Source organism: Pseudomonas sp. B21-041, from assembly GCF_024748675.1.
Lineage (GTDB): Bacteria > Pseudomonadota > Gammaproteobacteria > Pseudomonadales > Pseudomonadaceae > Aquipseudomonas > Aquipseudomonas neuropathica.
Genome location: NZ_CP087175.1, coordinates 354066 through 584751 on the forward strand (window position 1 = coordinate 354066; position 230686 = coordinate 584751).

General features: G+C 60.0%; 192 protein-coding genes, 1 tRNA gene, 3 pseudogenes and 1 riboswitch (2 of these 197 only partly in view). Of the genes and pseudogenes, 101 read left to right on the top strand and 95 right to left on the bottom strand.

Features of this window, described 5'->3' with window-relative positions; translation table 11 throughout:
* The 9 genes from LOY43_RS01550 to LOY43_RS01585 all read right to left on the bottom strand — a co-directional run.
* On the bottom strand, nucleotides 1-133 hold the start of the coding sequence (locus LOY43_RS01550; protein WP_034153023.1) for a glutathione S-transferase family protein. Its footprint begins 482 nt before the window's first position; 133 of the gene's 615 nt are visible here — the first part of the coding sequence; the start codon lies at nucleotides 131-133; the stop codon falls past the left edge of the window.
* Complete coding sequence (locus LOY43_RS01555; RefSeq protein WP_095125297.1) at nucleotides 130-1911, bottom strand: FAD/NAD(P)-binding protein; 1782 nt, start codon at nucleotides 1909-1911, stop codon at nucleotides 130-132. Before LOY43_RS01555 ends, LOY43_RS01550 begins: the two co-directional genes overlap by 4 nt.
* Entirely contained in the window at nucleotides 1905-2936 is a 1032-nt protein-coding gene (sbnB, locus tag LOY43_RS28700; RefSeq protein ID WP_309475308.1) for a 2,3-diaminopropionate biosynthesis protein SbnB, read from the bottom strand. The genes LOY43_RS01555 and sbnB overlap by 7 nt, the downstream gene beginning before the upstream one ends.
* A gap of 5 nt (nucleotides 2937-2941) precedes the next feature.
* Nucleotides 2942-3916 carry a 2,3-diaminopropionate biosynthesis protein SbnA gene (gene sbnA, locus LOY43_RS28705; RefSeq protein ID WP_309475309.1) on the bottom strand — a complete coding sequence of 325 codons (975 nt, stop codon included), beginning with the start codon at nucleotides 3914-3916 and terminating at the stop codon, nucleotides 2942-2944.
* A 418-nt stretch (nucleotides 3917-4334) separates the two neighbouring features.
* Nucleotides 4335-4410 (bottom strand) — tRNA-Phe (locus tag LOY43_RS01565).
* A gap of 104 nt (nucleotides 4411-4514) precedes the next feature.
* A complete protein-coding gene (locus tag LOY43_RS01570) occupies nucleotides 4515-4787 on the bottom strand; it encodes an oxidative damage protection protein (RefSeq protein WP_016986336.1) in 273 nt (90 codons plus the stop codon).
* A complete protein-coding gene (mutY, locus tag LOY43_RS01575; protein WP_258709105.1) occupies nucleotides 4784-5851 on the bottom strand; it encodes an A/G-specific adenine glycosylase in 1068 nt (355 codons plus the stop codon). The genes LOY43_RS01570 and mutY overlap by 4 nt, the downstream gene beginning before the upstream one ends.
* Nucleotides 5848-8073 carry an AsmA family protein gene (locus LOY43_RS01580; protein ID WP_258709106.1) on the bottom strand — a complete coding sequence of 742 codons (2226 nt, stop codon included), beginning with the start codon at nucleotides 8071-8073 and terminating at the stop codon, nucleotides 5848-5850. Before LOY43_RS01580 ends, mutY begins: the two co-directional genes overlap by 4 nt.
* Before the next feature lie 78 nt (nucleotides 8074-8151).
* A complete protein-coding gene (locus LOY43_RS01585) occupies nucleotides 8152-8556 on the bottom strand; it encodes an acetyl-CoA sensor PanZ family protein (RefSeq protein WP_093430030.1) in 405 nt (134 codons plus the stop codon).
* Nucleotides 8557-8779: 223 nt separating this feature from the next.
* Here LOY43_RS01585 and LOY43_RS01590 point away from each other — a divergent pair, with 223 nt between their 5' ends.
* From LOY43_RS01590 to hisF, 6 genes are all read left to right on the top strand, one after another.
* Nucleotides 8780-10444, top strand: a complete 1665-nt coding sequence (locus LOY43_RS01590) for an OFA family MFS transporter (RefSeq protein WP_250602785.1) — start codon at nucleotides 8780-8782, stop codon at nucleotides 10442-10444.
* 270 nt (nucleotides 10445-10714) lie between these two features.
* Nucleotides 10715-11308, top strand: coding sequence for an imidazoleglycerol-phosphate dehydratase HisB (gene hisB, locus LOY43_RS01595; RefSeq protein ID WP_007909204.1), 594 nt, complete (start codon nucleotides 10715-10717; stop codon nucleotides 11306-11308).
* The gene (gene hisH, locus LOY43_RS01600; protein ID WP_007909206.1) at nucleotides 11308-11946 is read left to right on the top strand and encodes an imidazole glycerol phosphate synthase subunit HisH; all 639 of its coding nucleotides are present in this window, start codon (nucleotides 11308-11310) and stop codon (nucleotides 11944-11946) included. Before hisB ends, hisH begins: the two co-directional genes overlap by 1 nt.
* The gene (locus LOY43_RS01605; RefSeq protein ID WP_064117035.1) at nucleotides 11947-12207 is read left to right on the top strand and encodes a DUF2164 domain-containing protein; all 261 of its coding nucleotides are present in this window, start codon (nucleotides 11947-11949) and stop codon (nucleotides 12205-12207) included.
* A gap of 42 nt (nucleotides 12208-12249) precedes the next feature.
* The gene (hisA, locus tag LOY43_RS01610) at nucleotides 12250-12987 is read left to right on the top strand and encodes a 1-(5-phosphoribosyl)-5-[(5-phosphoribosylamino)methylideneamino]imidazole-4-carboxamide isomerase (RefSeq protein ID WP_003220753.1); all 738 of its coding nucleotides are present in this window, start codon (nucleotides 12250-12252) and stop codon (nucleotides 12985-12987) included.
* Nucleotides 12988-12996: 9 nt separating this feature from the next.
* Complete coding sequence (gene hisF, locus LOY43_RS01615) at nucleotides 12997-13767, top strand: imidazole glycerol phosphate synthase subunit HisF (RefSeq protein WP_007897430.1); 771 nt, start codon at nucleotides 12997-12999, stop codon at nucleotides 13765-13767.
* A 53-nt stretch (nucleotides 13768-13820) separates the two neighbouring features.
* On the opposite strand, the gene LOY43_RS01620 is transcribed toward hisF, so the two are convergent.
* Nucleotides 13821-15338, bottom strand: coding sequence for a serine protease (locus LOY43_RS01620; protein ID WP_258709107.1), 1518 nt, complete (start codon nucleotides 15336-15338; stop codon nucleotides 13821-13823).
* A 322-nt stretch (nucleotides 15339-15660) separates the two neighbouring features.
* Here LOY43_RS01620 and LOY43_RS01625 point away from each other — a divergent pair, with 322 nt between their 5' ends.
* Nucleotides 15661-16416, top strand: a complete 756-nt coding sequence (locus LOY43_RS01625) for an ABC transporter substrate-binding protein (RefSeq protein WP_095047162.1) — start codon at nucleotides 15661-15663, stop codon at nucleotides 16414-16416.
* Here LOY43_RS01625 and LOY43_RS01630 read toward each other — a convergent pair.
* From LOY43_RS01630 to gpmI, 5 genes are all read right to left on the bottom strand, one after another.
* Nucleotides 16397-17773 carry a Vps62-related protein gene (locus LOY43_RS01630; protein WP_095125300.1) on the bottom strand — a complete coding sequence of 459 codons (1377 nt, stop codon included), beginning with the start codon at nucleotides 17771-17773 and terminating at the stop codon, nucleotides 16397-16399. The two genes, LOY43_RS01625 and LOY43_RS01630, sit on opposite strands and share 20 nt — an antisense overlap.
* Before the next feature lie 117 nt (nucleotides 17774-17890).
* Nucleotides 17891-18667: a divergent polysaccharide deacetylase family protein gene (locus tag LOY43_RS01635; protein WP_095047164.1), complete on the bottom strand. Its 777-nt coding sequence runs from the start codon at nucleotides 18665-18667 to the stop codon at nucleotides 17891-17893.
* A 2-nt stretch (nucleotides 18668-18669) separates the two neighbouring features.
* A complete protein-coding gene (locus LOY43_RS01640; protein WP_095047165.1) occupies nucleotides 18670-19989 on the bottom strand; it encodes a S41 family peptidase in 1320 nt (439 codons plus the stop codon).
* A 31-nt stretch (nucleotides 19990-20020) separates the two neighbouring features.
* Nucleotides 20021-21307 carry a murein hydrolase activator EnvC gene (locus LOY43_RS01645; RefSeq protein ID WP_095047166.1) on the bottom strand — a complete coding sequence of 429 codons (1287 nt, stop codon included), beginning with the start codon at nucleotides 21305-21307 and terminating at the stop codon, nucleotides 20021-20023.
* Between the two features lie 252 nt (nucleotides 21308-21559).
* Entirely contained in the window at nucleotides 21560-23089 is a 1530-nt protein-coding gene (gene gpmI, locus LOY43_RS01650; RefSeq protein WP_095047167.1) for a 2,3-bisphosphoglycerate-independent phosphoglycerate mutase, read from the bottom strand.
* 153 nt (nucleotides 23090-23242) lie between these two features.
* Between gpmI and LOY43_RS01655 the strand changes: the two genes are divergently transcribed.
* The 3 genes from LOY43_RS01655 to secB are packed head-to-tail and all read left to right on the top strand — an operon-like array spanning nucleotide 23243 to nucleotide 24455.
* The gene (locus LOY43_RS01655) at nucleotides 23243-23656 is read left to right on the top strand and encodes a rhodanese-like domain-containing protein (protein ID WP_083367280.1); all 414 of its coding nucleotides are present in this window, start codon (nucleotides 23243-23245) and stop codon (nucleotides 23654-23656) included.
* A gap of 1 nt (nucleotide 23657) precedes the next feature.
* Nucleotides 23658-23912: a glutaredoxin 3 gene (grxC, locus tag LOY43_RS01660; protein ID WP_038359971.1), complete on the top strand. Its 255-nt coding sequence runs from the start codon at nucleotides 23658-23660 to the stop codon at nucleotides 23910-23912.
* Between the two features lie 57 nt (nucleotides 23913-23969).
* On the top strand, nucleotides 23970-24455 hold the full coding sequence (gene secB, locus LOY43_RS01665; protein ID WP_007909233.1) for a protein-export chaperone SecB: 486 nt from the start codon (nucleotides 23970-23972) through the stop codon (nucleotides 24453-24455).
* 166 nt (nucleotides 24456-24621) lie between these two features.
* Here the strand turns inward: secB and LOY43_RS01670 are convergent, their stop codons facing one another.
* Nucleotides 24622-25077, bottom strand: a complete 456-nt coding sequence (locus tag LOY43_RS01670; protein ID WP_258709108.1) for a tRNA (cytidine(34)-2'-O)-methyltransferase — start codon at nucleotides 25075-25077, stop codon at nucleotides 24622-24624.
* Here LOY43_RS01670 and LOY43_RS01675 point away from each other — a divergent pair.
* Entirely contained in the window at nucleotides 25076-25513 is a 438-nt protein-coding gene (locus tag LOY43_RS01675) for a hypothetical protein (RefSeq protein ID WP_095047168.1), read from the top strand. The genes LOY43_RS01670 and LOY43_RS01675 overlap by 2 nt on opposite strands.
* A 606-nt stretch (nucleotides 25514-26119) precedes the next feature.
* Here the strand turns inward: LOY43_RS01675 and ntrC are convergent.
* The 5 genes from ntrC to glnA all read right to left on the bottom strand — a co-directional run bounded on the left by ntrC (nucleotide 26120) and on the right by glnA (nucleotide 31693).
* Nucleotides 26120-27556, bottom strand: a complete 1437-nt coding sequence (ntrC, locus tag LOY43_RS01680; RefSeq protein WP_007909238.1) for a nitrogen regulation protein NR(I) — start codon at nucleotides 27554-27556, stop codon at nucleotides 26120-26122.
* Entirely contained in the window at nucleotides 27553-28638 is a 1086-nt protein-coding gene (gene glnL / locus LOY43_RS01685) for a nitrogen regulation protein NR(II) (RefSeq protein WP_095047169.1), read from the bottom strand. Before glnL ends, ntrC begins: the two co-directional genes overlap by 4 nt.
* A 231-nt stretch (nucleotides 28639-28869) precedes the next feature.
* Entirely contained in the window at nucleotides 28870-29493 is a 624-nt protein-coding gene (locus LOY43_RS01690; RefSeq protein ID WP_095125303.1) for a DUF4124 domain-containing protein, read from the bottom strand.
* Entirely contained in the window at nucleotides 29490-30002 is a 513-nt protein-coding gene (locus tag LOY43_RS01695) for a DUF4124 domain-containing protein (RefSeq protein WP_258709109.1), read from the bottom strand. The genes LOY43_RS01690 and LOY43_RS01695 overlap by 4 nt, the downstream gene beginning before the upstream one ends.
* 284 nt (nucleotides 30003-30286) lie before the next feature.
* A complete protein-coding gene (glnA, locus tag LOY43_RS01700) occupies nucleotides 30287-31693 on the bottom strand; it encodes a type I glutamate--ammonia ligase (RefSeq protein WP_007909254.1) in 1407 nt (468 codons plus the stop codon).
* A 328-nt stretch (nucleotides 31694-32021) separates the two neighbouring features.
* Between glnA and thiI the strand changes: the two genes are divergently transcribed.
* Nucleotides 32022-33476, top strand: coding sequence for a tRNA uracil 4-sulfurtransferase ThiI (thiI, locus tag LOY43_RS01705; protein WP_095047172.1), 1455 nt, complete (start codon nucleotides 32022-32024; stop codon nucleotides 33474-33476).
* Between the two features lie 139 nt (nucleotides 33477-33615).
* Nucleotides 33616-35436: a translational GTPase TypA gene (gene typA / locus LOY43_RS01710; protein ID WP_095047173.1), complete on the top strand. Its 1821-nt coding sequence runs from the start codon at nucleotides 33616-33618 to the stop codon at nucleotides 35434-35436.
* Between the two features lie 295 nt (nucleotides 35437-35731).
* Here typA and LOY43_RS01715 read toward each other — a convergent pair whose 3' ends face one another.
* A complete protein-coding gene (locus LOY43_RS01715; protein ID WP_025110918.1) occupies nucleotides 35732-36169 on the bottom strand; it encodes a YkgJ family cysteine cluster protein in 438 nt (145 codons plus the stop codon).
* A gap of 259 nt (nucleotides 36170-36428) precedes the next feature.
* Between LOY43_RS01715 and LOY43_RS01720 the strand changes: the two genes are divergently transcribed.
* From LOY43_RS01720 to LOY43_RS01740, 5 genes are all read left to right on the top strand, one after another.
* Complete coding sequence (locus LOY43_RS01720) at nucleotides 36429-38879, top strand: glycogen/starch/alpha-glucan phosphorylase (RefSeq protein ID WP_220557362.1); 2451 nt, start codon at nucleotides 36429-36431, stop codon at nucleotides 38877-38879.
* A gap of 167 nt (nucleotides 38880-39046) precedes the next feature.
* The gene (locus tag LOY43_RS01725) at nucleotides 39047-42619 is read left to right on the top strand and encodes a DUF2339 domain-containing protein (protein ID WP_258709110.1); all 3573 of its coding nucleotides are present in this window, start codon (nucleotides 39047-39049) and stop codon (nucleotides 42617-42619) included.
* Nucleotides 42616-43980 (top strand): DUF3999 domain-containing protein, encoded by a 1365-nt coding sequence (locus LOY43_RS01730; protein WP_258709111.1) that lies wholly within the window; start codon nucleotides 42616-42618, stop codon nucleotides 43978-43980. The genes LOY43_RS01725 and LOY43_RS01730 overlap by 4 nt, the downstream gene beginning before the upstream one ends.
* Nucleotides 43981-44311: 331 nt before the next feature.
* The gene (locus LOY43_RS01735) at nucleotides 44312-45322 is read left to right on the top strand and encodes a class 1 fructose-bisphosphatase (RefSeq protein WP_007909265.1); all 1011 of its coding nucleotides are present in this window, start codon (nucleotides 44312-44314) and stop codon (nucleotides 45320-45322) included.
* 3 nt (nucleotides 45323-45325) lie between these two features.
* On the top strand, nucleotides 45326-45928 hold the full coding sequence (locus LOY43_RS01740) for a DUF924 family protein (protein ID WP_258709112.1): 603 nt from the start codon (nucleotides 45326-45328) through the stop codon (nucleotides 45926-45928).
* A gap of 182 nt (nucleotides 45929-46110) precedes the next feature.
* Here the strand turns inward: LOY43_RS01740 and LOY43_RS28755 are convergent, their stop codons facing one another.
* Complete coding sequence (locus LOY43_RS28755) at nucleotides 46111-46875, bottom strand: methyl-accepting chemotaxis protein (protein ID WP_371748298.1); 765 nt, start codon at nucleotides 46873-46875, stop codon at nucleotides 46111-46113.
* 93 nt (nucleotides 46876-46968) lie between these two features.
* Nucleotides 46969-48003, bottom strand: a pseudogene (locus LOY43_RS28760) (cache domain-containing protein); the annotation flags it as partial.
* 282 nt (nucleotides 48004-48285) lie between these two features.
* Here LOY43_RS28760 and LOY43_RS01750 point away from each other — a divergent pair.
* A complete protein-coding gene (locus LOY43_RS01750) occupies nucleotides 48286-48540 on the top strand; it encodes a hypothetical protein (protein WP_003220802.1) in 255 nt (84 codons plus the stop codon).
* Nucleotides 48541-48570: 30 nt separating this feature from the next.
* Nucleotides 48571-49140: a lipocalin family protein gene (locus LOY43_RS01755; protein WP_093430049.1), complete on the top strand. Its 570-nt coding sequence runs from the start codon at nucleotides 48571-48573 to the stop codon at nucleotides 49138-49140.
* Between the two features lie 118 nt (nucleotides 49141-49258).
* Here LOY43_RS01755 and LOY43_RS01760 read toward each other — a convergent pair whose 3' ends face one another.
* Nucleotides 49259-50623 (bottom strand): formimidoylglutamate deiminase, encoded by a 1365-nt coding sequence (locus tag LOY43_RS01760; protein WP_258709114.1) that lies wholly within the window; start codon nucleotides 50621-50623, stop codon nucleotides 49259-49261.
* A gap of 145 nt (nucleotides 50624-50768) precedes the next feature.
* On the opposite strand from LOY43_RS01760, the gene hutC reads away from it, so the two are divergent.
* The 11 genes from hutC to hutG all read left to right on the top strand — a co-directional run bounded on the left by hutC (nucleotide 50769) and on the right by hutG (nucleotide 64068).
* The gene (gene hutC / locus LOY43_RS01765; RefSeq protein ID WP_163013658.1) at nucleotides 50769-51479 is read left to right on the top strand and encodes a histidine utilization repressor; all 711 of its coding nucleotides are present in this window, start codon (nucleotides 50769-50771) and stop codon (nucleotides 51477-51479) included.
* Nucleotides 51476-52045 (top strand): HutD family protein, encoded by a 570-nt coding sequence (locus tag LOY43_RS01770; protein ID WP_258709115.1) that lies wholly within the window; start codon nucleotides 51476-51478, stop codon nucleotides 52043-52045. Before hutC ends, LOY43_RS01770 begins: the two co-directional genes overlap by 4 nt.
* A gap of 449 nt (nucleotides 52046-52494) precedes the next feature.
* Nucleotides 52495-54177 (top strand): urocanate hydratase, encoded by a 1683-nt coding sequence (gene hutU, locus LOY43_RS01775; RefSeq protein WP_095047181.1) that lies wholly within the window; start codon nucleotides 52495-52497, stop codon nucleotides 54175-54177.
* 155 nt (nucleotides 54178-54332) lie between these two features.
* Entirely contained in the window at nucleotides 54333-55805 is a 1473-nt protein-coding gene (locus LOY43_RS01780; protein WP_095047182.1) for a cytosine permease, read from the top strand.
* 69 nt (nucleotides 55806-55874) lie between these two features.
* Nucleotides 55875-56843: an ABC transporter substrate-binding protein gene (locus tag LOY43_RS01785; RefSeq protein WP_095047183.1), complete on the top strand. Its 969-nt coding sequence runs from the start codon at nucleotides 55875-55877 to the stop codon at nucleotides 56841-56843.
* An 83-nt stretch (nucleotides 56844-56926) separates the two neighbouring features.
* Nucleotides 56927-57778 carry a proline/glycine betaine ABC transporter permease gene (locus LOY43_RS01790; RefSeq protein ID WP_007949591.1) on the top strand — a complete coding sequence of 284 codons (852 nt, stop codon included), beginning with the start codon at nucleotides 56927-56929 and terminating at the stop codon, nucleotides 57776-57778.
* On the top strand, nucleotides 57775-58605 hold the full coding sequence (locus tag LOY43_RS01795) for a glycine betaine/L-proline ABC transporter ATP-binding protein (RefSeq protein ID WP_095047184.1): 831 nt from the start codon (nucleotides 57775-57777) through the stop codon (nucleotides 58603-58605). Before LOY43_RS01790 ends, LOY43_RS01795 begins: the two co-directional genes overlap by 4 nt.
* Before the next feature lie 142 nt (nucleotides 58606-58747).
* Complete coding sequence (gene hutH, locus LOY43_RS01800) at nucleotides 58748-60271, top strand: histidine ammonia-lyase (protein WP_095047185.1); 1524 nt, start codon at nucleotides 58748-58750, stop codon at nucleotides 60269-60271.
* A 115-nt stretch (nucleotides 60272-60386) separates the two neighbouring features.
* Nucleotides 60387-61919 (top strand): histidine ammonia-lyase, encoded by a 1533-nt coding sequence (hutH, locus tag LOY43_RS01805; protein WP_095047186.1) that lies wholly within the window; start codon nucleotides 60387-60389, stop codon nucleotides 61917-61919.
* A 135-nt stretch (nucleotides 61920-62054) separates the two neighbouring features.
* Entirely contained in the window at nucleotides 62055-63260 is a 1206-nt protein-coding gene (gene hutI / locus LOY43_RS01810; RefSeq protein ID WP_258709116.1) for an imidazolonepropionase, read from the top strand.
* Nucleotides 63261-63270: 10 nt separating this feature from the next.
* A complete protein-coding gene (hutG, locus tag LOY43_RS01815) occupies nucleotides 63271-64068 on the top strand; it encodes an N-formylglutamate deformylase (protein WP_095047188.1) in 798 nt (265 codons plus the stop codon).
* Nucleotides 64069-64158: 90 nt separating this feature from the next.
* Here the strand turns inward: hutG and LOY43_RS01820 are convergent, their stop codons facing one another.
* Nucleotides 64159-64677 carry a hypothetical protein gene (locus LOY43_RS01820; RefSeq protein ID WP_258709117.1) on the bottom strand — a complete coding sequence of 173 codons (519 nt, stop codon included), beginning with the start codon at nucleotides 64675-64677 and terminating at the stop codon, nucleotides 64159-64161.
* Between the two features lie 346 nt (nucleotides 64678-65023).
* On the opposite strand from LOY43_RS01820, the gene pip reads away from it, so the two are divergent.
* From pip to LOY43_RS01855, 7 genes are all read left to right on the top strand, one after another.
* A complete protein-coding gene (pip, locus tag LOY43_RS01825) occupies nucleotides 65024-65995 on the top strand; it encodes a prolyl aminopeptidase (RefSeq protein WP_008080611.1) in 972 nt (323 codons plus the stop codon).
* The gene (gene dtd, locus LOY43_RS01830) at nucleotides 65992-66429 is read left to right on the top strand and encodes a D-aminoacyl-tRNA deacylase (protein WP_007909321.1); all 438 of its coding nucleotides are present in this window, start codon (nucleotides 65992-65994) and stop codon (nucleotides 66427-66429) included. Before pip ends, dtd begins: the two co-directional genes overlap by 4 nt.
* Before the next feature lie 350 nt (nucleotides 66430-66779).
* Nucleotides 66780-68564, top strand: coding sequence for a glucan biosynthesis protein G (locus tag LOY43_RS01835; RefSeq protein WP_176471276.1), 1785 nt, complete (start codon nucleotides 66780-66782; stop codon nucleotides 68562-68564).
* Nucleotides 68557-71127 (top strand): glucans biosynthesis glucosyltransferase MdoH, encoded by a 2571-nt coding sequence (gene mdoH / locus LOY43_RS01840; protein ID WP_258709118.1) that lies wholly within the window; start codon nucleotides 68557-68559, stop codon nucleotides 71125-71127. Before LOY43_RS01835 ends, mdoH begins: the two co-directional genes overlap by 8 nt.
* Nucleotides 71128-71501: 374 nt before the next feature.
* Nucleotides 71502-72299, top strand: a complete 798-nt coding sequence (locus LOY43_RS01845) for a transporter substrate-binding domain-containing protein (protein ID WP_258709119.1) — start codon at nucleotides 71502-71504, stop codon at nucleotides 72297-72299.
* Nucleotides 72300-72437: 138 nt separating this feature from the next.
* Nucleotides 72438-73397, top strand: coding sequence for an amino acid ABC transporter permease (locus tag LOY43_RS01850; RefSeq protein ID WP_150794142.1), 960 nt, complete (start codon nucleotides 72438-72440; stop codon nucleotides 73395-73397).
* Nucleotides 73390-74124, top strand: a complete 735-nt coding sequence (locus LOY43_RS01855; RefSeq protein ID WP_095047192.1) for an amino acid ABC transporter ATP-binding protein — start codon at nucleotides 73390-73392, stop codon at nucleotides 74122-74124. The genes LOY43_RS01850 and LOY43_RS01855 overlap by 8 nt, the downstream gene beginning before the upstream one ends.
* A 122-nt stretch (nucleotides 74125-74246) precedes the next feature.
* Here the strand turns inward: LOY43_RS01855 and LOY43_RS28765 are convergent, their stop codons facing one another.
* The 11 genes and pseudogenes from LOY43_RS28765 to ubiE form a co-directional block, all read right to left on the bottom strand.
* The gene (locus LOY43_RS28765; RefSeq protein ID WP_371857741.1) at nucleotides 74247-75119 is read right to left on the bottom strand and encodes a methyl-accepting chemotaxis protein; all 873 of its coding nucleotides are present in this window, start codon (nucleotides 75117-75119) and stop codon (nucleotides 74247-74249) included.
* Nucleotides 75102-76163 (bottom strand): annotated as a pseudogene (locus LOY43_RS28770) (methyl-accepting chemotaxis protein); the annotation flags it as partial. The gene LOY43_RS28765 and the pseudogene LOY43_RS28770, both read right to left, overlap by 18 nt.
* A 221-nt stretch (nucleotides 76164-76384) precedes the next feature.
* Nucleotides 76385-77092 carry a 16S rRNA (uracil(1498)-N(3))-methyltransferase gene (locus tag LOY43_RS01865; RefSeq protein ID WP_150794140.1) on the bottom strand — a complete coding sequence of 236 codons (708 nt, stop codon included), beginning with the start codon at nucleotides 77090-77092 and terminating at the stop codon, nucleotides 76385-76387.
* Nucleotides 77089-77880 (bottom strand): twin-arginine translocase subunit TatC, encoded by a 792-nt coding sequence (gene tatC, locus LOY43_RS01870; RefSeq protein ID WP_095047195.1) that lies wholly within the window; start codon nucleotides 77878-77880, stop codon nucleotides 77089-77091. Before tatC ends, LOY43_RS01865 begins: the two co-directional genes overlap by 4 nt.
* Nucleotides 77877-78335 carry a Sec-independent protein translocase protein TatB gene (gene tatB, locus LOY43_RS01875; protein WP_064388885.1) on the bottom strand — a complete coding sequence of 153 codons (459 nt, stop codon included), beginning with the start codon at nucleotides 78333-78335 and terminating at the stop codon, nucleotides 77877-77879. Before tatB ends, tatC begins: the two co-directional genes overlap by 4 nt.
* Nucleotides 78336-78345: 10 nt before the next feature.
* Nucleotides 78346-78627, bottom strand: coding sequence for a twin-arginine translocase TatA/TatE family subunit (locus LOY43_RS01880; RefSeq protein ID WP_003220847.1), 282 nt, complete (start codon nucleotides 78625-78627; stop codon nucleotides 78346-78348).
* A 25-nt stretch (nucleotides 78628-78652) separates the two neighbouring features.
* On the bottom strand, nucleotides 78653-78985 hold the full coding sequence (locus LOY43_RS01885; protein ID WP_003220849.1) for a phosphoribosyl-ATP diphosphatase: 333 nt from the start codon (nucleotides 78983-78985) through the stop codon (nucleotides 78653-78655).
* A complete protein-coding gene (gene hisI / locus LOY43_RS01890) occupies nucleotides 78978-79379 on the bottom strand; it encodes a phosphoribosyl-AMP cyclohydrolase (protein WP_007909357.1) in 402 nt (133 codons plus the stop codon). The genes LOY43_RS01885 and hisI overlap by 8 nt, the downstream gene beginning before the upstream one ends.
* A gap of 81 nt (nucleotides 79380-79460) precedes the next feature.
* Nucleotides 79461-81065, bottom strand: a complete 1605-nt coding sequence (ubiB, locus tag LOY43_RS01895; RefSeq protein ID WP_095125305.1) for a ubiquinone biosynthesis regulatory protein kinase UbiB — start codon at nucleotides 81063-81065, stop codon at nucleotides 79461-79463.
* Nucleotides 81062-81685, bottom strand: a complete 624-nt coding sequence (locus tag LOY43_RS01900; protein ID WP_007909360.1) for an SCP2 domain-containing protein — start codon at nucleotides 81683-81685, stop codon at nucleotides 81062-81064. The genes ubiB and LOY43_RS01900 overlap by 4 nt, the downstream gene beginning before the upstream one ends.
* Complete coding sequence (gene ubiE, locus LOY43_RS01905) at nucleotides 81685-82455, bottom strand: bifunctional demethylmenaquinone methyltransferase/2-methoxy-6-polyprenyl-1,4-benzoquinol methylase UbiE (RefSeq protein ID WP_008080626.1); 771 nt, start codon at nucleotides 82453-82455, stop codon at nucleotides 81685-81687. Before ubiE ends, LOY43_RS01900 begins: the two co-directional genes overlap by 1 nt.
* Before the next feature lie 154 nt (nucleotides 82456-82609).
* Between ubiE and LOY43_RS01910 the strand changes: the two genes are divergently transcribed.
* From LOY43_RS01910 to LOY43_RS01920, 3 genes are all read left to right on the top strand, one after another.
* Nucleotides 82610-82885 (top strand): polyhydroxyalkanoic acid system family protein, encoded by a 276-nt coding sequence (locus LOY43_RS01910; RefSeq protein ID WP_093430067.1) that lies wholly within the window; start codon nucleotides 82610-82612, stop codon nucleotides 82883-82885.
* Between the two features lie 232 nt (nucleotides 82886-83117).
* Nucleotides 83118-83540, top strand: coding sequence for a phasin family protein (locus tag LOY43_RS01915; protein WP_034152971.1), 423 nt, complete (start codon nucleotides 83118-83120; stop codon nucleotides 83538-83540).
* Between the two features lie 10 nt (nucleotides 83541-83550).
* Complete coding sequence (locus tag LOY43_RS01920) at nucleotides 83551-84471, top strand: phasin family protein (protein ID WP_258709120.1); 921 nt, start codon at nucleotides 83551-83553, stop codon at nucleotides 84469-84471.
* 271 nt (nucleotides 84472-84742) lie between these two features.
* Here LOY43_RS01920 and LOY43_RS01925 read toward each other — a convergent pair whose 3' ends face one another.
* From LOY43_RS01925 to argS, 9 genes are all read right to left on the bottom strand, one after another.
* Nucleotides 84743-85363, bottom strand: coding sequence for a TetR/AcrR family transcriptional regulator (locus tag LOY43_RS01925; RefSeq protein ID WP_093430069.1), 621 nt, complete (start codon nucleotides 85361-85363; stop codon nucleotides 84743-84745).
* 30 nt (nucleotides 85364-85393) lie between these two features.
* Nucleotides 85394-87076, bottom strand: a complete 1683-nt coding sequence (gene phaC / locus LOY43_RS01930; RefSeq protein WP_220557397.1) for a class II poly(R)-hydroxyalkanoic acid synthase — start codon at nucleotides 87074-87076, stop codon at nucleotides 85394-85396.
* Between the two features lie 136 nt (nucleotides 87077-87212).
* Entirely contained in the window at nucleotides 87213-88067 is an 855-nt protein-coding gene (gene phaZ / locus LOY43_RS01935) for a poly(3-hydroxyalkanoate) depolymerase (protein WP_034152967.1), read from the bottom strand.
* Nucleotides 88068-88152: 85 nt separating this feature from the next.
* Nucleotides 88153-89832 carry a class II poly(R)-hydroxyalkanoic acid synthase gene (phaC, locus tag LOY43_RS01940; RefSeq protein WP_258709121.1) on the bottom strand — a complete coding sequence of 560 codons (1680 nt, stop codon included), beginning with the start codon at nucleotides 89830-89832 and terminating at the stop codon, nucleotides 88153-88155.
* Between the two features lie 258 nt (nucleotides 89833-90090).
* A complete protein-coding gene (locus LOY43_RS01945) occupies nucleotides 90091-90462 on the bottom strand; it encodes a gamma-butyrobetaine hydroxylase-like domain-containing protein (protein WP_108224330.1) in 372 nt (123 codons plus the stop codon).
* Between the two features lie 143 nt (nucleotides 90463-90605).
* Complete coding sequence (gene hslU / locus LOY43_RS01950) at nucleotides 90606-91943, bottom strand: ATP-dependent protease ATPase subunit HslU (protein ID WP_220557399.1); 1338 nt, start codon at nucleotides 91941-91943, stop codon at nucleotides 90606-90608.
* A 54-nt stretch (nucleotides 91944-91997) separates the two neighbouring features.
* On the bottom strand, nucleotides 91998-92528 hold the full coding sequence (gene hslV / locus LOY43_RS01955; RefSeq protein WP_016984593.1) for an ATP-dependent protease subunit HslV: 531 nt from the start codon (nucleotides 92526-92528) through the stop codon (nucleotides 91998-92000).
* 232 nt (nucleotides 92529-92760) lie between these two features.
* The gene (locus LOY43_RS01960) at nucleotides 92761-93477 is read right to left on the bottom strand and encodes an SPOR domain-containing protein (RefSeq protein WP_007909385.1); all 717 of its coding nucleotides are present in this window, start codon (nucleotides 93475-93477) and stop codon (nucleotides 92761-92763) included.
* 1 nt (nucleotide 93478) lies between these two features.
* On the bottom strand, nucleotides 93479-95215 hold the full coding sequence (gene argS / locus LOY43_RS01965; protein ID WP_095047202.1) for an arginine--tRNA ligase: 1737 nt from the start codon (nucleotides 95213-95215) through the stop codon (nucleotides 93479-93481).
* Here argS and LOY43_RS01970 point away from each other — a divergent pair.
* The gene (locus LOY43_RS01970) at nucleotides 95214-95336 is read left to right on the top strand and encodes a hypothetical protein (RefSeq protein ID WP_256579857.1); all 123 of its coding nucleotides are present in this window, start codon (nucleotides 95214-95216) and stop codon (nucleotides 95334-95336) included. The two genes, argS and LOY43_RS01970, sit on opposite strands and share 2 nt — an antisense overlap.
* A gap of 93 nt (nucleotides 95337-95429) precedes the next feature.
* Here LOY43_RS01970 and LOY43_RS01975 read toward each other — a convergent pair whose 3' ends face one another.
* Complete coding sequence (locus LOY43_RS01975; RefSeq protein WP_258709122.1) at nucleotides 95430-97649, bottom strand: primosomal protein N'; 2220 nt, start codon at nucleotides 97647-97649, stop codon at nucleotides 95430-95432.
* A gap of 287 nt (nucleotides 97650-97936) precedes the next feature.
* On the opposite strand from LOY43_RS01975, the gene rpmE reads away from it, so the two are divergent.
* The 3 genes from rpmE (at nucleotide 97937) to LOY43_RS01990 (ending at nucleotide 100431) form a co-directional block, all read left to right on the top strand.
* Nucleotides 97937-98164 (top strand): 50S ribosomal protein L31, encoded by a 228-nt coding sequence (gene rpmE, locus LOY43_RS01980; RefSeq protein ID WP_016984589.1) that lies wholly within the window; start codon nucleotides 97937-97939, stop codon nucleotides 98162-98164.
* A gap of 14 nt (nucleotides 98165-98178) precedes the next feature.
* On the top strand, nucleotides 98179-98979 hold the full coding sequence (locus LOY43_RS01985) for a thermonuclease family protein (protein ID WP_095047411.1): 801 nt from the start codon (nucleotides 98179-98181) through the stop codon (nucleotides 98977-98979).
* Between the two features lie 183 nt (nucleotides 98980-99162).
* A complete protein-coding gene (locus tag LOY43_RS01990) occupies nucleotides 99163-100431 on the top strand; it encodes a malic enzyme-like NAD(P)-binding protein (protein WP_090280412.1) in 1269 nt (422 codons plus the stop codon).
* Between the two features lie 319 nt (nucleotides 100432-100750).
* On the opposite strand, the gene LOY43_RS01995 is transcribed toward LOY43_RS01990, so the two are convergent.
* Nucleotides 100751-103195, bottom strand: coding sequence for a penicillin-binding protein 1A (locus tag LOY43_RS01995; RefSeq protein ID WP_407082808.1), 2445 nt, complete (start codon nucleotides 103193-103195; stop codon nucleotides 100751-100753).
* Nucleotides 103196-103414: 219 nt separating this feature from the next.
* On the opposite strand from LOY43_RS01995, the gene LOY43_RS02000 reads away from it, so the two are divergent.
* From LOY43_RS02000 to hemE, 11 genes are all read left to right on the top strand, one after another.
* Entirely contained in the window at nucleotides 103415-104479 is a 1065-nt protein-coding gene (locus tag LOY43_RS02000) for a pilus assembly protein PilM (protein ID WP_093430076.1), read from the top strand.
* Nucleotides 104479-105045: a PilN domain-containing protein gene (locus LOY43_RS02005; RefSeq protein WP_095047205.1), complete on the top strand. Its 567-nt coding sequence runs from the start codon at nucleotides 104479-104481 to the stop codon at nucleotides 105043-105045. The genes LOY43_RS02000 and LOY43_RS02005 overlap by 1 nt, the downstream gene beginning before the upstream one ends.
* Entirely contained in the window at nucleotides 105042-105665 is a 624-nt protein-coding gene (pilO, locus tag LOY43_RS02010; RefSeq protein ID WP_095047206.1) for a type 4a pilus biogenesis protein PilO, read from the top strand. The genes LOY43_RS02005 and pilO overlap by 4 nt, the downstream gene beginning before the upstream one ends.
* A complete protein-coding gene (locus tag LOY43_RS02015) occupies nucleotides 105662-106189 on the top strand; it encodes a pilus assembly protein PilP (protein ID WP_258709124.1) in 528 nt (175 codons plus the stop codon). Before pilO ends, LOY43_RS02015 begins: the two co-directional genes overlap by 4 nt.
* Nucleotides 106190-106202: 13 nt before the next feature.
* Entirely contained in the window at nucleotides 106203-108281 is a 2079-nt protein-coding gene (gene pilQ, locus LOY43_RS02020) for a type IV pilus secretin PilQ family protein (protein WP_095047208.1), read from the top strand.
* Nucleotides 108282-108285: 4 nt separating this feature from the next.
* Nucleotides 108286-108804 (top strand): shikimate kinase AroK, encoded by a 519-nt coding sequence (gene aroK / locus LOY43_RS02025; protein ID WP_011332081.1) that lies wholly within the window; start codon nucleotides 108286-108288, stop codon nucleotides 108802-108804.
* A gap of 152 nt (nucleotides 108805-108956) precedes the next feature.
* Nucleotides 108957-110057, top strand: a complete 1101-nt coding sequence (gene aroB / locus LOY43_RS02030; protein WP_093430081.1) for a 3-dehydroquinate synthase — start codon at nucleotides 108957-108959, stop codon at nucleotides 110055-110057.
* A gap of 10 nt (nucleotides 110058-110067) precedes the next feature.
* Nucleotides 110068-111657: an AAA family ATPase gene (locus tag LOY43_RS02035; protein WP_095047209.1), complete on the top strand. Its 1590-nt coding sequence runs from the start codon at nucleotides 110068-110070 to the stop codon at nucleotides 111655-111657.
* A gap of 349 nt (nucleotides 111658-112006) precedes the next feature.
* Nucleotides 112007-116452, top strand: coding sequence for a glutamate synthase large subunit (gltB, locus tag LOY43_RS02040; RefSeq protein ID WP_258709125.1), 4446 nt, complete (start codon nucleotides 112007-112009; stop codon nucleotides 116450-116452).
* A 33-nt stretch (nucleotides 116453-116485) separates the two neighbouring features.
* Nucleotides 116486-117904 (top strand): FAD-dependent oxidoreductase, encoded by a 1419-nt coding sequence (locus tag LOY43_RS02045; RefSeq protein WP_007909438.1) that lies wholly within the window; start codon nucleotides 116486-116488, stop codon nucleotides 117902-117904.
* A gap of 247 nt (nucleotides 117905-118151) precedes the next feature.
* On the top strand, nucleotides 118152-119219 hold the full coding sequence (hemE, locus tag LOY43_RS02050; RefSeq protein ID WP_008077242.1) for a uroporphyrinogen decarboxylase: 1068 nt from the start codon (nucleotides 118152-118154) through the stop codon (nucleotides 119217-119219).
* Nucleotides 119220-119397: 178 nt separating this feature from the next.
* Here hemE and LOY43_RS02055 read toward each other — a convergent pair whose 3' ends face one another.
* Nucleotides 119398-120672 (bottom strand): MFS transporter, encoded by a 1275-nt coding sequence (locus tag LOY43_RS02055; protein ID WP_095047211.1) that lies wholly within the window; start codon nucleotides 120670-120672, stop codon nucleotides 119398-119400.
* Between the two features lie 118 nt (nucleotides 120673-120790).
* Here LOY43_RS02055 and LOY43_RS02060 point away from each other — a divergent pair, with 118 nt between their 5' ends.
* Nucleotides 120791-121693: a LysR family transcriptional regulator gene (locus LOY43_RS02060; RefSeq protein WP_258709126.1), complete on the top strand. Its 903-nt coding sequence runs from the start codon at nucleotides 120791-120793 to the stop codon at nucleotides 121691-121693.
* A 104-nt stretch (nucleotides 121694-121797) separates the two neighbouring features.
* Here LOY43_RS02060 and LOY43_RS02065 read toward each other — a convergent pair whose 3' ends face one another.
* The 22 genes from LOY43_RS02065 to LOY43_RS02170 all read right to left on the bottom strand — a co-directional run bounded on the left by LOY43_RS02065 (nucleotide 121798) and on the right by LOY43_RS02170 (nucleotide 141410).
* Entirely contained in the window at nucleotides 121798-122235 is a 438-nt protein-coding gene (locus LOY43_RS02065) for an excinuclease (protein WP_095120715.1), read from the bottom strand.
* Nucleotides 122236-122386: 151 nt separating this feature from the next.
* On the bottom strand, nucleotides 122387-123190 hold the full coding sequence (locus LOY43_RS02070; protein WP_095047216.1) for a hypothetical protein: 804 nt from the start codon (nucleotides 123188-123190) through the stop codon (nucleotides 122387-122389).
* Between the two features lie 25 nt (nucleotides 123191-123215).
* Nucleotides 123216-124442 carry a beta-ketoacyl-ACP synthase gene (locus LOY43_RS02075; RefSeq protein ID WP_095047217.1) on the bottom strand — a complete coding sequence of 409 codons (1227 nt, stop codon included), beginning with the start codon at nucleotides 124440-124442 and terminating at the stop codon, nucleotides 123216-123218.
* Complete coding sequence (gene fabG / locus LOY43_RS02080) at nucleotides 124442-125170, bottom strand: 3-oxoacyl-ACP reductase FabG (protein ID WP_258709127.1); 729 nt, start codon at nucleotides 125168-125170, stop codon at nucleotides 124442-124444. The genes LOY43_RS02075 and fabG overlap by 1 nt, the downstream gene beginning before the upstream one ends.
* The gene (locus LOY43_RS02085) at nucleotides 125163-125627 is read right to left on the bottom strand and encodes a hotdog family protein (RefSeq protein WP_095047219.1); all 465 of its coding nucleotides are present in this window, start codon (nucleotides 125625-125627) and stop codon (nucleotides 125163-125165) included. Before LOY43_RS02085 ends, fabG begins: the two co-directional genes overlap by 8 nt.
* Nucleotides 125624-126820, bottom strand: coding sequence for a beta-ketoacyl-[acyl-carrier-protein] synthase family protein (locus LOY43_RS02090; RefSeq protein ID WP_258709128.1), 1197 nt, complete (start codon nucleotides 126818-126820; stop codon nucleotides 125624-125626). Before LOY43_RS02090 ends, LOY43_RS02085 begins: the two co-directional genes overlap by 4 nt.
* Nucleotides 126817-127284 (bottom strand): hypothetical protein, encoded by a 468-nt coding sequence (locus LOY43_RS02095; RefSeq protein ID WP_309475310.1) that lies wholly within the window; start codon nucleotides 127282-127284, stop codon nucleotides 126817-126819. The genes LOY43_RS02090 and LOY43_RS02095 overlap by 4 nt, the downstream gene beginning before the upstream one ends.
* Before the next feature lie 140 nt (nucleotides 127285-127424).
* Complete coding sequence (locus LOY43_RS02100) at nucleotides 127425-128150, bottom strand: class I SAM-dependent methyltransferase (RefSeq protein WP_095047222.1); 726 nt, start codon at nucleotides 128148-128150, stop codon at nucleotides 127425-127427.
* A complete protein-coding gene (locus tag LOY43_RS02105) occupies nucleotides 128147-129394 on the bottom strand; it encodes an NAD(P)/FAD-dependent oxidoreductase (protein WP_258709130.1) in 1248 nt (415 codons plus the stop codon). The genes LOY43_RS02100 and LOY43_RS02105 overlap by 4 nt, the downstream gene beginning before the upstream one ends.
* On the bottom strand, nucleotides 129381-130544 hold the full coding sequence (locus LOY43_RS02110) for a sodium:proton antiporter (RefSeq protein ID WP_258709131.1): 1164 nt from the start codon (nucleotides 130542-130544) through the stop codon (nucleotides 129381-129383). Before LOY43_RS02110 ends, LOY43_RS02105 begins: the two co-directional genes overlap by 14 nt.
* Nucleotides 130541-132880, bottom strand: coding sequence for an MMPL family transporter (locus LOY43_RS02115; RefSeq protein ID WP_099757790.1), 2340 nt, complete (start codon nucleotides 132878-132880; stop codon nucleotides 130541-130543). Before LOY43_RS02115 ends, LOY43_RS02110 begins: the two co-directional genes overlap by 4 nt.
* Complete coding sequence (locus LOY43_RS02120; protein WP_258709132.1) at nucleotides 132864-133466, bottom strand: outer membrane lipoprotein carrier protein LolA; 603 nt, start codon at nucleotides 133464-133466, stop codon at nucleotides 132864-132866. Before LOY43_RS02120 ends, LOY43_RS02115 begins: the two co-directional genes overlap by 17 nt.
* Nucleotides 133463-133888, bottom strand: coding sequence for a thioesterase family protein (locus LOY43_RS02125; RefSeq protein WP_258709133.1), 426 nt, complete (start codon nucleotides 133886-133888; stop codon nucleotides 133463-133465). The genes LOY43_RS02120 and LOY43_RS02125 overlap by 4 nt, the downstream gene beginning before the upstream one ends.
* Nucleotides 133881-135425 carry a histidine ammonia-lyase gene (gene hutH / locus LOY43_RS02130; protein WP_186621263.1) on the bottom strand — a complete coding sequence of 515 codons (1545 nt, stop codon included), beginning with the start codon at nucleotides 135423-135425 and terminating at the stop codon, nucleotides 133881-133883. Before hutH (LOY43_RS02130) ends, LOY43_RS02125 begins: the two co-directional genes overlap by 8 nt.
* Nucleotides 135406-136353 (bottom strand): glycosyl transferase, encoded by a 948-nt coding sequence (locus tag LOY43_RS02135; RefSeq protein WP_095047229.1) that lies wholly within the window; start codon nucleotides 136351-136353, stop codon nucleotides 135406-135408. The genes hutH (LOY43_RS02130) and LOY43_RS02135 overlap by 20 nt, the downstream gene beginning before the upstream one ends.
* Nucleotides 136350-137084: a glycosyltransferase family 2 protein gene (locus LOY43_RS02140; RefSeq protein ID WP_220557426.1), complete on the bottom strand. Its 735-nt coding sequence runs from the start codon at nucleotides 137082-137084 to the stop codon at nucleotides 136350-136352. Before LOY43_RS02140 ends, LOY43_RS02135 begins: the two co-directional genes overlap by 4 nt.
* Nucleotides 137085-137161: 77 nt before the next feature.
* The gene (locus LOY43_RS02145) at nucleotides 137162-138841 is read right to left on the bottom strand and encodes an acyl-CoA synthetase family protein (protein WP_258709134.1); all 1680 of its coding nucleotides are present in this window, start codon (nucleotides 138839-138841) and stop codon (nucleotides 137162-137164) included.
* Nucleotides 138838-139383: a hypothetical protein gene (locus LOY43_RS02150; protein ID WP_093430103.1), complete on the bottom strand. Its 546-nt coding sequence runs from the start codon at nucleotides 139381-139383 to the stop codon at nucleotides 138838-138840. Before LOY43_RS02150 ends, LOY43_RS02145 begins: the two co-directional genes overlap by 4 nt.
* Complete coding sequence (locus tag LOY43_RS02155) at nucleotides 139380-139634, bottom strand: acyl carrier protein (protein WP_007909503.1); 255 nt, start codon at nucleotides 139632-139634, stop codon at nucleotides 139380-139382. The genes LOY43_RS02150 and LOY43_RS02155 overlap by 4 nt, the downstream gene beginning before the upstream one ends.
* A 9-nt stretch (nucleotides 139635-139643) precedes the next feature.
* Complete coding sequence (locus LOY43_RS02160) at nucleotides 139644-139919, bottom strand: phosphopantetheine-binding protein (protein ID WP_194935841.1); 276 nt, start codon at nucleotides 139917-139919, stop codon at nucleotides 139644-139646.
* Nucleotides 139897-140709: a 1-acyl-sn-glycerol-3-phosphate acyltransferase gene (locus tag LOY43_RS02165; RefSeq protein ID WP_095047232.1), complete on the bottom strand. Its 813-nt coding sequence runs from the start codon at nucleotides 140707-140709 to the stop codon at nucleotides 139897-139899. Before LOY43_RS02165 ends, LOY43_RS02160 begins: the two co-directional genes overlap by 23 nt.
* On the bottom strand, nucleotides 140685-141410 hold the full coding sequence (locus LOY43_RS02170) for a beta-ketoacyl synthase chain length factor (protein WP_095047233.1): 726 nt from the start codon (nucleotides 141408-141410) through the stop codon (nucleotides 140685-140687). The genes LOY43_RS02165 and LOY43_RS02170 overlap by 25 nt, the downstream gene beginning before the upstream one ends.
* A 356-nt stretch (nucleotides 141411-141766) precedes the next feature.
* Between LOY43_RS02170 and LOY43_RS02175 the strand changes: the two genes are divergently transcribed.
* Nucleotides 141767-142537 carry a ParA family protein gene (locus LOY43_RS02175; RefSeq protein ID WP_034152927.1) on the top strand — a complete coding sequence of 257 codons (771 nt, stop codon included), beginning with the start codon at nucleotides 141767-141769 and terminating at the stop codon, nucleotides 142535-142537.
* Between the two features lie 126 nt (nucleotides 142538-142663).
* On the opposite strand, the gene trxC is transcribed toward LOY43_RS02175, so the two are convergent.
* Nucleotides 142664-143098, bottom strand: a complete 435-nt coding sequence (gene trxC, locus LOY43_RS02180; RefSeq protein ID WP_258709135.1) for a thioredoxin TrxC — start codon at nucleotides 143096-143098, stop codon at nucleotides 142664-142666.
* Between the two features lie 195 nt (nucleotides 143099-143293).
* On the opposite strand from trxC, the gene LOY43_RS02185 reads away from it, so the two are divergent.
* Together LOY43_RS02185 and LOY43_RS02190 are read left to right on the top strand one after the other, a co-directional pair.
* Nucleotides 143294-143590: a type II toxin-antitoxin system HigB family toxin gene (locus LOY43_RS02185; RefSeq protein WP_095047235.1), complete on the top strand. Its 297-nt coding sequence runs from the start codon at nucleotides 143294-143296 to the stop codon at nucleotides 143588-143590.
* On the top strand, nucleotides 143587-143988 hold the full coding sequence (locus LOY43_RS02190) for a type II toxin-antitoxin system HigA family antitoxin (protein ID WP_095047236.1): 402 nt from the start codon (nucleotides 143587-143589) through the stop codon (nucleotides 143986-143988). The genes LOY43_RS02185 and LOY43_RS02190 overlap by 4 nt, the downstream gene beginning before the upstream one ends.
* A gap of 7 nt (nucleotides 143989-143995) precedes the next feature.
* Here LOY43_RS02190 and selO read toward each other — a convergent pair whose 3' ends face one another.
* The 5 genes and pseudogenes from selO to LOY43_RS28780 form a co-directional block, all read right to left on the bottom strand.
* Nucleotides 143996-145459: a protein adenylyltransferase SelO gene (gene selO / locus LOY43_RS02195; RefSeq protein WP_258709136.1), complete on the bottom strand. Its 1464-nt coding sequence runs from the start codon at nucleotides 145457-145459 to the stop codon at nucleotides 143996-143998.
* 48 nt (nucleotides 145460-145507) lie between these two features.
* Nucleotides 145508-148861, bottom strand: a complete 3354-nt coding sequence (gene mscK, locus LOY43_RS02200; protein WP_095125321.1) for a mechanosensitive channel MscK — start codon at nucleotides 148859-148861, stop codon at nucleotides 145508-145510.
* Nucleotides 148862-148895: 34 nt separating this feature from the next.
* A complete protein-coding gene (locus LOY43_RS02205; RefSeq protein WP_034152922.1) occupies nucleotides 148896-150638 on the bottom strand; it encodes a potassium/proton antiporter in 1743 nt (580 codons plus the stop codon).
* A 435-nt stretch (nucleotides 150639-151073) separates the two neighbouring features.
* Nucleotides 151074-151946 carry a methyl-accepting chemotaxis protein gene (locus LOY43_RS28775; protein WP_371042268.1) on the bottom strand — a complete coding sequence of 291 codons (873 nt, stop codon included), beginning with the start codon at nucleotides 151944-151946 and terminating at the stop codon, nucleotides 151074-151076.
* Nucleotides 151947-151976: 30 nt separating this feature from the next.
* Nucleotides 151977-152768: pseudogene (locus LOY43_RS28780) on the bottom strand (MCP four helix bundle domain-containing protein); the annotation flags it as partial.
* A gap of 210 nt (nucleotides 152769-152978) precedes the next feature.
* Here LOY43_RS28780 and LOY43_RS02215 point away from each other — a divergent pair.
* The gene (locus tag LOY43_RS02215) at nucleotides 152979-153209 is read left to right on the top strand and encodes a hypothetical protein (RefSeq protein ID WP_007909525.1); all 231 of its coding nucleotides are present in this window, start codon (nucleotides 152979-152981) and stop codon (nucleotides 153207-153209) included.
* A complete protein-coding gene (locus tag LOY43_RS02220) occupies nucleotides 153206-153508 on the top strand; it encodes a cell division protein ZapA (RefSeq protein ID WP_016987569.1) in 303 nt (100 codons plus the stop codon). The genes LOY43_RS02215 and LOY43_RS02220 overlap by 4 nt, the downstream gene beginning before the upstream one ends.
* A gap of 58 nt (nucleotides 153509-153566) precedes the next feature.
* Here LOY43_RS02220 and LOY43_RS02225 read toward each other — a convergent pair whose 3' ends face one another.
* Nucleotides 153567-153938, bottom strand: a complete 372-nt coding sequence (locus tag LOY43_RS02225; protein WP_095047240.1) for a hypothetical protein — start codon at nucleotides 153936-153938, stop codon at nucleotides 153567-153569.
* A gap of 251 nt (nucleotides 153939-154189) precedes the next feature.
* Here LOY43_RS02225 and LOY43_RS02230 point away from each other — a divergent pair, with 251 nt between their 5' ends.
* The gene (locus tag LOY43_RS02230) at nucleotides 154190-156127 is read left to right on the top strand and encodes a methyl-accepting chemotaxis protein (RefSeq protein ID WP_258709137.1); all 1938 of its coding nucleotides are present in this window, start codon (nucleotides 154190-154192) and stop codon (nucleotides 156125-156127) included.
* Between the two features lie 201 nt (nucleotides 156128-156328).
* On the opposite strand, the gene LOY43_RS02235 is transcribed toward LOY43_RS02230, so the two are convergent.
* Together LOY43_RS02235 and putA are read right to left on the bottom strand one after the other, a co-directional pair.
* Nucleotides 156329-158131, bottom strand: a complete 1803-nt coding sequence (locus LOY43_RS02235) for an acyl-CoA dehydrogenase (protein WP_095047243.1) — start codon at nucleotides 158129-158131, stop codon at nucleotides 156329-156331.
* A gap of 244 nt (nucleotides 158132-158375) precedes the next feature.
* A complete protein-coding gene (gene putA / locus LOY43_RS02240) occupies nucleotides 158376-162329 on the bottom strand; it encodes a trifunctional transcriptional regulator/proline dehydrogenase/L-glutamate gamma-semialdehyde dehydrogenase (RefSeq protein ID WP_258709138.1) in 3954 nt (1317 codons plus the stop codon).
* A gap of 458 nt (nucleotides 162330-162787) precedes the next feature.
* Between putA and putP the strand changes: the two genes are divergently transcribed.
* The 4 genes from putP to LOY43_RS02260 all read left to right on the top strand — a co-directional run bounded on the left by putP (nucleotide 162788) and on the right by LOY43_RS02260 (nucleotide 168000).
* A complete protein-coding gene (gene putP / locus LOY43_RS02245) occupies nucleotides 162788-164272 on the top strand; it encodes a sodium/proline symporter PutP (RefSeq protein WP_099757805.1) in 1485 nt (494 codons plus the stop codon).
* Between the two features lie 352 nt (nucleotides 164273-164624).
* A complete protein-coding gene (locus LOY43_RS02250; protein ID WP_095047246.1) occupies nucleotides 164625-166640 on the top strand; it encodes a type VI secretion system tip protein VgrG in 2016 nt (671 codons plus the stop codon).
* Nucleotides 166630-167343: a DUF4123 domain-containing protein gene (locus LOY43_RS02255; RefSeq protein WP_258709139.1), complete on the top strand. Its 714-nt coding sequence runs from the start codon at nucleotides 166630-166632 to the stop codon at nucleotides 167341-167343. The genes LOY43_RS02250 and LOY43_RS02255 overlap by 11 nt, the downstream gene beginning before the upstream one ends.
* Nucleotides 167344-167679: 336 nt before the next feature.
* Complete coding sequence (locus LOY43_RS02260; RefSeq protein ID WP_095047248.1) at nucleotides 167680-168000, top strand: hypothetical protein; 321 nt, start codon at nucleotides 167680-167682, stop codon at nucleotides 167998-168000.
* A gap of 108 nt (nucleotides 168001-168108) precedes the next feature.
* Here LOY43_RS02260 and LOY43_RS02265 read toward each other — a convergent pair whose 3' ends face one another.
* A complete protein-coding gene (locus tag LOY43_RS02265; RefSeq protein WP_258709140.1) occupies nucleotides 168109-168522 on the bottom strand; it encodes a hypothetical protein in 414 nt (137 codons plus the stop codon).
* Between the two features lie 422 nt (nucleotides 168523-168944).
* Here LOY43_RS02265 and LOY43_RS02270 point away from each other — a divergent pair, with 422 nt between their 5' ends.
* On the top strand, nucleotides 168945-169784 hold the full coding sequence (locus tag LOY43_RS02270; RefSeq protein WP_095125327.1) for a 23S rRNA (adenine(2030)-N(6))-methyltransferase RlmJ: 840 nt from the start codon (nucleotides 168945-168947) through the stop codon (nucleotides 169782-169784).
* Nucleotides 169785-169913: 129 nt separating this feature from the next.
* On the opposite strand, the gene msrA is transcribed toward LOY43_RS02270, so the two are convergent.
* From msrA to aceE, 5 genes are all read right to left on the bottom strand, one after another.
* Nucleotides 169914-170579: a peptide-methionine (S)-S-oxide reductase MsrA gene (gene msrA, locus LOY43_RS02275; protein ID WP_095047250.1), complete on the bottom strand. Its 666-nt coding sequence runs from the start codon at nucleotides 170577-170579 to the stop codon at nucleotides 169914-169916.
* 96 nt (nucleotides 170580-170675) lie between these two features.
* Nucleotides 170676-173372, bottom strand: coding sequence for a bifunctional diguanylate cyclase/phosphodiesterase (locus tag LOY43_RS02280; RefSeq protein ID WP_220557443.1), 2697 nt, complete (start codon nucleotides 173370-173372; stop codon nucleotides 170676-170678).
* 252 nt (nucleotides 173373-173624) lie between these two features.
* Nucleotides 173625-175022 (bottom strand): alkaline phosphatase D family protein, encoded by a 1398-nt coding sequence (locus LOY43_RS02285; protein WP_258709141.1) that lies wholly within the window; start codon nucleotides 175020-175022, stop codon nucleotides 173625-173627.
* 276 nt (nucleotides 175023-175298) lie between these two features.
* Nucleotides 175299-177263: a dihydrolipoyllysine-residue acetyltransferase gene (gene aceF, locus LOY43_RS02290; protein WP_095125329.1), complete on the bottom strand. Its 1965-nt coding sequence runs from the start codon at nucleotides 177261-177263 to the stop codon at nucleotides 175299-175301.
* A gap of 11 nt (nucleotides 177264-177274) precedes the next feature.
* Entirely contained in the window at nucleotides 177275-179920 is a 2646-nt protein-coding gene (gene aceE / locus LOY43_RS02295; RefSeq protein ID WP_007915682.1) for a pyruvate dehydrogenase (acetyl-transferring), homodimeric type, read from the bottom strand.
* A gap of 384 nt (nucleotides 179921-180304) precedes the next feature.
* Between aceE and glnE the strand changes: the two genes are divergently transcribed.
* From glnE to LOY43_RS02355, 12 genes are all read left to right on the top strand, one after another.
* Nucleotides 180305-183244, top strand: coding sequence for a bifunctional [glutamate--ammonia ligase]-adenylyl-L-tyrosine phosphorylase/[glutamate--ammonia-ligase] adenylyltransferase (gene glnE / locus LOY43_RS02300; protein WP_258709142.1), 2940 nt, complete (start codon nucleotides 180305-180307; stop codon nucleotides 183242-183244).
* Between the two features lie 310 nt (nucleotides 183245-183554).
* Entirely contained in the window at nucleotides 183555-184589 is a 1035-nt protein-coding gene (gene waaF / locus LOY43_RS02305) for a lipopolysaccharide heptosyltransferase II (protein ID WP_095047254.1), read from the top strand.
* A gap of 1 nt (nucleotide 184590) precedes the next feature.
* Nucleotides 184591-185652: a lipopolysaccharide heptosyltransferase I gene (gene waaC, locus LOY43_RS02310; protein WP_077570514.1), complete on the top strand. Its 1062-nt coding sequence runs from the start codon at nucleotides 184591-184593 to the stop codon at nucleotides 185650-185652.
* Nucleotides 185652-186773, top strand: coding sequence for a glycosyltransferase family 4 protein (locus tag LOY43_RS02315; protein WP_095047255.1), 1122 nt, complete (start codon nucleotides 185652-185654; stop codon nucleotides 186771-186773). Before waaC ends, LOY43_RS02315 begins: the two co-directional genes overlap by 1 nt.
* Nucleotides 186773-187579, top strand: coding sequence for a lipopolysaccharide core heptose(I) kinase RfaP (rfaP, locus tag LOY43_RS02320; RefSeq protein WP_258709143.1), 807 nt, complete (start codon nucleotides 186773-186775; stop codon nucleotides 187577-187579). The genes LOY43_RS02315 and rfaP overlap by 1 nt, the downstream gene beginning before the upstream one ends.
* Nucleotides 187579-188313, top strand: coding sequence for a lipopolysaccharide kinase InaA family protein (locus LOY43_RS02325; protein WP_093430128.1), 735 nt, complete (start codon nucleotides 187579-187581; stop codon nucleotides 188311-188313). Before rfaP ends, LOY43_RS02325 begins: the two co-directional genes overlap by 1 nt.
* Nucleotides 188310-189062, top strand: a complete 753-nt coding sequence (locus LOY43_RS02330) for a lipopolysaccharide kinase InaA family protein (protein ID WP_095125331.1) — start codon at nucleotides 188310-188312, stop codon at nucleotides 189060-189062. The genes LOY43_RS02325 and LOY43_RS02330 overlap by 4 nt, the downstream gene beginning before the upstream one ends.
* Nucleotides 189062-190513, top strand: a complete 1452-nt coding sequence (locus tag LOY43_RS02335; protein WP_258709144.1) for a lipopolysaccharide kinase InaA family protein — start codon at nucleotides 189062-189064, stop codon at nucleotides 190511-190513. Before LOY43_RS02330 ends, LOY43_RS02335 begins: the two co-directional genes overlap by 1 nt.
* Nucleotides 190514-190632: 119 nt before the next feature.
* On the top strand, nucleotides 190633-190968 hold the full coding sequence (locus tag LOY43_RS02340) for a YceK/YidQ family lipoprotein (protein WP_093430131.1): 336 nt from the start codon (nucleotides 190633-190635) through the stop codon (nucleotides 190966-190968).
* Nucleotides 190969-191140: 172 nt separating this feature from the next.
* Nucleotides 191141-192895 (top strand): carbamoyltransferase, encoded by a 1755-nt coding sequence (locus LOY43_RS02345; RefSeq protein WP_077570529.1) that lies wholly within the window; start codon nucleotides 191141-191143, stop codon nucleotides 192893-192895.
* Nucleotides 192888-193796, top strand: coding sequence for a glycosyltransferase family A protein (locus tag LOY43_RS02350; RefSeq protein WP_095047259.1), 909 nt, complete (start codon nucleotides 192888-192890; stop codon nucleotides 193794-193796). Before LOY43_RS02345 ends, LOY43_RS02350 begins: the two co-directional genes overlap by 8 nt.
* A 75-nt stretch (nucleotides 193797-193871) precedes the next feature.
* A complete protein-coding gene (locus LOY43_RS02355) occupies nucleotides 193872-195311 on the top strand; it encodes a hypothetical protein (protein WP_245398016.1) in 1440 nt (479 codons plus the stop codon).
* Nucleotides 195312-195314: 3 nt separating this feature from the next.
* On the opposite strand, the gene LOY43_RS02360 is transcribed toward LOY43_RS02355, so the two are convergent.
* On the bottom strand, nucleotides 195315-195968 hold the full coding sequence (locus LOY43_RS02360) for a toluene tolerance protein (protein WP_095125335.1): 654 nt from the start codon (nucleotides 195966-195968) through the stop codon (nucleotides 195315-195317).
* A 125-nt stretch (nucleotides 195969-196093) separates the two neighbouring features.
* Between LOY43_RS02360 and msbA the strand changes: the two genes are divergently transcribed.
* The 7 genes from msbA (at nucleotide 196094) to LOY43_RS02395 (ending at nucleotide 204373) form a co-directional block, all read left to right on the top strand.
* Complete coding sequence (gene msbA / locus LOY43_RS02365) at nucleotides 196094-197920, top strand: lipid A export permease/ATP-binding protein MsbA (RefSeq protein ID WP_258709145.1); 1827 nt, start codon at nucleotides 196094-196096, stop codon at nucleotides 197918-197920.
* Nucleotides 197914-198810: a GNAT family N-acetyltransferase gene (locus tag LOY43_RS02370; RefSeq protein ID WP_116255770.1), complete on the top strand. Its 897-nt coding sequence runs from the start codon at nucleotides 197914-197916 to the stop codon at nucleotides 198808-198810. The genes msbA and LOY43_RS02370 overlap by 7 nt, the downstream gene beginning before the upstream one ends.
* 4 nt (nucleotides 198811-198814) lie before the next feature.
* Nucleotides 198815-200215 (top strand): PIG-L deacetylase family protein, encoded by a 1401-nt coding sequence (locus LOY43_RS02375; RefSeq protein WP_258709146.1) that lies wholly within the window; start codon nucleotides 198815-198817, stop codon nucleotides 200213-200215.
* Nucleotides 200216-200279: 64 nt separating this feature from the next.
* Nucleotides 200280-201701, top strand: coding sequence for a bifunctional D-glycero-beta-D-manno-heptose-7-phosphate kinase/D-glycero-beta-D-manno-heptose 1-phosphate adenylyltransferase HldE (hldE, locus tag LOY43_RS02380; RefSeq protein ID WP_258709147.1), 1422 nt, complete (start codon nucleotides 200280-200282; stop codon nucleotides 201699-201701).
* A 130-nt stretch (nucleotides 201702-201831) separates the two neighbouring features.
* Entirely contained in the window at nucleotides 201832-202806 is a 975-nt protein-coding gene (locus LOY43_RS02385; RefSeq protein ID WP_095047266.1) for a glycosyltransferase, read from the top strand.
* Nucleotides 202807-203514, top strand: a complete 708-nt coding sequence (locus tag LOY43_RS02390) for a hypothetical protein (RefSeq protein WP_258709148.1) — start codon at nucleotides 202807-202809, stop codon at nucleotides 203512-203514.
* Between the two features lie 58 nt (nucleotides 203515-203572).
* Nucleotides 203573-204373, top strand: a complete 801-nt coding sequence (locus tag LOY43_RS02395) for a hypothetical protein (protein ID WP_095047268.1) — start codon at nucleotides 203573-203575, stop codon at nucleotides 204371-204373.
* Between the two features lie 4 nt (nucleotides 204374-204377).
* Here the strand turns inward: LOY43_RS02395 and LOY43_RS02400 are convergent, their stop codons facing one another.
* The 4 genes from LOY43_RS02400 to LOY43_RS02415 form a co-directional block, all read right to left on the bottom strand.
* Nucleotides 204378-205340 carry a metal ABC transporter ATPase gene (locus tag LOY43_RS02400; protein WP_095047269.1) on the bottom strand — a complete coding sequence of 321 codons (963 nt, stop codon included), beginning with the start codon at nucleotides 205338-205340 and terminating at the stop codon, nucleotides 204378-204380.
* 31 nt (nucleotides 205341-205371) lie between these two features.
* Nucleotides 205372-206184, bottom strand: coding sequence for an aldo/keto reductase (locus tag LOY43_RS02405; RefSeq protein ID WP_095047270.1), 813 nt, complete (start codon nucleotides 206182-206184; stop codon nucleotides 205372-205374).
* Nucleotides 206181-207356, bottom strand: coding sequence for an FAD-binding oxidoreductase (locus LOY43_RS02410; RefSeq protein ID WP_095047271.1), 1176 nt, complete (start codon nucleotides 207354-207356; stop codon nucleotides 206181-206183). Before LOY43_RS02410 ends, LOY43_RS02405 begins: the two co-directional genes overlap by 4 nt.
* Nucleotides 207357-207558: 202 nt before the next feature.
* Nucleotides 207559-207891, bottom strand: a complete 333-nt coding sequence (locus tag LOY43_RS02415) for a multidrug efflux SMR transporter (RefSeq protein ID WP_016985677.1) — start codon at nucleotides 207889-207891, stop codon at nucleotides 207559-207561.
* Between the two features lie 110 nt (nucleotides 207892-208001).
* Between LOY43_RS02415 and LOY43_RS02420 the strand changes: the two genes are divergently transcribed.
* Both LOY43_RS02420 and waaA read left to right on the top strand, forming a co-directional pair.
* Nucleotides 208002-208898, top strand: coding sequence for a LysR family transcriptional regulator (locus LOY43_RS02420; RefSeq protein WP_093430146.1), 897 nt, complete (start codon nucleotides 208002-208004; stop codon nucleotides 208896-208898).
* An 11-nt stretch (nucleotides 208899-208909) separates the two neighbouring features.
* A complete protein-coding gene (gene waaA, locus LOY43_RS02425; protein WP_258709149.1) occupies nucleotides 208910-210184 on the top strand; it encodes a lipid IV(A) 3-deoxy-D-manno-octulosonic acid transferase in 1275 nt (424 codons plus the stop codon).
* Between the two features lie 91 nt (nucleotides 210185-210275).
* On the opposite strand, the gene LOY43_RS02430 is transcribed toward waaA, so the two are convergent.
* Entirely contained in the window at nucleotides 210276-211709 is a 1434-nt protein-coding gene (locus LOY43_RS02430) for a TolC family outer membrane protein (protein WP_093430148.1), read from the bottom strand.
* 206 nt (nucleotides 211710-211915) lie between these two features.
* Nucleotides 211916-212021, top strand: a riboswitch (TPP riboswitch).
* 146 nt (nucleotides 212022-212167) lie between these two features.
* Here LOY43_RS02430 and thiC point away from each other — a divergent pair.
* Together thiC and cytX are read left to right on the top strand one after the other, a co-directional pair.
* Nucleotides 212168-214060, top strand: a complete 1893-nt coding sequence (gene thiC, locus LOY43_RS02435) for a phosphomethylpyrimidine synthase ThiC (RefSeq protein ID WP_095047273.1) — start codon at nucleotides 212168-212170, stop codon at nucleotides 214058-214060.
* A gap of 76 nt (nucleotides 214061-214136) precedes the next feature.
* The gene (cytX, locus tag LOY43_RS02440; RefSeq protein WP_016985682.1) at nucleotides 214137-215429 is read left to right on the top strand and encodes a putative hydroxymethylpyrimidine transporter CytX; all 1293 of its coding nucleotides are present in this window, start codon (nucleotides 214137-214139) and stop codon (nucleotides 215427-215429) included.
* Here the strand turns inward: cytX and LOY43_RS02445 are convergent.
* Nucleotides 215398-216144 (bottom strand): RsiV family protein, encoded by a 747-nt coding sequence (locus LOY43_RS02445; RefSeq protein WP_095047275.1) that lies wholly within the window; start codon nucleotides 216142-216144, stop codon nucleotides 215398-215400. The genes cytX and LOY43_RS02445 overlap by 32 nt on opposite strands.
* A gap of 228 nt (nucleotides 216145-216372) precedes the next feature.
* Between LOY43_RS02445 and LOY43_RS02450 the strand changes: the two genes are divergently transcribed.
* From LOY43_RS02450 to LOY43_RS02490, 9 genes are all read left to right on the top strand, one after another.
* Nucleotides 216373-216990 carry an NUDIX domain-containing protein gene (locus LOY43_RS02450; protein WP_093430152.1) on the top strand — a complete coding sequence of 206 codons (618 nt, stop codon included), beginning with the start codon at nucleotides 216373-216375 and terminating at the stop codon, nucleotides 216988-216990.
* Nucleotides 216981-217433 (top strand): DUF1249 domain-containing protein, encoded by a 453-nt coding sequence (locus LOY43_RS02455; protein WP_034151669.1) that lies wholly within the window; start codon nucleotides 216981-216983, stop codon nucleotides 217431-217433. The genes LOY43_RS02450 and LOY43_RS02455 overlap by 10 nt, the downstream gene beginning before the upstream one ends.
* 99 nt (nucleotides 217434-217532) lie before the next feature.
* Nucleotides 217533-218348 (top strand): 3',5'-cyclic-AMP phosphodiesterase, encoded by an 816-nt coding sequence (gene cpdA / locus LOY43_RS02460; RefSeq protein WP_220557460.1) that lies wholly within the window; start codon nucleotides 217533-217535, stop codon nucleotides 218346-218348.
* A gap of 288 nt (nucleotides 218349-218636) precedes the next feature.
* Nucleotides 218637-219245: a YqiA/YcfP family alpha/beta fold hydrolase gene (locus LOY43_RS02465; protein ID WP_095047277.1), complete on the top strand. Its 609-nt coding sequence runs from the start codon at nucleotides 218637-218639 to the stop codon at nucleotides 219243-219245.
* Between the two features lie 50 nt (nucleotides 219246-219295).
* Nucleotides 219296-221203: a DNA topoisomerase IV subunit B gene (parE, locus tag LOY43_RS02470; RefSeq protein WP_095047278.1), complete on the top strand. Its 1908-nt coding sequence runs from the start codon at nucleotides 219296-219298 to the stop codon at nucleotides 221201-221203.
* A complete protein-coding gene (locus LOY43_RS02475) occupies nucleotides 221203-222192 on the top strand; it encodes an esterase-like activity of phytase family protein (protein WP_095047279.1) in 990 nt (329 codons plus the stop codon). Before parE ends, LOY43_RS02475 begins: the two co-directional genes overlap by 1 nt.
* Entirely contained in the window at nucleotides 222189-222713 is a 525-nt protein-coding gene (locus tag LOY43_RS02480) for a TIGR02281 family clan AA aspartic protease (protein ID WP_007915776.1), read from the top strand. The genes LOY43_RS02475 and LOY43_RS02480 overlap by 4 nt, the downstream gene beginning before the upstream one ends.
* 7 nt (nucleotides 222714-222720) lie before the next feature.
* On the top strand, nucleotides 222721-224985 hold the full coding sequence (gene parC / locus LOY43_RS02485) for a DNA topoisomerase IV subunit A (protein ID WP_258709150.1): 2265 nt from the start codon (nucleotides 222721-222723) through the stop codon (nucleotides 224983-224985).
* A 177-nt stretch (nucleotides 224986-225162) separates the two neighbouring features.
* Nucleotides 225163-225873, top strand: a complete 711-nt coding sequence (locus tag LOY43_RS02490; RefSeq protein ID WP_093430158.1) for a membrane integrity-associated transporter subunit PqiC — start codon at nucleotides 225163-225165, stop codon at nucleotides 225871-225873.
* 527 nt (nucleotides 225874-226400) lie between these two features.
* On the opposite strand, the gene LOY43_RS02495 is transcribed toward LOY43_RS02490, so the two are convergent.
* Complete coding sequence (locus LOY43_RS02495) at nucleotides 226401-227906, bottom strand: AhpA/YtjB family protein (protein ID WP_093430159.1); 1506 nt, start codon at nucleotides 227904-227906, stop codon at nucleotides 226401-226403.
* Nucleotides 227907-228040: 134 nt separating this feature from the next.
* On the opposite strand from LOY43_RS02495, the gene serB reads away from it, so the two are divergent.
* A complete protein-coding gene (serB, locus tag LOY43_RS02500) occupies nucleotides 228041-229255 on the top strand; it encodes a phosphoserine phosphatase SerB (protein WP_093430160.1) in 1215 nt (404 codons plus the stop codon).
* Nucleotides 229256-229345: 90 nt separating this feature from the next.
* Here serB and LOY43_RS02505 read toward each other — a convergent pair whose 3' ends face one another.
* Nucleotides 229346-230686, bottom strand: the 3' portion of a protein-coding gene (locus LOY43_RS02505; RefSeq protein WP_258709151.1) for a molecular chaperone. Its footprint extends 414 nt past the window's final position; 1341 of the gene's 1755 nt are visible here — the last part of the coding sequence; the start codon falls outside the window, past its right edge; the stop codon is at nucleotides 229346-229348.

Below are 230686 nucleotides of genomic sequence, written 5' to 3' on the forward strand. Positions count from 1 at the left end.
AGATGGTCTCGTTTGGCGACGTCGGGCTGGTCTCGTGGTGGATCACTTCCAGGCTCGACGCGATGCCGAGTTCGTGAGCCAGCACCAGCACCTTGCGGGCGTAGGGTGAATGCGTCTGGTAGAAAAGCTTCATGCTGAAGTCCCTGTCTCAAGGATGGCTGTGGCTGCTCGATGGGCGTCCATGAACAGACGCGAAGGCGCGCCCGCCGAGGTGACGTAGTGGTTGTAGTAGCAAGAACCTTCGGCGAGCGGGCCGAGTACCCAAATGTTGCGCACCGGTTCGCCAGCGCTCGATTTCGGGTGGCACGCGGCGTCGACATCGATGCCGTCGATGCCCGGTTCGTCGGTTCTCGGGCGGATCAGGCCCAGTCGCGCCAGATCACGCACCGGCGCGCAGTCGCTGTTGCTCACGCCGCTACTCTGGACATAACCGGCGACGCGTTTGAAGTCGTTGATCGCAGGACGTGAGCCGGGCTTGAGGAATGTCAGCAGGCCGGCGTCACACAGGGCGAGCAGGTCGGCGTGGCGCTCTTTTTGCGGGCCCGCAACGAGGCGGTTGATTGCCTTGTGCCAACGGCCATAGAACTGCCGATGCGACGCGTCGGTCAGCCCGTCGAAATCGACGGCCTCACGCAGGCGGTCACGCAGATCGCGCCAGACTTCGATGGCGGCTTTGATCGCCGATCCTCCGCGCCCCAGGCGCGACTCGTGCAAATCGGCTTCGAGGGTGTCGTAGATCCAGGCGTGATAGTTGTAGGGCTGCACGTCGTCGGGCAGTGCATGCCAGATCAGCGCCTGCGGATCGATCGCACCACCAGTCGCCTCGTAATCGCGTAGTAACGCTTCACAGGCGACAACACCGGGTTCGCCAGCAACGCTAACGGCCCTGAGTCGCTCCAGCACCTGCTCTGGCGCTGATGGGCTGTGCACGACGGCGACGGCCGCCGCACGCATCTCCAGCAGCATCAGCGGCAGGATGTCCTGTTCGAAGTCCAACTGTCGGTTATTGCTGCTTGCCCGCAGGGATTCGATGCGCGCACTCGTCAGCAGTACGGCGCGATGGCGCGGGCATTCAATCAGGCCGTTAGGTCGGGTGCGAAACGGCAACCCGTCCCGCGACTGGATAAAGATCACCGGTTCCTGGCCCGAAGGCTGATAGGCGTGACTGCCGTCGGCCATGCGCTTGTAGCGACCGCCCCTGCCGGAGGTCAGCGCCGCCAGGGTGTCCATCGCACCTAGCCCAAGCCCTTCGACCAGCACGGTTTCGCCGGGCTCGATGGTGGCGAGGCTGCCGGGCAGCGGATAGACATCATCAACGCGGTTGCGATCCGCCGAGCGCAGGCGACCGGTATGGCCGACCGTCAGAATCAGCCGATCCACGGTGACCGCAGCCCCCGAAGCGGTCTGCAGCAGGTATTGCTGACCCGCGTTGCGCTCGACCGCGGTGACGGCCTGCTGATGCAGGTTCACGCTCACCCAGTGCGGTGCCGTCGCGAGGATTTGCGCGAAGGCGTCCGCCAGATAGGCGCCGAGCAAATGGCGCGGCAGAAAGTCCTGCGGCTCAACGTCACGGCCGTCGGCGGCAAGCAATCCGCTGTCCGCGTCGACCTTGATGCGCTGCTCGTGGCACCACGTCAGGAAATCTGCGCCCGGCCGTTCCCGCGCATCCGCCAGGTTTCCGAATGCCGCTGCGTCGGGGAAAACCCCGAGTTGACCGGCAACGGTGTTGAGCAGCAGATAGTCCGGTTGATCCGGCCAATGCGCGCCGCTTCCGAGCACATTCGGATCGAAAATATCGATGACGACTGGCTGCTCTGGGCGCGTTTCAGCAAGGCTCAGCAGGCGTTCGAAAATCGACAGCCCGCGTGAGCCGCAGCCCACCAGGCCGATGTGCAGAGGCGCCTTCACCATCTGCGCTCCTCCCCGAAGAAGGAGGGGATGGCGACCGCCGAACCGTCCTTGACCGCGATGTCGTGGATCATCCGGCCAATTGCCAGATCGAGGATGCCCATGCCGAACGGCGAATAAATCAGCGGCTTGTCCGTGGCAACCTGCAGGTCACCGCGAATCAATTGCCCGACGGTGCCGGTAACGAAATCACGATGACCGTACTTTTGCTCGGCCAGATGAGGTGAGGTATTGGCTTTCAAGCAATGGGTCACGTCGTCGAAGTAGTTGTAACTTTCTTCGATGATCTCTGCGCCGATATCCCGTAGCGAGATGTTCAGCACGATCTGCCCCGGGCGGAAAGTGCCGCTGCCGTTGACGTAGGGTTCGCCGGCACTGGTGGCGAACACCACGATGTCGGCGCTCAGTGCCTCGTCCAGCGACAACAGCTGTACATCCGGCACCCCGAGCTGTTTGCCGAAGGACGACAGCGCTTGCGCTGACTCTGCGTTGAGGTCGTGAATGCCCACGCTGTCGAACGACCAGTCATCGGCGATGAACGTCTCAAGGATGTTCCGCGAAATCACCCCGCCGCCAATGATCGAGAGTTTCTGTGCGCTCTTGCTCTGGCCATTCAGCCACCAGGCACCGAGCACCGCCGACGCTGCGGTGCGCACGGCACTGATCAGCGCGCCTTCAAGCAGCGCATAGGGATAGCCGGTGTCAGGATCGTTGAGGATCAGCACCGCCGAAGCACGCGGGATGCCCGACTTGATGTTGTCTGGATAGCTGGCAATCCACTTGATCCCGGAGACGGACTGATCGCCCTCGCTGTCGACGATCGCCGCCGGCAAGGCAATGATCCGGTTCGCCGGTTGCGCCGGAAAACGCAGGAAGTAGCTATCCGGGTTAACGGTTTCGCCGCGCTCGTGGGTCAGGTAGGTCTGGGCGACCATGTCGATGGTTGCGTGACGCAGCCCGTTGAGGATGTCCTTGACGACGGCGCCTGGGATGACATGGAACGGTTGAATCGGGTTCTGTGTGGTCATGGGGATTACGCCGAGAGTGCCAGAGCGATTTCTGGGAAGAGTGATTGCAAAGCGCTTGCGCCGATCCGCTGGGTGACCCAGTCATCGGAGTAGATGGTTTCGAGGTAGCGCTCACCCATGTCGGGGGAGATCGCCACGACGACATCGTCAGGACGGATGTGCGGCGCCCATTGCTGGATGCCCGCCAGGACAGTGCCGGTGGAGCCACCAAAAAGCAGGCCGTAGCGTTGCGCCAGCCAGCGGCAGACCTTGATCGTCTGTTCCTCGGCGATCGATACGAAGTCGTGAATCCCCGACGGCTCGAAGATCTCTGGCAGACGGCTGGTACCCAGCCCCGGGATATGCCGCGTACCGCCCGGCAGACCGAAGGTCACCGAGCCGACCGTATCGACGGCAATCACTTTGGTGTGCGGATGGTGTTCGGCGAAGTAGTTCTTGCAGCCCATCAAAGTACCGGTAGTACCGGCGCCGACGAACAAGTAGTCCACGTGTGGAAATTTATGGGCGATGGACTTTGCGGTAGCTTGATAGTGAGCGAGGGGGTTGGTCGGGTTTTTGTATTGATTGAGCCAGATGTAGTCGGCGTTCTCTGCGACCAGTTGCTCGATCAAACGGATACGCGAATTCAGGTAGCCGCCGTTTTCGTCACGCTGATCGACCATGATCATTTCGGCACCCATTGCCTGCATGAGTTTTCTGTTCGGCGCAGAAATGTTCGGGTCGATCACACAGACAAACTTGTAACCCTTGGCGGCGCAGACCATGGCCAGCGCGACCCCCAGATTCCCCGAGGAAGATTCGACCAGGCGAGTCTTATGGTGAATCCGGCCCTGGTTTTCCAGATCCGTGATCAGGGCATGTGCGGTTTTGAGCTTGATCGATCCGGCAGGATTCAGTCCTTCGATTTTCAGCTGAATCGTTGCGCTGCACAGATCGCCAATCTGCACATAACTGTCTTCATTGATAAGTTGCTTGATCATACGTCGTCCGTTTCGCTCTTTTGCCGGGCGCACAGGGGCGCCAGCATTCATCCTGGAATGTTTGAAAAGCAGTAAATGCAGTTCGCCTGTTGGGTTTGTTTTTAGATTTTTTAGCTGGACAGGAAGTGACCTTGCGGTGGACGCCGATCTATTCAAAAAATCAGGTTTTGCGCTCTGAGGGCTTCAGGGGCCCAGAGTGTTGCGGGGCGCAAAGTAGAGCCAGTCGTTGGCTCGCCAAGGCTTGGAGGAATACTGGCGAATTTTCCTACATGGGGAGAGATACAGATTTTGGGTATTTTTCAGTACAGGCGGGTTTGAGGTGTATCGAGAGGAGGGCGTTGCGGGGCGGACAGATAGGCGTGATCAAATCGCAGGCATAAAAAAACCCTGAATCTTGCGATTCAGGGTTTTCGGTATTTGGTGCCCAGAGACGGAATCGAACCGCCGACACGGGGATTTTCAATCCCCTGCTCTACCGACTGAGCTATCTGGGCAACGGGGCGCATTAAAAGGGTTTTTCGGATTTACGTCAACGACTTTTTTAAAATTTCTTAAATTAATTCCGTCGCTTACGATCCGGCCCCCGATTTTGCAGGGTTTACTCAGCAGGCGGAACGTAGCCTTCGGCCTTGGCGTATTCCTCGCCGGAGAAGTACTTGTCCATTTCGCCCTGAAGATATTTGCGGTCTTCGGCGTTCATCATGTTCAGACGCTTTTCGTTGATCAGCAGGGTTTGGTGTTTCTGCCAGTCAGCCCAGGCCTTGGCCGAGACGTGGTCAAAAATATCCTGACCTTTGGCGCCCGGGAAAGGGGCGCGGTCCAGCGCGGGCAATTCTTCTTTGTACTTGCGGCACATTACGGTGCGGGTCATGGCGACTCTCCTGCATTCAAGACGGCGGCCGCGCGTTCGAGCAAGGTTTTGACCGGGGCGGCGAGGCCCAGGCGCGGCGGGGTGGCGAGGTTATACCAGAGCCAGTCGGCCTCGGCCACGTGATGGACGGCCTCCTGCACCTGAACCAGCCAGGGTTCGATGGACAGCTGGAAATGGCTGAACGTGTGAACAAGGCTCGGCAGGGCCTGCTGCTCGCCCATGGTCAGCGAGTGCTGATCGGCGAGATGTTGCAGGTCATCGAGGTCGTCGAGCTCCGGCAGGCTCCACAGACCGCCCCACAAACCGCTTGAGGGGCGACGGTAAAGCAGAATCGCGCCGTCGTCGTTGGCCAGCATCGGCATCAGCGTGCGCTTCTGCGGAATGGTTTTGCGCGGCTTGGGAATCGGGTAGCGGGTTTCGAGGCCGAGCATGTGCGCTTCGCAGCCACGTTCCAGCGGACACAGCAGGCAGCTCGGTTTGCTACGCGTGCACAGCGTGGCGCCGAGATCCATCATCGCCTGGGTGTAGGCGTTGACCCGATCGTGCGGCGTAAAGCGTTCAGCGGTGGCCCACAGTTGTTTGGCGACCTTCGGTTCGCCGGGGTAGCCCTCTTGCGCGGTAAAGCGCGCCAGCACGCGTTTGACGTTGCCGTCGAGGATCGGCGCGCGCAGGCCCATGCTGATGCTGGCAATCGCGCCGGCAGTGGACAGACCAATGCCCGGTAGATCCGTAAGCTTTTCAACGTCACGCGGAAACTCGCCAGCGTACTGGCTGACGACGATCTTCGCGGTCTTCTGCAAATTGCGCGCGCGGGTGTAGTAACCCAGCCCGGTCCACAGGTGCAGCACTTCGTCTTCGGGGGCTTCTGCCAGCGCTTCGACCGTCGGCAGCGCGGCCATGAAACGGTCGAAGTAATTGAGCACGGTGCTGACCTGGGTCTGCTGCAACATGATCTCCGACACCCACACCCGATACGGGTTGATTTTCTGCTGCCAAGGCAGATCGTGGCGGCCGTGGCGGTCGAACCAATCCAGCACCGCCGTGGAAAATTGCTCCGCTCTCATCGCTTGAACAGCCCCTTCAATGCGTTTTTCAATTCCGGGCTGACCTTGTCACCGAGTTTTTCGTCGATTTTTTCACTGAGCTTGTCGCCGGCCAGTTTGGTCGCGACCTGACCGAGGCGATCGTTGTCGACGCGGCAGGCCTTGGCGCCCAGCTCCAGCGGACCACGGCAGCGTAGCGGCCATTCGACACCGACGAATTTCTCGCCTACCTGGCACGCAGGATCCGGTATGGCGCTGGTGTCACCCTCGACGATGATGCCGACGCGATAGTCCATGCCGAGCACGCGCAAGTCGATGTCGCCGTCACCGTTGACGGTCATGCCGGGGATGCGCACTTTCAGGTCCGGGTTGCTGGCAATGCCATTGCGGAAAGTCAGGTTGCCCTTGAGTTCCTGGAATGGCGTGTCTTTACCGCGTGGTTCGCCGCTGAGGGTTTTGCGGTTAAGCGTGGCGATGCCTTTGCACAGTTGCTGTTCAAGATTGGCGTTGAGCAGCACGCCGTTGTTAATCACGAAAATGGCGTTGCCGTTAAGCGTATCGATCAGCGCCTGCTGGCTGTTGCCGCTGCCAGTGATATTGCTGGTGAGGGTCACCAGACCTTTGACCGGCGGGTTCTTGCCTTGGCTTTCGAGGATTTTTTCTACAGGCACGCGATTGAGCTTGGTCTGCAGGTTCAGCACAGGCGCGCTCGGGCGCACATCGAGGGTGCCATTGGCGGCGAAACCGCCGTTGTACAGTTCGCCGCTCAGGTTGGTCAGGGTCAGCAAGCCGCTTTGGCCGGTGGCTTTCAGTGCGGCGTTCTGGATCGGCAACTTGTCGAGGGTCAGTTGGCCAAAAGTCAGGTCGGCGTCGACGTCGAGTTTGGCCAGGCGCTCAACCGGTAGCAGGCGCTCGGTGCTCCAGGCGGTTTTGCTCGGTTTGTCCGGCAGCGGCGTGGAGCCGGCACCGGCCATGGCATCGGCTTCGGTGCTGGCGACTTCGGCCTGACGCACTTGCGTGGCGCTGTTGGCTTGTGCCGATTTCGGCGGCAGGTAGCGGTCAGCGTTGAACGTATCGGCCTTGAGAATTGCCCGCAGCGATTGTTTGGCGAAGTCTTCGACGGCGATGCGGCCGCTGAAGCTGCTGTCGTCGAGTTTCAGATTGATATTGTCGAAGGCAATGCTGGTTGGCGTGGCGGCCACGCGGCTGACCAGTTCGACTTTGCTCAGGCTGCCTTCGGCCATGGCCGGGAGTTTCTGGCCGATGCTGTCGACGAATTTCGCCAGATCGAACTGGGCGATGGAGAGGCCGCCAGAGATCTGCGGAGTCTTGTCGAGGTCGTTGGCTTTCAGTTCACCCAGCGCGCGCAACTGGTTGGCGGAGATCTTGATGCCGGTCCACTCGGCGACGTTCGCCGCTTTGTCCAGCGATAACTGGCCCTGAGCTGCGAAGGTCATGGTCTTGCCTTGCAACGGATCGCCAGCCAGCTCGCCGGACAGCTTCATATCTTCGAACCTGTAGCGCTGCAGCGCGCGCTCGATGCGCAGCTCGCCAGTGAGCTCGGTACGCACGCGCAGGACCGGCTGGTTGGTGCCGAGGAATGCCGTGGCTTTCACCGGAATATTCGTCGAATCGTGTACCGGGCCGGTGCTCAACTGGATGCTCTCGGCGCTGAATTGCTTGCCGGTCAGCTCGTCGTTGTATTCAACGCGGGCGTTGTTGACGGTCAGGCTGTCGATGTCGAGGCGGATCGGCTGTGGCGGTTTTTCCGGTTGGGCAGGCGCTTCTGCAGTGGCTGCGCTGGCAGGTGCCGGGCTGCCGGCAGGTGCGGCGGCTGTCGGCACCTTGCCGATGTCTTCCCAGTTGCCGTGGCCGTTTTTGTCGCGTTTCAGGCGCAGGTTCAGTCCTTCAACGCGGACATCGCTCATTTGCACTTCGCGGCGCAACAGCGGTAGCACGCGCACGGACAGGCCGAGCATCTGCAAATCGGCATACGGTTCAGTCGGATTGATCAGGGTGGCAACGCTGGCCTCGTGCAGTTCCAGGCCGAGCCACGGGAACAGGCTCCAGCCGATGTCGCCATTGAGCGTCAGCTCGATGTGGGCCTTGTCGCGGGCTATCTGGCGAATCTCGTCTTTGTAATCGTTGGGATCGAAGAGGTGGGTCAGGGCAAAACCTGCCGCCACAATGATCAGCAACAATCCGAGAAGTACCAGACCCAGGATTTTGCCGAACGCTTTCATGGGCGAGTCCTTGTAATTAGTCGAATTCGTAATTTAGCCGGGGAGTATAGCGCTGCAATTGCCCGGTTCGGTGTGGCGTCATGTTGCCAGTACCTCCAGCGGGAGGTGTAACTTCGCTGCAATTGCCAAGGCTTCAGGATGCCCGGCAGGCGCCAGCAGACGCAGTTCAGCCCCCGCTTGCGACGCCATTTTCTGCGCTTGGTTCACCAGCCGTTCAGCAACCCCACGGCGACGGGTAACTTTTCGTACGCATAAATGGGACAAGTACCAAACGTCGTGGTGCCTCTGCAGGCGCGCGGCACCGAGCAAGCGGTCGTTGAAACGCCCGGCAATAAAACTTCCCTCGGCGAGAGTGCGGTCGATCAGATTGTTTTCACCGGAAAACGGCGCAAACAGCCAGTCCGGCGCGTCGCGATAAATCTTCCGCAAATCCTCCTGGTCCTGATAATTGGCGGCGTTCAGCGCTTGTACGACGATTGGCATGGCGTTTTCCTGAGTGATACGAGATCAGACGACAGAAAAAAGGTGATATCAGTTTGGTTTTTCTGTCACGTGCAAATGGTAACCTTCGCCCGTTCGTCCGTCCTTCTGCGACTTAACGTCGCGCCTTCAAGGAGCTTCACCCAAAAAACGGTCATGCCTGCGTGCATAAAGGCCGGGGGTGAACAGTGGCTGGCGAACCATACTAATAATTGGGGGATACACAATGAGCACGAGCATCACGGCGGACGGCCTCAAAGCCGATCAGCCCGCGTTCCTATCCAAGGAACGCATCATCGCCAAGCCCGGTTTCAACCGTTGGCTAGTCCCACCGGCCGCTCTGGCCATCCACCTGTGCATCGGCATGGCCTACGGCTTCTCGGTGTTCTGGTTGCCGCTGTCCAAGGCGCTGGGCGTGACTGCTCCGGTGGCTTGCGCACCGGACATGAGCTTCATCGCACAAGTGTTCTCGTCGCAATGTGATTGGCCGATCTCGATGCTCGGCTGGATCTACACGCTGTTCTTCATCTTCCTCGGCTGCTCGGCAGCGATCTGGGGTGGCTGGCTGGAGCACGCAGGTCCGCGCAAGGCCGGTGTGGTATCGGCACTGTGCTGGTGCGGCGGTCTGCTGATCTCCGCGTTGGGTATTTATACCCACCAGATCTGGCTGATGTGGCTCGGCTCTGGCGTGATCGGCGGTATCGGTCTGGGCCTTGGCTATATCTCGCCAGTCTCGACCCTGATCAAGTGGTTCCCGGATAAGCGCGGCATGGCTACCGGCATGGCAATCATGGGCTTCGGTGGCGGCGCGATGGTCGGTGCACCGCTGGCAACCGCGCTGATGAGCCACTTCGCTTCGCCAACCGGTGTCGGCGTCTGGCAGAGCTTCGTCGCCATGGCCGCGATCTACTTCGTGTTCATGATCGGTGGTGCTCTGGCTTACCGTGTCCCGCCAACCGGCTGGAAACCTGAAGGCTGGACCGCTCCGGCGAAGAAAGCCTCGAACTCGATGATCACCCACCGTCACGTGCACGTGAATGTGGCGTGGAAAACCCCGCAATTCCGTCTGGTCTGGCTGGTGCTGTGCCTGAACGTGTCTGCCGGCATCGGCATCCTCGGCATGGCTTCGCCACTGCTGCAGGAAGTGTTCGGCGGCAAACTGCTGGGTGTCGATGTGCCGTTTGGTCAGCTCGACGCCGGGCAACTGGCCTCGATCGCTGCGATTGCTGCCGGTTTCACCGGTCTGCTTAGCCTGTTCAACATCGGTGGCCGCTTCTTCTGGGCTTCGTTCTCGGACTACCTGGGCCGCAAAAACACCTACTTCGTGTTCTTCGCCCTGGGTTTTGCCCTGTACGCGCTGATCCCGAACATGGGCCATTTGGGCAACGTTGCGCTGTTCGTGGCGGCGTTCTGCATCATTCTGTCGATGTACGGCGGCGGTTTTGCCACGGTGCCGGCGTATCTGGCCGACCTGTTCGGTACGCAGATGGTCGGTGCGATCCACGGTCGTCTGCTGACCGCTTGGGCTGCGGCCGGCGTGCTTGGTCCGGTGCTGGTGAACTACCTGCGTGAGTATCAGTTGAGCATCGGCGTTGAACGCGCTGCCGCTTACGACATCACCCTGTACATCCTCGCAGGCCTGCTGGTGCTGGGCTTCCTGTGCAACCTGATGGTGCGTCCGGTGGCCGACAAGTACTTCATGACTGACGCTGAGCTGGCTGCCGAACAGGCGCTGGGCCACGACAAGGGTGCTGATGCCAGCACGGTTCTGGAGTGGAAAGCCGCCCCGGGCAGCAAGCCGCTGGCGATCGCTGCGTGGCTGGTGGTGGGTATTCCGTTGGCGTGGGGGGTGTGGGTGACCCTGCAGAAGACGGCGGTACTGTTTCACTAAGTTCGTTTCTACCTGATCGTTCCCACGCTCTGCGTGGGAATGCCTCCCGTGGCGCTCTGCGTCACATTCGAAGCGGACGCAGAGCGTCCGGGGCTGCACTCCCACGCAGAGCGTGGGAGCGATCATTGCCCTTTATGGCTTGTATGGACATGTCTACCCGCGACAGCCGGGCATTCTATCCGTCAGCCATCTCACCTCTCGTGTTTCTGTTTGCGCCTCGCGTGCCTATAATGGCTGCCTTTTTCGCCCAATGATTTTGCGGAGCTGGTGATGGCCGAACGTAAGGCGTCTGTCGAGCGCGACACTCTGGAAACCCAGATCAAAGCCTCGATCAACCTTGATGGCACCGGAAAGGCCCGATTCGATATCGGTGTTCCTTTTCTTGAGCACATGCTGGATCAGATCGCCCGTCACGGGTTGATCGACCTGGATATTGAATGCAAGGGCGATCTGCATATCGACGACCACCATACGGTGGAAGATGTCGGTATCACCCTCGGCCAGGCGTTTGCCAAAGCCATCGGCGATAAAAAAGGCATCCGTCGCTATGGTCATGCCTATGTACCGCTCGACGAAGCGCTGTCGCGTGTGGTGATCGATTTCTCCGGTCGCCCGGGCCTGCAGATGCACGTGCCGTACACCCGCGCCACCGTGGGCGGCTTCGACGTTGACCTGTTCCAGGAATTCTTCCAGGGCTTCGTCAACCACGCGCTGGTCAGTCTGCACATCGACAACCTGCGTGGCACCAACACCCACCACCAGATCGAAACCGTGTTCAAGGCTTTCGGCCGCGCGCTGCGCATGGCTGTCGAGCTGGATGAGCGCATGGCCGGGCAAATGCCATCGACCAAAGGCGTTCTGTAATGCAGACGGTTGCAGTTATCGATTACGGCATGGGCAATTTGCACTCGGTGGCCAAAGCCCTCGAGCACGTCGGCGCCGGTAAAGTGCTGATCACCAGCGATGCCGCCGTGATTCGCGAAGCTGACCGCGTGGTGTTCCCCGGTGTTGGCGCGATTCGCGACTGCATGGCGGAGATCCGTCGCCTCGGCTTCGATTCACTGGTGCGTGAAGTCAGCCAGGATCGTCCGTTCCTCGGTATCTGTGTCGGCATGCAAGCGTTGCTCGACACCAGTGAAGAGAACGACGGCGTCGACTGCATCGGCCTGTTCCCGGGCGCGGTGAAGTTCTTCGGCAAAGACCTGCATGAAGACGGCGAGCACCTGAAAGTCCCGCACATGGGCTGGAACGAGGTGAAGCAGAAGGTCAGCCACCCGCTGTGGCATGACATTCCGGACATGGCGCGTTTTTACTTCGTGCACAGCTACTACATCGCCGCCGCCAACGCGCGGCAGGTGGTCGGTGGCGGTCACTATGGCGTCGACTTCGCTGCAGCGCTGGCTGACGGCTCGCGCTTCGCCGTGCAGTTCCACCCGGAGAAGAGCCATACCCATGGCCTGCAATTACTGCAGAACTTCGCCGCATGGGATGGTCGCTGGTAAATGGCTGCCAAGAAATCCAAACCGCCGATTCTGACCCTCACTGCCGAGCAGGAGAGCGACGCCAATCGCAAGATTCAGCGGTTCATGGAAGACCGTTTCGAATTGGACCTGGGGTCGTTCGAAGCGGCGGAAATTCTTGAGTTATTTACCCGCGAAATTGCTCCGCACTATTACAACAGGGCGATTTTCGATGTGCAGACCCACCTCAAAGAGCGGTTTGAAAGCATCGAAAGCGACCTGTGGGCGCTCGAGAAAAACTGATTTCCGAGCCAAGCTGAACATTCAAATTTGAAGGTTTGCCAGATGCTGATTATTCCCGCTATCGATCTTAAAGACGGTGCCTGCGTACGTCTGCGCCAGGGCCGCATGGAAGATTCCACGGTGTTCTCCGATGACCCGGTGAGCATGGCTGCCAAGTGGGTGGAGGGCGGTTGCCGCCGTCTGCATCTGGTCGATCTGAATGGCGCGTTCGAAGGCCAGCCAGTCAACGGCGAAGTGGTGACTGCAATTGCCAAGCGCTATCCGACATTGCCGATCCAGATCGGTGGCGGCATCCGTTCGCTGGAAACCATCGAACACTACGTCAAGGCTGGCGTCAGCTACGTGATCATCGGTACCAAAGCCGTTAAAGATCCGGCCTTCGTCGCTGAGGCCTGCCGCGCGTTCCCGGGCAAGATCATCGTCGGTCTGGATGCCAAAGACGGTTTCGTCGCCACCGATGGCTGGGCTGAAATCAGCACCGTGCAGGTCATCGATCTGGCCAAGCAGTTTGAAGCCGACGGCGTCTCCTCGATCGTTTATACCGACATCGCCAAAGACGGCATGATGCAGGGTTGCAACGTGCCGTTCACCGCTGCGCTGGCCGCTGCTACCAAGATCCCGGTGATCGCTTCCGGCGGCATCCACAATCTGGGTGACATCAAGTCGCTGCTCGACGCCAAAGCACCAGGCATCATCGGCGCCATCACCGGCCGGGCGATTTACGAAGGCACCCTCGACGTCGCCGAAGCGCAAGCTTTCTGCGATTCGTACCAAGGCTGAGGACTGACCATGGCGCTGGCCAAACGCATCATCCCTTGCCTGGACGTGGACAACGGCCGGGTCGTCAAAGGTGTGAAGTTCGAAAACATTCGTGACGCCGGTGACCCGGTGGAAATCGCCCGTCGTTATGACGAGCAGGGTGCCGACGAGATTACCTTTCTCGACATCACCGCCAGCGTCGATGGTCGCGACACCACGCTGCATACTGTCGAGCGCATGGCCAGCCAGGTGTTTATCCCGCTGACCGTCGGCGGTGGCGTGCGTACCGTGCAGGACATCCGTAATCTGCTGAATGCCGGCGCGGACAAGGTGTCGATCAACACCGCTGCCGTGTTCAACCCGGAGTTCGTCGGTGAAGCGGCGCAGCATTTCGGCTCGCAGTGCATCGTTGTCGCCATCGACGCGAAGAAAGTCTCCGGCCCGGGCGAAACCCCGCGCTGGGAAATCTTCACCCACGGCGGGCGCAAGCCAACCGGCCTCGACGCGGTCGAGTGGGCGAAGAAAATGGAAGGCCTCGGTGCCGGTGAGATCCTGCTGACCAGCATGGATCAGGACGGCATGAAAAACGGTTTCGACCTCGGCGTGACCCGCGCGATCAGCGATGCGCTGGGCATCCCGGTGATCGCTTCCGGCGGCGTCGGCAATCTGCAGCACTTGGCTGACGGCATTCTCGAGGGCCATGCCAGCGCCGTATTGGCAGCGAGTATTTTCCATTTCGGCGAATACACCGTGCAGGAAGCCAAGGCCTATATGGCGCATCGCGGGATCGTGATGCGTTAGATGGCCATCGGTGCTGTGGCGGACTTCGCGTCGAGCGAGACCCGCCACATGGCTCATTCTGCTATCCGGGATTGCGTAGGGTAAAGCTGATCAGTCCGAACCTCTGAAACACTCAGGTTTCGATCCATCGTGTAACTGCATAGCGTCAATGGCAGCGCCTGAACGGGGGTGTAAAACCCGTCGTCGACTTTGCTGTAGTGCTCAGGATTGATCTCGGAGCAATTGGTTTCTTCTGTCGGGCCCGTGTATATCCGGGTCCAGAGATTGCGATCCGCCTCTTCGCGGTACTTTATAAAAAGATAATCGCCGTCTGGCTCAATGGTGAGTGTCGGCGCGGGTAATTGCATCGGAACGGGAGTTACGACTCTTGCTGCCAGGATTTGGGCGTTTCCAAGAAGTCGGCTATCGGCTTGTTGATCGATTGAGTTCACGCCAATCAAACATAAATAATGCAGTCCGGGTTCTCGGCCAATTTCTGATTGCACTTTTGCGTTGGTTGTACTGATTCGGTCGCTGTAGTGGTCAGGTGAATAACAAGCCTGTGCATCACGAACAGTCTTGAAGCGATAGAACTCGGTACTCATGGAAAAATTGATATCCCATTTTGGCGCTGACTGGTTAGTGTTGTTGGGTGTTTTGTGCAGTCCGATGTCTGTAATGGCTCTTGAGTTTAATCTGAGCTGAAAGTTTGAGTTGGGAGTGAGTGCGCAGTTTTCTGTGTCGAGACGGAATGTTCCATTAACGAAACAAGCAGTCAGATAGTCGACAGGAAAACTTTGGCTAGCCTGATGCGGCAATAGAGATTGTGTATTTTTATCTCCACACAGACCATGCCAGAAACACAAGTCATCCGAAGGAATACCGTAAGTAGTGCCGGATAATATGCCGGTCACTTGTCCCGTTTCAGCATCGATCACCGGAGCGCCCGATGAGCCAGGCTCAATTCCTTTGCAGTTCTGCTTTTGGTAGTCGGTGTGAATGTTCAAATACTTGATCAGGGTTGTGTGGGTCGGCTCTTGTGTGCAGGTGGAAAGCCTCAAGCCGGCTGCAGTGGCTGGCGCGCTTACCAGGTTCACCTGACTGACGTTGCGTGGTGCTGCCGCCGCGAGCTTGAGTGGGGTTATTCCGTCTTTCAGCAGGCTGTCCAGTGAGGTGCCTAACTGCAATATAGCGATATCAGTACTGGCGAAACTGGCCCAATTGACCTTGTCGATGTCATAACGCTTGGCGTCCGCGAGTGTGTCATGGAAAAAATCGAACTGTATCTGACCTTGATAAGCAATGTCAGCGATTGTGCCGACTCTGATGGAAGTGCAGTGCGCATTGGTCATTACGTAAGCTGGCCCGTTTGCTTCTTTGCCTGTTTCGCGAGTGTCTAGCAGGAATGCGCTGCAATAAGGTCTATCGTCTTTGAAAATTTTGCCAATGCCGTTCCAGTGATTAAAGTCGCCACCCGCGTTACTTAGCAGAATTGCTTCCGGCGCTTCGGCTGTGGTGCCTGCACAGGAGATCAATGGAAGTGTGAGTGCTATTGCTGAGCACGCAAAAAATATTCGGGCTTTATTAGTCATGATCAATCCTTGACCGTATTTCAGGAATTAATGGAGTAACTGTATTTCGCTGGTGAGTGTAATTCGTTGTGCTGTTCGGTATGTGCTGGCTAATGTGACTAGTTGTGAGTGCTGTTGTCTGCAAGTCAAACATGTGAGGTCGGTGAAGGTCGCAGAAATCTCTGATTCGGCTGAGAACTGTTCTTTCGCATGCTGTTTTTTTGATACGTCAGCACGTGCTGATGCTTTTTAATCGGGTCAGGATCGAAAACCATACAGGCCAGTGGACAGCATGGCGCACCCAAGGCACTCTTGGGCACGCCATGGATTCCGGTAGCCCGACATGATCAAACGCCTGCTTCTTGTTCTCGCCAGTGCATCGATGTTGCTCATCAACACTGCCCGCGCCGAAAACAGTCCCGACACCGATCTGGTGCTCCTTACCGAAAATTTCCCGCCGTATAACATGGCGAAAAACGGCAAGAACTTCGCCCAAGGCGAGAACATCAATGGCATCGCCACCGACATCGTGCGCGAAGTGTTCCAGCGTGCCGGCATCACTTACAGCCTGACCCTGCGCTTTCCTTGGGAGCGCGTCTACAAACTGGCTCTGGAAAATCCCGGTTATGGCGCCTTCGTGATGGCGCGTCTGCCGGACCGCGAAAAGCTCTTCAAATGGGTCGGCCCGATCGGTCCGGATGACTGGATCATGCTGGCCAAGGCTGACAGCAAGATCACCCTCGAAACCCTCAATGATGCGCGCCAGTACAAAATCGGTGCCTACAAGGGTGATGCGATTGCCGAGACACTGACCAAACAAGGTCTGAAGCCGATAGTCGTGCTGCGCGATCAGGACAACGCGAAGAAACTGGTCAATGGTCAGATCGACCTGTGGGCCACCGGTGATCCTGCCGGGCGTTATCTGGCGCGGCAGGACGGTGTCACCGGTCTCAAGACCGTGCTGCGTTTCAACAGTGCAGAACTGTATCTGGCGCTGAACAAGGACGTCTCCGACGAAGTGGTCGCCAAGCTTCAGGCTGCGCTGGATCAGTTGCGCAAAGAAGGCGTGGTGGACGAAATCATGGGGCGGTATCTATAACGACATCCGGGCCCGATGATGGCTGCTCTTTAGCGTTGGCGCCATCGGTGCCAGATATTGTCGGGGTGTCTGTCGTCAGCGGCGGACACGCGCTGGCGAGCTCGACGAACTCCGGCGGATATTGCGTCAGCAGAACGCTTGAATCATCGGTATAACCAAAGTCGACCGCCACTTGAGTACCGTCTTCCCGTACCAACTCGTAATGGCTTTGCATCTGATAAACCGCGACGGATGTTTGCTTCGGCGCCATGGCAATCACCACTTGAGGTCGTAGCTCGTTCCAACCGTTGGAAGACGTTTCAGTGCGGGTCAAACTTTTTGGCAGGCAGGCCGAGAATTTTGTCATGCGGATATCGCTGAGAGGCACGGTCGGCCAGGCTTTGACGATTTCCATGGCGGTAAAACTATGGAACATACGCATTGTCACCGCGTTCTGCAGACGTGGTGCTGTCCATTTAACGGCCCGATACTTGTCCGATTCATTGCGCTCGTGGCCAATGAGCACATATTCGTCAGTTCTCTTCAGTTCGTAGTAAGGCGAATTGCGAAACTGTTCGCCGGGATGAGCATGATCTCGCACTGCGAACCAAGGCAGGTGGGCAATCTGGGTGACGGTGGCGGGTTCGTTCACTACGGGCTTCGTGTATCCGGTGAGGGTCGGAATTTGCGGCGATGCGCTGACTTGCAGCGGGATTTGCATGCGCAAGCCATACGCCGTCGAAGGTGCTGCCGGCTTGCTGTAGCCCTGGATGCCCACGAAGGTGCCGGGCGCAAAATGGATGTCGCCTGCGGCGGCAGTCGAAGGTTCGATGCCAAAAGCGCTGAAACTGAGCTTGGCACCGCTGCCCTTGTCATTCCAGATCAGATCACCGACGTTCGCCGCTATGACCAGGTCGAGCCTGACGCAGCGCACCGAGTTCAACGAAGGTTTGCAGTGATCGTTGGAGCACACGAGCCCCAGAGCGACGTAACCGACGGGTGCCAGAGGTCGCCAGATCGACATGCGAGTGACACTGGGCGCTCCGGTTTCTTTCCAGACCAGTTCAAAATCGGCAGGGCGGGCCAGTGCCTTTCCTTTAGTGCTTAAGGACCCTTCCATATCTTTCTCGCAGACTACTGCTGCGACCATTTCGCCATTGATATTGGCGTCGCCGGGAAAGAGCACGTCGCCCAGCGGAAAGTAGCCCGGCAATGCATCCGGAGCAGGGGTGGGGCGCCAGAATGTGGCGGGTTTGGCTTTTGAGCCGTTAGTGCTCCAGACCCGGTGAAACTCCGTGGTGAAGTTGATCAGCAGATTGTCCTGCATGATCGGTTCCATGGGTATGGGATGCGCTGCGGTGTTGTCTTCAATAGTCATGATGATTCCTGATAGTTGAAAGCGACGCGAGGGCGTAGCGACCTGTTGCAGGTCGCACTATCGGGAATGGGGACGGTTTCCGGGTGGTAACTATGTATGTGCTAGCGTCACAGGGTATTACCGATAAACCCCGTCTTTACCATGACTGGCCATGGCGCGATTGCTGCGCACGCTGATCATCTGTTTGATATCGATCCAGTCGATTCCCTGGCTCTTCAACTTCGGCAGTTCGCGCTCCAGCACTGCCAGTGTCTGCGGATAGGGATGGCCGATCATCACCGCCGAACCCTGCTTGCGCGCCAGGCTGATCGCGGTCTGCAACTGCGTGTAGATCGCTGCCTCAGTGCGCTCGTCATCAAGAAACACGTCCCGCGAGACACTGGCCAGATCGATCTTCTGCGCCTGTTGCGCCGCCACGGTCTGGGCGCTGGTGCGGCTGTCGACGAAGAACTTGTGCCGACGCTGCAGTTCGCCCATCAACCAGGCCATCGCCACCGGTTGCGCAGTCATGCGGCTGCCCATGTGGTTATTGATGCCGGCAGTGTAGGGGACCATTTTGAACGCGGCGTTGAGGCGTTTTTCCAGCTCTTCGATGGGCAGTTCAGGGTGCCATGCATAGGGACCGGTGGCTGGGTCCATGGGCATGTGCAGGATAACGATCTTGCCGGCGCGATGGGCTTCGCGGGCAAACTCGGTGGCGTGCGGGGTGTCCGGCATGATCGCCGTGGTCACCGGGCCGGGCAGGGCCAGCACGCGGCGATCCCGGGGCAGGTTCTGCCCCAGGTCGTCGATGATCAGTGTCAGATAGGCTTTGTGTGGCTTTGGGCTGGCGGGCTCTGCATGAGCAGCACCCGCCAGACAGCACAACAGAACGAAGAGGAGACGCAAAGACATCCTCAACGGCCGGACGTGATGCTCAGCCCTTTGAGCAGGCTCAGGGCCTGGGCCAATTGGTAATCGTCATCCTGCGGCATCGCCTTGGCCTTGCCGCCGGAACCTGTCGGCTTGTCTGCGCCGCCGTTGCCGTTGCCCAGGTGACCTTGCAGGTCGGCTTCTTTGAAGTAATCGCCATCGGCCTCGTTGGTGATCTTGGCTTTGCGCACTTCGATGTCCGGCACGATGCCCTGTGCCTGAATCGAGCGGCCATTCGGCGTGAAGTACAGCGCGGTGGTAATTTTCAGCGCGCGGTCATTGTTCAGCGGCAGCACGGTTTGCACCGAGCCCTTGCCAAAACTGGTGGTGCCCATGACCACCGCACGTTTCTGATCCTGCAGGGCGCCGGCGACGATTTCCGAAGCCGAGGCACTGCCACCGTTGATCAACACGACCATCGGCACGGCTTCGCTTTCGTCTTTGCCGGTGGCCGAGAAACGCAGTTCGGAATTGGCGATTCGGCCTTTGGTGTAGACGATCAGGCCTTTGGTGATGAAGTGGTCGACCACTTCCACTGCTGCCTGCAACACGCCGCCCGGGTTGTTACGCAGGTCGAGAATGATGCCGTTGAGCTTCTTGCCGTTGTCCTTGCGCAGCTTGGCCAGAGCCTTGGAAACCTCTTCGCCGGTCTTGACCTGGAACTGGGTGATGCGGATGTACGCATAACCGGTTTCCAGCAGCTGCGCCTTGACGCTCTTCACCTGAATCACCGCGCGGGCGAGGGTCACGTCGAACGGCGTGCCGCCGTCGCGTACCAGGGTCAGGGTGATTTTCTGGCCGATCTTGCCGCGCATCTTGTCGACGGCTTCGGTCATGGTCTGGCCGCGCGTTGGCTGGCCGTTGATCTTGACGATGAAGTCGCCGGCCTGAATGCCGGCCTTCGACGCCGGGGTGTCATCGATTGGCGAGACGACTTTGATGAAACCGTCTTCGGCGCCGACTTCGATGCCCAGACCACCGAACTCACCGCTGGTGCTTTCCTGCAGTTCGGTGAAATCTTCAGGGCCGAGGTACGCCGAGTGCGGATCAAGGTTGCTGAGCATGCCCTTGATCGCGTTTTCCAGCAGGGTCTTATCGTCCACCGGCTCGACGTAAGCGGCTTTGATCCGGTCCATGACCTCGGCAAAGGTGCGCAATTCTTCCAGCGGCAACGGAGCCTTGGAAGTCGCGGCAGTGCCTGCCGGAGCGACGGCCGGGGCCGGTTGAGCGGCGAACGCCAGAGGCGCGCCGATCACCAGGGCGATCGTCAGGGCCAGCGAGGTAAGGCGGGACAAATGCAGCATGTCGAACGAACTCCTGAATTAGGCGGCACGCTTATCCTTGCGCGCGGCACCATTGTGCTGGATCACTCGGGTGACCCTGCTGACGAATTGCGAAATACAGCGCTGATGTGTCCTGGCCGCCACTGTTACCGACAGTGGAGATGGACTCACCGGCTTTAACCACGTCACCGGCCGACTTGAGCAGTGTCTGGTTGTGACCGTAAAGACTCAGAAAACCGTTGCCGTGATCGAGGATCACCAGCAGCCCGGCGCCGCGCAGCCAGTCGGCGAACACCACGCGACCACCGTGTACGGCATGCACCTGGCTGCCGGCGGAGGCGCTGATCATTACGCCGTCCCACTTGGTGCGGGCGTCGTCGCCACGGGATTCGCCGAAGCGTGCCAACAATCGACCATCAACCGGCCACGGAAGTTTTCCCCGGGTTGCAGCAAAAGGGCCACCGAAGGTTTCGCCGCTGCTGGAGACCAGCGCGCCTGGAGTGGATCTGGCGGGTTTTCGTGGGGCGTCACTGTTTTCAGCCTGCGCCTCACGCAATCGCTTTTTTTCCGCTTCCTGCTGGGCGATCAGCGCTTTCTGCCGCGCTTCTTCTGCCTCACGGGCCTGGCGGGCCAGGGTTTCTTCAATGGTTTTAAGGACTTTAGACAGGTCTGCCTGATCTTGCTCGCGAGCGGCGAGTTTCTGGTCGCGGGCCTTCACGTCATCGTTAAGCTTGGCGAGCACTTGCTGGCGTTCCTTGCGGACATTTTCCAGTTCGTCGCGCTGGGTATCGAGGCTGCTTTTCTGTACCAGCAATTGCGCCTGTTGGGCGGCAATGTCTTTTTCGACATTGGCCAGTTGGCGCAGGGTTTCGTTGAAGTTCTTCAGCTGTTCCAGGCGGGCCTGGCTCAGGTAATCGTAATAGGTGAGGGTGCGGGCGAATTTCTCGGGATTCTGCTGGTTGAGCAGCAGCTTGAGGTATTCCTGCCGACCGTTCTGATAGGCCGCGCGGGCCTGAATGGCGATCAGTCGCTGCTGTTCAGTGCGCGCGCTCTGGAGTTTTTTTTTCTCTGCATCGAGTCGCTGCAGCTCGGATTCGCTTTTCTGCAGTTCTTTCTGCAGCGCGTCGACCTGCTTCTGCAGCTTGCCCAGCTCGGTTTCAGTGCCCTTGAGCTCTTTCTGCACGCCGGACTTTTCTTCCTGGACTTTGCTCAGCAGCTTTTTCAGCTCGGCAATGTCCTGACGCGTGGCGTCCAACTGTTGTTGGGTTTGCGTGCGCTCGTCAGCGAAAGCCGGTTGGAGCAGGCATGTCAGAGCAAGGGCGATCAGGACGCGAAGCATAGGGGCGGGCGGCACCAGGGTAAGGGACGGCCTAGTATGCCCGCCCGAGGCTGCAAAAAAAACGCCCAATTGGGGCTGTGTGATAACTGGACCAAGCAATACACCGAATTCCATTTCGAAAACTCCATAAACCACTGTGGGAGCTGGCTTGCCAGCGATGGCGTCTGCACATTCAACATAGATGTTGGCTGTCAGATTGCTATCGCTGGCAAGCCAGCTCCCACAGGGTTTTGTGGTGGTTGATCGGACGGATTACACCAGGATAGACGTGCCGGTCATTTCCGCCGGTTTTTCCAGGCCCAGCAGCTTCAGCATGGTTGGTGCCACGTCCGCCAGCACGCCGCCTTCACGGACCTTGAGGTCGCGCTTGCCGACATAAATGAACGGTACCGGCTCGGTGGTGTGCGCGGTGTGCGCCTGGCCGGTGGATTCATCGGCCATTTGCTCGACGTTGCCGTGGTCAGCGGTGATCAGCGCTTCGCCGCCAACCTTCTCCAGCGCTTCGACAATGCGCCCGACGCAGGTATCAAGGCATTCCACAGCCTTCACGGCCGCGTCGAACACACCGCTATGACCAACCATGTCGCCGTTGGCGTAGTTGACCACGATCACGTCATAGCGCTGGTTTTCGATGGCTTCGACGATACGGTCGGTGACTTCCGGTGCGCTCATTTCCGGCTGCAAGTCGTAGGTGGCGACTTTCGGCGACGGGATCAGGATGCGCTCTTCGCCCGGGAACGGTTCTTCACGACCGCCGGAGAAGAAGAAGGTCACGTGGGCGTATTTTTCGGTTTCAGCGATGCGCAGCTGGGTTTTGCCGTTTTTCGCCAGATAGTCGCCAAGGACGTTTTCCAGGCTGCCCGGGGCGAACGCCGAGGGTGCAGGGATGCTCGCTGCGTATTGGGTCAACATCACAAAACCGGCCAGTTTCGGCTGGCGCGCGCGTTCGAAATCCTTGAAGTCGTCTTCGACGAACACGCGAGTCAGCTCGCGGGCGCGGTCGGCGCGGAAGTTCATGAACACCACGGCGTCGCCGTCTTCGACTTTCACCGGCTCACCGATGGTCGTGGCTTTGACGAATTCGTCGCTCTCGCCGCGAGCGTAAGCAGCCTCCAGACCTTCCTGCGCAGTGGCGGCGTGGAATTCGCTGTTGCCGTCGACGATCAGGTTGTAGGCCTGAGCCACACGGTCCCAGCGGTTGTCACGGTCCATGGCGAAGTAGCGGCCGATGATGCTGGCGATACGGCCCTTGCCCAGTGCCTGGAAGGTCGCATCGAGTAGTTCGATGGACGACGCAGCGCTTTTCGGTGGGGTGTCGCGGCCGTCAAGGAAAGCGTGCAGGTAGATTTTTTCGGCGCCGCGCTTGAAGGCCAGTTCGGCCATGGCGATCAGGTGATCCTGGTGGCTGTGCACGCCGCCATCGGAGAGCAGGCCCATGAAGTGCACGGCTTTGCCGGCGGCCACGGCTTTGTCCACAGCGGCGCAGATGGTCGGGTTCTCGAAGAACTCGCCGTCGCGGATCGCTTTGGTCACGCGGGTAAAGTCCTGATACACCACGCGGCCGGCGCCAAGGTTCATGTGGCCGACTTCGGAGTTGCCCATCTGGCCGTCCGGCAGGCCGACGTCCATGCCGCTGCCCGAAATCAAGCCGTTGGGCACAGTGGCCCACAGGCGATCCAGAACAGGCTTCTTCGCCGCAAAAACGGCGTTGGATTCGGGGCTGTCGCTGTGACCGAAGCCGTCGAGAATCATCAGGACCAAAGGTTTAGGCGTGGTAGTCATGGAATCCACTCGTGGCTAATAAAGAAGAGGGCGATGGAAAAGGGAGTTGGAGTTTAAAGCTAAGTTCCGACCGCGTCACCGCCGGACGGGGTTTGGCCGACCATAGTGGCTGTGTATACTGGCCGACATTTTAACGCCCTGGAACCTCCTTCGATGGTTGCTCACCTGATTGAATTTGCCACTAACCACTACATTCTTGTCGGTATCTTCGTCGTACTGCTGGCTCTGCTGCTGGCGCACACGATGCAGGGCGGCGGTAAAAGCCTGAGCACCGGCGAACTGACCGCGTTGGTCAACAAAGACGCAGGCGTGGTGGTGGACATCCGTCCGGCCAAGGATTTTGCTGCCGGCCACATCGTTGGCGCGGTGAACATTCCCCAGGACAAACTGGCTGCGCGTATCGGCGAGCTGGAAAAACACAAGGCCAAGACCATCATTCTGGTCGACGCGCTGGGCCAGACCGCTGGCACCCACGCCCGCGAGCTGATGAAATCCGGCTTCACCGCCGCCAAGCTGTCCGGCGGTATTTCCAGCTGGAAAGGCGACAACCTGCCGTTGGTGAAGTGATATGAGCGAAGTCATCGTCTACTCCAGCGATTACTGCCCTTATTGCTCGCGAGCCAAATACCTGCTCGAGAACAAAGGCGTGGCCTTCAAAGAGATCAAGGTCGATGGCAAGCCGCAAGTGCGTGCTGAAATGACCCAGAAAGCCGGACGTACGTCCGTGCCGCAGATCTGGATCGGCAGCAAGCACATCGGCGGTTGTGACGATTTGTATGCCCTGGAGCGCGCCGGCAAGCTCGACGCGCTGCTCAAGGCCTGAACGGCTGCACCCACGTACAGCACTCCCTAAAAGACCCAAGATCGATAAGGATCTGAGATGACTGACCAACAGAACACTGCAGCCAGCGAAGAAGAAACCGCACCGCAATTCTCCTTGCAGCGCATCTACGTACGCGACCTGTCCTTCGAAGCCCCGAAAAGCCCGGCGATCTTCCGCCAGCAGTGGGATCCGGCGGTCGCTCTGGATCTGAACACTCGTCAGAAAGCGCTGGAAGGTGATTTTTACGAAGTCGTGCTGACCCTGTCCGTCACCGTGAAAAACGGTGAAGAAGTCGCCTTCATCGCTGAAGTGCAACAGGCCGGTATCTTCCTGATCAAGAACCTGGACGCGGCTTCGATGAGCCACACCCTGGGTGCGTTCTGCCCGAACATCCTGTTCCCGTACGCGCGCGAAACCTTGGACAGCCTGGTGACCCGTGGTTCGTTCCCGGCCCTGATGCTGGCCCCGGTGAACTTCGATGCTCTGTACGCGCAAGAGCTGCAGCGCATGCAGGAAAGCGGCGAGACGCCAACCGTTCAGTAAGACGGTCTGGGCTACAAAGAAAAAAGCGCCGTAACAGGCGCTTTTTTCTTGGCTGATCGTTCCTACGCTCCGCGTGGGAATGCCTCTGGGGACGCTCCGCGTCCAGTGACGCGGAGCGTCACGGGCTGCATTCCCACGCAGAGCGTGGGAACGATCAGGTGTGGTGTTACTTGAAGTCGTTCTGGCGCCAGGCTTCGTACACGGCCACCGCCACGGTGTTGGACAGGTTCAGGCTGCGGCAGCCTTCGCGCATCGGCAGGCGCAGGCGCTGTTCCGGCGGCAGCGCGTCGAGCACTTCCGGCGGCAGGCCACGGCTTTCCGGGCCGAAGATGAACGCATCGCCAGGAACAAACGCGGCATCATGAAACGGTCGCGAACCCTTGGTGGTGAACGCAAACCGTCTTGGGTTGCCCAGGCTTTCCAGGCAACTGGCCAGGTCCGCGTGACGTTGCAGCGTGGCATATTCGTGGTAATCGAGACCGGCACGGCGCAGGCGCTTGTCGTCCATCTCGAAGCCCAGCGGTTCGATCAAATGCAGGTGGCAGCCGCTGTTGGCGCACAGCCTGATAACGTTGCCGGTATTCGGCGGAATTTCTGGTTGAAAAAGGATGACGTGAAACATGCACGGCTCCGAAGGTAAAGATGAGCGGCATTCTACGCCGCCTGTGGACAACCGTTCGAAACTATTGCCGCGAGTCATCGGTTCGCTGGCAATTGTCGGCTTGATGATCGGCTTGATGATCGGCCGCCTGACCACGCCGGATCCGACGGTGTTGCAGCAGGTCGAGGTGACGGATCAAGGGTTGGTGGTGTGGTTCAACAACGAGCCCAAGCTGCACGGCGAAATCATCGATGGCACGGTGGCGCTGCTGTTTCAGGCTGAGGGCCCGGCGCAGAAGGGCCAGCTCAAGCTCAATGGCAAAGATGTGAACTGGCGGACGCGAGCGAGTGACGGAGGGTTGTTGCTGACGGTGCTGGCGGCGCGGCCGCTGCAGGGCGATTGGGTCGGCAGTGAGGTCGATGACCGCTGGCGGCTGGAAATCCATCTCCGCGAGTAATAAAAGCGGGAATCCCTGACCTGCCTGTATCAGGGTTCCCAAAAGGATGGACTTCGCTGCTAGCGTCGGTCCGGTGTAAAGAGGGAACCCCCGGCCTGCCTGTACCAAGGATCCCAAAAGGGTGGGCTCGTCGCGTTGCGGTATGAGCCCGGTGTAAAGAGGGGAATCCCCGGCCTGCCTGTACCAAGGTCCCCGAAACGGGTGGTGAATCGAATCACCTGTAAGAGGTATTGCAGGGGGCGTGCCAGGTTTTCATTTGCTGAAACAAAAAAGCTGATCAGAAATACGAAAGCCCCGGAACTCGGGGCTTTTGTGTACTTGGATAATGGTTTTGTCGGTGTTTTCAGAATGAAGGATGCAGATGCGGCTGTGCGCGATCGCGGGTCATTGTGCATTGATGCGGTGCACGGCTGCCCCTCACCCTAGCCCTCTCCCAGAGGGAGAGGGGACTTAGCGAGTTGCCCGGTCAAAATAAACCGACCTGAAATACCGAGCCGAACTCAGATTTTGAACATCACATAAATCGGCTCCCTTCCCCCTCTACCCCTTGGGGGAGAGGGCTGGGGTGAGGGGGATGGATCCTGAGCACACAACAATTCTCAAGCGTTAACCCTCATCCCCCTCATCATCATCCCCGCCATCGACCTTCATCCCCAATTCCTTGATCTTGCGCGTCAGGGTATTGCGCCCCCAACCCAGCAAAACGGCGGCATCGCGACGACGCCCGGCGGTGTGCTTCAAAGCCGTCTCGATCATGATCCGCTCGAACGCCGGTACCGCGCTGTCGAGCAGGCTCGACTGGCCACGCGCCAACGCCTGATCGGCCCACTGACGCAGTGCTTGCTCCCAATTGGTCACTGGCGCCGAGTCCTGCGGCAGGTTCAGCAGTTCTGGCGGCAGGTCGCTGATGTGCACTTCGCGCCCGGACGCCATTACCGTGATCCAGCGGCACGTATTCTCCAGCTGACGTACGTTGCCGCCCCACGGCAGGTTCTTCAGGTATTCCTCGGTCTCGCTCTTCAGCAGCTTCGGTTCCACCGCCAGCTCTTGCGCCGCGCGGCTGAGGAAGTGCTTGGCCAGGGTCGGGATGTCCTCACGACGATCGGAGAGGCGCGGGATGTGGATACGGATTACGTTGAGGCGGTGGAACAAGTCCTCGCGGAACTTGCCGGCGTGCACCAGGGTTTCCAGATTCTGGTGCGTCGCGGCGATGATGCGCACATCGACTTTGACCGGCACGTGGCCGCCCACACGATAGAACTCGCCATCGGCCAGAACCCGTAGCAAACGGGTTTGGGTGTCGGCCGGCATATCACCGATTTCATCGAGGAACAGCGTGCCGCCGTCAGCCTGTTCAAAGCGGCCGCGACGCAGGTTTGCCGCGCCGGTGAACGCACCTTTCTCATGGCCGAACAGCTCGGATTCCATCAGATCCTTGGGGATCGCCGCCATGTTCAGCGCAATGAATGGCGAGGCCGCGCGCGGACTGTGGCGGTGCAGGGCGTGGGCCACCAGTTCTTTACCGGTACCGGATTCGCCGTTGATCAACACGGTGATGTTGGAGTGGCTCAAGCGGCCGATGGCGCGAAACACTTCCTGCATCGCCGGCGCTTCGCCGATGATTTCCGGGGTGCGCGTCAGTGCCGGCACCACTTCCAGGCCTTGCTGTTCTTGTGCGTGCTGGTTTGCACGTTTGACCAGCGAGACCGCCTCATCGACGTCGAACGGCTTCGGCAGGTACTCGAACGCGCCGCCCTGATACGAGGCGACAGCGCTGTCCAGATCGGAGTGAGCGGTCATGATGATGACCGGCAACCGTGGGTGCTGCTCGCGAATCCGCGCCAACAAATCCAGACCGCTGGCACCGGGCATGCGGATGTCGGAAATGATCACGTCTGGCTGCTGACGGGCCAGGCGACTCATCACGCCATCGGCGCTGTCGAAACTCTGGGTGGTCATGCCTTCCTGCTGCAAGGCCTTTTCCAGAACCCAACGGATAGAACGGTCGTCATCGACGATCCACACGGTTTCACTACGGCTCATGTCGATGTGGCTCCTTGTTCCAGTGGCAAAAAGATCGAGAAGGTGGTGTGGCCTGGATGGCTGTCACACTCGATCAGGCCCTGGTGCTGGCTGATGATGTTCTGGGTAATGGCCAGGCCGAGTCCGGTACCGTCCGGGCGTCCGCTGACCATGGGAAAGAAAATGGTTTCCTGAAGTTCCGCCGGGATCCCCGGGCCGTTGTCGATGATTTCGATCTTGGTCACTAGACGATGGCGGACGTGGCCGATGGTGAACTGGCGCATGGTCCGGGTACGCAGGCTTATGCGGCCAAGGCGCAATTCGTTCTGGCTGCTGATCGCTTGCATCGCGTTGCGTACGATGTTCAACACCGCCTGAATCATTTGTTCGCGGTCGATCAGCACGTCGGGGATGCTTGGGTCGTAATCACGCACCAAGGTGATGCAGCCCTGGCTTTCCGCTTCGACCAGTTGGCAGACGCGCTCCAGCACTTCATGAACGTTGCACATCGCCAGCGACGGCAGTTTGTTCGAGCCGAGCATGCGGTCGACCAGATTGCGCAAGCGGTCGGCTTCTTCAATGATCACGTTGGTGTAATCGCGCAGACTTTCTTCCGGCAGTTCGCGGGCCAGCAATTGCGCGGCGCCGCGGATGCCACCGAGCGGATTCTTGATCTCGTGAGCGAGGCCGCGTACCAACATCTTGCTGGTTTCCTGCTTGGACAGCTGCGCCTCCTCCTTGGTGATCCGCAGCAAGCGGTCACGCGGATGGACCTCCAGCAGGAGCATGGTCGCGCCATTGCTGAGGATTGGCGTCACCGCGTAATCCACGGTCAACGTCTGGCCAGTGAGGGCGGTAAGCATCGCCTCGCGCTTGGTGAACGGATGCGCCTGCTCCACTGCCTGGCGCAGGGAATTGAGCGCCTCGGTGGATTCGGTGAACAGCTCGCTGATGAACTGTCCATGGCTGCGCTGCCCGCTGATGGCGAGGAGCATCTCCGCCGCCGGGTTCATGTACTCAAGGCGCAATTCGGCGTCGAGCAGGATGGTGGCGGTGGTCAGGTTGTCGAGCAGCAAACGGTGGATTGCGTCGCTAATAGTCATCAGAGCCTCTTTTGGGGGCGGAGCGTGCGCAAGTAACAAGCGTCGGTATCGGGAAAATGCAAAAACCAAACCAAGGCTCCGAAAAGAAGCGTTCAACCAATGAAACAGGCGTTTGACGCTCTTTTGCGTGGCAGTCGGCCAGCGCTCGCGGGTACTTTCGAACCAAAATGGGTTGAGATATGGGTACGGTGCAGTCTTGTGCACCAATATAGTGCGCAAAGCTGAATGGCGTTAGAAGAAACGCAGAAAGGGGTTTTTCGGCTCGGGCGGTTTGTCTTTCAAGGGGCATTCCGGACGGATGCCGTAATCGTCGGTGGTGCACGGCTTGACCTGGCGTTTCTGTGCGAGGGAGATGCGTAGCATGTGGAAGGGCTGGTTGGCAGTGCGTTCCACCGTGCGCCCTTCGGCATCGAGGATTTCCACCGAAAGATTGTGGCTGCCACGATCGATGTTGTTTAGCGGGAAGACCGGGCTCAGCCCCGGTTCGCCGGTGGCTTGGCCATCCAGCAGCAGTCGATAACGATGACCTTTTTGCAGGCCCGGTTCGCTGGTGACGCTGACGATGATTTCGCCGGCGCTGCTGCGAATCGTTGCATCGGGTTCAGGTACCAGAATGCGCAGCATGTCGTAGTGGAAGGGCGGTTGCTCTGGGGTTTTTTTTGCAGTCGTGATCGGCACGGCGACGGTGGGGTTTGCGGACATGCGATTGCTGGTCGCGATCGGTACGCGCTTGGCATTGCCACGCGGCTGGTCGGTGTAGATGCGATTACCTTGGGCATCGATATAAGTGAACACCTCAGCCGATGCTTGTAGCGTGAGCAGCGCCAGCACCGCGATCAGCCACGCACGAATCATGGCTTGTGCACCCGCTGTACGCTGAGAGGGACTGGCGCGCTCTGCTGGATGACCGTCTGCCCGTCAATCACCTGCACCGCTAGACGATGTTCGCCGCGATCAATGTTCACCAATTGTAGGATCGGCACGTTGCTCGGCTGGCCGTAAGGCTCATCGTCCAATACCAGCCTTAACTGATGCGGCGGTTGCAGACGCGGCTTGATCAGCACTTGGACGGTGAACGTGCCGTTATTGGCGCGCAGGGCCTCTTCGGTGGGTAGACCAGCGAGTTCAAGAATGTCGTAGGCCTTGCGCGCAGGCTCACGGGTTTCGGTGCTGGATGCAGGCGGTGTACTCGGTGTTTGCGGCTCGACCCTGTTAAGCGGCGGCAACTCCACCGGCTGCGCCCGCACACCATCGGGCGAGTGATCGCTGTAGACCGTGTTGCCGTTGGCGTCGGTGTACTTGTAGATCTGCGCGGCGGCGGGCAGGGCGATCAGCAGCAGAATGTAGAGACAGGTGCGACCCATGAAATCGACCGGGATTGAAAGCGATGGGGTGCAGCATAGGCCAGACGCGGCGGTTGGCCCAACCCGGCAAACATCCAGAGATCATTCAGACACCACAAATCCCTTGTGGGAGCGAGCCTGCTCGCGAATGCGGTGCGTCATTGACAGTGATGGTGACGGATACGACGCTTTCGCGAGCAGGCTCGCTCCCAGGGATCTGCGTGACGCCATAAATCGCGGGCAATAAAAAAGGCCTCCCGAAGGAGGCCTCTTTCACTCACGCCACGTAACGCAGCGCTACCGGATCAGCAGCTGTAGTACAGCTCATATTCCAGTGGGTGTACGAAGGTGCGAACCTTGATTTCTTCTTCCGATTTCAGCGCGATGTAAGCGTCGATGAAGTCGTCGGAGAACACGCCGCCCTTGGTCAGGAACGCGCGGCCCTTGTCCAGCTCTTCCAGGGCTTCTTTCAGGCTGCCGCAAACTTGTGGAATCTCTTTCGCCTCTTCAGGCGGCAGGTCGTACAGGTTTTTGTCAGCTGCGTCGCCTGGGTGGATCTTGTTCTGGATACCGTCCAGACCGGCCATCAGCAGAGCTGCGAAGGCCAGGTACGGGTTGGCAGCCGGATCCGGGAAGCGTGCTTCGATACGGCGGGCTTTCGGGCTCGACACGTAAGGAATACGGATCGAAGCGGAACGGTTGCGAGCCGAGTAGGCCAGCATTACCGGAGCTTCGAAGCCTGGTACCAGACGCTTGTAGGAGTTGGTCGCCGGGTTGGTGAAGCCGTTCAGGGCCTTACCGTGTTTGATAATGCCGCCGATGAAGTACAGAGCGGTATCGGACAGGCCGGCATAGCCTTCACCTGCGAAGGTGTTCTTGCCGTCTTTCCAGATCGACATGTGTACGTGCATGCCCGAACCGTTGTCGCCGTACAGTGGCTTCGGCATGAAGGTCGCGGTGCGGCCGTATGCGTCAGCAACGTTGTGGACAACGTACTTCAGGGTTTGGGTTTCGTCGGCTTTCTTCACCAGGGTGTTGAACTTGACGCCGATTTCGTTCTGGCCGGCAGTTGCCACTTCGTGGTGGTGAACTTCGACGGTCAGGCCCATTTCTTCCAGTGCGTTGCACATGGAGGTACGGATTTCGTGGTCGTGGTCGAACGGCGGAACCGGGAAGTAGCCGCCTTTGACGCCTGGACGGTGACCTTTGTTGCCACCTTCGATGTCCTGGTCGGACATCCACGAACCTTGCTCGGAGTAGATCTTGAACATCGAGCCGGAGATGTCCGACTTGAATTTCACCGAGTCAAAGATGAAGAATTCTGGCTCTGGACCAGCGAACACGGTGTCACCGATACCGGTGGCTTTCAGGTGTTCTTCGGCACGCTTGGCGATCGCACGTGGGTCGCGGTCGTAGCCTTGCATGCTCGAAGGTTCGATGATGTCGCACACCAGGATCAGGGTGGCGTCTTCGGTGAACGGGTCGAGAACGGCAGTTTCGTCAACCGGCATCAGGATCATGTCGGAGGCTTCGATGCCTTTCCAGCCAGCAATGGAGGAACCGTCGAACATCTTGCCGACTTCGAAGAAGTCTTCATCCAGCGCATCGCGAGCCGGCATGGTCACGTGGTGCTGAGTGCCTTTGGTGTCCGTGAAGCGCAGATCAATCCACTTGACGTCATGATCTTTGATGAGTTGAACCGTCTTCGACATATGTCCTCCGGGTGGCTTCGGGCTTGGTAGTGGATGCCCTTGAATTTGGGTGATGCCGGCGCGAATACTCTGCCAAGGCAACCTGCCTCACAAGGGAGCAAATTGCATGCCAGTGCCCCAGCATGGGTTTTTTGCCCCAAATTCACGCTTATAAAGGTGCAAAGCACCTGATTGCGGAAAATCTCGCCCTCTAATGTAGCGTCTTAAGTCAGAAATGACCTGTTTTGGTGCGTGCAAAACCTTCTGCACATTAACTGGTTAAACCTTGAGCAATTTCCGCTATAATCCGCGCCCCCCTTTTTCGGCTGGCCGTTCGCGCGCTGTTTTCATGAAACTAATCGTAAAAGTCTTCCCCGAGATCACCATCAAAAGCCGACCTGTCCGGACGAAGTTCATCCGCCAGTTGGCCAAGAACATCCGCACCGTGCTCCGTGACCTGGACCCGGCCGTGGTGGTGAACGGTGTGTGGGACAATCTCGAGTTGGAAACCCGCGTTACCGACCCCAAAGCCTTGAAAGAGATGGGTGAGCGCCTGACCTGCATGCCGGGCATCGCGCACTTTCTGCAGATCGACGAGTACCCGCTGGGCGACTTCGACGACATCACCGAGAAGTGCAAACAGCACTATGGCGATGCACTGGCCGGGAAGATTTTTTCGGTGCGCTGCAAGCGCGCGGGCAAGCACACCTTCAGCTCGATGGACGTCGAAAAATACGTCGGCAGCAAGCTGCGCCGTGAGTGTGGTGCTGCCGGTATTGACCTGAAAGCGCCGGAAATCGAAGTCCGCATCGAAGTTCGCGACAAACGGTTATTTGTTATCCACAGCCAGCACAACGGCATCGGCGGTTACCCGCTCGGTGCGTTGGAGCAGACGCTGGTATTGATGTCCGGCGGCTTTGACTCAACCGTTGCGGCGTACCAGATCATTCGTCGCGGCCTGATGACGCACTTCTGCTTCTTCAATCTGGGCGGTCGTGCCCATGAATTGGGCGTGATGGAAGTCGCGCATTTCATCTGGAAGAAGTACGGCAGCTCGCAACGCGTGCTATTTGTCAGTGTTCCGTTCGAAGAAGTGTTGGGCGAAATTCTCGGCAAAGTCGATAACAGTCATATGGGCGTCGTATTGAAGCGTATGATGTTGCGCGCGGCTTCCAACATCGCCGATCGCCTGCACATCGAAGCGCTGGTTACCGGCGAGGCGATCTCCCAGGTGTCGAGCCAGACCCTGCCGAATCTGTCGGTGATCGACTGCGTGACCGACAAACTGGTCCTGCGTCCGCTGATCGTGGCGCACAAACAGGACATCATCGACACGGCCAACGAGATTGGCACCGCCGATTTCGCCCGGCACATGCCGGAGTACTGTGGGGTCATTTCGGTCAATCCGAAGACGGCCGCCAAACGCGGTCGCGTTGAGCACGAAGAGAAAGAATTCGACATGGCGGTGCTCGAGCGTGCGCTCGAAAACGCCAAACTGGTGCCGATCGATCGGGTGATCGACGAATTGGGCCAGGACGTACAGATTGAAGAAGTCAGCGAAGCACTGGCCGGTCAGATCGTGATCGACATCCGTCACCCGGATGCCGCCGAGGATGAGCCGCTGGAACTCGCTGGCGTAGAAGTACAGACGATGCCGTTCTACGCAGTGAACGCTCGTTTCAAGGAGCTGGATCCGACTCGCCAGTACCTGCTGTATTGCGACAAAGGCGTGATGAGTCGCCTGCATGCTCACCATTTGCTCAGTGAGGGGCATGCCAATGTGCGCGTTTATCGACCGAGCTAAGTGCCCGGGGCTGTTTGCCTGTGGCCTGCGTCACCGGCCCCCCGACACCGCCGTCAAGCTGTAACGGCCATGCCGGACACTACTGCTAATCGCTGCCAAGACTTGTCAGCAAACCGAATCCTCTGATCGAGATACACAAGTGATCGAAAATCTACGCAACATCGCCATCATTGCCCACGTTGACCATGGTAAAACCACCCTGGTAGACAAACTCCTGCGTCAATCCGGCACCCTGGAGCGCAACGAGCTCAACGACGAGCGCGTGATGGACTCCAACGACCAGGAAAAAGAGCGCGGTATTACCATTCTGGCGAAAAACACCGCCATCAACTGGAACGGCTACCACATCAACATCGTGGACACCCCGGGCCACGCCGACTTCGGCGGCGAAGTTGAACGCGTAATGTCGATGGTTGACTCCGTTCTGCTGCTGGTTGACGCTCAAGACGGCCCTATGCCGCAAACCCGTTTCGTGACCAAGAAGGCTTTCGAAGCCGGCCTGCGTCCAATCGTGGTGATCAACAAGGTTGACCGTCCAGGCGCGCGTCCGGACTGGGTTCTGGACCAGATCTTCGACCTGTTCGACAACCTCGGTGCTACCGAAGAACAACTGGACTTCCAGGTTGTTTACGCCTCGGCCCTGAACGGCATTGCCGGTCTGGATCACACCGCCATGGCGGAAGACATGACCCCGCTGTACCAAGCGGTAGTCGACCACGTTCCGCCTCCGGCTGTTGACCGTGACGGCGCGTTCCAGATGCAGATCTCCGCTCTGGACTACAACAGCTTCCTGGGTGTTATCGGCGTTGGCCGTATCGCTCGTGGCCGCGTCAAGCCGAACACCCCGGTTGTGGCGATCGGTGCCGACGGCAAGCGCCGTAACGGCCGTATCCTGAAACTGATGGGTCACCACGGTCTGCACCGCGTTGACGTTGAAGAAGCTGCAGCAGGCGATATCGTTTGCATCAGCGGCATGGACTCGCTGTTCATCTCCGACACCCTGTGCCACCCGGACACTGTCGAGGCGATGAAGCCTCTGACCGTTGACGAGCCAACCGTTTCGATGACCTTCCAGGTAAACGACTCGCCATTCTGCGGTAAAGAAGGCAAGTTCGTGACGTCCCGCAACATCAAGGACCGTCTGGACAAAGAGCTGCTGTACAACGTTGCACTGCGCGTTGAAGAAGGCGATACCGCTGACAAGTTCAAGGTTTCCGGCCGTGGTGAGCTGCACCTCTCGGTACTGATCGAAACCATGCGTCGCGAAGGCTTCGAACTGGCCCTGGGCCGTCCTGAAGTAATCATTCGTGAAGTGAACGGCGTTAAACAAGAACCGTTCGAAAACGTGACCATCGACATCCCTGAAGAAGCTCAGGGCAAGGTCATGGAAGAGATGGGTCTGCGTAAAGGCGACCTGAGCAACATGGTTCCTGATGGCAAGGGCCGTGTTCGTCTGGAATACAACATCCCTGCTCGCGGTCTGATCGGTTTCCGTAACCAGTTCCTGACCCTGACCAACGGTGCTGGCATCCTGACCTCGATCTTCGATCGCTACGACACCGTCAAGTCGGGCCACATGTCCGGCCGTCAGAACGGCGTTCTGGTTTCGGTTGAAACCGGCAAGGCACTGACCTACTCGCTGGAAACCCTGCAGGCTCGTGGCAAGCTGTTCGTAGAACACGGCCAGGAGATCTACAACGGTCAAATCGTTGGTCAGAACAGCCGCGACAACGACCTGGGTGTAAACCCGACCAAAGGCAAGAAGCTCGACAACATGCGTGCTTCGGGTAAAGACGAAACCATCGCTCTGGTACCACCTGTTCGCTTCACTCTGGAACAGGCTCTGGAATACATCCAGGAAGACGAGCTGTGCGAAGTTACTCCTAAGTCCATCCGTCTTCGCAAGAAGATCCTGGACGAAAGCGAGCGTACCCGCGCTGCCAAGAAAGCCAAGGCGTAATTTAGCCCGAGCTTAAAAAAACGCCCCCGGTCGCGAGACCGGGGGCGTTTTTGTTTGTCTGGGGGAAACGCAGGTTGGGTCTTGAAGATCAAGAGCCCCTCACCCTAACCCTCCCGAAACGTCGGACCGCCCGTAGGGAGAGGGCACTGATTGGGGGATGTTTTAGAAGTGCGTCGACCTGGTAGGGCTCCACCGAATCCATAATCGACGGGGTGTTTCAGGTCGATGTATGGCGCCAGACACCTCGGTCGGCTCCCTCTCCCTCTGGGAGAGGGCTGGGGGTGAGGGTTGGCTTTTAGAACTTCTCGATCGCGCGGAAATTCTGCACGCGCTCAACTTCCTTCGGCTTATAAGCGCAATACCCAGGACGCGGTCCGATCTTCGGGTGATTGCGGCACGTGTCCGGGCGCTTGTCATAAATGGTGCACAAGCGGCTCTTACGATCCAGGTAGTAGCAATCGTTGTTGCTCATGCGCTGCAGGGTGAAGATCCCCGACTTCTGATTGAAGCGCTCGACCAGGCCTTCCTTTTGTAAACGCTTGGCGATGTTCTTCGGCGGGTCGCCCAGTTCGAATTCGTCGACCACGCCAATGCGCACCAGATCCTTGATCTTTACTTCGACCGGCAGCGTGCAGCAGCTGGACATGCAGGAGCCGCACATCGGGGCCGAATATTTCGCCCACGTATCGAGACGATCGATCTCGGCGGCGGCAATCAGGTTGGGCTTCATCATCGGGAGTTACCAGGCGTGTGTGCATCAGGGCGCGCGATCATACCGGGACTGGTGGATTTTTGAACAACCTTTCGCCAGATTTTTTCTCCATGCAGGCACTTTGCCGGAAAATTCGGCACGGCCCCTGCATTCATTAGCCCATCCGCCAGGGTAATGCCGGGCCATCGCACCGTCTCAGGAAAAACTGCCGAACCAGCGCCGCGACCGTCGGTCAGACCGTCTAGGCTCAGACAATTCCCGCTCGCTCGAGGTCCTATTGATGACTCAAGAACCACTAGTTCGCGAAGCAGAGGTGGCCGCATTCCGCGACGCCGTCCTGACCAAGCTCACCTACGCGGTGGGCAAAGACCCCGACCACGCCTTCGACCATGACTGGTTCGAAGCCATCGCTTTGGCTGCGCGTGATCATATGGTCGAGCACTGGATGGACCACACCCGGCAGATCTACCGCAAAGGTCAGAAACGGGTGTATTACCTCTCGCTGGAATTCCTCATCGGCCGCTTGCTCTACGACAGCCTGAGCAATCTCGGCTTGCTCGACGTCGCCCGTGAAGCGCTGACTGAACTCGGTGTCGACCTGGAGCGTATCCGTTTGCTGGAACCTGATGCAGCGCTCGGTAACGGCGGCCTCGGTCGTCTGGCCGCGTGCTTCATGGAAAGCATGTCGACCCTCGGCATCGCCGGCCACGGTTATGGCATTCGATATGAACACGGCTTGTTCCGCCAGGCCATCGTCGACGGCTGGCAGCAGGAACAGACCGAGCACTGGCTGGATTTCGGCAACCCGTGGGAGTTCGAGCGGCCAGAGGTCGTCTACTCCATCGGCTTCGGCGGCAGCGTCGAAACCGTCACCGACATCTCCGGCAAGTCCAAACAAGTCTGGTCGCCGGCAGAAACTGTCCGCGCGATCGCTTATGACACGCCGGTCGTTGGCTGGCGCGGGGCGAGCGTCAATACACTGCGCCTGTGGCGTGCGCGCGCCATGGAAGATTTGCACCTGGAGCGCTTCAACGCCGGTGACCACTTGGGCGCCGTCGCCGAAGTGGCCCGGGCCGAAAGTATCTCCCGCGTGCTCTACCCGGCGGACAGCACCGAAGCGGGGCAGGAGCTGCGCTTGCGTCAGGAATACTTCTTCGTCGCTGCTTCCTTGCAGGACCTGCTGCGCCGCCATCGCAACATGCACACCTCGGTGCTGACCCTTGGCGATCACGCGGCGATCCAGCTCAACGATACACACCCTTCGATTGCCGTCGCCGAACTGATGCGCCAACTGGTCGACGTCTACGACGTGGCTTGGGATGCGGCGTGGCAAGTCACCGTCGACACGCTGTCGTATACCAACCACACGTTGCTGCCGGAAGCGCTGGAAACCTGGCCGGTGGGCTTGATGGAACGCATGCTGCCGCGACATATGCAGATCATTTATCTGATCAATGCTCAGCACATCGACTCGCTGCGCGCCAAAGGCATTCACGATTTCGACGTGCTGCGCGCGGTGTCGCTGATCGAAGAAGACAACGGTCGCCGTGTGCGCATGGGTAACCTCGCGTTCCTCGGTTCGCACAGCGTCAACGGCGTGTCCGGACTGCATACGCAACTGATGCGCAAAACCGTGTTTGCCGAACTGCACAAGCTCTATCCGGAGCGGATCAACAACAAAACCAACGGCATTACCTTCCGCCGTTGGCTGTTCCAGGCCAACGCTGAACTGACCTCGATGCTGGTCGACTCGCTGGGTCCCGAGGTGCTGGATAACCCCGAAGAGCGTCTGCTCGATCTCGAGCCGTTCGCCGAAAAAACCGCGTTCCGCAAAGCTTTTGCCGAACAACGGCTGCACAGCAAAAAAGCGCTGGCCTATCTGATTCACGAACGGCTGGGCATCGCGGTCAATCCGGCGGCGATGTTCGATGTGCAGGTCAAACGGATCCACGAATACAAACGCCAGTTGCTCAACCTGATGCACACCGTGGCGCTGTATCAGGCGATTCGCGCCGAGCCGGAAGTCGACTGGGTGCCACGAGTGAAGATCTTCGCCGGTAAAGCGGCGGCGAGTTACCACCAGGCCAAGCTGATCATCAAGCTGACCAACGACATCGCGCGGGTGGTGAATAACGACCCGACCGTGCGTGGCCTGTTGAAAGTGGTGTTCCTGCCTAACTACAACGTCAGCCTGGCGGAAAGCATCATTCCGGCGGCGGACTTGTCCGAGCAGATTTCCACCGCCGGTTTCGAGGCGTCGGGCACCAGTAACATGAAGTTCGGCCTCAACGGCGCGCTGACCATTGGCACACTGGACGGCGCCAACGTGGAAATGTGCGAACGCATCGGGGCCGAGCACATGTTTATCTTCGGTCTCAGCGCGCAGCAGGTGGAAGCGCGTAAACAGAATCATGAGTTCAGCGCAGTGCCAGACATCGCTGCATCCCATCGTTTGAACGATGTGCTGCAAGCGATTCGCAGCGGGGTGTTCTCGCCGGACGACACCTCGCGCTATACCGGGCTGATCGATTCGCTGGTGGATTACGACCGCTTCCTGGTCTGCGCCGACTTCGACTCCTACTGGGAAGCGCAGAAACGCGTTGAGGCGCACTGGCACGACTCCAACAACTGGTGGCGCTCAGCAGTGCTCAACACGGCGCGGATGGGCTGGTTCTCGTCTGACCGGACGATTCGCGAGTACGCCACGGATATCTGGAAAGCGTTGGAGTAACTTTCCACTCGGCTCGATATAATCGCGCGTCGGAAAAGATCGCAGCCTGCGGCAGCTCCTACAGAGGTGTTCACATAACCCTGTAGGAGCTTCCGCAGGCTGCGATCTTTTTGGGTCAGGCTGCGCTAATCTTCCCGGATTAGCCTTCGCGCTTAGGGATATCGACCATGCAATGGATGTTCATGTTGATCGGGCTGGTGCTCGGCTGGCTGCTCGACGAGTCGTTCAGTGATGCGCTATTGGGCGCGTTGCTGGGGCTGGTGATCGGGCAGACGATCCGCATCGCGCGGCTAGGCTCGCAGGCGATGGAGCAGCAGCGTCAACTTGAGCTGGCGAAGATCGCTTTGCAGGGCGTCGAACAGCGCCTGTTTCTGCTCGAAGGTGCCCCGGTTCGTGCCGCGCCGTCACCGGGTCCCGAACCTGTTGCTGAACCAGTCACAGTCGTAGAAGCAGCTCCAGCACCTGAACTGGTCTGGGAACTGCCGCCCGAACTGGAACCGCTGTCCGCCGTCGCCAGCGAAATCAGTCAACCGCTGCCCGCTGATGTCTGGCGCCTCGACGCCGTTACGTCCGAACCGCAAGAGCCTGCCGAACCCCGTGGCCCGAACCTTGTCGAGCGCGGTATCAGCGCCGCGCGCAATTGGTTGTTTGGCGGCAACACCGTGCTGCGGGTCGGTGTGGTGTTGCTGTTCTTCGGTCTCGCATTCCTGCTGCGCTACGCCACCGAAGGCATGGTCGTGCCGATCGAGTTGCGTTACGCCGGTGTTGCGGCGGCCGCGTTGGGCCTGCTCGCGCTGGGCTGGTGGCTGCGGCGGCGCAACAGCAATTACGCGTTGATGCTGCAAGGCACCGGGATCGCGGTGCTGTATTTGACGGTGTTTGCGGCGATGCGTCTGCATCCGTTGCTTGATCCATCGGCCGCGCTCGGCCTGCTGGTGGCGGTCACCGTTTTCTCGGCGATTCTCGCCATCACTCAAGATGCTTTAGGGCTAGCCGCAGCGGCGGCATTGGGCGGTTTCGCGGCGCCGATCCTGACCTCGACCGGCGCCGGCAACCACGTCGCGCTGTTCAGCTATTTCGCACTACTCAACGCCGGCATTCTTGCCATCGCCTGGTTCAAAGCCTGGCGTCTGCTCAACCTGATTGGTTTCGTCGGCACCTTTGGCATCGGCTTCGCCTGGGGCCTTCGTTCGTATGCGCCGGAACTGTTGTGGAGCACCGAGCCGTTCCTGATCCTGTTCTTCCTGATGTACCTCGCCATCGGCCTGCTGTTCGCCCGCCGCAAATTGCTCGACATGCCCGATGCACCTACGGATGGCGATCGCGAAGCGTTGCTGCACTGGTCGGCGCGCAAGGGCGATTACGTCGACGGCACGATGCTGTTCGGACCGCCGATCATTGGCTTTGGTTTGCAGTTTGCGCTGGTGCAGCATCTGGAATTTGCAGCAGCATTCAGTGCACTGGCGCTGGGCATGATCTACATGACACTGGCCAAGGTGTTGCTGGGCGGGCGCGCGGTGCTGCTGGGTGAAACCTGTCTGGCGCTCGGGGTGATTTTCGCCAGTCTGGCCATTCCGCTGGGGCTGGATGCGCGCTGGACCTCGGCGGCATGGGCAGTGGAAGGCGCGGGGATTTTCTGGCTCGGTCTGCGTCAGCATCGACCGTTCGCTCGGGCGTTTGCCTTGCTGCTGCAACTGGGGTCGGCGTTGGCGTTTCTCAGTCAGTTGCGCGTCGGCGAGAGCAGTCTGCTTGACGGTGCTCCGCTGGGTGCGCTGATGCTCGGCATTGCGTTGCTGTTCAGTTTCTATCAATTGCGCAAGGCCTCGCCGGAACAGGCATCACCTTGGGAGCGTCAAGGCTTGCCGGTGTTGGCGTGTCTGGGCCTGACCTTCCTCTATCTGCTGGCGCCGCTGTTCTTCTTCGTTCAAGCCACGGCGATTAGTTGGGCGCTGGCCGGGTTGGCAACTCTGTTGGTCGGTCTGCGCATTCAATCGCGCACGTTCCTGTTCAGCGCGTTTGCCGTGCAGTTGCTTGGCGGTGCGTTGTTCCTGTTGCGTCTGCAAGGCGCGGGCGAGGATTCGGCGGCGGTGTTCAGCGCCGGCTGGAGCGGGTTGCTCAGCGCGTCGTTGATCGGGCTGGCGTTGATCGCCGGCATGCTGTTGGCGGCTCGCGATGAAATGGTGCGTGGCGATGTGCGTCTGTTGCGGGGGCTGTCGGTGGTGCTGCTGGCCGGTTTGGTGCTGATCAATCTGGCGGTGCTGTTCGTGCTGCCATGGCAAACGGCGAGTGCGGTGTGGGCCGCGAGTGGTTTGCTGATCATCTGGCTGAGCCTGTACCTCAAGCAGCGCGTAAGTTTTGTCTTTGGTCTGCTGTTGCAGTTGATTGGTGGCGCGGCGTTTTTGCTGGCCGGCCCCGAGTTGCTTGGGCCACTGTCCAGCGAAGGCCTGAAACCGTTGGCCCATGGCGGATTCTGGACACCGCTGGTACTGGGCTTGGCTGCGATGATCGGTGCCTGGCGCCTGCAACTGGGCAATCACGCTTCAGCATTCGATGCGCTGAGTCTGCAGCGTTTGTCCGAAGTGCTGCTGGTGTGGGGCGCTGGTTGGTGGACGCTGGCGTGGGTCAGTGAAGTACTGCGGTTTGCTCCGCCGAATCTGCAAGGCACGTTGTTGCTATTGGTCGTGGCGATCAGTGTCGCGCTGTGGGCGGTGCTGGCGCTGCGGTTGAAATGGCCGGCGCTGGGCTTGCTCTGCACCTTGCTGATTCCGGCGGCGGGTCTGGTGTTGCTCGCTGCCTGGCATTCGCGTTATCACCCGGCGGCCGATTTCGGTTGGCTGGCGTGGGCAGCAGTGTTCGCCGTGCATTTCTTCAGCTTGCGACGTTTGGCGCCGATGTTGCCGGCGCGCGCCTTGAGCACGGCGCATGTGCTCGGCTGCTGGCTGCTGATTGGTGTTCTGGCGCTGGAGTTGCGCTACGGTCTGCTGCTGTTGTCCGAGCAATACAACGCTTGGCGTTGGCTGGGCTGGGCGATTCTTCCGAGCCTGTATCTGCTGCTGGCGGCGGCACCGCGCAGTTGGCCGTGGCCCGTGGCGGCATTCCCTAGCGAATATCGCTTGTATGCCGCCGCGCCGTTGGCAGTGTTGATGCTGGCGTGGTTCTGGCTGGCGAATGGTGTCAGCGATGGCAACGCCGAGCCGCTGCCATACGTGCCGCTGCTCAATCCATTGGAGCTGGGTTTGTTGTTCGCATTGTTCGGTGTTTACGTCTGGTCGCGCAGCGCGGTTTCGCAGTTGTCGATTCGCCAGGACTACGCCGATTACGCGACGCAACTGGTCGCCGGGGTTTCGCTGTTCGCCTTCTGCACCGCGTTGGTCACCCGCGCGGCGCACCATTGGGCCGGCATCCCGTTCGAGCTGGATACGTTGCTCGCCTCAATGCTGGTGCAGGCCGGATTGTCCATCGTCTGGACGTTGATGGCGCTGGGCCTGATGATCGGCGGCCATCTGCGCCATCGTCGCGAAGTGTGGCTGATTGGCGCGGCGCTGATTGCGTTGGTGGTGGCCAAACTGATTTTTGTCGAATTGAGCAACCGTGGCGGTCTCGCCCGGATCGTCTCGTTTATCGGTGTCGGCGTGTTGCTGCTGGTGGTCGGCTATTTCGCGCCACTGCCGCCCAAGCGCGTCGACGCTGAACCGGCGGCGGACAAACCGGCCCCGGACACCGAAGGAGTTTCATCTTGAGTCGCATGCGAAATCTGGGTTGGTTGGCGTTGGGCGTGGTGATGGCGGCCGGCGCTCAGGAAAAACCGGCGGACTTCGCCACGCAGGTGCCGCTGGCGGTGAGCGGCAACGGCCCGTGGTATCGCCTCGAATTGCCGTTGAGCGTGCAATTGCAGGCGCGCCAGACTGATCTCAGTGACTTGCGGGTGTTCAACGCTGCCGGCGAAGCGCAGGCCTACGCCTTGGCGCGCGAATCAGCGCAGACCCGCGACGACGCCCGGTTGCATGAGGTGAAATGGTTCCCGCTGTACAACGCCGCCGACGCCAGCGAACGCGCGCCGAATGTGCGTGTGCAATCGACCACCAACGGCACGCTGGTCGAGGTGCAGCCGTCCAGTCAGTTGGAGGTGGGTGAAGAGGTGCTACGTGGCTGGCTGCTGGATGCCAGCGCGATCAAGGCGCCGTTGCAGCAGTTGATCCTCGACTGGACCAGCGAGCGCGACGGCTTCCAGCGCTTCAGCATTGAAGCCAGCGACGATCTGCAACACTGGCAAGCGTGGGGCGAGGGGCAGGTCGCGCGGCTGACCTTTTCCGATGAGCGCATCGAGCAGCATGAAGTGACGTTGCCGGGGCAATCGGCGCGCTATGTGCGGTTGCTGTGGGAGTCGCCGAATTCGGCGCCGATCCTGACGGCGGCACAATTGAAAAGCAGTGATCCGCGCAATGTGCCGCTGCCATTGGTCTGGTCGCCGGCATTGGCCGGCAGCAGCTCCAAGGCCGGGGAGTACGCCTGGCAGTTGCCGATGGGGTTGAACATTGAGCGCGTGCAGGTTGAATTGAAACAGCCGAACAGCCTGGCGCCGGTGACGCTGGCCGGCCGTCGTGAAAGCAGCTTGCCGTGGCAAACGCTGAGCAGTGGCTTGCTGTACCGCCTGACCCAGAATGGCCAGGATGTGGTGCAGAACGAATTGCCGCTCTACGGGCAGACCGTGCAGCAGTTGAAACTGAGCGTGGATGAGCGCGGCGGTGGTTTGGGCGAGCAGGCGCCGAGTCTGAAATATGCGGTGCGGGCGACGCAGGTGGTTTTCCTCGCGCGGGGCGAGGGGCCGTTTAGTTTGGCGGTGGGCAATGCGACGGTGAAGACGGCGAACTTGCCGCTGGCGACGCTGATTCCGGATTTCAAACCGGAAAAGTTGGCGGGGTTGGGTAAGGCTGTGGTTCAGGGTGAGGTGGTTGTGACGCAGACTTCAACGGCGACTACGGCGGCGGTGGCTGAGACCAATTGGAAGAAGATCGGCTTGTGGGCGGTGTTGTTGTTGAGTGTGGTGTTTTTGGGGGCAATGGCGTTTAGTTTATTGCGCAAGCCTCCTGCCAAATCCTGAAAAGGCGGGTGCTGCGCACCCGATCGCGAGCAGGCTCACTCCTACAGTTGATTGCATTTCTCCAGATGGAATGCGATCAACTGTAGGAGTGAGCCTGCTCGCGATAGCGGCCTACCAGCCAATAAAAATACTCAAACTGCCGCTCCACTTAGCCACCACCCGTCCCGAACCCGTCTACGCTAAACCCGCTACCTGAACTCTCCCCCGACAATCACGTCTCATACAGGCAAATACACCCCAACGCACGTTACCGGGCGTCTTCGCTCGCTACGTTTTCAGACTCCCTGTAAACTGCGCGGGTTTTTAGCCCCCCATTCCACCGGAGCCGTCCATGTCCCGCGTTACCCTGAGTCGCTATTTGATTGAGCAGACCCGCAGCAATAACACTCCTGCCGATCTGCGTTTCCTGATCGAAGTGGTCGCGCGTGCTTGCAAAGAAATCAGCCACGCCGTGTCCAAAGGCGCCCTGGGTGGTGTTCTGGGCAGCATGGGCACTGAAAACGTCCAAGGCGAAGTGCAGAAGAAACTCGATGTGATCTCCAACGAGATCCTGCTCGAAGCCAACGAATGGGGCGGTCACCTGGCCGGCATGGCGTCCGAAGAAATGGACAACGCCTACCAGATCCCGGGCAAATACCCGAAAGGCGCGTACCTGCTGGTATTCGACCCACTGGACGGCTCGTCGAACATCGACATCAACGCCCCGGTCGGCACCATCTTCTCGGTACTGCGTTGCCCGAACGAATACCTGAGCCAGAACGAGCCGCTGAACGAAAAAGCCTTCCTGCAGCCAGGCACCCAGCAGGTTGCCGCCGGTTACGCGATCTACGGCCCGCAAACCATGCTGGTACTGACCTTGGGCGACGGCGTCAAAGGTTTCACCCTCGACCGCGAAATGGGCAGCTTCGTGCTGACCCACGAAGACATCACCATTCCTGAGTCGACCCAGGAATTTGCGATCAACATGTCCAACCAGCGTCACTGGGAAGCCCCGGTACAACGTTACGTTGGCGAGTTGCTGGCCGGTGAAGAAGGTCCGCTGAAAAAGAACTACAACATGCGCTGGGTCGCGGCGATGGTTGCCGACGTACACCGCATCCTGACTCGTGGCGGTCTGTTCATGTACCCGCGCGACAGCCGCGAGCCATCCAAGCCAGGCAAACTGCGTCTGATGTACGAAGCCAACCCGATGTCGTTCCTGGTGGAACAAGCGGGCGGCGCGTCCACTGACGGTCACCAGCGCATCCTCGACATTCAGCCGGAAGGCCTGCACCAGCGCGTAGCGGTGTTCCTCGGTTCGAAAGAAGAAGTCGCCCGCGCTACGGCCTACCACAAGGAATAAACCATGACCGCGCCCTGGCAGCCGTTGCTCGATTGGTGGTTCGGACAAGCCGAATCCCCGGACGAGATTGCGGCTGACAAGGGCAAGTTGTGGTTCGGCAAGCGAGACAGCCAAGACCTCGAAGCGCGTGAGCGTTTCGGGGTCTTTGTCGATCAGGCCCTGGCTGGCGAATTGACCGAGTGGACGCAACGTCCCGAAGGTTGGCTGGCGGTGGTGTTACTGCTCGACCAACTGCCGCGAATGATCTTTCGCGACTCTCCCAAAGCTTTCTCCGGCGATCTGCGTGCGCAGAAGCTCGTTGCGCAAGGCATTGCTGCGGATTTCGATCGGCAGTTGAAACCGATTCAGCGCGTATTCATTTATCTGGTGTTTGAGCACTGCGAGAATCTTGCGGTGCAGAACGAAGCGGTTTCCAGATTTATTGAGTTGGTGGCTGAACAGCCGGAAGGGGAGCGGTCGGTGTTTGCCGACAATCTGGATTATGCCGAGCGGCATCAAAAGGTGATTGCACGGTTTGGCCGGTTTCCGCATCGCAATGCGGTGTTGGGGCGGGAGTCTACGGCTGAGGAGTTGGTGTTTCTTTCTGAGCCTGGCTCTAGATTTTAAGAGCTTTCCCTCACCCTAGCCCTCTCCCTGAGGGAGAGGGGACTGACCGAGGTGTCTGGGCTTGATACATCGACCTGAGATATCGAGTCGAACTCAAGTTTGAACAACATGAAGATTGGCTCCCTTTCCCCCTCGCCCCCTTGGGGGAGAGGGCTGGGGTGAGGGGGTAAAGCCCTTGATCTTCAGATCCTGAAACTACCCACCAATTGCTTCAACCGCGCCGCCTGCTGCTCAAGATCCGAGCACGCCCGCAACGTCGCCTGCAAGTTCTCCACACCTTCCTGATTCAGCGTGTTGATCTCGTTGATATCGACATTGATCGACTCAACCACCGCCGTCTGCTCTTCAGTCGCGGTAGCCACCGACTGGTTCATCCCGTCGATCTCTCCAATACGCTGAGTCACGCTACCCAATCGCTCACCGGCCTGGTTGGCGATGCCGACACTGCTTTCACTCTCACGCTGGCTCTCGGTCATGATGCTGACCGCCTGACGCGCGCCGACTTGCAGCTCTTCGATCATCTTTTGCACTTGCTGCGCCGAATCCTGGGTACGGTGCGCGAGGTTGCGCACTTCATCCGCCACCACGGCAAAACCACGACCCGCTTCACCGGCACGCGCCGCTTCAATCGCGGCGTTGAGCGCGAGCAGGTTGGTCTGCTGGGAAATGCTGGTGATCACTTCGAGAATCTGGCCGATGTTCACCGTGTTGCTGTTCAGGGTTTCGATGTTGCCGCACGAATCGCTGATCTTCGCCGACAACTGCTGCATGGCCTGGATGGTTTTATCCACAACCTGCTGACCGTCGACCGCGAGGCTGCGGGCATCGCTGGAGTGCTGCGAGGCGAGGGCGGCGTTCTGGGCGATTTCCTGCGCGGCGGCGCCGAGTTGGTTGATCGCGGCGGCGACACTGTTGGTACGGCTGGACTGCTGATCGGAGTTGTACATCGACGAGTTCGACGCCGCGACGACGCGCAGGGCGACTTCGTTGACCTGGCCGGTGGCCGAAGACACTTCACGGATCGAGGTGTGAATGCGCTCGACGAAACGGTTGAACGAGGTGCCTAGCGCGCCGAACTCGTCGTTGCCGTGGATTACCAGACGTTTAGTCAGGTCGCCTTCACCTTCGGCGATGTCGTGCATCGCGCGGCCCATGGTCAGCAACGGTTGCATCAGCACGCGAATGAGCATGCCGAGCAGGGCGATGATGATCACCACGGCAATGATCATGGCGATCAGCGCCGAGGTGCGGAATTCGCTGAGCATCGAGAACGCGGTGTCTTTATCGAGCACCAGCGCCACGTACCAATCGGCCGACGGCACGCCGTTGACGCGGGTGAAGGAGATCAGTTGGGTCTTGCCATCGAACTCGACTTCTTTCAGGCCCGGGCTGACTTTTGGCGCGCCATTCGGGTAGGCCTCGGCGAGGGTCTTGAGCACCAGTTTGCTGTCCGGGTGGATCAGGATCTTGCCGTCGGCACTGACGATGAATGCATGGCCGTGGCCACCGAAGTTCAGCGAGTTGATGATTGCGCTGACGCTGGTCAGATCGATGTCGGCACCGGCGACGCCGAGCATCTGGCCCTGGCGCTGCACCGGGGTGGCGACGGTGATCACCAGTTTGCCCGAGGACGCGGCGATGTACGGTTCGGTGACGATGGTCTGCTGCGCGCTGTTCGCTGCTTTGTACCAGCCGCGTGCACGTGGATCGTAGTCCGGCGCGCGGTTGCCGGCCGGTACCGAGAACATCACGCCGTCGGCTCCGCCGAAATAGCTGAGCTGGAAATTGCCGGTGTAGGCGGGCAGGTCGATGATGCGTTTCAGGCTGGCCGGGGCGTTGCCGTCGACGGCCACTTGCTGCGACAGCGATTGCAGCAACTGAATGCGGCTTTCCAGCCAGGTCTGGATATTGCTGGTGGTCAGGCTGCCCAGTTCCTGCATCGAGGCTTCGGTGCTGCTGTTCAAGGCTTCGCGCTGTCGATAGTCGTTGAAGAAAATGAAACAGGCGAACGCAATGGCCACCACGAGGGCGGCAGCCAACAAGATCTTGTGGCTGAATTTCATGTTTCTGGTCATCGAATGAACTACCGCGAAGGGACTGGTCAAGAAAGGGCGGCAATTTGCCACACTCGGGGGCTTTGCGCTGCTTTTATGTCGACCGCGGTGCGCCAAAGATTAGGCGTCTTTGGCGAAAGGCGACGAAATGCTCAATAGCGTTACAAAGTGGCTGATTTATCGGCAAATGCCAGACGGGCGGGCTAATAAATAGCCATTCCCCCACGGAACCAGATGAGGGTTTTCTCTTCTAAGCTTCTGGTTGGCACCATGCCATCCCCCCCTCGTTCCAGGAGTTACACCATGTCGCTGCGATCTATCGCCCTTCTGACGTTTTGCGTGCTGTTGGCCGCATGCAGCAAGGTCAATCAGGAAAACTATTCGAAGCTCTCGGCCGGTATGGCCAAGGCCGAAGTCGAGACTCTGCTCGGCAAGCCCACCGATTGCTCGGGCGCGCTCGGCATGTCCAGTTGCACTTGGGGCGACAAGAACAGCTTTATCAGCGTGCAGTACGCCGGTGACAAAGTGCTGATGTTTTCCGGCCAAGGCCTGAAGTAAACCGGGGCTTCGCGCCCACGGAGAAGAAAAATGAAGCGGTTATTGCTGATCCTTTTTGCCGGCCTGGTACTGGCCGGCTGCGCCACTTCCGGCGTCGACCCGTTGGCGCCGAAAACCGTCAACAGCGTCAATCTCAAGCGTTATCAGGGCACCTGGTATGAACTGGCGCGCTTGCCGATGTATTTCCAGCGCAATTGCGCGCAGTCCGAAGCCCATTACACCCTCAAGCCTGACGGCAATGTCGCGGTGCTCAATCGCTGCCTGACTCCGGACTGGCAGTGGGAAGAAGCCAAGGGCACGGCTTATCCACAGGTGCCGGGCAAGACCGACAAGCTCTGGGTCGAATTCGATACCTGGTTCTCACGTCTGATTCCGGGTGTGGCGAAAGGCGAATACTGGGTGCTGTACGTCAGCGATGACTACAAGACCGCCATCGTCGGTGACCCGAGTCGCAAGTACATGTGGTTGTTGTCGCGCACGCCGACCGTCAACGGTGTGGTGCGTGAAGAACTGCTGAGCAAGGCACGTCAGCAAGGCTATGACACCACGCGATTGATCTGGCGCGCGTCGGATCGGCAGATGGCCAAGACCTCGAACTGAAGAACACCACAAACCCCCTGTAGGAGTGAGCCTGCTCGCGATAGCGGTGTGTCAGCCATAAATATGTGACTGATACACCGCTATCGCGAGCAGGCTCACTCCTACATTGGGTTATGCGTCAGCCCAGGAGGTCACGCAGGACCTGGGTGAAGGCGCTAGCACTGTCTTCTTCGCCAGCATGTCGACCATCACGCACTACCCACTGACCATTGACCAGCACATCGCGCACCTGACGATCGCCGCCGGCAAACAACCAGCGATTCAAAATCCCGTCGCCATTGGCCGTCGCCAGATACGGATCGCTGCCGTCGAGCACAACCCAGTCCGCACGCTTGCCAACCTCCAGCGCGCCAATCGGCTGCCCCAACGCTTGCGCACCGCCATCCAGCGCCGCGTCATACAGCGTGCGCCCGACCATCGGTTGATCCGCGCCATACAAGCGATTGCGCCGCTGATCGCGCAGACGCTGGCCGTATTCCAGCCAACGCAATTCTTCCACCACGCTAAGCGACACATGACTGTCGGAACCTATGCCCATGCGCCCGCCCTGGGCGAGGAAATCCACCGCCGGGAAAATCCCGTCGCCCAGGTTCGCTTCAGTGGTCAGACACAGTCCGGCAATGGCGCGACTCTTGGCCATCAGCGTGACTTCTTCCGGGTTGGCGTGAGTGGCGTGCACCAGGCACCAGCGCTGATCGACTTCGGTATTTTCGTACAGCCATTGCAGCGGCCGCCGACCACTCCAGCTCAGGCAGTCGTCGACTTCTTTCTGTTGTTCGGCGATGTGAATATGCACAGGGCATTGCTTGTCGCTGGCCGCCAAGACTTCGCTGATCTGCTGCGGCGTGACCGCGCGCAACGAGTGGAAGCACAGACCCAACGACTGCGCCTTTTGCTGCGCCAGTAACGGCTGCAAACGCGATTGCAGATTCAGGTAATTTTCGCTGCTGTTGATGAAGCGGCGCTGGCCGTCATTCGGCGTCTGGCCGCCAAAACCAGAGTGGCTGTAGAGCACGGGCAACAGCGTCAGACCGATGCCGCTTTCACTCGCAGCCTGGCTGATGCGCAAGGCCAGTTCAGCCGGATCGGCGTAAGGCTGACCATTGCTGTCGTGGTGCACGTAATGAAATTCAGCGACGGAGGTATAACCGGCCTTGAGCATTTCGATGTACAGCTGACGGGCAATCACGCCGAGCTGATCCGGGCTGATTTTTCCGACGAGCCGATACATCAAGTCGCGCCACGTCCAGAAACTGTCGTTCGGATTGCCGGCCACTTCAGCCAGACCCGCCATCGCCCGCTGGAAGGCGTGGGAGTGCAAATTCGGCATGCCCGGCAACAGCGGGCCGCTCAGCCGTTCGGCGCCGTCTGCGGTGGAATCGGCCTGAATCTGGGTCAGCAGGCCATCGGCGCTGACCTCAAGACGTACATTGTTGGCCCATCCGTTAGGCAGCAGCGCGCGTTCGGCAAAGAAGGCGGACATGGTTCAGCACCCCATCGTGTGTTATTTGTATATACATATACAGACGTTTGCCTGCCCGGTAAACTCCGGCAAGCTAGCCACTTTCACCAATGAACAGGGATCAACCGTGCCGACTCCGCCTCCAGTCTCCCCGTTGGCCGCGAACATGGGCGACAGTCCGGCGCCCTTGTACGCCCGCGTCAAACAGATGATCACCCAGCAGATCGACAGCGGAAACTGGCCGCCGCACTACCGCGTGCCGTCCGAAAGCGAGCTGGTCAATCAACTCGGTTTCAGCCGCATGACCATCAACCGCGCGCTACGCGAGATGACCGCTGACGGTCTGTTGGTGCGCATGCAAGGCGTCGGCACCTTTGTCGCCGAACCGAAGAGCCAGTCTGCGCTGTTCGAAGTGCACAACATCGCCGACGAAATCGCCTCCCGTGGCCATCGCCACACCTGCCAGGTCATCACTCTTGAAGAAGAGGCTGCCGGTTCCGAGCGCGCGCTGGCGCTGGACATGCGTGAAGGGCAGAAGGTGTTCCACTCGCTGATCGTGCATTACGAAAATGATATTCCGGTGCAAATCGAAGACCGTTTCGTCAACGCACTGGTCGCGCCGGAATACCTCAAGCAGGATTTCACTCTGCAGACGCCTTACGCGTATCTCAATCAGGTGGCGCCGCTGACTGAGGGCGAGCACGTGGTTGAAGCGATTCTGGCCGAGCCCTCCGAGTGCAAGTTGCTGCAGATTGAAAAAGGCGAGCCGTGTTTGCTGATTCGTCGCCGCACATGGTCGGGGCGCCAGCCGGTTACCGCTGCTCGACTGATTCACCCAGGTTCCCGTCATCGTCTGGAAGGACGCTTTCATAAATGACTCAAGTGAAGGTTTTACGCGCCGAAGGCTACCCGCGCATGCCGTGGAAAAACGGTGGCGGCAGCACTGAAGAAATCACCCGTGACGCGGGGGCCGGCCTGGACGGTTTTGGCTGGCGCCTGTCGATTGCCGACATCGCTGAGTCGGGTGGTTTTTCGACGTTCGCCGGTTACCAGCGGGTGATCACCGTGTTGCAGGGTGACGGCATGACCTTGTGCGTTGACGGCGACGATACGCGGCCGCTGTTACCGCTCGACCCGTTTGCTTTCAGTGGTGAGAGCCAGGTGTCGTGCACGCTGCTAGGCGGTGCGATTCGCGATTTCAACCTGATCTATGCGCCGCAGCGTTACAGCGCGCGGTTGCAGTGGCTGGACGGTGAGCAGCGGCTCTTCAGTTCGGCGGGAACGTTGCTGGTGTTCAGTGTCAGCGAGTTGCTGGAAGTGGCGGTTGGCGACAGCACATCGCAGTTGGGGCGACATGATTGTCTGCAACTGGACGGTAACAGTGGGCTGGCCGAAGTCTCCACCAACGCCGCATGCTGCGTGATCGAGTTGACTGCGCGCTGATTCAAAAATCTTAAAAGATCGCAGCCTTCGGCAGCTCCTACAGGGTCTACATCAATCCCAATCCAGGAGCTGCCGAAGGCTGCGATCTTTTGCTTTTGGGGTGTTCCCAACCCACGCACCAACTTGTTACCGAACGCCCCAGCGTGGCGCAAAACCACGCTCACGTAACAAAGTCCCGTCGCCCTAAATCATCCCCATGAAAAATTTCATCCACGCCCGAACCCTTGATTCAGGCGCCCTCCAGCCGTGCCCGCGATTTTTCTTGAACACCCCTCCAACAAGTTGGCCGCTTGATTGCATATGCTTGTATGTACAAGTAAAGACGTATGCGTATGAGTCGCTCGAGACTCTCCGCAGCGTCCACTGATTCGCTTGTCGCGCATCGAAGCGCACAGGCTGCTTGCCCACTGCCAGGGTTGGTTTGAATTGATCGCTGAGGAGTCTTTTTCGTGACTGACAATAAGCCTACAAAGTTTCGCAACGTTGAGATCCGCGCTGCCCGCGGCAACAAGCTGACCGCCAAGAGCTGGCTGACCGAAGCGCCGCTGCGCATGCTGATGAACAATCTCGACCCGGAAGTCGCCGAGAACCCCAAAGAGCTAGTGGTTTACGGTGGTATCGGTCGCGCCGCGCGTAACTGGGAGTGCTACGACAAGATCGTCGAGAGCCTGACCAACCTGAACGACGACGAGACCCTGCTGGTGCAGTCCGGCAAGCCGGTCGGCGTATTCAAGACTCATAGCAATGCCCCGCGCGTCCTGATCGCCAACTCCAACCTGGTGCCACACTGGGCGAGCTGGGAGCACTTCAACGAACTCGACGCCAAAGGCTTGGCCATGTACGGCCAGATGACCGCCGGCAGCTGGATCTACATCGGCAGCCAGGGCATCGTTCAAGGCACCTACGAAACCTTCGTTGAAGCCGGTCGCCAGCACTACAACGACAACCTCACCGGCAAGTGGGTCCTCACCGCCGGTCTGGGCGGCATGGGTGGTGCGCAACCGCTGGCGGCAACCCTCGCCGGCGCTTGCTCGCTGAACATCGAATGCCAACAAGTCAGCATCGATTTCCGCCTGAAAAGCCGTTACGTCGACGAGCAGGCCAAAGACCTCGACGACGCCCTGGCGCGCATCGACAAATACACCAAAGAAGGTAAAGCGATTTCCATCGCCCTGCTGGGTAACGCCGCAGAAATTCTCCCGGAACTGGTCAAGCGCGGCGTACGCCCGGACATGGTCACCGACCAGACCAGCGCCCACGACCCGCTCAACGGCTACCTGCCGGCGGGCTGGACCTGGGACGAATACCGCGCTCGCGCCAAGACCGAACCGGCCGCCGTAATCAAAGCCGCCAAGCAGTCGATGGCGGTGCACGTCAAAGCCATGCTGGAATTCCAGAAGCAAGGCATCCCGACCTTCGACTACGGCAACAATATCCGTCAGATGGCGCAGGAAGAAGGCGTCGAAAACGCCTTCGATTTCCCGGGTTTCGTACCGGCCTACATCCGTCCGCTGTTCTGCCGTGGCATCGGTCCGTTCCGTTGGGCGGCGCTGTCGGGTGATCCGCAAGACATCTACAAAACCGACGCCAAGGTCAAAGAGCTGATCCCGGACGACGCCCATCTGCACAACTGGCTGGACATGGCCCGCGAGCGCATCAGCTTCCAGGGGCTGCCGGCACGTATCTGCTGGGTTGGTTTGGGCCTGCGCGCCAAGCTCGGTCTGGCCTTCAACGAAATGGTCCGCAGCGGTGAGCTGTCGGCGCCGATCGTGATCGGTCGCGACCACCTCGACTCCGGCTCGGTCGCAAGCCCGAATCGTGAAACCGAATCGATGCAGGACGGTTCCGACGCCGTGTCCGACTGGCCTCTGCTCAACGCATTGCTCAACACTGCAAGCGGGGCGACCTGGGTTTCCCTGCACCACGGCGGCGGTGTCGGCATGGGCTTCTCGCAACACTCGGGCATGGTGATTGTTTGCGACGGTACGGACGAAGCGGCCGAGCGTATTGCGCGCGTACTGCACAACGACCCGGCCACCGGTGTCATGCGTCACGCCGATGCCGGTTACCAGATCGCCATCGACTGCGCCAAGGAACAGGGCCTGAACCTGCCGATGATTACCGGTAAATAAACGCACAACCCCTGTAGGAGTGAGCCTGCTCGCGATGAGGCCGGCACGGTCGGCAAATGTGCTGACTGACACACCGCAATCGCGAGCAGGCTCACTCCTACAAAAGCAAAAGCCAAAAAAGAACAAAACCCGGAACAATCCACAGAGGTTGAATCATGGCTGTTAACACCGATCGTGCAGGCAACAAACCGTTGATCGAAAAGCGTTCGATCGACTACATCCCGGAAGCGGAAAGACACGGTCGTCTGTTTAGCCAGTTCACCCTGTGGATGGGGGCGAATCTGCAAATCACCGCGATTGTCACCGGGGCCCTGGCCGTGGTGCTGGGCGGTGATGTGTTCTGGTCGTTGATCGGTCTGTTGATCGGCCAACTGCTCGGCGGCGGGGTGATGGCGTTGCACGCTGCGCAAGGGCCGAAACTGGGTCTGCCGCAGATGATCTCCAGTCGCGTGCAGTTTGGCGTTTACGGCGCGGCAATCCCGATCGTGCTGGTGTGCCTGATGTACCTGGGTTTCACCGCGACGGGTACCGTGCTTTCCGGTCAAGCGTTGGGTCAGTTGTTTAACGTCAGTGACAGCGTCGGCATCCTGATTTTTGCCAGCGTCATCGTGCTGGTGACGGTGCTCGGTTATCGGGTGATCCACTGGATCGGCCGTGTTGCCAGCGTGATTGGCGTGATCGCTTTCGTCTTCCTGTTCTGGCGTTTGATGAGCCAAACCGACGTCGGCGCACTCCTGCAAATCCGTCATTTCAGCTGGAGCAGCTTCCTGCTCGCGGTGTCGCTCGCGGCCTCCTGGCAGATCGCTTTCGGCCCCTACGTGGCTGACTATTCCCGTTACTTGCCGAGCAACACCTCGGCGGTGAAAACCTTCTTCGCCGCCGGTGCCGGTTCAGTGGTTGGTGCGCAAGTGGCGATGATCCTCGGTGTGTTCGCTGCGGCTTCGGCCAACGGCCAGTTCGCCGGTCATGAGGTGGCTTACATCGTCGGTCTGGGCGGCACCGGTGCCACCGCTGCGCTGCTGTACTTCAGCATCGCGTTCGGCAAGGTGACCATCTCGACGCTGAACTCCTACGGCAGCTTCATGTGCATCGCGACCATCATCAGTGGTTTCAAAGGTCACCTGACCGTTACGCGCATGCAGCGTCTGGTGTTTGTGCTGGTGATTGTCGGTGCAGCGACCCTGATTGCACTGCTTGGTCAGCACTCGTTCCTCGGTGCGTTCAAGTCTTTCATCCTGTTCCTGCTCGCGTTTTTCACCCCGTGGAGCGCGATCAACCTGGTGGATTACTACTGCATCACCCGCGAGCGCTATGACGTGCCGGCGCTGGCCAATCCGAACGGTCGCTATGGCCGCTGGAACCTGCTCGGCATCAGCGTCTATGTGTTCGGTGTGCTGGTGCAGTTGCCGTTCATCTCCACCAAGTTCTACACCGGCCCGCTGGTGGCGGCCCTCGGTGATGTGGACATTTCCTGGATCATCGGTCTGGTGCTGCCGGCTGCCGTCTACTACGTGTGCGCAAAAAAATGGCACAGCGCGGTACCTGATCAACTGATTCTGCCGGTCGAGCAGAACAGCGTTGTACCACCTGAAAAAAGTGGGGCCGGTCGCGCTGCGGCGCAGGCCTGATTGGACGTGGACAGGGCTGGATGCCTCTTGACTGCCGTAAGCCAATTCATGATTAGGAGCGTCGAAACAATGAAATCGAACAAGACCCTGCTCACCACACTGCTGTCCATGGGCCTGCTGGCCAGTGCCGGTGCGACCCAAGCCGCTGGCTGGTGCGAATCGGGTAAACCGGTGAAATTCGCCGGCCTGAACTGGGAAAGCGGCATGCTGCTGACCGACGTGCTGCAAGTGGTGCTGGAGAAAGGTTACGACTGCAAGACCGACAGCCTCCCGGGCAACTCCATCACCATGGAGAACGCCCTGAGCAGCAACGATATTCAAGTGTTCGCCGAAGAGTGGGTCGGCCGCAGCGAAGTCTGGAACAAGGCCGAGAAGGCCGGCAAGGTCGTCGGTGTCGGTGCACCGATTGTCGGCGCTGTCGAAGGCTGGTACGTGCCGCGCTACGTGATTGAAGGCGACGCCAAGCGCAAGCTTGAGCCGAAAGCCCCGGACCTGAAAAACATTGCCGATCTGGGCAAATACGCCGCCGTGTTCAAGGACGCCGAAGAGCCGTCCAAGGGTCGCTTCTACAACTGCCCGGCGGGTTGGACCTGCGAACTCGATAACAGCGAAATGTTGAAAAGCTATGGCCTCGAAAGCAGCTACACCAACTTCCGCCCGGGCACAGGCCCGGCGCTGGATGCGGCGGTGCTGTCGAGCTACAAGCGCGGCGAGCCGATCCTGTTCTACTACTGGTCGCCAACCCCGCTGATGGGCCAGATCGACGCGGTGAAACTGGAAGAAAAACCGGGCGTCGACAAGACCGTAAGCATCAAGGTCGGCCTGTCGAAAACCTTCCACGACGAAGCCCCGGAACTGGTCGCCGTGCTGGAAAAGGTCAACCTGCCGATCGACCTTCTGAACCAGAACCTGGGCCGCATGGCCAAGGAACGTATCGAGTCGCCAAAACTGGCGAAAATCTTCCTCAAGGAACATCCTGAGGTCTGGCATGCGTGGGTCAGTGCAGACGCAGCCAAGAAAATCGACGCGGCGCTGTAGGTCGATACCTCCCGGTCAACCGTGAGGCTGGCCGGGAGATATGCCGTAATCGCTTGATTGAGATTTCTGATTGAGAGCCGCTTATGTTTCCCGAAAGCTTTACCTTTTCCATCGCCGACTGGGTCAACGGTTGGGTCGATTCACTGGTCACCAACTACGGTGATGTGTTCCGCCACATCTCCGACACCCTGCTCTGGGCCATCGTCAACCTCGAAGGCCTGCTGCGTGCGGCGCCGTGGTGGTTGATGCTGGCGATCGTCGGTGTCGTCGCCTGGCACGCCACGCGCAAAGTGGTGACCACGGCGGTCATCGTCGGTCTGCTGTTCCTCGTCGGCGCCGTTGGCCTGTGGGACAAGCTCATGCAGACGCTGGCGCTGATGATGGTCGCGACGATCATTTCGGTGCTGATCGGCATCCCGCTGGGGATTCTCTCGGCGCGCAGCAATCGCCTGCGTTCGGTGCTGATGCCGCTGCTCGACATCATGCAGACCATGCCCAGCTTCGTGTATCTGATCCCGGTGCTGATGCTGTTCGGTCTGGGCAAGGTCCCGGCGATTTTCGCCACGGTGATCTACGCCGCGCCGCCGCTGATTCGCCTGACTGATCTGGGTATTCGCCAGGTCGACGGCGAAGTGATGGAAGCGATCAACGCGTTCGGCGCCAACCGCTGGCAGCAACTGTTCGGCGTGCAATTGCCGCTGGCCCTGCCAAGCATCATGGCCGGGATCAACCAGACCACCATGATGGCCCTGTCGATGGTAGTGATCGCTTCGATGATCGGTGCCCGAGGTCTGGGTGAAGATGTGCTGGTGGGGATTCAGACTCTCAACGTTGGACGCGGCCTCGAAGCCGGTCTGGCGATCGTGATTCTCGCAGTGGTCATCGACCGCATTACTCAGGCGTACGGTCGGCCACGGCATGAGGTGAGCAAATGAGCAACGCAACCGTGAGCAAGATCGAAGTCAAAAACGTCTTCAAGATTTTCGGCAACCGCGCCAAAGAAGCGCTGGCCATGGTCGGCCAGGGCAAGACCAAGGATCAGGTGCTGAACGAAACCGGTTGCGTAGTCGGCGTTAACGACCTGTCGCTGAGCATCGGCACCGGCGAGATCTTCGTGATCATGGGCCTGTCCGGCTCGGGCAAGTCGACGCTGGTGCGTCACTTCAACCGCCTGATCGACCCGACCAGCGGCGCGATCCTCGTCGACGGTGTGGACATCCTGCAATACGACATGGACGCCCTGCGCGAATTTCGCCGGCACAAGATCAGCATGGTGTTCCAGAGCTTCGGCCTGCTGCCGCACAAGAGCGTGCTCGACAACGTCGCCTACGGCCTGAAAGTGCGTGGCGAGAGCAAGCAGATGTGCTCGGAACGCGCGCTGCACTGGATCAACACCGTGGGCCTCAAAGGCTACGAAAACAAATACCCGCACCAGCTCTCCGGCGGCATGCGTCAGCGTGTCGGCCTGGCCCGCGCCTTGGCGGCGGACACCGACATCATCCTGATGGACGAAGCGTTCAGTGCGCTGGATCCACTTATTCGCGCGGAGATGCAGGACCAGTTGCTGGAGCTGCAAAAGACCCTGCACAAGACCATCGTCTTCATCACCCATGACCTCGATGAGGCGGTGCGTATCGGCAACCGCATCGCGATTCTCAAGGATGGCCGGCTGATTCAGGTCGGCACGCCACGCGAGATTCTGCATTCGCCGGCGGATGAGTACGTTGACCGGTTTGTGCAGCGGCGGGCGGCGGTGGTCTGACGCTCGTTCCCACGCTCTGCGTGGGAATGCATCCCGTGACGCTCCGCGTCACCCTGCACAGAGCAGAAGTCGGGACGCGGAGCGTCCCAGGCGGCATTCCCACGCAGAGCGTGGGAACGATCTTGTTCAAGAGGTTTTTTAGATGTCCCAGGCTGAAAAAATCGTTATCACCGGCAGCCCCCTGCGTTGGCAGGACGTGGTCGCCGTCGCCCGTCACGGCGCGCCTCTGGAACTGTCCAGCGACACCTGGGCGCGCATCGAAAACGCCCAAGGCATCGTTCAGCGCATCGTCGCCAGCGGCGAGCGCGCCTATGGCGTCAACACCGGTCTGGGCGGTTTGTCCAACGTCTCGCTCAAAGACGAGCAACTCAGCCAGCTCTCGCGCAACACCTTGCTTAGCCATGCCTGCGGCGTCGGCCCGGTGCTGCCCGATGAGCAGACTCGCGCGATCATCTGCGCGGCGATTCACAACTACAGCCACGGCAAATCCGGCATCCATCGCCGGGTCGTCGAAGGCCTGCTGACGCTGCTCAATCGCGGCATCACTCCGCAAGTGCCGTCGCAAGGTTCGGTGGGTTATCTGACGCACATGGCGCACATCGGCATCGCGTTGCTCGGCGTCGGTAATGTCAGCTATCGCGGCCAGATCACCTCGGCGCAACAGGCATTGGCTGAAGAAGGCTTGAAGCCGGTGCAACTGGGTGCGAAGGACGGTTTGTGCCTGGTCAACGGCACGCCGTGCATGACCGGCCTCAGCTGTCTGGCGATTGCCGACGCAACGCGGTTGGTGCAATGGGCCGACGTCATCGGCGCAATGAGTTTCGAAGCCCAGCGCGGCCAGATCGATGCGTTCGACGCTGAGATCATCGCGCTGAAACCGCACCCGGGCATGCAGCAGGTCGGCATCAATCTGCGTGCGTTGCTCGATGGCAGTGAAGTAATTGCGTCGAGCAAGGGCATCCGTACTCAAGATGCGCTGAGTATCCGTTCGATCCCGCAGGTGCACGGCGCTGCACGCGATCAATTGGAACATGCGATCAGACAGGTCGAAGCCGAACTCAACGGCTGCACCGACAACCCGCTGTTGCTCGGCACACCGGACAATTTCCGGGTGATGTCGCAAGCCAACCCGCACGGTCAGTCGGTGGCAATGGCCGCCGATCTGCTGGCGATTGCCATGGCCGAAATCGGCTCGATTGCCGAGCGTCGCCTCGATCGTCTGGTGAACCCGCACGTTAGCGGTTTGCCGGCATTTCTGGTGGCCAATCCTGGGGTTAATTCCGGGATGATGATCGTGCAATACGTCGCCGCGTCACTGTGTGCGGAAAACCGTCAATTGGCGCAACCGGCGGTGCTCGATAACTACATTACCTCGGGCCTGCAGGAAGACCACTTGAGCATGGGCACCAACGCCGCGCTGAAGCTGCACCGCGCCCTGGAAAACTGTACACAGATACTCGCTATCGAATATCTGCTGGCGGCGCAGGCGTTTGAATTCCTCAAGGAACAGCGCTTTGGCGTGGGCACTGACCGCGCGTGGCGACTGCTGCGCGAAACGGTTCCGGCCTACGACCAGGATCGCTGGCTGGCGCCGGATATCGCTGCCGCTGCGAGCGTTCTGAAAAACCCGAATACGCTGCACAACGTATTACCGAATCTGCACTGACAATACCCACGCCAGCGTGCCAAGGCGCGACTCCCCAAAAGGCGAGACGCGACGGACAACGGACATCTCCGGAGCGTCTGGCGAGTTAATAACAAACTCTCAAAAGGAGCACAAAATGACTGCGCTGAACCTGATTCCCGGCCAACTGAGCCTGGCCCAACTGCGTGACGTCTATCAGAACCCGGTCAAGCTGAGCCTCGACAACAGCGCCTCGGCGCAGATCGAAGCCAGCGTCGCTTGCGTCGAGCAGATCCTCGCCGAGAACCGCACCGCTTACGGCATCAACACCGGTTTCGGCCTGCTGGCCTCGACCCGCATTGCCAGCGAAGACCTGGAAAATCTCCAGCGCTCGTTGGTGTTGTCCCACGCTGCGGGTGTCGGTCAGCCGATCAGCGACGAACTGGTACGGCTGATCATGGTGCTCAAGGTCAACAGCCTCAGCCGTGGTTTCTCCGGTATTCGCCGAGTGGTGATCGATGCGCTGATCGCGCTGATCAACGCCGAGGTTTATCCGCACATTCCGTTGAAAGGTTCGGTGGGTGCATCGGGCGATCTGGCGCCGTTGGCACATATGTCGCTGGTGCTGCTCGGTGAGGGCAAGGCCCGTTACAAAGGCGAGTGGATGGAAGCCACCGAAGCGCTGAAAGTGGCCGGTCTGACCCCGCTTACGCTGGCGGCGAAAGAAGGTCTGGCGCTGCTCAACGGTACTCAGGTTTCCACCGCGTTCGCGCTGCGTGGCTTGTTTGAAGGTGAAGATTTGTTCGCTGGCGCACTGGCGCTGGGCGGTCTGACGGTTGAAGCGGTATTGGGTTCGCGTTCGCCGTTCGACGCACGCATTCATGCGGCGCGTGGCCAGAAAGGTCAGATTGACGCCGCCGCGGCTTACCGCGATCTGCTCGGTGAGCGCAGCGAAGTCTCCGACTCGCACCAGAACTGCGAAAAGGTTCAGGATCCGTATTCGCTGCGTTGCCAGCCGCAAGTCATGGGCGCTTGCCTGACGCAGTTTCGTCAGGCTGCTGAAGTGCTGGCCGTCGAAGCCAACGCCGTATCGGATAACCCGCTGGTCTTCGCCGCTGAAGGCGATGTGATTTCCGGCGGCAACTTCCACGCCGAACCGGTGGCCATGGCTGCTGACAACATGGCCCTGGCCATCGCCGAAATCGGCTCGCTGAGCGAACGCCGCATCTCGCTGATGATGGACAAGCACATGTCGCAACTGCCGCCGTTCCTCGTCGCCAATGGTGGGGTGAACTCCGGCTTCATGATTGCCCAGGTGACTGCGGCAGCATTGGCCAGCGAGAACAAGGCGCTGTCCCATCCGCACTCGGTCGACAGCCTGCCGACCTCGGCCAACCAGGAAGACCATGTGTCGATGGCCCCGGCGGCCGGCAAGCGTCTGTGGGAAATGGCTGAAAACACTCGCGGGATTCTCGCGGTGGAATGGCTAGCGGCGGTGCAGGGTCTGGATCTGCGTAACGGTCTGAAGACCTCGGCGAAGCTGGAGCAGGCGCGGGCGATTTTGCGTAAGGAAGTGCCGTTCTATGAGAAGGACCGGTTTTTTGCTCCGGACATCAATGCGGCGACTGAACTGTTGGCTTCGAGGTGTTTGACTGAGCTGGTTTCGGCAAAGCTTTTGCCTAGCCTTTAACCCTACACACTGATCGTTCCCACGCTCTGCGTGGGAATGCCTCAAGGGACGCTCCGCGTCCAGTGACGCGGAGCGTCACGGCTGCATTCCCACGCAGAGCGTGGGAACGATCACCAACCCCAACGGAGGCCAACAGTGAAAACCCTCTGGCAACACTGCCACGTCGCAACCATGGCGCAAGGCGTCTACTCGATCATCGAGGATGCGGCCATCGTGACGTCCGGTGCGCACATCGAGTGGATCGGCCCGCGCAATCAATTGCCGTCCGGCGAATACCCGGCGGTCAACGACTTGCAAGGCGCATGGGTCACCCCCGGTCTGATCGACTGCCACACCCACACGGTGTTCGGTGGTAACCGCAGTGGCGAATTTGAAAAGCGACTGCAAGGCGTCAGCTACGCGGAAATCGCGGCGGCGGGCGGCGGCATCGCCAGCACCGTGCGCGCGACGCGTGAAGCGACGGAAGACGAGTTGTTCGCCAGCGCCGCCAAACGCCTGAAAAGCCTGATGCGCGACGGCGTGACCACGGTCGAAATGAAATCGGGCTACGGCCTCGATCTGGCCAATGAACGCAAGATCCTCCGGGTCATCCGGCGCTTGGCCAAAGAGTTGCCGATCAGCGTGCGCAGCACCTGCCTCGCCGCCCACGCGTTGCCACCGGAGTACAAGGATCGCGCCGACGATTACATCGATCTGATCTGCACTCAGATGCTGCCAGCGTTGGCCGCCGAAGGTCTGGTCGATGCCGTAGATGCCTTCTGCGAATACCTGGCGTTCTCCCCTGAACAGGTCGAGCGTGTGTTCATCGCCGCGCAAAAACTCGGCCTGCCAGTGAAGCTGCATGCCGAACAGCTGTCATCGCTGCACGGCTCAAGCCTCGCCGCGCGATACAAGGCGTTGTCTGCCGATCACCTGGAGTTCATGGACGAGGCTGACGCCATTGCCATGGCCAAATCCGACACCGTCGCGGTGCTGTTGCCGGGCGCGTTCTACTTCCTGCGTGAAACCCAGTTGCCGCCGATGGACGCCTTGCGCAAGCACAAGGTGAAAATCGCCATCGCCAGCGATCTCAACCCCGGCACCTCGCCGGCGCTGTCGCTGCGCCTGATGCTGAACATGGCCTGCACTTGCTTCCGCATGACCCCGGAAGAAGCCCTGGCCGGCGCGACCATTCACGCCGCACAAGCGCTGGGCATGGCCGACACCCACGGTTCGCTGGAAGTCGGCAAGGTCGCGGACTTTGTTGCCTGGCAAATCGATCGCCCGGCGGATCTGGCCTATTGGCTCGGTGGTGATCTGGATAAACGCGTCGTGCGTCACGGCGTCGAATCAAATCTGTAGGAGGGCGGTTGTGGATAAGGTTCTGAACTTCAAACAAGGTCGCGTGCCGCTGCTGATCAGCATGCCGCATGCCGGTGTGCGCCTGACCCCGGCGGTGGAGGCCGGACTCATCCCGGACGCGAAAAGCCTGCCGGACACTGACTGGCATATCCCCCAGCTTTACGACTTTGCTGAAGAACTGGGCGCCAGCACCTTGGCTGCCGAGTATTCGCGTTTTGTGATTGACCTGAATCGTCCGTCCGACGACAAACCGCTGTACGCCGGTGCCACCACCGGTCTGTACCCTGCGACGCTGTTCGATGGCATCCCGTTGTTCCGTGAAGGCCATGAGCCGTCGAAAGAGGAACGCGCAATCTACCTGGAGCAGATCTGGACGCCTTACCACCGCACGCTTCAGGAAGAACTGGCGCGATTGAAAGCCGAATTCGGCTACGCGCTGCTGTTCGACGCGCACTCGATCCGCTCGATCATCCCGCACCTGTTCGACGGCAAACTACCGGACTTCAACCTCGGCACCTTCAATGGCGCCAGTTGTGATCCGCAATTGGCCACGCAACTTGAAGCGATCTGCGCGCGTCACGACCAATACAGCCACGTGCTCAACGGACGCTTCAAGGGCGGCCACATCACCCGTCACTACGGCAACCCGGCCGAGAACATCCACGCCGTGCAACTGGAGTTGTGCCAGAGCACCTACATGGAAGAGTTCGAGCCGTTCCGCTATCGCGCCGATCTGGCCGAGCCGACGCGGGTGGTGCTCAAGGAGCTTTTGCAAGGCCTGCTAAATTGGGGGAAAGGCACCTGTTGATCCAATGTGTAATGATCGCGCGCAAAAGCGCGATCATTATTCCACTGCCGAATGAGGGGGCGGGACTACAGCAAATACCGACCTTGTATTTTAAATAACATGTGCGGCGGCGTTCCTGATATTGAATTCACCTTTTATAGTGTGCTGTGTGTTATTCGGGTTTTTTACAATAAAACTAAAGGACCCCATGTAGAACTTGCTATCGGGGGTTTGGGAATAGGTAAGTTCACCTTCAGTTCCAGGTGAGTCGAGGATGGAATCAAAGTCATCATCCTGATCGTCCGGGCTGTCTTTGAGTATGTAGTAGCCTGCGCTGTCTTCCTTGAAGTCCGGGAAGGCCAATGCCGGACCCAGAGCGGTCTTGCCGTTGAACGAGTGATCGGCGCTGGCCTTTTTTATATAGAGTAAGAGAGTGTGGATTTCAACGGTGCCGTCCTTTTCATCTTTGGTGTACTCAGATGCCGTGATTGTCCAGCACTTCACACCTGACTCCGTAGTATCATCAGTAATACTTACATTGCTGGCTTTGAATGCTTTCTCTTCCTTTGGATAAATTAGCGTGGCGGTAAAAAACTCTTTGGCAAGGGCTTGGTCGTTTGGCGTATTCATAGGGCATCCATTTTTATCCTGTCAGTTAAAACAGTTGTTGAACGACATGATTAAAGTTGGCTGAGTATGAAGTGTCTACTGATAAGCCTGACAGTTGTTGCGGAGATGGTAATGTGATAGGCGCTGTTGTTTTTATACGCAAAAGATTGGTTTAAGAGAGCTTATAGTTTGAAAGCATTGCTGGCAGACCAGGTCGTCCTGTGCGGACATTATTGTGTCCATTGATTTTCATCGTATTTCGAAGCGCCGAGGACATGCTCATTGACGTAAATCGGGTTTATGATGCCCAACGGCAGAATAATAGAAGTCCCCCCAGGGATGACCTCGACCCCTTACGGAGCGCGCAATGCAGACTTTGTTTCCGCAGATCAAACCTCACGCCCGGCACGATCTGGCTGTCGATGACACCCATACGCTGTACGTCGACGAAAGCGGTTCACCGGAGGGTTTGCCGGTTGTGTTCATCCACGGCGGCCCCGGCGCCGGTTGCGACGCGCAGAGCCGTCGCTATTTCGATCCGAACCTGTATCGCATTGTCACCTTCGACCAGCGCGGTTGCGGACGCTCCACGCCGCACGCCAGCCTGGAAAACAACACCACCTGGGATCTGGTCGCCGACCTTGAGCGCATCCGCAAACACCTGGGCATCGATAAATGGGTGCTGTTTGGCGGTTCGTGGGGGTCGACCTTGGCGCTGGCTTACGCACAAACCCACCCGGAGCGTGTGCACGGTCTGATCCTGCGCGGGATCTTTCTCTGCCGTCCGCAGGAAATCGAATGGTTCTATCAGGCCGGTGCCAGCCGTCTGTTCCCTGATTACTGGCAGGACTACATCGCGCCAATTCCGCTGGACGAGCGCGATGACCTGCTCAGCGCATTCCACAAGCGCCTGACCGGCAACGACCAGATCGCCCAGATGCACGCGGCCAAAGCCTGGTCGACCTGGGAAGGTCGTACTGCAACCCTGCGGCCGAACCCGTTGGTGGTCGATCGCTTCTCCGAACCGCAGCGCGCACTGTCGATTGCGCGGATCGAGTGCCATTACTTCACCAACAATGCCTTCCTTGAGCCGAACCAGCTGATCCGCGACATGGGCAAGATCGCCCATTTGCCGGGTGTGATCATTCACGGTCGTTACGACGTGATTTGCCCGCTCGACAACGCCTGGGAATTGCATCAGGCCTGGCCGAACAGCGAACTGCAGGTGATCCGTGATGCCGGCCACGCGGCCTCTGAACCGGGCATCACCGATGCACTGGTACGCGCCGCGGGCAACATGGCCCGGCGCCTGCTCGACCTGCCGCCTGAAGAAGCATGAAGGGGCTGTTACAGCGCGTACGCGGTGCGCGGGTTGAAGTCGCCGGCGAAGTGGTTGGCGCGGTGGATCACGGTTTGCTGGTGCTGGTGGCGGTCGAACCCGACGACACGCGTACCAGCGCCGACAAACTTCTGCATAAACTGCTTAACTATCGGGTATTCAGTGATGCGGAGGGCAAGATGAACTTGTCCCTCGCCGATGTCGGTGGCGGGTTGCTGCTGGTCTCGCAGTTCACCCTCGCGGCCGACACCAAAAGCGGGTTGCGCCCGAGCTTTTCGACGGCCGCGCCTCCGGCCTTGGGCGAGGAATTGTTCGACTATCTATTAAGCAGTGCGAAACAGGTGCATGGCACTGTGGCATCAGGTAGATTCGGCGCCGATATGCAGGTGCATTTGGTCAACGATGGCCCGGTTACCTTTTTGTTACAGACCTGAAAGCGCTTGAAACACCTTTTTAGGAAATTTCGACTGTTTTTAGGGTGTTTTCGCGATAAATACTTTGTTACCCCTGATGCGTTGTCATGCGGGCTACTAGATAATCGCGCGCACTGGGATCAGCGTTCGCTGATTCATTTTTGACTTAGGTAGAGACTTGTCTGGATCCGATTGGGGAATCATTTTGCCCCAGCGGAGTCGGAACAATGCTCGCCAACTTGGCAAGGGTGCTCTGGAAGGTCGGCTTTTCACTGCCGAAAGCCTCACAGGCACTTCATCTGGCCGTTGGTTTTTTGATCTGTTTTCGGCGAGGGTTGCTCGTGATTGTTAGTCCCTGTAATGCAGCAAAAATGTCTGCCAAACGCATGCGAAGTGCCCTGGTAGCGGGTTCGGCGCTCCTGTGCCTGCTCAGCGCCGGTCAGCTTTGGGCGTTCAATCTTGACGATGTATCGGCCAAGGCCAAAGAGCTGGCCGGGCAGAAGTTCGAAGCCCCGCGCAGCAACCTGCCGAACGAATTCCGCGACATGAAGTTCGCGGACTATCAGAAAATCCGCTTCCTCACCGAAAAGGCTGAGTGGGCTGATCAGAAGACCCCGTTCAAACTGTCCTTTTATCACCAGGGTATGCACTTCGATACACCGGTGAAAATCAACGAAATCACAGCGAACACCGTCGAAGAGATCAAATACGATCCGACCCGCTTCGATTTCGGCGACCTGAAATTCGATCCGAAAGCCACCGAACAACTGGGTTATGCCGGTTTCCGTGTGCTGTACCCGATCAACAAGGCCGACAAGCAAGACGAAATCATGACCATGCTCGGCGCGAGTTACTTCCGCGTTGTCGGCAAGGGCCACACCTACGGCCTCTCGGCCCGTGGCCTGGCGATTGATACCGCGCTGCCGTCGGGTGAAGAGTTCCCACGTTTTCGCGAGTTCTGGATTCAACAGCCGAAGCCGGGTGACAAGCACCTGGTGATCTTCGCCCTGCTGGATTCGCCGCGTGCTACCGGTGCCTACCGTCTGATCCTGCGTCCGGGCAGCGACACCATTGTCGACGTCAAGGCGCAGATGTTCCTGCGTGACAAGGTCGGTAAACTGGGTATCGCACCGCTGACCAGCATGTTCCTGTTCGGTGCCAACCAGCCGTCGAAAGTCCTCAACTACCGTCGTGAACTGCACGACTCCAGCGGTCTGTCGATCCATGCCGGTAACGGCGAGTGGATCTGGCGTCCACTGAACAACCCGAAACACCTGGCCGTAAGCAACTTCAGCGTCGAGAACCTGCGTGGCTTCGGTCTGCTGCAGCGTGGTCGCGACTTCAGCCACTACGAAGACCTCGATGACCGCTACGACAAGCGCCCAAGCGCCTGGATCGAGCCGAAGGGCGAGTGGGGCAAAGGCACCGTTGATCTGGTAGAAATTCCGACCGCCGACGAAACCAACGACAACATCGTTGCGTTCTGGAGCCCGGAAAAAATGCCCGAGCCGGGCCAGCCACTGGACTTCGCCTACCGGATGCACTGGACTATGGACGAAGCGGCGATTCACGCGCCGGACAGCGCCTGGGTATCGCAGACTCTGCGTTCGACCGGTGACGTCAAACAGTCGAACCTGATCCGTCAGCCGGATGGCAGCGTTGCCTACTTGGTCGACTTCGAAGGTCCATCGCTGGCGGCCTTGGCACCGGATGCCGACGTGCGTAGTCAGGTCAGTGTCGGCGACAACGCCGAACTGGTTGAAAACAGCGTGCGCTACAACCCGGAAACCAAAGGCTGGCGCTTGACGCTGCGCATGAAGATCAAGGACGCGAGCAAGTCGACCGAGATGCGTGCCGCTCTGGTGCAGCCAATCGTCACGGCCGATCTGGCCAAGTCTTCGGTGCCGGCGTCCAACTCGTCCGTTGCCAAGGCCGACAAGGTTGCCGCCAAGCAACAAGAGAAAATCGACAAGGAAGCCAAAGCCGCCGAGGCCAAACAGGCCGACGCCAAGCCAGCTGCAGATGCCAAGGACAAGGCCAACAAAGACGCCAAGCAGCCTGTTGCTGCCGACGCGGCCCCAGCCACACCGGAATCGGCACCGACTGAAGAAGTCCTGACCGAGACCTGGAGCTATCAGTTGCCTGCCGATGAGTAACTCTCAAGTACAGCCAGAGACTCTGTCCGAGTATCTGGCGCATCTGCCGATGACCGACGAGCAGCGCGCGGAACTCGCGGGCTGCCAGTCGTTCAGCGAGCTGCATGAACGCCTGTCGTCCGCGACGTTCGACGCCCCTGCCGAAGCCGCCCAGGCTTCGGTGGGCAAGCGCCTGACCCTGAGCACCGCCGAAGAACTTGAAGACGCGGAGATGCTGGTGCTCGACGCCAGCGGTCGCGTCAGCCTGAAGGCAACGCCGCCGATCCGTCGGACCAAAGTCGTGCCGGAGCCATGGCGTACCAATATTCTGGTGCGTGGCTGGCGCCGCATGACCGGTCGCACCAACCCGCCGCAGCCGCCGAAAGACGAAAACGTCCTGCCGGCCGCGCGCTGGCGCACCGTTGGTTCGATTCGTCGCTACATTCTGTTGCTGCTGATGCTCGGCCAGACCATCGTCGCCGGCTGGTACATGAAAGGCATCATGCCGTACCAGGGCTGGTCGTTCGTTGATCTCGAAGAAGTCCTGCATCAACCGCTGCTGCAAACCGCCACGCAAGTGCTGCCGTATGCGCTGCAAACCAGCATCCTGATTCTGTTCGGGATTCTGTTCTGCTGGGTATCGGCGGGTTTCTGGACGGCGTTGATGGGCTTCCTCGAGTTGCTCACCGGTCACGATAAATACCGTATCTCCGGCAAAAGCGCCGGCAACGAGCCGATTGCCAAAGACGCGCGTACCGCGCTGGTGATGCCGATCTGCAACGAAGACGTACCGCGCGTATTCGCCGGTCTGCGCGCAACGTTCGAGTCGGTCGCTGCCACCGGTGATGTGGATCGTTTCGACTTCTTCGTCCTCAGTGACAGTAACGACACCGACATTTGCGTGGCCGAGCAACAGGCTTGGCTGGACGTCTGCCGCGAGGCCAAAGGCTTCGGCAAGATCTTCTATCGCCGTCGTCGCCGTCGTGTGAAACGCAAGAGCGGCAACCTTGACGACTTCTGCCGTCGTTGGGGCGGTGACTATAAGTACATGGTCGTGCTCGACGCCGACTCGGTAATGAGCGGCGAGTGCCTGACCAGTCTGGTGCGCTTGATGGAAGCCACGCCGGACGCAGGGATCATCCAGACCGCGCCGCGTGCGTCGGGCATGGACACCCTGTATGCGCGTATGCAGCAGTTCGCCACCCGCGTTTACGGCCCGCTGTTCACCGCCGGTCTGCACTTCTGGCAGTTGGGTGAATCCCATTACTGGGGTCACAACGCGATCATCCGCATGAAGCCGTTTATCGACCACTGCGCCCTGGCGCCGTTGCCGGGTAAAGGTGCGTTCTCCGGTGCGATTCTGTCTCACGACTTCGTTGAAGCCGCGCTGATGCGCCGTGCCGGTTGGGGCGTGTGGATTGCCTACGACCTGCCGGGCAGCTACGAAGAACTGCCGCCGAACCTGCTCGACGAACTTAAGCGTGACCGTCGCTGGTGCCACGGCAACCTGATGAATTTCCGCCTGTTCCTGGTTAAAGGCATGCACCCGGTGCACCGTGCGGTGTTCCTGACGGGCGTAATGTCGTACCTGTCGGCGCCGTTGTGGTTCTTCTTCCTGGTGTTGTCGACCGCGCTGCTGGCGGTGAACACGCTGATGGAGCCGCAGTACTTCCTCGAACCGCGTCAGCTCTATCCGCTGTGGCCACAATGGCACCCGGACAAGGCGATCGCGCTGTTCTCGACGACCATCGTGCTGCTGTTCCTGCCGAAACTGTTGAGCATCATTCTGATCTGGGCCAAGGGCGCGAAAGAGTTCGGCGGCAAGTTCAAAGTGACCCTGTCGATGCTGCTGGAGATGTTGTTCTCCATGCTGCTGGCGCCGGTGCGGATGATTTTCCACACCCGTTTCGTCCTCGCCGCGTTCCTTGGCTGGGCCGCGACCTGGAACTCGCCGCAGCGTGATGACGACTCGACGCCTTGGAGCGAAGCGGTCAAACGCCACGGCCCGCAGACCCTGTTGGGCTTCTGCTGGGCGCTGCTGGTGATCTGGTTGAACCCGAGCTTCCTCTGGTGGCTGGTGCCGATCGTCGGTTCGCTGATGCTGTCGATCCCGGTGTCGGTGATCTCCAGCCGTGTCGGTCTGGGCCTGAAGTCCCGTGACGAGAGCCTGTTCCTCATCCCTGAGGAATACAATCCACCGCAGGCGCTGCTGGCCACTGATCAGTACACCCACGAAAATCGTTACCACGCCCTCAACGACGGCTTTGTCCGCGCGGTGGTCGATCCACAGCAGAACGCTTTGGCGTGCTCGCTGGCGACCTCCCGTCACGGTCAGGCCGAGCCGATCGAGTGGTTGCGTCAGGAACGTGTGCGCCACGCGATCAAGGTTGGCCCGGCCGGGCTGAACAACCATGATCGTCTGCAACTGCTCAGCGACCCTGTAGCGCTGGCGCGTCTGCACGAGCAGGTTTGGGCTGAAGGTCACGCCGAGTGGCTGGATGCATGGCGCGCGTCGGTGAAAGCCGATCCGCATGCGCCGTTGCTGCCGCTGCGACCGGTGAGCTTGCAGGCTCAGCCGGCCTGATAAAGAAACCCCGCTAGCCAGCGGGGTTTTTTTTGGCCTGCTGAAAAGCCCCTCATCGGAACGCCGCCCGCCTACCCCTCTCCCAAAGGGAGAGGGGACTGACCGAGTTGGATGCTCGAGTTACGCCGACCTGAAATATCCAGTCGAACTCGGATTTGAACAGCATGAAGATCGGCTCCCTTCCCCCCCCTCGCCCCTTGGGGGAGAGGGCTGGGGTGAGGGGGTAGCCCTTGATTGTTAAACAAATCGTCCATTAAACCTTGTGCAAAAAAACGAGTGCGTTAGCATCCGTCCCCGAATTGGCGCACCCGGGCTTTTTTGCCCGTCACTGTTGGTTTTCGCGCCGCAAACGCAATGGTTTTGGGGACTTGAAGATGAAGAAGTATCTGTCGATGCTGCTGGTCGGCGTCACGGCACTGGTTGCAGTCAATGCGGCGCAGGCCGGTGCGATCGATGACGCGGTCAAGCGCGGCACGTTGAAAGTCGGTATGGATCCGACCTACATGCCGTTCGAAATGACCAACAAGCGCGGCGAAATCATCGGCTTCGAAGTCGATATCCTCAAAGCCATGTCCAAGGCCATGGGCGTCAAGCTGGAACTGGTTTCCACCGGTTACGACGGCATCATCCCGGCGCTGATGACCGACAAGTTCGACATGATCGGTAGCGGCATGACCCTGACTCAGGAACGCAACCTGCGCCTGAACTTCAGCGACCCATTCATCGTTGTCGGTCAGACCCTGCTGATCCGCAAGGAACTGGAAGGCACCATCAAGTCCTACAAAGACCTGAACACAGCAGACTACCGCATCACCTCCAAGCTCGGCACCACCGGCGAAATGGTCGCCAAGAAGCTGATCTCCAAAGCCAAGTACCACGGCTACGACAACGAGCAGGAAGCCGTGCTTGACGTGGTCAACGGCAAGGCTGACGCCTTTATCTATGACGCCCCGTACAACGTCGTTGCGGTGACCAAGGTCGGCGCCGGCAAACTGGTGTTCCTCGACAAACCGTTCACCTACGAGCCATTGGCGTTCGGTTTGAAGAAGGGTGACTACGACAGCCTCAACTTCATCAACAACTTCCTGCACCAGATCCACGAAGACGGCACCTACGATCGCATCCATGACAAGTGGTTCAAGAGCACCGAGTGGCTCAAGGACATGGAATAACGCGCATCCGCTGATCGTTCCCACGCTCCGCGTGGGAACGCATCCTGTGACGCTCCGCGTCACGAACAGGCAGGGACGCAGAGCGTCCCGAGCGGCATTCCCACGCAGAGCGTGGGAACGATCATCCGAGAACCTGCAATGAAACAGAAAAAAGCCCAATGGCCCTGGCACGTCCTCACCGTGCTGGTGCTGGTCGGCCTGGCGGGCGCGTTGTATTACGCGACGTCGCTGATGTCCTACGAATGGCGCTGGAACCGTGTGCCGCAGTACTTCGCCTATCAGGCCGAGGAAACCCAGCGTGCCACCGACATCTCCACCGTCACCGAACTGGTGCGCAAGGGCAGCAGCGCGCAAGTCACCCTGCGCAACGACGCCGGTGACGAGCAGCACCTGACTGTCGACGAGAACAGCCTGCAATTCGCTCAGGGCGACGATGTCGCCGAAGGCGACGTCGTGGGCGTGACTCGGCATTGGGCAGCAGGCCCGCTGTTGTGGGGGCTGTGGACCACGCTTTGGCTGTCAGTGGTTTCCGGTGTCCTGGGTTTGCTGATCGGTCTGGTCACCGGCCTCTGTCGGCTGTCGAACAACCCGACCCTGCGCGACCTCTCGACGATTTATGTCGAACTGGTGCGCGGCACGCCGCTGCTGGTGCAGATCTTCATTTTCTACTTCTTCATCGGCACGGTGATGAACCTGTCCCGCGAGTTCGCCGGGATCGCCGCGCTGTCGCTGTTCACTGGCGCCTACGTGGCGGAGATCATCCGCTCCGGCGTGCAATCGATTGCCCGTGGCCAGAACGAAGCAGCGCGCTCGCTCGGTCTGAGTGCCGGTCAATCGATGCGTCACGTGGTGTTGCCGCAAGCGCTGAAACGCGTGCTGCCGCCGCTGGCCGGGCAATTCATCAGTCTGGTCAAGGACACCTCGCTGGTGTCGGTGATCGCCATCACCGAACTGTTAAAAAGCGGCCGTGAGGTCATCACCACCTCGTTCTCGCCGTTCGAGATTTTGTTCTGCGTCGCCGGTCTGTACCTGTTGATCAACCTGCCGCTGTCGAAAATCGCCAGCCGGCTTGAGCGGAGGCTCGCGCAAAGTGATTGAAGTCCGCGATCTGGTAAAAGTCTTCGACACCCGCGGGCAAGTAGTGCGCGCGGTGGATAACGTCAGCACCACGGTGGCCAAAGGCGAAGTGCTGGTGGTCATCGGCCCGTCCGGTTCCGGCAAGTCGACCTTCCTGCGTTGCCTCAATGGCCTGGAACAATTCGATTCCGGCTCGGTGAGCATCGACGGCCTGCAATTGGCCGACCCGAAAACCGACGTCAACGCCTACCGCCGCGAAGTCGGCATGGTGTTCCAGCATTTCAACCTGTTCCCGCACATGACCGTGCTGGAAAACCTCTGTCTGGCGCAGAAAGTCGTGCGCAAGCGCGGCAAGCAAGAGCGCGAAGCCAAGGCGATGGAGTTGCTGCAAAAGGTCGGGATTGCGCAGAAGGCCAACGAATTTCCGTCACGCCTGTCCGGTGGTCAGCAACAGCGCGTGGCGATCGCCCGAGCGCTGGCGATGGAGCCGAAGGTGATGTTGTTTGACGAGCCGACTTCGGCCCTCGACCCGGAAATGGTCGGCGAGGTGCTGGACGTGATGAAGAACCTGGCCGTGGAAGGCATGACCATGGTCTGCGTGACCCACGAAATGGGTTTTGCCCGGGAAGTGGCGGATCGAGTGTTGTTCTTCGATCACGGCAAGTTGCTGGAAGATGCTGCGCCGGCTGAATTCTTTGATGCGCCGAAGGATCCGCGCGCGCAGGCCTTCTTGCGTCAGGTCTTGTAGTACCTGATCGTTCCCACGCTCCGCGTGGGAATGCCGCCCTGGACGCTCCGCGTCTCTTTGCATGCGCGACGCGGAGCGTCACAGGATGCGTTCCCACGCAGAGCGTGGGAACGATCGTTGGGCTAGACCTTAAATCGACCGACCAACATCTGCAGATGCGTCCCCAACCGCGCCAGCTCAACGCTGGACGCCGCGGTCTCTTCACTCGCCGCCGACGTCTGATCCGACACATCCCGCACATTCAGCACGCTACGGTTGATCTCTTCAGCCACCGCACTCTGCTGCTCGGCCGCTGCCGCAATCTGCTGGTTCATCGCCTGAATCGCCGAAACGGTGCGAGTAATGCTTTCCAGCGAACCACCGGCACGGCGGGTCAGTTCAACGCTGCTGTCGGTGAGGGTGCGGCTGTTGTCCATGATCGTTGCCACTTGCTGGGTGCCGTTTTGCAGGCCGACGATAAGTTCTTCGATTTCTTCGGTGGACTTCTGCGTACGTTGCGCAAGGCTGCGCACTTCGTCGGCGACCACGGCAAAACCACGCCCGGCTTCACCGGCACGCGCGGCCTCGATGGCGGCGTTGAGGGCCAGCAGGTTGGTTTGCTGGGCCACGGATTTGATCACGTCGAGGACGCTGCCGATCTTGTCGCTTTCGCGCTTCAGTTCACCCATGGCTTCGGTCGAGTGACCGACTTCAACGGCCAGGCGTTCGATCTGAGCAATCGCTTCGCCGACGACTTTGTCGCCTTCGCGGGCCTGTTGGTCAGCAGCGACGGCGGCTTCGGAAGCCTCTTCGGCGTTACGCGCGACTTCCTGCACGGTGGCGGCCATTTCGTTCATGGCGGTGGCGACCTGGTCGGTCTCGATTTTCTGATTGTTGACCCCGGCGCTGGTCTGCTCGGTCACCGCCGACAGTTCTTCAGCGGCGCTGGCGATCTGGGTGACGCCATCGCTGATCCCGCCGACCAGTTCACGCAGGCCTTGGGTCATGCTCTGCATCGAACGTTGCAGTTGGCCGAGTTCGTCGCGACGCAGGGAAACCAAGTTGTGCGTCAGGTCGCCCGCAGCCACGCGCTCGGCGACTTTCAGGGTCTGGTTCAGCGGGATGATGATCTGGCGGGTGATTGCCCAGGCGGCCAGCAGACCGAACGCTACGGCCAGTGCGGTGGCGATCAGCAGCAAGTTTTTGGCACGTGCGGCATCGGTGTCACGTACGACGGTTTGCGATTCAGTCAGTTTCTTGCTGACGGCGATCAAAATGTCACCCTGAGCAGACATGTTGACCAGTGCTGCAGCGTTTTTTACTTGAGAATCACGGAATTGAGCCACGGCTGCACGGTAAGCCTTGAGCGACTCGGTGGCTTGCTGCAGGTTGGCGATATGCTGATCTGGGACGCGGGACGGCAGGCTTTCGAGGTTTTTCAGGGCATTGTCGATCGCGGTCAGGGCTGGTTGCTCGGCATCGGCCTTACCGCTGTAGGTGTAACCGCGCACCTGATATCGCGCTTGCTGCAGCAGCTTGCTCAGTTCGATCACCGCGTTGTATTGCGCGATGCTGTCGCCTTGCAGCAGCGCGCTCTCGACCGCGCCGACCTTGGATACGGCATTGTCGGCATTGGCGCCCAGCTTGCTGCGTGCGTCTTCACGCTGCACGGTGGCCTGCGTCATTTCACCGAAGGCACGCTTGTATTCGGCCACGGCAGCCAATTGTTGATCGACCATCGCCACATCGGACGGCTGCTCAATCATGCCGCGTGCCGATTGCAGGCCGCTTTCGAGTTTGCTCAGGAATTCGTTGACCGTGCCCGGTCCCTGCTCGCCGCGACGCATGTCGTAATCCATGCGCGCCAGGCGCAGGTCCTTGGTCAGCTCATTGAGGCTGGAGATAAAACCCAGCTTGTCACCACGGCTGATGATGCCGCTCATGCCGGTCCAGCCGGTGAAGGTGATCAACAGTGTCAGCAACAGCACCAGGCCGAAACCGATGCCCAGCTTGCGTTTGACGCTGACGTTTCCAAGACTCTCGGCTAACCAACGGTACATGCGACCACTCCCTTCGGACCACTAATTGGACTTATGGAGAGGGTATCGGCCGGATGATGGCAATCTGTAACACCATTTATCCGGGGCGCCGCCATCCTGTAGGAGCTGTCGAGTGAAACGAGGCTGCGATCTTTTGATCTTGTTTTGTTGAAGCAAAATTAAAAGATCGTCCGATCGCGGCCCGAGCCTTCGGCAGCTCCTACACGGGAGCGGAGTTGAACTTAGAAGAGCCGGGCGAGCAGGGCGGTGACGGCGGTTTCGACGCGCAGGATGCGCTCGCCGAGTTGCACCGGTTGCAGGCCAGATTTGGCCAGCAAATCTATTTCGTAGGGGATCCAGCCACCTTCGGGACCGATGGCCAGGGTGACGGGTTCGCTGAGGGCGCGTGGGCACGGCGGGTAGTTACCGGGATGACCGACCAGACCGAGGGTGCCGTCGGTAATCGCCGGCAGCCGATCCTCAACAAACGGCTTGAAGCGCTTCTCGATGATGATTTCCGGCAGCACGGTGTCGCGGGCCTGTTCGAGGCCGAGGATCAAATTTTCGCGAATCGCCTCAGGCTCAAGAAACGGCGTCTGCCAGAAACTCTTCTCGACCCGATAGCTGTTGACCAGAATCACCTTCGACACGCCCATGGTCGCCACGGTCTGAAACACCCGGCGGAGCATTTTCGGCCGCGGCAGGGCGAGTACCAGTGTCAGCGGCAGCTTGGCAGGTGGCGGCTGATCGAGACTTACGCGCAGCTCGGCTTCGCCTGTTTCCAGTCGCAGCAATTCAGCCGAGCCCATCAGCCCATTGATCCGGCCAACACGCAGGCTGTCACCGACTTCCGAACGGTGAACTTCCTGCATATGGGTCAGGCGGCGATCACGCAGCACCACACGGTCGGCCGCAATGAAGTCAGCCTCTTCAAGCAACAGCAGGTTCATGCCTGGGTCGCTGGCGGCTGGTCGTTGTGGTCGTCGGCCGGGTTTTCTTCCGGACGTTCGCGCTTGCTGATCAAGCCACCGAACAGGATGCCGATTTCAAACAACATCCACATCGGCACGGCCAGCAGGGTCTGCGAGAAAATGTCCGGCGGCGTCAGGATCATGCCGACCACGAAGCAGCCGATGATCACGTACGGGCGGATCTTCTTCAGGTAGGCCACGTCGACCACGCCAATCCACACCAGCAGCACCACGGCCACCGGGATCTCGAACGCCACGCCGAAGGCGAAGAACAGCGTCATGACGAAATCGAGGTAACTGGCGATGTCGGTCATCATTTCCACGCCCGCCGGGGTGGCGGCAGCGAAGAACTTGAAGATCAGCGGGAACACGAAGTAATAGGCGAAGGCCATGCCGGTGTAGAACAGCAGGATGCTGGACACCAGCAGCGGCACGGCGATGCGTTTCTCATGCTTGTACAGGCCCGGCGCGATAAAGCCCCAGATCTGATGCAGGATCACCGGGATCGCGAGGAACAGCGAGACCATCATCGTCAGCTTCAGCGGCGTCAGGAACGGCGACGACACGTCGGTGGCGATCATCGTCGCGCCGACCGGCAGGTACTGGCGCAGCGGCGTCGAGACGAAGGTATAGATCTGCTGGGTGAACGCAAACAGCCCGGCGAAGATGATGAAGATCGCCGCCACACAACGCAGCAGGCGGGTGCGCAACTCGGTGAGGTGCGAAACCAGCGGCATGTGCTGGTCGTTTTCGGGGAGATCGCTCATGGGGCTCGCGGCGGCAAAGTGGTGTCGTGAGGCGCAGGTGTGATCGGCGCGGCGGTTGGCGCAACGTGTTCAACAGATTGTTCCACAGCGGCTGGCGCCGGCTCTGTCGGTGCTACAACGGCAGCGGGTGCCGGTGCTGGCGTAACAGGCGCGGTCGGCGCATGAATCGTCTGCTGACCCACATGCTCAACCGGCGTCGGTTCTTGCTGAACCGGATTGAAAATTTTCCGCGCCTCTTGCTCCAGCGACAGAATGTGCTCGTTGTGCAGTTGCCGACGGATTTCGTCAGCACCGATTTCACGTTCAACTTCCTGTTTGATCGCGTTGAAGCTGCGCTTCAGCCGTCCGACCCACAGGCCGGCGGTGCGTGCAGCGCCCGGCAGACGCTCGGGGCCCAGCACCAGCAGGGCGACGAGGCCGACGAGCAGCAGTTCAGAGAAGCTGATACCAAACATTAGTCAGTGCTCACACGTCTTTGCGGATCGGCTCTTCGACTTTCTGCGCCTGCACGTCGATGGTGTGCGGCGGATTGGCCTGAGCGGTGGCTTGCGGCTGCACCGGTGGCACTGGCTGCGCAGGTGTCACGGTTGGATCGGCAGCCGGTTTTTCATCGTCGTTCATGGCTTTGCGGAAGCCCTTGATCGACTCGCCAACGTCGGTGCCGAGGTTTTTCAGTTTCTTGGTGCCGAACACCAGCACCACGACAACCAGAATGACGATCCAGTGTTTCCAGTCAAAAATGCCCATGTTGCTGTTCCTCTCTAAAAATTGTTCAGGCGGACGGACGCGAGGCTTTCTCGACGTGTCCGGACAGGCCGAAGCGACGATCCAGTTCATCCAGCACGGCCTGCGGATGCTGCCCCAGTTGGGCGAGCATGACCATGCTGTGGAACCACAGGTCGGCGGTCTCGTAGATCACGTCGCTGCAGTCGCCGCTGATGGCGGCGTCCTTGGCGGCAATAATGGTTTCGACCGACTCTTCGCCGACTTTCTCCAGAATCTTGTTCAGGCCCTTGTGATACAGACTAGCCACATACGAGCTGTCGGCGGCTGCGCCTTTGCGCTCTTCAAGTACCTGAGCGAGGCGGGTCAGGGTGTCACTCATGTTTGTGTCCTGCGGAATAGATAGCGTGCGGGTCTTTCAGGACCGGGTCGACTGTCTTCCAGTCGCCGTTTTCGAAGACACGGTAAAAGCAGCTTTGACGGCCGGTATGGCAAGCGATGTCGCCGATCTGTTCAACCATCAGGATGATCACGTCGGCGTCACAGTCCAGACGCATCTCATGCAAGGTCTGCACATGGCCGGACTCTTCGCCCTTGCGCCACAGCTTGCCACGGGAACGTGACCAGTAGATTGCACGGTTTTCCGCAGCGGTCAGTTCGAGCGCTTCGCGGTTCATCCAGGCCATCATCAGCACGCGTCCGGTCTTGTGATCCTGGGCAATCGCCGGCACCAGGCCATCAGCGTCCCATTTGATCTCGTCCAGCCAGTTTTTCATCTTCGACTCCGACAGCGAACCCCACACTTCAATAGTCGGGTTCAGGCATTGAAACAGTGTGCCAGCCGTTCACGAAACTGGCTATCGGCGAACGACCAGATACAAGCCGACTGCCACCATGATTCCGGCCGGCCAATGCCCCAATTCGTGCAGCGGGCCACCGATGGCCAGGATCACCCCGCCCGCCAGATGCGCGCAACCGAGCAGGCGCAGGAACCAGTCGTCCTTGCGTTTGTGCCACGGTGGCGGCGGGTCATAGGCGTGCGGCTGGGACATGCGTTCGAGCAGATCGCGGGCCATGTTGGCCAGATGCGGAAGCTGTTCGAACTGGCTCTGCACGTTGCCCAGCAAGGCTTTCGGGCTGACACGCTCGCGCATCCAGCGCTCGAGGAATGGCTGCGCGGTGTTCCACAGATCCAGATCCGGATACAACTGACGACCGAGGCCTTCGATGTTTAACAGGGTCTTTTGCAGCAGCACCAGTTGCGGCTGCACTTCCATGTTGAAGCGCCGTGCGGTCTGGAACAGGCGCATCAGCACCTGGCCAAATGAAATATCTTTTAACGGTTTTTCGAAGATCGGTTCGCACACCGTACGGATCGCCGCTTCGAATTCGTTGAGTTTGGTTTCCGCCGGTACCCAGCCCGAATCGATGTGCAGTTGCGCCACACGGCGGTAGTCACGCTTGAAGAAGGCGAACAGATTGCGCGCCAGATAATCCTGGTCTTCCGGGGTCAGGCTGCCGACGATGCCGCAATCGATCGCGATGTACTGCGGACTCCAAGGGTTGACGGTGCTGACGAAGATGTTGCCCGGGTGCATGTCGGCGTGGAAGAAACTGTCGCGGAACACTTGGGTGAAGAAAATCTCCACACCGCGCTCGGCGAGCATTTTCATGTCGGTACGCTGGTCGGCAAGGGTCGCCAGATCGGTGACCTGGATGCCGTAGATACGCTCCATCACCAGCACTTTCGGTCGGCACCAGTCCCAATAGACTTGCGGCACGTAGAGCAGCGGCGAACCTTCGAAGTTACGCTTCAACTGGCTGGCGTTGGCCGCCTCGCGCAGCAGATCGAGTTCGTCGTAGATGGTTTTTTCGTAGTCCTGGACCACGTCGACCGGGTGCAGCAGGCGCGCATCGGCGGAGAGTTTTTCGGCAGTGCGGGCGAGGATAAACAGCCACGCCAGATCCTGCGCGATGATCGGCTTCAGACCCGGCCGGATCACTTTGACCACCACTTCTTCGCCGGTTTTCAGCTGCGCGGCATGTACCTGCGCCACGGAGGCTGAGGCCAGTGGCTCAACGTCGAAACGGCTGAACACGTCGCTGATCTTCTTGCCCAACTGTTCTTCGATCAGCTTGATCGACAGCTGCGAATCGAACGGCGGCACGCGGTCCTGCAACAGCATCAGCTCATCGGCGATGTCTTCCGGCAGCAGGTCGCGGCGGGTCGAAAGAATCTGCCCGAACTTGATGAAGATCGGTCCCAGATCCTGCAACGCCAGACGCAGACGCGCGCCCCGGCTCAGGTCCAGCGGCTTGCGCGGGAACCAGCGCCACGGCAGCACGTAGCGCAGCGCCAGGAGAAACCAGGGCAGCGGCAGATCGAACAGCAGGTCATCGAGGCGGTAGCGGATCACGACGCGCTGGATGCGCAATAGACGGCGGACGGCAAGCAGCTTCATGCGTTATCGCTTGGGTCGAGGGATCGGGAAAGGCGCTCGAAACGCGCCTCGAGACGTTCCAGATCAAGTTTGATCCGGTCCAGTTCGCTGAATCGCGCTTCGGCTTCGCGCTGCCCGACGAGGGTGCGCGATTCTTCGGCGAGGTATTCGGCGAGGTTCTGGTTGAGGCTGGCAAATCCTTGTTGATACCAGCGTGCGCGGCTGCGCAGATGGCCACCGACCAGTTGCGTGGCGACCGGGCCGAGCCAGCGCGAGAGTTCGTACTCCCAGTCCAGCTCAAGGTCTTGCAGCACACCGGCCAGCTCCAGCAGCACGCCGCTGTCGCCATCGAGCTCGACTTCCGGGGCATGCAGCACTGCGGTCTTGTCTTTGCTCACGGCCAGTTTGATCAGGCTCGAGGCCGGCGCACGCAGGGTGCAGTCGACACCGGTTTCCCAATGCGAGGCCAGCATCAGACCTTCATCACTCGGCAGGATGAACAGTTGCAGCGCCGGGCTGCGGCAGTCGACGGCAATCACCTTGCCGGTCAAATGCGCCAGCCGCGGCAGCGCCGTGCTGTCGAGACGCAGCACCCGGTTGAGGCCGAGTTCAACGCTGGCGAGCAGCCCGGTGAGCAACATCAGGGCTTGATGCCGCGGTGCAGGGCGACGATGCCTGCGGTCATGTTGTGATAGGTCACGCGGTCGAAACCGGCGTCGACCATCATCGACTTCAGGGTTTCCTGATTCGGATGCATGCGGATCGATTCGGCCAGGTAGCGATAGCTTTCCGAGTCGTTGGTGATCAGCTTGCCCATCAGCGGCATGAAGGCGAACGAATAAGCGTCGTAGGCTTTCGACATCAGCGCGTTGGTCGGTTTGGAGAATTCCAGCACCAGCAGACGACCGCCGGGCTTGAGCACGCGCAGCATCGAACGCAAGGCGTCTTCTTTGTGCGTCACGTTGCGCAGGCCGAAAGCGATGGTCACGCAGTCGAAGTGGTTGTCCGGGAACGGCAGTTTTTCCGCGTCCGCCTGAACGAATTCGACGTTGCCAGCGACACCCAGATCGAGCAGGCGGTCACGGCCGACCTTGAGCATCGATTCGTTGATGTCGGCCAATACCACCTGACCGGTCGGGCCGACCAGGTGCGAGAACTTTTTGGTCAGGTCACCGGTACCGCCGGCGATGTCCAGCACGCGGTTACCGCTGCGTACGCCCGACAGTTCGATCGCGAAACGCTTCCACAGGCGGTGCATGCCGCCCGACAGAAGGTCGTTCATCAAGTCGTATTTCGCGGCTACCGAGTGGAAAACTTCAGCGACTTTTTCCGCTTTCTGGCTTTCCGGAACGTTTTTGAAGCCGAAGTGAGTGGTGGGTTCGGCATCGCTGCCTTTGCGCTGATCAGTCATATCGCTGTCACCAAAAGAGAATGCGCGACATTCTAATCCCCAAGCCATGCTTTGTCTTGGAATGGCTAAAGGTAAGATGGGCAATCCTCGGGACGATTTGCCGCAGCGGCGGTCAAGATTTACCGACACATCTTTTTAAATCAGGAGTCATGTAATGGCCAAAATCACTGTTGAGCGTGCCCACAACCTGGGTAAGGAAGCCGCCCGCGAGAAGGCCGACAAGCTGGCGCAAAAACTCTCCGATCAATATGGCCTTGAGCCGCAATGGTCGGGCGATACCCTGAACCTCAAGCGCTCGGGCGTGAAAGGCGCGGTGCATGTGGCGGACGATTCGATCAAGGTCGATGTGGAGTTGGGCATCATGATGTCGGCCATGAGCGGCATGATCAAAGCCGAAATCGAAAAAGCCCTCGACAAGGCTTTGGTCTGAAACACGATCCCTTGTAGGAGTGAGCCTGCTCGCGATAGCGGTCTGTCAGTCGACTCCATTTTTGACTGATACACCGCTATCGCGAGCAGGCTCACTCCTACATTTGTTTTGTGGTGCTCCCTCTGTTTATGTCAGTTGTTAGGGTGCCGTTTCTAATTTATCTCCTTACTTTGTGCCTGAGCCCGACACTTTCGCGGGCAGTTCCTCAAACCTTCTGCGCGTGAGGTGCACCATGGCCAAAGTCATTTTGAAGAAAAAAATCGACGCTTCGACTTCTGCTCTGAGCGACGTCAAATCCTATGCCCGCAAGATCTGGCTGGCAGGCCTGGGTGCCTACGCCAAGGTCGGCCAAGAGGGCAGCGACTACTTTCAAGAGCTGATCAAGGCTGGTCAAACTGTTGAAAAGAAAGGCAAAAAAGCCGTCACCGAAAAACTCGAAGCGGCCAACGCCGAGATCGATGAAGCCAAGAGCGAAGTCAGCTCGTTCAAAGGTCGTGTCGAAGTTCAGCTCGACAAGGTCGAGAAGGCGTTCGACTCCCGTGTAGCAAGCGCCTTGAATCGTATCGGCATTCCGTCTAAACATGACGTTGAGACACTCTCTGCTAAGCTCGATGAGCTGACGGCATTGCTCGAACGCGTCGCGCGTAAATCTTAAGGAGAACGGGATGGCTGGTAAAAAGAACACCGATAAAGAAGGCAGCTCGTGGATCGGGAAAGTCGAAGACTACTCCCGCAAAATCTGGCTGGCTGGTTTAGGCGTGTACTCGAAGATCGACACTGACGGCAGCAAGCTCTTCGATACATTGGTCAAAGACGGCGAGAAAGCCGAGAAGCTCACCAAATCCGCAGTCGGCAAAAAAGTCGACGCTGCCAAGGATTCCGCTTCTTCGGCCAAGTCGCGCATCAGCGGCGTGAAAGATCGCGCACTGGGCAAATGGGACGAGCTGGAAGGGGCTTTCGACAAGCGCCTGAACAGCGCAATTTCGCGCCTGGGTGTACCGAGCCGCAATGAGGTCAAAGCACTGCATAGCAAGGTGGAAACCTTGACCAAGCAGATCGAAAAACTCACCGGTCTGAAAACCCAACCGGCGGCGAAAACCGCTGCGGCAAAACCGGCCGCGAAAACGGCTGCGGCCAAACCAGCAGCCAAGTCTGCTGCCAAGCCACTGGCCAAAGCGGCAGCTAAACCTGCTGCTAAAGCCGCGGCCAAGCCAGCAGCGAAAACCGCAGCCGCCAAGCCTGCAGCCAAAGCCGCAGCCAAACCGGTTGCCGCCAAAGCCGCTGCCAAGCCGGCAGCTAAACCTGCGGTCAAAACTGCAGCGAAACCCGCCGCCAAGCCAGCAGCGAAAACTGCTGCCGCCAAACCGGCTGCCAAGCCTGCAGCGAAACCTGCTGCGGCGAAGAAACCGGCAGTGAAAAAACCGGCCGCGCCGAAAGCCGCTGCGCCGAAACCGGCCGCACCTGCTGCAGCCAAACCTGCCGCTCCGGCAGCTCCGGTGAGTGCGTCGAATTCCGCCGCAGCACCGACTCCGGCGGCCACCCCGACTGCTGCATCGACCCCGTCGACGCCAACCAGTCAGTCCTGATTTTTCAGGGCAAAACAAAACGCCCGGCCTGTGAAGGTCGGGCGTTTTTGTTTGTGCATTTCAAGGCCGCCCCCTCACCCCAGCCCTCTCCCAGAGGGAGAGGGGGCCGAACGAGGTGTCTTGCGTCGTACGTCGACCTGAACGATCGAGTCGATTATGGATTCAACAAAACCCTTTCAGGTCGGTGTAGCTCATCAGCATCCCCCAATCAGTCCCCTCTCCCTCCGGGCGGTCCGACGTTTCGGGAGGGCTAGGGTGAGGGGCTTTTGATTCAGTCGTGATCTTCAAGGTATTGCAGGGCCATCCGCTCCGTAGCGACCTTCACCGGCGGCAACAAATGCGGCGCCACCAGCATCATGATCTGGTACACAACCAGCCTCACCTCACCCTCACGATCCAGAATCCGCTGATAATCCAGCGAAAACAGCAACGTCATGGTGATCTGCTCAACCAACTGCCCCAACGCCTGCGTATCACTGACCAACTGCCCCGAAGCCTTCAAACGCGCCAGCAACGACGCCAGTGTGCGCTTCAGTGCATTGAGCAAATGTCGAATCCCCTTGGCCAGCTTCGGCAAGCGCCCGGCGAGGTTCGACAGGTCCTGAAACAGGAAGCGGTACTGCGCCAGTCGCTCGACGATCAAATGCAAAAACAGCCAGTAATCCTCCGGCGCCAGTTCCACATCCGAGGGTGGATCGAGCAGTGGCGCCAGTTCACTCTGGAAGCGTTCGAACAGGCCGAGAATCAGCGGTTCCTTGCCATGGAAGTGGTAGTAGAGATTGCCCGGGCTGATCCCCATTTCGTTCGCCACCTCCATGGTGGAGACGTTCGGCTCGCCCTTTTCGTTGAACAGTTGCAAAGCACATTCGAGAATCCGGTCGCGGGTTTTCATCCAGTCTTCTTAGAAAAGTTCGGTTAAGCGTCAGCGCACACGCACGTAAGTACCGGGCGCTGCCTCCATCGGTGGATAGTTCGGGTTGCCGAGGGTAAACGTGGTTTCGTGCTGGGCGCCGGAGCGCTGTTGAATCCACTCCAGCCACTGCGGCCACCAACTGCCATCGACGTGTTTACCATCGTAGTACCAGGCACGCGGGTCGCTGCTCATCTTGCCGTTCTCGACGTAGGCAGCTTTCGGGTTGCTCGGCGGGTTGAGAATGCTCTGCACATGGCCGCTGTTGGACAGCACGAAACGCCGCTCGCCACCGAGCAGCAGGGTCGAGCGATACACCGCATCCCACGGCGTGATGTGGTCGTTCATGCCGGCGACGCTGAAGCTGTCGACGGTGACTTTCTGCAGGTCGATCGGCGTGCCGCACACTTCCAGCCCGCCCGGATGGGTCAGCGGGTTGTGCTTGAAGAAGTCCAGCAGGTCGCCGTGAAATGCCGCTGGCAGACGGGTGTTGTCGTTGTTCCAGTAGAGGATGTCGAAGGCCGGCGGCTCTTTGCCCAGCAGGTAATTGTTGACGAAGTAGCTCCAGATCAAATCGTTGGGGCGCATCCAGGCGAAGACCTTGGCCATGTCGCGACCGTCGAGCACGCCTTTCTGGTACGAGCGGCGCTTGGCGGCTTCGAGGGTTTGTTCATCGGCGAAGAGGGTGGCCGGGGTTTCAATCTGGCTGTCGAGCAGGCTGACCAGGTACGTCGCACTGGAGACGCGGCGCAGTTGCCGCTTGGCCTGCAAATGCCCTTGCAGGGCGGCGATGGTCAGGCCGCCAGCGCAGGCGCCCATCAGGTTGACCTCGCGGGCACCGGTGATCGCCCGACAGATGTTCATCGCCTCTTCCACCGCCTCGACATACGTCGACAGGCCCCATTCGCGATGGCGTACATCCGGGTTGCGCCAACTGATCATGAAGGTCTGCAGGCCGTTTTTCAGTGCGTACTGGACGAAGCTGTTGTGTGGGCTGAGGTCGAAAATGTAGTACTTGTTGATTTGCGGCGGCACCACCAGCAGCGGCTTGGCGTACTGCTTTTCGCTCATCGGTCGGTACTGGATCAGCTCAAGCAAATCGTTGCGAAACACCACCGAGCCGGTGGTGGTGGCCACGGTCTTGCCGACCTCGAAAGCCTGTTTGGTCACCTGACGTGGCAGGCCGTCGTTGTGCAGCAAGTCATCGAACAAATGACTGAGGCCGCGTACCAGACTGTGCCCGCCGGAGTTGAACAGCTCCTTGACCGCCAGCGGGTTGAGCAAGGTGTTCGACGGCGCCACAGCGTCGTTGAGCAGGGTGAAGGCGAAATGCGCGCGGGCGCGATCGTCATCGCTCATGTTGCTTTCGTCGATCCAGCTTTTGACCTGTTTTTGCCAGGCCAGATAGGCCTGCAGGCTGCGCCGGTAGAACGGATTGAGGCTCCACGCCGGATCAGCGAAACGGCTGTCGTTCGGATTGGTCGGGTGCAGGGTTTCGCCGAGCAGCACGCGGCCCAATTGACCGCCGAGTTTCAACGCGTGCTTCGCACTGTGAATCGGATTGCGCAGGCCATGGGCGGCGACGCTGCGCAAGGTCGAGATCAGGTCCCGGCCACGCAGGCCGGTGATCGCACTTTGTGCGTTGATGAACACGGCGGGGCTGGGCACTACGCCCGTCGCTGGTTTGTCGCGCATGACTCAACACTCCTTCGTCTTCAGGCCAAAAACAAACTCACCGAACCAGAACACCATAGACGCTGTTGCGGGTTGCTGCCTGCGCGGCGTCCTGCCGCGCACTCTTTAAAGGCCTGCATAAAGCCTGCCGCCGGGGTTAACCGCCGAGCGGTGTCGGATGCGGGTGCATCACCGCGCGCTGACGTTCCTCCTGGAGAAATTTCATGATGATCGGCGCCACCGCTTCGGCGCGGGTAATCAGGAACAGGTGGCCGTCGTCGATGATGTGCAGTTGCGCGTTGGGAATGCGCCAGGCGAGCATGCGCATGTTGATCAGCGGGATCAGCGGATCGTCATCGCCGGCCAGCACCAGCGTTGGCTGATGGATCTTGTGCAGCCAGTGAATGCTGGTCCAGCCGAGGCCGGCGAACAGTTGCCAGTAATAACCGAGCTTGCCCGCCGAACGCACTTTCGCCGCGTGGCTGGCCGCCAGCGTCGGGTCGCGACGGAACGAGCCGCCATAGATCAGCGGGGCGATACGGATCACGTGGGACGGCTGAATGTAGCGCCGCGGACTGGCCATCATCCACAGCACTTTTGGCTTGCCCGGCACCATTACTGCACCGGCCGCGGTCGCCGCGAGCACCAGTTTCTTGCAGCGCTCGGGGTAGTCGTAAGCGAACTGCTGCGCCAGTGCGCCGCCCCACGACACGCCGATGACGTTGACCTGGCCGTAGTCGAGGTAATCGAGCATCCGTGACGTCAGTTTGGCCAGCCCTGGAAAGCGATACGGCCGGTTCGGCGTCGAGGAACCGCCGACACCGGGCACGTCAAAGGCGATCACTTCCAGATCCGGGTCCAGCGCCGCGACAAACGGAAACACCAGCTCCAGGTTGGCGCCGATGCCGTTGAAAATCAGCAAGGGCGTCAAGTGAGGCTTGCCGGGGCGTACCGCCGTGCGGAGGGTCTGGCCATCCAGATCGACGGTACGGAATATGAACGGTTGCGGCATGCGTCAGGCCCTGTGGATTTAAATTCACCACACCCCGTGTAGGAGCTGCCGAAGGCTGCTCCTACACGGGGTGTGGTGGTGTCAGTTACCGCTCGTGAACGTATGTGCCCGGCGAGGCTTCACCGGCCGGGTACGCTTTGTTGCCCAGTTTCAGCGGGGCCTTTTTCAGGTTGCCCGAGCGCTCGGCCTGCCACGTCTGCCAGTACAGCCACCAGGAGTCGGTGTGCTTGGTCGAGTTCTCTTGCCACTCATCGGCATTGGCCGCCATTTCTTCGCCGGTCATGTAGCGCGATTTCGGGTTGCCCGGCGGGTTGAGAATGCTCTGGATATGCCCGCTGCTCGACAACACGAACTCGACCTTGCCACCAAACAACTGCGCCGACTTGTAGCAGGACTTCCACGGCGTGATGTGGTCGTTGGTGCCGGCCAGCGAGAAGATGTCGGCCGTGACCTGCTTGAGGTCGATCGGCGTGCCGCACACTTCCAGTGCATTCGGGCGGATCAGTGGGTTGTTTTTGAACATCTCGATCAGGTCGCCATGGAACGCGGCGGGCAGGCGGGTGGTGTCGTTGTTCCAGAACAGGATGTCGAACACCGGCGGCTCGTTGCCGAGCAGGTAGTTATTGACCCAGTAGTTCCAGATCAGATCGTTCGGGCGCATCCAGGCGAAAACCTTGGCCATGTCTTTGCCTTCCAGTACACCGGCCTGATAGGAGTGGCGCTTGGCGGTCTCCAGAGTCTGCTCGTCGACGAACAGGGCGACGTCGCTGTCCAGCGTCGTGTCGAGCACGCTGACCAGCAGCGTGAGGGCATTGACCTTCTTCTCGCCGATCGCTGCGTAGTGGCCGAGCAGGGCGGTGCAGGTGATGCCGCCGGAGCAGGCACCGAGCATGTTCACGTCTTTGCTGCCGGTGATCGCGGTGACCACGTCGACGGCTTCTTTCAGGGCATCGATGTACGTCGACAGGCCCCACTCGCGCTGGGCCTTGGTCGGGTTGCGCCAGCTGACGATAAACGTCTGCACGTTATTGCGCAGGCAGAAGCGCGCCAGACTCTTGTCCGGGCTCAAATCGAATACGTAGAACTTGTTGATCTGCGGCGGCACCACCAGCAATGGGCGCTCGTGGACTTGCTCGGTGATCGGCTTGTACTGGATCAGCTCCAGCACGTCGTTGCGAAACACCACCGCGCCTTCGGTCACGCCGAGGCTCTTGCCGACTTCGAACGCGCCCATGTTGACCTGGCTCGGCATGCCGCCGTTGTGCACCAGATCCTTGGCCAGATGCGAGAGGCCGTCGAGCAGGCTTTTGCCGCCGGTTTCGAAGAAGCGTTTGACTGCTGCGGGGTTGGCCGCCGTGTTGGTCGGGGCCATGGCTTCAGTCATCAGGTTGATGACAAAGTGGCCGCGCGCGATGTCTTTGGGTGACAGGCTGCTGTCATCGATCCAGGCATGAAGTTCCTTGCGCCACGCCAGGTAAGTTTGCAGATAACGTTTGTAGAGCGGGTTCTGGCTCCACGCAGGATCAGCGAAGCGACGGTCATCGCCTGCCGGTTGCAGTTCGGATTTGCCGAACAGCACGTTCTTCAGTTCGAGGCCGAAATGGGTGACGTGCCTGACACTATGGATCGGTTGTTTGATGGCCTGTTTCAGCACCATACGAGCAGAGGCCAGCAGATCCTTTCCGCGTAGCCCAACGACGGGATTAAGCCCCAGGGTGTTTTCCGAGGCTTGGTACTTCAGGTCATCGTTATTCTTGTTACTCATCTACGACGCTCCATTGTCCTGAGACGAGTACCCGGTTTTCTGCTGTGCAGTTCCACAGCCAATGCCAGGTACTACTGCTCGGGTGACCGTTAATTCTGCATAGCTGCTTTACAGTCGTAGAGCACTGCAGGGAACTTGCCAGCTCCATTGGTTACCCGAGTTTAATTTTTTTCGCAAGCAGGCCGATCCTCGGCCACACAGCAGAGCATTCAAACAGATGAATTTAGAAAATGCCCTCTAATGAGCGCAAGGCTCGGACTAGAGCATCAGCTTGACGATCGACTCGCTCGGGTCGCGGGTTTTTCCGGCGGCCTTGAGCTCGGCCAGATAATCGGCCCAGAGTGCGTCATAACGTCGCCCCAGCTCGTAGAGATAATCCCAGGTGAACAAGCCACTGTCGTGACCGTCGTCGAAGGTCAGTTTCAGTGCGTAGTGACCGGCCGGTTCCAGCTTGCTCAGACCAACGTTGAGCTTGCCGAATTGCAGGATCGGTTTGCCGTGGCCCTGGACTTCAGCGGAGGGCGAATGCACGCGCAGGAATTCGGCGGGCAAGGTGTATTCCTCACCGGACGCATAGGTAAGCGTCAGGGTTTTCGAGGCTTTGTGCAGTTTGATGTCGGTGGGGATCATGAGCAGGTATCCGTCTTGTGCGGAACCTTGTGGGAGCGAGCTTGCTCGCGAAAGCGGTGGTTCAGCCAACACAAAGGTTGAATGTAACGCCGTCTTCGCGAGCAGGCTCGCTCCCACAGTTCCATTACATCTGTAAGTATGGCTTACAGGATATAACGGGACAGGTCTTCGTTCTGCGCCAATTCGCCGAGGTGGCTGTTGACGTATTCGGCGTCGATCAGAATCGGCTTCTCATCGTGGGTGCTGGCCAGATCGCCGGCACTGAACGAAACCTCTTCGAGCAGACGCTCAAGCAGCGTGTGCAAGCGACGGGCACCGATGTTTTCGGTTTTCTCGTTGACCTGCCAGGCGATCTCCGCCAGACGCTTGATGCCTTCCGGCTGGAACTGGATGTTCAGGCCTTCGGTTTTCAGCAGCGCGCAATACTGCTCGGTCAGCGAGGCATGCGGTTCGCTGAGGATGCGTTCGAAGTCCGAAGGGCTCAGGGCCTTGAGTTCAACGCGGATCGGCAGACGACCTTGCAACTCAGGCACCAGATCGCTCGGCTTGCTCAGGTGGAACGCACCGGAGGCGATAAACAGGATGTGGTCGGTCTTGACCATGCCCAGTTTGGTGTTGACGGTGCAGCCTTCGATCAGCGGCAGCAGGTCGCGCTGCACGCCTTCACGGGACACATCGGCGCCGCCGACGTTGCCGCGCTTGGCGACTTTGTCGATCTCGTCGATGAACACGATGCCGTGCTGTTCAACCGCTTCCAGCGCTTTGGCTTTCAGCTCTTCTTCGTTGACCAGACGCCCGGCTTCTTCGTCGCGCACTAGCTTTAGCGCTTCTTTGACCTTGAGCTTGCGCGCCTTCTTCTTGCCCTTGCCCATGTTGGCGAACAAGGACTGCAACTGGTTGGTCATTTCTTCCATGCCGGGCGGCGTGGCGATTTCGATGCCGGCGACTTCGGCGACTTCGATTTCGATTTCCTTGTCATCCAGCTGACCTTCGCGCAGGCGCTTGCGGAACAGCTGGCGCGTGTTGGAATCGCTGCTTGGCGTTTCTTCATTGCTGAAGCCCATGCGCGCCGGCGGCAGCAGTGCGTCGAGGATACGATCCTCGGCAGCGTCTTCGGCGCGATGGCGAACGCGGGTCATTTCCTGCTCACGGAGCATCTTGATCGCGGCGTCGGCCAGATCACGGATGATCGATTCGACGTCACGACCGACGTAGCCGACTTCGGTGAACTTGGTCGCTTCGACCTTGATGAACGGCGCGTTGGCCAGTTTCGCCAGGCGACGGGCGATTTCGGTTTTACCGACACCGGTCGGGCCGATCATCAGGATATTTTTCGGGGTCACTTCAACACGCAGCTCTTCAGGCAGCTGCATGCGGCGCCAGCGGTTGCGCAGGGCAATCGCGACGGCGCGCTTGGCATCGTCCTGGCCGATGATGTGGCGGTTGAGTTCGTGGACGATTTCGCGGGGAGTCATGGACATAATAATTGACGGTCCTCAAGCAGAAACAAGCCGTGGCACAGGGCCGCGTCAGGCTTATTCAGCGAGATCCTGCTCCTCAATGGTCTGAGTGTGGTTGGTGAATACACAGATGTCGCCGGCGATACCGAGGGCGGTTTCGACGATTTCACGGGCCGACAGATCGGTCTTTTTCAGCAGGGCGCTGGCCGCGGCTTGCGCGTAGCCGCCGCCGGAACCCATGGCGATCAGGCCGTCTTCGGGCTCGACCACATCACCGTTGCCGGTAATGATCAGCGAGGCGTCCTTGTTGGCGACCGCGAGCATGGCTTCGAGGCGGCTCAGGGAGCGGTCGGTGCGCCATTCTTTGGCGAGTTCGACAGCGGCGCGCACCAGGTGGCCCTGATGTTTTTCAAGTTGGCCTTCGAAACGTTCGAAGAGGGTAAATGCGTCGGCGGTGGCACCGGCAAAACCGGCGATGACCTGGCCGTGGTACAGGCGACGGACTTTTTTCGCGTTGCCTTTCATCACGGTATTGCCGAGAGAAACCTGGCCGTCGCCGCCCATGACGACTTTGCCGTGACGGCGGACTGAAACGATGGTGGTCAAGGGAAGAGTCTCCACACAGCGGGGCGAAAGTGCCTTATGCCCATTCATATGGGGGTGCTGGAGAGGATTTCAACCGTAGCGCGGCAGAGGGGACGAGCGGCGTGTTGCACCTGATCGTTCCCACGCTCTGCGTGGGAATGCAGCCCGGGGACGCTCCGCGTCCCTTCACTGCTGGGACGCAGGGCGTCCCTTGAGGCGTTCCCACGCAGAGCGTGGGAACGATCGGCGGTGATCAGCGGCTCTGGCGTTGTTGTAACAACAGGTTGCTGAAGCCGGCGCCAGCCAGTTGTTTCTGTGCAGTAGTCAGTTGCTCACGGTTGCTGAACGGCCCGACCAAAACGCGATACCAGGTTTCATCCTTCACCGTGCCGGACTCAACCGCTACCGCCTGACCGAGCAGAATGATCTGCGCACGAACCTTGTCAGCATCGGTTTCCTTGCGGAACGAGCCGGCCTGCAAGAAGAACTTGGTTACCGGTGCCGCTTTGCTCACCGGCGGTGCTGGTGGCGGGGTAATCCCGGCCAACGCTGCCTGCGCGCGCGCGGTGTCGATCTTCGCCGCTTCCGCCGGGGTCACCGGCGTGGTCGGAATGGCCGGCACTTGTGGCGTCGGCAAGGTCTTCTCCGGGACGGCGTCCGGCGGCACGATCACTTCCGATTCCGGCAGCAGGGTGTAGAAGTCGTACTTCGGCTTCACCGGTTGCGTCGGGCTCGGCGGGGTCTTGTTGGCCTCGGCGATCTTCGACGCTTTCTGCTGTTGCGCCTGTTCGACTTTCTCGCGCTTGACCGTGTCGCTGCCCTTGCCCGGCTCCAGCTTCATCAGAAACACGATGAACGCGCCGACCGTGAGGCCGATGGCCATCCACAGCCAACCCGGAATCGGTTGCTTCGCAGGAGCTTGGTAACGGCTGGCGCCACGCTTGGGTGCAGGTTTTTTCTTGGCAGCCAACTTACATACGCTCCAGAGTTTCCAGACCCAACAGCTCCAGGCCTTGCTTGAGGGTGCGACCGGTCAACGCGGCCAGGCGCAGACGGCTCTGCATCTGGGCCGGGGTTTCGGCGGCGAGGATCGGGCAGTTCTCGTAGAAGCTGGAGAACAGACCGGCAACGTCGTACAGATAAGTGCAGAGAATGTGCGGCGTGCCTTTGTCGGACACGTTGTTCAGCACTTCGCCGAACTGCGCCAGTTTCGCCGCCAGCTCTTGCTCATGTGCGGCTTCCAGCACAATCTGGCCATCGACTTCGCTGAAGTCCTTGCCCAGTTTGCGGAACACGCCGGCGACGCGGGTGTAGGCGTAGAGCAGGTACGGTGCGGTGTTGCCTTCGAAGTTCAGCATCAGGTCGAAGTTGAAGCTGTAGTCGCTGGTGCGGTGCTTCGACAGGTCGGCGTATTTCACCGCGCCGATGCCGACGACTTTGGCGATGTTGCGCAGCTCGTCTTCGGCCAGTTCCGGGTTCTTCTCTTTCACCAGGTTGTAGGCGCGTTCCTGCGCTTCGGTGAGCAGATCGATCAGCTTCACGGTGCCGCCGTCACGTGTCTTGAACGGACGGCCATCGGCGCCGTTCATGGTGCCGAAGCCCATGTGTTCCATCTCCATCGGATGGGTGACGAAACCGGCCTTGCGCGCCACGGCGAAGACTTGCTGGAAGTGCAAGGCCTGACGCTGGTCGACGAAGTACAGCGCGCGATCGGCTTTCAGTTTGCCGCTGCGGTAGCGCACAGCCGCGAGGTCGGTGGTGGCGTACAGGTAACCGCCGTCAGCCTTGACGATGATCACCGGCAGCGGGTCGCCGTCGGCGTTCTTGAACTCGTCGAGGAACACGCACTGCGCGCCGTTGCTTTCGACCAGCATGCCGGCGGCTTTCAGATCGTTGACCACGTTGATCAGGTCGTCGTTGTAGGCGCTTTCGCCCATCACGTCGGCCATGGTCAGTTTGACGTTGAGCAGTTCGTAGATCTTCTGGCAGTGCGACAGCGAGATATCCTTGAACTTGGTCCACAGCGCCAGGCACTCGGCATCGCCGGCCTGCAGCTTGACCACCAGGCCACGAGCGCGGTCGGCGAATTCTGCGGATTCGTCGAAACGCTGCTTGGCGGCGCGGTAGAAGTTTTCCAGGTCCGACAGCTCATCGCTGGTGATCGGGTTTTCCTGCAGATACGCCATCAGCATGCCGAACTGGGTGCCCCAGTCGCCGACGTGGTTCTGACGGATCACTTCGTCGCCGAGGAATTCCAGTACGCGCGCCACGCCGTCGCCGATGATGGTCGAGCGCAAGTGGCCGACGTGCATCTCTTTGGCCAGGTTCGGTGCCGACAGGTCGACCACGGTGCGCTGCGCCGGGCCAGCCTTGCGCACGCCAATGTGAGCATCAGCCAGTGCGGCATCGAGGCGGTTGGCCAAGGCCTGGGTGTTCTGGAAGAAATTGATGAAGCCCGGGCCGGCGATTTCGGCCTTGGTGACGTTCTCGTCGGCAGGCAGTGCGGCAATGATTTTTTCCGCCAGGTCGCGCGGCTTCATGCCCGCAGGCTTGGCCAGCATCATGGCGATGTTGCTGGCGAAGTCGCCGTGGGTCTTATCACGGGCGTTCTCCACCTGGATCGCCGGCGACAGGCCTTCAGGCAACACACCTTCGTTGACGAGTTGGGTGAGGGCTTGTTGGATCAGCTGGCGAATGGTGTCTTTCATGGTCTTCTCTTTCGACCGCAAGCGCGGCGGGCGCATCGATGCGCGGGTGGAAAAACTGGGCATTATCCGTTGCGAAGACGGGCTTGCCAACCTTAGCAGGCAGCTTATGGATATGTGGTGACATTCAGATCAAAAGATCGCCGCCTGCGGCGGCTCCTACACGGGGATACGCATTTTCCTGTAGGAGCTGCCGAAGGCTGCGATCTTTCGATCTTCAATACAAATCGACGGGATCGACATCCAGCGACCAGCGCACCGCGCGCCCACTCGGCATCTGCTCCAGCACCAGCAACCAACTGGCCAGCAACCGATGCAGCGGCGCCCGCGCCGTCGCCTGCAACAACAACTGCGCGCGATAACGGCCAGCACGACGCTCCATCGGCGCCGGCACTGGCCCAAGCAGTTCAATCCCGCTCAGATTCTGCTCGGTCAGCAAGCGCTCGGCTTCGCTGCACGCTTCATCGAGAAAGCCTTCCGCTTGCCCCGGCTTGTGCGCTTCGGCACGCAGCAGTGCCAGATGCGCAAACGGCGGCAACCCGGCGGCGCGGCGCTCGCTCAAGGCCTGTTCGGCGAAGGCGAAATAGCCCTGTTCGGTGAGTTGCACCAATAAAGGATGGTCAGCGAGGTGTGTCTGGATAATCACCTTGCCCGGCTCTTCCGCTCGCCCGGCACGCCCGGCCACCTGCACGATCAGCTGCGCCATGCGCTCGCTGGCGCGGAAGTCGCCGGAGAACAGGCCTCCGTCAGCATCGAGGATCGACACCAGCGTCACCCTTGGAAAATGGTGCCCCTTGGCCAACATCTGCGTGCCGACCAGAATGCACGGCTGGCCCTTCTGGATCGTCGCGAACAGTTGATTCATCGCGTCCTTGCGCGACGTGCTGTCACGGTCGACGCGCAGCACCGGGTAGTCGGGGAATAGAATCGCCAGCCGTTCTTCGGCACGTTCAGTACCCGCGCCGACCGGGCGCAGATCGACCTTGTTGCACTTTGGGCACTGGCGCGGCGTGCGCTCGACGTAGCCACAGTGATGGCAACGCAGTTCGCCGTAGCGCTGGTGCACAGTCATCCGCGCATCGCAGCGCGAACACTCGGACATCCAGCCGCAGTCATGACACAACAGTGTCGGGGCGAAGCCGCGCCGGTTGAGGAACACCAGCACTTGCTGGCCGTTGGCGAGGGTCTGGCCGATGGCTTGCTGCATCGGCCCGGAAATACCGCTGTCCAGTGGACGGCTTTTCACATCCAGCCGCAGGAAGCGTGGCTGCTTGGCACCGCCAGCACGTTCATTCAGGCGTAGGAGGCCGTAACGGCCGGTGTAGGCGTTGTGCAGGCTTTCCAGCGATGGCGTCGCGGAACCGAGGACGATCGGGATGTTTTCCTGCCGCGCACGTACCAGCGCCAGATCGCGGGCGTGGTAGCGCAAACCTTCCTGCTGTTTATAAGAACCGTCGTGCTCTTCATCGATGATGATCAGCCCGGGGTTTTTCATCGGCGTGAACAGCGCTGAACGGGTACCGATAATAATGTCGGCCTCGCCATCGCGGGCGGCGAGCCAGGCGTCGAGGCGCTCGCGATCATTGACCGCCGAGTGCAGCAGAGCGATGCGCGCGTTGAAGCGCTGCTCGAAACGCGCCAGGGTCTGCGGGCCGAGGTTGATCTCCGGGATCAGCACCAGCGCCTGTTTGCCGGCTTCGAGGGTTTCGCGGATCAGTTGCAAATAGACTTCGGTCTTGCCGCTGCCGGTGACCCCGGCCAGGAGGAACGCGTGATAACTGTCGAACCCGGCACGGATCGCTTCGTAGGCGGCACGTTGCTCGGCGTTGAGTGGCAACTCCGGTTGTGCCAGCCAGTGTTCGTGACGCGCGCCCGGTGCGTGGCGGCGGATTTCCACCTGCACCAGATTTTTCGCCAGCAGCAGATCAAGGCTGTCCTTGCTCAGCATCAGTTTGCTCAGCAACTGATGGGCGACGCCGTGCGGGTGTTGAGCCAGCGTCGCCAGTGCTTCGCGCTGGCGCGGTGCGCGGGCGATGCGCGGATCATCAAGGCTGGCGCCGGGGACGATCGACCAGAAGCGCTCCTGTCGGGCCTCGGCCAGTTCGCCTTGGCGCAGCAGCACTGGCAGCGCCCAGCTCAGGGTGTCGCCGAGGCTGTGCTGATAATACTGCGACGTCCACAGGCACAGCTTGAACAGCGCCGGTGGCAGTGGCGCTGTGGCGTCGAGCAGGGCCAGTGCTGGTTTCAGTTTCTCCACCGGCACTTCGCTGGTGTCCGTGACCTCGACCAGAATCCCGATCATCTCGCGTCGACCGAACGGCACTCGCAGGCGCATGCCCGGCTGCAATTGCTCACGCAGCACACCGGCCGGGGCTCGATAGTCGAACAGGCGGCGCAAGGGTGAAGGCAGGGCGAGGCGCAGAATGGCGTCGGGCACGCGGGGGGATCTCTATAAACGGGCGGTATGGCTCGGCACATAACCTTGTAGGAGTGAGCCTGCTCGCGATAGCGGTCTGTCATTCAACATTTATGTCGTCTGAAATACCGCTCTCGCGAGCAGGCTCACTCCTACAAAGGAATCGCGTATTGGGCCGGGAGCCTAGCAGACGGTCGGTCTCGGTGACAGCTTGCGTGTTTGAAAAGGTCTGGTAGAATCCGCGGCCTAATTACGTGCGGTATTCAACAATAGTGTTGGGTGGCGGCACGCTAGCTGAGGAAGACACCATGAAAGCTGATATCCACCCGAATTACCCAGTCATCGCTGTTACCTGCAGCTGTGGCAACAAGTTCGAAACTCGTTCGACTTTCGGCAAAGCTCTGCCAATCGACGTTTGCAACGAATGCCACCCGTTCTACACCGGTAAGCAGAAGACTCTGGACACTGGCGGCCGCGTTCAGCGCTTCGCAGACCGTTTCGGTGCTTTCGGCAAGAAACCTGCTGCTGCAGAGTAAGGTTGAAGGGCCCGGTGGGCTTTTCCTCGTTGCTGAAAAAGGCGTCCCTCGCGGGCGCCTTTTTTGTGTCTGCGATTTGGCTATCCGGCGCGCAGGCCTTCTGTCCGGCGCCTGCGGGACTGGCCAGCGTCACCGTGCAGCGCGTGGTCGATGGCGACACGCTGCGCCTGAGCGACGGTCGCAGCGTACGCATGATCGGCCTCAACACGCCTGAGCTGGGCAGACAGGGCCGCAGCGACGAACCCTTCGCCGTGGCGGCACGCAAACGCCTGCAAGCGCTGGTCGATGCCAGCGGCGGACGTGTCGGTTTGCGCCCCGGCAAGCAAGCCAAAGACCATTACGGGCGTACGCTCGCGCATATTTACAGCACCAGCGGCGCCAATCTCGAAGCGCAAATGCTCGCCGATGGCCTCGGTTTCCAGGTCGCGGTTGCGCCGAATGTCGATCTTGTTGCCTGCCAGCAAGCCGCCGAACGCAGTGCGCGAAAGGCCGGGCTGGGCCTCTGGCGGCAATCACCTGTACTGAAAGCGGAGCAGATCCAGCGCTCGGGTTTCGCCGTGATCAGTGGGCGTGTGAGCAAGGTTCAGCGCAATCGAGGCGGAATCTGGATCGAGTTGCAGGACTCTCTTGTATTGCGCGTTGCTCCCAATCTGGTCAGACAATTCGACAATGCCCGTTTGCAGGCGCTCAAAGGCAAGCAGATCGAGGCTCGCGGCTGGATCGTCGATCGTTCGCGGCGCGGTGGGCTTCAATCCGGTCAGTCGCGGTGGTTGCTTCCGCTGACGGATCCTTCAATGTTGCAAACGCCGCGCTGAAGAAAAATTGTAGACATTTTTTCTGTCTATTGTGAACAGTCTAGCCCTTGTGCGCCGTGGCTCTTGGCCCAAAGTCGTAGGGCAGGGCGCTTGACAGGGGTGACCGCTCAGTCTTGTGGGGACTTTGCGAGGCGCGTATCCTCGCTGACCAGTCTGTCCAACAGTAAAAAGCGGAATGCCAAAATGTCTGATCTGAAAACTGCCGCTCTCGAATATCATGCCAATCCTCGTCCAGGGAAGCTGAGTGTCGAGCTCACCAAGGCCACTGCTACCGCTCGCGACTTGTCGCTGGCCTACAGCCCCGGCGTAGCTGAACCAGTGCGTGAGATCGCTCGCGATCCTGAACTGGCCTACAAATACACCGGCAAGGGCAACCTGGTTGCAGTCATTTCCGATGGCACCGCGATTCTCGGTCTGGGCAACCTCGGCCCATTGGCTTCCAAGCCAGTAATGGAAGGTAAAGGCGTACTGTTCAAGCGCTTCGCCGGCATCGACGTTTTCGACATCGAAGTCGACTCCGAAAGCCCGCAAGCCTTCATCGATACCGTAAAACGCATCTCCATCACTTTCGGTGGTATCAACCTGGAAGACATCAAGGCACCCGAGTGCTTTGAGATCGAACGTGCTCTGATTGAGCAGTGCGACATTCCGGTATTCCACGATGACCAGCACGGCACCGCGATCGTGACCGCTGCGGGCATGATCAACGCCCTGGAAATCGCTGGCAAAACCCTGCCAGAAGCGAAAATCGTCTGCCTGGGCGCCGGCGCTGCCGCCATCTCCTGCATGAAACTGCTGGTGAGCATGGGCGCACGCATCGAAAACATCTTCATGGTTGACCGTACCGGTGTGATCCACTCCGGCCGTGACGACCTGAACCAGTACAAAGCGGTATTCGCTCACGCCACCGAGAAGCGCAGCCTGGCTGACGCACTGGCAGGCGCTGATGTGTTCGTCGGTCTGTCCGGTCCGAACCTGCTGAGCGCTGAAGGCCTGCTGTCGATGGCGGCCAACCCGATCGTGTTCGCCTGCTCGAACCCGGATCCGGAAATCTCCCCGGAGCTGGCGCACGCTACCCGTAGCGACGTGATCATGGCCACCGGCCGTTCGGACTACCCGAACCAGGTCAACAACGTGCTGGGCTTCCCGTTCATCTTCCGAGGAGCCCTGGACGTTCGCGCCAAGCGCATCAACGAAGAAATGAAAGTGGCTGCCGCCAACGCCCTGCGTGAACTGGCCAAGCTGCCTGTTCCTCAGGACGTGTGCGATGCCTACGGTGGTGCTCCGCTGGAATTCGGCCGTGAGTACATCATTCCGAAGCCAATGGACAAGCGCCTGATCACCCTGATCTCCGACGCTGTGGCCAAAGCCGCGATCGAGACCGGTGTGGCGACTCTGCCGTATCCGAAGAACTACCCGCTGAAAAGCGTGGATGACGTGTTCAACGGCTAAGCCGTTGTAGCGCTTCAAACGAAAGCCCCGGCTCGTGAGAGTCGGGGTTTTTTATTGCCTGAAGATCAAGACCCCCTCACCCTAGCCCTCTCCCAGGGGGAGAGGGGACTGATTGGGGGATGTTCGGGAGTTACGCCGACCTGAACGTATTGTTTTGAATCCATAATCGACACAGCTCTCTCAGGTCGATGTAGAGCGCTAGACAACTCGGTCAGTCCCCTCTCCCTCCGGGAGAGGGCTAGGGTGAGGGGGGCTTGATCTTCAGGCAATAAAAAGCCCCGCACTTCAATCGAAGGCGGGGCTTTTCAGTGGTCGCGGATCAGAACAGATCGATCGGCGCCTGCTCATCCGCTGGCAGCGGGCTGCCCGGTACGGCGCCATTACCCAGCTCATTCACCGACGGCGGCGTGTCTTCAGACTTGAACAGCTCGAAATACGCGCCCGGCGTACTCGGCGTCGCTGCACGGCCACTGACCGGATCCACGCGCAGACTCAGCAAACCTTCCGGCTCAGGCTGCACGTGCGGCGGCTTGTCCTTCAGCGCAGCCGACATGTAGTTCATCCAGATCGGCAGCGCCACAGTACCGCCGAACTCGCGACGACCGAGGCTTTCCGGCTGATCGAAGCCAGTCCAGACCGTGGTCACGTAGTCGGCGTTGTAACCGGAGAACCAGGCATCTTTCGATTCGTTGGTGGTACCGGTTTTGCCGGCGATATCGCTGCGGCCCATGGCCAGCGCGCGACGGCCGGTGCCGAGCTTGATCACGTCCTGCAACATGCTGTTGAGGATGTAAGTGGTGCGGCCATCGACAATTCGCTCAGCCACTGCCGGTGTTTGCGGCACGGCCGCGCTGCCCGGCGCCTCGCCTGCAACCGGCGTGGCGTTGACCGTAAACGAATCGGTGTGCGGTGCGGCGATACCGTCCGTCGCCGAACCGCCCTGAGGCACGGTTGGCGGGTTGGCGAGAAACAGCGTATCGCCATTACGGCTTTCGATCTTGTCGATGATGTACGGGGTGATCTTGTAACCGCCGTTGGCGAACGTACTCCAACCGGTCGCAATCTCCATCGGCGTCAGCGTTGCAGTACCCAGCGCCAGCGACAGGTTGGGCGGCAGATCCTGCTTGTTGAAGCCGAAACGGGTGATGTAGTCGATGGTCTTGCCTACGCCCATCGCCTGCAGCAAGCGGATCGACACCAGGTTACGCGACTTGTACAGCGCCTCACGCAGGCGGATCGGGCCGAGGAAAGTGTTGGTGTCGTTCTTCGGGCGCCAGACCTTGTCCAGATATTCGTCGACAAACACGATCGGCGCGTCGTTGACCAGCGTGGCGGCAGTGTAGCCGCTATCCAGCGCGGCACTGTAGACGAACGGCTTGAAGCTCGAGCCGGGCTGACGCTTGGCCTGCATCGCACGGTTGTAGTTGCTCTGTTCGAAGGCGAAACCGCCGACCAGCGAGCGAATCGCGCCGTTCTGCGGATCCAGCGACACCAGCGCACCTTGAGCCTGGGGGATCTGGCTGAACTTCAGTGAATTGTCTTTCTGACGCTGCACGCGAACCAGATCACCGACCGCCGCGACATCCGACGGCTGGCGCGGATTGGCGCCCATGCTGTTGGTGTTGAGGAACGGTCGTGCCCATTTCATGGTGTCCCAGGCGACGTGCTCTTCGCCGGTACGGGTCAGCACTTGCAGGCCGTTCTTGTCGACCTGGGTGACGATGGCCGGCTCCAGGCTGCTGATGGTGCGCTGCTTGGTAAGTTCACTTGCCCAGGCCTCACGGGTCTTGCCCGGCAGACGCGATTCGGGGCCACGGTAGCCGTGACGCTGGTCGTAGGTCATCAAACCTTCGTGCAGCGCGGTGTTGGCCATTTCCTGCAGGTTGCTCGGCACCGTGGTGGTAACGCGGAAACCTTCGGTGTAAGCGTCGCTGCCATAACGACCGACCATCTCGGCACGAGCCATTTCAGCGATATACGGTGCATTCACTTCCGGGGTCGGCACGTGATAGCTGGCGTTCAGCGGTTCGTTGATCGCAGCGGTGTAGTCCGCTTCGCTGATCTTGCCAAGCTTGTACATGCGCCCGAGGATCCAGTCGCGGCGTTCTTTGCTGCGCGCCGGGTTGGCTAGCGGGTTGAAACGCGACGGGGCTTTCGGCAGGCCGGCGATCATCGCCATCTGCGCCAGGCTGACATCACGGATCGACTTGCCGTAATACACCTGCGCCGCTGCTTCGATGCCATAGGCGCGGTTGCCCAGATAGATCTTGTTCACGTACAGCTCAAGGATTTCATCCTTGGTCAGCTGTCGCTCGATCTGCAGGGCCAGAAGAATTTCGGTGGTTTTGCGCGAGAAGCTGCGTTCGCTGGTCAGGAAGAAGTTCTTCGCTACCTGCATGGTGATGGTGCTGCCGCCGGACTGAATGTGTCCGCTTTTGACCAGTTGGGTCGCGGCGCGCATCAGGCTGCTCGGATCGACGCCATAGTGGTTGGCGAAATTGTCGTCTTCAGCACTTAGTAACGCATTAATGAAATTGGGGGGAATGTCGGCGAAACGGATCGGTGTGCGGCGCATTTCGCCAAATTCGGCGATCAACTTGTTGTCGCTGGAGTAGACCCGCAGCGGAATCTGCAACTGAATGCTTCGCAGAGCCTCCACAGACGGCAAACCCGGACTAAGGTAAAGAAACGCGCCGCTGAGACCTAAAAGCAGTCCGCAGAAAACGGCGACGATGGACCAACCGAAAAATTTCAGCAGACGAATCAAGGCTTTTGGACATCCAGTGCAAAGAATGAATTTGGCGACGGGGCTCCGGCTACACACAGAACCATCCGCGCTTGCAGTAAAAAGCGGAAAAAAACGCTGGGCATTATAAGCACTTTTCTGCTGGGGGCGTCATTTGCGCTTCTGTCAAGACGGGGTGAAGGAACGCAATGCGTATTACAGAGTCCGTAACTCACGGAAAGTCATAGGGAATTGGTAGTGCTGGGACTCTTCAATAAAAAGGCCAATACGTTACTGGGGATCGACATCAGTTCCACGTCAGTGAAGCTGCTGGAACTGAGCCGTCAGGGTGATCGCTACCGGGTCGAGGCGTATGCGGTAGAGCCATTGCCAGTCAACGCCGTGGTCGAAAAGAACATCGCCGAACTTGAAGGCGTGGGTCAGGCCCTGAGCCGTTTACTGGTCAAGGCGCGCACCGGGCTCAAGAGCGTGGCAGTCGCAGTGGCCGGTTCTGCCGTGATCACCAAGATCATCGAGATGGACGCCGGGCTGTCCGACGACGAGCTGGAAAACCAGCTGAAGATCGAGGCCGATCAGTACATTCCCTACCCGCTGGACGAAGTCGCCATCGATTTCGAGGTCCAGGGCGTGTCACCGCGCAACCCTGAGCGGGTCAATGTGTTGCTCGCTGCCTGTCGCAAGGAAAACGTCGAAGTTCGTGAAGCGGCGCTGGCCCTCGCCGGGCTGACCGCACGGGTAGTCGACGTCGAAGCCTATGCACTGGAGCGCTCGTTCGGCTTGCTGGCCACGCAACTGGCGGCTTCTCAGGAGCGTCTGACTGTCGCTGTGGTCGACATCGGCGCGACCATGACCACGCTCAGCGTCCTGCACAATGGCAAGATCATCTATACCCGCGAGCAATTGTTCGGCGGCCGGCAACTGACCGAGGAAATCCAGCGCCGCTATGGCCTGACCCTCGAACAAGCCGGGCTGGCGAAAAAACAGGGCGGTCTGCCCGATGATTACATCAGCGAGGTCTTGCAACCGTTTCGCGAGGCGCTGGTGCAGCAAGTGTCGCGCTCGCTGCAGTTCTTCTTCGCCTCCGGGCAATACAACGCGGTCGATCACATTCTGCTGGCCGGCGGCACGGCTTCAGTGCCCGGACTGGATCGGCTGATCGAGCAGCGCCTGAGCACGCCGACTCAAGTAGCCAACCCGTTTGCCAACATGGCCTTGAGCAGCAAGGTCAACGCCGGGGCTTTGGCCAGCGACGCGCCGGCGCTGATGATCGCCTGCGGGCTCGCGCTCAGGAGTTTCGACTGATGGCGCGGATCAACCTCCTACCCTGGCGCGAGGAGCGTCGCGAAGAACGGCGCAAACGCTTTCTGCTGGCCTTGATCGGCGTGGTGGTTGGCTCGGTCGGTGCGGTGCTGATTGCCGATCAGGTCATCAGCACCGCCATTGCACGACAAGTGGCGCGCAATGATTACATCGGCAAGCAGATTGCTGTGGTCGACGAACGGATCAAACAGATCAGCGATCTCAAGGCGCGTCGTCAGCAACTGGTCGAGCGCATGCGCATCATCCAGGACTTGCAGGGCAACCGGCAGATCAGTGGGCGAATCTTCGATCAACTGGCGCGCACGCTGCCGGACGGTGTGTATTTCACCGACGTGAAGATGGTTGGCAAAACCCTGTCGATCAGCGGTGCAGCCGAATCGAACAACCGGGTCTCCGAATTGATGCGCAATCTGGATGCTTCCGACTGGTTCGACGCGCCCAGTCTCAACGAGGTGAAGGCGACGACGGCGGGCCAGGTGGATCAGGCCAACACGTTTGAGTTGACCGTACGGCAGACCCAGCCCCGCACCGTGGAGGACGAGCAATGAAGCCGTCCGAATGGCTGGAAAGTCTGCGCGACATCGATTTCAACGACCTCGATACCAGCAACATCGGCTCCTGGCCGGCAGCAGTGAAAGCCATCGCCGGGGCGCTGTTGATGGTGTTGGTCCTGGCGCTCGGTTATAACTTTTTCATCAGTGACCTGGAAAACCAACTCGAAGCCAAGCGCGAGGAAGAAGCCACGCTCAAGGAGCAGTTCGCCAGCAAGGCACGTCTTTCGGCCAACCTTGAGTTGTACACCCAACAAATGAAGGCGATGGAAAACACCTTTGGCGTGCTGTTGCGCCAATTGCCCAGTGACACCGAAGTGCCGGGCCTGCTCGAAGACATCACCCGCACGGGGCTGGGCAGCGGCCTGGAGTTCGAAGAGATCAAACTGCTGCCGGAGGTCACCCAGCAGTTTTACATCGAGCTGCCGATCCAGATCACCGTCACCGGTGCCTATCACGACCTTGCGACCTTCGTCAGTGGCGTGGCCGGGCTGCCACGCATTGTCACCTTGCACGATTTCGAACTCGCTCCTGCCGATAAAGAGGGCGGGCCGAAGCTGCGCATGAGCATCCTTGCCAAGACCTACCGGTATAACGACAAGGGGCTGCAGAAATGAGCCCGACTCGTTACATCGCGTTGTCGATTACGCTGCTCGCGTTGAACGGTTGTGGTGGCAGCAATGACTTCAGCGATCTTGATGCCTACTTGAATGAAGTACGCCTGCGCCCGGCAGGCAAGATTGAACCAACCCCGACATTCCGGTCTTACCCAACATTCACTTACAGCGCGGCCAACCTGCGCAGTCCGTTCTCGCGCCAGGTGCGGGTTGATCTGGCCGGGCAGAAACATGGCTCACGCAACGTCAAGCCCGATCCCAATCGGGTCAAGCAATACCTCGAAGGTTTCAACATCGAGCAGTTCGAGATGGTCGGCACGATTGCCAATGCTTCCGGCTCCTTTGCGTTGCTGCGCGGCGCTGGCGGCGTGCATCGGTTGAAGGTCGGCGATTACCTGGGGCGCAATGACGGTCGCATCGTCGCCATCAGCGCTACCCAGGTCGATGTCGTCGAAATCGTGCCCGACGGCGAAGGCGCCTGGCTGGAGCGTCCGCGCACCATTCCTTTGAAAGAGCACTCATAGTGGAAGTCGAACAATGAACAGGATTTTCTCCACCCTCGGTTTTTCGCTATGGATAGCGCTGATGTCACCGATGGTACTCGCGGCCAATCTGAAGACGCTCGACGTGGCGGCGTTGCCGGGTGATCGCGTCGAGCTGAAGTTGTCGTTCGACGGCCCGCCGCCACAACCCAAGGGCTACACCACCGAATCGCCGGCGCGGATTGCCCTGGACCTGCCCGGTGTCGCCAGTCAGTTGGCCAGCAAGAACCTCGATCTGGGCAGTGGCAATGCGCGCACCGCCACTGTGGTTGAGGCCAAGGAGCGTACGCGGCTGATTGTCAGCCTGACGCAATTGGCGCCTTACACCACGCGGGTCGAAGGCAATAACCTGTTCGTGGTGGTCGGTCAGGGCGCACCAGCAGCTGCGTCGCGCCCTGCAGCCGTTGCGCCCCGCACTACGGCTAAAGCGGCCGCACCCGCCAAGGCATTTGTGCCGAAAAGCCGGGCGATTCGCGGTGTGGACTTCCAGCGTGGTACGGCGGGGGAAGGCAATGTGGTCATCGACCTGTCCGATCCGACCATCGCCCCGGATATCCAGGAACATGACGGCAAGATCATCCTCAGCTTCGCGCGCACGCAGTTGCCGGACAAGTTGCGGGTACGCCTCGACGTCAAGGATTTCGCCACCCCGGTGCAGTTCGTCAATGCCGGAGTAACCGCTGATCGGACAGTTATTACGGTTGAACCCAGTGGCACCTACGAGTACTCCACCTTCCAGACTGACAACAAACTGACCGTCAGCATCCGCCCGATGACCGTCGATGACCTGCAAAAACGCAACGCTGACCGTCAGGCGTACGTCGGCGAAAAGCTCTCGCTGAACTTCCAGGACATTGATGTGCGCTCGGTGCTGCAACTGATCGCCGACTTCACCAACCTCAATTTGGTTGCCAGCGACACGGTGCAGGGTGGCATCACCTTGCGTCTGCAAAATGTGCCGTGGGATCAGGCCCTGGATCTGGTGTTGAAAACCAAAGGCCTGGATAAGCGCAAGATCGGCAATGTGCTGCTGGTGGCGCCGGCCGATGAAATCGCTGCCCGCGAGCGTCAGGAACTGGAGTCGCAGAAGCAGATCGCCGAACTGGCGCCGTTGCGCCGCGAGCTGCTACAGGTGAACTACGCTAAAGCCGCGGACATCGCCAAGCTGTTCCAGTCGGTGACCAGTGCCGAGGCGAAAATCGATGAACGCGGTTCGATTACCGTTGATGAGCGCACCAACAACATCATTGCCTACCAGACTCAGGATCGCCTCGACGAACTGCGGCGGATCGTGGCGCAACTGGATATTCCGGTGCGTCAGGTGATGATCGAAGCACGGATTGTCGAGGCCAACGTCGATTACGACAAAAGTCTGGGCGTGCGCTGGGGCGGCTCGATCCAGAACAAGGGCAACTGGAACGCTTCCGGGGTCAACGGTTCATCGACCACCATTGGTACGCCGGGCAGTACCAGCACCAATTCGCCGTTCGTCGACATGGGCACTGTGGGTAATACATCGGGGATCGGCATTGCCTTCATTACCGACAACGTCCTGCTTGATCTTGAGCTGACTGCCATGGAGAAGACCGGCAACGGCGAAATCGTCTCGCAGCCGAAGGTTGTCACCTCCGACAAGGAAACCGCAAAAATCCTCAAAGGCACCGAGATTCCGTATCAGGAAGCCAGCTCCAGCGGCGCGACGTCGGTGTCGTTCAAGGAGGCCTCGCTGTCGCTGGAAGTCACCCCGCAGATCACCCCGGACAACCGCATCATCATGGAGGTCAAGGTCACCAAGGACGAACCGGATTACCTGAACAAAGTGCAGGATGTGCCGCCGATCAAGAAAAACGAGGTCAACGCCAAGGTACTAGTCAATGACGGCGAAACCATCGTGATTGGCGGTGTTTTCTCAAATACTCAAAGCAAGGTCGTAGATAAGGTGCCATTTCTTGGCGATGTGCCGTATCTTGGCCGCCTTTTCCGGCGTGATGTGGTATCGGAGAAAAAATCCGAGCTGCTGGTATTTCTCACACCACGTATCATGAATAACCAGGCGATTGCTGTGAGTCGTTGATTCTGTGCGAAATTTGATTCTTGTAGGACCGATGGGTGCTGGCAAAAGCACCATCGGCCGGTTACTGGCCAAAGAGCTGCGCCTGCCGTTCAAAGATTCCGACAAGGAAATTGAATTGCGCACGGGCGCCAATATCCCGTGGATCTTCGACAAGGAAGGCGAACCCGGCTTTCGTGACCGTGAGCAGGCGATGATCGCCGAGCTGTGCGCGTTCGATGGCGTGGTGTTGGCGACCGGCGGTGGCGCAGTCATGCGCGATGCCAATCGCAAGGCCCTGCATGAGGGTGGGCGAGTGGTGTATCTGCACGCCTCTGTGGAGCAGCAGGTCGGCCGCACGTCGCGCGATCGCAACCGGCCGTTGCTGCGTACTGCCAATCCGGAAAAAACCCTGCGTGACCTGCTGGCGATCCGCGATCCGCTTTATCGGGAAATTGCCGATCTGGTGGTGGAAACCGACGAGCGGCCGCCACGTATGGTGGTGCTCGACATTCTCGATCGTCTGGCGCAGCTTCCTCCCCGTTAAAGCAGCGCTCGAAATGCGCTATCCTCGGCGTCCTGTCACAGTCCGCCGAGGTTGTGGCGGATGGCGTGCAAGCGGCGTCATACCCGCTATAGGCCGCAGATAACCAATAATTCAGGGCAGGACGCCTGCTTCCATCTTCACTGTGGGGACACATGCAGACACTCAAGGTCGATCTAGGCGAGCGCAGCTACCCGATTCATATTGGCGAAGGTTTGTTGGATCAGCCCGAGCTGCTGGCTCCGCATATCCATGGGCGGCAGGTGGCAATCATCTCCAACGAGACCGTTGCGCCGCTCTATCTTGAACGTCTGACCCGCAGCCTGGCGCAGTTCTCGGTGATCTCCGTGGTGTTGCCGGACGGCGAAGCCTTCAAGAACTGGGAAACCCTGCAACTGATCTTCGACGGTCTGCTGACTGCCCGTCATGACCGCCGTACCACCGTGATCGCTCTTGGCGGCGGTGTGATCGGTGACATGGCCGGTTTTGCCGCTGCCTGTTACCAGCGCGGCGTCGACTTCATCCAAATTCCGACGACATTGCTGTCCCAGGTCGATTCTTCGGTGGGCGGCAAGACCGGTATCAACCATCCACTAGGCAAGAACATGGTTGGCGCGTTCTACCAGCCGAACGTGGTGCTGATCGATACGGCGTCCCTGAAAACCCTGCCAGAGCGCGAACTGTCTGCCGGTCTGGCCGAAGTCATCAAGTACGGGCTGATCTGCGACGAGCCGTTCCTGACCTGGCTCGAAGAAAACGTCGATGCCCTGCGCGCGCTGGACCAGAAAGCCCTGACTTACGCGATCGAGCGCTCTTGCGCGGCCAAGGCTGCGGTGGTTGGCGCCGATGAGAAAGAAACCGGCGTACGTGCCACGCTCAACCTCGGCCACACTTTCGGCCACGCCATCGAAACCCACATGGGCTATGGTGTCTGGTTGCACGGGGAAGCGGTCGCGGCTGGCACCGTGATGGCGCTGGAGATGTCCGCGCGTCTGGGCTGGATCAGTGACGAGGAGCGTGATCGCGGTATTCGTCTGTTCCAGCGCGCCGGCTTGCCAGTGGTGCCGCCGACTGAAATGACCGAAGCCGATTTTCTTCAACACATGGCAATCGACAAAAAAGTGATCGACGGTCGTCTGCGCCTGGTGCTGCTGCGCCGGATGGGCGAAGCGGTAGTGACCGACGATTATCCGAAAGAGGTTCTACAGGCCACGCTGGGAGCGGATTACCGCGCCCTGGCTCAGCTTAAAGGTTGAAAAGATTCCAATGACTAGTTTGCATGCCGACGAGGCGTTCCTCGGCCATTTCCAGTTAAGTCACGACCCGTTCGCGCCACGCGTGCCGGGCTTCAAGTTCTTCCCGGCTCAGCGCAAACCGGTGCTGGGTCAACTGCATCATCTGGCGCGTTACAGCCAGTTGCTGCTGGTGGTCACCGGCCCGCAAGGCAGCGGCAAGACGTTGCTGCGTCAGGCGCTGGTCGCCAGCACCAACAAGCAGTCGGTGCAGAGCGTGGTGGTTTCCGCCCGTGGCGCCGGTGATGCTGCCGGTGTGTTGCGCCAGGTGGCGCAGGCGCTGAACGTCGCTCAGGCCGAAGTTGGCGCGATTCTGGATCAAGTGGTGCAACTCGCACTGACCGGCCAGGAAGTCTATCTGTTGGTGGACGACGCTGAGCAGCTCGACGAGTCCGCTCTCGAAGCGCTGATGGCGCTGGGTGCCGGCGCACCGGAAGGTCGCCCGCATGTGTTCCTGTTCGGTGAATCGTCGCTGATCGCTCAGCTCGAGGCTTTGCACCTTGAGGAGGAGCGTTTCCACGTCATCGAGCTGCAGCCGTACACCGAAGAAGAGACCCGCGAATATCTCGACCAACGGCTCGAAGGTGCGGGCCGGGGTGTCGAACTTTTCAGCGCAGATCAGATCTCTGATATTCACGAAAGTGCCGAGGGTTGGCCGGGCAACATCAACCAGGTCGCTCGCGATGCTCTGATCGAAGTCATGATTGCCAGCCGCTCTGCGGTCAAGCGTCCAAGTATGGGGTTCAACATGCCGAAGAAACACGTATTGGCGATTTCCGCCGTCGTTGTGGTCGCGGTCGCCGCCGCCTGGTTGATGCCGGGTCGCAATAAGGCGCCAACCACCGGCGCTCCTGCCAATGAACAGGCACAGTTGCCATTGGGGCAGGGTGCCAATGGCGGCGCACCGAACGTCGAGTTCGCCGGCAATACGCAACCGATGCCGTTGCCGCTGGTCGGTAACTCCCAGCCGGTCATGCGCGGCCCGCTGGCTGAAGCCGCTGGCGGTATTACCGAAGGCGACGACGGTGTGCCTCTGGAAGGCTCCAGCGCCACACCGCCAACCGTGACCACTTCGGCGCCACCGGCAGGTGTTCCCGCAGGTCCTGCGCCGACACCGGTGCCAGTTCCGGCGGCCAAACCGACTCCTGCGCCAACACAAGTCGCCACCGCCAAGCCTGCTCCGGCAGCGCCAGCGACGAAACCGGCTCCAGCGCCGGCCAAGCCCGTCGCCGCGACGAAACCGGCCGAGAAGCCTGTGACCGTCGCCAAAGCCGCCGGTGGCAGCTGGTATGCCGGTCAGCCGACCGGTAATTACGTGGTGCAGATCCTCGGCACCAGCTCTGAAGCGGCAGCGCAAAACTTCGTCAAAGAGCAGGGCGGCGAGTACCGTTATTTCAAGAAAGTCCTCAACGGCAAACCGCTTTACGTGATCACCTACGGCAACTTCGCCAATCGTGATGCAGCCGTTTCTGCCATCAAGGCCTTGCCAGCGAAGGTTCAGGCTGGTAAACCTTGGCCTCGCACTGTCGCCAGCGTCCAACAGGAACTGGCAACAACTCGCTGAAGATTCGGCGGCCTTACCCAGGCCGCCTCTCCAAGCACCTCAAAATTTCTACGAGTGCGCGCTTCCTTCCAGGTCGCGTGCCTTGTGGTGTCTGCGTCACAGTAGTCTTTGAGTCGTTGCGGTCAAAATTAAAAAAGTTTTGACTAGCACAGCAGATCGCTTTAAACCTTTCACAAATGCGACATGAATTTGCGACATTTCGTCGTCAAATTTGTGAGCCTCTGTGTCGCTGTGTACAATGACCACCCTTTTGCCCCCGCGAAGCCGGCGTACGTTCGGCGCAGGATGCAAGTGGTTGAATTGAAAAGAAATTTGCCTCGAAAAGAGGCAGCCTGGTGAGAAAGTGTCTATGAAAGCAGGTCTGTACCAACCAGATGAATTCAAGGATAACTGCGGTTTCGGCCTGATAGCCCATATGCAGGGCGAGCCCAGTCATACCCTTTTGCAAACGGCCATTGAGGCCCTGACCTGCATGACCCACCGCGGTGGGATTAATGCCGACGGCAAGACCGGTGACGGTTGCGGTCTGCTGATTCAAAGACCTGATGCGTTCCTGCGCGCCATTGCCCAGGAAACCTTCAGCGTCGAGCTGCCCAAGCAATACGCGGTGGGCATGGTCTTCTTCAACCAGGATCCGGCCAAGGCCGAAGCCGCTCGCGAGAACATGAACCGCGAGATCCTCGCTGAAGGCCTGCAACTGATCGGCTGGCGCAAAGTGCCGATCGACACCAGTGTCCTCGGCCGCCTGGCCCTTGAGCGCCTGCCGCAGATCGAGCAGGTGTACATCGGCGGCGAAGGCCTGAGCGATCAGGACATGGCCGTGAAGCTGTTCAGTGCGCGTCGTCGTTCGTCGGTGGCCAACGCGGTCGACTCCGACCACTACATCTGCAGCTTTTCGCACAAGACCATCATCTATAAAGGCCTGATGATGCCGGCCGATCTGGCCGCATTTTATCCAGACCTGAGTGACGAGCGCCTGCAAACCGCGATCTGCGTGTTCCACCAGCGCTTCTCCACCAACACCCTGCCGAAATGGCCGCTGGCCCAGCCATTCCGCTTCCTCGCCCACAACGGCGAGATCAACACCATTACCGGTAACCGTAACTGGGCGCAGGCCCGTCGGACCAAGTTCACCAACGATCTGATGGATCTGGAAGAACTCGGCCCGCTGGTCAACCGTGTCGGTTCCGACTCCTCGAGCATGGACAACATGCTCGAGCTGATGGTCACCGGTGGCATCGACCTGTTCCGTGGCGTGCGGATGATCATTCCGCCTGCGTGGCAGAACGTCGAAACCATGGACCCGGATCTGCGTGCGTTCTACGAGTACAACTCGATGCACATGGAACCGTGGGACGGCCCGGCCGGCGTGGTCATGACCGATGGTCGTTACGCAGTGTGCCTGCTCGACCGTAACGGTCTGCGCCCGGCGCGCTGGGTCACTACCACCAACGGCTTCATCACCGTTGCGTCGGAAATCGGCGTCTGGAACTACCAGCCGGAAGACGTGATCGCCAAGGGCCGTGTCGGTCCGGGGCAGATCCTCGCCGTGGACACCGAAACCGGGCAGATCCTCGATACCGATGCGATCGACAACCGTCTGAAATCCCGTCATCCGTACAAGCAATGGCTGCGCAAGAATGCCCTGCGCATCCAGGCGACCATGGAAGACAACGACCACGGTTCGGCGTTTTACGACGTTGATCAACTCAAGCAATACATGAAGATGTATCAGGTCACGTTCGAAGAGCGCGATCAGGTCCTGCGTCCGCTCGGCGAGCAAGGCTACGAAGCCGTGGGTTCGATGGGCGACGATACACCGATGGCCGTGCTGTCCCAGCGCGTGCGCACGCCGTACGACTATTTCCGCCAGCAGTTCGCGCAGGTGACCAACCCGCCGATTGACCCGCTGCGTGAAGCGATCGTGATGTCGCTGGAAATCTGCCTCGGTGCCGAGCGCAACATCTTCCAGGAGTCGCCGGAACACGCCTCGCGCGTGATCCTCAGCTCGCCGGTGATTTCGCCGGCCAAGTGGCGCTCGCTGATGAACCTCGACCGCCCGGGTTTCGAACGGGCGATCATCGACCTCAACTACGACGAAAGCGTTGGCCTCGAAGCGGCGATCCGCAACGTTGCCGATCAGGCTGAAGAAGCCGTGCGCGGCGGGCGGACCCAGATCGTTCTGAGCGACCGCCATATTGCCCCGGGCAAACTGCCGATCCACGCTTCGCTGGCGACCGGCGCGGTACACCACCGCCTGACCGAAAAAGGCCTGCGCTGCGATTCCAACATCCTGGTTGAAACCGCAACCGCGCGCGATCCGCATCACTTTGCGGTGCTGATCGGCTTCGGCGCCTCGGCGGTCTATCCGTTCCTGGCTTATGAAGTGCTGGGCGACTTGATCCGTACCGGTGAAGTGCTGGGCGACCTCTATGAGGTGTTCAAGAACTACCGTAAGGGCATCACCAAAGGTCTGCTGAAGATCCTGTCGAAGATGGGCATCTCGACCATCGCCTCGTATCGTGGTGCGCAGTTGTTCGAAGCCATCGGCCTGTCCGAAGAAGTGTGCGAGCTGAGCTTCCGTGGCGTGCCGAGCCGCATCAAGGGTGCGCGTTTCGTCGACATCGAAGCCGAGCAGAAAGCGCTGGCCACCGAAGCCTGGAGTCCGCGCAAGCCGATCCAGCAGGGCGGTCTGCTGAAGTTCGTCCACGGTGGCGAATATCACGCGTACAACCCGGACGTGGTCAACACCCTGCAAGCCGCCGTGCAGCAGGGCGACTACGCCAAGTTCAAGGAATACACCTCGCTGGTGGACAACCGTCCGGTGTCGATGATCCGCGACCTGTTCAAGGTCAAGACCCTCGACAAGCCGCTGGACATCAGTGAAATCGAGCCGCTGGAATCGGTGCTCAAGCGCTTCGACTCCGCTGGTATCTCGCTGGGCGCCTTGTCGCCGGAAGCTCACGAAGCCCTGGCCGAAGCCATGAACCGTCTCGGTGCGCGTTCTAACTCCGGCGAAGGTGGTGAAGATCCGGCGCGTTACGGCACCATCAAGAGCTCGAAAATCAAGCAAGTCGCGACTGGCCGTTTCGGGGTAACCCCGGAATACCTGGTCAACGCTGAAGTGCTGCAGATCAAGGTCGCGCAAGGCGCCAAGCCGGGCGAGGGCGGGCAACTGCCGGGCGGTAAAGTGAACGGTTTGATCGCCAAGCTGCGTTACGCAGTGCCGGGCGTGACCCTGATTTCGCCGCCGCCGCACCACGACATCTATTCGATCGAAGACTTGTCGCAGCTGATTTTTGACCTGAAGCAGGTCAACCCGAAAGCACTGGTTTCGGTCAAATTGGTAGCCGAAGCAGGCGTCGGCACCATCGCCGCCGGTGTGGCCAAGGCCTATGCGGACTTGATCACCATCTCCGGCTACGACGGTGGCACCGGTGCTTCGCCGCTGACCTCGATCAAATACGCAGGCGCTCCGTGGGAACTCGGTCTCGCCGAAACCCACCAGACCCTGCGCGGCAACGACCTGCGCGGCAAAGTCCGGGTGCAGACCGACGGTGGCCTGAAAACCGGCCTCGACGTGATCAAGGCAGCGATCCTCGGCGCCGAAAGCTTCGGCTTCGGTACTGCGCCGATGATCGCGCTGGGCTGCAAATACCTGCGCATCTGCCACCTGAACAACTGCGCCACCGGCGTCGCGACTCAGAACGAGAAGCTGCGCAAGGATCACTACATCGGTACCGTCGACATGGTGGTGAATTTCTTCACCTACGTCGCCGAGGAAACCCGTGAGTGGCTGGCCAAGCTCGGCGTACGCTCCCTCGAAGAGTTGATCGGTCGCACCGATCTGCTGGAAATCCTCGAAGGCCAGACCGCCAAGCAAAACCATCTGGATCTGACGCCGCTGTTGGGCAGCGATCACATTCCGGCAGACAAGCCACAGTTCTGCGGCGTTGAGCGCAACCCGCCGTTCGACCAGGGCCTGCTGGCCGAGAAAATGGTCGAGATGGCGTCGTCGGCGATCAACGACATGAGCGGCGCCGAGTTCGATCTGGATATCTGCAACTGCGACCGTTCGATCGGCGCGCGGATCTCCGGCGAAATCGCCCGCAAGCACGGCAACCAGGGCATGGCGAAAGCGCCGATCACCTTCCGCTTCAAAGGCACTGCCGGTCAGAGCTTCGGTGTGTGGAACGCCGGCGGTCTGAACATGTACCTGGAAGGTGACGCCAACGACTACGTCGGCAAAGGCATGACCGGTGGCAAGCTGACCATCGTGCCGCCGAAGGGCAGCGTTTACAAAACTCAGGAAAGCGCCATCATCGGCAACACCTGCCTGTATGGCGCGACCGGCGGCAAGTTGTTCGCCGCCGGCACCGCAGGCGAGCGTTTCGCCGTGCGCAACTCCGGTGCCCACACGGTTGTGGAAGGCACTGGCGATCACTGCTGTGAGTACATGACCGGTGGTTTTGTCTGCGTTCTGGGCAAGACCGGTTACAACTTCGGCTCTGGCATGACCGGTGGTTTCGCCTACGTGCTCGACCAGGACAACACCTTCGTTGACCGGGTCAACCACGAACTGGTGGAAATCCAGCGGATCAGCGGCGAGGCGATGGAAGCCTATCGCAGCCACCTGCAAAACGTGCTGAACGAGTACGTCGCGGAAACCGACAGCGAGTGGGGTCGTGAACTCGCCGAGAACCTCGATGACTACTTGCGCCGTTTCTGGCTGGTCAAGCCGAAGGCTGCCAACCTGAAATCGTTGCTTTCCAGCACTCGTGCCAACCCGCAGTGATATGCGCCTGAAGAGTTTGATGAGGTTTTAACAATGGCTGAACGTCTGAATAACGACTTCCAGTTCATCGATGTCGGGCGCAAAGATCCGAAGAAGAAACTGTTGCGTCAACGCAAAAAAGAGTTCGTCGAAATCTACGAACCGTTCAAACCCCAGCAGTCGGCCGATCAGGCCCACCGCTGCTTGGGTTGCGGCAACCCGTATTGCGAATGGAAGTGCCCGGTGCACAACTTCATTCCCAACTGGCTGAAGCTGGTGGCCGAAGGCAACATCCTTCAGGCCGCCGAACTGTCGCACCAGACCAACACCCTGCCGGAAGTCTGCGGCCGGGTGTGTCCGCAGGATCGTCTGTGCGAGGGTGCCTGCACCCTTAACGACGGCTTCGGCGCGGTGACCATCGGTTCGGTCGAGAAATACATCACCGACACCGCATTCGCCATGGGCTGGCGTCCGGACATGTCCAAGGTCAAGCCGACCGGTAAACGTGTCGCCATCATCGGTGCGGGCCCGGCGGGTCTGGGTTGTGCCGACGTGCTGGTACGCGGCGGCGTGACCCCTGTGGTGTTCGACAAGAACCCGGAAATCGGCGGTCTGCTGACCTTCGGCATCCCCGAGTTCAAGCTGGAAAAGACCGTGCTGAGCAATCGTCGCGAAGTCTTCACCGGCATGGGCATCGAGTTCCGTCTGAATACCGAAGTCGGCAAAGACGTGACCATGGAACAACTGCTCGCCGAATACGATGCGGTGTTCATGGGCATGGGCACCTACACCTACATGAAGGGCGGCTTTGCCGGTGAGGATCTGCCGGGCGTTTATGACGCGCTGGACTTCCTGATCGCCAACGTCAATCGCAACCTGGGCTTTGAAAAGTCGCCGGAAGATTTCGTCGACATGAAAGGCAAGAAGGTTGTGGTACTCGGCGGCGGCGACACGGCGATGGACTGCAACCGCACGTCGATCCGTCAGGGCGCCAAGTCGGTGACCTGCGCTTATCGTCGTGACGAAGCGAACATGCCCGGCTCGCGCAAAGAGGTGAAGAACGCCAAGGAAGAAGGCGTGAAATTCCTCTACAACCGCCAGCCGATCGCCATCGTCGGCGAAGACAAGGTTGAAGGCGTGAAAGTGGTCGAGACCCGTCTCGGCGAACCGGACGCCCGTGGCCGTCGCAGCCCAGAGCCGATCCCGGGTTCCGAAGAGATCATCCCGGCTGATGCCGTGGTTATCGCGTTCGGTTTCCGCCCGAGCCCGGCGCCGTGGTTCGAACAGTTCGAGATCCAGACCGACAGCCAGGGCCGCGTTGTTGCGCCTGAGCAAGGTCAGTACAAGCACCAGACCAGCAATCCGAAAATCTTCGCCGGTGGCGACATGGTGCGCGGTTCCGACCTGGTGGTGACGGCAATCTTCGAAGGGCGCAATGCTGCCGAAGGGATCCTCGATTACCTGGGCGTCTAAACCCGTCTAGCTGACTGCAATGCAATACCTGTGGGAGCTGGCTTGCCAGCGATAGCATCACCTCGGTCAATCTGACAAAACGAGGTGTCTGCATCGCTGGCAAGCCAGCTCCCACAGTGCGTTGTGTTGCTGCAAAATCAGCATTCCAACGCAATAAATTGACCCGATAGACAAAAGGCTGACCTGCATCCGTGCCTTTTGCGTCGCGCTCTGAGAAAATGCCCGCACTTTTTTTCCGGATGCCGACATGACTGCCCTGAAGAACGACCGTTTCCTCCGCGCCCTGCTCAAGCAACCCGTTGACGTCACCCCGGTGTGGATGATGCGCCAGGCCGGCCGCTACCTGCCGGAATACCGCGCCAGCCGCGCCCAGGCCGGTGATTTCATGAGCCTGTGCATGAATCCGGAATTCGCCTGCGAAGTCACGATGCAACCGCTCGACCGCTATCCACAACTGGACGCGGCGATTCTGTTTTCCGACATCCTCACCATCCCCGATGCCATGGGCCAGGGCCTGTACTTCGAGACCGGTGAAGGTCCGCGCTTCAAGAAAGTCGTCAGCACCCTCGCTGACATCGAAGCCTTGCCAATCCCTGATCCGCACAAAGACCTCGGCTATGTGATGGACGCAGTCAGCACCATCCGTCGCGAGCTGAACGGCCGTGTGCCGTTGATCGGTTTCTCCGGCAGCCCGTGGACCCTGGCGACCTACATGGTTGAAGGCGGTTCGTCGAAAGACTTCCGCAAGACCAAGGCGATGCTCTACGACAACCCGCAAGCCATGCACCTGCTGCTGGATAAACTGGCGCAGTCGGTGACCTCATACCTCAACGGTCAGATCATGGCCGGCGCGCAAGCGGTGCAGATCTTCGACACCTGGGGCGGTAACCTGTCGGCGGCGGCGTATCAGGAGTTCTCGCTGGCCTACATGAAGAAGATCGTCAGCGGCCTGATTCGCGAACACGACGGTCGTAAAGTGCCGGTGATCCTCTTCACCAAGAACGGCGGCCTGTGGCTGGAAAGCATCGCCGAGGCTGGTGCCGACGCACTGGGCCTGGACTGGACCTGCGACATCGGCAACGCCCGCGCCCGTGTCGGCGACAAGGTTGCGCTGCAAGGCAACATGGACCCGACCGTGCTTTACGCAAAACCGGAAGCAATCCGCACTGAAGTCGGGCGCATTCTGGCCAGCTATGGCAAGGGCAGTGGCCATGTGTTCAACCTCGGTCACGGCATCACGCCTGAGGTTGATCCGGAACATGCCGGTGCGTTCCTGCGCGCGGTGCATGAGCTGTCGGCGCAGTATCACGAGTGATCGCCACACCATAAAAAACGCCCGGCTAAATGCCGGGCGTTTTTGTTTCCACGATTCAACGTCGTACGCAGATCAATTGTAGGAGTGAGCCTGCTCGCGATAGCGGTGAGCCAGTCGCCCAATATGTTGGCTGACACACCGCTATCGCGAGCAGGCTCACTCCTACATGGGTTGCGCTTCAGGCTTTGACACCGCTGAGTGGCGGCAACTTCGCCAGTTTCAACGCCACCAACAGCGCGATCAGCAACAGCGCACCAATAAACAAACCAATCCCGTTCCAGCCTCCGAGATGCCAGAACACCCCGCCCGCCGTGCCGGCAATGCTCGACCCGGCGTAATAACTGAACAGGTACAACGACGACGCCTGGCCCTTGGCCTTGGTCGCGCGTCGACCGATCCAGCTACTTGCCACCGAGTGCGCACCAAAGAAACCAAAGGTGAAAATCAACATGCCGACAATCACCAGTAACAGTGGCGTAAACATCGTCAAGGCAAGGCCGGCGAACATCAGCGCAATGGTCGCCCACAACACTTTGCGTCGCCCCAGTTTGTCTGCCAGCGAGCCAATTTTCGCCGAGCTGTAGATCCCCGACAGATACACCACCGACAGCAAGCCCACGAACACCTGATCAAGGTTGTACGGTGCGGCCAGCAAGCGATAACCGATGTAGTTGAACAGCGTGACAAACGCGCCCATCAACACGAACGCTTCAAGAAACAGCAGCGGCAGACCGGCATCGCGAAAGTGCATGGTGAAGCCGTCGAGCAGACTGCGCGGGTGCAGCGAGCGTGAACGGAAGTTGCGCGACTCGGGAAGGATCTTCCAGAACACCGCTGCGGCAATCATCGCCAGACCGCCAATCACCAGCATCGCCGTGTGCCAGCTGACAAAATCGATCAGCACGCCGGTGATCAAGCGCCCGCTCATCCCGCCAATGGCGTTGCCACCGATGTACAAACCCATCGCCAGACCGATGTGTTGCGGATGGATCTCTTCACTCAGATAGGTCATTGCCACCGCTGCCAGCCCACTCAACGACAGCCCGATCAGCGCGCGCATGATCAGCACGCCTTCCCAACTCGGCATCATCGCACTGGCCATGGTGCACAGCGCTGCTGCGAACAGAGCGGTCACCATCACCGGTTTGCGCCCAACCCGATCGGAAATCGGCCCGGTGATCAGCAGGCCGATGGCGAGCATGCCGGTCGCCACCGAGAGGATCAGGCTGCTCTGCGCGGCGTTGATTCCGTACTCGTGGGACAACAGCGGCATCATCGGCTGCACGCAATACAGCAGGGCAAACGTCGCAAAACCGCCGCTGAACAGCGCCAGCACCGTGCGCATGAACATCGGCGTGCCTTTTTCGATGTAGATCTCTTGCAGCTCGGCGACGACATCGTCCGCAGCGGCGGGCGGGACTTCATGGGCAAGGGGCGCGACAGCAGTTTTCACTTCAGACCTCGGAGGGCACGGCCAGGCAGGCAATGAAAAAATCATATAGCTGGCTAATGTTTCTATCCAATATATTGTTCGACCTGTTTGATAGCTTTAACGACCTAATGAGGTTTCCATGGAATTGCGTCATCTGCGCTACTTCATCGCCGTTGCCGAAGAGCTGCATTTTGGCCGCGCCGCACAAGTGCTGGGGATTTCTCAGCCACCACTGAGCCAGCAGATTCAGGCGCTGGAGCAAGAGGTTGGCGCGCGTCTGTTCGAGCGCACCAATCGTCGGGTCGAGTTGAGTGAGGCCGGGCGGTTGTTTCTGGAGGAGGCGCGGCTGGTGCTGGCGCAGGTCGATAAAGCAGCAGACGTCGCCCGGCGTGCGCAGCTCGGTGAACTGGGCGAGTTGAAGATTGGTTTCACCTCTTCGGCGCCGTTCAATTCGACCATTCCCCAGGCGATCTTTGCCTTTCGTCAGCGTTTTCCGGCGGTGCACCTCAACCTTCGCGAGATGAGCAGCACGCAAGTCGCCGAGGGGTTGGTGGATGAATCAATCGAGGTCGGCATCATGCGCCCGCTGGGCCTGCCGGATTCGCTGAGTGTGGTGGAGTTGATGCGTGAGCCGCTGGTCGCCGTGCTCGGTTCCAAGCATCCGTTGGCGCAAGGCAGTGAAGAAGGGCTGTTCCTCTCGGCGCTGGCGCTGGAGCCGTTCGTGTTCTTTCCGCGCAGTTACGGCAGCGGGCTGTATGCGCAATTGCTGAGTCTGGCGCGCGATGCCGGGTTCAGCCCGCACTTCGCCCAAGAGGCGGGGGAGGCGATGACCATCATCGGTCTGGTCGCAGCAGGGCTTGGAGTTTCGGTGCTGCCGGCGTCTTATCAGCGGATGCGCATCGACGGCGTGGTCTACCGACCGTTGCTCGATCCTGCAGCGGTGTCGGCGGTGTGGCTGGTGCAGCGCAAGGATCAGAAGTCACCGATGGCCAAGGCGTTTGTCGACCTGCTTACGCGCAAGGTCGAACCTTCAAAGGCGTGATTGCTGCGCAATCAAATCGCGAGCAGGCTCGCTCCCACAGGGGAACGCATTCCAAGGTGGGAGCGAGCCTGCTCGCGAAGGCGTCCGCTCAAGCACCACCCAATTCAGGGCAACCGCACCAAATCCCCCTTCAACGCCACCCGCGTGACGAAAATCCCCGCCCGGCACTCGTAGGTATTCAAGTCCTTGCGCACATGCTGGTCGTAGTAACTGACGATATTCACCACCGCATTCGCTCCCACCCGCTTGGCATCAGCCTGCAACTTGATCAGATTCGACTGCAACACCCACTCGCAGGAGTTGTGGTCACTCTTGTTGAAGCCATTGGTCTTCAAATCACTGACCACCCCCCGGCGCAGTAACTGCTGAGTGCCCTGCGGCCCATTGCCGAGCAGATAGAACTTCACACTGCCATCCAGCCGTCCGGCGCGAATCGCGTCCGACAGCACGGTTTCGAAGGGCATGTACATCAGGTTGGTGGCGTGGCTGGCGCTGGGCAGTAGCGCGAAAAGCGCAGCGGCGATCAGGGCTTTCACTTGCATGGTCATCTCCTTGACTGTGAAAGAGAACCGCGAGTGCAGGGCTGATAGGCTCGCCGTTCCATCAGGCGCGGTGCGACGGCCTGTCCGGACGAGTGTAGAGCTGAAATGAGCAGGGCGCCGAATGGCGCCCTTTGTCGTTTCTGCAATCCCATCAATCCACGTGCGCCAAGTCCCCGCGCAGCGCCACGCTCGACACCACCAGCCCGGCACGGCACTGGAATTTCTCAGTGTCCTTGTACAGATCACGCTGGTCGACGCTGGCGATGTTGATCACCGCGTTGGCGTCGGCTTTTTTTGCGGCGTTCTGCAGAGTCGCCAAGGCCGATTGCAGGGCCCAGAAGCAGGCGTCTTCGTTGGATTTGTTCGAGCCGTTGGTTTTGCGGCTGCTGCTCACGGTGTCGAGTTTACGCACCTGTTTTGGCAGCGTTTCACCGGCCAGGTAGAACTTCACGCTGCCGTCGAGCAGGCCGGCGTCGGTGGCGCGTTTGACGCCTTCGCGGAAGCTCAGGTAGGTCGGCTCGTCGGCGCCTTGTTTGACGATGCCCAGGTCGTTGACGAACTCGATGTCCGGGTTGATCGACAGCTCTTTGAGCACGTTGTCGCGCAGGCGGTTGACCCAGCGGTTGTAGTTGCCGTGGATCTTGCCGTCCTTGGCATCGAGGCCGTAGCTGCTGCGGTAGTCGATTTCGAACGAAGTCGGGGTGAACGGAATATCGACTTCGGCGTGATGGCGACCGCGTACGGTGATCGCCGCTTTGATCATGCCCGGACGTACCGATTGCACGACCCACTGGCGATCGTTCAGCGCAGTGACGATGGCGCGGCTCATCTGTTGCTGGGTGAAACCGAGGTTGGGCGAGAACTCTTCCTTGGCGTTGTAAACCGGTTTGCTGGTGCAACCGCCGAGCACAAAAGCCAGTGCCAACAGAGCGGCGATGCGGTGAAACTGAGTCATTCCCTTCACTCCAAACGTGTTGCGGTCAGTGCCAGCGGCGGAAAATCAACGAGGTGTTGACGCCACCAAAAGCGAAATTGTTGTTCATCACGTAGTCGTGATGCATCTGGCGGAATTCGCCGCGCAGGTAATCGAGTTTGCCGCAGTGCGGATCGACCTCGTCGAGGTTGAATGTGTGCACGTACAGGTCGCGGTTCATCATCTCGATGCTGAACCACGACTCCAGCGCGCCGCAGGCGCCAAGGGTGTGGCCGAGGAAACTCTTCTGCGAGCTGATCGGCATGCGTTCGCCAAACAAACTGCTGGTCGCCAGTGTTTCGGCAATGTCGCCCTGTTCTGTAGCGGTGCCGTGGCCATTTACATAACCGATGGCCTCCGGCGTCAGGCCGGCGTCTTCCAGCGCCAGTTCCATGGCACGGCGCATGGTCACTTGTTCCGGGCGTGTGGTGTGCTGGCCGTCGGCGTTGCTGCCGAAACCGACAATCTCGGCGTGGATGTGCGCACCACGCGCCAAAGCATGTTCCAGCTCTTCAAGCACCAGCATGCCGCCACCTTCACCGATCACCAGGCCATCGCGGCCCTTGTCGTACGGGCGTGGACTGGTCTGTGGCGCCTCGTTTTTCAGGCTGGTAGCGTAGAGCGCGTCGAAGACCATGGCTTCGGTCGGGCACAGCTCCTCGGCGCCACCGGCGAGCATCAACGGCAGGCGGCCGAACTTGATCGCCTCGTAGGCGTAACCGATGCCCTGGCTGCCGCTGGTGCAGGCGCTGGACGTCGGGATCAGCCGCCCGGTGAGACCAAAGAAGATGCTGATGTTGGCGGCGGTAGTGTGCGGCATCATCCGCACGTAGGAGTTGGCGTTGAGGCCTTCGGCCACCGAGTTGAGCAGCATGTTGCCGAACGCTTTGATCTCGTCGGTGCTGCCGGTGGACGAACCACAAGCGACGCCCATGCGCCCATCCTTGATCGATTCATTGCCGAGCAGACCGGCGTCAGCCAGCGCTTTTTCTGCTGCGCCGACCGCCAGCCGCGACACCCGGCCCATGCTGCGCAATTGCTTGCGCGTCCAGTGCGCAGGCACTGCAAAGTCATCAATCGGCCCGGCCAGGCGCGTGTTGAGTTCGCTGAAACGATCCCACTCGGCCATGCGGCGGATGCCGCTGCGGTTAGCCGCGAAGTTGCCGGCGATGGTCTCCCAATCGCTGCCCAGCGAAGTGATGCCGGCCATGCCGGTGACGACGACGCGCTTCATCAGCACAAGCCTCCGTTGACCGCCAGAACCTGGCGGGTGATGTACGAGGCTTCCGCCGACATCAGGAAATTCACCGCACTGGCGACCTCTTCCGGGGTGCCCATGCGTTGCGCGGGGATCATCTTCATCAACTCTTCCACCGGCACGTTTTCATCCAGCATCGCCGTGTCGATCAGGCCCGGTGCGACGCAGTTAACGGTGATTTTGCGCTTGCCCAGCTCGATCGCCAACGCCTTTGCCGCGCCAATCACGCCGGCCTTGGAGGCGCTGTAGTTGACCTGGCCACGGTTGCCGATCAGCCCCGACACCGAGGTTATGCAGACAATGCGACCAGCGGCACGGCGGCGGATCATCGGCATCATCACCGGGTGCAGGACGTTGTAGAAACCGTCGAGGTTGGTGCGCAACACCACGTCCCAATCGTCGTCACTCAGAGCTGGAAATGCGCCATCGCGGTTGAGCCCGGCATTCAACACCACGCCGTAATAGGCGCCGTGGCTTTCGACGTCGGCTTCCAGAATGGTTTTGCAGGTTTCCCGGTCGGCAACGTCGAATTGCAGGATGCGCGCCTTGCGCCCCAGTGCTTCGATTTCTGCCTGAACGCCTTGCGCTTCGGCTACGCCGCTGCGGCAGTGCAGGACGATGTCGTACCCGGCCTTTGCGAGGCGCAAGGCAATGGCGCGGCCGATGCCACGGCTGGAGCCGGTGACCAGTACGGATTCAGTCATCGTTCGACTCCTGTGTCTGTTGCAGATATTGATTGACCTGAGGCGGACGGAACACGTTCAGGCGTGCGCTGGCGTGAATGCCGGCGCCGTTGATATGGCATTCGAAGACGCCCATGCCGTTTTCATCTTCCAGCGAACGCAGACCATGGATGGTCAGTTCGCTGCCGGCGGGAAACGCTTCGACGTTGCACTCGAACTTGCGCGTACCGAGCAGAAAGCCCAGCTCCACCGGATTGCCTTTCTGCCGCGCGTGGCAACCGGCAAATGCGGCGACGCTCTGCGCCATCAGTTCGATGCCGACCCAGGCCGGCAGGCTGCCGTCGGGCAGGTTGAACAGGCCATCAGGCTGGACCGTCAGACGGGTGTAGATCTGCTCCTCGTCAAAGCTTGAGATGCTGTCGATCAGAATCATGTCGCCCGCATGGGGCAGCAGTTCGGCGAGCGGCCAGGGGATCATGGGGCGTCTCCGATAATCAGGCTGACGTTGTTGCCGCCGAAGGCAAACGAGTTGCTCATCAGGTAGCGGGGTGCAATGGACGTCAGGCGCTCGCTCGCGGTCACCCACTTCAGCGGTGGCAGCGCGGGATCGGCCTGAGCGTCCCAGACGTGCGGCGGCAAGGCGTGATCGGGGTTGTTGGCGCTCAGGCTCAGCCAGCAGAACGCCGCTTCCAGAGCACCGGCCGCGCCAAGGGTGTGGCCGGTCATCGGTTTGGTCGACGAGCACGCGACGCCTTCGGGAAACAGCGCGGCAACCGCCAGGCTTTCCATGGCGTCGTTGTGTTGGGTAGCGGTGCCGTGCAGGTTCAGGTAGTTGATCTGCGCTGCTTGCAGATGAGCGCGGCTCAAGGCTTTCTGCATCGCTTGCAGGGCGCCGCGCCCGGTCGGTTCAGGGGCAGAAATATGATGGGCGTCGGAGCTGGCGCCGGCGCCGAGCAAGGCAATGGCCGGGCCTTTGCCCTGTTGTTTGCTCATGACAAACAGCACCGCCGCTTCGCCGATATTGATGCCGCTGCGGTTGGCCGAGAACGGATTGCAGCGCTCGTCGGACATCGCTTCGAGTGACGAGAAACCGTTGAGGGTCAGTTTGCACAGGCTGTCGACGCCGCCGCACAGCACCGCGTCGCACAGGCCCAGATCAAGCAAACGCTGAGCGCTCATCAGTGCCCGGGCGCTGGAGGTGCACGCCGTGGAAATCACATACGCCGGGCCGCTCAGTTGCAGCCAGTCGGCGAGGAAATTGGCCGGGGCGCCGAGTTCCTGTTGGCGGTAATCGTATTCCGCCGGGAACTGCTGCTCGCGAATGTAATGCGCCAGGCCACGGCTGGCCTCGTCGATGCCTGAGGTGCTGGTGCCGAGCACCACACCGATGCGCTCGCGGCCGAAGGTGTGGATCGCTTCTTCGATGTCATCGCGAATCTGCAGCGCCGCTTCCAGCAGCAACTGATTGTTGCGGCTGCGCTGATCGGCGAGTTCTGCCGGGATCGGCGCCAGTTGGCCTTGTACGGCAGCGACGGGCAACTCACGCTCCGCCACCCAGCCGGACTCGCGGCGCATGCCCGAGCAGTCGCCGGCGAACAGGTTGCGCGCGACGGCTTGTTTGTCGCGGCCCAGCGCGCAGATCACGCCGAGGGCATTCAGGTAAGCGGTCATGGCGTCGGTTCACCCAACGGAGAAACGCGGTAGTGCGGGCCTTGAGGCAGGTTCAATTCGAAGCTCAACGGTTGTGAATAACGGATATCCCAGCGCGCCGGCAGGGCGCGTTGCTGGCCCTGTTGCAGTGCGGCGGGGTAATTGCGCAGCAGCTCGCCGGACGGGGTCAGGGCGAACAACAGCGCGGCAAACAGTTCTCGGGCTTCGGGGTTCGGCGGCAGCAGCCCATCGGCCTGCCAATGGCCGTCGATCAGTTGCTGCCGCGCTTGGGGAATGCCCAGCGGGTCCATCATCGACCAGCGAATGCCCGGGCCTTCGCGCTGGATCACCAGCAGCCAGTCCTGGCGTTGTTCGGCTTGCTGACGTTCGATGTGCAGTTGCAGCGGCAGCGGGAGTGTTGGATTGCCCGCCGGCAACGGCGCCTGGCTGGCGCAGGCACTCAGGAGGACAAATACCACCAACATTAGCCACGCCACAAACCTTGTGGGAGCTGGCTTGCCAGCGATGGCGTCGGCACATCGAGCATTTTTGTTGACTGACACACCGCTATCGCTGGCAAGCCAGCTCCCACAGGGTTTCGGGTGTGCAGGTCGATAGCTTTGCATCAGAAAGTACCTTGCAGCGGCTTGCGCGCTACCACGTTGACCAGCGTTTCCTCACGCTGCCCGAACGGCTTGGGTTTGCGTAAGCCAAACCGCTCCAGCAAACCGAAATCCTTCGACCGGCTCCACCACAGATACGGGTACGAGACATTCTTCCCGGCAAACTCGAAACCCTGCCCACGAATCATCTGCAGATACTGCGCCGCACTCTTTTGCACGTGCATCGGATGACGGAACAACCAGCGGATCACCCACGTATCAATGTAAGCCTCGGTGGATTCGGCGAACAGCAGATAGCCACCCGGTTTCAGCACTCGATAAAACTCGGCGAGGGCTTTTTCCTGCTCGACCAGATGATGAAAAGTCTGATGGCAGAACAGCAGATCAACACTGGCGTCCGGCACATTGAGCGTCGCGCAATCACTGCCGATCAGCTCTACATCGAGGCCCAGACGCGTCGCTTCTTCAGCGCTCAACTCCAGGCTGTGCGGATCGGCATCAACACCGATCAAACGCTGTGGCGCAAAGGTCTGGCGCAGATGAGCGAACGACTTGCCCTGGCCACAACCGGCGTCCAGCAGTACCGGGTTCTGCGGCAGTGCTTCACTGAACAAACCGCGCAAATCATTGATCGCCACCCGCAACACATGGTGCTGCCAGGTGTGGCTGCGCAGGAACCAGAAACCGAAGCGGGTTTCCTCGACGTAGCTGTCGCTCAAGTAGTTCATGTGGCGTCCTTTGCACAGAGTTCGGAAATCATCTTCAAGCGGCGGCGGGCTTCGCTGACGAACGGGTTGCGTTCATCCCAGGCGTAGCCGGCGAGGATCGAACAGATCATCCGACGGATTTCCGCCTGGCTGTCTTCATAAAAAATCACGTCCTGAAAGGTGCCGGCGTACCAGCCCTCGACGTAGCAGCGGAAGGTGTCGACGCCGCGCTTGAGCGGCTCAGCGAATTCGCTTTGCCAGTCGACGGTTTCGCCCTGCAACTGACGGTGCAAAACCGCTGCCGCCATGCTCGCCGAGCGCATGGCGATGGTCACGCCGGAGGAGAACACCGGGTCGAGAAATTCTGCCGCGTTGCCGAGCAAGGCGAAGCCCGGCCCGTGCAGGGATTTCACATTGGCGGCGTAACCGCCGAGCGTGCGTGCGGGGGTGTCCCACACAGCATTGTTCAGAACGCCGGCAAGGCTCGGGGTTTCGGCGATGAAGCTGCGCAGACAGGCATCCAGATCGTTGTCGCGACCCTTGAAATGTTCCTCGGCGGCGACCACGCCCACCGAACAGCGTCCATTACTGAACGGGATCGTCCAGAACCAGACATCGCGATGCTCTGGATGGGTGGTGACGAGGATTTTTTCGCGGTCGAACGCCGGGTTGTCGATGTGATCTTCGACGTGGGTGAACACCGCTTGGCGCACCGGGAAGTTCGACGGCGCTTCCAGATCCAGCAGCCGCGACAACACGCGGCCGTAGCCGCTGGCATCAAGGACGAAATCCGCTTCGACGCGATAGTCGCTGCCGTCCTCACGGCGCACGTCGAGGTGCGGTTTCGTCCGGTCGAAATCGACGCTGACGATGGCATCGCCGTAGCGGATTTCCGCGCCTTGCAGCGCCGCTTGATCGGCCAGCAGTTTGTCGAAATCGGCGCGTTGCACCTGAAACGTGGTCGGTTTGCCGCCGGTAAAGGTGTCACCGAAATCGAAGGCGCTGTAACGCTCGCGCCAGGCGAATGCGGCGCCGGTCTTGCGCTGGAATCCGGCGGCATTGACGGCGTCGAGCATGCCGGCTTCTTCGACGAAATCCAGGCAATGGCTGAGCAGGCTTTCACCGATCGAAAAGCGCGGAAAATGCTGGCGCTCGATCACCAGCACATCGTGGCCCTTGCGCTTGAGCAACGCCGCAGCGATGGCGCCGGAGGGACCGGCGCCGATGATCACGACCTGACGGGATTCCATTTCAACGATTGGCACGTGAGCTCCGGGGCAAAGGATGTTGCAGATTCAATGGCGCGCGATGCAGGCCGATCAGGGCCGGTAGCAGCGTCGCGATCAGGCCCATCAGCATCAGCGCGAAGTACAGCGCCGGGGTGATGAGCTGTTGTTGCAACAACAAATTGAGAAAGACGATTTCGCTCAGGCCGCGAATATTCAGCAGCACACTTTCGCGCCAGCGGCTGGCGCCTTCGAACGAGGCGCCGGCCCAGCCGAGGCCGAGCCAGTTGCCGAGCAGTTTACTGGCAATCGGCAACAGCAACAGCGCCGCCCATTGCAGCGGACCAAGGCTTGCGAGGGCACTGTGCACGTCGATCTGGACGATGCCGAACGTCAGGATCAGCGGGATCGCCAGCCACGTCTGCAAACGGCTCATCCAGCGCGCCGGTAATGGCAGCACCAGCGGCACTTTCAGCGCGGCCATGCATAGCAGGTAGCCGATGCCGAAGATCAGCGCGTTGAGTTTGTAGTGCTCGGCCATTACCAACAGCGCAAAGAAACCGAGGCTGTAGGTCAGCGGTCGACGCGCACGCAACAGATGCAACAGCAACGGCACAAGGGCGAGAGCCAGCGGCAGCAGCAGACTGCTCAGATGCAGACTGCCCTGGGCGAGGCCGAACAACGTCCAGCAGGTCAGATCGATGAGGATCGCGGTCTGCACCAACCGGCGAGTGGCGGCGGGCGGATAATCGATGTGGCGCAGATACAGGTACAGCACCGGGATCGCGGTAATCGCGAACACCAGGCCGATGGCCAGCGAGTTGAGCCACGGTTGCGCCGGCAGCAGCCAATAGGCAGCGGCCAGGCCACAGGCAAACGGCACGAGGAAACTCGGCACAGCGATTTTCACGCTCTGGCGATCGAGTTTCAGATCGATCACATCACTGAGGATATGCCCGAGCAGCAGGGCAAAACTCAGGCTGTAGAGGTTTTTCAGCCAGTCAGGCGCAATCAGTTGCGCGCCACTGAGCTGCCAGCCCGGTTCGATCCAGAAGTACATCAGCAGCGGCAAGCCGAAGCTCGCCAGCAGCAACTGACTGACAATCGGAATCAGACCGAAGTGGCGCCCGATGCGAGTGGCCACGGCGAACAACGCCAGGGCCATGAACCAGAAGGCGACGACCATCATGCTGCCGGCTCCACGACTGTCGCGGTGTGTTCGTGACGCCCCGCCCACGGTGCGAGCATGAAGCTGAACGCCAGACCGAGGCTCACCGACAGACCGAAGTTGCTCACCGCCGGCGTGCTGGAAACCGCCAGCAAACCGAACGACAGCCACGTCGTCACAGCCGCCAGCAGGGTGCCGAGCAGGCTCACCGCCGCGCCGCCGACTTGTTCACGCATGAGAATCGCGTAATCAACGCTGATCGCCGTCACTAGCAGCAAGCCGAACAGGCTAAACAGGGTCAGCGGCTGACCAAGCCAGCCAAGGCTGGCCAGGCTGCACAGCGCAGCGAGCAGAGGCAGGGCGACAATGCGCAGCGCGCCGCCGAGACCAAAGGGCAGCATCAGCACCAGCACGATCAGTGCGCAGGAGGCGAGTTTCAGTTCTGCGGCGCTGATTTGCGTCGCCGCAAAGACTTCATTCAACTCACCGAGGCGATCGACCAGCGTCACCCCCGGCAAATCCAGCGCCTGCACGCGCAACAGTGCCGGGTTGTTCAGGCCTTGCAGACTGGTCATTGCCGCTACGCCGTCTTCGCTGGGGCCAAGCCAGAGCGTGCGATAAGGCTCACCAAGGGGACCGGCCAGTGCCGCGTCGATGTCTTCGGCGGGCACGGCCTGCAATTGCTGTAGTTCGGTTTGCAGCGCGGCGAGCGGTACGCCGAGGTCGAGCAGTGGCTGCCAGTATTGCGGCAGTTTGTTCAGTGCCTGACGTACCTGTTCTTGCTGGTTCGGTGGGCTGACCAGTCGATCGAGGGCCAGATAGCCTTGCAGCTTGTCGAGGTTGACCAGTTGCTCCAGACGCTCGCTCAGCGCGGCCTGACGCTCGAGCAATTGCTGCTGATTGTCGGCGCGCACGAGGAAAAACTGGCTGGTCGGCTGATAGCCGGTGATGCGCGCGATGGCCTGCGCTTCGTCGGTCAGATGTTGTGGTGCGCCGACCCATTGGCGGATGTCATTCTTGCTTTGCAGCTGCACCAGACCGCCCACACAGAAGGCGATCAGTAGTGCCAGCAACACCGGCGTGCGTACGCGTTCGAGGAGTTTTTCGCGCAGGTTGACCATGCGCTCGGCCAGATGCAGCGGCCATTGCGCGGGGCGTAGTTCGACGTTTTTCAGCAACGCCGGCAACAGGCACACCGCCGACAAATAGGCGCCGAGCAAGCCAGCGGCGGAGAACACCGCGATTTGCGTCAACGCCGGGAACGGCGTCCACGCCAGTGCCAGATAACCGATGGCGCTGGTGATCAGGCTCAGGGTCAGCCCGGACAGCGTCAAACGCAACGCCGGCCAACTGCGCCAAGGCTTCAGGCTCCAACTCTTCGACAAATAGTGCAGCGGATAATCCACGGCCACGCCGATCAGGCTAGAGCCGAGCACCAGCGTCATCACATGCATGTGGCCGAACAGCGCCACACACGCCACCGCACCGAACAACATGCCGACCAGCACCGGCACGAACGCCAGCAACACGCGCCAGCGGCGGAAAGCGAGCAACAGCAGCAAGAGAATGCCCACCGTCGCACCACCACCGACCCAGGTCATTTCGCGCGTGGCTTGCTGCTGACCATTGGCCGCGTAGAGCAAGCCGCTGGCGGCCAGCAATTGCACGTCGGATTTCGCCGCCTGCTCGCGGCTGGCTTGCAGCAATGCCGCGACTTGCAGCGGCAGGTCCATGTCGAAAGCATTGCCGGTGGTGCGTGCACGCAGCAGCACCCAGCTCTTGCCGTCCGCATCGGCAATCAACGCGCCGCTGCCGATGTCCAGTTGCACCGAACCGTGCTGCGGCTGGCTGTTCTGAATGCGCCCGGTCAGGCCCAGCCAGTCATCCTGACTCGGCACCAGACTGAAACCGCTGAACGGATCGAACAGGGCCTGCACGCGTTGTTGAATGAATGCGTCTGGGTGTTCGATCAGCAGTTGCCGGTCATCCGCCGAGAGCATCGCCAGTCGCCCTTGCAGCAGTTGTGTGCGCAGCGCTGGCAGGTCTGCTTGCAGGTTCCACTGCACCTTTTCGAACAACCCGCTGGCCTGCCATTGCTCGCCTAGCGTCTGCGCCATGGCCACCGCTAGCTGGCGGTCGGCGTGGCCGACCAGCACCAGCATTTCGCGATTGAGCGGTTCCTGCATACGCTGCTCGGCGCGCTGTTCGAGGGCGTCGGGGTGGGTGCCGGGCACCAGTTCCATCAGGTTCGCCGACAATGGCGCACCGTCACGCCACTGCCAACCGGCCAGAGCGACGACCGCCAGCAGCAGAATCAGAAACAGCCAGGGCAGCCTGCGTTCACTCGGCAAAGTCATGTTGCTCCGCGTCGTTCAACGGTTGCCCGGCGGTGCTGTCCTGCATGCGCAGCACCGTGCTGTCGCCCTGGGTTTCCAGCAGTTCGATGGTCTGCACCAGCGTGCCGCCGTCGATATTGATCTGGTTGAATACTTGCTTGAGCAGCAGCGAGCGCGGGGTCAGCGTGAGTTTCCACTGCTGTGCGTCGCCGCTCAGGGCCAGTTCGAAGTCGCGTTGCAGGCCGCTGCTGTCGCCTTGCAGCACGGCGAGGAACAAGCGGTTCTGCTCGGCCCCGGCGCTCTTGTTCGGCAGCAGTTGCCAGCCGTTGCCGTCACGCCGGGCGATGCCCTTGGCGGTGATGCGGTAGTCCTGTTGCAGCGGGGTCTTCAGCAGCCAGAGCAGGCCGTGGTTTTTCGCCAGAACAAAACTGCCCTTGCTGATCAGCGGCTGCGGTAATGCACGCAGGTGTTTTTCCTGAATGAACTGACCGTGGATCACGTCCGGTTTCGCCAGTTGCTCGCTCAGTTGTAGCAGGTCGAAGGCGTTGGCCAGAGAGGACATCACCAGCAGCGCCAGTACACTCAAGCCTTTAACAAAAACATTCATCGCAGCATCCTTTCCACGGCATCGGTGAAGACCTTCGGTGAAGCCAGTTGCATCTCGCGGCTGCTCACTTCGACGGCAACCTGCACCGAGCTGGCACGGGTGAGGCGTTCGCCGCTGTGCAGGTCGGTGATCAGGTAATTGATCTTCAGACGGTTTTCCCATTCGACCAGACTGGCGCGCACATTCAGGCGCTGACCGAACACCGCGCCGCGCACATAGCGCAGTTGCAGGTCGATGATCGGCCAGGCATAACCGGCCTCGACCATGTGCGTGTAGTTGTGGCCGATCTTGTCGAGCAGCGCGCAACGCGCCACTTCGAGGTATTTGACGTAATGGCCGTGCCAGACGACGTGCATGGTGTCGACGTCGAAAAACGGTACGAGGATTACCGTGTCGGCGTGAAGCACTCCGGCGCTACGCATGCAGCCTCCAGTGTTGCGCGGCGATGCGTTGCAGGCACAGACGCAGCTCGCCTTCCAGGGCGCGGTCTTCGATCACCGGCGGGAAATCCTTGGCCAGTTCTACGTGCATCGCCGCCAGCGATGGCGGCAACGGTCGCGCGTCTTCGGCCTGAGCGCGCAGCCACACGCCTTGGTTGGCGGCGAGCAGGGTGGCGGCAGCGACTTGTTCGGTCAGCTCCAGCACACGGATCGCATCGCGGGCGGCGATGGTGCCCATGCTGACTTTGTCCTGGTTGTGGCACTCGGTGGAGCGCGAGAACACGCTGGCCGGCATGGTGTTTTTCAGCGCTTCGGCGGTCCATGCGCTGGTGCCGATCTGCACGGCTTTGAAGCCATGGTTGATCATTGCGCGATCCGCCGGAGCACCGGAGAGGTTGCTTGGCAGACCGTGGTTGTAACGCTCATCCACCAGCAAGGCGAGTTGCCGATCGAGCAGATCGGCGACGTTTGCCACCAGATTTTTCAGGCTGTCCATGGCGAACGCGATATGCCCGCCGTAGAAATGCCCGCCGTGCAGCACGCGTTCGGCTTCTGCGTCGATGATCGGGTTGTCGTTGGCGCTGTTCAGTTCGGTTTCGATGAATGAACGCAGCCAGTTCAGGCTATCGGCCAATACGCCGAGCACGTGCGGGGCGCAGCGCAGCGAGTAGCGATCCTGCAGGCGATGCAGCGGCGCGGTCGGCGCGTCGATCGCCAGATCCTTGCGCAGCCACGCGGCGACCTGCATTTGCCCTGGATGTGGTTTGGCGGCGAACAGACGTTCGTCGAAGTGCTCCGGATTGCCTTGCAGCGCGACCACATTGAGCGCGGTGATGCGCGTGGCCAGTTGCAACAGATAGTCGGCACGGGCGAAAGCGAGGCAGGCGAGACCGGTCATTACGGCGGTGCCGTTCATCAGCGCCAGCGCTTCTTTCGGGCGCAGTACCAGCGGTGTCCAGCCGAGTTCACGATGCACATCGGCAGACTGGCGACGTTCGCTACGGAACATTACTTCACGTTCACCGGACAGCGTTGCAGCGACGTAGGACAGCGGCGTCAGATCACCGCTGGCGCCGACCGAGCCTTCTTCAGGGATCAGCGGCAGGATGTCGTATTCGAGGAACGCGTGCAGACGCTCCAGCAACTCCACGCGCACCCCGGAGACGCCATGGCACAACGACTGCAAACGCGCCGCCAACACCGCGCGGGTGGCTTGCGCGTCGAGCAGTTTACCCAGCCCGCAACCGTGGAAGGTGTAGAGGTGACGCGGCAGGGCCTCTACGTGATGCAGCGGCACCGCGACCACGCAGGAATCGCCGTAACCGGTGGTCACGCCGTAGATCACGCCTTCCTTGTCCAGCAGCGAATCGAGGAACCGCGCGCCCTTGGCGATGCGCTCGCGATAGTCGGCGTCGCTCTGCAATTGCACGGGCGCCTGACGGTTGGCCAGGGCCAGCACGTCTTCGATGCGCAAAGGGCGTTCGCCGAAGGTTACCGGCTCATGGGTTGGCGTCGTCATCGGTCTTCCAGAAAGGGTAAAAGTTGAACCATTGTTGCGGCGCTTCGAGGCAATAGTGACTCAGGCGCTGCGCATAGCGGGTGGCCCACTGATGAATGACCTGCTCGCGCTCGCTGCGCTTCCACACCACGGCATCGGCGAAGGGCTCGAGAGTCAGGCGATAGTGGCCGTCCGGTTGCTTGAGGCACATCAACAGGTTGACCGGGCATTTGAGCAGGCCGGCGAGCAGCCACGGCCCTTGCGGGAACGGCGCCGGATGGCCGAGGAAATCGACGGTCACACTGCGCCCGCCATGCAGCGGCACGCGGTCGCCGGCAATCGCCAGCCACTCACCGCGCTCCAGGCGTTCGTGCAGTTGCAGCATGATCACCGGGTCGAGTTCGCTGACCTGAATCAGGCGCAGATTGGTCGCCCCGGCCTCGCCCAGCAAACGGTTGAATTGCTCGGCGTGCTTGGTGTGTACCAGCACGTTCATGGTGACCTTTTCGCCGATCTCCGCCAGTGCGCGACAGACTTCCAGATTGCCCAGGTGCGCGCCGACCAGCAGTTGTCCGCGACTGCCGCGCAGCTGATTGCGCAGCAGCGCCGGGTCGATGATTTCGATTTGTTCGATACGCAGTTTGCCGTTCCACACGTCGAGCTTGTCGAGCATCGAATCGGCGAATGCCATGAACTGGCCGAACACCCGCCAATGCGTCGGGCGCAACACGTCGCGCTGACTCCATGCGGCCAGGCGTTGCTGGTATTGCCAGGCGCTGTGTCGCGCGGTGCGGCCAAACAGGAAGAAGTACAGGACGATGCCGTACAGCAACGGGCTGAGCAGGCGTCGGCCCAGGACCTTGGCGGCGAACGCGGTGAATTTCATCAGCAGGAAGCTGCCGCGCTCTTCGCGGTCAGCCCAGTGCTTTTTGTCGGCTTCGCCGGTCATGTTCGCCACCGCCGCCAGAGGATCACCGGGAAGCGCAGCAACATGCCGAGAAACAGCCGTGTGTGCATGCTGGAAATCAGTGCGTTGTCATGGAACAGACGGAAGTGCGACACACCGTCCAGCGGATAATGCACGCTGGTTTGCAGCCAGCGCATCGGCTGATTGCGCCACGACAGGCGCACGAGAATGTCCGAGTCGAAATCCATGCGCTTGCCGACTTTCGCCGAATCAATCACCGCCAGCGTCGGGGCGAGCGGATAGACACGGAAACCACACATTGAATCGCGGATCTGCAGCGACAGCGTGTTGATCCAGACCATCACGTGGGTCAGGTAGCGCGCGTACAAACGACCTTTCGGCACGCTGTCGTCGAACAGCGGATAACCGCAGATCATCGCCTCGGGATGGGCACGGGACTCGGCGACAAAACGCTCCACATCGTGCAAGTCGTGCTGGCCGTCGGCATCAACCTGTAGCGCATGGCTGAAGCCCAACAGCGAGGCTTCGCGCAAACCGGTCATTACCGCGCCGCCCTTGCCCTGATTCGCGGTCAGGCGTACCAGATGCACGTTGTCGCGCTCGGCCAGTGCGTCGAGCACTCTGGCACAAGAGAGCGTGCTGGCGTCGTCCACCAGAATGCACGGCAGGCCTTGCGCGAGCAGGGCGTCGACCACGGTGCCGATCGCAGTTTCGTGGTTGTAGACCGGGATCACGGCGCAAGGGTTATGCATACGTTTTCTCCACTGGAAGACCGCGATCCCTGTAGGAGTGAGCCTGCTCGCGATTGAGTGCGCAGCACTCACCAAGGTCAACCATGCTCTACACCCAAAAGAATCCGCCCACTGGAACAGGTCGCCGTGTCATTGCGATAAGCGAAATACAATTTGCCGCGCTCAGGATCAAAGCGCAGGTGCAGCTGAATTTCATCCCCAGGCCGCACCAATTGCTGGAACTTCAGCACTTCCATCCCGGCAAACGGACCGGTCAGATTGAGCAGTTGGCGACCGAGGTTCAGTGCCCATTCCACCTGCACCACGCCGGGCAATACCGGGGCTTTAGGGAAGTGACCACTGAAATAAGCCAGGTCCGGCGGCACACTCAGTTGCAGACTCCATTCACCCTCGGTCTCGACCTGCGACAGCACTTCCGGCGCTTTCGCTCGCGGGGCCATCAGCAGCGCTTCGATATCGGCCTGCGGCAGTTTGCCTTGGCTGTTCAACGGTAATTGCCGCACCAGCCGCCAACGTCGCGGTAAAGCCAGGGCTTCACAGTGTTGGCGCAAATGCTGGCGCAGGGTTTCGGTCAGGCTGCGGCGACCGTGCTCACGCAAGGCAAACAGGCCGGCCTCGCTGAGCACCAGTAGAGCACCGAGAGAGGCGCGATTTTCCTGGACCACGCCCAAGCGCGCTTCGGCGACCCAGTCGTGGTCAACCAAGGCTTGCTCAAGCATGGGCAGCGAGATGCGTTTTTCTTCCAGTTTGACGATCCGGTCCAGCCGTCCGAGCAGTTCGAAGCGGCCATCGATGCCGATGCGCGCGGCGTCAGCGGTGTGCTCGACGTGCCCGGCAGGCAAGTAAGGTGAGGCGATCAGCAGGGCGCCGTCGCTGTCCTGGCTCAGTTGGACACCGGCGAACGGTTGCCACAGTAGTTGGCCCTGACGCCAGGCAATGCCGCCGGTTTCCGAGCTGCCAAGGATTTCCGTCGGCCATTGCTGCAAGCGTTGCTGCAGACTTTGCGCAGCTTCGACCGGCAACGCACCGCCGGAGGAAAACACCCGGCGCACGGCGCTCAGGGCCGGCCAGTCGAGGTTGTCGCCCATGCGTTTGAGTAACGCCGGGCTGGCCACCCACGCAAAGGCTGGATGTTCGCGGCTGGCACGCTGCAAGTCTTCGGGGAACGCCAGTTGCTTGCGCACAAACGGGCGCCCGGCACACAGCGGCCACAGCACGCGAAACAGCAAACCGTAAATATGCTGGGTGGCGACGCTGCCGATGATGCAGGCCTCACCGAGATCCGCGCCCCACAACTGTTCCAGTGCTTCGACCTCGTTGGCCAGTTGGCGCAGGGTTTTGTCGATGCGCTTGGGCTCGCCGCTGGAGCCGGACGTGCACAGGCTCAGGCGGCACTGGTCGAGGTCCAGTGCGGCGCCTGCTAGCGGCGGCTGCTGAACGTCGCTCAGTTGCGCGTCATCGGCTTGATCCGTCAGCCACAGATCGACCTCAGCCGACCAGCGCTGGCGGGTTTGCGCTTGCAGGTCCGAGGGCAGCAGAACACTCACACCTGCACGCCATGCACCTAGCAATGCGATGGCCAGTTCGGCGGCATCTTCCAGGTGCACAGCCAGACGTTTCACGCCTTGCGCTTGCAGACCGGCGGCAACGCTCAGCGCCTGCTCGCACAGTTGCGCATGTTCGAGGGCCGGTGCGTGGCTGATGGCCCGCGCCGGCACAGGCTTGAGCAACAGCTGCTCAAGTTTTATCCAGTTCATGTACGGCCTCTTACCCGTTGTCGTATCAGCCATTCAATGGCAAACATCAGGCCGATCAATCCATAGGAGATCAGGCCGGTGTACAACATCCACCAATTCAGCGGCGCCCACAGGGTCAGCAGGGCGGCGCATAAACCGTTGCAGAAGAAAAACACGCTCCAGGCCACGGTGACCTTGCGCGTATAGCGAATCGCAATATCCGGTAGTTCTGGCTCACGCAAGCGCGCCAGGCGCTCCACCATCGGCGGGCCGTATTTCAGGCTCAGGCTGAACAGCACCAGCATGAAGCCGCTGATCAGCACCGGGTACCAACGCAGCAACAGCGGACTGTCGAACAGCGCCAGCAGCAGGCAAAAGGCGATCGCCACACAGGCCATCCACAGGCTGCCGGGTTTACGTTCACCGGTCAGCGCTCGCGCCAGCCACAGGCTGCCCAGCAGCAGACCGAACTGCCACGGGGCAAAATGCTCCATGCCGAAATACACCGCAAAGGGGTACAGCAGACCGGCCAGCAGCAGGCCGAGGCCGATCAATCGGCTCATGCGGCCGGTTGAACCAGACGGTAGACCGCCTCGACCACGTCGCCGACGGTACGCACCGATTTGAACTCTTCGGCGGCGATTTTCTTGCCGGTCTGGCGCTTGATGTGATCGATCAGATCGACCGCGTCGATGCTGTCGATTTCCAGATCCTGATACAGGTTGGATTCCAGGCTCACACGGGCCGGATCCAGTTCGAACAGCTCGACCAAGGCATCGCGCAGGGTGTTGAAAATATCGTCACGAGTTTGCATGGTCCGGTCTCAAGCTGCCTGTTTTGCCGTGACGAACGCCGCAAGGCTGGCCACGTTGGTGAAATGGTTACGGGTGTCTTTGGCGTCGGCATCGATCTTGATGCCGTATTTTTTCTGGATGGCCAGACCCAGTTCCAGCGCGTCGACGGAATCCAGGCCCAGGCCTTCGCCGAACAGCGTTTGCTCGTCGCCGATGTCGTCGACGCTGATGTCTTCGAGGCCGAGGGCGTCGATGATCAGCAGTTTGATGTCACGCACCAGGCTAGGGGTGTTCAGATCGCTCATCTTCGGCGAGCTCCTTAATAAAATATGAGTGCAAATAATCGTTGAGCTTGCGCGAGGCTTGTGGTGCAGGGCCTTGCGCGGCGAAGGCTTGTGGGTCTATATCGGCCCCGACGCGAAAACTGAAGTGCACGCGGCGGCTGGGGATCCGGTACCAGGGTTCGGCTTTGGTCAACGTGGTCGGGCTGACCTTGATAATCACCGGCGTGAGGATTTTCGCACCGCGCAGGGCAATCGCCGCAGCGCCCCGATGAAAGGCCGGCGCCTGACCGGGCTGGGTGCGCGTGCCTTCCGGGAAAATGATCAGGGTCTGGCCGTTTTGCAGGGATTGGGCGGCAGCATCGAGCATGTCCATGCTGCCGTCGTTGCTGATGTATTCAGTGCTGCGCAACGGGCCACGGGTGAAGGGGTTTTCCCACAGGCTTTTCTTCACCACGCAATTGGCCTGGCGCACCAGACCGATGAGGAACACCACGTCGATCAGCGACGGGTGATTGGCGATGATCATCTGTCCGGGTCGCCCGAGACGTTCGGCGCCCTGAATGTCATAGGTCAGCACACCGGTGCGGGCCATGAACCGGACGAAAAACCAGAACAGCCGGCTGACGGTCTGCCGCGCGCGTTGGCGATGCGCAACGGCGTCACCGGGCAGGCAAGCCAACAGCGGAAACACCAGCACACGCAGGCACAGCCCGCCAAGCCCGAACAGGGCGAAGCTTGCGGCGGTGGCCAGCAGGCGCCAGTAATAGGCATCGCGGTTTTTTTCGGTCACGGGTTGCGTTGCCAGGTCCATACACGATTTTTCCAGGCATGTTGGCAATGGGTTTGCTGGCCGAGCAGGGTTTGCAACAGATTGAGCGCGTGGGGCCAGTGAGCTTTTGACCGTGTTTCTGTGGTGCTGTTCAGGGTCAGCCGCCAGTCGGTACCGGGGGTGAGCAAAAGGCCGAGTGCGTAGGGAAACGGCACGTCATCGATCCACGCTGAATAGGCTTCGGGCGGTTGTTCTTCGGTGATTACCAACAGCACCGCCGGGGCGCCTTCATTGAGTAGCGCCGCTGCTTCGAGCATGCCGTGCTCAAGGCCGTCGCCGGCCGCGGCGAGGGCGGTCATCTCACTGGTTTCGCCACGCATGATCGACCACAGACCGATGATCGCGTTATGTACGGACAGGCTGAACTGGGTCGGCGACAGCGGCTGTTCGGTCGCCAGATCACTGAGGATGTCGTAAGTCCGTGGGGTTTCACCGTGGCGCGAGACGAACACCAGCGGCAGGCTGTCCCGCCCGTCGGCCAGGGGCCAGCCAACGCTGAACGCCATGCGTGCCAGACGACTGAGGCGGCGGCGCTGCATGGCCGGCAAAAACGACACATCGGGCGCGGCATCGCTGCGCTGGAGTACGACCGGTTGTCGGCTCCAGGCCTGCCAGGCGTCCACGCTGTCGAGCCCGGGAGCCCACGCGCGCCATTGGGCGATGTTGAAGTTGATCACGGACATTCATCCCGCCCCTGCGGGCATTTGTTGACGCGTTGAGTGGCCAGAGCCGCAGCAGGCTTGACGTGGCGCATGGCGCCGGGTGGCGCGCATTATCCCGGTGCGACGGGTGTGTAGCAAATGCTGGTTACATTTTGCGCAACGAAATGTACCGAGTGGTTCGCAAGAAAACTGTCACTTGGCCATTATCCAGATCGTGAGCGGCTTGTCTGTCGGGAATCTCGGCGATCAATGGCGGCGATTGCCCTATTCGTCCGCGGATATTTGCACCTGACTCTGTAGTCCATGTCCATGAAGGTAGCGAAGCGAGGTCGCGCGCATCTACACTCGGTCATTCTTTGATACACGGAGGTTTTGTCATGCGGCGCGTGGTGTTCAATCAGAAAGGTGGGGTAGGCAAGTCCAGCATTGCCTGCAATCTGGCGGCGGTCAGCGCCAGCGAGGGTTATCGCACGTTGTTGGTCGATCTCGATGCCCAGGCCAACTCCACTCAGTATCTGACCGGGCTCACCGGCGACGACATTCCGATGGGTATTGCCGACTTCTTCAAGCAGACCCTGTCTTCCGGGCCGTTCTCGAAGAAGAATCAGGCGGACATCTACGAAACGCCGTTCGATAACCTCCACATCATTACCGCCACCGCCGAGCTGGCCGACCTGCAGCCCAAGCTCGAGGCCAAACACAAGATCAACAAACTACGGAAGTTGCTCGATGAGCTGTCCGAGGATTACGACCGGATTTATCTTGATACGCCGCCGGCGCTGAATTTTTATGCGGTATCGGCGTTGATTGCTGCGGATCGCGTGCTGATCCCTTTCGATTGCGACAGCTTTTCCCGTCAGGCGCTGTACGGCCTGATCGCGGAGATCGAGGAGTTGAAGGACGACCACAACGAAGGCCTGGAAGTCGAAGGCATTGTGGTCAACCAGTTCCAAGCCCGGGCGAGCCTGCCGCAGCAGATTCTCGATGAGCTGATTGCCGAAGGTCTACCGGTGCTGCCGGTGTACCTGACCAGTTCGGTGCGCATGCGCGAATCGCATCAGGCCAGCATGCCGCTGATCCACCTCGACCCGCGCCATAAGCTGACCCAGCAATTCGTCGAACTGCACAACTTGCTCGAAGATCACTGATCTTCTGAGCTACGCAGAACCCTGTAGGAGTGAGCCTGCTCGCGATAGCACCCTTTCAGTCACTCAAGTGTTGGCTGACAGGACGCTATCGCGAGCAGGCTCACTCCTACATTGCTTTACGGTGTGTCAGATGCCTTGGCTACGCAGCCACGCCATCAACTGCGGCAACGGCAACGCACCACTCTGCCGCGCCACTTCCCGGCCGTTACTGAAAAGAATCAGACTCGGAATCGAGCGAATCCCCAACTGCGCCGACAACTGTTGATTGGCCTCGCTATCAAGCTTGGCCAAGCGGCACTTGCCGGCCAGCTGCGCCGCCGCCTGCTCGAACACCGGCGCAAACGACTTGCACGGCCCACACCAGTCCGCCCAGACATCCACCAGCAACGGCAGATCACCCTTGATCTGACTGGCGTAATCGCCTTGCTTGAGTTCGAAGGGTTTTTTCAGCAGCACGGCGGATTTGCAGCGTCCGCACTTGGGCTGATCCGCGAGGCGCTCGGCGGGGATGCGGTTGAGGCCGTTGCAGGAGGGGCAGGGGATGAGGAGTGGGGTGGTCATGAGCGAAATCCGGAATTGAGCTGATAACACCTAGTTGGAGACGTTTGCTCATATTTTCAATCGTGCAGGCTCTCGCGTTGTGCCTAGGCTGAAGACGCAGCAGGCCAATCCATTGGTCTGCCTAGTGTTATCGCAACTTGCGATATTTTTGGTTTGTGATTAACTCCCCATAGCAGAATGCGATAAGGATGTTGCATGCATGTGTTCAGTGAAAAACCCATTCGACAGGCCAAGGAGCAATGGCCACAAGCAGCAAGTGCTCTGGCGCAGTGGTTTCGTTTGGCGAGCAGAATTTATCCAAAGGATTTTTCTGCGATGAAATCGATATTTCCTGCGACCGACAAGGTTGGCGAGTTTCATGTCTTCGATATCGGTGGCAATAAATTGAGACTGATTGCTTTTGTCAGTTACCGCTCTCAGAGACTCTACATAAAGCATGTGATGGATCACCGCGAATATGACCGCGGTAAATGGAAGGAGGGTAGGGTATGAATGCTTTGATTAAAACGGTTGTCGAGCACTGGGAATTTGTCTCTCCAGTGGTTCGGAAACCGAAAAACGAAGACGACTACGATGCTTTGGTATTGGCAGTCGACGAACTGCTGGAAATTACCGGCGATGATGAGTCGCACCCGTTGATGAGCTTGGTCGACATCATCGGTGACTGGATCGAAGAATGGGATCACACCCATCACCCCATGGCCCAGGCAAGTGGCGAAGAGGTTCTCGGTTACATGATGCGTGAGCACGGCCTGACTCAGAGCGACTTGCCGGGTGTTGGTACTCAGTCGGTTGTTTCGGAGATTTTGAACGGCAAGCGCAAGCTTAACTTGCGCCAGATTCGTTGGTTGGCAGAGCGCTTCAATGTGCCAATCGATGTGTTTACCTGATGCTGGTTCAAGACGAACAACTGATCTCCAAATGCTTGCCCCACTCCGGTGGCCGCTCGGCATAAGCCTCCATCCCCGGCTGCTCTTCAAACGGTTTGCTCAGCACTGCATGCAGCCGGCGTACCTCCGAGTAATCCCCTTGCTCTGCCGCATCGATGGCCTTTTGCGCCAGATAGTTGCGCAGGATGTACAGCGGATTGACCGCGTGCATGCGGGTGCGGCGCTGTTCCTGATCGGCGTCGCCATCGCGGGCAACGCGGGCGATGTAGCGTTCGCCCCAGGCGTCAAAGCCCTTGATGTCGACGAAATCGTCGCGCAAACGGGCGACGGCTTCTACGGCGGACTCTGCACCGAGTCGGCGGAAGAACAGCGTGTAATCAACGCCGCTGTTCTGCATCAATTGCAGCAGGTTTTCCAGCAGCGTTTGGTCGTCATCTTCAGCTGTGGTGAGGCCTAAACGGCGGCGCATCAGGTCGAGGTAGTGCGCCTGAAACAGTGGCAAGTACAAACCGAGAGTTTCGCGCAGGGCTTCAACGCTGATGAACGGCGTCAACGCTTGAGCCAACGCACTTAGGTTCCACTGGCCGACCGGCACCTGATTGCTGAACGAGTAACGGCCCTGATCATCCGAATGGTTGCAGATGAAGTTGGCGTCGAAATCGTCGAGAAAGGCGAACGGGCCGAAGTCGAAGGTGATGCCGAGGATCGACATGTTGTCGGTGTTCATTACGCCGTGGCAGAAGCCGTAAGCCTGCCATTTGGCGATCAGCTCGGCGTTGCGCTCGACGATTTCACGGAACATCGCCAGATACGGTTCCGGTTGCTCCAGGCACTCGGGGAAGTGCATGGCCAACACGTGCTCGCCGAGCTGCTTTTGCTGCTCGGGGCGTTTGGTGTAATAGAAGTATTCAAAGTGGCCAAAGCGGATGTGGCTCGGCGCCAGGCGCAGCACCATCGCCGCGCGCTCCTGCTTTTCGCGCCAGACTGGGGTGTCGGAGCCGATCACGCAGGCCGCGCGCGAAGAAGGAATGTTCAACGCGAACAAGGCTTCGGAGGCAAGGAATTCGCGGATTGACGAACGCAGCACCGCACGGCCATCGCCCATGCGCGAAAACGGCGTCTGCCCGGCGCCCTTCAGGTGCAAGTCCCAGTGCTCGCCGGCCGTGTTGTACACCTCACCCAGCAGCAAACCCCGGCCATCACCCAGTTGCGGCGTGTAGCCACCGAACTGATGCCCGGAGTAGACCATCGCCCGCGGTTCGGCATCGGCCCACAGCTTGTGGCCGCCGAACAGTTCAGCAAACTCTTGGGTTTCGGCGGTCGCCGGGTCGAGATCGAGCAAAGCCAGTGCCGCCGGGCTGGCGACGACCAGACGCGGATTGTCGATCGGCTCGGGCAGCACGTGGGCGGAGAAGGCATCGCCCAGGCGGGCGAAGCGATTGTCGAAGGTCAGTTCGTCGAGGGCTTTCAAGGGCCGGCTCCAGCAGAATGTCCGAGCATTCTGCTGGGTATAGGCCGGTTAGTCGAGTTTGGCCGGCGGCGGCTCTTGCAGCGGTTTCTGATCGTCGGCGATCGGCACGATGGTTTTGGTTTCCGGCTCGATCGGCACCATCTTGTATTCCTGACCGTGAAGGTTCTTCAGGTAAACCTCCATCTGGCGGAACGAGATGTTGATGTGCTGCTTCTTGAACTCGCGGTTGATGAAGCGGTTGACCTCATCGAGCACCGGGTTGCGGTCACCGAGGTCGCGCACGTGCATGCGCAGTTCGTGGTCGAGAGTGCTTTCGCCGAAGTTGAGGAAGTACACGTGCGGCTCGGGTTCCTTGAGCACACGCGGGTTCTCGCGGGCAGCCTTGAGCAGCAGTTCCTTGACCAGATCCAGGTCCGAGCCGTAATCGACGCCGAGTTTTAGCGTGACGCGGGTGATGGTGTCGGTCAGCGACCAGTTGATCAGTTGCCCGGTGATGAACGTCTTGTTCGGGACAATGATGTCCTTGCGGTCGAAGTCGGTGATGGTCGTGGCGCGGATGCGGATCTTGCTCACCGTGCCCGACAGGTTGCCGATGGTGATGGTGTCACCGATTCGCACCGGGCGTTCGAACAGAATCATGATGCCGGAGATGAAGTTCGCAAAGATCTCCTGCATACCGAAACCGAGGCCCACCGACAGCGCCGCCACCAGCCATTGCAACTTGTCCCAACTCACGCCGAGGGTCGACAGGGTCGAGACGAAACCGACACCGGCGATCACATACGACAGCAACGTGGTGGTCGCGTAGGCACTGCCCTGAGCGAGATTGAGCTTGGACAGCACAAACACTTCGAGTAGACCGGGCAAGTTGCGCGCGAGGGCGAAGGTGATGCCGATGATGATCAGCGCGCCGAGCATGTCGCCGATGCTGATCGGCACCATGCTCATGTTGGCACCGGTGCCGCTGGTGTATTCGTAGAGAGTGATGTTGTCGAGGTAGGAGAACACCGAAATCAGATCCGACCAGACCCAGTACAGCGCCGCGATGAAGCCGCCGAGCAGCGCCAGACGGATCAGGCGCAGGGACTGTTCGTTGACCTTTTCGATGTCCAGCGTCGGCTCTTCGATCACCGCTTCGCCGTCGCCGGCCTCTTTCGCCGCCTGCCGTTTGGCCAGGGCACGCTGGTAGGCCAGACGTCGCGCGGCAACGCTCAGGCCGCGCACGAAGGTGGCTTCGATCACCAGCCAGAACATCAGCAGGTACAGGGTGTTGATCAAGCGGTCGCTGAGCTTCAGCGCGGTGTAGTAGTAGCCGAAGCACACCGCCACGAACAACGCGATCGGCAGCAGGGTGAACATCACGCCGACGGCTTTGCGGAACAGCGAAGTGTTTTCGTGGGCCGGGCTGCTGATCAGCAGGCGGCTGAGCAGCCAGGCCATCAGGGCATAGCAGGTCAGCACCACCGGCATGCCGAGCACGTCGTCTGCCAGTGCGGCCGGCTGCAATTCGGCGACGGCAACAATGGTCACCAGCGCCATGACCACCAGGCCTAGTCGACGGATCCAGCCTTGCAGGAACTCGACCTGCGGCTTTTCCCAACGGAAGTGCAGTTCCGCCACGCCGCCCGGCGCCAGAATCCGGTAAGCGGTGTAGAACACCAGCCACGCCTGACCCATTTGCAGCAAAGCCGCGCCCATATTGGCGTTCTGTCCACGGGCATCGATTTGCAACGCCAGACCGCAGAGTGCCAGGCCCAGCGCCACCGGCATCGCCAGCAGAATATTGATCAGGATCGCCTGCGGGGTGTGCCATTGGCTGTCACGCTTGAAGTGACCGATGTCCTGGTGAACCTTGTTAAGCCGCGCGTACAGATTCTTGCGCCGCCACAGCAGGGCGCCGATCAACAAGGCCAAGGGCAGGAACAACAACGGTCGCTGAGTCAGGCCGTCAGTCAGTTCACTGAGGCTGGATGCCCATGGCAAGGTGTCGACCTGGCGTTTCAGGCGCTCCGGCACCGCGCGCATCCATTCCAGATCCAGCGGCTTGTTGCTTGGAATCCAGAACATCTGCTCATCGAGCGTCGCACGCAGACCCTGCGCGGTGCTCAGCAGTTGTTTCTGATTGAGTTGCAGGGTGATCGACTCGTTGAGCATGGCGCTCAGTTCGCGGTTCAGCCGCTCCAGCAGATCGGCGCGGGTGTTGGCCAGATCCAGCAGGTTTTTGCGCAATTGCGGGGTGACCTGCTCCGGCGGCTGCGTCGATAGCAGGTTGTCGACATAGGCGGCCGGATTGCTCAGTTGCTCACGCTGCTGGCTGACGTCGAATTGCCACAGGCGAATGTCGGCGATCTGATCCGCCAGATCGCGGTCGACTTTGAGACGTGGCAGGGCTTGTTTCTGTTTGTAGAGAATCTTCGACAGCAGCAGGCTGCCCTTGAGCACGCTGATCTGCTCGTCCAGCGCTGAATCGCTCTGGGTCAAGCTGTCGAGCTGTTGTTTAGTCTGCAGATTCTGCTGGGTGACTTCGTTGAGGCGGTCAGTGCTTTTGAGCAGGTAGTCGGAGAGCTTGAGATTCGCCGTGCTTTCGATGGCCAGCAGACTGCTGCTACCGGCCTTCTGCGCTTCGATCGACTGTTGGGTAACGGTTTCCTGCGACTGCGCCAGACGCTTCTGGTTGATCAGGGTTTGCAGTTCCTGGATCTCGCGGTCGAGGCGATCGGACTTCTCCGAAAGCAAGTCATGCTGAGCATTGCCCAGATCCTGCAGCTGGCTATTGCCGGCCAGCTCCTGACGACGCAGCGGGATCAGCGCATTCAGCGCCGCCAGTTCGGCGTTCAACTGGTCGCGCTGCTCAGCGGTGACGGTTTTACCCGCGTCCTTGCCGGATTTGAGGATGTTGTTGATCTGCTGGATGCGCGTCTGGCTGGCGGATATCTCCGCTTGCGCGCGCTCGGGGCGAGTCTGCGCAGTGATGATCAGGCTGTTAGCGTCGGCGAGGGCTTTCTGCAGGTCACTTTGCTGAGTCGAGCGATCGGTGAGGATTTGCTCCAGTTGCTGAATCGACTCCTTGGGAAAACGCTGCGCCACCGACACCACGGCGTTGGCTTTGAGGCGGGCCAGCTCGCGAGTGTTTTCAATGGTCTGCTTGGGGGCGGTCGCCAGTTGCTGCTTGAGATCGATCAGTTTCTGTTCGTAATCACGCTGATTGTTCAGCTGATTGAGCGTGTTCTGCAGGACGGTCTGCAGGGCCTTCTTATCGGCATCCGGCAGTTTGCTGTCGGCGAGTTTGTCCAGGCTGGCCTGCACGGCGTCGCTGGAGGGCGGTTCGGCGGCGTAAAGCGGGCCGACAGTGAGACTCAGGCCCAGCAGGGCCGCGACGAAAAAGGAGCGCAGGGTAGGCATAGAGACCGGTCAAACAAGTGATAGTGGACGCAGTTTAGAGGAAGAGCCCGGGGCCCGGGCGACTTCCTTCGGGGAATCTGACGCCCACTTTGCCGATCTTGTTCCCGTCCATGACCGCAACCGTCCAGTGAGTGTTGTTCCACTCCACTTGGTCACCAACGATCGGTGCACCACCGACCTTGTGGGCAATGAACGCGCCCAGGGTCATGTCCGGATCAATACCGTCGGCGGGTAGGCCATAGAGCGCTGCAACCGCTTTAAGCTGGGCGTCTCCTTCAAGCACGAAATCACCGAAGAAGCGCAGATCGAGGCCGCGTTGCGGTGCCTGGCTGAACAGTTTTCCGAGGGCGCCAAGGTTGTGTTCATGGCCGATAACGCACAGTAGATCATCGACTTCCAGCACTGTACTACCCGACGGATGGAGCAGTTGCTGGCCACGAAACAGCGCAGCGATACGTGTACCTTCGGGCATTTTCAGTTCGCGCAGGGGCGAACCGATGCACCATTTCTCCGCGCCCAGCTTGTACACGAACAGCTCCCACTCGCTGGTGACGTGGACTTCCAGCGCTGCGCGAGAAATCGGCGCCGGCTCTGGCGGCACGGTCACCTTCAATAGCTTGGCGACCCATGGCAGGCTCGTGCCCTGCACTAGCAGCGACACCAGCACGATGAAGAAGGCGAGGTTGAAGTACAGCTGCGCATTCGGCAGCCCGGCCATCAGCGGGAACACCGCGAGAATGATCGGCACCGCGCCGCGCAGGCCAACCCAGGAAATAAAGGCTTTTTCACGCCCATGGAACGCTTTGAACGGCAGCAGGCCGACCATCACCGACAGCGGTCGCGCAAACAGAATCATCCACAGCGCCAGACCGAGAGCGGGCAAGGCGATCGGCAGCAAATCATGCGGCGTCACCAGCAGCCCCAGCACCAGGAACATGCCGATCTGCGCCAGCCACGCCATGCCGTCGAGCATGTGCAGAATGCCGTGACGGCTGCGCACCGGGCGGTTACCGATCACCAGACCGCACAGGTAAACGGCAAGGAAGCCGCTGCCATGCAGGGCGTTGGTCAGGGCGAATACCACCAGACCGCCAGCGATCACCAGAATCGGATACAGACCGGCAGCGAGGTTGATTCGATTGACCAGTTGCAGCATCAGCCAGCCACCGCCCAGGCCGATCACACCACCGATGCCGAACTCGCGGATCAGGTGGGTCAGGAGGCTCCAGTGCAAACCGGTCTGGCCGCTGGCGAGCATGTCGATCAGGGTCACGGTGAGAAACACCGCCATCGGGTCGTTGCTGCCGGATTCGATTTCCAGGCTGGCCGTCACCCGTTCGTTCAGGCCTTTGCCGCCGAGCAGCGAGAACACCGCTGCGGCGTCCGTCGAGCCAACGATGGCACCGATCAACAAGCCTTGAATCAGATTGAGATCGAACAGCCAGGCAGCGGCCATGCCGGTCAGCCCGGTGGTGATCAACACCCCGACCGTGGCCAGCGACAACGCCGGCCATAACGCCACGCGGAAACTCGACACCCGCGTGCGCAAACCGCCGTCGAGGAGGATCACCGCCAGGGCGAGGTTGCCGACCAGATAGGCCGTCGGGTAGTTATCGAAGATGATCCCGCCGCCATCGACCCCGGCGGCCATGCCGACAGCGAGGATGATGACCAGAATCGGGATGCCGAGACGGGAAGAAAGCGAGCTGACGAGAATGCTTGCGCCTACCAGCAACGCGCCGATCAAGAACAGGCTGTTGATGGTCGTCGCATTCAAAGGCAGTACTCCAGAAGCGTAAAAACGGGCACAAACTGACCATGCAGTCTGCGTGCCAGCGATTCTAACCTGTTGAAATGTGATGCTGTCAAAAAGGTTTTTGCGCTGGGGGATTCGAGGTTTGGGTTCGACTGTCGGTTGCTGCCCTCACCCTAGCCCTCTCCCGGAGGGAGAGGGGACTGATCGCAGTGTTTGTGCAAGGTACATCGACCTGAAAATCCTGAGTCGAACTCAGGTTTTGAAAACACGAAGATCTGCCCCCTTTCCCCCTCTCCCGGGGTGAGAGGGGGACCGAGCGCGGTGTTTGTTCAAGTTGCACCGACCTGAAATTCCGAGTCGAGCGCAGGTTTTGAAAAGCATGAAGATCTGCCCCCTTTCCCCCTCTCCCTCTGGGAGAGGGCTGGGGTGAGGGGCTTTTGATCTTGATCTCAAAATTTACAGGCTAAACCGCCCAACCATGTTGTTCAGGTCCAGCGCCAACCGCGACAGTTCATTACTCGCCGCACTGGTCTGATTCGCGCCGGTCGCCGATTGCACCGACAGATCACGAATATTCACCAGATTACGATCCACTTCCCGCGCCACTTGTGCCTGCTCTTCGGCGGCGCTGGCGATCACCAGGTTGCGCTCATTGATCTCGACGATGGCGGTGTTGATGGTGTCCAGCGACATGCCGGCACCTCGAGCAATGTTCAGCGTCGACTCGGCACGCTCGGTGCTGTTACGCATCGAATCCACGGCGTGTTCGGTACCGCTCTGAATGCTGCCGATCATCCGCTCGATTTCGCTGGTCGACTGCTGAGTACGGTGCGCCAGGGCACGCACTTCATCCGCTACCACGGCAAAACCACGCCCGGCTTCACCGGCACGCGCCGCTTCAATCGCCGCGTTCAGCGCCAGCAGGTTGGTCTGATCGGCCAGGCCACGAATCACGTCGAGCACCTTGCCGATGTCACGGGATTCATTGGCCAGATCGCCGATCAGGCTGGCAGTGCTCTGTACATCGGCACTCATGCGTTCGATCGCGCTGACTGTTTCCTGGACCAGGTCACGACCGTCGCCAGCCGAAGTGGTGGCGTTCTTCGAGGCTTCGGAGGTGCTCACCGCATTGCGGGCGACTTCTTCTACGGCGCTGGTCATTTCGTTGACCGCAGTGGCCGCTTGTTCGATCTCGTTGTTCTGCTGAGTCAGGCCACGCGCGCTTTCGTCGGTGACGCTGTTCAGCTCTTCAGCCGCTGAAGCCAGCTGAGTGGCCGACCCGGAAATGCGTTGCAGGGTGTCACGCAGCTTCGATTGCATCTTGGCCATGGCTGCGAGCAGGCGACCGGCCTCGTCTTCACCGTCAACATGGATCGGCTGGGTCAGGTTGCCTTCGGCGATGGTTTCCGCAGCGTCCAGTGCTTTGGAAATTGGTTTAGTGATGCTCACCGTCAGCAGCCAGGCGAACAGGAAGGTCAGACCAGTGGCGATCACCAGCAGGGTCACCACCAGATCAAACGCCGAAGAGTACTGATCGGCCGCTTGCTGATTGGTCTCGCTGATCTGCTCGCCGTTGATCTGCATCAGACGGTTGAGCACGGTGTTCACCGCTTCGGAGTTGTTCAGCAACTCGGTGTTGAGCAGGGTGCGCAGCTCATCCACCTGGTTGTTGCGCGACAGGCTCTTCATGCGGTCTTCGATCTGGCGGTACTGGCCGAGCAACTGCACGTACTGGTCATAGGCAGCACGCTCTTCGGGGCTGCCGATCAGCGGCTCGTAATCGCTCTGGGCCTTGCGGATCTGCTGGTTACGCATGTCCAGCAGCTCAACGGTTTTCTGCTGCACGTCTGGCTCGCGGTTGACCAGCAAGCGGTACGACAGCACGCGCAGGCGCAGGGTCAACTGGGTGAACTCGTCGAGGTTCTTGATGCTCGGTACGCTGGTGGACGAGATGTTCTCGGCTGCACCGCGGATTTTGCTCATCTGATTCAGTGCGAACACACCCAGAATCAGCATCAGGCCGCCAATCAGGGCGAAGCCGGTAAACGCCCGTGGGGCGATATTCATATTGCGAAGGGACATGGGGCGGATACCAAGAGAGGGCCGCATCCATGCGGGCTGAGACTGCTGTATGGATGACTTATCGGTCATGCGACTAAAGTCTTGAGGCACTGTGCGTATTTGTCGCAGAAGGGCCTGGGCGACGAAGTGCAGGAACCAGATCGGCAGATCACAGTCTTTAAAACTCGCAGGAACGGTCCGCCACCAGGAAAATCAAGGCTTTGCGCCGGTTTAACCCTGGCATCCGTGGTGACTTTTCTTTATCGTACGCGCCCTTTGAAAAACGCTTGGAAGATCAAAATGTTGGAAGCATCCCTCAGCCAATTGGAACAGCTCGTCAGCGACCTGGTGCAACAGAACCAGACCCTCGCGCAAACCAACCAGACCCTGTCCACGGAACTGGCCCAGGCCAAGGATGAAAACGAAAGCCTGCAACTGAACCTGATGGAACAGGAAGAAAAGCACGGCGCCACCGCGGCCCGCATTCAAGCCTTGGTTGATCGCGTCAACGCAGGTCCTGTCAGCGCATGAACCACCACACAGCAGGGGTAAAAGTCGTCTCCATTCTCGGGGAGGACTATTCGATCAAGGCACCGGCCGGGGAAGAACAGACCCTGCTGGACGCGGCCATGATGCTCAAGGCAGCGCTGGATGACACCAAGCGCAAATACCCGACACTGATCGGTGACCGTTTGCTGGTGCTGGCGGCGATGAATCTGTGCTCGCAGCAGATCGAAATGAAGAAGCAACACCAGGAAGAACTCGACCGTTACCAAGAGCAAGTCAGCGCCACGGTCGACACCATCGCCAAGACCATCAATCAGGGTTGAAGCGCGTTTTTGCAGCGCCTCGGTACTTCGAGGCGCTCATATATGAACGGCTCTGTGTTTATTGAGTTTTAGTCACTGGTTGCCAGTAGATCTTCCTCAACCACTCTCCGTTGGTTTGCTTCTTAAACTCTCCGTGGGAGACCCTGTAGGTCGTCTCGTCGATCGTCACTTCATCTCCGCGCGAAAGCAGGTTTATATATTCTGATCCTGCGATCGGCTGAGTTGTACTGAACGTCGCGCCTGAGAACGTAGTGATCGTAGCTTTGTAATGGATTACGGGGAAAACCATGACTTCGGTGAAGTGTTTTCGGGTGATCATCGATAGCATGCTGGATCCGTCGACAAAGTCGCCGACCTGCGCTGATTTCACAAACGTATCGTTGTCAGAAATTGTCTGTACAAAGCTTTCAGCTGGACTTGTATCAGCCATGATCTTTCTCCTGCTAGTACAGCATGAGTCTGTGAAGCGAATGCTTGGGCACAGACAGGGAAACTGCAATCTATGCCACGCGATGCGCCCTGTAACCTGTCAGAGTTGACAGTGTTCTCCCTATGAAATCGGCCCGCTTCTTGCTGGTCGAAGATCGCTGCTTTAGGGTTTGTCTCTTGTTTGCGTGATTTTTGTATACATCTGGCGCGACAGTTGCAGTGTTTCTGCCTCTTATTCTTTGGGGGTGCTCCATGCAGTTGTGGCGACGCAGTATTCAATGGCAGCTGATTCTCAGCATGGGCACCGCCCTGCTGGTCAGTATCCTGATCGTGGTTGGCATTTATACCCTGGTGGTCAACCGCCTCGCCCAGAGCTATCTGGTCGAACAAGCACTGCCGTCGAGCATCGAAGCGACGCGCAACGATATCGAACGGATCCTTGTGCAACCGCTGACAGCCGCCAAGGATATTGCCAGTAATACGATGGTCCGTGACTGGCTCGCCTCAGGCGAAGACAGCAGCAAAACGGCTGGCTTCGCGCAGTATCTGGAAGGCATCCGCGCCGAACATAAAGCCTTCACTGCTTTGATCATCGGCACCGAATCCAATCACTACATCACCGAAAAAGGCCTGGATCGCACCCTCAGCCGTTCAAAACCGGCTGACGCGTGGTTCTATTCCTTCCTCGACAGCAATCAGCCGCGCACTCTCAATATCGACAACGATGGCGCCACCGGAGAACTGGCGCTGTTCATCGATTTGAAGGTCGAGCAGGCCGGTAAAGTGGTCGGTGTGGCTGGGCTCGGTTTGAGCATGAAAGAGCTGTCGGAGCTGATTCACAACTTCAGCTTTGGCGAGCGCGGCAAGGTCTATCTCGTGCGTTCCGATGGTTTGATCCAGGTGCATCCCGAGGCGCAATTCAGCGGTAAGCGCACCCTGACGGAGCAGATTGGCGCCTCCGCTGCTCAAGCCGTCATGGGTCAAAAAAATGCTGTGAGCAGCAGCTTCCAAAGGGAGGGTGAAGACTTCCTCGCCTTCAGCCTGCCGCTGCGCGATCTGGGCTGGACCCTGGTGGCCGAAGTGCCGCAATCGCAGATCTACGCCGAAGCCCGTAAAGCGATGTGGATGAGCGGCGGTATCGGTCTGGCCGTAGCGCTGGTGTGCCTCGCTTTGGTGGTGTGGCTGGCGCAAGGGCTGGTGCGGCCGATTCGTCAGGTAACAGCGGCGCTGGTAGCGATTGGTAGCGGCGGTGGAGATTTGACCCACCGGTTAGATTCCAGCCGTGCCGATGAACTGGGCGACCTCGCTCGCGGCTTCAATCGTTTCCTCGATAGCCAGCGCGGATTGATCGGCGAAGTACTGACCACCAGCGAGCGACTGCGTACGGCCGTGGGGCAAGTGGCGAAAGTGGTGGAGAACACGGCTGAACGCTCGGGCCGCCAGCAGGAAATGACCGACATGGTCGCGACGGCGGTTCACGAGATGGGTTTGACCGTGCAGGAAATCGCGCAAAACGCCGGTAACGCGGCGCTGGCCTCGCAGACCGCGCGGGATGAAGCAATGCAGGCGCGGGAGGTGGTCGGCGGCTCGATTCGGCATATTGAAAGCATGTCCGATGAGATTGGCGTGGCGGCGGGCGCGGTCGGTGAGCTGGCGCATCAGGTGGCTTCGATCGATTCTGTATTGGCGGTGATTCGTGGCGTGTCCGAGCAGACCAACCTGTTGGCGCTCAACGCCGCCATCGAAGCGGCGCGGGCCGGGGATATGGGGCGCGGTTTCGCCGTCGTCGCCGATGAAGTACGCACTTTGGCGCGCCGCACGCAGGCATCCACTGACGAAATCCAGCAGATGATCGGCAGCCTCAAGCAAGGCGCGGAAAACGCCGTGTCGTCGATGCGCACCGGTCAGGCCGCGACCGGCACAGGGGTTGAGTCGAGCCAGCGCACCGGAGCGTCGTTGACGGCGATTACCGGTCAGGTCGAGCGCATCAGCGATATGAACCATCAAGTGGCGACGGCGACGGAAGAGCAGTCGGCGGTGACTGAAGAGATCAACCGGAATGTGCAGGGGATTTCTGATCTGGCGCGGGCGACGGCGGGGGAGGTGCGGGCGTGTCGTGAAGACTGCCAGATGTTGCAGAGGCTGGCGGATGATTTGGCAAGGCAGATGGGTGGGTTCAAGTTGAGTTGAGTGTTGAAGCAGAAAAGCCCCTCACCCTAACCCTCTCCCAAAGGGAGAGGGGACTGACCGTGGAAAATTCAGGAGGTACGCCGACCTGAAAGTACTGTACTGAATCCATAGTCGATGCGGTTTTTCAGGTCGATGTATAGCGCCAGGCACCTCGGTCGGCCCCCTCTCCCTTTGGGAGAGGGCTGGGATGAGGGTAGCGTTTCAGAACCACGCATCCTGCATCGCCAGGCACGTATCATCCCGCGCCTCCAGCAACGCCAGTTCATGGTGGCAACCCGGCACTTCCCACGTCAGGAAATACCTCGCTGCTTGCAGCTTGCCCTTATAGAAGTCAGCATCCGCTGAGTTCCCTATGGCCAACCCTTCCTCGGCACGAATCGCCTGCTCCAGCCAGCGCCAGCCAATCACCGCGTGGCCGAACACCTTCAGGTACAACGCCGAGTTCGCTAGGCTGCTGTTGACCTTGCCCTGTGCCAGATCGGTCAGCAGGCCGATGGTCACCGTTTGCAGGCGAGCTACCAGTTTCTCTAAAGGCTCCCGCAGTGCGGTCAGCGAATCGTACGCCGTAGCGCGTTCAGCGGTGGTGGCGATCAACCGAATCAACTGCTTCAGTCCGGCACCACCGTTTTGCGCCAGCTTGCGCCCGAGCAAGTCCAGCGACTGAATGCCGTGGGTGCCTTCGTGAATCGGGTTCAAGCGGTTGTCGCGGTAATACTGCTCCACCGGGTATTCGCGGGTGTAACCGTGGCCGCCAAGAATCTGGATCGCCAGTTCGTTGGCCTTGAGGCAGAACTCCGATGGCCAGGATTTGACGATCGGCGTCAGCAGATCCAGCAACTCATGCGCCTGTTTGCGCTCGGTTTCAGATTCAAGCGTGGTGGTGTCGTCGAATAAGCGTGCGGCATACAAGCCGAGGTCAAATGCACCTTCAACGTAGGACTTTTGCGTCAACAGCATGCGTCGTACATCGGCGTGCTGAATGATCGCCACCGGCGCTGTGGTCGGATCCTTGCTGTCCGGCACCCGGCCTTGCGGGCGTTCGCGGGCGTACTCCAGCGAATACAGATAACCGGCATAACCGAGCATCACTGCGCCCATGCCGACGCCGATCCGCGCCTCGTTCATCATCTGGAACATGTAGCTCAAACCGCGATGCGGCTCACCGACCAGATAACCGACGCACTCACCGTTATCGCCGAAGTTCAGCGCCGTGGAGGTGGTGCCGCGCCAGCCCATCTTGTGGAACAGCCCGGCCAGCAGCACGTCATTGCGTGGGCCGAGGCTGCCGTCATCGTTAACCAGAAACTTCGGTACGATAAACAGCGAAATGCCTTTAACGCCCGCAGGTGCGTCCGGCAGTTTGGCCAGGACCATGTGCACGATGTTTTCCGAGAGCGGGTGATCGCCGCCGGAGATGAAGATTTTGTTGCCCTTCAGGCGATAAGTACCGTCGGACGCCGGCTCGGCGCGCGTACGAATATCCGACAGCGATGAACCTGCATGCGGTTCGGTCAGCGCCATGGTGCCGAAGAAGCGACCATCGATCATGGGCTGCAGGAAGCGTTGTTTCTGCTCCTCAGTGCCAAAGCTCTCGATCAGGTTCGCCGCGCCCATGGTCAGGAACGGATACGAGGTCGAAGCGGCGTTGGCCGACTGGAAGTGCGCGAAGCAAGCTTGAGACAGCAGCGTCGGCAGTTGCATGCCGCCAGCGTCGAAGCTGCGCGCAGCGTTGAGGAATCCGGCTTCAAGGAAGGCATCCACCGCCGGTTTCACTTCAGGAATCAGAATCGCCTTGCCATCTTCGTAGCGCGGCTCGTTCTCGTCGCCTTTGCGGTTGTGCGGTGCGAAGTACTTCTCGGCGATGCTGCGTGCGGTGCCGATGGCGGCGTCGAAGGTTTCGCGATTGTGTTCGGCAAAGCGCTCACGCCGGGTCAGGCCCTCGGCATCGAGGACTTCATACAGCTCGAAAGCCAGATTGCGGGAACTGAGCAGCGTCTCGGACATGGCGGCCTACCTGAAATTGGGGTTGGGCCGAGTCTAAGGTGGGGGAATAGAGGCTGGATAGGATGATTGATGAGAGTGATGCAGAGGTGAGGGCGACACTAATCAAATGTAGGAGTGAGCCTGCTCGCGATAGCGGTCTGTCAGTCGAATAAATGTGTCTGATAGATCGCTATCGCGAGCAGGCTCACTCCTACAGGGAATTGCATTCCAGGCGACTATTGCGGTCGCCTGGATTTAGACCGGTTTAGCCGATAGTCATCAAGCTGGCATTACCCCCCGCCGCAGCGGTGTTAACACTCAACGCCCGCTCAATCACCAGGCGCTCGAGCGCAATGTTGGTCTCGCCCTGGGACAAGCCCTGAACCCCAACGATCGCACCGGCACGCTTGGCAATCTGCTGGCAAACGCCGCGCAACTGGTCGGAATGGCCGTGATGCAGAACCGCATCAAACACCACGTCGTCTTTATTCCAGTCGGCAACCAGCTTGATCCGCGCCTGAATCTCCTTCGGCAGGCGTGCGAACAAGGCCTTGCTGATGTCGGACTCCGGCCATACCGCCGAACCGCCTACCGCCAGCACCGCCGCCAGTTGCGTCAGCAAATCACCTTCAACCTCGGCCAGGCACAACACGTGCTCACGCGGGAGGATGGCATAGCTGTTTTTCTCACCGGTCGGGCCGGCCAGTACGCGGGTGATGCCGCTCTGCGATTGCGCAGCGTACTGCACGCACAGGGTGCTCAGGTCGGCAAACTTGTTGCTGTCAGCCCAGGCTTTCAGCGCGGTCAGCGGTTTACTCATGGCGTCGCGCAGACGAACGTCCGGTGCCACGGCAGCATCACCGCGAGCGAAGGATTGTTCGATGGCATCAGTAGGGCGCGTCGACAGCAAGCGGTACAAGTACAGCGGGCCACCGGCTTTCGGACCGGTACCCGACAAGCCTTCGCCGCCGAATGGCTGCACGCCGACCACAGCGCCAACGATGTTGCGGTTGACGTAGACGTTACCGGCGTTGACGTTGTCGATCACCTTGGCGATGGTCTCGTCGATGCGCGTGTGTACGCCCAAAGTCAGGCCATAACCGGAAGCGTTGATCTGGCCGATCAGTTGATCGATCTCTTTGCGCTTGTAGCGCACCACGTGCAGCACCGGGCCGAAGATCTCGCGTTGCAGCTCGTCGAAGCTTTCCAGTTCGATCAGGGTCGGCATGACGAAGGTGCCGCGTTTGACTTCTTCGGTGTCGGCAATCGCCACTTGGTAGACGTTGCGACCTTTGTCGCGCATGCCCTGGATGTGCTTGTCGATGCCCGCCTTGGCTTCGGCGTCGATCACCGGGCCGATGTCCACGGACAGGCGCTCCGGGTTGCCGAGACGGCTTTCCGCCATGGCACCTTTGAGCATCTCGATGACGCGATCGGCGGAATCTTCCTGCAGGCACAGTACGCGCAGCGCCGAGCAACGCTGACCGGCGCTGTCGAAGGCCGACGAAACTACGTCGATCACCACCTGTTCGGTCAGTGCCGAAGAGTCGACGATCATCGCGTTCTGACCACCGGTTTCGGCGATCAGCGGAATCGGACGACCCTGGTTGTCGAGACGACCGGCAATGTTGCGTTGCAGCAGGCGCGCAACTTCGGTGGAGCCGGTGAACATCACGCCTTTGACGCGCTCATCGCCGACCAGACCGGCGCCGACGGTTTCACCGCGACCCGGCAGCAGTTGCAGCACGCCTTGCGGAATCCCGGCTTCGAGCATCAAGCGCACGGCTTGAGCAGCCACCAGCGGAGTCTGCTCGGCCGGTTTGGCCAGTACCGGGTTACCGGCGGCCAGAGCGGCAGCGACTTGACCGCTGAAGATCGCCAGCGGGAAGTTCCACGGGCTGATGCACACCACCGGACCCAGTGGGCGATGGGCATCGTTGCTGAAATCGTTGCGCGCTTGTACTGCGTAGTAACGCAGGAAGTCGACCGCTTCGCGGACTTCGGCGATGGCGTTGGCGTAGGTCTTGCCGGCTTCACGAGCCAACAGGCCCATCAGTGGCTGAATCTCGCCTTCCATCAAGTCAGCGGCACGTTCCAGAATCGCCGCGCGTTCGGCCGGCGGGGTGGCCTGCCAGATCGGTGCAGCGTTCAGTGCGCACTGGATAGCGTTGTCGACGTCTTCGACGGTAGCTTCCTGAACATGCCCGACCACATCGCGGTGATCCGACGGATTCAGCACTGGTGCAGGGGTTTCGTTGCTCGACGCGCAACCGAGCATCGGCGCAGCCTTCCAGTCGGTATGGGCCGTGGCGAGCAGTGCGCAGGACAGCGAAGCCAGACGATGTTCGTTGGCCATGTCGATGCCGCTGGAGTTGGCTCGCTCGGCGCCGTACAGGTCACGCGGCAACGGAATACGCGGGTGCGGCAGGCCGAATCCACCTTCCACGGTCGCCATCTGCTCGATCTGCGCCACCGGATCGGCCACCAGTTCCTGAATCGAAATCGACTGGTCGGCGATGCGGTTGACGAACGAGGTGTTCGCACCGTTTTCCAGCAAGCGACGTACGAGGTACGCCAGCAGCGTTTCGTGAGTGCCGACCGGAGCGTAAACGCGGCACGGACGGTTCAGCTTGCCTTCGGAAACTTTGCCTACAACCTGCTCGTAGAGCGGTTCGCCCATGCCGTGCAGGCATTGGAATTCGTACTGACCCGGGTAATAGTTCTGACCGGCAATGTGATAAATGGCCGACAGGGTGTGGGCGTTGTGCGTGGCGAACTGCGGGTAGATGACTTCCGGCACCGACAGCAGTTTGCGTGCGCAAGCGATGTAGGAAACGTCGGTGTACACCTTGCGGGTGTAGACCGGATAGCCTTCCAGGCCTTCGACCTGGGCGCGCTTGATTTCGCTGTCCCAGTAGGCGCCCTTCACCAGACGGATCATCAGGCGATGACGGCTGCGACGGGCCAGATCGATCACGTAGTCGATCACGTACGGGCAACGCTTCTGGTAAGCCTGGATCACGAAACCGATGCCGTTCCAGCCAGTCAGTTGCGGCTCGAAGCACAGGCGCTCAAGCAGATCCAGCGACAGTTCGAGACGGTCGGCTTCTTCGGCATCGATGTTCAGGCCGATGTCGTATTGCTTGGCCAGCAGGGTCAGCGACAGCAGACGCGGGTACAGCTCGTCCATCACACGCTCGTACTGCGCACGGCTGTAACGCGGGTGCAGTGCCGACAACTTGATGGAGATGCCCGGGCCTTCATAAATCCCACGGCCGTGGGAGGCTTTGCCGATCGAGTGAATGGCTTGTTCGTACGACGCCAGGTACTTCTGCGCGTCGTGTTCGGTGAGGGCCGCTTCACCGAGCATGTCGTAGGAATAACGGAAGCCCTTGGCTTCGAACTTGCTCGCGTTGGCCAACGCTTCGGCGATGGTTTCGCCGGTGACGAACTGCTCGCCCATCAGGCGCATGGCCATGTCGACGCCCTTGCGGATCATCGGCTCGCCGCTCTTGCCGATGATGCGGCTCAAGGACGACGTCAGGCCAGCTTCGTTGTGGGTGGACACAAGCTTGCCGGTCAGCAGCAGGCCCCAAGTGGCCGCGTTGACGAACAGCGACGGGCTGTTGCCCAAATGCGGGTGCCAGTTACCGGTGCTGATCTTGTCGCGGATCAGTGCGTCGCGAGTGCCCTTGTCCGGGATACGCAGCAGCGCTTCGGCGAGGCACATCAGCGCCACGCCTTCCTGGGACGACAGGGAAAATTCCTGCAGCAGACCCTGAACAATGCCTGCACGACCGCCGGCACTTTTCTGGTTACGCAGTTTTTCCGCGATGGAAGCGGCAAGTTTGTTGGTGGCTTCTGCCATCGGCGCTGGCAGGCGAGCCTGCTCGATCAGCATCGGCACGACTTCCGGCTCAGGGCGACGGTAAGCGGCAGTGATCGAAGCGCGCAGAACGGACTGCGGCAGGATGCTTTCAGCGAATTCGAGGAAGCATTGGTGGGCGTGATCGGTGTGCACTTCGCCCGCCTCATCGGCGTCCTTGGCGGTCAAACCGTTCAGCTCGGTCAGGGTTGCACCACCCTCGAGTTTTTCCAGGTAATTGAAAATTGCCTGCTTGATCAGCCAGTGCGGCGTGCGATCAATCGAGGTTGCGGCGGCCTTCAGGCGTTCGCGGGTCGGGTCATCGAGTTTGACCCCAAGGGTGGTGGTAGCCATATTTTTATCCTCATAGTTGCCACAGTTGCGTGGCATCAGCTGGCGGCAAGATTAGCCGTGCGCCGAAAGAGGTGCAACCGGGTGCAACCCTTTTTTTGTCGGAATAATAGGCAACTCGTCAGGAATTATTTTCTGGTACGAAAGTGCTGCTCCTGCTTGGTGCTTTTGCTTCTAGTAAAGGGTTATGACTGCCACAAAAGGGAGCAAAAACGGGGTGATTGTCGATAAATCCGACTGGGTGCAACTAATTCTCACGAAACTGGTTGCACCTTATTTGATTTGTTGCATAGCATTCGCGCCCTAGGTGCAACCGGGAATAACCCGGTGTACCGGCTGATGGCTTTCCTGGGGAAACATCAGTCCTAAATGCGCGGGATCCCGGATCGTCTGCCAAACGTCGTCGTTTGCGTGCGGTTCACCACCGCCGCTACATAAAAACAAAGCCAGGGCGTAACTCAATGAGCGTAAGCAATCCAACCCTGATCACGTTCGTGATCTACATCGCAGCAATGGTGCTGATCGGCTTGATGGCCTATCGCTCCACCAACAACCTTTCTGACTATATTCTCGGCGGTCGCAGCCTCGGCAGCGTCGTCACCGCGCTGTCCGCCGGTGCGTCCGACATGAGCGGCTGGTTGTTGATGGGCCTGCCGGGCGCCATCTATATGTCCGGTCTGTCTGAAAGCTGGATCGCCATCGGTCTGGTCATCGGTGCCTACCTCAACTGGCTGTTCGTTGCCGGCCGTCTGCGCGTGCAGACCGAGCACAACGGCGACGCCCTGACCCTGCCGGACTACTTCGCCAGCCGTTTTGAAGACAAAAGCGGCCTGCTGCGGATCATCTCGGCGATCGTGATTCTGGTGTTCTTCACCATCTACTGCGCTTCCGGCATTGTGGCCGGTGCCCGTCTGTTCGAAAGCACCTTCGGCATGTCCTACGAGACCGCGCTGTGGGCCGGTGCTGCGGCGACAATTGCCTACACCTTTATCGGCGGTTTCCTGGCGGTGAGCTGGACCGACACCGTACAAGCCACCCTGATGATTTTCGCGCTGATCCTTACGCCAATCATCGTGCTGCTGGCCACCGGTGGCGTCGACACCACGTTCCTGGCCATCGAAGCGCAAGATCCAAGCAACTTCGACATGCTCAAAGGCACCACTTTCATCGGCATCATCTCGCTGATGGGCTGGGGTCTGGGCTACTTCGGTCAGCCGCACATCCTCGCGCGTTTCATGGCGGCGGATTCGGTGAAATCGATCGCTAAGGCGCGTCGCATTTCCATGACCTGGATGATCCTGTGCCTGGGCGGCACCGTGGCGGTGGGCTTCTTCGGTATCGCGTACTTCTCGGCGCACCCGGAAGTTGCCGGTCCCGTGACCGAGAACCACGAACGTGTGTTCATCGAACTGGCCAAACTGCTGTTCAACCCATGGATCGCCGGTGTGCTGTTGTCGGCCATTCTGGCTGCGGTGATGAGCACCCTGAGCTGCCAGTTGCTGGTGTGCTCGAGCGCCCTGACCGAAGACTTCTACAAAACCTTCCTGCGTAAATCTGCTTCTCAGGTTGAACTGGTCTGGGTCGGCCGTGCCATGGTGCTGTTGGTTGCACTGATCGCGATCGCCTTGGCGGCCAACCCGGAAAACCGCGTACTGGGTCTGGTGTCCTACGCTTGGGCCGGTTTCGGTGCTGCGTTCGGTCCGGTTGTGCTGATCTCGGTTATCTGGAAAGAAATGACCCGCGACGGCGCACTGGCCGGTATTCTGGTCGGCGCGATCACCGTGGTGGTCTGGAAGCATTTCGAACTGCTGGGTCTGTACGAAATCATCCCGGGCTTCATCTTCGCCAGCCTGGCCATCTACATCGTCAGCAAGATGGGCGAGCCGAGCAGAGGCATGGTGCAGCGCTTCGAAGCGGCGGAAAAAGATTTCCACCTGAACAAGTGATTGTTCTGAGCTGAGGCTCACCCGAAAACGGCCCGTTTCCTACAGGAGACGGGCCGTTTTTTTGTGCCTGTGATTTCTTGCCGACGCTGAAGAAACCTGTGGGAGCTGGCTTGCCAGCGATGAGGGCGGCACATTCAGAACATTCAGTAACTGACGCATCGCTATCGCTGGCAAGCCAGCTCCCACAGGGTTCTATGGATGACTTGAGAGATTTGTCTGTAGTTGAAGGCGTCGCTTTTTGCAGGGTTTTTCGTCAATGAAAGTAGGGAAAATCTGATTTTCCCGTCACCCATTCATCACCCCTTGCCCCTCATGCAGAATCGCCCGCCCTCACACTGCAGAGAGACATCGGATGTTCGCGCCTGCCAATCAACCGCGTTTCACGTTGACCCTCGAAGGCGCCCAACATGACCTCAAGGTCCTTGAGTTCACGGGCAAGGAAGCCATCAGCCAACCCTTTCGCTTCGAGCTGGAACTGGTCAGTGAACGGCCGGACCTGGACCTCGAAAGCCTGCTGCACTGTCAGGCGTTTCTGAGCCTGGATGCTCAGGGTTCCGGTATTCACGGTCAGATTTATCAGGTCGGGCAGGGCGATTCCGGGAAACGTCTGACGCGTTATCACATCAGCCTCGTCCCGCGTCTGACCTACCTCGGCCAGCGGATCAATCAGCGGATCTTCCAGCATCTGACGGTGCCGCAAATTGTCGCGCGAGTGCTCAAGGATCATTCGATCCTGCGTGATGCTTTTGAATTTCGCCTCGGCAGCGATTACCCGGTGCGTGAGTATTGCGTGCAGTACGCCGAGAGTGACCTGGCCTTTATCCAGCGCCTGTGTGCCGAAGTCGGCATTCATTACCATTTTCAACACAGTCCCCAAGGTCACCTGTTGGTTTTTGGCGATGACCAGACTGTGTTCCCGCGTCTCGCCGAGCCAACGGTTTATCTGCCGGGCAGTGGCATGTCCGCTGGCGCGCGGGCGATTCAGCGCTTTAACGTTCGCGTCGAAACCCGTACCAGCGTGGTCACCCGGCGCGACTACAACTTCGAAAAGCCGCGGCTGCAGTTGCAAAGCCGTGTCGACGGCGAGCAGCGCCCGGTGCTGGAGGACTATCACTTCCCCGGCCAATTCAATGATCGGGAAACCGGCAAGCACCTGACCCAGCGGGCACTTGAGCGACATGTCGCCGATTACCGTCAGGCTGAGGGCGTCAGCGACGAATCCGCACTGGTTTGCGGGCATTTCCTGCAACTGACCGAGCATCCGCGCCACGACTGGAATGACCTCTGGTTGCTGACCGCCATCGAGCATCATGGCCGCCAGCCGCAGGTGCTGGAGGAATCGGTGACCAGCGATGGCGAGGGATTTCAGGGTTACCGTAATAGCTTTCTAGCCACGCCGTGGGACGTGTTCTTCCGCCCGGCGCTGGGGCCGGAAAAACCACGCATGCTCGGCTATCAAGCGGCGGTTGTGACCGGGCCGAAAGACACGGAAATCCACTGCGACGAGTACGGCCGGGTCAAGGTGCAACTGGCCTGGGATCGCGACGGCGAATTGAACGAGCATTCCAGTTGCTGGCTACGCGTTGCTACTAACTGGGCGCACGACCGTTACGGCAGCGTGCTGATTCCGCGAGTCGGCATGGAAGTGCTGGTCGGTTTCATCGATGCCGACGCCGACAAACCTTTGGTCGTGGGCTGCCTGCCCAACGCCGCGACGCCGATCCCGCTGGATCTTCCGGCGGACAAGACCCGTAGCATTTTTCGTAGTCAGAGCAGCCCCGGCGGTGGCGGCTACAACGAACTGCGCATCGAGGATAAGAAAGGCGCTGAGGAAATCTATCTGCGCGCCCAGCGTAACTGGACGCAGCATGTGTTGAACGATCAACAGGTGCAGGTTGATAACCAGCGCAGCATCGTCGTCACCGGCACCGCGCGGCATGAATTGAAGGCTGATGAGCAGCGCATCACCCACGGCCAGCGCCAAACCGAAGTGAAGCAGGACGATCATCTGAGCGTGACCGGCGACCGTCATGTTCGCGTGAGTAATCAGGCGATCAGCGCCAGTGGGCAATTCCACGTCAGCGCCGGTCAGCAAGTGGTGATCGACGGTGGCGCGAGTGCGACGATTCAGGCCGGTGGGCAGTGGATCAACATCGGCCCCGGCGGCATTTTCAGCAGCGTGCCGATTGTAGTGGGTGGTGCGCCGATGGCGGCGATGAGTGCCGCGCCGGTTGTACCGGGATTGCCGGAGAAACTCGCCGCCGCGCCGGCTGCCATGCTGACTGCTGCACAAATCATGAGCTTCAAGGGGGACGCGCCATTCTGCGAAGAGTGTGAACGTTGCAAGGACGGTCTCTGTGCAGCCTGATTTTCTTTTGCCTGCAGAATGGTTGGCGCGTGAACCGTTGAAAACTTCCGAGCAGTTGTTTGCGGTTTTCAGTAATGCCAGTGAGGCAAAACCGCCTGCCGCTTGGCGAGAAACGGCGAGCCCGATCTGGGCCGAGACGATCTATGCCGAGTGGGATGCGGTGATGCCTTACGTGGGAATTGTCGCCGCCGACAGTGAGTTTCTGCATTGGATCGCAACCAACGGGTCACAGGATTGGGGTTGGCTGGCGGTTTCTTCGGCGAGCCTTGAAGAGGTGGTGGCGCACTTTCGCAGCCTGACCCAAGTGCTGATGCCTGGCGGCAAAACGGTGTTTTTTCGTTTTTGGGACGGGCGGTTTCTGTTGCCGATTCTTCAGGCCGATGAGGTGGATGCGGCGCAACTGTTTCCGCTGATCGGGCGTTGTTTGATCAATGGTCAGGCGCTGGAAATTGGTGGCAGGGCGCAGGTTTCGGGGCGGGTATTTCCGTGGTGGCAGGTGCCGGCTTCGGTGCTGGCGCAGCAAGGCCATGACATTCGAACGGCCAATGCGTTGCAGTGGTTGAGCGAAGAATACCCGACCCTTTTCGAGGTTTTTCCCGAGGTGGTTTTGCGTTGCAAGGTCAGGTGGTTTTTTCAGGTTTCAATGTCGGAAGAATCGTCGCAATCGGCGTTGCTGGCGTTTTTGCTGGCAGAGTCAGAGTGAGTTTTCGGGGCGAAGGTCTCGGACGATTCCTTCGAGTTGCGGCGGTTTTCATGAACTGGTGGGCGGTGGGTTGCAGGGATAGTCTTTTCGTTGTCACTGCGAGAGTGGTGACAGGGCGTAGGACCCCTGCGAAATTCACCGCGCACCAGCGTTGTCGTTTGATTGCGGCACTTAATATGTGTCCGTAGCATCGTTTGCGGCAGCTGTGCGCGGGAACGCTTCGGCGTGACTGAGTTTGGTGGGTTTCTCAGTTTCCTACTCTCGCGTACGGCTGCCACCTATACCCGTAGGAAGGTCACTTGGCAGCCTCTCTAAACCTATTGAGGTACAACTGATATGACTATGCTTAAACCCGATCCACCCTACGAAAAAATCATCCCCCATCCCGACAACCGCTTCATGGCCCTGACCGGCAATTGCAGCGACATGCCGACCCTGTTCATCGACACCCACGTGCCCCTCGACATCCTTATGGACGCGGCCAACCACCGCCTGCGCGCCGTGATCCAGGTGCTGGAAAACATGTGCATGCGCGGCTCGGTCGAATGCGACTCCGTTATCCTCAGCGACTTCGCCCAGCTCTGCGTGATTCCGTTGCGCGACGGCTGTGATGTACTCGACGTCATCGGCAGGCGCCTGCGCAGCATGCCTGCCTGAAAAAGATCAAAGGATCGCAGCCTTCGGCAGCTCCTACACGGGACTGGCGTTCGCCCTGTAGGAGCTGCCGAAGGCTGCGATCTTTTGACGTTAAAGGAAATCAGTTAGTCAGTCAGGGATGTACGCATCCTGAGAGTTGATAAAGCTGTTGAACGCATCGGAGTTGTAGACCTTCATGCACCCAAAAAACACTACTTTTTCATTCGAGTATTTGCTGTTTGAAGGTGTCTGCTCGTAAGCCGCCAACACGTAGTTTCGGGTTTCTTTGTAGGGATCGTGTAGCACTTGCAGCGTGTCTTCATTTTGCAGGATGGAATGCATGCCTTTGCCCATGAACGAATAGGCACTGGCGGACAGTGCAATGTCTTTTTCCAGCGCGGAGCGCCCGTTGAATGGCTTCAGAATGCAGTGGCTCAGACCGTAGTTTTTTAGTGACTGGCGTGCCTGTTCAATCCGGGTTTCGTCGGCAAGGGCGAGGTATGGGCTAAGCAGACTGAATAAGCAGATGATCAGATATCGCATGAGTTTTTGACTTCCTGTCGTTCATGGCTAGCGAGTTTAACGCCATAAAAGCAAAGCCCCTCACCCTAGCCCTCTCCCAGAGGGAGAGGGGACTGACCGAGTTGTCTGGGTGATGTGCGCCGACCTGCGACTTCAGTGGTGAACTTGGCTTGGCCAGGCCTCGCTATGCGTTGTTTCTGGGGACTGACCGAGTTGTCTGGGTGATGTACGCCGACTTGCGACTTCCGCGCTGATCTTCGCTTGGCCAAACCTGAGATCACGCTGATCTTTCAGGTCGATGTAACTCGCAAGATCACCACCGTCAGTCCCCTCTCCCTCCGGGAGAGGGCTAGGGTGAGGGAAAGGCTTTTGTCCGCTCAGCCGCCAACCCCTGACTTGCCGCCCGGTAAAAGGTAAACTTTGCGCCCTTCGCAGGAGCAGCCATGAATTATCGTCACGCCTTCCATGCCGGCAATCACGCCGATGTGTTCAAACACCTGACCTTGACCCGCCTCATCGCCCTGATGTCGCGCAAGGAGCAGCCGTTTGCCTATCTCGACACGCATGCCGGCATCGGTCTGTATGACTTGCAGGGCGATCAGGCCAACCGTACCGGTGAGTACCTGGAAGGCATCGCGCGCTTATGGGATCAGCAGGACCTGCCGGCGTTGACCGCCGACTATATGAAGGTGCTGCACGAGATGAACCCGGATGGCCAACTGCGCTACTACCCGGGTTCGCCGGAGCTGGCGCGGCGCCTGACCCGCCCGCAGGATCGGGTGATGCTCAACGAGAAGCACCCGGAAGACGGCGTGCTGCTCAAGGACAACATGGCCGGTGATCGCCGGGTCAAGGTTCACCTGGGCGAGGGCTGGCACGTTGCACGAGCGATGCTGCCGGTGCAGGAGAAACGCGCGGTGATGTTGATTGATCCGCCGTTCGAGCAGCTCGACGAGATGCAGCGTTGTGCGGCGTCGTTGAAAGAGGCGATTGGCCGTATGCGCCAAACCGTAGCGGCGATCTGGTATCCGGTGAAGGATCAGCGTGCGTTGCGGCGCTTCTATCAGGATCTGGCCGGCACCGGTGCGCCGAAGTTGTTGCGCGTGGAATTGCTGGTGCATCCGCTGGATACGCCGAACAGCCTGAACGGTTCGGGCATGGCGATTGCCAATCCGCCGTGGGGGCTGGAGGAGGAATTGCGTGAGCTGCTGCCGTGGTTGTCGAAGAAGCTGGGGCAGACTCAGGGTGGGTGGCAGATGGATTGGTTGATTGCCGAGAGCTGATCAACGGCAAGATCAAAAGATCGCAGCCTGCGGTAGCTCCTACACGGTTCGGTGTCGTCCACCAATGTGCGGACGATCACTGATCTCCTGTAGGAGCTGCCGAAGGCTGCGATCTTTTGCTTTTAAGGGTCAGTTACCCGCCAGGCTCGCTGGCATGCACACGCCGGTGCCGCCGATCCCGCAATACCCTTCAGGATTTTTCGCCAGATACTGCTGGTGATACGCCTCGGCGAAGTACACGGTCGGCGCCTGTTCGATCTCGGTGCTGATTTCCCCCAGACCCGCCTTCGACAGTTCCGCCTGATACACAGCTTTGCTTTTCAGCGCCGCGTCCAGATGCTCAGGCGAGGTTGCGTAGATCACCGAGCGGTACTGCGTACCGATGTCGTTGCCCTGACGCATGCCCTGCGTCGGGTTGTGCAGTTCCCAGAACATCGCCAGCAGCTCTTCGTAGCTGACTTTGGCCTTGTCATACACAACCAGCACGACTTCGGCGTGGCCGGTCAGGCCCGAGCAGACTTCTTCGTAAGTCGGGTTCGGCGTGAAACCGCCGGCATAACCCACCACGGTGCTGACCACGCCTTCGCGCTGCCAGAAGCGGCGTTCGGCGCCCCAGAAGCAGCCCAGACCGAAGATCGCAAAGTCGACGTCCTGGAAAAACGGGCCAAGCAGCGGGGTTTCTTCAAACACGAAGTGCTTTTCAGGCAGGGTCATCGCGGTTTCGCGGCCGGGCAGAGCTTGTTCTTTAGTCGGGAGCACGTTCTTGTTCACCAGAATTTCCGAGCGCAGAACCATGATCGTTCCTCTCAGTCAGGTTGGATGTGAAAAGTCAGACCGCCAGTGTGCCGAATGATGCCCGACTTCGCACTATCCAATGTAGGAGCGGCGAGGTCAGAGGCAGAGCGGGCCGCGCGGGTAGCGTTTCAGCGCTTGGATGAGTTCTGCGCCCGGAATCGGCCGGTCGAACAGGTAACCCTGTCCGACATCGCAACGGTGGCGGCGCAGGAACGCCAGTTGTTCGGCGGTTTCGATGCCTTCGGCCACAACCTTGAGTTTCAGGTTGTGCGCCATGGCGATCACCGCCGAGGTGATTTCCATGTCGTCCTGGTTGTCGGGAATTTCGTGGATGAAGCTGCGATCAATCTTGATGATGTCGATCGGGAATTTCTTCAAATAACTCAGCGATGAATACCCGGTGCCGAAGTCGTCCATGGCTAGCGTCAACCCAAGGCGCTTGAGCTGGTCGAGCTGCAAGTGCGTGTCTTCGGTGGCTTCCAGCAGCAGGCCTTCGGTCAGCTCCAGCTCGAGCAGATTGGCCGGCAGCGCTTCTTCCTTGAGGATGTTGGCGATGGAGGCCACCAGATCCGGGTCGGAGAACTGTTTCGGCGACAAGTTGATCGCCACTTGCAGATTGCCCATCCCTGCTGCGGTCAGCGCTTTGCTCATGCGGCAGGCCTGACGGGCGATCCACTTGCCGATCGGAATGATCAGGCCGGTTTCTTCGGCGACGCTGATGAACTGGTCCGGGCGAATCATGCCGCGTTCCGGGTGGTTCCAGCGCAGCAGCGCTTCCATGCCCAGCAGACGACCGCTGCGCAGGCACAGCTTGGGCTGGTAGAACACGTCCAGCTCGTTCTGGGTCAGGGCGCGGCGCAGGTTGTTTTCGACGAACAGTTTGTAGCTGGCCTCGGCGTTCAGTGCTTCGGTGAAGACTTGCACCTGATGTTTACCGTTGGCCTTGGCTTTGTGCAGCGCCAGGCCGGCGTTACGCATCAGCGTTTGCGGATCGCGACCGTGTAGCGGTGCACAGGCCAGGCCGACCGAACCGGTGACGCTGATCAACTGGTTGTCGACGAACATCGGCTTGTCGAGGGTCGCCAGCAATTGGTTGGCGATCTGCTGACCGGTCGCCAGATCGGTATCGTCGAGCAGCACGGCAAACTCGTTACTGGCGAACCGCGCGAGGCTGCCGCTCGGGCTCAGACTATTGCGCAGACGCCGGGCCAGACTGATCAGCAGCTTGTCGCCGGTCTGGTGACCGAGGCTGTCGTTGATCCGCTTGAAATTGTCGATGTCCACCAGCAACAGGCTGATCGGCGTATCGCTATCGCGGGCGAAGCGTTCGTCCAGATTGCGGATAAACGCCGGGCGGTTGCCGAGATTGGTCAGGTTGTCGGTGTACGCCAGGCGCTCGATGCGCTGCTGCGCCAGTTTGGTCTGGGTGATGTCTTCGTAGATGCCGATGTAATGCGTCAGCTCGCGGTTGTCGCCGTAGACTTTGGAGATCGACAGCTGACCCCAGTACGGTTCGAGGTTCTTGCGGCGGCTTTTGAATTCGCCCTGCCAACTGTTGCTCTTGGCCAGCGCCGAGGGCGCGTCGAACAACAGTTCACTGAGGTTTTCCAGCGCCGGCAGTTCGGACAGACGCTGGCCATGGACTTCTTCGGTGGTGTATTGGGTGATCGCGGTGAAACTCGGGTTGACGTACTCGACCACGCCGTCGCAATTGACCAGCAAAAACGCGTTGGCGCTTTGCTCGACTGCACGCTGGAACAGGTGCAGGGCGCTGGTGGCAGTGCGGCGGTTGTGGTTGTTGATGACTTGCGCGAACTGGTCAGCCAGCTCACCGGCAAAGGCGATTTCATCGGACTGCCAGGCGCGGGTGACGCCGGTCTGTTCCAGGCACAGCACGCCGACCACTTGCCCGTCGACGCGAATACTGGCGTCGAGCATGGCGTTGACGTCGCGCGGGCGCAGGGCTTCGGCCATCTCCCGGGTACGCGGGTCGCGCATCGCGTTGTGCGCATCGATGGCGCGACTTCCATGCAGGGCGTCCATGTAATCCGGGAAGCTACTGATGTCGATCACGTCCGGAAGGATGTATTCCTGGGTCGCGCGGTGGTACGCGGAGATCGGCACCAGATGCTGGCCTTCGAGGTTCCACAAGCTGGCGCAGTCGATTTCATAGATATCGCAGGCGCAGCGGGTGATCAGCTCGGCGGCTTCCTGCAAGGAGTTGTGCGTGCTGTAGCGCTGGCGCGCGAGCAGCAGAATCAGGTCCTGCTGGGCGCGCACGCGTTCCAGGTGCTGCAGTTGTTCCTGCTGCGCGCGTTGATTGAGTTCAAGGGCGATTTGCAGGCGTGAATTCTGGGTTTCGAGGTCGACGCAGGGCACCTGCGGCAATTCGTCGAACACATCATCGACCGCCAATAGATAGCCGCGCAGCAGATGACGATTGTGCTGTTTATACGCTTCGCCCAATTCGAGGATGTTCAGCTTGCCTGCGGCGGTGTGCAGGGTATAGCGCACCAGATAATGCGGGCTGTCGCGCAGTTGCTGCTGGATCGCGTCGTGCAGTTGATAGCGCGCTTCGGGTTCCATCAGGCTGGCGTAGGGTGAGCCGACCAGCGCGCAAAGCTCGACGGCTGGCTGACCGAACTGGCGTTCACAGTTGGGATCGAGAAACAGCATCGCCCAACTGGCTTCATTCAAGCGCTCGAAACGCAGCATGCCGAGCCGCGAGGGCACAGGCAACTGCGTCACTACCTCGGCCGCCATACGGCTGGCGGCATCGGGTTGGCTCTTCATGAAGGGAACTCGCTTGGAAATATGCTGAACGCGCCGGGCTCTCGCCCTCTTTACTGTTGCCTGCGGCAAGGTTGCATCATTGCGGCACTGACTGACAAGAGACATGAAGGCCAAGTGCTATAAGAATATGTCGGCTGCGTCGGGCATTTCTCCAGCACGTCGTTGAAAAGAGTAAAAGATCGCAGCCTTGGGCAGTGTCTACAGGGGAATGCGCCCTCTGTAGGAGCTGTCGAAGGCTGCGATCTTTAAGGCTTAGCGCAGCTTTATGGCGATCGACTGCAGCCGTTTTCCATCCCGATCATGGTAATTGACCATAATCTGATCAGCCTCGACCACCAAGTGGGCGAAATTGTCTTCACTCACCACCGTGCTGGTCAGTTCATGCCGATAATCGCCCGCCGCCGTGCGCACCAGCGGCTGATCCAGGATGAACGTGGACGCTTTGGCATATGGCAGCAGTTTGCTGTTGCACAGCGGCGAGGACACCACCGTGTGGATTTCGAAGTCCGGGTCTTCGCTGTGTGTCAAACGAGCCGCCAGCGAGCCATGCACGTCCCCGGAAATGAACACGACATTCTTGATTCGCCGGGTGCGGATGGTTTCCAGCAGGCGCAGGCGTTGCTCGGGAAAGGCTTTCCAGGCGTCATCGCCGTGGCGTTTGCGATCGGGATAGAACATCACGCTGGTGACCACGAACTTGACCCGCGCTGTGCTGTGGCTCAGCCATTTGAGCAGGGCCTGTTCCTGTGCCTCGTCGAGGATGCGTCGGTCATCGGCTGACAAGTTGCGGCGGGTGCGACTATCGGTGACAAACCATTCGATATCGCCGTCGCTGAATTGATACCAGTAGTGCTCAAGTGTCGAGTGATCTATTTCACCGTTAGTTGTCAGCGGATGTACCGGGCTATGACTGGTCTGATACAACTCATAGGCAGCCATTGCGTTACGGTACAAGTCGCCGTCGGACTTGCTGGCATTGGCAGGCCAGTTATCTTCGATTTCGTGATCATCGAGAATCATGTAAGTCGACGTGCCAGACATCAACCGTTGAATGTTTGGTTGGGAAAACGCGGCGCGGTACTTGTTGAGGATGTCTTTGTATTCGCGATCCGGTGCGACCAGGTTCAAGTCGTCCACATAAATTTGATCGCCGGTCATCAATACCGCGCTGATCGGGGGTTGTATGCCCTCGATCAGCTGATTGATGGATGCAAAGATCCGGTCACCCAGTTGCGGCAGGGAGGCAATGCCAGCAGTCATGCGCAAGTAGCGGCAGGAGCCGACGATGTAGGCTCTGGGTTGCAGGGCTTTGCTGGAGCGGGTGCGCAGGCGATAGATTTCCCGTGGCCATTGCAACGGCAACTCGGCAACGCTGTCTGGCGTATGTACCGGATTCATCGGGCTGAACCAGCCGGTCTGATATTCATATTCGGTGTCGGCACTCAAATTGTTGAGGGCGAACACATGTGACATTTCGCGTAATTCACTCAGTTGCGCAAAGTTACCTTTGGACCAATGTTGTGTGCTTGAAGCGCGATAACGAATCCCGGCAAATACCGGCGAGTTGTTCTGACGATCGCCACGCATGAAGATGCGCGCATGAACAGTTGTAACGTGGCCGGTAATTGGGCCGATAGTTGGTTTTAACATGTCGAATCCATTCGAATTAACTTGAGTTAACAGGATTTCACTAAGTTTTCTTAGTTGAATTGGTTGCGCCTAGGTTAGTTGCGTATCGAATAAAAAAGATCGGTACCAAGTCGACCGGAGTTGTGGCCGATGTCAGCGCGACGTGTGGGAAAAAGACGAGGGAGGTGTTTCTTCAGGCAAAAAAAAGCCCCGCCAAACTGACGGGGTTGAGGTACGAGCGTGTGGCGCTCGAAAGGGTGCAGCAATCGGCCCTCCGTTGCCGGAGGGCCGATCGAGTTACAGCAGGATCGTGCGGATGTCCGCCAGCAGGCTGCCCAGACGCTGGGTGAAGCGTGCGGCAGCGGCGCCGTTGATCACACGGTGATCGTAGGACAACGACAGCGGCAGCATCAGTTTCGGCTGGAAGGCTTTGCCGTCCCAGACTGGCTGGATGGTTGCCTTGGAAACACCGAGGATCGCCACTTCCGGCGCGTTGACGATCGGCGTGAAGCCGGTGCCGCCAATGTGGCCAAGACTGGAAATGGTGAAGCAGGCGCCCTGCATGTCGTCAGCGGTGAGCTTCTTGTCGCGGGCTTTGGCGGCCAGCGCAGCGGCTTCGGCTGCCAGTTGCAACAGGCTCTTCTGGTCGACGTTCTTGATCACCGGTACCAGCAGGCCATCCGGGGTGTCGACGGCGAAGCCGATGTTCACGTATTTCTTGCGGATGATCGCTTTGCCGCTTGGCGCCAGCGAACTGTTGAAGTCCGGCAGCTCCTTGAGCATGTGCGCGCACGACTTGAGCAGCAGCGGCAGGATGGTCAGCTTGACGCCAGCCTTCTCTGCAACGGCTTTCTGCGCCACGCGGAACGCTTCCAGCTCGGTGATATCAGCCGAATCGAACTGAGTCACGTGCGGGATGTTCAGCCAGCTGCGGTGCAGGCTCGACGCGCCGATCTGCATCAGGCGAGTCATCGGCACTTCTTCGATTTCGCCGAAACGGCTGAAGTCGACGACCGGAATCGGCGGGATGCCCGCGCCACCGGTTGCGCCCGCTGCAGCGGCCGGTGCTTCCTTGGCCTTCTGCATCATCGCTTTGACGTAAACCTGCACGTCTTCTTTCAAGATACGACCGTGCGGGCCGCTGGCACCGACAGCGTTCAGCTCAACGCCGAACTCACGGGCCAGTTGACGCACGGCAGGGCCGGCGTGAACTTTGGCACCCGGCTTGGCCGGTGCGGCGGCTGGAGCTGCAGCAGGTGCAGCGGCAGCCGGAGCAGCAGCGGCAGGTGCCGGAGCGCTCGGAGCAGCAGCGGCGGCAGCTGGAGCCGGGGCAGCAGCAGGCGCTGCGCCTTTGACTTTCAGCTTCAGAATCAGGTCGCCGGTACCGACTTCGTCATCTAGCTTGATGGAAACGCTTTCCACCACGCCAGCGGCAGGCGATGGGATTTCCATGCTCGCTTTGTCGGATTCCAGGGTGATCAGCGACTGGTCGGCTTCAACGCTGTCGCCAGCCTTGACCAACACTTCGATGATCTTGGCTTTGCCAGCCGAGCCGATGTCCGGAACGTGGATGTCCTGAACGCTGTCAGCCACCGGTGCTGCTGGCGCGGCTGCCGGAGCAGGCGCAGCGGCAGCGGCCGGTGCAGCAGCCTGGGCCGGAGCGGCAGCCGCAGGGGCCGCAGCACCCGCCACTTCCAGATCCAGAATCAGGTCGCCAGTGCCGACTTCGTCGTTGAGCTTGACGCTGATGGCTTTAACCACGCCAGCGGCAGGCGACGGGATTTCCATGCTCGCCTTGTCGGATTCCAGAGTGATCAAAGATTGATCAGCTTCGACGGTGTCGCCGACCTTGACCTGGATCTCGATGATCTGTGCCTTGCCCGAAGAGCCGATGTCCGGCACGTGCACTTGCTGAACCGAAGCGGCAGCAGGGGCAGCGGCTGGTGCAGCGGCAGCAGGCGCGGCAGCCGGTTTGGCCTCCGCTTTTGCAGCCGGCGCAGCGGCAGGAGCAGGGGCCGCTTCAGCGGCGCCCTCGACTTCCAGCTCAAGCAGTTCGTCGCCTTCTTTCAGACGGTCGCCCAGCTTCACTTTCAGGCTCTTGATGACGCCGGCTTTCGGGGCCGGCACTTCCATGCTGGCCTTGTCCGATTCCAGGGTCAGGATGCTCTGGTCGGCTTCGATACGGTCGCCGACCTTCACAAACAGTTCAATTACTTCACCTTCACCGCTGCCGATGTCAGGTACGCGAATGAGTTCGCTCACAAAATGTCTCCTCAGCAGTCCAGTGGGTTGCGTTTTTCCGGGTCGATGCCGAACTTGACGATGGCCTCAGCCACGACTTTAGGTTCGATATCACCACGGTCAGCCAGTGCTTCCAGGGCTGCCAACACCACGAAATGACGGTCGACTTCGAAGAAATGACGCAGTTTCTTGCGGCTGTCGCTGCGGCCGAAACCGTCGGTGCCCAGGACTTTGAATTCCTTGGACGGTACCCACTGACGGATCTGCTCGGCGAACAGCTTCATGTAGTCGGTAGACGCGATGACCGGACCTTTACGGCCGTTCAGGCACTCTTCGACGTAGCTCAGCTTAGGCTTCTGGCCAGGCTTCAGACGGTTGCTGCGCTCGACAGCGAGGCCGTCGCGACGCAGTTCGTTGAAGCTGGTAACGCTCCATACGTCGGCGCCAACGTTGAACTCTTCACGCAGGATCTTCGCCGCTTCACGCACTTCACGCAGGATGGTGCCGGAGCCCATCAGTTGGACGTGGTGCGCCGCATCGCGGGTGTCTTCTTCGAGCAGGTACATGCCTTTCTTGATGCCTTCTTCGGCACCGGCCGGCATGGCTGGCTGCTGGTACGACTCGTTCATCACGGTGATGTAGTAGAAGATGTCCTGTTGCTCTTCGGTCATCTTCTTCATGCCGTCCTGAATGATCACCGCCAGCTCGTAGCCGTAGGTTGGATCGTAGGTGCGGCAGTTCGGGATGGTCGCGGCCAGCAGGTGGCTGTGGCCGTCTTCGTGTTGCAGGCCTTCACCGTTCAGGGTGGTACGGCCGGCGGTGCCGCCGATCAGGAAACCACGGGTACGGCTGTCGCCGGCAGCCCAGGCCAGGTCGCCAATACGCTGGAAGCCGAACATCGAGTAGAAGATGTAGAACGGCAGCATCGGCTGGTTGTGGCTGGAGTACGAAGTACCGGCAGCGATGAAGGAACTCATGGCGCCTGCTTCGTTGATGCCTTCTTCAAGGATCTGACCTTTCTGGTCTTCCTTGTAGAACATCACCTGGTCTTTATCGACTGGCTCGTAGAGCTGGCCGACGGACGAGTAGATGCCGAGCTGACGGAACATGCCTTCCATACCGAAGGTACGGGCTTCGTCCGGGATGATCGGGACGATGCGCGGGCCGATTTCCTTGTCCTTGACCAGTTGCGCGAGGATTCGCACGAAAGCCATGGTGGTGGAAATTTCACGGTCGCCAGAGCCGTCAAGGATGGCCTTGAGGGTGTCCAGGTCCGGAGTCGGCACGCTGAAGCTTTGTGCGCGGCGCTGAGGGACGAAACCGCCCAGTGCAGTGCGCCGCTCGCTGAGGTAGCGGGCTTCGGCGCTGTTTGGCTCTGGTTTGAAGAACGGCAGGTTCTCCAACTCTTCGTCCTTGACCGGGATGTCGAAACGATCGCGGAACAACTTCAGGCTGTCGACGTCGACTTTCTTGGTGTTGTGCGCAGTGTTTTTCGCTTCGCCGGCACCGGTGCCATAACCCTTGATGGTCTTGGCGAGGATGACGGTTGGTTGTTCTTTGTGGTTGACCGCTTCGTGGTACGCCGCATAGACCTTGTACGGGTCATGGCCGCCACGGTTGAGTTTCCAGATCTCGTCGTCGGACAGATCAGCAACCATCGCCTTGAGTTCTGGCGTGTTGAAGAAGTGTTCACGGACGAACGCGCCGTCTTTGGCTTTGTAGTTCTGGTACTCGCCGTCGATGACTTCGTCCATACGACGTTGCAGGATGCCGTCGACGTCTTTGGCCAGCAGTGGGTCCCAGAAACGGCCCCAGATGACTTTGGTCACGTTCCACTGAGCACCGCGGAACACGCCTTCGAGTTCCTGAATGATCTTGCCGTTGCCGCGAACCGGGCCGTCGAGGCGCTGCAGGTTGCAGTTGATGACGAAGATCAGGTTGTCCAGCTTCTCGCGGCCGGCCAGGGAGATCGCGCCCAGGGATTCCGGCTCGTCGCACTCGCCGTCGCCCAGGAAGCACCAGACTTTCTGTTTGCCCGGCTGGATGAAACCGCGGTGTTCCAGGTACTTCATGAAGCGTGCCTGGTAGATCGCTTGAATTGGACCCAGACCCATCGATACGGTCGGGAACTGCCAGAAGTCAGGCATCAGCCAAGGGTGCGGGTAGGACGACAGGCCCTGACCGTCGACTTCCTGGCGGAAGTTGTTCATCTGGTCTTCGGTGATGCGGCCTTCCATGAACGCACGGGCGTAAACGCCTGGCGAAGTGTGGCCCTGGAAGTAGATCAGGTCGCCACCGTGTTCGTCGGTCGGGGCCTGGAAGAAGTAGTTGAAGCCGATGTCATACAGGGTCGCACTGGAAGCGAAGCTGGAGATGTGACCACCCAGGTCAGAATCTTTCAGGTTCGTACGCATTACCATGGCCATCGCGTTCCAGCGTACCAGCGAGCGAATGCGGCGTTCCATGAACAGGTCGCCAGGCATGCGTGCTTCGTGGGTTACCGGGATGGTGTTGCGGTAAGGCGTGGTGATGGCGTAAGGGAGCTGCGAGCCGCTGCGGGTCGCGAGTTCGCCCATACGGGTCATCAGATAGTGAGCACGGTCTTCGCCTTCTTTGTCGAGAACCGATTCCAGGGCGTCCAGCCATTCCTGGGTTTCGACGGGATCGAGGTCTTGCATGGCTTGCTCCAGGGCGGAAAGGCTTCCAGAATCGGTTGCCTGAGTTTGCGACTGGCCTTGTGGGCAGACGATTTAAAATTCTTGGATTGCCGATAGGTTGTTCCGGCGGCGTGTAGTTTTACTACAAATCTTCCGGCATTTCAGCCTTTCGAATGTATAGACGAGTAGTAAAACTACAGAAGAATGGCTTGTGGCCTCCGGCTGCGTTGTGAGAATAATCGTTAAGGTTGGTCTTTTACCATCCGAAAAAGGTGAAACTTTGATGTTCGCTGCCAACGAGAAAGAAATTTCAGCTATTTCTAACTTTTGTTCGACAGTCTTCCGGGTAGCGGCTTTTCACCAATCACTACAAGCGGCCATTTACACGCCGATCAAGGATAGACCATGACCCTGCCCGTGCTTGCCGAACTGCCCGCCATTCTCCTGCCGTTGGTCACTCGATCGGAGCAGTCGTTCCGTACGGCCGTCGCCGCGCTGGAAGACGATCACGGCCTGGCGAACTGGACGCCAGAGCGCTGGGCGCAATTCGCCCGCGTCACCGCCGCCAGCGAATTCGTCATTGAACAGAGCGTTCGTGACCCTTTGATGTTGCTCACACTGGTGCAGTCCGGCGAACTCGACCGGGCCTTCGCACCGGGTGAATTGTGTGCGCAGATTGCCGCTGCGGTGAACGCGGCCCAGAATGAAGATGAACTCGGTCGCGCCCTGCGCCGCCAGCGCGCCCGTCATCAAGTGCGGATCATCTGGCGCGATCTCACCCGCCAGGCCGATCTGGTACAGAGCTGCCGGGATCTTTCGGACATGGCTGACGCCACCATCGACCAGGCTTATCAATGGTTGTACAGCCGCCATTGCGAACAGTTCGGCACGCCGACCGGCCGCCGCAGCGGTGAGCCGCAGCAAATGGTCATCCTCGGCATGGGCAAGCTCGGCGCCGTTGAGTTGAACCTGTCTTCGGACATCGATCTGATCTTCGCTTACCCCGAGGGCGGCGAAACGGTGGGCGTGAAGCGCTCGCTGGATAATCAGGAATTCTTCATTCGTCTCGGCCAGCGCTTGATCAAGGCGCTGGATCCGATGACCGTCGACGGATTTGTGTTCCGTGTCGACATGCGCCTGCGCCCTTACGGTTCGTCCGGCGCGCTGGTGCTGAGCTTCAATGCGCTGGAGCAGTATTACCAGGATCAGGGCCGGGACTGGGAACGCTACGCGATGATCAAGGCGCGGGTGGTGGCAGGCGATCAGGTGGCGGGTGCGCAGTTGCTCGACATGCTGCGGCCGTTCGTTTACCGCCGTTACCTGGACTTCTCGGCGATCGAAGCGCTGCGCACCATGAAGCAACTGATCCAGCAGGAAGTGCGGCGCAAGGGCATGGCCGACAACATCAAACTCGGCTCCGGCGGTATCCGCGAGGTCGAATTTATTGCTCAGGCCTTTCAGTTGATCCACGGTGGTCGCGACTTGAGCTTGCAGCAGCGTCCTCTATTAAAGGTGTTGAGCACGCTGGAGGGGCAGGGTTATCTACCGCCGGCGGTGATCAGCGAGTTGCGCGAGGGTTACGAATTTCTGCGTTACACCGAACACGCGATTCAGGCGATTGCCGACCGCCAGACCCAGATGCTGCCGGATGGCGCGCAGGATCAAGCGCGCATTGCCTTCATGCTCGGCTTTGCCGATTGGGATTCTTTCCATGAAAAACTGATGTTCTGGCGCGGTCGCGTCGCTTGGCACTTCGCCCAGGTGATTGCCGATCCCGATGAAGATGAGGGCGCCGAAAGCGAAGTGGTGGTCGGCGGTGAATGGCTGCCGCTGTGGGAAGAGGCGCAGGACGAGGAGGCCGCGTGCCGGCAGTTGGAAGAGGGCGGTTTTGCTGACGCGAGCAAAGCCCTGAAAGCGTTGGCCGGATTGCGCAGCAGCCCGCAATTGCGCGCGATGCAGCGGTTGGGGCGTGAGCGTCTGGATGCCTTTATTCCGCGTCTGCTCGCACAGGCTGTGGAACACGCCAATCCGGATCTGGTGCTTGAGCGGGTGTTGCCGCTGGTCGAAGCGGTCGCTCGGCGCTCGGCTTATCTGGTCTTGCTGACGGAAAACCCCGGTGCACTGCGACGCTTGCTGACGCTGTGCGCGGCGAGCCCGTGGATCGCAGAGCAGATCACGCGCTTCCCGTTGCTGCTCGATGAACTGTTAAACGAAGGCCGACTGTTCAAGCCGCCCTTGGCGCCGGAACTGGCGGCTGAACTGCGCGAGCGCCTGACGCGGATTCCCGAAGACGACCTCGAACAACAAATGGAAGCCTTGCGCCATTTCAAATTGGCGCACCGCTTGCGCGTGGCGGCGTCGGAAATCGCCGGCAGCCTGCCGCTGATGAAAGTCAGCGATTACCTGACTTGGCTGGCCGAGGCGATTCTCGAGCAAGTGCTGGCCCTGGCCTGGCGCCAGACGGTGGCCAAGTACGGCACACCGCTGCGCACCGACGGCACCTTGTGCGATCCCGGCTTCATCATTGTTGGTTATGGCAAAGTCGGCGGCCTGGAACTGGGGCATGGTTCGGATCTGGACCTGGTGTTTATCCACGACGGCGATCCGCAGGCGGAAACCGACGGGCCGAAGTCGATTGATGGCGCGCAGTTCTTCACGCGATTGGGGCAGCGAATCATTCACTTGCTGACGGCGCAGACCAACTCCGGTCAGCTCTATGAAGTGGACATGCGTCTGCGGCCATCCGGTGCTTCGGGGCTGTTGGTCAGTTCGCTGGGGGCATTTGCGCGCTATCAAGAAAATGAAGCCTGGACGTGGGAGCATCAGGCGTTGGTGCGGGCGCGGGTGCTGGTCGGCAGTCAGGATGTCGGTCAGGCGTTCGAGAAAGTCCGCGCGCAGGTCTTGGGCAAGGCGCGCGATCTGGCCAAGTTGCAACAAGAAGTCAGTGAGATGCGCGCGAAGATGCGCGATAACCTCGGCACCAAGAGCACCGCAGCCGGCACGGCGGCAAATGCCTTCGACGCCACAGCGCCCTTCGACCTCAAGCAGGACGCCGGAGGTATCGTCGATATTGAATTTATGGTGCAATACGCGGCTCTGGCGTGGTCGCAAAGCCACCCGCCATTGCTGCGCTGGACCGATAACATCCGCATTCTGGAAGAGCTGGAACACGAAGGGCTGATGCCTGCCGAAGATGCCAGTTTGCTGCGCGAGGCCTATAAAGCCTACCGTTCCGCCGCTCACCGGCAGGCGTTGCAGAAGGACGCCGGGGTGATACCGGGTGACCAGTTTGCCGACGAACGCCGCCAGGTTTTACGGATATGGAAAGAGATGGGGCTAAGCTGAAACAAGCCAATGAAGGCAATGAGATTCAAGAGGTGGGAGCGAGCCTGCTCGCGAAGGCGGTCGGTCGGCCAGCATGGATGTTGAATGTGCTGGCTCCTTCGCGAGCAGGCTCGCTCCCACAGTGATCTGCGGTGAGTCGCAGATGTGTGAACAGAGGCAAAACCATGTGGGAGCGAGCCTGCTCGCGATAGCGGAGTGACAGTCGACAGTCATGTTGAAGGTAATGACCCATCGCAAGCAGTGCCGCTCCCTCAGTGATTCTCGAGGCGGGGAGGCGTAAATGCCTCCCCGGTTCGTTTTTGGAAACCACATGAATATTCTGATCGTTGGGCCCAGTTGGGTCGGTGACATGGTGATGGCGCAGACACTGTTTCAGTGTCTCAAGCAGCGCCACCCGCAATGCGAAATCGACGTCCTGGCCCCTGAGTGGAGCCGGCCGATCCTTGAACGCATGCCCGAAGTGCGCAAGGCCTTGAGCTTCCCGCTCGGCCACGGCGCGCTGGAATTGGCGACGCGTCGGCGCATCGGCAAATCCCTGCGTGGTCAGTACGATCAGGCGATCCTGCTGCCCAACTCGCTGAAGTCGGCGCTGGTGCCGTTTTTCGCCGGCATTCCGAAACGCACCGGCTGGCGCGGCGAATTCCGCTACGGCCTGCTCAACGATGTGCGCACCCTCGACAAACAACGCTATCCGTTGATGATCGAGCGGTTCATGGCTTTGGCCTATGAGCCGAACGCCGAGCTGCCGAAGCCTTATCCGCGCCCAAGCCTGCAAATCGACCCGGTCACTCGCGAAGCAGCGTTGGCCAAGTTCGGCCTGACCCTCGACCGCCCGGTGTTGGCCCTGTGCCCTGGCGCCGAGTTTGGCGAGTCCAAGCGCTGGCCGTCCGAGCACTACGCCAAAGTCGCCGAAGCGCGCATTCGTGAAGGCTGGCAGGTGTGGCTGTTCGGTTCGAAGAACGATCATGCGGTCGGTGAAGATATCCGCGCTCGACTGATTCCTGGCCTGCGTGAAGAATCGGTCAACCTCAGCGGCGGTACCTCGTTGGCCGAGGCCATCGACCTGATGTCCTGCGCCGACTCGGTGGTCTCCAACGACTCCGGTCTGATGCACGTCGCCGCTGCGCTGAACCGCCCCTTGGTAGCCGTCTACGGCTCGACTTCGCCGGGCTTCACCCCGCCGCTGGCGGAGCATGTCGAAGTGGTTCGTCTGGGCCTCGATTGCAGCCCGTGCTTCGACCGCACCTGCCGCTTCGGCCATTACAACTGCCTGCGCCAGCTGATGCCGGACGCGGTCAATGATGCCTTGCAGAAGTTGCAGGGCTCTGTGGTCGAGGTTCATTAAGTTGCGGGTACTGCTGATCAAGACTTCATCGCTGGGTGACGTGATTCATGCGTTGCCGGCGCTGACCGACGCCGCCCGGGCCATTCCCGGAATCAAGTTCGACTGGGTAGTGGAAGAAGGTTTCGCCGAGATCCCGACCTGGCACCCGGCCGTTGGCAAAGTGATTCCGGTGGCGATCCGTCGCTGGCGCAAAAACCTCTGGAAAACCATCACCAGCGGCGAGTGGAAACGCTTCAAACAAAGTGTGCGCGCCAATAAATACGACTTGGTGATCGACGCTCAAGGCCTGCTGAAAAGCGCCTGGCTGACCCGCTACGTCAAAGCGCCGGTAGCCGGCCTCGATAAAGGTTCGGCGCGAGAGCCGATGGCTTCGCGTTTCTATGACCGCAAACTGGCTGTGGCCCGCGGTCAGCACGCCGTCGAGCGAGTGCGCCAACTGTTCGCCATCGCTCTCGGCTACGACTTGCCGAAAGGCTTGGGCGATTACGGCCTCAACGTCGAGCGTCTGGTCGAGCTGCCGCGCAAAAACGCCTTTGTGGTCTTCCTGCATGGCACTACTTGGGACACCAAACACTGGCCGGAAAGTTACTGGCGCGAACTGACTGAACGCGTCGGCTACCTCGGCGTCGGCGTCAAACTGCCGTGGGGCAACCCACAGGAAAAGGCCCGCGCCGAACGCATCGCCGCCGGTTTCAAACACGCCGAAGTGCTGCCGAAGCTCAATCTGGCCGGCGTCGGCAAAGTCCTCGCTGGTGCGCAAGCCTGCGTCGCGGTGGATACCGGTCTCGGCCACTTGGCCGCCGCGCTGGACGTGCCGACCATCTCGCTGTTCGGCCCGACCAACCCGGGCCTGACCGGCGCCTACGGCAAGTTGCAGATTCACCTGGCCAGCGACTTCCCATGCGCGCCATGCCTGCAAAAGAAATGTACCTATCAACCGACCGCGCAGGATGCCCGTCAGTTTGACCTGAAGCGTGAACAGCCGCTGTGCTTCACGCGTCTGAACCCCGAGCGTGTCGCCAGCCGACTGAGCACGTTGTTAATGGCTGAGGAGCTGCGCTGATGCAATTGGCATTCGTCCTGTACAAATATTTCCCGTTCGGTGGCTTGCAGCGCGACTTCATGCGCATCGCCCTTGAATGCCAGAAGCGCGGTCACCAGATTCGCGTCTACACGCTGATCTGGGAAGGCGACGTGCCGCCCGGTTTTGAGGTGCTGGTGGCGCCGGTCAAGGCGTTCTTCAACCATCGTCGCAACGAAAAACTCAGCGCGTGGATGGCAGCGGACCTGGCCAAGCGCCCGGTCGATCGCCTGATCGGGTTCAACAAAATGCCGGGGCTGGACGTCTACTACGCCGCCGATGGCTGCTTCGAAGACAAGGCGCAGAACTTGCGCAATTCGCTGTACCGCCGTTGGGGTCGCTATCGCCACTTCGCCGAGTACGAGCGCGCAGTGTTCGCCAAGGATGCGAAGACCGAAGTGCTGATGATTTCCGAAGTGCAGCAGCCGCTGTTCATCAAGCATTACGACACGCCACTTGAGCGTTTCCATCTGCTGCCGCCAGGCATCGCCCAGGATCGTCGCCGCCCGGCGGATGCCGCTGAAATTCGCGCCGGTTTCCGCGCTGAATTCAATCTCAAGGACGACGAACTGCTGCTGGTGCAGATCGGCTCCGGCTTCAAGACCAAAGGCGTCGATCGCAGCCTGAAAGCGCTGGCTGCATTGCCTGCCGAACTGAAGAAACGCACCCGGCTGTTTGTAATCGGCCAGGATGACCCCAAATTATTCCAGATGCAGAGTGCAACTTTGGGTCTGGGCGACAACGTGACTTTCCTCAAGGGGCGCAGCGATATCCCGCGTTTCCTGCTCGGCGCCGATCTGTTGATCCACCCGGCCTACAACGAAAACACCGGTACTGTGCTGCTTGAAGCGTTGGTCGCCGGTTTGCCGGTGCTGGTCAGCGCGGTCTGCGGTTACGCCCATTACATTGCCGAGGCGGATGCCGGGCGAGTGCTGGACGAACCGTTCGATCAGGCGCAACTGACGCAATACTTGACTGAAATGTTGCATGACGACGCTGCACGCGCGGCCTGGAGCCGCAATGGTCTGGCCTTCGCCGAGACGGCCGACCTCTACAGCATGCCGCAGCACGCGGCCGATGTGATTCTGGCGGAGCACGCTTAATGAAGTTGATGCTGGCTGAACCGTTCAAAAGCCTGTGGGCCGGCCGCGACCCGTTCGCTGAAGTCGAAGGCTTGCAGGGCGAGGTATACCGCGAGCTGGAAGCACGCCGGACGCTGCGCACGGAAGTCGACGGCAACGGATTTTTCGTCAAGATCCACCGAGGTATCGGCTGGGGCGAGATCTTCAAGAATCTGCTGACCGCCAAGCTGCCGGTTCTCGGCGCGGGCCAGGAGTGGCAAGCCATTCAGCGTCTGCAGGAAGTCGGCGTGCCGACCATGACTGCCGTGGCTTACGGCGAGAAGGGCAGTAACCCGGCAGATCAGCACTCGTTTATCGTCACCGAAGAACTGGCGCCGACCATCAGCCTCGAAGACTTCAGCATCGATTGGGTCAAGCAGCCGCCCGAGCCGAAACTCAAGCGCGCGCTGATCGCCGAAGTCGCACGCATGACCGGCATGATGCACCGCGCTGGCGTCAACCATCGTGACTGCTATATCTGCCACTTCCTGCTGCACACCGATAAACCGGTGACGCCAGACGACTTCAAACTCTCAGTGATCGACCTGCACCGTGCCCAGACCCGCGCGAAAATCACGCAGCGCTGGCGCAATAAAGATCTGGCCGCGCTGTACTTTTCCGCGCTGGACATCGGCCTGACCCGCCGCGACAAACTGCGTTTCCTCAAAGGCTATTTCCAGCAACCGCTGCGCCAGATCCTGGCTGAAGAAGCGCCGTTGCTGAGCTGGCTGGAAGGCAAGGCCAACAAACTCTACGCGCGTAAACAGCGTTACGGGGATGCGCTCTGATGGCGGGTTGGACTCTCGAGCCGCAATACAGCGAGCTCGCCGAAGACTTCGGCAGTCTCGAAGCGGTATTTGCGTTGCAGGGCGAACGCCTGACCCGTGATCCGCTGTCGGAAGTGATTCGCGTGCAGCGCAACGGCGTCAATTATTACGTCAAACGCTATGTCGGCGCCGGTAAAGGCTTGCGCCGTTACCTCGGCAAGCCGCGGGTGAAGATGGAATGGCAGAACCTCAAGCGCTTCGCCAAGTGGGGCATTCCCACCGCTGAAGTGGTGGCCTGGGGGCTGGAGCGACGAGGCGCGGCGTATGATCGTGGCGCCATGATCACCCGTGAACTGCCCGACACCGAAGACCTTTCGGCGCTCGCCGAGCGCAAGGATCCGAAACTCAAGGATCGCGCCTGGGTCGACGGTGTCAGTCGGCAATTGGCCGGCTATACCCGGACGATGCATGATCACCGATTTACCCATAACGATCTGAAATGGCGCAACCTGTTGATCGATGATCAGGCGCGGATATTTCTGATCGATTGCCCTAACGGCGAGTTCTGGCGCGGCTTCTGGCTCAAGTATCGGATCACCAAGGATCTGGCCTGTCTCGATAAACTCGCCAAATACCACCTGTCCAATACCCAACGCCTGCGCTTCTATAAGCAATACCGCCAGTGCGATCGGCTTGATAGCGCCGACAAGAAACGGATTCGGCACGTGGTGAGATTTTTCGAGGGACGCGAATGACTGATTTTCTCGCCGCTGAAGACCGCGCACTGCTTGAGCGCCATGGTCTTGGCACTTTTGACGCGCTTTGGGCGAAGCAGCTTGAGGCCGTGGACGAACCCAATACCGCCCGTGGCGGTTGGAGCAGCGTCTTCCGTCTGGATCTTGAAGGGCAAGGTTATTACCTCAAGCGCCAGAGCAACTACCTGACGCGGACCTTGCATGCGCCTTTCGGCGAGCCAAGCTTTGCCCGCGAGTTTCGCAATATCAGTCGCTATCGCAAGCTCGGTATCCCGGCGCTGCAAGCGGCGTTTTTCGGTGAGCGTAAGGTCAACGGCGAAGTCCGTGCCATCCTGCTGACTCGGGCACTCGATGGCTGGAGTGATCTGGAATCGCTGTTGCAGCGTTGGGCGCAGCTCAGTACCGCGCAGCATTCAGCCATTCTCAAGGCTTGCGGATTGCTCGCGCGGCATCTGCACGGCGTGCGTCAGGTGCACGGCTGCTTCTATCCCAAACATATTTTTCTGCGAGCCACCGGTGACGGGTATCAGGCGCAATTGATCGACCTGGAAAAGACCCGGCCGTTGTTGTTTGGTATGCGCGACCGGATCAAGGATCTGGAACCGCTGCAACGTCGCGCACCGGAATGGAACGAGGCGCAACTGCGTGAATTGCTCGCGGCTTATCTCGATCAGCCCACTGACAGCGCGCTGCTGGACAGTTGGCTGGCCCGGCTGACCGCGCGTCGCAGCCACAAGGAGACCCGCTGATGCAATTGTCCGAGCTGGCCGGTGCCGGACGAGCCCCGCAATTGCCACTGACGGTGACGCTGGCCGATGCCGCCGGCAGTGCTGATCTGCAATTGCTGAGCCTGCTGCGGGTGTTGCCGGGACAGCGTTACGTTGGCGCCGGTGTCTGGCGCGGGCGTCCGGTGCTGGCCAAATTGCTGGTCGGCGGCAAAGCTGCCCGGCATTTTCAGCGCGAGCTGGAAGGCGTGCGCTTGTTGGCTGCGCAAGGCCTGACCACGCCGCTGCTCCTGGCCGATGGTTTGCAAAATGGCGAAGGTGGCTGGTTGCTGTTCGATTTCCTTGAGGGTGCCGAAAGCCTTGGCGATGCCTGGGCGAAAGTCGAGTCGCTGCCGGTGTTGGCCGATGAGCAATCGGCGGTGCTGGCTGAGGCGCTGGGCGCTATCGGCCAATTGCACGGCAAAGGGCTTTGGCAGGAAGACCTGCACTTGGACAATCTGTTGCGCCACGGCGGCCAGTTGTACTTGATTGACGGTGCCGGGATTTGCGCAGAAACCGCCGGCCAGCCGTTGTCGCGACAAAAAGTCCTGGAAAATCTCGGGGTGTTTTTCGCCCAGTTACCCAAGGCGTTGGAACCGTTCACTGAAGAGCTGCTGGTGTATTACCTGTTGAGCAACAGCGAGCATGCGTTGCCGCTGGAGGCCTTGCAGAAACAGATCGACAAAGTGCGGCGCTGGCGTTTGAAAGACTTCCTGATCAAGGTCGGTCGCGAGTGCACGCTGTTCAGTGTGCAGCGTGGAGCGTTCGCTCTGCGCGCGATCCGCCGCGAAGAAGAGTCAGCCATGCTGCCGGTGCTGGAGCAGGCTGATGCGTTGCTTGATCAGGGTCACCTGTACAAGACCGGTGGTGCGGCGAGCGTTGGCAAGGTTCAGGCCGGTGCGCGCACGCTGGTGATCAAGCGCTACAACATCAAGGGCTTTGCGCATTGGCTCAAGCGTTTCTGGCGGCCAAGTCGGGCCTGGCATTCGTGGCGCGAAGGCAATCGCCTGGCGTTTCTCGGCATCGCCACACCCAAACCGCTGGCGGTGCTGGAAAAGCGCTTTTTGTGGCTGCGCAGCCGTGCGTATCTGGTGACCGAGTTCCTGCCGGGGCCGGATATCATCGAGCGCTTTGCGCCGTACGTTGAAAGTGGTGAAGCGCCGGAAGCGGAGTTGCAGGCGCTGGATCAGTTGTTCGCCAGATTGATTGACGAGCGGATCAGCCATGGCGACTTCAAGGGACATAATCTGTTCTGGCAGCAGGATCGCTGGGCGCTGATCGATCTGGACTCGATGTGCCAGCATGGATCTGTCGGCAGTTTCGCGCCGGCCTATGCCCGTGACCGTGCGCGATTCATGCGCAACTGGCCCGAAAGCAGCGCGCTGTATCAGATTATTGATCTGCGGTTGCCGAAAGATATTTCCAGCGTGCCCTGAGACAAACCAGCAGTAGAGGACAAGATTCAGCGACTTGTCCTACAGCTTCTCCAGAAGCCATGAACTGTGCCCTGTTCAGTCCCGATGCTAATTTGCCCAACGACCTTGGAGGGCGAATTTTGACCATTAAACAGGCTGCAACGCTGGGTGTATTTTCATGGATTCTGGCTGGCTGTGGCAGCGCCATGACTGTCTTGCAGGACGATGCCGACGTGGCGCGGGACATGCGCAAACAAAAAACCTATTGCCAGTCCATTCCGCGGATTTACAGCGGTCTGGCCTTCGACTTCTGCGTGTTGAACGCGCCGCCGGATCCCAGCGGTTTTCTGGTGCCATTCGTGTTGCTGGATCTGCCATTGTCCGGAGTATTCGATACAGTAGCGTTGCCCTATACGGTTTATCGTCAGCTCACCGACGGCAATCTTGGTATTTACTGGCGCAAGGGCAGTTATTGAGTAGCAGGGTAAGGTTTCTCCAAACCATTCACCCAGAGGGCAATCGCACAGGGTAATTCCCTACTCGTTTACGCTATAATCCCGCCCTTTAGCTGTCACTCGCCCTGTGCGGGGGCACATCAATTTTCAAGGCGCATCGCGCCTGCACGCAGACTAAAGAGGCTAGACCCCTGTGGCATTGACGATTCTTGGCCTGTCCGGCGCCCTTAGCCATGACCCTTCAGCAGCCTTGTACATCGACGGCAAGCTGGTGGCGGCGGCTGAAGAAGAGCGCTTCGTACGCGATAAGCATGCAAAGAACCGCATGCCCTACGAATCGGCGAAGTTCTGTCTTGAGCAGGCCGGCATCAAGCCGTCCGACGTTGACGTAGTTGCGATCCCGTTCGCTCCGATCAGCCTGTTCGGCAAGGCGCGCTGGCACTACGCCAAGCGTTACTGGTACGCGCCGGATCGCGCCCTGGATGCGATCCTGATGGGCAACCGCCGCTACAAGCGCTACCGCAACAAGATTGTCTGGTGCCTGGAGCAATTGGGTTTTGATCCGAAGAAGATCAAGATCGAACCAGTCGAGCACCACTTGGCTCACGCCTCCAGCGCCTACCACTGCTCTGGCTTCAAAGAAAAAACCGCGATCCTCGGTATCGACGGCAAGGGCGAGTACGCCACGACCTTCTTTGGCTACGGTGAAAACGGCAAGATCCACAAGATCAAGGAATTCTTCGATCCGGACTCCCTCGGCGGCCTGTATGGCGCGATCACCGAGTTCCTCGGCTTCGAGATGCTCGACGGTGAGTTCAAGGTCATGGGCATGGCGCCGTACGGCGATGCCAGCAAGTACGATTTCTCGCGTCTGGCCTCGTTCGAAAACGGTGAGCTGGTGATCAACACCGACTACGCCAACGTTATTGGCCTGCGCCGCTATAAAGAGAAGGGCAAAGGCTTCTACTTCTCGCCTAAGCTGATCGAGTGGCTGGGGCCGAAGCGCGAAGGCGATATTGCTGACGAACCTTACATTCACTACGCCGCGAGCATGCAAGCGCTGTTCGAGAAGCTGGCGCTGCAGATGATCGATCACTATTTGGGTGACGTGCTCAAGGAAACCGGCAAACTGGCCTTCGCCGGTGGCTGTGCGCTGAACGTCAAACTGAACCAGAAAATCATTGCCCGCGACGACATCAAAGAGCTGTTCGTGCAGCCGGCGTCCGGCGATGCCGGCACTGCGGTCGGCGCAGCTGCCTATGTGTCCCACGCCCGTGGCGTGCCGGTCGAGAAGATGGAACATGTCTACCTTGGCCCGTCGTACAGCAATGAAGACGTGATCGCCGCCTGCGCCCGTCACGAGAGCAAGCCGACCTGGCGCAAGCTCGACAACATGCCGGAGCAGATCGCCAAGATCATGGTCGATGGCAACCCGGTGGCCTGGTTCCAGGGGCGCATGGAGTTCGGCCCGCGTGCATTGGGTGGTCGTTCGATCATTGGTTGCCCAAGCGTGGCTGGCGTGGCTGATCGCATCAACCACCAGATCAAGTTCCGCGAGCGCTGGAGGCCTTTCTGCCCGTCGATGCTCGACACTGTTGCGCCGCAAATGATCAAGATCGATCACCCGGCACCGTTCATGACCTTCACGTTTGAAGTGGCGGAAGAGTGGAAGACCCGTGTGCCGGAAGTCGTTCACGAAGATGGCACTTCTCGTGCCCAGGTCCTCAAGCGTGAATACAACCCGCGCTACTACGACATGATGAAGGCGCTGGAAAACCTGACCGGTAACGGCGTATCGCTGAACACCTCGCTCAACCGTCGTGGCGAACCGATGATTTGCTCGCCGACCGACGCGTTGAACATGTTTTTCGGTTCGGATCTGGAATACCTGATCATGGAAGATATTCTGGTCGTAAAAGAGGGTGTGAAAGGATACGAACTTGACTGAAACACTGATCAGCGTCGTCATTCCGGTTTACAACTATGCGCGAACGCTGCCTCGTGCAGTGGAGTCGGTGTTGGCGCAATTGGATGAAACGACGGCGGATCTGCTGGTCATCGACGACGGGTCGACGGACGATACGCCTGAGGTAGTGGAAAGGCTCCTGCTCAAGCATGGCGGTCGTTTTCGCGCGCTGCGTAAAAGCAACGGCGGATTGTCGTCGGTACGCAATCGGGGGCTGGAAGAGACAACCGGGCAGTATCTGGTGTTTCTCGACTCTGACGATGAAATGGCTCCCGGTGCATTGGCTGCGCTTGCGCAGCACATTGCCAGTCATCCGCAGACCCTTATGGTGATCGGTGCGCACTGGTCAGTGTTCGCTGACGGGCGCCGCAGCTTGCAGGCGGCCAGGCCTTTGCCTGTGACGCCCCGCCAGCGCCTGCAGGGTTACCTGCTGAACAAGACGGTGTCGATTTCCAACGGTGCCTGTGCGATGCACCGCGAAGTGTTCGCTCTGGGCAATTACCCGGAACATTTGCGCAACGTCGAGGACCTGCCAGTGTTTGCCCAAGTGCTGGCGCGCTACCCCTGCACCGTTCTAGACAAGCCTCTGGCACTGATCCACAAGCACGCCGACAGCATGCGCCATGATTTGCGCCAGAGTCTTGCTGCCGGTACGGAGCAGGTCGTCAGCGAGGTGTTTTCCAGTCGAAGAATGCCCGAAGAAATGTGTGATCTGCGCCAGGCGTTTCTGGCACAGCGCTGTTTGTCGCTGTTTCGCGACTGTTATTCCCATGGCGAGTACAAGCTGGCCAGGTCGTTCTATTTCCAGGCTTTGCGTGCAGACTGGCGGACGTTTTCACGCTGGTCATACACCCGCAAGGCTTTGCGGTTGCTGTTTCGGTAAGTGGGTCGCGGTGATGTGCGCGTACCTTGTAACGGATGTCGGTGAGGTGGCTGGGTGAAAGGTACGGGCGGTAGTGTGGCAACTCGAGTCTCCAGAATCATCGACAAATACCCGGTCTGGCTGGCGTTTGTGGGCAGCGCGCTGTTATCGCTGATAGCCGTCCTGGGCACTGCGACAGTGGGACGTGATGCCGCGCTGTATATCGATATTGCGCAACAGGTCACCGAGCACGGGCCGAATGTGGCTTGGGCTACATTCGACTGGCCCTGGTTTTCCTTTCTGCTGGCCGCTACGCATTCCATCCTGCATTTGCCGCTGGAGCTGAGTGCCTATCTTTGGTGTGCACTCTTTTTTGCCGGCACCAGCGCGTTGATGGTGGACTGCGTGCGTCAGCGGTCTGCGCTGGTCACCCGTTGGGCGTGCCTGGTGGTATTGGCCATGCCGGCGGTGAATGCCTTTCGAAACGACATCATCCGTGAGTGCGGTTTCTGGTTCTTCTGCACGCTGACGCTCTGGCTCGCGCTGCGCTGGCAAGCCCGTGGCGGCTGGTTGCGCGCGGCATTCATCCACCTGGCAATCGTCGCAGCAGCCTTGTTTCGGCTGGAGGCCTTATTGCTGGTGCCGGCGTTGGCTCTGTGGCAGTTGCCCAACCTGTGGTCATCTGGCCGACGGATGCAGTTTGCCCAGTTTTCGCTGCTGCCGGTTTTGGGGCTGCTGGCCATTTCGGCAACCAGTGTACTCATGTCGGCGCGAGTGATGCTGTATCTGGACATGATTGCCCCGCACAGTGTGTTCGCGTCCTTTCAAATGCTGTGCGATCAGTTTGCCAATTCGCTCATCAACAAGTACTCCCAGGATGAAGCCGGGCGGATCATTTTCTTCGGCATCCTGGCGACCATGACCATCAGTTTCGTGAAGTTGATGGGGCCTTTCGCCGTTCCCTTCATTCTGCGGCGTAACTGGGGGGTGCTAGGCGTCTACTGGCGCGACTATCGACCCTTCGCCTGGGCGGCGTTGCTGTATCTGATCGTGCTGGTGCTGTTTTTCATCAAGCAACAGTTCATGAATACGCGCTACCTGAGCTTTCTCAATCTGTTGTTTGTGCCCGTGCTGGCGATGGGGCTGGCGGCGTTTGTTCGCGAGTTCCCGCGTTGGGGCAGGTGGCTGGTGGTTCTGTGTTTGCTGGTGATGCTGTCGAACGTCATCTCCACCGGGGCCGGCAAAACCCATTACGTCCAGGCCGGACGCTGGTTGTCGGCCCATGTCGAGCCAGGGGCGAAGACCTATTTCGAGGATGGACGGATCAGCTATTACGCCGGTCGCGGCTACGTGTTGCCGGTACTGACCGCAGAGGAAGCGATGTCGGCAGCGCACGCGGGCGACTATCAGTACTTCCTCATCGAGGCCAAGGGTGACGAGCCTTGGCTGAATGAGTGGCTGGTGGCGCACAAGCTGCGCATCATCGAGCATTTCGCCAATCGCAAAGGTGCCACTGTAGTGGTCATCGGCCGCTAAGGCTTAACCGAGCAGCGGGCGCAGGCGCGAGATCAGCGGCGCTTGCCGGTTGCTCGGGAGTGCCTGCCGATAGCCCTCGATAAACGTGTCGCCGGCGTCCTGGCCGAGCAGCCATTGGCGGTCTTCCTTGTAGCGCAGCAAATGCGCGAAGTTACGCAGGCGTTTACTGTCACTGAGCGCGTGCTTTTGGCAGCGCAGGTCGGCAATATCGATCAGGCCCAAACGCTTGTCGGGGGTCTGCACGACGTTGCCAAAGTGCAGTGATCGAAAGTACACACCTTTTTCGTGCAGCAGGGCGAAGTACCCGCCCAGCTGGAATCTCAGTGTGTCAGCCTCTTCGTCAGTGCCTTGTAGCTGACGCACTGTATTGCCTTCCAGCGGGCTGTAATACACGCAGTCACGTTCGATGCTCGGGATGCGGTAGACCGCGATGACTTTGGGGCAGAGGATGTCGCGTTGTTCGAGGATCCGTGTATTGTCGGCAAAGCGTTGTGCATAGGGGTAGAACAGTGCCGAACTGAGCAGCCGCTTGCGGCGGAACAGCTTGAGCATGCGTCCATCGGCCAATCTGAGCACTTTGTCGCCGGAACCGTCGGCTTCCAATACGTGTGCACCCTCGCGCAGTGCCTCGTAAGTGCTGTGATCAATCGATTGCATATCCGGCTCCCCATCATTAGCGGGGTATCTTAACCGACTTGGTCGAAAGCTGGTTCGAAGTCATGTTTATCGGGGCAAAAACGCGTGTGATATCATCGGCGCCTCACTGAATTGCGCGGATCACCATGAGCAGTCCTGAACCGAAAGCCCAGTCCACGCTGGCGATCTATTTCCGCCTTTTGGCTTACGTGCGGCCTTATGCCGGCCTTTTCCTTCTCAGCATCGTCGGGTTTCTGATTTTCGCATCGACTCAACCGATGCTCGCCTACATCCTCAAGTACTTTGTCGACGGTCTGGCCAATCCTGAAGCCAGTCTGTTCCCGGGCAACCCTTATCTGGGCAAGCTGCAGTTACTCGAAACAGTGCCACTGATGATCGTCTTCATCGCGTTGTGGCAGGGCGTGGGTTCTTACCTGGGCAACTTCTTCCTGGCGCGGGTTTCTCTGGGCCTGGTGCATGACCTGCGGGTGGTGTTGTTCAATAAATTGCTGGAGTTGCCCAATCGCTTCTTCGACAAGAACAATTCCGGCCACCTGATTTCCCGGATCACCTTCAACGTGACCATGGTCACCGGCGCGGCAACGGATGCAATCAAAGTCGTCATCCGTGAAGGCATGACCGTGATTTTCCTGTTCTGCACACTGTTGTGGATGAACTGGAAGCTCACGCTGGTGATGGTCGCCATCCTGCCGTTGATCGGTTTGATGGTGAACAGCACCAGCAAAAAATTCCGCAAGCAAAGCAAGAAGATCCAGGTCTCGATGGGCAACGTCACGCACGTCGCGTCCGAGACCATTCACGGCTATCGCGTCGTGCGCAGTTTTGGCGGCGAGCAGTACGAAAAGGATCGCTTTTGCGATGCCAGCCAGAGCAACACCGACAAGCAGTTGACGATGACCAAGACCGGCGCCGTTTACACGCCGATGCTGCAGCTGGTGACTTACAGCGCCATGGCGGTGGTCATGTTCCTCGTCCTGTACCTTCGCGGCGATGCATCGCCGGGTGATCTGGTGGCCTACATCACCATGGCTGGCTTGTTGCCCAAGCCGATCCGTCAGTTGTCGGAGGTCAGCTCGACGATTCAGAAGGGTGTCGCCGGTGCCGAAAGTATTTTCGAGCAACTGGATGAGCCGGCGGAAGTGGATCAGGGCACGGTCGAGCAAGATCGTCTCGAAGGCCGTCTGGAAGTGCGCAATCTGAGCTTCCACTATCCTGAGACCGACAAAGCGGTGCTCAATGACATCAGTTTCGTCGTCGAACCGGGGCAAATGGTTGCCTTGGTCGGCCGCTCGGGCAGTGGCAAATCGACCCTGGCCAGCCTGATTCCGCGCTTTTATCAGCATGATGATGCGCAGGGCCAGATCTTGCTCGATGGCGTGCAGGTGCAGGACTTCACCTTGCGCAGCCTGCGTCGGCAGATTGCTCTGGTGACCCAACAGGTCACGCTATTCAACGATACGGTGACCAACAACATCGCCTACGGTGATCTGGCCGGTGCGCCGTTCGATGAGGTCAAGCGCGCGGCTACCGAAGCCTATGCCGATGAGTTCATCATCAAGATGCCGCAAGGCTACGAAACCATGGTCGGCGAAAACGGTGTGCTGCTGTCCGGCGGCCAGCGTCAGCGCATCGCCATTGCCCGGGCGTTGCTCAAGGATGCACCGCTGCTGATTCTCGACGAGGCCACTTCCGCGCTCGATACCGAGTCGGAGCGGCATATCCAGGCTGCCCTGGATCATGTGGTGAAAAACCGCACGACCCTGGTGATCGCCCACCGTTTGAGCACCATCGAGAAAGCCGACCTGATTCTGGTCATGGACGAAGGTCGCATCGTCGAGCGCGGCTCTCACGCACAATTGCTCGAGCAGAACGGCTATTACGCCCGTCTGCACGCCAAAGAGTTTGAAGAGGGTGACGAGCCTCAGCCGGCACACGCGACCGACGTATGCTGACGATGTTTCGCAGCTTTCGCGAGCGTGGCTGGACCGAAATCGACCGGGACAGCTACGCCCGTGCCTGGCAACGTTTCGGCGGCAGTTTTGCTACACACCCCGAAGTCGTCGAGCGCTTGTCAACGTTCCTTGGCATCGAGTTGCGCTACCTGGGCTGGGTCGTTGGCGGTGATGTGCTGGCCGCCATCCCTTGCTGGGGGCGGCATGTTGCCTTGTCCAAGGAAGTGCTCAAGCGCGAGGGCAAGCGTGGCTTGCTGGACATGGGCAATGCGGAAATCATTCTGCCGATCGCGCCAGACGTCATCGTGCCGGTGCGCCAGCGCGTGGCTTATGTGTCCCAGCTCAATGCCGGGCAGATCAGCACGCTGAAGCCACAGCCTGAGGGCCTGGCGCTGGCCCGGTTGCCGGAAGAATATTCAAAGAAGTTCCGCTACAACCAGCGTCGCGAACAGCGCCTGCTGGAAGAGGCGGGTGGATCGCTGGTGCCGATGTCCGACTTTACACCGCAGGAACAGGCTGCCGCTTACGGCGATCTGTTTCAGCGGCGCTGGGGCTTCGAGGTGCCGGGCAAGGCCGGGCTGGTTGAGGTCTTTACCTTGCTGCGCGAGTTCATGACCGGTTCGGTGGTGATGCTCGAATCGGCGCCCGTCGCCATTCAGGTGCTCTATCGCGTCGAGGCCCCGCAATGGGTTTCGCTGGAATACATCAACGGTGGTGTCGACCCGCAGAGCCGCGAGTTCAGCCCCGGCAGTGTGCTGAGTTTCGTCAACACCCAAGAGGCCTGGGCGCACGCGCAAGCGCTGGGCAAACCTCTGCGTTATTCATTCGGTCGTGCCGACCGAGAGTACAAGGATCGCTGGTGCCACACGGTGCCGGTCTACAAGGTCTGAATTCATGAGCGCTCGCAAGCAACAGCTTCTCAAGGCCCATCGGCGCAACAAGCGTCTGTTCCTGATCGCCTTTGTGCTGGCGCTGTTGCTGATCGGCGTGCTGATCGCGTGGTGGCTGGTGCCGCTGTTGCTGGTGCTGGCCTGGGTCGCTCACGAGGCCTGGTTTGCCGACCATTTGTTCTACCGGCCTACCGACGACTATCAATACGACTTTCCGCCGCAAACCGCGCGGCAGGCCGTGAGTCTTGAGGGCGGCGTGGTAGGCCTGAGCGAACCGCTGGCGCAGGGCGAGACATTGGTACTCGAACTCGAAGTGAAGTCCTCCTGGCTGGGGCGCTGGCTCGATCCCTATGTTGAGGTGGGCGATGATCGTCAGGATCTGGAGCGGGGCGTCAGAGGGCGGCGTTTCCTTAATCTGTCGGGGCAGGTCGATGCGCTGGTGCAAGGGACTCTGACGCTGCGTGGCCGATATTGCGTACCTGCTGCGACGGGCGTGTTGTGGGTCATGGCCAATCCGGACTACAGCCTCCAGCGGGTCATGGTCATCGCGCCCCATGCCGATGATGCAGAGCTCGCCGCCTTCGGTCTGTACAGTCGATGCGAAGACGTCAGCATCGTCACCCTGACCCAGGGTGAGATCGAGGCTGAAGACTTTCAGCGGCTGGGCCTTGATCAAGCCGCAGCCGCTCGATTGAAGGGCCGCTTGCGCAGTTGGGACAGCCTGGTGATTCCGCTGTGGGGGGGCGTGCCTGCCGAGCGTTGTGTGCAATTGGGCTATTACTGCCTGCAACTGCCGTCGATGGTCGAAGCGCCGACCCAGGCGTTCGGCTCCCGGGAATCGCAGGAAAACGATATTCGCAGTGTGCGCCAGCATAACCCGTTGACCCTGCCCGCCGACGTTGACGGGCAGCCGACCTGGCAAAACCTGCTGGGTGATCTGACGGCCCTGCTTGAGCACTATCGCCCGGAAGTGGTCGTTACACCGCATCCTGAACTCGATCCCCACAGTGATCATGTAGCGTCGACCCAAGCGTTGCTTGAGGCTATCGAACGCAGTAGCTGGAAACCGGCGACCCTGCTGCTGTACGCCAATCACCTGCACGACAATGATCGCTGGCCCATGGGGCCTGCCGGTGCGGGTGTTCCGCTGCCTCCCGCCATCGAGCCGCTACCGGCTGATCGCCTGTGGAGTCCGCTGCTGTCGGCCGACGTGCAACTGGACAAAGCCATGGCGCTGGCCATGGAGCACGATCTGCAGGGCGGACAGGCGTTCAAACGGCAATTGCGCCGCAGGATCCAGCAGGCTCTGGCCGGCCGTCGCTGGCCTGAAACGGGCAGTAACGAGTTTTTCCGCAAGGCGGTCCGGCGTCACGAGTTGTTCTGGGTGCGCGACCTTTCAGATTGAGGCGGACGGCGCTTTACCCTGTGTTAATATCGCGCCCCTGTTCATTTTGTATGTGGGTTGCTCCATGAAGTTGTCCATGCCGCGTTTCGATCAAGCCCCGGTCTTGGTAGTCGGCGATGTCATGCTCGACCGTTACTGGCATGGCGGAACCTCACGGATTTCCCCTGAGGCGCCGGTGCCGGTCGTTAAGGTCGAGCAGATCGAAGACCGTCCGGGCGGTGCCGCGAACGTTGCCTTGAACATTGCCGCGCTGGGTGCGCCGGCGTCGCTGGTTGGTGTGACCGGCGATGACGAAGCCGCCGACAGCCTGAGCAACAGTCTCAGAGGCGCGGGCGTACGCGCTCTGTTCCAGCGCATCGCGCACCAGCCAACCATCGTCAAGCTGCGGGTCATGAGCCGGCACCAGCAACTGCTGCGTATCGACTTTGAAGAACCGTTCGCCACCGACGCTCTGGCCCTTGGTTCGCAGGTCGACGACCTGCTCGAAGGCATCAAGGTGCTGGTACTCTCCGATTACGGCAAAGGCGCCCTGAAAAACCATCAGGCGCTGATCCAGGCCGCCCGCGCGAAGAACATTCCGGTGCTGGCCGATCCAAAGGGCAAGGACTTCTCGATTTATCGCGGCGCCAGCCTGATCACCCCCAATCTCAGCGAATTCGAAGCCATCGTCGGCGGTTGCGTCGATGAGCATGAGCTGGTGAGCAAGGGCGCCGCCCTGATGCACGACCTCGAACTCGGTGCGCTGTTGGTGACACGCGGCGAACACGGCATGACCCTGTTGCGTCCGGATCAGCCAGCGCTGCACCTGCCGGCCCGTGCCCGTGAAGTGTTCGATGTCACCGGTGCCGGTGACACGGTGATCTCCACCCTGGCGGCAGCGATTGCCGCCGGTGAAGACCTGCCCCACGCCGTTGCGCTGGCCAACCTGGCCGCCGGCATCGTGGTCGGCAAACTCGGTACGGCCGCCATCAGCGCCCCGGAACTGCGTCGCGCCATTCAGCGCGAGGAGGGTTCTGAACGGGGTGTCCTGGGTCTGGAGCAGTTGCTGCTCGCCGTGGCCGATGCCCGTGCGCACAACGAGAAGATCGTCTTCACCAACGGCTGCTTCGACATCCTCCATGCCGGCCATGTGACCTACCTGGAGCAGGCGCGGGCACAGGGCGACCGGCTGATTGTCGCGGTCAACGATGATGCTTCGGTCAGCCGTCTCAAAGGCCCGGGCCGCCCGATCAACAGTGTTGACCGACGCATGGCGGTTCTCGCCGGCCTCGGCGCTGTGGACTGGGTGATCAGTTTCCCTGAAGGCACCCCGGAGAACCTGCTGCGCGAGGTCAAACCGGACGTGCTGGTCAAGGGCGGCGATTACGGCATCGATCAGGTAGTCGGCGCTGATATCGTCACTGCTTATGGCGGTACCGTAAAGGTGCTGGGACTGGTGGAAAACAGCTCGACAACTGCGATTGTCGAGAAGATCCGCAGTCGTTGATCAGATGAATTTTTACCGTTGTGTACTGCGTGTGAACGGATTTTGCCTTGGGGATTTTACCGTTTCCGTTGATGTAGGCAGCTTTGAATCCGATGCGCTTGCCTGCCTACGTCGCGTGGTCAATTAACCTATGAAAGTCATGCTCCTGGTGATGGACGAGCAGCGGGTCATTCTCGACCGGCTCTACGACATCGTGCAGCAGAACTGTGATGAGTGTTTCATCTATCGTTTGAGCAAAAAACAGCAGTTGAATCTGGGGTCGTTTCTGGCCTCGGTCGATTACCAGACTTTCGATCGCGTGGTGATTTTCTCCCGGGTCAAACGCCTGGCAACGCAACTGCAGGTGCTCAAATGCATCCCCGGGCTGGTCTTCCTTGAACACGACGCCTACCAGAACTACATGCCAGCGAGTAAATACCGCGGCGTGTATTCACGGCTCTACCGTCGCCTGCCGAGTTGCCGGGCGCTGGTGTCCGGTGCCGTGGTCGCGCGCAAGATGCTCGCTGAAGGCATCGACACGGTGTTTGTCTCCAAAGGTTATGACGAGCAGATGCTGCACAATACCGGCGTCGAGCGGGACATTCCCATCGGTTTTCTTGGCAGCTTGAAAAGCACCGAATATGCCGAGCGCAAAGCCATGCTCGAGTCGCTCTCGCAGCGAACCGGGATGCTGGTGACCCGTACCAAGTCGGGTGCGGAATACCTGCAGACGCTCAATCGCATCAGGATTTTCGTCAGCGCCGACATCGGCATGAACGAGTTCATGATCAAGAACTATGAGGCCATGGCCTGCGGTTGTGTGCTGCTGGCCTGGAGTCAGGGCGAAGAAGACCGTCTGCTCGGCTTTGAAGACATGCACAACACCGTGTTCTACCGCAGCGAAGATGAAGCGGTGGAAAAGATCCAGCTGCTGCAGAGCGACCCGGAACTGGCAGAGCGCATCGCCCGCAATGGCCAGGAGTTCGCGCAAAGCCGTTATTCCTTTGCCCGTGTCGGTCAGGCACTGGCTACGGAAATCCAGCGTGAGATGCGCCCATGGCAGCCGCCCTCGGCGTTCACGCGATTCTGGGTGAAGCTGCGTTACGGGATGAAGGTGCCAGTCTGAATGAAGGATCATCTATCGTCGCAACTCGGCGAGCACATGGCGCTGGATGCGCTGCCCGGTGGTGATCAGTCCGTACTGGGGGCGTTACCGACAGAACTTCTCGACTGTCTGAGCCGTGCGCCTCGGGTGGTGCTGATTGCCAACAACCCGGCCATCACTGCGGCGGACTTTCAGGCGTTGAACATTGGCGCCGATGACGTCGTCGTCAGCTTCAATACCTGCATCAAAGCGGCGCTGCTCAACAAGCAGAGCGTCAATGTCTTTGTGCATGGCTACAACGCGCCGGACGCGTATTTTTTTGGTCTGCCTTACGCGCCGCCGGTACAGCAGATGTTCGAACAGGCGAGCGAACGTTGTTTCAGCATGCTGGTGGGCTGCGCCGCACCAATGTGTCCACTGCCACGCGTGGCCATGTATTGGGATCGCATTCCACTGCCGCCACTGTGGAACTACCCGGTCGATCGCCCGGGTGGCAAGCGCTACGTTGGGCCTTCTACCGGTTTCAACACGCTGGTGGTGTTCGACTGGTTGCGCGCTCATGTCGGTTATAACTATCAGCTCATGACCCTGGGGTTTTCCAACGAAGCAGGAAAACTGTGGGGCGGCCATGCCTGGGACTATGAGCGTGACTGGCTGCAAAAGTCGGACATCATTGTGGTGCCCCTGCTACCTCGTCGCTGGTGGCAAAAGCTGTTTCGGCAGAAGTAAGCGACATCGTCTGTCCGGTTGCCAGCAGGCCCGAACTACTTTCAAAAGGTGCTGTTGAGTGTTGAAAATTGCCGTGGCTTTTTTCGGGATCCCGAGAAATTCGCCGATCTGTTTCCCCTCCATCGAGCAGAATGTGCTGGCGCAGTTGCCTGCGGGCAGCGATGTAAAGTGCTTCTACCATCTGTACAAGATCGATGAGGTGCAAAACACGCGATCCGGTGAGAAAGGCGAACTGAAGGCGGACAACTACCAGCCATTCGAATCGATGACCGGCACACTCACCTCGACCGAGGGCGTGCTGGAGCGCTGGGATTTCGAACAGGTCAAAGCACAGGGCGATACCTGGGCAGATGACTTTGCGTCATTGCGCAATTTGATCTTTCAGCTCAACTCATTGCATACCGTGACCAGCATGATCGAGCCGTTCAATCCGGATTTCGTTGTGTTCGTGCGCCCGGACAATTTCTTTCACAGCGCATTGCCTGCCTATGTCTTCGCTCACCCCGAGGCTCGCAAGCACAACGCTTATATTCCCGACTGGCAGTGGTGGGGCGGGTTGAACGATCGCTTTGCGGTGTGCGGGCGCGATACTTATGTCGCGTATGGCAAGCGCATCGAGTGTATTTTCGACTTCTGCAAGGCAACAGGCCGAAAGCTGCATTCCGAACGCTTGCTTAAATATGCCCTGCAGCAGGTCGATGCCAAAATCTGCACGCTGCCGACGCAGGCATCGCGGGTACGCATTACCGGTGCATTTGCCGAGGAATCGTTCTCGCCCAAGCGTGGCATGGGCAAGCGCGAAAACCGCTACTTTCATTTCTTCGCCGGGTTGCGTACCTGGTGGGACCGTCGCCGCTAAACCGTTATTTACCGGTTTTCTTGCCCAGACCGACCAGTCGCAGCGCCTTGATACTCAGTTGCTTGAGTCCCTGACGCGGGGCCTTCGCCGGTTGCAGGCCCTGCTGCACCAACCAGTCCTTCCAGCGAATCCTCTCTTCGCGCACAACCCAGCCGGATTGTGTGGCAAAGCTCTCGGCCAGATAAAGACCCCGGGTGCTGGCCGGTACCAGTTTGTCGCGCTTGAGCGTGTACAACTCTGCCAGTGGCGCGCCGTCCTTGAGTGGCATCAAGTACAGGTCGGGCCGTTTGCGGTCGAGTCGGGCCACCAGTTGATCACCCTCCAGGCGTTCGTCGACGTGGAACAGGCTCAGGGACTTGGCTTCCTTGGGCACATCCAGACGCAAGTCGTAGATCAACTGCAGCGATGCGGTCGGCAGATGCACGTAGGCCCGTGGGCGTTCGAGCAATTGCAGATTGGCGCTACGTATCGGTCGCGCTGAGCCGGACAACGGGGTCAGGCGAAACGGCAGCGCTTCGCGATAATGCAGTGCAGCGGAGTAGGGCGCCGGCAGCCAGGTGTCGTTGAAACGTCCGCCGAGCCAGCCTTCCGGTGTTTCCAGCAAGCACTCTTCGGCAATTTCCTGAATGGCCGTGTGTAGCGGAATATTCAGTTCATGCGCCGGCACGTAACCGGAAATCAATTTGAGCACGACATCGCCACGATCCTGACGGCGTTGGCGCACCAGCACCCAGTAATCGCGATTCTGCCAATGCAGGGTCAGGCGCACCGAGACCCCGAGGTTGGCCAGTTCCAGCGAGAAGCGCTCGGTGTCAGCCACGCTCACCGGTTTGCGCCGCTGCAAGGTCTGCGCAAAGTTCAGCGGCATGCCGACGCTCTGGTAGGTCAGACCTTCGGGGGTGGCTTCGACGTACAACGGCAGGGTCTTGAAGTTGCTCGGGTTCTTTCTGATGAGCGTGCGCGGCATATCGGCTCCTGCTTAAGGCCGCGAAGCGGCGTCAGTGACCACGTAGGACCTGGGCAACGGTCGCAACGTTGTGGGCGAGGTGCAGCGGATTGATCGTCCCGACAATAGCACTGGCCACGCCAGGTTGCGCGAACAGCAATTCGAAGCTGGCGCGCACCGGATCCACGCCCGGACTCAAACAGACGTGACCGCTGGCCAAGGCTTTTTTCACCAGAATGGCTTTGCCGTGGGCAGCAGCATAGTCAATGACAGCTTTCTCGTTTTGTTCGTTCAGATTGTAGGTGACCATCGCGCAGTCGCCTTGCTCCAGTGCTTTCAAGCCACCTTCGACGGTTTTTCCGGAGAAGCCGAAGCCGCGAATCTTGCCTTCGGCCTTGAGCGCCGCGAGTGTCGCGTAAACCTCTTCGTGCTCGAGGATCGCCATGTCGTTGCCGTCGGAATGCACCAGCACCAGGTCGATAAAATCGGTTTCAAGACGTTGCAGGCTGCGCTCCACCGACATCCGTGTGTGTGCTGCGCTGAAATCGTGTTGCGAGAGGCCATCGGCAAACTCTTCGCCGACCTTGCTGACGATCACCCAGTCTTGCCGCTGGCCGCGTAGCAGCGGGCCAAGGCGTTCTTCGCTGCGTCCATAAGCCGGAGCGGTGTCGATCAGGTTGATGCCCAGATCGCGGGCCTGACGCAGCAGCATCCGCGCTTCGTCGTCGCCGGGGATCTGAAAACCGTTGGGATATTTCACCCCTTGGTCGCGGCCAAGTTTGACCGTACCCAGGCCCAGTGGCGAAACCATCAGGCCGGTGCTGCCCAACGGTCGATGAAGGTCGTGCAGGTTGGCAATGGTCATGGCAGCAGTTGCTCCCAGGCTGGAACGCCCAGCGGTGGTTTTGGCAGCGCGGGCAATGGTTCGGTGGCTTGTGGCTGGATGCCGTCGCGCTCCAGGGCGGCGATGACCCGGTCAGCGAAGTCCGGCGCCAGCGCCAGTTTGGTCGGCCAGCCGACCAGCAAGCTGCCTTGCTCGGCAAGGAAGGCGTTGTCCGGGCGCGTCAGCCCGGTTTGCAGTGGCTCGGCACGGTCAACCCGCAGGGTCGCCCATTGCGTAGTGCTGAGGTCGATCCACGGCAACAACTGGGCGATCTCTTTCTGCGCGGTGGCAATCTGCTCGGCCGGCTCGCGGTTCACACCTTCGCTTTCGGCGATGTCGCCGCCCATATACCAGACCCACTGGCCGTCAGCGGCCGGATGTGTGGTCACAGTGATGCGCGGTTTGGTGCCGCCGCCCAGGCAGTGGGCGTACAGCGGCTTCAGACCTGGGCCTTTGGCGATGATCATGTGCAGCGGGCGGCGTTGCATGGCCGGCTGGTTCAAACCGAGGTCTTCGAGCAGTTGGGCAGTACCGGCACCGGCACTGAGGACAATACGCTGCGCGCGAATCTCGCGACCGTCGACTCGCAAACCAACCAGCACGCCCGCTTCCAGCAGTGGCTCGATGGTTTGTCCGGCGAGCAGGCCATCGCCGGCCAGATCGGCCAGGCGCTGGATCAGGCTCGGCACGTCGACTACCAGCTCGGCAAGGCGATAGACCTTGCCCTTGAAGCGTTTGTCTTGCAGGGCCGGCGGCAGTTGCTCGCCCTTGACCTGGTCGACCCGGCCGCGCACGGCCTTACTGGCGAAGAAACTGGTGAGGTTGCCCGCCAGAGTACCCGGCGACCACAGGTAATGGGCCTCGGACAGCAGGCGCACGCCGGACAGATCCAGCTCGCCACTGCCGGCCAGCGCTTCACGCCAGCGGCGTGGCATGTCGGCGATGGCTTCCGAGGCGCCAGTCAGCGCGCCGTGCAACGCGTACTTGGCGCCGCCGTGGATGATGCCTTGGGACTTCACACTCTGCCCGCCGCCGAGGCTGGCGCTTTCCACCAGCACGGTCGAAAAACCCTGGCGGCGCAGACGCGCATTCAGCCAGAGGCCGGCGACACCAGCGCCGACAATCAGAACGTCGGTGGAAATAACGGATGGCATGCAGCGACCTCAGTGTTCAAGACGAGGGCGCAGTATACAGACTCGGGAAAGGGGCGGATTTGTCGATGATCAACAGGTTGAACATAGGGGCCAATGTGGGAGCGAGCCTGCTCGCGAAGAGGGAATGCCAGTCGACATATGTGTTGCCTGATACACCGCTTTCGCGAGCAGGCTCGCTCCCACAGGGGATTGTGTCTGGCAGTTAATGGCCGGCAGTCTTGGAGAACAGCTGAATCACGACGACGCCCAGCACGATCAACGCCATCCCGAGCATCGCCGGGATATCCAGTTTTTGCCCGTAGATGAACAGCGCCGCCACGCTGACCATCACAATGCCCATGCCGGCCCAGACCGCGTAGGCCACGCCAACCGGAACGGTACGCACCACCAGCGTCAGCATCCAGAACGCGATCGCGTAGCCGACGATGACCAGCACCAATGGCAGTGGCGTGCTGAAACCTTTGACCGCTTTCATCGACACGGTGGCGATCACTTCGGCGCAGATGGCAATGGCCAGGTAGGCGTAGGCGTTCATGGTTCAAATCCTCAATGTGAAACGTTGCTTGCTGAGGCGGCATTCTAGTGATTCGCCAGATGGGGTAAAGTCATTACCTATCTGTTACAGAGATGGGTTGGTGAATCAGCATGCAGTGGAATCTGGATCAACTGCGGGTGTTTGTCGACGTCGCCGAACACCGCTCGTTTTCCGCCGTGGCGCGCCAGCAGCGTAAAGCGCAGTCGGCGATCAGCAGCGCGATTGCCATGCTCGAAGATGACTTGGGCGTCAGCCTGTTCGAGCGTAGCAGCGGCCGTCAGCCAACGCTCACCGAGGCGGGCGAAGCGCTGTTGGAAGAGGCGCGTGAAGTCCTGCGTCAATGCGAGCGCCTAAACGGTCGGGCGATGGCGATGCTGCGCGGCCAGGAAGCACAACTGCGCGTGGCGCAGGATGAGGCGATGCCCTATCAGGCGCTGGTGGAAAGTTTCGGTGAACTGGCCGAGCAGTTCCCTAGCCTGGAAGTGCAATTGACCAGCGCCGCGCAAGGCGAAGTCGCGCGTAAGCTGGTCGAGCGTCGTGCCGACCTCGGCCTGTTGTTCTATCACGATGAAATCCCCGAAGCACTGGAACGCCGCGTACTGGGCAGTGTGGAAATGGTCACGGTCTGCGGCATCAATCATCCGCTGGCGAAGCAGTCTTACGTGACCTGCCAGCAACTGGCGCAGCACCGGCAATTGTTGATGTCGACGCAAACCAGTGTCTATCCCGGCAACGAGCCGGCCAGCCCGCAGGTATGGCGCGCCGACAGTTTTTACGTGATGTCCGAATGGCTGGTGCGCGACCTCGGCTGGGCCTGGTTGCCCCGGCATGTGGTGCAGTACTCCGCGTATCAGGGCTTGATGGTCGAACTCGACAGCGAATGGACCCCGCCGGCACTGGTGGTGGAACTGGTCTGGCGCCGCGACGAACCGCTCGGCCCGGCCGCGCGCTGGCTGGCCGAACGTTTTGCCGTGCACTTGCGGGCGATCGGCGACAAAAGTCGATAAACTCCGCCGCCATGAATAGAACTCTCTACACCGCGCTGTTTTACCTGGGGCTGCCATTGGTGGCGATTCGGCTATGGCTGCGTGCGCGCAAGGCGCCGGCGTATGCCAGGCGGATTGGCGAACGTTTCTCCTACGACATGCCGACGCTGCAACCCGGCGGCATCTGGGTGCACGCGGTGTCGGTGGGCGAAAGCATTGCTGCGGCGCCGATGATCCGCGCCTTGCTACAACGTTATCCACAACTGCCGATCACCGTGACCTGCATGACCCCGACCGGTTCGGAGCGGATTCAGGCGCTGTTCGCCAATGAGCCGCGCATCCAGCATTGTTATCTGCCGTACGACTTGCCGTGTGCGGCGGCGCGCTTTCTTGATCGCGTTCAGCCCAAGCTCGCGGTGATCATGGAAACCGAGCTGTGGCCCAATCACATTCATCAGTGCGCCAAGCGCGGAATTGCGGTGGCATTGGCCAATGGACGCTTGTCCGAGCGTTCCGCCAAAGGGTATGGCCGCTTCGGCAAACTGACCGCGCCGATGCTCGCCGAAATGAGTTTGTTCGCCGTGCAGACCGAAGCCGAAGCCCAGCGCTTCCGCGATCTCGGTGCGCGCCCGGAAACCGTTGAGGTCACCGGCTCGATCAAGTTCGACCTGACCATCGATCCGCAACTGCTGCAACGTGCAGCTGACTTGCGTGGCCAGTGGCAGGCGCTGGAGCGTCCGGTGTGGATTGCCGCCAGCACCCATGAAGGCGAGGACGAAGTGATCCTCGACGCCCATCGCCGCTTGCTGACCAATCACCCGGATGCGTTGCTGATTCTGGTGCCGCGTCACCCGGAACGTTTCAACTCGGTGTTCGAACTGTGCCAGCGCGAAGGCTTTACCACGGTGCGGCGTTCGACCGGCTCAAATGTCGATGCGCAGACGAGCGTGCTGCTCGGCGACACCATGGGCGAGTTGCTGTTTCTCTATGCCTTGGCGGACAGCGCGTTTGTCGGTGGCAGCCTGGTGGCCAATGGTGGGCACAATCTGCTGGAGCCGGCAGCCTTGGCCAAACCGGTGATCAGCGGCCCGCACCTGTTCAACTTCCTCGACATCGCCGCGCAATTGCGCGAAGCCGGAGCGTTGGCCGAGGTCGATGATGCCGAAGGGCTGGCGGTGGAAGTGCAGCGCCTGTTTGAGCTGCCGCGTGATGCGCAGCGTATGGCCGACGCCGGGCTGGCGGTGATGCGCCGCAATCAGGGCGCGTTGCAGCGTTTGCTGGATGGTTTGGGCCGACTGATCAAGTAAAGCAAAAAAGATCGCAGCCTTCGGCTGCTCCTAAATTGGAATACGTTTCCTGTAGGAGCTGCCGAAGGCTGCGATCTTTTGTTTTTAAGGCTTAAGGCCGGGCCTTCAGCTGTGCTTCGGCCGCCTTGGCCAGATCCGGTGGGAGGAAGTCCTTGTCCGGGTTGTAGTCAGCCTTCAGATACCGCCGCAGATCTTCCAGATCCCCCGGGTTCAACGTTCCCGCCGCCTGCTTCAAGCGCAGGTTGTCGAGGATGTAGTCATAACGCGTGTTGTTGTAGTTGCGCACCGAGGTGTACAGCTGGCGCTGCGCATCGAGCACGTCGACGATGTTGCGCGTACCGACCTGATAACCGATTTCCGTGGCTTCCACTGCGCTCTGGTTGGAGATGATCGACTGGCGACGCGCCTGCACTTGCTCGACGTCGGTGTTCACCGCGCGATGCAGGTTGCGGGTGTTCTCGACGATTTGCCGGCGCAGGGATTCGCGCTGTTGTTCGCTCTGATTCAGTTGCTCATACGACTGGCGCACTTGCGAGCTGGTCAGTCCGCCGCTGTAGATCGGGATGTTCAATTGCAGGCCGACCGTGCTCTGTTCGACGTTGTCGCGATACGGCACACCGAAAGCGTTCGGGTTGGAAAAGCCGAGGGCGTCGTTGTCACCCTTTTCGTATTTGGCCACGGCATCGAGGGTCGGCAAGTGGCCGGCCTTGCGCTGCTTGAGGGTCTGCTCGGCGGAGCTGACGGCGAAGTTGCTCGCCAGCAGATTGAGGTTCTGTTTCGCCGCAGTATCGACCCACGCCTTGGCGTCGTTCGGCGCCGGCGGCAGGATCGGCAACGTGTGGACGATGCCCTGAATCGAGTTGTACTGGCGGTTGGTCAGGGTGATCAGCGCTTCGAAGGCATCATCGACCTGACGCTGGGCAACGATGCGGTTGGCCCGTGCGGTGTCGTAGCTGGCTTGCGATTGCAGCACGTCGGTCTTATCCGACAGGCCGACATCGAAGCGTTCGTTGGACTGGTCGAGCTGGCGCTTGAACGCGGCTTCTTCAGCCTTGGTCGAGGCGAGGTTGTCCTGGCTGCGCAGCACGTTGAAATAGCTTTCGGCCGATTGCAGGATCAGGTTCTGTTCGGTCGCCGAGAGTTGCAGTGCGGCTTGTTCGTTGACGTCCTTGGCCGCTTGGTACTGGAACCAGCGATCAGCGCGGAACAACGGCTGGGCCAGAGTCGCTTGGTAGGAGTGAGCGCTGCGGTTGGCAGTGGCCGAGGGCTGATCGATTGAGGTCCGCACATTGGCCACTTCGGCACCGCCCGACAGGTTTGGCAGCAGACCGGCGCGGGCCTGTGGCACCACTTCTTTCTGTGCGCCGTACTGCGCGCGGGCGGCGGCCAGATCGGCGTTGTTGTCGACCGCCTCCTGATAGACGCTGACCAGATCGGTTTTGGTCGACAAGGGCGCTTCTGCTGCCCAGGCCATTGCGTTGGACGCACAAGACACGGCAAGAGCCAGTGAGAGTTTGCGCAGCATGAGGCGATCCCTAGCATTAATATTATGGAAGTAATCCGGGCGCCAAAGGTAAGGCGCAGGCCCCACAGCGTCAAGGCGTGGCGGGGCAAAGCGAGTGTAGTTGCGCATTTGCCTCACAACAATCGGCCAAGCCCCTGTATTTATGCCATTCATCATGGTGTTTGCTGCGGTGTTGGCGTTCTTTGCCGGTTGTGTCTAGACTGGCCGGGTTCTTGTCGGGGTGCCTTGCTATGAGGCTGAGATCGAATAATTTCGGATCCCGTTGAACCTGATCAGGTTAGCGCCTGCGTAGGGAACAAGATTTCTCGTCACCCGGCGAGTCCTCTTGTGCTTCGTCCGGGAAATTGTTCGACAATCGAACGCTCGACGACGATGCACAGCACCGGTCCTGGTGCGTCCGTGCCTTTCAGGTTCTGCTCCGACAATCCACTGCCTGGATGCTGTCTGGAGAGCCCGTGATGACGACTACAAAATCAAAAAACGCGATCAACCTGAGTGACTCGGCCAAGGTCGACGAGCAATCGGTCAAGCCGTTCACCCGTTCGCAAAAAGTCTACGTTCAGGGCTCGCGCCCGGACATCCTCGTGCCGATGCGCGAAATCACCCTCGATGTGACCCCGACCGACTTCGGCGGCGAAATCAACGCGCCGGTTACCGTTTACGATACCTCGGGGCCCTACACCGATCCGAACGTGGTGATCGACGTCCGCAAAGGCCTGGCCGATGTGCGTTCGGCGTGGATCGACGACCGTGGCGACACTGAGCGTCTGGCCGGCCTGAGTTCCAACTTCGGTCGCGAGCGCCTCGCCGATCCTGAATTGACCAAGCTGCGCTTTGCCCACGTCAACAACCCGCGCCGCGCCAAGGCCGGGGCCAACGTCACGCAAATGCACTACGCGCGTCAGGGCATCATCACGCCCGAGATGGAATTCGTCGCCATCCGCGAAAACATGAAACTTGAAGTGGCCCGCGCCGCCGGCCTGCTGGATCAGCAACACCCGGGTCACAGCTTCGGCGCCAGCGTGCCGAAAATCATCACCCCGGAATTTGTCCGTGAAGAGATCGCCCGTGGCCGCGCAATCATTCCGGCCAACATCAACCACACCGAACTGGAACCGATGATCATCGGCCGTAACTTCCTGGTGAAGATCAACGGCAACATCGGCAACAGTGCCTTGGGTTCGTCCATCGAAGAAGAAGTGGCGAAACTGACCTGGGGTATTCGCTGGGGCGCGGACAACATCATGGACTTGTCCACCGGCAAACACATTCACGAAACCCGCGAGTGGATCATCCGCAATTCGCCGGTGCCGATCGGCACGGTGCCGATCTATCAGGCGCTGGAAAAAGTCGGTGGCGCGGCCGAAGACCTGACCTGGGAGCTGTTCCGCGACACGCTGATCGAGCAGGCCGAGCAGGGCGTCGACTACTTCACCATTCACGCCGGTGTGTTGCTGCGCTACGTGCCGCTGACCGCCAAACGCGTGACCGGTATCGTTTCCCGTGGTGGTTCGATCATGGCCAAGTGGTGCCTGGCGCATCACAAGGAAAACTTCGCCTACACGCATTTCGAAGAAATCTGCGAAATCATGAAAGCCTATGACGTCAGCTTCTCGCTGGGCGATGGCTTGCGTCCGGGTTCGATTGCCGACGCCAACGATGCCGCGCAATTCGGCGAACTGGAAACCCTTGGCGAACTGACCAAGATCGCCTGGAAGCACGACGTGCAAACCATGATCGAAGGCCCAGGCCACGTGCCGATGCAGTTGATCAAAGAGAACATGGACAAGCAGTTGGAGTGCTGCGACGAGGCGCCGTTCTACACCCTCGGCCCACTGACCACCGATATTGCGCCGGGCTACGACCACATCACCTCGGGTATCGGTGCGGCAATGATCGGCTGGTTCGGTTGCGCCATGCTCTGCTACGTGACGCCTAAGGAACACTTGGGCTTGCCGAACAAGGATGACGTGAAGACCGGGATCATCACCTACAAGATCGCCGCCCACGCAGCGGACTTGGCCAAAGGACACCCGGGTGCACAGATTCGCGACAACGCCTTGAGCAAGGCGCGTTTCGAATTCCGTTGGGAAGACCAGTTCAACCTCGGTCTGGATCCGGACACCGCGCGTTCGTATCACGATGAAACCCTGCCGAAGGATTCGGCCAAGGTCGCGCATTTCTGTTCGATGTGCGGGCCGAAATTCTGCTCAATGAAGATCACTCAGGAAGTCCGCGAATACGCGGCCAACCAGCGGATCGACGCGGTCGACGTGGACATCGCCCAAGGCTTGGCGGAACAGGCCGAGCGGTTCAAGAAGGAAGGCAGTCAGCTGTACAAAAAGGTTTGACCCCGTACTGATCGTTCCCACGCAGAGCGTGGGAACGATCACAACACAACAAAAATGTCCCTCTGAGATAACACCCTTGAGCATTCAACCCAGCACCTATTCTCCCGACCTCGCCGTACCCGCCGACAAGCGTGTATTCGGCGGTCGCGATCTGTTTTCCCTGTGGTTCTCCCTCGGCATCGGCCTGATGGTTTTGCAGACCGGCGCATTGCTCGCGCCAGGTCTGGGTCTGTCCGGTTCGTTGCTGGCGATTTTCCTCGGCACGTTGGTCGGCGTACTGTTGCTGGCCGCCGTCGGCGTGATCGGCAGCGACACCGGCCTGTCGTCGATGGCCGCGCTGAAACTCAGCCTCGGCAGCAAGGGTGCGAGCCTGCCGGCGCTGCTGAATTTGCTGCAACTGATCGGTTGGGGCTCGTTCGAAATCATCGTCATGCGCGACGCCGCCAGTCTGCTCGGCACCCGGGCGTTCAGCGAAGGTTCGTTGTGGTCGAACCCGCTGTTGTGGACACTGTTTTTCGGTGCGTTGGCGACGTTGCTCGCGGTCAGCGGCCCGCTGACTTTCGTACGGCAGATTCTGCGTAAGTGGGGCATCTGGCTGCTGCTCGCCGCGTGCCTCTGGCTGACCTGGAACCTGTTCGCCAAAGCCGATCTGGCCGATCTCTGGTCGCGTGCCGGTGACGGTTCGATGCCCTTCGCCGTGGGCTTCGACATTGCTATCGCGATGCCGCTGTCGTGGCTGCCGCTGATCGCCGATTACTCGCGTTTCGGCAAGCGCGCGAAGAATGTGTTCGGTGGCACTGCGGTCGGTTTCTTCATCGGTAACTTCTGGCTGATGAGCCTTGGCGTCGCCTACACCCTGGCCTTTGCGCCAAGCGGTGAAGTCAACGCGCTGTTGCTGGCTCTTGCTGGCGCCGGTCTGGGCATTCCGCTGCTGCTGATTCTGCTCGATGAGTCGGAAAACGCCTTTGCCGACATTCACTCTGCTGCGGTATCGAGCGGGATTCTGTTGCGCCTGAAAGTCGAACATCTGGCCTTGGCCATCGGCGTGATCTGCACGCTGATCGCATTGCTGGCGCCGTTGGCGCAATACCAGAACTTCCTGCTACTGATCGGTTCGGTGTTTGCGCCGCTGTTCGGCGTGGTGCTGGTGGATCACTTCATCCTGCGCAAGCGCAGTGCTCAGGTCGCGTCAGCCGCGTTGCGCTGGCCGGCGTTGTTGGCGTGGCTGGGTGGCGTGAGCACCTACCACTTGCTGGCGAATCTGTATCCGGATGTCGGCGCAACCCTGCCGGCGCTGGTGCTGGCAGGGCTGTTGCAACTCGTGCTGGGCCGGGCCTTCAGTTACGGCCGGGAAACAGCTCGGGCTTGAGAATGCCGTTCAGACGCGGGTAAGGAATCTTCAGTTCGACGTGGCCCAGTGCGTAAGGCGCGATGGTGGTCACGTCGTACTTGAGGATCACGCCACCATAGGTCAGCGCCACGTTCGGGGTTTTCACGAACGGCCAGTTCGCCACGAACTCCGGCTCCTGATCGAGCTTGGTGCTGATCAACCAGCTGTTGTGCGCGACTTGCGCCGCTTTCCAGAATGCCTCTTCCTGACCCGGCATCAACATGTCGGACAGGTTCAGCACCTTGTGCTGCTGACGCGAATAGTTGATGAAACCCCGACCCGGTGTGCCATGCGCACCGCCAGTGTCGAGGTAGCTCGACACCTCGATGATCACCAAGCCGTCATGCTGCTCGCGTACTTTCGCTTGCAGGTAGCTGCTGTTGCGCGGCCCGGCATTGGCCAGAAACTGATCGCGGTAGACCGCCAGGGTTGGCGCCACCGGGGCGTTTTTCTCGGTGCGGGTCATTTGCAGCAGGCGTTTTTCGATAATGCCGTCCAGCGCAGGTTCGGCCGGGAAGCGCAGGGTGTCGATGTTCACCAGCGGGCAATCCGGGTTGGAACAGCCCGGTTTCAGTTGTTCCGAAGCATCGCGGGTGGTTTCCAGCGGCGTACGGTAATTGGGCTGGAACAGGCTGGCGCACGCGCCCAGAGTCAGGGCGATGGCGGCCACGGAGGCAATTTTGAAAAGCGACATGGGCGTCCTTTCGAAAGCAGGGGAAGGCAAAAAGATATCCGCTTCGACTCTCGCAGAAGCAGTCAGTTCGCCACTAAGCTAATTAGAGTGGGTTTCGCCTCCACCGTCCATCCCGCTGACGGTAAAGGGGCTGCATCAAACCGTTCGGGCGCGTTAGGATGGCGCGAAGTCGAGGTTGCCAGTCACCAACTGCAACCTCGTAATGGATCTGCAGTAAAGAGGATGCTCATGACTGATTTTGCCAACGCCATTCCGACCACCGTCGACGTCGTGCGACGCGAGCGCTGCTACGAGGGTTTTTACAAACTCGATCGTTTGCACCTGCGCCATGAATTGTTCGCCGGTGGCATGAGCCGCGAGATCAACCGTGAAGTGTTTGTGCGTCACGATGCGGTGTGCATGTTGCCCTACGATCCACAGCGCGACGAAGTAGTGTTGATCGAGCAGTTCCGCGTCGGCGCCATGGGCAAGACCGACAATCCGTGGCTGGTCGAACTGGTCGCTGGTCTGATCGACAAGGATGAACAACCGGAAGAAGTTGCTCACCGCGAGGCGCAGGAGGAAGCTGGGCTGGACATCAAGGCCCTGTGGCCGATGACCAAGTATTTCCCGTCGCCGGGCGGCAGTAACGAGTTTGTGCATTTGTATCTGGGGCGTTGCAGCACCGAAGGCGTTGGCGGCCTGCATGGCCTGGAAGAAGAGGCAGAAGATATCCGCGTCACGGTCTGGGCTTTCGAAGATGCCTTGCAGGCTGTCCGTGACGGTCGCATTGCCAACGCGGCGAGCATCATCGCCTTGCAATGGCTGGCGCTGAACCGCGCCGAAGTGAGGGGGTTATGGTCGTAAACAAGCTGCGCGATCGTTATCGAGTCGACCTCGTGGGGCTGCAAGCCGCCTGCGAGGCCAACTACGCGCGCCTGATGCGACTGGTCCCGGACATGCGCAACGAACCCGAGGCGCGGCGCATCGCCGTCACTCAGGGCGAGCAGATGCTCGGCGTATTGGCCCTCGAAGTGCTACAAACCTGCCCGTACACCACCACTTTGCAGGTGCGTCAGGAACACAGCCTGCCATGGCTGCCGGTGCCGCAGCTCGAAGTGCAGGTCTATCACGACGCACGCATGGCCGAAGTGGTCAGCGCCGAACATGCACGACGCTTTCGCGGCATCTATCCTTACCCGAACGCGGCGATGCATCAGCCGGATGAAAAGGCTCAGCTCAATCTGTTCCTGGGGGAATGGCTGAGTCACTGTCTGGCGTTGGGGCATGAGTACGAAGTCGTACGCTAGTTGTGAACTGCGTCCGGTTCGGCGGTTTCCTCTTTCACTGATCCCCCAGCATAATTGCGGCACTTGATCGATTCCGTGCTTTTGCCTTGGGAGAGCGCCTTGCCGAGCGTATCCACGTTGACCTCCGCCGATACGGCGCTGCTGGTGCAGTTGTCCGACAGCCACTTGTTCGCTGAAGCGGACGGCAAGCTGCTGGGCATGAACACTCGCGAGAGCCTGCAAAAGGTCATTGAATTGGTGCTGGGGCAGCAGCCGCAGATCGATCTGATTCTGGCCACTGGCGATATTTCGCAGGACGGCACGCTGGAGTCGTATCAGCAGTTTCGCCAGATGAGCGCGCAGATCGCTGCCCCGGCGCGCTGGATTCCCGGCAACCACGACGAACCGATGATCATGGCCCAGGCCGCAGTGCAGAGTGCCTTGCTGGAATCGGTGGTCGATATCGGTAACTGGCGGGTGACTTTGCTGGATTCGGCGGTGCCGGGTTCGGTGCCGGGGTTTCTGCAGGACGATCAATTGCAACTGCTGGTCCGCTCGCTGAGCGAAGCGCCGGAGCGCCATCATCTGGTGTGCTTCCACCATCATCCGGTGTCGATTGGTTGTGCGTGGATGGAGCCGATCGGTTTGCGCAATCCCGAGACATTTTTCGAAGTGCTGGATCGTTTTCCGCAGGTTCGTGCGGTGCTGTGGGGGCATGTGCATCAGGAGATTGACCGTGAGCGCAATGGCGTGCGGTTGATGGCTTCGCCTTCGACGTGCATTCAGTTTGAGCCGGGGAGTGTGGACTTTAAGGTGGGTGAGCAGGCGCCGGGGTATCGCTGGTTGCGGTTGTTGCCGGATGGGCGGTTGGAAACCGGGGTTGAACGTGTCACCGGTTTCGCCTTCACTGTCGATTACGGCTCCAACGGCTATTGAGCGACAAATCAAAACCCTCACCCCAGCCCTCTCCCGGAGGGAGAGGGAGCCGACCGAGGTGTCTGGCGTCATCCATCGACCTGAAAGAATGTGTCGATTATGGATTCGCTGGAGCTCGCTCAAGTCGGTGTAGCACTTGAATATCCCCCAATCAGTCCCCTCTCCCTTTGGGAGAGGGCTAGGGTGAGGGCAGCTCCTGCTGAATGACCAATTTCTCGAAACCACCCCCAATCCGCTCTTCTCTCCCTGTAAACTTCGCAAACCCAAACCGACACCCAGGGAGCTCATATGTCCGGTTCGATCCTCTATATCCACGGTTTCAACAGCGCCCCAGCCTCGAAAAAGGCCTGTCAGCTGGTAACGGTGATGGAGCAACTGGGTTTGAGCGACAAACTGCGTGTCCCGGCCCTGCATCACCACCCGCGTGAAGCCATCGGTCAGTTGGAACAAGCGATTGCCGAACTGGGCAGCCCGCTGCTGGTGGGAAGCTCACTCGGCGGCTACTATGCGACTCACTTGGCCGAGCGCCATGGCCTGAAAGCCCTGCTGGTCAACCCTGCGGTCAGCCCGCACCGGATGTTCGACGGCTATCTGGGCCCGCAGAAAAACCTGTATACCGATGAAACCTGGGAATTGACCCACGACCACGTCACAGCCCTGGCCGAACTGGAAGTGCCGGCGCCGCAGGATGCGCAGCGTTATCAGGTGTGGTTGCAGACCGGCGATGAAACACTGGATTATCGCCTCGCCCAGCAGTATTACCGCGCCTGCGCCTTGCGTATTCAGGCCGGCGGCGACCACAGTTTTCAGGGTTTCGCCGGGCAATTACCGGCGTTGCTGAGTTTTGCCGGCATTGGCGCCGATTTGTATCAGGCCATCGATTTCTCCGCATTGTGAGCTGTGGCCCCATGAATTCTTTTTTCACCGAACATTGACGACGAGACCCTATGGCCACTCCCAGCGCTAGCTCTTATAACGCCGACGCCATCGAAGTCCTCTCGGGCCTCGACCCGGTGCGCAAACGCCCCGGCATGTACACCGACACCAGTCGGCCGAACCACCTTGCCCAGGAAGTGATCGACAACAGTGTCGACGAAGCTCTGGCGGGTCATGCCAAATCGGTGCAGGTCATCCTGCACGCCGACCATTCGCTGGAAGTCAGTGACGACGGCCGTGGCATGCCGGTCGACATTCACCCGGAAGAGGGCGTGTCGGGTGTCGAGTTGATCCTCACCAAACTCCACGCGGGCGGCAAGTTTTCCAACAAGAACTACCAGTTCTCCGGCGGTCTGCACGGCGTGGGTATTTCCGTGGTCAACGCCTTGTCGACCGAAGTCCGTGTGCGCGTAAAACGTGACGGCAACGAATACCAGATGACCTTCAACGACGGCTTCAAAGCCTCGGAACTGGAAATCGTCGGCACCGTCGGCAAGCGCAACACCGGCACCAGCGTGTACTTCGCGCCGGATCCGAAGTATTTCGATTCACCGAAATTCTCCATCAGCCGCCTCAAGCACGTGCTCAAGGCCAAGGCTGTGCTGTGCCCGGGGCTGCTGGTCAGCTTTGAAGACAAAGGCACTGGCGAGAAAGTCGAGTGGCATTACGAAGACGGTCTGCGTTCCTATCTGGTCGACGCGGTCAGCGAATTCGAACGCCTGCCGGACGAGCCGTTCTGCGGCGCTTTCGCCGGTAATAAAGAAGCCGTCGACTGGGCCCTGCTGTGGCTGCCGGAAGGTGGCGACGCGGTGCAGGAAAGCTACGTCAACCTGATCCCGACGGCGCAGGGCGGTACTCACGTCAACGGTCTGCGTCAGGGCCTGCTCGATGCGATGCGCGAGTTCTGCGAATTCCGCAGCCTGCTGCCGCGCGGCGTGAAGCTGGCGCCGGAAGACGTCTGGGAGCGCATCGCGTTCGTCCTGTCGATGAAAATGCAGGAACCGCAATTCTCCGGCCAGACCAAAGAGCGTCTGTCATCGCGTGAAGCGGCGGCGTTTGTCTCTGGTGTGGTCAAGGATGCGTTCAGCCTGTGGCTCAACGCCAACCCGGAAACCGGTCTGGCCCTGGCGGAACTGGCGATCAACAACGCCGGTCGTCGTCTTAAGGCAAGCAAGAAAGTCGAGCGTAAACGCGTCACTCAGGGGCCAGCGTTGCCGGGCAAACTGGCTGACTGCGCCGGGCAGGACCCGATGCGTTCCGAGCTGTTCCTGGTCGAAGGTGATTCCGCTGGTGGTTCCGCCAAGCAAGCGCGGGACAAGGAATTCCAGGCGATCCTGCCGTTGCGCGGCAAGATCCTCAACACCTGGGAAGTCGACGGCAGCGAAGTGCTGGCCAGCCAGGAAGTGCACAACATCGCCGTGGCCATCGGTGTCGATCCGGGCGCGGCGGACATGAGCCAGCTGCGTTACGGCAAGATCTGCATCCTCGCCGACGCCGACTCCGACGGTCTGCACATTGCCACGCTGCTCTGCGCCTTGTTCGTCCAGCATTTCCGCCCGCTGGTGGATGCCGGTCACGTCTACGTGGCGATGCCGCCGCTGTACCGCATCGACCTGGGCAAAGAAATCTACTACGCCCTCGACGAAGCTGAGCGCGACGGCATTCTCGACCGTCTGGTCGCCGAGAAGAAACGCGGCAAACCCCAGGTCACCCGATTCAAAGGTCTGGGTGAAATGAACCCGCCGCAGTTGCGTGAGACCACCATGGACCCGAACACTCGGCGCCTGGTGCAACTGACACTGGGTGAAGACTTCGCTGAAACCTCGGAAATGATGGACATGCTGCTGGCGAAGAAACGCGCCGGTGACCGCAAGACCTGGCTCGAATCCAAAGGCAACCTCGCCGAGGTGCTGGCCTGATGCGGTTTGGCTGGGCCTTGGCGGGTGCGTTGCTGCTGAGTGCGATGGGCGTGTCGGCCGAGCCGGTGCAGGAGTTGCGCGTGCTCTCCGAACACCCGGTCGACGGCATGCGCGGCGGTAACCTGTCGGGGCTGGCCATGTGTGGCAGCGAGTTGTGGACGGTGTCGGACCGCGATGACGATCAGATTTACCGGCTCAATACCGCCGATCAGGTCTGGCAGGCCGAAGCCTTGCACATCGAAGTGCCCCTGGTGCCGGAGACCGGCCTGCCTTGGGGGCTGCGCTCGCGCAATTGGGCCGCATCGTTCGTGCGCGGGGGCGACCTGGATTTCGAAGGCATCAGCTGCGACAGTGCCGGCAATCGCTACATTGTCAGCGAGGGGCATGCGGCAGTCTTGCAGGTGCCCGTCAGCGGCCCGGTCAGTTGGCTGAAGATCTCGCCGATGATGGTTCGCGAAGCGCGGGCCAGCGGCATGCTCCTGCATTTCAATGCGATCTTCGAGGGCTTGGCGATCAATCCGGCGGGTGATCAGATGTGGCTGGCTGCCGAACGGCAAAGCCGTGGCTTGCTGCTGATCAAGCGCCAGCAAACGGTGTGGGATTGCGACGGTCGTTGCGTGCTGCTCAGCGAGGGCGGCAAGGAAATGCAACCGCCGCAGTTCCCGAAGGCCAGAGCGGTCGACCGGGACTTTTCCGACCTTTCATTGTTTAACGGCAAATTGTTTACCCTTGACCGCAACGCCTTTCAGATTTGTCGGCGCGATGCGCAGACCGCCAAGGTCGAGCGGTGCTGGTCGTACGCCGCTGAATTGTTGCAGGCCAACCGCCGTTATTCGCAGAACTTCGGTCTGGAAGAGGCGCTGATCGTTGACGCTGATGGTGCGTGGGTCGGCGTCGACAATAATTTCGGCCCGCGGGCCGACGGTGAGGTTCGGCCGATCGTCTGGCGCTTCGCCGCGCCTGACGGTGGCTGGAGCGCCAAGCCTTGAGCCAGCAACCTCCGGGCAAACGTGCCGGTCGGGTGCTGATGATTCTGGCATGGTGCGCGGCGCTGTTTCTGGCGACGCGGTTTTTTGGCCAGTGGGAGCAACGCCAGCAGAATCCGAATGTCGTGGTCAGTTCGGAGCAGGGCGAAGGGTTTATCGAGGTGAAGCTGGCCGGCAATGCCCAAGGGCATTTTGTCGCCAGCGGTCAGATCAACGGCGAACCGGTCGAGTTCATGCTCGACACCGGCGCAACCGATGTGGCGATCCCGGCGGATCTGGCCAAGCGTTTGAAGCTGGAAGAAGGTTTCGGTGTGACCCTGAGCACGGCCAATGGCCTGAGCCAGGGCTATCGAACCAAAATCGACCGCCTGCAACTGGGTGACATCGTGCTGCGCGACGTCCGCGCACTGGTGGCGCCGGGGCTGCATGGCGATCAGGTGCTGCTTGGAATGAGCGCCCTGAACAAACTTGAATTTACTCAGCGCGGTGGCACCATGCTGCTGCGCCAGACAACGAACCGATGAGGCCTGCATGAGCAACCCCCTTGATCTCAGCCTGGACGGTGTAGAACGCCGCTCGCTGGCCGACTTCACCGAAAGTGCCTACCTCAACTACTCCATGTACGTGATCATGGACCGTGCTCTGCCGCATATCGGCGACGGCCTGAAACCGGTACAGCGGCGTATCGTCTACGCCATGAGCGAGCTGGGGCTGGACGCCGACTCCAAGCACAAGAAATCGGCGCGTACCGTCGGTGACGTGCTCGGTAAATTCCACCCGCACGGTGACTCGGCGTGCTACGAAGCGATGGTGCTGATGGCCCAGCCGTTCAGCTATCGCTACACGCTGGTCGACGGTCAGGGTAACTGGGGTGCGCCGGACGATCCGAAATCCTTCGCCGCCATGCGTTACACCGAAGCACGCCTGTCGCGTTATTCCGAAGTGCTGCTCAGCGAACTGGGCCAGGGCACTGCCGACTGGGGCCCGAACTTCGACGGCACCTTACAAGAGCCGCTGGTGCTGCCGGCACGCCTGCCGAACATCCTGCTCAACGGCACCACCGGCATCGCCGTGGGCATGGCCACCGACGTGCCGCCGCATAACCTGCGTGAAGTCGCCACCGCTTGCGTGCGCTTGCTCGATGAGCCGAAAGCCACGATCGAACAGCTCTGCGAACACATTCAGGGCCCGGACTATCCGACCGAAGCGGAAATCATCACGCCGCGCGCCGACCTGCTGAAGATGTACGAAACCGGCAAGGGCTCGGTGCGCATGCGCGCCGTGTACCACGTCGAGGACGGCGACATCATCGTCACCGCGCTGCCGCACCAGGTGTCCGGCGCCAAGGTGCTGGAGCAGATCGCCGCGCTGATGCAGGCCAAGCCGTCGAAAGCCCCGCAGATCGCTGACCTGCGCGACGAATCTGACCACGAAAACCCGTGCCGCATCGTGATCATTCCGGTCAACAGCCGCGTCGATCATGAAGCGCTGATGCAGCACTTGTTCGCCAGCACCGAGCTGGAGTCGACCTACCGGGTCAACGTCAACATCATCGGTCTGGACGGCAAGCCGCAGCTGAAAAACCTGCGAGCGCTGCTGGTCGAGTGGCTGGAATTCCGCGTGCTGACCGTACGTCGCCGCCTGCAATTTCGTCTCGACAAGGTCGAGCGTCGTCTGCACCTGTTGGACGGTTTGCTGATCGCCTACCTCAACCTGGATGAAGTGATCCACATTATCCGTACCGAGGAGCATCCGAAGGCCAAGCTGATCGAACGTTTCGCCCTCAGTGAGATTCAGGCCGACTACATCCTCGACACCCGTCTGCGTCAGTTGGCGCGACTGGAAGAGATGAAGCTGCGCGACGAGCAGGACGAACTGCTCAAGGAGCAAGCCAAGCTGCAAGCCCTGCTGGGCAGTGAAGCCAAGCTGAAGAAGCTGGTGCGCACCGAGCTGTTGAAAGACGCCGAAACCTACGGCGATGACCGTCGGTCGCCAATCGTCGAGCGCGCTGAAGCCAAGGCGCTGACCGAACACGATCTGCTGCCGAACGAAAAAGTCACCGTGGTGCTGTCGGAAAAAGGCTGGATCCGTTCGGCCAAAGGTCATGACATCGACGCCACCGGCCTGTCGTACAAGGCTGGCGACGGCTTCAAGACCTCGGCAGCGGGGCGCTCCAACCAGTTTGCGGTGTTTATCGACTCGACCGGCCGCAGCTACTCGGTGGCCGCGCACACCCTGCCATCGGCTCGGGGCCAGGGCGAGCCGTTGACCGGTCGTCTGACACCACCGCCCGGTGCGAGCTTCGAATGCGTGCTGATGCCGGAAGACGACGCGTTGTACGTCATCGCTTCCGACGCTGGTTACGGTTTCGTGGTCAAGGGCGAAGACCTGCAAGCCAAGAACAAGGCCGGTAAAGCCCTGTTGAGCCTGCCGAACAACGCCAAAGTCATCGCGCCGCGTCCGGTGGCCGATCGTGAGCAGAACTGGCTGGCGTCGGTCACGACCGAAGGTCGCCTGCTGATCTTCAAAATCAGCGATCTGCCACAATTAGGTAAGGGCAAAGGTAACAAGATCATCGGTATTTCCGGTGAGCGTGTGGCCAGTCGCGAAGAATATGTCACGGACATCGCCGTACTTCCGGAAGGCGCCACCTTGGTGCTGCAGGCCGGAAAACGGACCCTGTCGCTGAAGGCCGATGACCTCGAACACTACAAAGGTGAGCGTGGACGTCGTGGCAACAAGCTTCCAAGGGGCTTCCAGCGGGTCGATGCGCTGCTCGTCGAAAACCTCAATTAGGCGTCCTAGAGAGCTCGATCCACGATTTAACGCGTAGATCGACGCTTTGGCGCTGGAGTCGGAACGCATATTCACGGATGATATGGCCTTTCCAAGCGCCGGCGTGGCTGAGCGTTCTTCATATTTATTGAGTATTTTCACTGTGGTCAGCCTTGTGGCGGCCACCTGGACGGGATGATGACTGCTCTGCGCCCCCTTATTTTCCTGCTCGCCGGCGTTTTGGGCCTGGCGGGTTGCAGCGTTCACCAGCCGGTGTCGCTGTATCAACTGGACAGCGGAAGTCCGGTTCAGCCTGCGCAAAGCGCGGGCATGGCGGTTTTGTTGGGTCCGGTAGTCGTAGCCGATTACCTGCAACGTGAGACATTGCTGCAACGTCAACCCGATGGCAGCCTGCAGGCAGCGACAGACGGTCGTTGGGCTGGCAGCCTTTCGTCGGATATCGATCAGTTGCTGATGCGTCAGGTTGCTGGCCATCTGGACAGCCAGCGTGTAGTGCTGGCACCGGCCACTACGGGGTTCACTCCGGATGTGCAGGTGTTGCTGACCATCACGCGTCTGGACTCTGGCCAGAAACAACCGGCGATTCTCGATGCTCAATGGCGTCTGATCGACCGTCGTGGTCAGGTGCGCGATAACCGCATCGTTCATCTGCAAGAGCTGCATGCCGGCAGTACCGCTTCGCAGGTTCAGGCCCAGGGCATTTTGCTGCAGCGTCTGGCCGAGCAATTGTCGGTAGCGCTCAAGCCGTTGGCCAATCAGCCACCGGTCGCCGAGGCACCGCGTAAAGCGGCACCAAAACCGGCAGCGCCGGCGGCGGAATCAGAGAAACAACCGAAGATTCCGATGGCATCGCCGATTCGGACAGATATGGAAGTGTTCCGCTTCTAAGCTGGATCGAGTCAGAACAGAGCCCGCCTTGTGCGGGCTTTGTTGTGTCTGGGGATAGAAGATCAAAAGCCCCTCACCCTAACCCTCTCCCGGAGGGAGAGGGGACTAACCGAGGGGTCTGGCGCTATACATCGACCTGAAAGATCCTGGCGATTATGGATTCGGTAGAGCAGGAGCGACCGAGGTGTCTGCGTCATGCGTCGACCTGAAAGAGCTTGGCGATTCTGGATCGGTAGGGCAGGGGCCGACCGAGGGGTCTGGCGCTATACATCGACCTGAAAGATCCTGACGATTATGGATTCGGTAGAGCAGGGGCGACCGAGGTGTCTGCGTCATGCGTCGACCTGAAAGAGCTTGGCGATTTTGGATTCACAGCAGGGCGTTCAAGTCGGTGTAGCTCTCCAATATCCCCCAATCAGTCCCCTCTCCCTCGGGGAGAGGGCTAGGGTGAGGGGCTCTTCAGTCACCCACAAAAAAGCCCGCAGACAATCGCTTGTCTGCGGGCTTCTTCACATCAGGCCTAAGGCTTAAGCCCGGCGCTCATGCATCCGCGCCAGTTGCCGTTCGAGCATCGACGGATAAGGCTCCATCAACCGCTCCACGCAGCAAGCACCCTCAGGGCTGGCGATCGGGCGGATCCGTGCACGCTGGCGGATCAGCGCATCGTCGCCGATCTTGCGTTCAACCAGCAGCAGATTGCGGCTGTGTTGGGACAGAGCCAATGCATCCTGCGCCGAATCGGTCAGCAGCAGATCAATCTGACTCAAGCCGAACAACTCATCGCCCAGGGTCAGGCCCAGCTGCAGTTGCAGGGTGATGCCGCTGTCCGCGACTTCAATCTGCAACTGATGACCCAAGGCCCGCAGCAACTCGCCGCAGCAGATTGCGTTGGTCAGGTAATCGTCACCGCTGTCTTCGGTGTGGAAGAGCATCAGCGTGCTGCCGTCGTTCAGGGTTTCGATTTCACCCTGATACAGCGAAGCAGCCTGATCGAGGCAGTCACGATAACGCTCCTGCAATTCTTCCAGACGTGCCCGCGGCAAGCGGCGCAGTTGTTCCTGTGAACCCAGTTGTACCGCTAGCACGGCGCTGTGTTGTGGCACGCTCGGAGTCGCCTTGCGGGCGACCGGTTGTGGGGCAACGTCCAGCGATTCATCGCGCAGATCAGCGAACGCGTCATCGTCATCATCGTCTTCGACGGTGCTGACCAGATGTCGCGGTGCAGGCTTCTGCGCGGCCATCGGACGGGTTTCGTCGAAACTCGGATCACGCAAGTTGCGCACCTCGAATTCCGGCTCGTCCTCTTCGTCCTCGAACTCAGGCTCCGGTTCCGGTGCAGGCTCTGGCGCGTAGTTGGCGTGCAGCTGGCGCGCCAGATCGCCGATTTCATCCTGACGATCAATGCCCGGCGTGTGTTCGTCGATGCGTCGCAACCAGACACGCAATTGCAGCAACGGCGTCGACAGATAGCGGCCCATGCGCAGGCTCAGGGCCAGCGACAGCGCCAGCAGGATCCCGCTGAGAATGCCCATGCTTTGCAGGCTGATGGTCATCGGCTGCTGGAACTGATCCATGTCCAGGCTGATGCGCAGTTGCCCGGCAGTCACATCCTGGAACGTGATCTTGCTCTCGTACATGCCCTCGGCTTCGCCCAGCAGGCTGTGCTTGGGCCGCTGACCGGACTCGGCGAGGATGCGGTTATCCACGCTGTAGATCGCCGCGTGGGCCACCAGTTTGTTCTTGGTCAGGTTGTTGAGCAGCACGTTGAGGCTGAGGATGTCGTTGGACACCAACAGCTCCGTGGCCGAGGTCGCGGTTTGCGTGGTCAGGCTTTCGCCCAGCGCATCGGCCTGCTGGTGCATGGCCTGCTTGAATTGCAAACCCATCACGCCGGCATAGATCACCAGGGCCAGAGCGACCAGGATCACGTTATGGCTGGCAATGCGCAATGCAATCGGTACACGGCGGTGACGCAGTGCACGGAAGATCAGCAGGAAGAAGTTATCGGTTTTAACTGGCGTGGGCCGGTTCACTGAGCTCGGCTCTTTTGTCCGTGAAGTTGACGCGCAGTATAGCGACAGGCCCTAGACCGGCAAAGCGCTCGCGGTGCCCGATGGTCACTGAAAGTGGGTAGAATGCGGTTTTTTTCCAGTTGCGGGGGTGCGCGTTGCGCGAAATCGTCCTGATTAACATCACGGGAGTCGACCGTCCGGGTCTGACTGCGGCCATTACCGGCGTTCTGGCACAAGGTGGTGTGAACATTCTCGACATCGGTCAGGCGGTGATCCACGACACCCTGTCGTTCGGCATCCTGGTTGAAATCCCCGATTCCGAGCAAGGCAAGTCCGTGCTCAAGGACATTCTGTTCAAGGGCTACGAGCTCGATCAGCAGGTACGCTTCACGCCGGTGTCCGAAGAGGATTACCAGCAATGGGTGGGTAATCAGGGCAAGAAGCGCCACATCGTCACCCTGCTGACCCGCAAAGTAACCGCTGGCCAATTGCAGGCTGTCAGCTCGATCACCGCCAAATATGGCCTGAATATCGATCACATCGACCGTCTGTCGGGTCGCATGCCACTGGACACGCCAGCGGACAAGGGCAAGGGCTGCATCGAGTTCTCCGTGCGTGGCGAAGCCGCCGATCCACAGGCGCTGCGTGCCGAATTCCTCAGCGTTGCCCAAGCGCTGAACGTCGACATCGCCTTCCAGGAAGATTCGCTGTTCCGGCGCAACCGTCGTCTGGCGGTGTTCGACATGGACTCGACGCTGATCGAGGCCGAGGTCATTGACGAGCTGGCCAAGGCTGCCGGCGTGGGCGAGCAGGTGTCCGAAATCACAGAGCGGGCAATGGCCGGCGAGCTGGATTTCCGCGCCAGTTTCAAAGAACGTCTGGCCTTGCTCAAAGGTCTGGATGTCAGCGTGCTGGACTCGATCGGCGCTTCGCTGCGTCTGACCGAAGGCGCCGAAACGCTGTTCGCTGAACTCAAGCGACTGGGCTACAAGACCGCGATCCTGTCCGGTGGCTTCACTTATTTCGCCAAGCAATTGCAGGCCAAACTCGGCATCGACTATGTGTTTGCCAACGAACTGGAAGTGGTCGATGGCAAGTGTACTGGCGTGGCGATCGAGCCGATCGTCGATGCCCAGCGCAAGGCTGATTTGCTCAAAGAGCTGGCACACAAGGAAGGTTTGCGTCTGGAGCAGACCATCGCGGTCGGCGACGGTGCGAATGACCTGCCGATGCTGGCGATTGCCGGTTTGGGCGTAGCGTTCCGTGCCAAGCCGTTGGTGAAGCAGTCGGCGAAGCAGGCGATTTCGACGTTGGGGCTGGATGGCGTGCTGTACCTGCTGGGTTTCCGTGATCGCGACGGGCAGTTGTAATTAAAGATCAAAAGATCGCAGCCTTCGGCAGCTCCTACAGAGGAATATGCATTTTCCTGTAGGAGCTGCCGAAGGCTGCGATCTTTTGCTTTAAAGCGATTTCCACAACGAATCAAAATCCTCCTCGCTCCCGCCATTGCGCGCGGCCTCCAGCGAGCGATAGGCGAACTGATTGAAACTGTGCGTACTCGCCACCCGTCGATCCAGCCCGGCGCGGTGTTCTTCGCCTTGGGTGTTGATCAGCACTTTACTGCCTTCCTGAAACGGCAAGCGCGGTGCCAGCAAGGTTGCCGGCAAATCTATCGCACTGATCTCCGGTAACAATAGTCCGCGCAGATACTGACTGTGATCGTCCCGTGAGCGCACCAGTTGCAGGCCGCAAGGCTGGGCATGTGGCGCCACCAGCTCAATGCCCATTTGCGTGCCGCCGCCGCGCACCTGGCGGATCCAGCGAATGACCGCAATGCTCCAGCCCAGACTGACACTGTCCTGAATGCCGAGCATTTCCCCGGCCTGCAGCTCGGCGGGCACTTCATTTGGCCACGCCAGGCAATATCCACCGGGGCTGTGATTGATCACCGGCAGGGCATGGGTCGGGTAATGGGGCGTACTGTCCGTGCCGCTTTCATCCTCGCGCAAATGGTCGTACTGGATTTCCTCGTAAGGCAAAAACTCATCAGTTTTGCTTTGCGGTGCGGCGTCGAAAGCCTGGCTCCAACTGTCCTTTTCACCTTTGGCGACGGCACTGCTGAAATTCGCCGAGCGCGTTCCGGGGTGTTTGAGCAGCTCGCTGAAACTGCGCTCGCCACCCAGATAAAAGTGCAGGGCGCTCATGCCCACGCACACGGTCAGATGGCCTTGGCCGACGGTGCGCTGAAAGCTGCGCTCGGCGGCTTGTCCCCAGGTGGCATGGAGGTGTTGCAGGGTGTCGAAGCTGAGCCCGGGCGGAACGGGCAGCGGCGTCGATGCGGGCTGATGCTGCAAATGCGCTTCGATGGCGTTCACCAGCGGCTGCGGATCGAAGCCGAGCAATCCGGCCTGTTCTTCGCTGCGAAACATGTTGCGGTAGCGCGGGCCGGCATCGATCGCCGGGCTGATCGCAAACAGGCCTTCGCTTGAACGACCGGGATGTAATTTGAGCAGGGCGCTCCACGGTTCGAGTACTTCAGCCAATCGGGCGATCTGGTTCTGCCGCAATTGATTGCAGCGGGCACTGCCCATGAGCAGGGCGGCGATGTAAGTCTGTTCAAGCGTGAGTTCGGTGGTGAGGCTGGCGAGATCGTCGTGGACCCGGCGCTGTTGCAGCTGCAGTTCGCAGGCGATGCGATACAGCTGATGCAGTTCGAACCACACCTGCTCCGGTGCCGCGCTGTACAGTTGCGTCGCACGCAGCAGTTGACCCTTGAGTGTATGGGTCGCCCGTTGCAGGGC

Coding starts and splice junctions, on each gene's coding strand:
- hemE (WP_008077242.1), top strand. CDS start 118,152: ATGACTGCCCTGAAGAACGACCGTTTCCTCCGCGCCCTGCTCAAGCAA.
- LOY43_RS01795 (WP_095047184.1), top strand. CDS start 57,775: ATGAGCAACGCAACCGTGAGCAAGATCGAAGTCAAAAACGTCTTCAAG.
- LOY43_RS01920 (WP_258709120.1), top strand. CDS start 83,551: ATGGCTGGTAAAAAGAACACCGATAAAGAAGGCAGCTCGTGGATCGGG.
- LOY43_RS02430 (WP_093430148.1), bottom strand. CDS start 211,709: ATGCTGCGCAAACTCTCACTGGCTCTTGCCGTGTCTTGTGCGTCCAAC.
- phaC (WP_258709121.1), bottom strand. CDS start 89,832: ATGAGTAACAAGAATAACGATGACCTGAAGTACCAAGCCTCGGAAAAC.
- LOY43_RS01885 (WP_003220849.1), bottom strand. CDS start 78,985: ATGAGTGACACCCTGACCCGCCTCGCTCAGGTACTTGAAGAGCGCAAA.
- tatC (WP_095047195.1), bottom strand. CDS start 77,880: ATGAGCGATCTCCCCGAAAACGACCAGCACATGCCGCTGGTTTCGCAC.
- LOY43_RS02465 (WP_095047277.1), top strand. CDS start 218,637: ATGTCCGGTTCGATCCTCTATATCCACGGTTTCAACAGCGCCCCAGCC.
- rpmE (WP_016984589.1), top strand. CDS start 97,937: ATGAAAGCTGATATCCACCCGAATTACCCAGTCATCGCTGTTACCTGC.
- LOY43_RS02390 (WP_258709148.1), top strand. CDS start 202,807: ATGAAGGATCATCTATCGTCGCAACTCGGCGAGCACATGGCGCTGGAT.
- LOY43_RS01580 (WP_258709106.1), bottom strand. CDS start 8,073: ATGAAAGCGTTCGGCAAAATCCTGGGTCTGGTACTTCTCGGATTGTTG.
- LOY43_RS02150 (WP_093430103.1), bottom strand. CDS start 139,383: ATGAGCCGATTGATCGGCCTCGGCCTGCTGCTGGCCGGTCTGCTGTAC.
- hisB (WP_007909204.1), top strand. CDS start 10,715: ATGGCCGAACGTAAGGCGTCTGTCGAGCGCGACACTCTGGAAACCCAG.
- LOY43_RS02230 (WP_258709137.1), top strand. CDS start 154,190: ATGCAGTTGTGGCGACGCAGTATTCAATGGCAGCTGATTCTCAGCATG.
- LOY43_RS01760 (WP_258709114.1), bottom strand. CDS start 50,623: ATGTCCGCCTTCTTTGCCGAACGCGCGCTGCTGCCTAACGGATGGGCC.
- LOY43_RS02185 (WP_095047235.1), top strand. CDS start 143,294: ATGCATGTGTTCAGTGAAAAACCCATTCGACAGGCCAAGGAGCAATGG.
- LOY43_RS02035 (WP_095047209.1), top strand. CDS start 110,068: ATGACTAGTTTGCATGCCGACGAGGCGTTCCTCGGCCATTTCCAGTTA.
- LOY43_RS01835 (WP_176471276.1), top strand. CDS start 66,780: ATGTCTGCCAAACGCATGCGAAGTGCCCTGGTAGCGGGTTCGGCGCTC.
- LOY43_RS02120 (WP_258709132.1), bottom strand. CDS start 133,466: ATGAATGTTTTTGTTAAAGGCTTGAGTGTACTGGCGCTGCTGGTGATG.
- LOY43_RS01720 (WP_220557362.1), top strand. CDS start 36,429: ATGACTCAAGAACCACTAGTTCGCGAAGCAGAGGTGGCCGCATTCCGC.
- tatB (WP_064388885.1), bottom strand. CDS start 78,335: ATGTTTGGTATCAGCTTCTCTGAACTGCTGCTCGTCGGCCTCGTCGCC.
- rfaP (WP_258709143.1), top strand. CDS start 186,773: ATGAAGTTGATGCTGGCTGAACCGTTCAAAAGCCTGTGGGCCGGCCGC.
- LOY43_RS02475 (WP_095047279.1), top strand. CDS start 221,203: ATGCGGTTTGGCTGGGCCTTGGCGGGTGCGTTGCTGCTGAGTGCGATG.
- mscK (WP_095125321.1), bottom strand. CDS start 148,861: ATGCCTACCCTGCGCTCCTTTTTCGTCGCGGCCCTGCTGGGCCTGAGT.
- LOY43_RS01915 (WP_034152971.1), top strand. CDS start 83,118: ATGGCCAAAGTCATTTTGAAGAAAAAAATCGACGCTTCGACTTCTGCT.
- LOY43_RS28765 (WP_371857741.1), bottom strand. CDS start 75,119: ATGCAGAGCATGACCCAAGGCCTGCGTGAACTGGTCGGCGGGATCAGC.
- gpmI (WP_095047167.1), bottom strand. CDS start 23,089: ATGACTACCACGCCTAAACCTTTGGTCCTGATGATTCTCGACGGCTTC.
- phaZ (WP_034152967.1), bottom strand. CDS start 88,067: ATGCCGCAACCGTTCATATTCCGTACCGTCGATCTGGATGGCCAGACC.
- LOY43_RS01670 (WP_258709108.1), bottom strand. CDS start 25,077: ATGTTTCACGTCATCCTTTTTCAACCAGAAATTCCGCCGAATACCGGC.
- LOY43_RS02140 (WP_220557426.1), bottom strand. CDS start 137,084: ATGCATAACCCTTGCGCCGTGATCCCGGTCTACAACCACGAAACTGCG.
- grxC (WP_038359971.1), top strand. CDS start 23,658: ATGAGCGAAGTCATCGTCTACTCCAGCGATTACTGCCCTTATTGCTCG.
- LOY43_RS01590 (WP_250602785.1), top strand. CDS start 8,780: ATGAGCACGAGCATCACGGCGGACGGCCTCAAAGCCGATCAGCCCGCG.
- LOY43_RS01725 (WP_258709110.1), top strand. CDS start 39,047: ATGCAATGGATGTTCATGTTGATCGGGCTGGTGCTCGGCTGGCTGCTC.
- ubiB (WP_095125305.1), bottom strand. CDS start 81,065: ATGAAGCTGCTTGCCGTCCGCCGTCTATTGCGCATCCAGCGCGTCGTG.
- LOY43_RS02415 (WP_016985677.1), bottom strand. CDS start 207,891: ATGAACGCCTACGCCTACCTGGCCATTGCCATCTGCGCCGAAGTGATC.
- LOY43_RS02175 (WP_034152927.1), top strand. CDS start 141,767: ATGCGGCGCGTGGTGTTCAATCAGAAAGGTGGGGTAGGCAAGTCCAGC.
- LOY43_RS02060 (WP_258709126.1), top strand. CDS start 120,791: ATGGAATTGCGTCATCTGCGCTACTTCATCGCCGTTGCCGAAGAGCTG.
- putP (WP_099757805.1), top strand. CDS start 162,788: ATGAGCGTAAGCAATCCAACCCTGATCACGTTCGTGATCTACATCGCA.
- LOY43_RS01750 (WP_003220802.1), top strand. CDS start 48,286: ATGTCGCTGCGATCTATCGCCCTTCTGACGTTTTGCGTGCTGTTGGCC.
- thiI (WP_095047172.1), top strand. CDS start 32,022: ATGAAACTAATCGTAAAAGTCTTCCCCGAGATCACCATCAAAAGCCGA.
- LOY43_RS02075 (WP_095047217.1), bottom strand. CDS start 124,442: ATGAAGCGCGTCGTCGTCACCGGCATGGCCGGCATCACTTCGCTGGGC.
- LOY43_RS01625 (WP_095047162.1), top strand. CDS start 15,661: ATGATCAAACGCCTGCTTCTTGTTCTCGCCAGTGCATCGATGTTGCTC.
- LOY43_RS02070 (WP_095047216.1), bottom strand. CDS start 123,190: ATGACTCAGTTTCACCGCATCGCCGCTCTGTTGGCACTGGCTTTTGTG.
- phaC (WP_220557397.1), bottom strand. CDS start 87,076: ATGCGCGACAAACCAGCGACGGGCGTAGTGCCCAGCCCCGCCGTGTTC.
- LOY43_RS02270 (WP_095125327.1), top strand. CDS start 168,945: ATGAATTATCGTCACGCCTTCCATGCCGGCAATCACGCCGATGTGTTC.
- LOY43_RS02165 (WP_095047232.1), bottom strand. CDS start 140,709: ATGGACCTGGCAACGCAACCCGTGACCGAAAAAAACCGCGATGCCTAT.
- LOY43_RS01735 (WP_007909265.1), top strand. CDS start 44,312: ATGTCCCGCGTTACCCTGAGTCGCTATTTGATTGAGCAGACCCGCAGC.
- dtd (WP_007909321.1), top strand. CDS start 65,992: ATGAAGGGGCTGTTACAGCGCGTACGCGGTGCGCGGGTTGAAGTCGCC.
- LOY43_RS01655 (WP_083367280.1), top strand. CDS start 23,243: ATGGTTGCTCACCTGATTGAATTTGCCACTAACCACTACATTCTTGTC.
- LOY43_RS02015 (WP_258709124.1), top strand. CDS start 105,662: ATGAGCCCGACTCGTTACATCGCGTTGTCGATTACGCTGCTCGCGTTG.
- pip (WP_008080611.1), top strand. CDS start 65,024: ATGCAGACTTTGTTTCCGCAGATCAAACCTCACGCCCGGCACGATCTG.
- LOY43_RS01820 (WP_258709117.1), bottom strand. CDS start 64,677: ATGAATACGCCAAACGACCAAGCCCTTGCCAAAGAGTTTTTTACCGCC.
- parC (WP_258709150.1), top strand. CDS start 222,721: ATGAGCAACCCCCTTGATCTCAGCCTGGACGGTGTAGAACGCCGCTCG.
- LOY43_RS02265 (WP_258709140.1), bottom strand. CDS start 168,522: ATGCGATATCTGATCATCTGCTTATTCAGTCTGCTTAGCCCATACCTC.
- LOY43_RS01630 (WP_095125300.1), bottom strand. CDS start 17,773: ATGACTATTGAAGACAACACCGCAGCGCATCCCATACCCATGGAACCG.
- trxC (WP_258709135.1), bottom strand. CDS start 143,098: ATGACCACCCCACTCCTCATCCCCTGCCCCTCCTGCAACGGCCTCAAC.
- LOY43_RS02045 (WP_007909438.1), top strand. CDS start 116,486: ATGGCTGAACGTCTGAATAACGACTTCCAGTTCATCGATGTCGGGCGC.
- LOY43_RS01850 (WP_150794142.1), top strand. CDS start 72,438: ATGAAACAGAAAAAAGCCCAATGGCCCTGGCACGTCCTCACCGTGCTG.
- glnE (WP_258709142.1), top strand. CDS start 180,305: ATGACCCTGCCCGTGCTTGCCGAACTGCCCGCCATTCTCCTGCCGTTG.
- ntrC (WP_007909238.1), bottom strand. CDS start 27,556: ATGAGCCGTAGTGAAACCGTGTGGATCGTCGATGACGACCGTTCTATC.
- LOY43_RS02145 (WP_258709134.1), bottom strand. CDS start 138,841: ATGAACTGGATAAAACTTGAGCAGCTGTTGCTCAAGCCTGTGCCGGCG.
- LOY43_RS01925 (WP_093430069.1), bottom strand. CDS start 85,363: ATGAAAACCCGCGACCGGATTCTCGAATGTGCTTTGCAACTGTTCAAC.
- hutC (WP_163013658.1), top strand. CDS start 50,769: ATGGGCGACAGTCCGGCGCCCTTGTACGCCCGCGTCAAACAGATGATC.
- hutH (WP_186621263.1), bottom strand. CDS start 135,425: ATGACGACGCCAACCCATGAGCCGGTAACCTTCGGCGAACGCCCTTTG.
- glnA (WP_007909254.1), bottom strand. CDS start 31,693: ATGTCGAAGACGGTTCAACTCATCAAAGATCATGACGTCAAGTGGATT.
- LOY43_RS02135 (WP_095047229.1), bottom strand. CDS start 136,353: ATGACCGGCGAAGCCGACAAAAAGCACTGGGCTGACCGCGAAGAGCGC.
- LOY43_RS02385 (WP_095047266.1), top strand. CDS start 201,832: ATGAAAGTCATGCTCCTGGTGATGGACGAGCAGCGGGTCATTCTCGAC.
- LOY43_RS02005 (WP_095047205.1), top strand. CDS start 104,479: ATGGCGCGGATCAACCTCCTACCCTGGCGCGAGGAGCGTCGCGAAGAA.
- waaF (WP_095047254.1), top strand. CDS start 183,555: ATGAATATTCTGATCGTTGGGCCCAGTTGGGTCGGTGACATGGTGATG.
- LOY43_RS02280 (WP_220557443.1), bottom strand. CDS start 173,372: ATGAAGAGCCAACCCGATGCCGCCAGCCGTATGGCGGCCGAGGTAGTG.
- msrA (WP_095047250.1), bottom strand. CDS start 170,579: ATGGTTCTGCGCTCGGAAATTCTGGTGAACAAGAACGTGCTCCCGACT.
- msbA (WP_258709145.1), top strand. CDS start 196,094: ATGAGCAGTCCTGAACCGAAAGCCCAGTCCACGCTGGCGATCTATTTC.
- LOY43_RS02085 (WP_095047219.1), bottom strand. CDS start 125,627: ATGATCCCCTGGCCGCTCGCCGAACTGCTGCCCCATGCGGGCGACATG.
- LOY43_RS02115 (WP_099757790.1), bottom strand. CDS start 132,880: ATGACTTTGCCGAGTGAACGCAGGCTGCCCTGGCTGTTTCTGATTCTG.
- LOY43_RS02445 (WP_095047275.1), bottom strand. CDS start 216,144: ATGTCGCTTTTCAAAATTGCCTCCGTGGCCGCCATCGCCCTGACTCTG.
- hutH (WP_095047185.1), top strand. CDS start 58,748: ATGTCCCAGGCTGAAAAAATCGTTATCACCGGCAGCCCCCTGCGTTGG.
- LOY43_RS02090 (WP_258709128.1), bottom strand. CDS start 126,820: ATGACCGCTTACCTGAATGCCCTCGGCGTGATCTGCGCGCTGGGCCGC.
- pilQ (WP_095047208.1), top strand. CDS start 106,203: ATGAACAGGATTTTCTCCACCCTCGGTTTTTCGCTATGGATAGCGCTG.
- LOY43_RS02490 (WP_093430158.1), top strand. CDS start 225,163: ATGACTGCTCTGCGCCCCCTTATTTTCCTGCTCGCCGGCGTTTTGGGC.
- LOY43_RS02225 (WP_095047240.1), bottom strand. CDS start 153,938: ATGGCTGATACAAGTCCAGCTGAAAGCTTTGTACAGACAATTTCTGAC.
- argS (WP_095047202.1), bottom strand. CDS start 95,215: ATGAAAGACACCATTCGCCAGCTGATCCAACAAGCCCTCACCCAACTC.
- LOY43_RS01865 (WP_150794140.1), bottom strand. CDS start 77,092: ATGAACCTGCTGTTGCTTGAAGAGGCTGACTTCATTGCGGCCGACCGT.
- hldE (WP_258709147.1), top strand. CDS start 200,280: ATGAAGTTGTCCATGCCGCGTTTCGATCAAGCCCCGGTCTTGGTAGTC.
- LOY43_RS02315 (WP_095047255.1), top strand. CDS start 185,652: ATGCAATTGGCATTCGTCCTGTACAAATATTTCCCGTTCGGTGGCTTG.
- LOY43_RS01620 (WP_258709107.1), bottom strand. CDS start 15,338: ATGACTAATAAAGCCCGAATATTTTTTGCGTGCTCAGCAATAGCACTC.
- LOY43_RS01645 (WP_095047166.1), bottom strand. CDS start 21,307: ATGCTTCGCGTCCTGATCGCCCTTGCTCTGACATGCCTGCTCCAACCG.
- parE (WP_095047278.1), top strand. CDS start 219,296: ATGGCCACTCCCAGCGCTAGCTCTTATAACGCCGACGCCATCGAAGTC.
- LOY43_RS02170 (WP_095047233.1), bottom strand. CDS start 141,410: ATGTCCGTGATCAACTTCAACATCGCCCAATGGCGCGCGTGGGCTCCC.
- LOY43_RS02235 (WP_095047243.1), bottom strand. CDS start 158,131: ATGTCCGAGACGCTGCTCAGTTCCCGCAATCTGGCTTTCGAGCTGTAT.
- ubiE (WP_008080626.1), bottom strand. CDS start 82,455: ATGACTGATCAGCGCAAAGGCAGCGATGCCGAACCCACCACTCACTTC.
- LOY43_RS02095 (WP_309475310.1), bottom strand. CDS start 127,284: ATGTTGGTGGTATTTGTCCTCCTGAGTGCCTGCGCCAGCCAGGCGCCG.
- LOY43_RS01605 (WP_064117035.1), top strand. CDS start 11,947: ATGGCTGCCAAGAAATCCAAACCGCCGATTCTGACCCTCACTGCCGAG.
- LOY43_RS02220 (WP_016987569.1), top strand. CDS start 153,206: ATGAACCACCACACAGCAGGGGTAAAAGTCGTCTCCATTCTCGGGGAG.
- LOY43_RS01640 (WP_095047165.1), bottom strand. CDS start 19,989: ATGCTGCATTTGTCCCGCCTTACCTCGCTGGCCCTGACGATCGCCCTG.
- LOY43_RS01695 (WP_258709109.1), bottom strand. CDS start 30,002: ATGGGTCGCACCTGTCTCTACATTCTGCTGCTGATCGCCCTGCCCGCC.
- hisI (WP_007909357.1), bottom strand. CDS start 79,379: ATGAAAAACTGGCTGGACGAGATCAAATGGGACGCTGATGGCCTGGTG.
- mutY (WP_258709105.1), bottom strand. CDS start 5,851: ATGAGAGCGGAGCAATTTTCCACGGCGGTGCTGGATTGGTTCGACCGC.
- LOY43_RS02375 (WP_258709146.1), top strand. CDS start 198,815: ATGAGCGCTCGCAAGCAACAGCTTCTCAAGGCCCATCGGCGCAACAAG.
- LOY43_RS02285 (WP_258709141.1), bottom strand. CDS start 175,022: ATGTTAAAACCAACTATCGGCCCAATTACCGGCCACGTTACAACTGTT.
- LOY43_RS01585 (WP_093430030.1), bottom strand. CDS start 8,556: ATGCCAATCGTCGTACAAGCGCTGAACGCCGCCAATTATCAGGACCAG.
- LOY43_RS01715 (WP_025110918.1), bottom strand. CDS start 36,169: ATGATGAAGCCCAACCTGATTGCCGCCGCCGAGATCGATCGTCTCGAT.
- LOY43_RS02450 (WP_093430152.1), top strand. CDS start 216,373: ATGACTGATTTTGCCAACGCCATTCCGACCACCGTCGACGTCGTGCGA.
- aroB (WP_093430081.1), top strand. CDS start 108,957: ATGCAGACACTCAAGGTCGATCTAGGCGAGCGCAGCTACCCGATTCAT.
- secB (WP_007909233.1), top strand. CDS start 23,970: ATGACTGACCAACAGAACACTGCAGCCAGCGAAGAAGAAACCGCACCG.
- aceE (WP_007915682.1), bottom strand. CDS start 179,920: ATGCAAGACCTCGATCCCGTCGAAACCCAGGAATGGCTGGACGCCCTG.
- gltB (WP_258709125.1), top strand. CDS start 112,007: ATGAAAGCAGGTCTGTACCAACCAGATGAATTCAAGGATAACTGCGGT.
- LOY43_RS01690 (WP_095125303.1), bottom strand. CDS start 29,493: ATGATTCGTGCGTGGCTGATCGCGGTGCTGGCGCTGCTCACGCTACAA.
- LOY43_RS28755 (WP_371748298.1), bottom strand. CDS start 46,875: ATGTACAACTCCGATCAGCAGTCCAGCCGTACCAACAGTGTCGCCGCC.
- LOY43_RS01880 (WP_003220847.1), bottom strand. CDS start 78,627: ATGGGCATTTTTGACTGGAAACACTGGATCGTCATTCTGGTTGTCGTG.
- LOY43_RS02335 (WP_258709144.1), top strand. CDS start 189,062: ATGCAATTGTCCGAGCTGGCCGGTGCCGGACGAGCCCCGCAATTGCCA.
- LOY43_RS02420 (WP_093430146.1), top strand. CDS start 208,002: ATGCAGTGGAATCTGGATCAACTGCGGGTGTTTGTCGACGTCGCCGAA.
- sbnB (WP_309475308.1), bottom strand. CDS start 2,936: ATGACCACACAGAACCCGATTCAACCGTTCCATGTCATCCCAGGCGCC.
- hutH (WP_095047186.1), top strand. CDS start 60,387: ATGACTGCGCTGAACCTGATTCCCGGCCAACTGAGCCTGGCCCAACTG.
- LOY43_RS28775 (WP_371042268.1), bottom strand. CDS start 151,946: ATGGCCAAGATGCAATCGAAGCTGCGTGACACCCTGCAACGCATTTCC.
- LOY43_RS01945 (WP_108224330.1), bottom strand. CDS start 90,462: ATGATCCCCACCGACATCAAACTGCACAAAGCCTCGAAAACCCTGACG.
- LOY43_RS01785 (WP_095047183.1), top strand. CDS start 55,875: ATGAAATCGAACAAGACCCTGCTCACCACACTGCTGTCCATGGGCCTG.
- LOY43_RS01570 (WP_016986336.1), bottom strand. CDS start 4,787: ATGACCCGCACCGTAATGTGCCGCAAGTACAAAGAAGAATTGCCCGCG.
- sbnA (WP_309475309.1), bottom strand. CDS start 3,916: ATGATCAAGCAACTTATCAATGAAGACAGTTATGTGCAGATTGGCGAT.
- LOY43_RS02125 (WP_258709133.1), bottom strand. CDS start 133,888: ATGCGTAGCGCCGGAGTGCTTCACGCCGACACGGTAATCCTCGTACCG.
- LOY43_RS01555 (WP_095125297.1), bottom strand. CDS start 1,911: ATGGTGAAGGCGCCTCTGCACATCGGCCTGGTGGGCTGCGGCTCACGC.
- LOY43_RS01900 (WP_007909360.1), bottom strand. CDS start 81,685: ATGTTGCTCACCGGGCTGCTCGCCAGCGTTGAACTCGGCCTCAACCGG.
- putA (WP_258709138.1), bottom strand. CDS start 162,329: ATGGCTACCACCACCCTTGGGGTCAAACTCGATGACCCGACCCGCGAA.
- glnL (WP_095047169.1), bottom strand. CDS start 28,638: ATGACTATTAGCGACGCAATCCACCGTTTGCTGCTCGACAACCTGACC.
- hisF (WP_007897430.1), top strand. CDS start 12,997: ATGGCGCTGGCCAAACGCATCATCCCTTGCCTGGACGTGGACAACGGC.
- LOY43_RS02100 (WP_095047222.1), bottom strand. CDS start 128,150: ATGAACTACTTGAGCGACAGCTACGTCGAGGAAACCCGCTTCGGTTTC.
- LOY43_RS02370 (WP_116255770.1), top strand. CDS start 197,914: ATGCTGACGATGTTTCGCAGCTTTCGCGAGCGTGGCTGGACCGAAATC.
- LOY43_RS01790 (WP_007949591.1), top strand. CDS start 56,927: ATGTTTCCCGAAAGCTTTACCTTTTCCATCGCCGACTGGGTCAACGGT.
- LOY43_RS02065 (WP_095120715.1), bottom strand. CDS start 122,235: ATGCAAGTGAAAGCCCTGATCGCCGCTGCGCTTTTCGCGCTACTGCCC.
- LOY43_RS01740 (WP_258709112.1), top strand. CDS start 45,326: ATGACCGCGCCCTGGCAGCCGTTGCTCGATTGGTGGTTCGGACAAGCC.
- hisH (WP_007909206.1), top strand. CDS start 11,308: ATGCAGACGGTTGCAGTTATCGATTACGGCATGGGCAATTTGCACTCG.
- hslU (WP_220557399.1), bottom strand. CDS start 91,943: ATGTCCATGACTCCCCGCGAAATCGTCCACGAACTCAACCGCCACATC.
- LOY43_RS01845 (WP_258709119.1), top strand. CDS start 71,502: ATGAAGAAGTATCTGTCGATGCTGCTGGTCGGCGTCACGGCACTGGTT.
- LOY43_RS02155 (WP_007909503.1), bottom strand. CDS start 139,634: ATGCAAACTCGTGACGATATTTTCAACACCCTGCGCGATGCCTTGGTC.
- thiC (WP_095047273.1), top strand. CDS start 212,168: ATGACGACTACAAAATCAAAAAACGCGATCAACCTGAGTGACTCGGCC.
- LOY43_RS02190 (WP_095047236.1), top strand. CDS start 143,587: ATGAATGCTTTGATTAAAACGGTTGTCGAGCACTGGGAATTTGTCTCT.
- LOY43_RS02330 (WP_095125331.1), top strand. CDS start 188,310: ATGACTGATTTTCTCGCCGCTGAAGACCGCGCACTGCTTGAGCGCCAT.
- LOY43_RS01910 (WP_093430067.1), top strand. CDS start 82,610: ATGGCCAAAATCACTGTTGAGCGTGCCCACAACCTGGGTAAGGAAGCC.
- LOY43_RS02260 (WP_095047248.1), top strand. CDS start 167,680: ATGACTATGCTTAAACCCGATCCACCCTACGAAAAAATCATCCCCCAT.
- LOY43_RS01675 (WP_095047168.1), top strand. CDS start 25,076: ATGCACGGCTCCGAAGGTAAAGATGAGCGGCATTCTACGCCGCCTGTG.
- fabG (WP_258709127.1), bottom strand. CDS start 125,170: ATGACTGAATCCGTACTGGTCACCGGCTCCAGCCGTGGCATCGGCCGC.
- LOY43_RS02405 (WP_095047270.1), bottom strand. CDS start 206,184: ATGACCATTGCCAACCTGCACGACCTTCATCGACCGTTGGGCAGCACC.
- LOY43_RS02215 (WP_007909525.1), top strand. CDS start 152,979: ATGTTGGAAGCATCCCTCAGCCAATTGGAACAGCTCGTCAGCGACCTG.
- LOY43_RS02250 (WP_095047246.1), top strand. CDS start 164,625: ATGTTCGCGCCTGCCAATCAACCGCGTTTCACGTTGACCCTCGAAGGC.
- LOY43_RS02110 (WP_258709131.1), bottom strand. CDS start 130,544: ATGATGGTCGTCGCCTTCTGGTTCATGGCCCTGGCGTTGTTCGCCGTG.
- LOY43_RS01635 (WP_095047164.1), bottom strand. CDS start 18,667: ATGTCTTTGCGTCTCCTCTTCGTTCTGTTGTGCTGTCTGGCGGGTGCT.
- hisA (WP_003220753.1), top strand. CDS start 12,250: ATGCTGATTATTCCCGCTATCGATCTTAAAGACGGTGCCTGCGTACGT.
- LOY43_RS02410 (WP_095047271.1), bottom strand. CDS start 207,356: ATGCCATCCGTTATTTCCACCGACGTTCTGATTGTCGGCGCTGGTGTC.
- LOY43_RS01755 (WP_093430049.1), top strand. CDS start 48,571: ATGAAGCGGTTATTGCTGATCCTTTTTGCCGGCCTGGTACTGGCCGGC.
- pilO (WP_095047206.1), top strand. CDS start 105,042: ATGAAGCCGTCCGAATGGCTGGAAAGTCTGCGCGACATCGATTTCAAC.
- LOY43_RS01990 (WP_090280412.1), top strand. CDS start 99,163: ATGTCTGATCTGAAAACTGCCGCTCTCGAATATCATGCCAATCCTCGT.
- LOY43_RS02400 (WP_095047269.1), bottom strand. CDS start 205,340: ATGCCGCGCACGCTCATCAGAAAGAACCCGAGCAACTTCAAGACCCTG.
- LOY43_RS02325 (WP_093430128.1), top strand. CDS start 187,579: ATGGCGGGTTGGACTCTCGAGCCGCAATACAGCGAGCTCGCCGAAGAC.
- LOY43_RS01770 (WP_258709115.1), top strand. CDS start 51,476: ATGACTCAAGTGAAGGTTTTACGCGCCGAAGGCTACCCGCGCATGCCG.
- waaA (WP_258709149.1), top strand. CDS start 208,910: ATGAATAGAACTCTCTACACCGCGCTGTTTTACCTGGGGCTGCCATTG.
- LOY43_RS02455 (WP_034151669.1), top strand. CDS start 216,981: ATGGTCGTAAACAAGCTGCGCGATCGTTATCGAGTCGACCTCGTGGGG.
- LOY43_RS02160 (WP_194935841.1), bottom strand. CDS start 139,919: ATGAGCGATCTGAACACCCCTAGCCTGGTGCGTGACATCAAACTGCTG.
- mdoH (WP_258709118.1), top strand. CDS start 68,557: ATGAGTAACTCTCAAGTACAGCCAGAGACTCTGTCCGAGTATCTGGCG.
- LOY43_RS01780 (WP_095047182.1), top strand. CDS start 54,333: ATGGCTGTTAACACCGATCGTGCAGGCAACAAACCGTTGATCGAAAAG.
- LOY43_RS02360 (WP_095125335.1), bottom strand. CDS start 195,968: ATGCAATCGATTGATCACAGCACTTACGAGGCACTGCGCGAGGGTGCA.
- LOY43_RS01970 (WP_256579857.1), top strand. CDS start 95,214: ATGGTCTTCTCTTTCGACCGCAAGCGCGGCGGGCGCATCGATGCGCGG.